The sequence below is a fragment of the Streptosporangium sp. NBC_01469 genome (assembly GCF_036227305.1).
Lineage (GTDB): Bacteria > Actinomycetota > Actinomycetes > Streptosporangiales > Streptosporangiaceae > Streptosporangium.
Map to the genome: position 1 here is coordinate 10341794 of NZ_CP109465.1, position 230686 is coordinate 10572479.

197 protein-coding genes, 3 tRNA genes and 1 riboswitch (2 of these 201 cut by a window edge) are annotated in these 230686 nt (G+C 70.7%); of the genes, 83 read left to right on the forward strand and 117 right to left on the reverse strand.

All coding sequences use genetic code 11. The features are described from left to right. On the forward strand, window positions 1-1781 hold the 3' portion of the coding sequence (locus OG587_RS45125) for an ABC transporter ATP-binding protein (RefSeq protein WP_329085122.1). Its footprint begins 97 nt before the window's first position; the window shows 1781 of its 1878 coding nt (coding positions 98-1878); its start codon lies beyond the left edge, outside the window; its stop codon occupies window positions 1779-1781. A gap of 144 nt (window positions 1782-1925) precedes the next feature. Here the strand turns inward: OG587_RS45125 and OG587_RS45130 are convergent, their stop codons facing one another. Beyond that, a complete protein-coding gene (locus tag OG587_RS45130) occupies window positions 1926-3398 on the reverse strand; it encodes a peptidoglycan D,D-transpeptidase FtsI family protein (protein ID WP_329085123.1) in 1473 nt (490 codons plus the stop codon). Window positions 3399-3774: 376 nt separating this feature from the next. Next, the gene (locus OG587_RS45135) at window positions 3775-4137 is read right to left on the reverse strand and encodes a MerR family transcriptional regulator (protein WP_329085124.1); all 363 of its coding nucleotides are present in this window, start codon (window positions 4135-4137) and stop codon (window positions 3775-3777) included. Between the two features lie 101 nt (window positions 4138-4238). Here OG587_RS45135 and OG587_RS45140 point away from each other — a divergent pair, with 101 nt between their 5' ends. Next, a complete protein-coding gene (locus tag OG587_RS45140) occupies window positions 4239-5177 on the forward strand; it encodes an aldo/keto reductase (protein WP_329085126.1) in 939 nt (312 codons plus the stop codon). 131 nt (window positions 5178-5308) lie between these two features. Here OG587_RS45140 and OG587_RS45145 read toward each other — a convergent pair whose 3' ends face one another. After that, window positions 5309-5965 carry a TetR/AcrR family transcriptional regulator gene (locus OG587_RS45145; protein ID WP_329085128.1) on the reverse strand — a complete coding sequence of 219 codons (657 nt, stop codon included), beginning with the start codon at window positions 5963-5965 and terminating at the stop codon, window positions 5309-5311. 69 nt (window positions 5966-6034) lie between these two features. Between OG587_RS45145 and OG587_RS45150 the strand changes: the two genes are divergently transcribed. The 4 genes from OG587_RS45150 to OG587_RS45165 all read left to right on the forward strand — a co-directional run bounded on the left by OG587_RS45150 (window position 6035) and on the right by OG587_RS45165 (window position 10057). Next, the gene (locus OG587_RS45150; RefSeq protein ID WP_329085130.1) at window positions 6035-7360 is read left to right on the forward strand and encodes a GH1 family beta-glucosidase; all 1326 of its coding nucleotides are present in this window, start codon (window positions 6035-6037) and stop codon (window positions 7358-7360) included. Window positions 7361-7614: 254 nt separating this feature from the next. Further along, window positions 7615-8295 (forward strand): GAP family protein, encoded by a 681-nt coding sequence (locus tag OG587_RS45155; RefSeq protein WP_329085132.1) that lies wholly within the window; start codon window positions 7615-7617, stop codon window positions 8293-8295. Window positions 8296-8550: 255 nt separating this feature from the next. Next, a complete protein-coding gene (gene erm / locus OG587_RS45160) occupies window positions 8551-9381 on the forward strand; it encodes an ErmE/ErmH/ErmO/ErmR family 23S rRNA (adenine(2058)-N(6))-methyltransferase (protein WP_329085134.1) in 831 nt (276 codons plus the stop codon). Window positions 9382-9619: 238 nt separating this feature from the next. After that, complete coding sequence (locus OG587_RS45165; RefSeq protein WP_329085136.1) at window positions 9620-10057, forward strand: HIT family protein; 438 nt, start codon at window positions 9620-9622, stop codon at window positions 10055-10057. On the opposite strand, the gene OG587_RS45170 is transcribed toward OG587_RS45165, so the two are convergent. Together OG587_RS45170 and OG587_RS45175 are read right to left on the reverse strand one after the other, a co-directional pair. Then, window positions 10054-10638: a hypothetical protein gene (locus OG587_RS45170; RefSeq protein WP_329085138.1), complete on the reverse strand. Its 585-nt coding sequence runs from the start codon at window positions 10636-10638 to the stop codon at window positions 10054-10056. The genes OG587_RS45165 and OG587_RS45170 overlap by 4 nt on opposite strands. A 148-nt stretch (window positions 10639-10786) precedes the next feature. After that, window positions 10787-11137, reverse strand: a complete 351-nt coding sequence (locus OG587_RS45175; RefSeq protein ID WP_329085140.1) for an NADPH-dependent FMN reductase — start codon at window positions 11135-11137, stop codon at window positions 10787-10789. Window positions 11138-11191: 54 nt separating this feature from the next. Between OG587_RS45175 and OG587_RS45180 the strand changes: the two genes are divergently transcribed. The 4 genes from OG587_RS45180 to OG587_RS45195 all read left to right on the forward strand — a co-directional run bounded on the left by OG587_RS45180 (window position 11192) and on the right by OG587_RS45195 (window position 15600). Further along, complete coding sequence (locus OG587_RS45180; protein WP_329085142.1) at window positions 11192-12046, forward strand: helix-turn-helix domain-containing protein; 855 nt, start codon at window positions 11192-11194, stop codon at window positions 12044-12046. A 356-nt stretch (window positions 12047-12402) separates the two neighbouring features. Continuing rightward, on the forward strand, window positions 12403-13257 hold the full coding sequence (locus OG587_RS45185) for a hypothetical protein (protein WP_329085144.1): 855 nt from the start codon (window positions 12403-12405) through the stop codon (window positions 13255-13257). 101 nt (window positions 13258-13358) lie between these two features. Then, complete coding sequence (locus OG587_RS45190) at window positions 13359-14408, forward strand: phosphotransferase family protein (RefSeq protein ID WP_329085146.1); 1050 nt, start codon at window positions 13359-13361, stop codon at window positions 14406-14408. Window positions 14409-14607: 199 nt separating this feature from the next. After that, complete coding sequence (locus OG587_RS45195) at window positions 14608-15600, forward strand: sigma-70 family RNA polymerase sigma factor (RefSeq protein WP_329085148.1); 993 nt, start codon at window positions 14608-14610, stop codon at window positions 15598-15600. A gap of 328 nt (window positions 15601-15928) precedes the next feature. Here OG587_RS45195 and OG587_RS45200 read toward each other — a convergent pair whose 3' ends face one another. Further along, window positions 15929-16369 (reverse strand): DUF6294 family protein, encoded by a 441-nt coding sequence (locus OG587_RS45200; protein ID WP_329085149.1) that lies wholly within the window; start codon window positions 16367-16369, stop codon window positions 15929-15931. A gap of 102 nt (window positions 16370-16471) precedes the next feature. Between OG587_RS45200 and OG587_RS45205 the strand changes: the two genes are divergently transcribed. From OG587_RS45205 to OG587_RS45220, 4 genes are all read left to right on the forward strand, one after another. Continuing rightward, entirely contained in the window at window positions 16472-17254 is a 783-nt protein-coding gene (locus OG587_RS45205; RefSeq protein ID WP_329085150.1) for a response regulator transcription factor, read from the forward strand. A gap of 137 nt (window positions 17255-17391) precedes the next feature. Continuing rightward, a complete protein-coding gene (locus OG587_RS45210) occupies window positions 17392-18291 on the forward strand; it encodes a maleylpyruvate isomerase family mycothiol-dependent enzyme (protein WP_329085151.1) in 900 nt (299 codons plus the stop codon). A gap of 114 nt (window positions 18292-18405) precedes the next feature. Then, window positions 18406-20622: a glycoside hydrolase domain-containing protein gene (locus OG587_RS45215; RefSeq protein WP_329094212.1), complete on the forward strand. Its 2217-nt coding sequence runs from the start codon at window positions 18406-18408 to the stop codon at window positions 20620-20622. Next, the gene (locus OG587_RS45220; protein WP_329085152.1) at window positions 20619-21893 is read left to right on the forward strand and encodes a glycosyltransferase; all 1275 of its coding nucleotides are present in this window, start codon (window positions 20619-20621) and stop codon (window positions 21891-21893) included. Before OG587_RS45215 ends, OG587_RS45220 begins: the two co-directional genes overlap by 4 nt. Before the next feature lie 183 nt (window positions 21894-22076). Here OG587_RS45220 and OG587_RS45225 read toward each other — a convergent pair whose 3' ends face one another. Further along, window positions 22077-23024 (reverse strand): LysR family transcriptional regulator, encoded by a 948-nt coding sequence (locus OG587_RS45225; protein WP_329085154.1) that lies wholly within the window; start codon window positions 23022-23024, stop codon window positions 22077-22079. 84 nt (window positions 23025-23108) lie between these two features. Here OG587_RS45225 and OG587_RS45230 point away from each other — a divergent pair, with 84 nt between their 5' ends. Beyond that, window positions 23109-24422: an aspartate aminotransferase family protein gene (locus OG587_RS45230; RefSeq protein WP_329085155.1), complete on the forward strand. Its 1314-nt coding sequence runs from the start codon at window positions 23109-23111 to the stop codon at window positions 24420-24422. Window positions 24423-24643: 221 nt separating this feature from the next. On the opposite strand, the gene OG587_RS45235 is transcribed toward OG587_RS45230, so the two are convergent. Next, window positions 24644-25678 (reverse strand): helix-turn-helix transcriptional regulator, encoded by a 1035-nt coding sequence (locus OG587_RS45235; RefSeq protein WP_329085157.1) that lies wholly within the window; start codon window positions 25676-25678, stop codon window positions 24644-24646. A 277-nt stretch (window positions 25679-25955) separates the two neighbouring features. Between OG587_RS45235 and OG587_RS45240 the strand changes: the two genes are divergently transcribed. Then, entirely contained in the window at window positions 25956-26924 is a 969-nt protein-coding gene (locus OG587_RS45240; RefSeq protein ID WP_329085158.1) for a WD40/YVTN/BNR-like repeat-containing protein, read from the forward strand. Between the two features lie 142 nt (window positions 26925-27066). Here OG587_RS45240 and OG587_RS45245 read toward each other — a convergent pair whose 3' ends face one another. After that, the gene (locus tag OG587_RS45245; RefSeq protein WP_329085159.1) at window positions 27067-29322 is read right to left on the reverse strand and encodes a DUF4132 domain-containing protein; all 2256 of its coding nucleotides are present in this window, start codon (window positions 29320-29322) and stop codon (window positions 27067-27069) included. A gap of 702 nt (window positions 29323-30024) precedes the next feature. Here OG587_RS45245 and OG587_RS45250 point away from each other — a divergent pair. After that, complete coding sequence (locus OG587_RS45250; RefSeq protein ID WP_329085161.1) at window positions 30025-31065, forward strand: hypothetical protein; 1041 nt, start codon at window positions 30025-30027, stop codon at window positions 31063-31065. A gap of 278 nt (window positions 31066-31343) precedes the next feature. On the opposite strand, the gene OG587_RS45255 is transcribed toward OG587_RS45250, so the two are convergent. Further along, on the reverse strand, window positions 31344-32255 hold the full coding sequence (locus tag OG587_RS45255) for a coiled-coil domain-containing protein (RefSeq protein WP_329085162.1): 912 nt from the start codon (window positions 32253-32255) through the stop codon (window positions 31344-31346). A 343-nt stretch (window positions 32256-32598) separates the two neighbouring features. On the opposite strand from OG587_RS45255, the gene OG587_RS45260 reads away from it, so the two are divergent. After that, a complete protein-coding gene (locus OG587_RS45260; protein ID WP_329085164.1) occupies window positions 32599-34032 on the forward strand; it encodes an aldehyde dehydrogenase in 1434 nt (477 codons plus the stop codon). Window positions 34033-34380: 348 nt separating this feature from the next. Here the strand turns inward: OG587_RS45260 and OG587_RS45265 are convergent, their stop codons facing one another. From OG587_RS45265 to OG587_RS45275, 3 genes are read right to left on the reverse strand one after another with little or no spacing between them, the layout of a single operon-like run. Further along, window positions 34381-35685 carry an acetate/propionate family kinase gene (locus tag OG587_RS45265; RefSeq protein ID WP_329085165.1) on the reverse strand — a complete coding sequence of 435 codons (1305 nt, stop codon included), beginning with the start codon at window positions 35683-35685 and terminating at the stop codon, window positions 34381-34383. Beyond that, entirely contained in the window at window positions 35682-37727 is a 2046-nt protein-coding gene (pta, locus tag OG587_RS45270) for a phosphate acetyltransferase (protein ID WP_329085167.1), read from the reverse strand. Before pta ends, OG587_RS45265 begins: the two co-directional genes overlap by 4 nt. A 53-nt stretch (window positions 37728-37780) precedes the next feature. Next, window positions 37781-38539, reverse strand: coding sequence for an alpha/beta hydrolase (locus OG587_RS45275; protein WP_329085169.1), 759 nt, complete (start codon window positions 38537-38539; stop codon window positions 37781-37783). 260 nt (window positions 38540-38799) lie between these two features. On the opposite strand from OG587_RS45275, the gene typA reads away from it, so the two are divergent. Both typA and OG587_RS45285 read left to right on the forward strand, forming a co-directional pair. Next, a complete protein-coding gene (gene typA / locus OG587_RS45280; protein WP_329085171.1) occupies window positions 38800-40653 on the forward strand; it encodes a translational GTPase TypA in 1854 nt (617 codons plus the stop codon). Window positions 40654-41073: 420 nt separating this feature from the next. Then, window positions 41074-41730: a superoxide dismutase family protein gene (locus OG587_RS45285; RefSeq protein ID WP_329085172.1), complete on the forward strand. Its 657-nt coding sequence runs from the start codon at window positions 41074-41076 to the stop codon at window positions 41728-41730. A gap of 269 nt (window positions 41731-41999) precedes the next feature. Here OG587_RS45285 and OG587_RS45290 read toward each other — a convergent pair whose 3' ends face one another. Both OG587_RS45290 and OG587_RS45295 read right to left on the reverse strand, forming a co-directional pair. Next, on the reverse strand, window positions 42000-43148 hold the full coding sequence (locus OG587_RS45290) for a sensor histidine kinase (protein ID WP_329085173.1): 1149 nt from the start codon (window positions 43146-43148) through the stop codon (window positions 42000-42002). Between the two features lie 2 nt (window positions 43149-43150). Further along, a complete protein-coding gene (locus tag OG587_RS45295; RefSeq protein ID WP_329085174.1) occupies window positions 43151-43807 on the reverse strand; it encodes a response regulator transcription factor in 657 nt (218 codons plus the stop codon). Window positions 43808-43957: 150 nt separating this feature from the next. Here OG587_RS45295 and OG587_RS45300 point away from each other — a divergent pair, with 150 nt between their 5' ends. Next, the gene (locus OG587_RS45300) at window positions 43958-45409 is read left to right on the forward strand and encodes a hypothetical protein (protein ID WP_329085175.1); all 1452 of its coding nucleotides are present in this window, start codon (window positions 43958-43960) and stop codon (window positions 45407-45409) included. Here OG587_RS45300 and OG587_RS45305 read toward each other — a convergent pair. Genes OG587_RS45305 through OG587_RS45315 form a run of 3 tightly spaced genes read right to left on the reverse strand, consistent with a single transcriptional unit; the run spans window position 45351 to window position 47562 of the window. After that, window positions 45351-45803: a hypothetical protein gene (locus OG587_RS45305; protein ID WP_329085176.1), complete on the reverse strand. Its 453-nt coding sequence runs from the start codon at window positions 45801-45803 to the stop codon at window positions 45351-45353. The genes OG587_RS45300 and OG587_RS45305 overlap by 59 nt on opposite strands. After that, complete coding sequence (locus OG587_RS45310; protein WP_329085177.1) at window positions 45800-46372, reverse strand: RNA polymerase sigma factor; 573 nt, start codon at window positions 46370-46372, stop codon at window positions 45800-45802. The genes OG587_RS45305 and OG587_RS45310 overlap by 4 nt, the downstream gene beginning before the upstream one ends. After that, window positions 46369-47562, reverse strand: a complete 1194-nt coding sequence (locus OG587_RS45315; RefSeq protein WP_329085178.1) for an RNA-guided endonuclease InsQ/TnpB family protein — start codon at window positions 47560-47562, stop codon at window positions 46369-46371. The genes OG587_RS45310 and OG587_RS45315 overlap by 4 nt, the downstream gene beginning before the upstream one ends. A gap of 48 nt (window positions 47563-47610) precedes the next feature. Between OG587_RS45315 and OG587_RS45320 the strand changes: the two genes are divergently transcribed. Further along, the gene (locus OG587_RS45320; RefSeq protein ID WP_329085180.1) at window positions 47611-47823 is read left to right on the forward strand and encodes a hypothetical protein; all 213 of its coding nucleotides are present in this window, start codon (window positions 47611-47613) and stop codon (window positions 47821-47823) included. Window positions 47824-47977: 154 nt separating this feature from the next. Here OG587_RS45320 and OG587_RS45325 read toward each other — a convergent pair whose 3' ends face one another. Both OG587_RS45325 and OG587_RS45330 read right to left on the reverse strand, forming a co-directional pair. Then, window positions 47978-48994, reverse strand: a complete 1017-nt coding sequence (locus OG587_RS45325; RefSeq protein WP_329085182.1) for a polysaccharide deacetylase family protein — start codon at window positions 48992-48994, stop codon at window positions 47978-47980. Window positions 48995-49379: 385 nt separating this feature from the next. Continuing rightward, a complete protein-coding gene (locus tag OG587_RS45330) occupies window positions 49380-49958 on the reverse strand; it encodes a helix-turn-helix domain-containing protein (protein WP_329085184.1) in 579 nt (192 codons plus the stop codon). Window positions 49959-50043: 85 nt separating this feature from the next. Here OG587_RS45330 and OG587_RS45335 point away from each other — a divergent pair, with 85 nt between their 5' ends. Beyond that, window positions 50044-50880 (forward strand): DMT family transporter, encoded by an 837-nt coding sequence (locus OG587_RS45335; protein WP_329085186.1) that lies wholly within the window; start codon window positions 50044-50046, stop codon window positions 50878-50880. Window positions 50881-50939: 59 nt separating this feature from the next. Next, window positions 50940-51878, forward strand: coding sequence for a sensor histidine kinase (locus OG587_RS45340; protein WP_329085188.1), 939 nt, complete (start codon window positions 50940-50942; stop codon window positions 51876-51878). Between the two features lie 112 nt (window positions 51879-51990). On the opposite strand, the gene OG587_RS45345 is transcribed toward OG587_RS45340, so the two are convergent. Beyond that, window positions 51991-52587 (reverse strand): sigma-70 family RNA polymerase sigma factor, encoded by a 597-nt coding sequence (locus tag OG587_RS45345; RefSeq protein ID WP_329085189.1) that lies wholly within the window; start codon window positions 52585-52587, stop codon window positions 51991-51993. A 623-nt stretch (window positions 52588-53210) separates the two neighbouring features. Then, entirely contained in the window at window positions 53211-54230 is a 1020-nt protein-coding gene (locus OG587_RS45350; protein ID WP_329085191.1) for an ABC transporter substrate-binding protein, read from the reverse strand. A 100-nt stretch (window positions 54231-54330) separates the two neighbouring features. Between OG587_RS45350 and OG587_RS45355 the strand changes: the two genes are divergently transcribed. The 3 genes from OG587_RS45355 to OG587_RS45365 are packed head-to-tail and all read left to right on the forward strand — an operon-like array spanning window position 54331 to window position 57262. Continuing rightward, window positions 54331-55383 carry a FecCD family ABC transporter permease gene (locus OG587_RS45355; RefSeq protein WP_329085193.1) on the forward strand — a complete coding sequence of 351 codons (1053 nt, stop codon included), beginning with the start codon at window positions 54331-54333 and terminating at the stop codon, window positions 55381-55383. Then, a complete protein-coding gene (locus OG587_RS45360; protein ID WP_329085195.1) occupies window positions 55380-56468 on the forward strand; it encodes a FecCD family ABC transporter permease in 1089 nt (362 codons plus the stop codon). The genes OG587_RS45355 and OG587_RS45360 overlap by 4 nt, the downstream gene beginning before the upstream one ends. After that, the gene (locus tag OG587_RS45365; protein ID WP_329085197.1) at window positions 56465-57262 is read left to right on the forward strand and encodes an ABC transporter ATP-binding protein; all 798 of its coding nucleotides are present in this window, start codon (window positions 56465-56467) and stop codon (window positions 57260-57262) included. The genes OG587_RS45360 and OG587_RS45365 overlap by 4 nt, the downstream gene beginning before the upstream one ends. A 294-nt stretch (window positions 57263-57556) precedes the next feature. Here OG587_RS45365 and ftsY read toward each other — a convergent pair whose 3' ends face one another. Next, window positions 57557-58744 carry a signal recognition particle-docking protein FtsY gene (gene ftsY, locus OG587_RS45370; protein WP_329085198.1) on the reverse strand — a complete coding sequence of 396 codons (1188 nt, stop codon included), beginning with the start codon at window positions 58742-58744 and terminating at the stop codon, window positions 57557-57559. A gap of 118 nt (window positions 58745-58862) precedes the next feature. Continuing rightward, window positions 58863-62549 carry a chromosome segregation protein SMC gene (smc, locus tag OG587_RS45375; RefSeq protein ID WP_329085200.1) on the reverse strand — a complete coding sequence of 1229 codons (3687 nt, stop codon included), beginning with the start codon at window positions 62547-62549 and terminating at the stop codon, window positions 58863-58865. A gap of 163 nt (window positions 62550-62712) precedes the next feature. Here smc and OG587_RS45380 point away from each other — a divergent pair, with 163 nt between their 5' ends. Continuing rightward, window positions 62713-63507: an alpha/beta hydrolase-fold protein gene (locus tag OG587_RS45380; RefSeq protein ID WP_329085201.1), complete on the forward strand. Its 795-nt coding sequence runs from the start codon at window positions 62713-62715 to the stop codon at window positions 63505-63507. Between the two features lie 88 nt (window positions 63508-63595). Here OG587_RS45380 and OG587_RS45385 read toward each other — a convergent pair whose 3' ends face one another. The 10 genes from OG587_RS45385 to OG587_RS45430 all read right to left on the reverse strand — a co-directional run bounded on the left by OG587_RS45385 (window position 63596) and on the right by OG587_RS45430 (window position 72648). Next, window positions 63596-63790 (reverse strand): hypothetical protein, encoded by a 195-nt coding sequence (locus tag OG587_RS45385; RefSeq protein WP_329085202.1) that lies wholly within the window; start codon window positions 63788-63790, stop codon window positions 63596-63598. Between the two features lie 191 nt (window positions 63791-63981). Continuing rightward, a complete protein-coding gene (locus tag OG587_RS45390; protein WP_329085203.1) occupies window positions 63982-64257 on the reverse strand; it encodes an acylphosphatase in 276 nt (91 codons plus the stop codon). Beyond that, window positions 64254-65120: a bifunctional DNA-formamidopyrimidine glycosylase/DNA-(apurinic or apyrimidinic site) lyase gene (mutM, locus tag OG587_RS45395; RefSeq protein WP_329085204.1), complete on the reverse strand. Its 867-nt coding sequence runs from the start codon at window positions 65118-65120 to the stop codon at window positions 64254-64256. The genes OG587_RS45390 and mutM overlap by 4 nt, the downstream gene beginning before the upstream one ends. 210 nt (window positions 65121-65330) lie before the next feature. Further along, on the reverse strand, window positions 65331-66014 hold the full coding sequence (gene rnc / locus OG587_RS45400) for a ribonuclease III (RefSeq protein WP_329094214.1): 684 nt from the start codon (window positions 66012-66014) through the stop codon (window positions 65331-65333). Window positions 66015-66277: 263 nt separating this feature from the next. Continuing rightward, window positions 66278-66457: a 50S ribosomal protein L32 gene (rpmF, locus tag OG587_RS45405; RefSeq protein ID WP_012894381.1), complete on the reverse strand. Its 180-nt coding sequence runs from the start codon at window positions 66455-66457 to the stop codon at window positions 66278-66280. Between the two features lies 1 nt (window position 66458). Next, complete coding sequence (locus OG587_RS45410) at window positions 66459-67010, reverse strand: YceD family protein (RefSeq protein WP_329085209.1); 552 nt, start codon at window positions 67008-67010, stop codon at window positions 66459-66461. 66 nt (window positions 67011-67076) lie between these two features. Continuing rightward, window positions 67077-67553 (reverse strand): pantetheine-phosphate adenylyltransferase, encoded by a 477-nt coding sequence (coaD, locus tag OG587_RS45415; protein WP_329085210.1) that lies wholly within the window; start codon window positions 67551-67553, stop codon window positions 67077-67079. A gap of 15 nt (window positions 67554-67568) precedes the next feature. Next, the gene (locus OG587_RS45420; protein WP_329085212.1) at window positions 67569-68228 is read right to left on the reverse strand and encodes an RsmD family RNA methyltransferase; all 660 of its coding nucleotides are present in this window, start codon (window positions 68226-68228) and stop codon (window positions 67569-67571) included. 592 nt (window positions 68229-68820) lie between these two features. Next, window positions 68821-70992 (reverse strand): ATP-dependent DNA helicase RecG, encoded by a 2172-nt coding sequence (gene recG, locus OG587_RS45425; RefSeq protein ID WP_329085213.1) that lies wholly within the window; start codon window positions 70990-70992, stop codon window positions 68821-68823. A gap of 69 nt (window positions 70993-71061) precedes the next feature. After that, window positions 71062-72648 (reverse strand): DAK2 domain-containing protein, encoded by a 1587-nt coding sequence (locus tag OG587_RS45430; protein WP_329085215.1) that lies wholly within the window; start codon window positions 72646-72648, stop codon window positions 71062-71064. Window positions 72649-73112: 464 nt separating this feature from the next. On the opposite strand from OG587_RS45430, the gene rpmB reads away from it, so the two are divergent. After that, on the forward strand, window positions 73113-73298 hold the full coding sequence (gene rpmB / locus OG587_RS45435) for a 50S ribosomal protein L28 (protein WP_012894387.1): 186 nt from the start codon (window positions 73113-73115) through the stop codon (window positions 73296-73298). 278 nt (window positions 73299-73576) lie between these two features. Here rpmB and thiD read toward each other — a convergent pair whose 3' ends face one another. The 3 genes from thiD to OG587_RS45450 all read right to left on the reverse strand — a co-directional run bounded on the left by thiD (window position 73577) and on the right by OG587_RS45450 (window position 76740). Beyond that, window positions 73577-74386: a bifunctional hydroxymethylpyrimidine kinase/phosphomethylpyrimidine kinase gene (thiD, locus tag OG587_RS45440; protein WP_443075365.1), complete on the reverse strand. Its 810-nt coding sequence runs from the start codon at window positions 74384-74386 to the stop codon at window positions 73577-73579. Between the two features lie 215 nt (window positions 74387-74601). Continuing rightward, window positions 74602-75558 carry a hypothetical protein gene (locus tag OG587_RS45445; RefSeq protein ID WP_329085219.1) on the reverse strand — a complete coding sequence of 319 codons (957 nt, stop codon included), beginning with the start codon at window positions 75556-75558 and terminating at the stop codon, window positions 74602-74604. Between the two features lie 225 nt (window positions 75559-75783). Further along, a complete protein-coding gene (locus tag OG587_RS45450) occupies window positions 75784-76740 on the reverse strand; it encodes a thiamine-phosphate kinase (protein ID WP_329085221.1) in 957 nt (318 codons plus the stop codon). Between the two features lie 51 nt (window positions 76741-76791). Here OG587_RS45450 and OG587_RS45455 point away from each other — a divergent pair, with 51 nt between their 5' ends. After that, window positions 76792-77025: an Lrp/AsnC family transcriptional regulator gene (locus tag OG587_RS45455; RefSeq protein WP_030913587.1), complete on the forward strand. Its 234-nt coding sequence runs from the start codon at window positions 76792-76794 to the stop codon at window positions 77023-77025. An 86-nt stretch (window positions 77026-77111) separates the two neighbouring features. Continuing rightward, entirely contained in the window at window positions 77112-77558 is a 447-nt protein-coding gene (locus OG587_RS45460) for a DUF3515 family protein (protein ID WP_329085223.1), read from the forward strand. Here the strand turns inward: OG587_RS45460 and OG587_RS45465 are convergent. The 4 genes from OG587_RS45465 to OG587_RS45480 all read right to left on the reverse strand — a co-directional run bounded on the left by OG587_RS45465 (window position 77541) and on the right by OG587_RS45480 (window position 81957). Then, window positions 77541-78650 carry a D-alanine--D-alanine ligase family protein gene (locus OG587_RS45465; RefSeq protein ID WP_329085225.1) on the reverse strand — a complete coding sequence of 370 codons (1110 nt, stop codon included), beginning with the start codon at window positions 78648-78650 and terminating at the stop codon, window positions 77541-77543. The genes OG587_RS45460 and OG587_RS45465 overlap by 18 nt on opposite strands. 50 nt (window positions 78651-78700) lie before the next feature. Then, window positions 78701-79927, reverse strand: a complete 1227-nt coding sequence (locus OG587_RS45470; RefSeq protein ID WP_329085227.1) for a trans-sulfuration enzyme family protein — start codon at window positions 79925-79927, stop codon at window positions 78701-78703. A gap of 16 nt (window positions 79928-79943) precedes the next feature. Further along, the gene (locus OG587_RS45475) at window positions 79944-80954 is read right to left on the reverse strand and encodes an NAD(P)H-dependent glycerol-3-phosphate dehydrogenase (protein ID WP_329085229.1); all 1011 of its coding nucleotides are present in this window, start codon (window positions 80952-80954) and stop codon (window positions 79944-79946) included. 280 nt (window positions 80955-81234) lie between these two features. Continuing rightward, window positions 81235-81957, reverse strand: a complete 723-nt coding sequence (locus tag OG587_RS45480; protein WP_329085230.1) for a lysophospholipid acyltransferase family protein — start codon at window positions 81955-81957, stop codon at window positions 81235-81237. A gap of 67 nt (window positions 81958-82024) precedes the next feature. On the opposite strand from OG587_RS45480, the gene cofC reads away from it, so the two are divergent. After that, complete coding sequence (gene cofC / locus OG587_RS45485; RefSeq protein WP_329085232.1) at window positions 82025-82720, forward strand: 2-phospho-L-lactate guanylyltransferase; 696 nt, start codon at window positions 82025-82027, stop codon at window positions 82718-82720. A 246-nt stretch (window positions 82721-82966) separates the two neighbouring features. Then, the gene (locus OG587_RS45490) at window positions 82967-83170 is read left to right on the forward strand and encodes a hypothetical protein (RefSeq protein WP_329085233.1); all 204 of its coding nucleotides are present in this window, start codon (window positions 82967-82969) and stop codon (window positions 83168-83170) included. Between the two features lie 162 nt (window positions 83171-83332). Here the strand turns inward: OG587_RS45490 and OG587_RS45495 are convergent, their stop codons facing one another. From OG587_RS45495 to leuC, 4 genes are all read right to left on the reverse strand, one after another. Further along, a complete protein-coding gene (locus tag OG587_RS45495) occupies window positions 83333-83632 on the reverse strand; it encodes an HU family DNA-binding protein (protein ID WP_329085236.1) in 300 nt (99 codons plus the stop codon). 163 nt (window positions 83633-83795) lie between these two features. Further along, window positions 83796-84050, reverse strand: a complete 255-nt coding sequence (locus OG587_RS45500) for a hypothetical protein (protein ID WP_329085238.1) — start codon at window positions 84048-84050, stop codon at window positions 83796-83798. Further along, complete coding sequence (gene leuD / locus OG587_RS45505) at window positions 84029-84616, reverse strand: 3-isopropylmalate dehydratase small subunit (RefSeq protein WP_329085239.1); 588 nt, start codon at window positions 84614-84616, stop codon at window positions 84029-84031. Before leuD ends, OG587_RS45500 begins: the two co-directional genes overlap by 22 nt. A 12-nt stretch (window positions 84617-84628) precedes the next feature. After that, a complete protein-coding gene (gene leuC / locus OG587_RS45510; protein ID WP_329085240.1) occupies window positions 84629-86005 on the reverse strand; it encodes a 3-isopropylmalate dehydratase large subunit in 1377 nt (458 codons plus the stop codon). Window positions 86006-86075: 70 nt separating this feature from the next. Here leuC and OG587_RS45515 point away from each other — a divergent pair, with 70 nt between their 5' ends. Then, the gene (locus OG587_RS45515; protein WP_329085241.1) at window positions 86076-86792 is read left to right on the forward strand and encodes an IclR family transcriptional regulator; all 717 of its coding nucleotides are present in this window, start codon (window positions 86076-86078) and stop codon (window positions 86790-86792) included. A 284-nt stretch (window positions 86793-87076) separates the two neighbouring features. Further along, window positions 87077-88816, forward strand: coding sequence for a hypothetical protein (locus OG587_RS45520; protein WP_329085242.1), 1740 nt, complete (start codon window positions 87077-87079; stop codon window positions 88814-88816). A 75-nt stretch (window positions 88817-88891) separates the two neighbouring features. Here OG587_RS45520 and OG587_RS45525 read toward each other — a convergent pair whose 3' ends face one another. The 4 genes from OG587_RS45525 to OG587_RS45540 all read right to left on the reverse strand — a co-directional run bounded on the left by OG587_RS45525 (window position 88892) and on the right by OG587_RS45540 (window position 89887). Further along, window positions 88892-89404, reverse strand: a complete 513-nt coding sequence (locus tag OG587_RS45525; RefSeq protein ID WP_329085243.1) for a PaaI family thioesterase — start codon at window positions 89402-89404, stop codon at window positions 88892-88894. A 187-nt stretch (window positions 89405-89591) separates the two neighbouring features. Next, window positions 89592-89664 (reverse strand) — tRNA-Glu (locus OG587_RS45530). Between the two features lie 13 nt (window positions 89665-89677). Further along, window positions 89678-89753 (reverse strand) — tRNA-Glu (locus tag OG587_RS45535). 62 nt (window positions 89754-89815) lie between these two features. Beyond that, a tRNA-Gln gene (locus OG587_RS45540) sits at window positions 89816-89887 on the reverse strand. A 175-nt stretch (window positions 89888-90062) separates the two neighbouring features. Between OG587_RS45540 and OG587_RS45545 the strand changes: the two genes are divergently transcribed. Then, complete coding sequence (locus OG587_RS45545; RefSeq protein WP_329085244.1) at window positions 90063-92042, forward strand: M3 family metallopeptidase; 1980 nt, start codon at window positions 90063-90065, stop codon at window positions 92040-92042. A gap of 123 nt (window positions 92043-92165) precedes the next feature. Further along, entirely contained in the window at window positions 92166-93863 is a 1698-nt protein-coding gene (locus tag OG587_RS45550) for a carboxylesterase/lipase family protein (protein WP_329085245.1), read from the forward strand. A gap of 152 nt (window positions 93864-94015) precedes the next feature. Here the strand turns inward: OG587_RS45550 and gltX are convergent, their stop codons facing one another. Together gltX and OG587_RS45560 are read right to left on the reverse strand one after the other, a co-directional pair. Then, window positions 94016-95347 (reverse strand): glutamate--tRNA ligase, encoded by a 1332-nt coding sequence (gltX, locus tag OG587_RS45555; protein WP_329094216.1) that lies wholly within the window; start codon window positions 95345-95347, stop codon window positions 94016-94018. Window positions 95348-95375: 28 nt separating this feature from the next. Further along, entirely contained in the window at window positions 95376-96152 is a 777-nt protein-coding gene (locus OG587_RS45560; protein ID WP_329085246.1) for a fumarylacetoacetate hydrolase family protein, read from the reverse strand. Between the two features lie 233 nt (window positions 96153-96385). Between OG587_RS45560 and OG587_RS45565 the strand changes: the two genes are divergently transcribed. From OG587_RS45565 to OG587_RS45595, 7 genes are all read left to right on the forward strand, one after another. Beyond that, window positions 96386-96880, forward strand: coding sequence for an Asp23/Gls24 family envelope stress response protein (locus tag OG587_RS45565; RefSeq protein ID WP_443075366.1), 495 nt, complete (start codon window positions 96386-96388; stop codon window positions 96878-96880). Window positions 96881-97263: 383 nt separating this feature from the next. Beyond that, complete coding sequence (locus OG587_RS45570; protein WP_329085247.1) at window positions 97264-97710, forward strand: hypothetical protein; 447 nt, start codon at window positions 97264-97266, stop codon at window positions 97708-97710. Then, a complete protein-coding gene (locus OG587_RS45575; RefSeq protein WP_329085248.1) occupies window positions 97707-97895 on the forward strand; it encodes a hypothetical protein in 189 nt (62 codons plus the stop codon). The genes OG587_RS45570 and OG587_RS45575 overlap by 4 nt, the downstream gene beginning before the upstream one ends. After that, the gene (locus OG587_RS45580) at window positions 97892-98527 is read left to right on the forward strand and encodes an Asp23/Gls24 family envelope stress response protein (protein ID WP_329085249.1); all 636 of its coding nucleotides are present in this window, start codon (window positions 97892-97894) and stop codon (window positions 98525-98527) included. Before OG587_RS45575 ends, OG587_RS45580 begins: the two co-directional genes overlap by 4 nt. Next, complete coding sequence (locus OG587_RS45585) at window positions 98524-99336, forward strand: DUF6286 domain-containing protein (protein WP_329085250.1); 813 nt, start codon at window positions 98524-98526, stop codon at window positions 99334-99336. The genes OG587_RS45580 and OG587_RS45585 overlap by 4 nt, the downstream gene beginning before the upstream one ends. Before the next feature lie 5 nt (window positions 99337-99341). Beyond that, window positions 99342-99923, forward strand: a complete 582-nt coding sequence (locus tag OG587_RS45590) for a hypothetical protein (RefSeq protein ID WP_329085251.1) — start codon at window positions 99342-99344, stop codon at window positions 99921-99923. A gap of 61 nt (window positions 99924-99984) precedes the next feature. Then, window positions 99985-100416, forward strand: coding sequence for an antibiotic biosynthesis monooxygenase family protein (locus OG587_RS45595; RefSeq protein ID WP_329085252.1), 432 nt, complete (start codon window positions 99985-99987; stop codon window positions 100414-100416). 33 nt (window positions 100417-100449) lie between these two features. On the opposite strand, the gene OG587_RS45600 is transcribed toward OG587_RS45595, so the two are convergent. After that, window positions 100450-101046, reverse strand: a complete 597-nt coding sequence (locus OG587_RS45600) for an HD domain-containing protein (protein WP_329085253.1) — start codon at window positions 101044-101046, stop codon at window positions 100450-100452. A 454-nt stretch (window positions 101047-101500) separates the two neighbouring features. Here OG587_RS45600 and OG587_RS45605 point away from each other — a divergent pair, with 454 nt between their 5' ends. Then, a complete protein-coding gene (locus OG587_RS45605) occupies window positions 101501-103135 on the forward strand; it encodes a heparinase II/III family protein (RefSeq protein WP_329085254.1) in 1635 nt (544 codons plus the stop codon). Window positions 103136-103223: 88 nt separating this feature from the next. On the opposite strand, the gene cimA is transcribed toward OG587_RS45605, so the two are convergent. Further along, window positions 103224-104798: a citramalate synthase gene (gene cimA, locus OG587_RS45610; RefSeq protein WP_329085255.1), complete on the reverse strand. Its 1575-nt coding sequence runs from the start codon at window positions 104796-104798 to the stop codon at window positions 103224-103226. A gap of 322 nt (window positions 104799-105120) precedes the next feature. Between cimA and OG587_RS45615 the strand changes: the two genes are divergently transcribed. Both OG587_RS45615 and OG587_RS45620 read left to right on the forward strand, forming a co-directional pair. Further along, entirely contained in the window at window positions 105121-105774 is a 654-nt protein-coding gene (locus OG587_RS45615; RefSeq protein ID WP_329085256.1) for an O-methyltransferase, read from the forward strand. A gap of 102 nt (window positions 105775-105876) precedes the next feature. Continuing rightward, window positions 105877-106467: a Uma2 family endonuclease gene (locus OG587_RS45620; protein ID WP_329085257.1), complete on the forward strand. Its 591-nt coding sequence runs from the start codon at window positions 105877-105879 to the stop codon at window positions 106465-106467. A 99-nt stretch (window positions 106468-106566) separates the two neighbouring features. On the opposite strand, the gene OG587_RS45625 is transcribed toward OG587_RS45620, so the two are convergent. Both OG587_RS45625 and OG587_RS45630 read right to left on the reverse strand, forming a co-directional pair. After that, window positions 106567-107661 carry a branched-chain amino acid aminotransferase gene (locus tag OG587_RS45625; protein ID WP_329085258.1) on the reverse strand — a complete coding sequence of 365 codons (1095 nt, stop codon included), beginning with the start codon at window positions 107659-107661 and terminating at the stop codon, window positions 106567-106569. 174 nt (window positions 107662-107835) lie between these two features. Next, complete coding sequence (locus OG587_RS45630) at window positions 107836-108882, reverse strand: 3-isopropylmalate dehydrogenase (protein ID WP_329085259.1); 1047 nt, start codon at window positions 108880-108882, stop codon at window positions 107836-107838. A gap of 140 nt (window positions 108883-109022) precedes the next feature. Beyond that, a riboswitch (cyclic di-AMP (ydaO/yuaA leader) is annotated at window positions 109023-109256 on the forward strand. Here OG587_RS45630 and OG587_RS45635 point away from each other — a divergent pair. After that, a complete protein-coding gene (locus tag OG587_RS45635; RefSeq protein ID WP_329085260.1) occupies window positions 109244-109852 on the forward strand; it encodes a C40 family peptidase in 609 nt (202 codons plus the stop codon). Its footprint overlaps the riboswitch before it by 13 nt. Window positions 109853-110348: 496 nt before the next feature. Here OG587_RS45635 and serA read toward each other — a convergent pair whose 3' ends face one another. Continuing rightward, window positions 110349-111938 carry a phosphoglycerate dehydrogenase gene (gene serA, locus OG587_RS45640; RefSeq protein WP_329085261.1) on the reverse strand — a complete coding sequence of 530 codons (1590 nt, stop codon included), beginning with the start codon at window positions 111936-111938 and terminating at the stop codon, window positions 110349-110351. 296 nt (window positions 111939-112234) lie between these two features. Here serA and OG587_RS45645 point away from each other — a divergent pair, with 296 nt between their 5' ends. Further along, on the forward strand, window positions 112235-113089 hold the full coding sequence (locus OG587_RS45645) for an SPOR domain-containing protein (protein ID WP_329085262.1): 855 nt from the start codon (window positions 112235-112237) through the stop codon (window positions 113087-113089). Between the two features lie 228 nt (window positions 113090-113317). On the opposite strand, the gene OG587_RS45650 is transcribed toward OG587_RS45645, so the two are convergent. The 3 genes from OG587_RS45650 to OG587_RS45660 are packed head-to-tail and all read right to left on the reverse strand — an operon-like array spanning window position 113318 to window position 117333. Next, a complete protein-coding gene (locus OG587_RS45650; RefSeq protein WP_329085263.1) occupies window positions 113318-115930 on the reverse strand; it encodes an ABC transporter permease in 2613 nt (870 codons plus the stop codon). A gap of 58 nt (window positions 115931-115988) precedes the next feature. Continuing rightward, window positions 115989-116696: an ABC transporter ATP-binding protein gene (locus OG587_RS45655; protein ID WP_329085264.1), complete on the reverse strand. Its 708-nt coding sequence runs from the start codon at window positions 116694-116696 to the stop codon at window positions 115989-115991. A gap of 49 nt (window positions 116697-116745) precedes the next feature. Further along, on the reverse strand, window positions 116746-117333 hold the full coding sequence (locus tag OG587_RS45660) for a PadR family transcriptional regulator (protein WP_329085265.1): 588 nt from the start codon (window positions 117331-117333) through the stop codon (window positions 116746-116748). An 88-nt stretch (window positions 117334-117421) separates the two neighbouring features. On the opposite strand from OG587_RS45660, the gene OG587_RS45665 reads away from it, so the two are divergent. Further along, window positions 117422-117967 carry a DUF1707 and FHA domain-containing protein gene (locus tag OG587_RS45665; RefSeq protein ID WP_329085266.1) on the forward strand — a complete coding sequence of 182 codons (546 nt, stop codon included), beginning with the start codon at window positions 117422-117424 and terminating at the stop codon, window positions 117965-117967. 55 nt (window positions 117968-118022) lie between these two features. On the opposite strand, the gene OG587_RS45670 is transcribed toward OG587_RS45665, so the two are convergent. After that, window positions 118023-119411 carry an MFS transporter gene (locus OG587_RS45670; RefSeq protein ID WP_329085267.1) on the reverse strand — a complete coding sequence of 463 codons (1389 nt, stop codon included), beginning with the start codon at window positions 119409-119411 and terminating at the stop codon, window positions 118023-118025. Between the two features lie 367 nt (window positions 119412-119778). On the opposite strand from OG587_RS45670, the gene OG587_RS45675 reads away from it, so the two are divergent. Beyond that, window positions 119779-120660 carry a CAP domain-containing protein gene (locus tag OG587_RS45675; protein WP_329085268.1) on the forward strand — a complete coding sequence of 294 codons (882 nt, stop codon included), beginning with the start codon at window positions 119779-119781 and terminating at the stop codon, window positions 120658-120660. Window positions 120661-120841: 181 nt separating this feature from the next. On the opposite strand, the gene ilvC is transcribed toward OG587_RS45675, so the two are convergent. From ilvC to OG587_RS45715, 8 genes are all read right to left on the reverse strand, one after another. Next, window positions 120842-121822, reverse strand: coding sequence for a ketol-acid reductoisomerase (gene ilvC, locus OG587_RS45680; protein ID WP_329094219.1), 981 nt, complete (start codon window positions 121820-121822; stop codon window positions 120842-120844). 39 nt (window positions 121823-121861) lie between these two features. Then, window positions 121862-122386, reverse strand: coding sequence for an acetolactate synthase small subunit (gene ilvN / locus OG587_RS45685; RefSeq protein ID WP_329085269.1), 525 nt, complete (start codon window positions 122384-122386; stop codon window positions 121862-121864). A gap of 2 nt (window positions 122387-122388) precedes the next feature. Further along, on the reverse strand, window positions 122389-124176 hold the full coding sequence (locus OG587_RS45690; protein ID WP_329085270.1) for an acetolactate synthase large subunit: 1788 nt from the start codon (window positions 124174-124176) through the stop codon (window positions 122389-122391). A gap of 175 nt (window positions 124177-124351) precedes the next feature. Then, entirely contained in the window at window positions 124352-127012 is a 2661-nt protein-coding gene (locus OG587_RS45695) for a putative bifunctional diguanylate cyclase/phosphodiesterase (RefSeq protein ID WP_329085271.1), read from the reverse strand. Between the two features lie 278 nt (window positions 127013-127290). Beyond that, entirely contained in the window at window positions 127291-128199 is a 909-nt protein-coding gene (locus tag OG587_RS45700; RefSeq protein WP_329085272.1) for a 2-hydroxyacid dehydrogenase, read from the reverse strand. Between the two features lie 91 nt (window positions 128200-128290). Continuing rightward, entirely contained in the window at window positions 128291-130297 is a 2007-nt protein-coding gene (locus OG587_RS45705; protein WP_329085273.1) for a VanW family protein, read from the reverse strand. Between the two features lie 138 nt (window positions 130298-130435). Next, window positions 130436-131131 carry a response regulator gene (locus OG587_RS45710; RefSeq protein WP_329085274.1) on the reverse strand — a complete coding sequence of 232 codons (696 nt, stop codon included), beginning with the start codon at window positions 131129-131131 and terminating at the stop codon, window positions 130436-130438. After that, entirely contained in the window at window positions 131128-132843 is a 1716-nt protein-coding gene (locus OG587_RS45715) for a sensor histidine kinase (RefSeq protein WP_329085275.1), read from the reverse strand. Before OG587_RS45715 ends, OG587_RS45710 begins: the two co-directional genes overlap by 4 nt. A gap of 175 nt (window positions 132844-133018) precedes the next feature. On the opposite strand from OG587_RS45715, the gene OG587_RS45720 reads away from it, so the two are divergent. From OG587_RS45720 to OG587_RS45730, 3 genes are read left to right on the forward strand one after another with little or no spacing between them, the layout of a single operon-like run. Next, window positions 133019-133984: a tripartite tricarboxylate transporter substrate binding protein gene (locus tag OG587_RS45720; protein WP_329085276.1), complete on the forward strand. Its 966-nt coding sequence runs from the start codon at window positions 133019-133021 to the stop codon at window positions 133982-133984. Then, window positions 133984-134670, forward strand: a complete 687-nt coding sequence (locus OG587_RS45725; RefSeq protein ID WP_329085278.1) for a tripartite tricarboxylate transporter TctB family protein — start codon at window positions 133984-133986, stop codon at window positions 134668-134670. Before OG587_RS45720 ends, OG587_RS45725 begins: the two co-directional genes overlap by 1 nt. Further along, complete coding sequence (locus OG587_RS45730; RefSeq protein WP_329085280.1) at window positions 134671-136164, forward strand: tripartite tricarboxylate transporter permease; 1494 nt, start codon at window positions 134671-134673, stop codon at window positions 136162-136164. It abuts the gene before it with no gap. A gap of 64 nt (window positions 136165-136228) precedes the next feature. Here the strand turns inward: OG587_RS45730 and OG587_RS45735 are convergent, their stop codons facing one another. Continuing rightward, entirely contained in the window at window positions 136229-136807 is a 579-nt protein-coding gene (locus OG587_RS45735; protein ID WP_329085281.1) for a TetR family transcriptional regulator, read from the reverse strand. An 84-nt stretch (window positions 136808-136891) separates the two neighbouring features. Between OG587_RS45735 and OG587_RS45740 the strand changes: the two genes are divergently transcribed. Further along, window positions 136892-137623, forward strand: coding sequence for an SDR family NAD(P)-dependent oxidoreductase (locus tag OG587_RS45740; protein ID WP_329085282.1), 732 nt, complete (start codon window positions 136892-136894; stop codon window positions 137621-137623). Window positions 137624-137628: 5 nt separating this feature from the next. Next, on the forward strand, window positions 137629-137946 hold the full coding sequence (locus tag OG587_RS45745) for a DMT family transporter (protein WP_329085283.1): 318 nt from the start codon (window positions 137629-137631) through the stop codon (window positions 137944-137946). A 299-nt stretch (window positions 137947-138245) separates the two neighbouring features. Here OG587_RS45745 and OG587_RS45750 read toward each other — a convergent pair whose 3' ends face one another. Then, window positions 138246-138629: an SH3 domain-containing protein gene (locus tag OG587_RS45750; RefSeq protein WP_329085284.1), complete on the reverse strand. Its 384-nt coding sequence runs from the start codon at window positions 138627-138629 to the stop codon at window positions 138246-138248. Window positions 138630-138927: 298 nt separating this feature from the next. Here OG587_RS45750 and OG587_RS45755 point away from each other — a divergent pair, with 298 nt between their 5' ends. Further along, window positions 138928-139050: a hypothetical protein gene (locus tag OG587_RS45755; protein ID WP_329085285.1), complete on the forward strand. Its 123-nt coding sequence runs from the start codon at window positions 138928-138930 to the stop codon at window positions 139048-139050. Between the two features lies 1 nt (window position 139051). Here the strand turns inward: OG587_RS45755 and OG587_RS45760 are convergent, their stop codons facing one another. Together OG587_RS45760 and OG587_RS45765 are read right to left on the reverse strand one after the other, a co-directional pair. Beyond that, on the reverse strand, window positions 139052-140212 hold the full coding sequence (locus tag OG587_RS45760; protein ID WP_329085286.1) for a hypothetical protein: 1161 nt from the start codon (window positions 140210-140212) through the stop codon (window positions 139052-139054). Then, complete coding sequence (locus OG587_RS45765) at window positions 140209-140712, reverse strand: SigE family RNA polymerase sigma factor (protein ID WP_329085287.1); 504 nt, start codon at window positions 140710-140712, stop codon at window positions 140209-140211. Before OG587_RS45765 ends, OG587_RS45760 begins: the two co-directional genes overlap by 4 nt. A 230-nt stretch (window positions 140713-140942) precedes the next feature. Here OG587_RS45765 and OG587_RS45770 point away from each other — a divergent pair, with 230 nt between their 5' ends. Continuing rightward, window positions 140943-141488 (forward strand): ATP-binding cassette domain-containing protein, encoded by a 546-nt coding sequence (locus OG587_RS45770; protein ID WP_329085288.1) that lies wholly within the window; start codon window positions 140943-140945, stop codon window positions 141486-141488. A gap of 212 nt (window positions 141489-141700) precedes the next feature. On the opposite strand, the gene OG587_RS45775 is transcribed toward OG587_RS45770, so the two are convergent. From OG587_RS45775 to OG587_RS45785, 3 genes are all read right to left on the reverse strand, one after another. Next, window positions 141701-144964 carry a S8 family serine peptidase gene (locus tag OG587_RS45775; RefSeq protein WP_329085289.1) on the reverse strand — a complete coding sequence of 1088 codons (3264 nt, stop codon included), beginning with the start codon at window positions 144962-144964 and terminating at the stop codon, window positions 141701-141703. Window positions 144965-145076: 112 nt separating this feature from the next. Beyond that, complete coding sequence (locus OG587_RS45780) at window positions 145077-145976, reverse strand: hypothetical protein (protein WP_329085290.1); 900 nt, start codon at window positions 145974-145976, stop codon at window positions 145077-145079. Continuing rightward, the gene (locus OG587_RS45785) at window positions 145973-146554 is read right to left on the reverse strand and encodes an RNA polymerase sigma factor (protein ID WP_329085291.1); all 582 of its coding nucleotides are present in this window, start codon (window positions 146552-146554) and stop codon (window positions 145973-145975) included. Before OG587_RS45785 ends, OG587_RS45780 begins: the two co-directional genes overlap by 4 nt. Before the next feature lie 288 nt (window positions 146555-146842). On the opposite strand from OG587_RS45785, the gene OG587_RS45790 reads away from it, so the two are divergent. Then, window positions 146843-148408: a hypothetical protein gene (locus OG587_RS45790; protein WP_329085292.1), complete on the forward strand. Its 1566-nt coding sequence runs from the start codon at window positions 146843-146845 to the stop codon at window positions 148406-148408. 256 nt (window positions 148409-148664) lie between these two features. Here the strand turns inward: OG587_RS45790 and gatB are convergent, their stop codons facing one another. The 5 genes from gatB to gatC form a co-directional block, all read right to left on the reverse strand. Continuing rightward, window positions 148665-150170 (reverse strand): Asp-tRNA(Asn)/Glu-tRNA(Gln) amidotransferase subunit GatB, encoded by a 1506-nt coding sequence (gene gatB / locus OG587_RS45795; protein WP_329085293.1) that lies wholly within the window; start codon window positions 150168-150170, stop codon window positions 148665-148667. 109 nt (window positions 150171-150279) lie between these two features. Continuing rightward, a complete protein-coding gene (locus tag OG587_RS45800) occupies window positions 150280-150849 on the reverse strand; it encodes a hypothetical protein (protein ID WP_329085294.1) in 570 nt (189 codons plus the stop codon). After that, window positions 150846-151934: an AAA family ATPase gene (locus tag OG587_RS45805; protein WP_329085295.1), complete on the reverse strand. Its 1089-nt coding sequence runs from the start codon at window positions 151932-151934 to the stop codon at window positions 150846-150848. The genes OG587_RS45800 and OG587_RS45805 overlap by 4 nt, the downstream gene beginning before the upstream one ends. 61 nt (window positions 151935-151995) lie before the next feature. Further along, window positions 151996-153486 carry an Asp-tRNA(Asn)/Glu-tRNA(Gln) amidotransferase subunit GatA gene (gene gatA, locus OG587_RS45810; protein WP_329085296.1) on the reverse strand — a complete coding sequence of 497 codons (1491 nt, stop codon included), beginning with the start codon at window positions 153484-153486 and terminating at the stop codon, window positions 151996-151998. Then, window positions 153483-153782: an Asp-tRNA(Asn)/Glu-tRNA(Gln) amidotransferase subunit GatC gene (gene gatC, locus OG587_RS45815; RefSeq protein WP_329085297.1), complete on the reverse strand. Its 300-nt coding sequence runs from the start codon at window positions 153780-153782 to the stop codon at window positions 153483-153485. Before gatC ends, gatA begins: the two co-directional genes overlap by 4 nt. A 464-nt stretch (window positions 153783-154246) precedes the next feature. Here gatC and OG587_RS45820 point away from each other — a divergent pair, with 464 nt between their 5' ends. After that, window positions 154247-155698 (forward strand): ATP-binding protein, encoded by a 1452-nt coding sequence (locus tag OG587_RS45820; protein ID WP_329085298.1) that lies wholly within the window; start codon window positions 154247-154249, stop codon window positions 155696-155698. A gap of 39 nt (window positions 155699-155737) precedes the next feature. On the opposite strand, the gene OG587_RS45825 is transcribed toward OG587_RS45820, so the two are convergent. From OG587_RS45825 to OG587_RS45835, 3 genes are all read right to left on the reverse strand, one after another. Beyond that, window positions 155738-157819, reverse strand: a complete 2082-nt coding sequence (locus OG587_RS45825; RefSeq protein WP_329085299.1) for a putative bifunctional diguanylate cyclase/phosphodiesterase — start codon at window positions 157817-157819, stop codon at window positions 155738-155740. A gap of 126 nt (window positions 157820-157945) precedes the next feature. Further along, window positions 157946-160126, reverse strand: coding sequence for an NAD-dependent DNA ligase LigA (gene ligA, locus OG587_RS45830; protein ID WP_329085300.1), 2181 nt, complete (start codon window positions 160124-160126; stop codon window positions 157946-157948). 143 nt (window positions 160127-160269) lie between these two features. After that, entirely contained in the window at window positions 160270-161274 is a 1005-nt protein-coding gene (locus OG587_RS45835; RefSeq protein WP_329085302.1) for a methionine synthase, read from the reverse strand. 339 nt (window positions 161275-161613) lie between these two features. Here OG587_RS45835 and OG587_RS45840 point away from each other — a divergent pair, with 339 nt between their 5' ends. After that, window positions 161614-163812 carry a serine/threonine protein kinase gene (locus tag OG587_RS45840; protein WP_329085303.1) on the forward strand — a complete coding sequence of 733 codons (2199 nt, stop codon included), beginning with the start codon at window positions 161614-161616 and terminating at the stop codon, window positions 163810-163812. Between the two features lie 42 nt (window positions 163813-163854). After that, on the forward strand, window positions 163855-164199 hold the full coding sequence (locus OG587_RS45845; protein WP_329085304.1) for a YbaB/EbfC family nucleoid-associated protein: 345 nt from the start codon (window positions 163855-163857) through the stop codon (window positions 164197-164199). A 52-nt stretch (window positions 164200-164251) separates the two neighbouring features. Here OG587_RS45845 and OG587_RS45850 read toward each other — a convergent pair whose 3' ends face one another. Further along, window positions 164252-165169 carry a WXG100-like domain-containing protein gene (locus OG587_RS45850; protein WP_329085305.1) on the reverse strand — a complete coding sequence of 306 codons (918 nt, stop codon included), beginning with the start codon at window positions 165167-165169 and terminating at the stop codon, window positions 164252-164254. Then, a complete protein-coding gene (locus OG587_RS45855) occupies window positions 165166-165552 on the reverse strand; it encodes a hypothetical protein (RefSeq protein ID WP_329085306.1) in 387 nt (128 codons plus the stop codon). The genes OG587_RS45850 and OG587_RS45855 overlap by 4 nt, the downstream gene beginning before the upstream one ends. Window positions 165553-165753: 201 nt before the next feature. On the opposite strand from OG587_RS45855, the gene OG587_RS45860 reads away from it, so the two are divergent. The 3 genes from OG587_RS45860 to OG587_RS45870 all read left to right on the forward strand — a co-directional run bounded on the left by OG587_RS45860 (window position 165754) and on the right by OG587_RS45870 (window position 169795). Beyond that, window positions 165754-166920 (forward strand): S8 family serine peptidase, encoded by a 1167-nt coding sequence (locus OG587_RS45860; RefSeq protein ID WP_329085308.1) that lies wholly within the window; start codon window positions 165754-165756, stop codon window positions 166918-166920. Between the two features lie 125 nt (window positions 166921-167045). Further along, on the forward strand, window positions 167046-168491 hold the full coding sequence (gene eccB, locus OG587_RS45865) for a type VII secretion protein EccB (RefSeq protein ID WP_329085309.1): 1446 nt from the start codon (window positions 167046-167048) through the stop codon (window positions 168489-168491). A gap of 98 nt (window positions 168492-168589) precedes the next feature. After that, entirely contained in the window at window positions 168590-169795 is a 1206-nt protein-coding gene (locus OG587_RS45870; protein WP_329085311.1) for a hypothetical protein, read from the forward strand. Between the two features lie 114 nt (window positions 169796-169909). Here OG587_RS45870 and OG587_RS45875 read toward each other — a convergent pair whose 3' ends face one another. The 11 genes from OG587_RS45875 to OG587_RS45925 all read right to left on the reverse strand — a co-directional run bounded on the left by OG587_RS45875 (window position 169910) and on the right by OG587_RS45925 (window position 178004). Further along, window positions 169910-170347, reverse strand: coding sequence for a YbaB/EbfC family nucleoid-associated protein (locus OG587_RS45875; protein ID WP_329085312.1), 438 nt, complete (start codon window positions 170345-170347; stop codon window positions 169910-169912). Window positions 170348-170387: 40 nt separating this feature from the next. Next, window positions 170388-171140, reverse strand: coding sequence for a WXG100 family type VII secretion target (locus OG587_RS45880; RefSeq protein ID WP_329085313.1), 753 nt, complete (start codon window positions 171138-171140; stop codon window positions 170388-170390). A gap of 37 nt (window positions 171141-171177) precedes the next feature. Then, the gene (locus OG587_RS45885; protein WP_329085314.1) at window positions 171178-172224 is read right to left on the reverse strand and encodes a hypothetical protein; all 1047 of its coding nucleotides are present in this window, start codon (window positions 172222-172224) and stop codon (window positions 171178-171180) included. Window positions 172225-172247: 23 nt separating this feature from the next. After that, window positions 172248-173528, reverse strand: coding sequence for a hypothetical protein (locus OG587_RS45890; protein WP_329085316.1), 1281 nt, complete (start codon window positions 173526-173528; stop codon window positions 172248-172250). Between the two features lie 11 nt (window positions 173529-173539). Beyond that, entirely contained in the window at window positions 173540-174004 is a 465-nt protein-coding gene (locus tag OG587_RS45895) for a hypothetical protein (protein WP_329085317.1), read from the reverse strand. Next, window positions 173988-175484, reverse strand: coding sequence for a WXG100 family type VII secretion target (locus OG587_RS45900; RefSeq protein WP_329085318.1), 1497 nt, complete (start codon window positions 175482-175484; stop codon window positions 173988-173990). The genes OG587_RS45895 and OG587_RS45900 overlap by 17 nt, the downstream gene beginning before the upstream one ends. A 27-nt stretch (window positions 175485-175511) precedes the next feature. Continuing rightward, window positions 175512-175922 (reverse strand): hypothetical protein, encoded by a 411-nt coding sequence (locus OG587_RS45905; RefSeq protein ID WP_329085320.1) that lies wholly within the window; start codon window positions 175920-175922, stop codon window positions 175512-175514. A gap of 95 nt (window positions 175923-176017) precedes the next feature. Next, entirely contained in the window at window positions 176018-176356 is a 339-nt protein-coding gene (locus OG587_RS45910; protein ID WP_329085321.1) for a WXG100 family type VII secretion target, read from the reverse strand. A 30-nt stretch (window positions 176357-176386) separates the two neighbouring features. Then, the gene (locus tag OG587_RS45915) at window positions 176387-176734 is read right to left on the reverse strand and encodes a WXG100 family type VII secretion target (RefSeq protein ID WP_329085323.1); all 348 of its coding nucleotides are present in this window, start codon (window positions 176732-176734) and stop codon (window positions 176387-176389) included. A gap of 284 nt (window positions 176735-177018) precedes the next feature. Continuing rightward, a complete protein-coding gene (locus OG587_RS45920; RefSeq protein WP_329085325.1) occupies window positions 177019-177462 on the reverse strand; it encodes a YbaB/EbfC family nucleoid-associated protein in 444 nt (147 codons plus the stop codon). 101 nt (window positions 177463-177563) lie between these two features. Beyond that, entirely contained in the window at window positions 177564-178004 is a 441-nt protein-coding gene (locus OG587_RS45925; protein WP_329085327.1) for a YbaB/EbfC family nucleoid-associated protein, read from the reverse strand. A 176-nt stretch (window positions 178005-178180) separates the two neighbouring features. Here OG587_RS45925 and OG587_RS45930 point away from each other — a divergent pair, with 176 nt between their 5' ends. Both OG587_RS45930 and OG587_RS45935 read left to right on the forward strand, forming a co-directional pair. Then, complete coding sequence (locus tag OG587_RS45930; RefSeq protein WP_329085328.1) at window positions 178181-178519, forward strand: hypothetical protein; 339 nt, start codon at window positions 178181-178183, stop codon at window positions 178517-178519. Window positions 178520-178534: 15 nt separating this feature from the next. After that, window positions 178535-179293: a hypothetical protein gene (locus tag OG587_RS45935; protein ID WP_329085329.1), complete on the forward strand. Its 759-nt coding sequence runs from the start codon at window positions 178535-178537 to the stop codon at window positions 179291-179293. A 15-nt stretch (window positions 179294-179308) separates the two neighbouring features. Here the strand turns inward: OG587_RS45935 and eccD are convergent, their stop codons facing one another. Beyond that, entirely contained in the window at window positions 179309-180754 is a 1446-nt protein-coding gene (gene eccD, locus OG587_RS45940; protein ID WP_329085331.1) for a type VII secretion integral membrane protein EccD, read from the reverse strand. A gap of 152 nt (window positions 180755-180906) precedes the next feature. Here eccD and eccCa point away from each other — a divergent pair, with 152 nt between their 5' ends. The 5 genes from eccCa (at window position 180907) to OG587_RS45965 (ending at window position 187547) form a co-directional block, all read left to right on the forward strand. Further along, complete coding sequence (gene eccCa, locus OG587_RS45945; protein ID WP_329085333.1) at window positions 180907-184878, forward strand: type VII secretion protein EccCa; 3972 nt, start codon at window positions 180907-180909, stop codon at window positions 184876-184878. Between the two features lie 154 nt (window positions 184879-185032). Then, on the forward strand, window positions 185033-185344 hold the full coding sequence (locus OG587_RS45950; protein ID WP_329085335.1) for a hypothetical protein: 312 nt from the start codon (window positions 185033-185035) through the stop codon (window positions 185342-185344). Window positions 185345-185430: 86 nt separating this feature from the next. Next, complete coding sequence (locus OG587_RS45955) at window positions 185431-185730, forward strand: hypothetical protein (RefSeq protein ID WP_329085337.1); 300 nt, start codon at window positions 185431-185433, stop codon at window positions 185728-185730. Then, window positions 185730-186848 (forward strand): transglycosylase SLT domain-containing protein, encoded by a 1119-nt coding sequence (locus tag OG587_RS45960; protein WP_329085338.1) that lies wholly within the window; start codon window positions 185730-185732, stop codon window positions 186846-186848. The genes OG587_RS45955 and OG587_RS45960 overlap by 1 nt, the downstream gene beginning before the upstream one ends. A gap of 57 nt (window positions 186849-186905) precedes the next feature. Beyond that, on the forward strand, window positions 186906-187547 hold the full coding sequence (locus OG587_RS45965; protein ID WP_329085340.1) for an MBL fold metallo-hydrolase: 642 nt from the start codon (window positions 186906-186908) through the stop codon (window positions 187545-187547). A gap of 42 nt (window positions 187548-187589) precedes the next feature. On the opposite strand, the gene mnmA is transcribed toward OG587_RS45965, so the two are convergent. Further along, on the reverse strand, window positions 187590-188660 hold the full coding sequence (gene mnmA, locus OG587_RS45970) for a tRNA 2-thiouridine(34) synthase MnmA (protein WP_329085342.1): 1071 nt from the start codon (window positions 188658-188660) through the stop codon (window positions 187590-187592). 198 nt (window positions 188661-188858) lie between these two features. After that, window positions 188859-190022 carry a cysteine desulfurase family protein gene (locus tag OG587_RS45975; protein ID WP_329085344.1) on the reverse strand — a complete coding sequence of 388 codons (1164 nt, stop codon included), beginning with the start codon at window positions 190020-190022 and terminating at the stop codon, window positions 188859-188861. Between the two features lie 111 nt (window positions 190023-190133). On the opposite strand from OG587_RS45975, the gene OG587_RS45980 reads away from it, so the two are divergent. Both OG587_RS45980 and OG587_RS45985 read left to right on the forward strand, forming a co-directional pair. Next, entirely contained in the window at window positions 190134-190640 is a 507-nt protein-coding gene (locus tag OG587_RS45980) for a TetR/AcrR family transcriptional regulator (protein WP_329085347.1), read from the forward strand. Window positions 190641-190824: 184 nt separating this feature from the next. Continuing rightward, a complete protein-coding gene (locus OG587_RS45985) occupies window positions 190825-192036 on the forward strand; it encodes an MFS transporter (protein WP_329085349.1) in 1212 nt (403 codons plus the stop codon). A 130-nt stretch (window positions 192037-192166) separates the two neighbouring features. Here the strand turns inward: OG587_RS45985 and OG587_RS45990 are convergent, their stop codons facing one another. The 13 genes from OG587_RS45990 to OG587_RS46050 form a co-directional block, all read right to left on the reverse strand. Beyond that, on the reverse strand, window positions 192167-193120 hold the full coding sequence (locus OG587_RS45990; protein WP_329085350.1) for an electron transfer flavoprotein subunit alpha/FixB family protein: 954 nt from the start codon (window positions 193118-193120) through the stop codon (window positions 192167-192169). A gap of 18 nt (window positions 193121-193138) precedes the next feature. Then, window positions 193139-193921: an electron transfer flavoprotein subunit beta/FixA family protein gene (locus OG587_RS45995; protein WP_329085352.1), complete on the reverse strand. Its 783-nt coding sequence runs from the start codon at window positions 193919-193921 to the stop codon at window positions 193139-193141. Window positions 193922-194270: 349 nt separating this feature from the next. Further along, window positions 194271-195680 (reverse strand): serine/threonine-protein kinase, encoded by a 1410-nt coding sequence (locus OG587_RS46000; protein WP_329085354.1) that lies wholly within the window; start codon window positions 195678-195680, stop codon window positions 194271-194273. Between the two features lie 90 nt (window positions 195681-195770). After that, a complete protein-coding gene (locus OG587_RS46005; RefSeq protein ID WP_329085356.1) occupies window positions 195771-197747 on the reverse strand; it encodes a serine/threonine-protein kinase in 1977 nt (658 codons plus the stop codon). Further along, a complete protein-coding gene (locus OG587_RS46010) occupies window positions 197747-200116 on the reverse strand; it encodes a protein kinase domain-containing protein (RefSeq protein ID WP_329085357.1) in 2370 nt (789 codons plus the stop codon). Before OG587_RS46010 ends, OG587_RS46005 begins: the two co-directional genes overlap by 1 nt. A gap of 131 nt (window positions 200117-200247) precedes the next feature. Further along, window positions 200248-200829: a YbaK/EbsC family protein gene (locus tag OG587_RS46015; RefSeq protein WP_329085359.1), complete on the reverse strand. Its 582-nt coding sequence runs from the start codon at window positions 200827-200829 to the stop codon at window positions 200248-200250. A 73-nt stretch (window positions 200830-200902) separates the two neighbouring features. Beyond that, on the reverse strand, window positions 200903-202552 hold the full coding sequence (locus OG587_RS46020; protein WP_329085360.1) for a flavin monoamine oxidase family protein: 1650 nt from the start codon (window positions 202550-202552) through the stop codon (window positions 200903-200905). 161 nt (window positions 202553-202713) lie between these two features. Continuing rightward, a complete protein-coding gene (locus OG587_RS46025) occupies window positions 202714-203568 on the reverse strand; it encodes a M55 family metallopeptidase (protein WP_329085362.1) in 855 nt (284 codons plus the stop codon). Beyond that, window positions 203553-204785: a DUF6395 domain-containing protein gene (locus tag OG587_RS46030; RefSeq protein WP_329085364.1), complete on the reverse strand. Its 1233-nt coding sequence runs from the start codon at window positions 204783-204785 to the stop codon at window positions 203553-203555. Before OG587_RS46030 ends, OG587_RS46025 begins: the two co-directional genes overlap by 16 nt. Then, complete coding sequence (locus tag OG587_RS46035) at window positions 204782-205138, reverse strand: hypothetical protein (RefSeq protein WP_329085366.1); 357 nt, start codon at window positions 205136-205138, stop codon at window positions 204782-204784. The genes OG587_RS46030 and OG587_RS46035 overlap by 4 nt, the downstream gene beginning before the upstream one ends. A gap of 86 nt (window positions 205139-205224) precedes the next feature. After that, window positions 205225-205995, reverse strand: a complete 771-nt coding sequence (locus OG587_RS46040) for an enoyl-CoA hydratase/isomerase family protein (RefSeq protein ID WP_329085368.1) — start codon at window positions 205993-205995, stop codon at window positions 205225-205227. 97 nt (window positions 205996-206092) lie between these two features. Next, the gene (locus tag OG587_RS46045; RefSeq protein ID WP_329085369.1) at window positions 206093-207184 is read right to left on the reverse strand and encodes a glycosyltransferase family 4 protein; all 1092 of its coding nucleotides are present in this window, start codon (window positions 207182-207184) and stop codon (window positions 206093-206095) included. Window positions 207185-207339: 155 nt separating this feature from the next. After that, window positions 207340-209457, reverse strand: a complete 2118-nt coding sequence (locus OG587_RS46050; RefSeq protein ID WP_329085371.1) for an amylo-alpha-1,6-glucosidase — start codon at window positions 209455-209457, stop codon at window positions 207340-207342. 301 nt (window positions 209458-209758) lie between these two features. Here OG587_RS46050 and OG587_RS46055 point away from each other — a divergent pair, with 301 nt between their 5' ends. Next, a complete protein-coding gene (locus OG587_RS46055) occupies window positions 209759-211627 on the forward strand; it encodes a flavin monoamine oxidase family protein (protein ID WP_329094221.1) in 1869 nt (622 codons plus the stop codon). Window positions 211628-211981: 354 nt separating this feature from the next. Here OG587_RS46055 and glgP read toward each other — a convergent pair whose 3' ends face one another. Next, window positions 211982-214564, reverse strand: a complete 2583-nt coding sequence (glgP, locus tag OG587_RS46060) for an alpha-glucan family phosphorylase (RefSeq protein ID WP_329085373.1) — start codon at window positions 214562-214564, stop codon at window positions 211982-211984. Between the two features lie 352 nt (window positions 214565-214916). Here glgP and OG587_RS46065 point away from each other — a divergent pair, with 352 nt between their 5' ends. The 3 genes from OG587_RS46065 to OG587_RS46075 are packed head-to-tail and all read left to right on the forward strand — an operon-like array spanning window position 214917 to window position 220105. Beyond that, window positions 214917-217037 (forward strand): alpha-1,4-glucan--maltose-1-phosphate maltosyltransferase, encoded by a 2121-nt coding sequence (locus tag OG587_RS46065; protein ID WP_329085374.1) that lies wholly within the window; start codon window positions 214917-214919, stop codon window positions 217035-217037. A gap of 46 nt (window positions 217038-217083) precedes the next feature. Further along, complete coding sequence (gene treS, locus OG587_RS46070; protein WP_329085375.1) at window positions 217084-218787, forward strand: maltose alpha-D-glucosyltransferase; 1704 nt, start codon at window positions 217084-217086, stop codon at window positions 218785-218787. A gap of 4 nt (window positions 218788-218791) precedes the next feature. Then, complete coding sequence (locus tag OG587_RS46075) at window positions 218792-220105, forward strand: maltokinase N-terminal cap-like domain-containing protein (protein WP_329085377.1); 1314 nt, start codon at window positions 218792-218794, stop codon at window positions 220103-220105. A gap of 31 nt (window positions 220106-220136) precedes the next feature. Here OG587_RS46075 and OG587_RS46080 read toward each other — a convergent pair whose 3' ends face one another. Then, a complete protein-coding gene (locus tag OG587_RS46080) occupies window positions 220137-220745 on the reverse strand; it encodes a fasciclin domain-containing protein (RefSeq protein ID WP_329085379.1) in 609 nt (202 codons plus the stop codon). Between the two features lie 241 nt (window positions 220746-220986). Here OG587_RS46080 and OG587_RS46085 point away from each other — a divergent pair, with 241 nt between their 5' ends. Continuing rightward, window positions 220987-221607, forward strand: coding sequence for a DedA family protein (locus OG587_RS46085; RefSeq protein ID WP_329085381.1), 621 nt, complete (start codon window positions 220987-220989; stop codon window positions 221605-221607). Window positions 221608-221624: 17 nt separating this feature from the next. Here the strand turns inward: OG587_RS46085 and OG587_RS47445 are convergent, their stop codons facing one another. Then, window positions 221625-221867, reverse strand: coding sequence for a Scr1 family TA system antitoxin-like transcriptional regulator (locus OG587_RS47445; RefSeq protein ID WP_443075652.1), 243 nt, complete (start codon window positions 221865-221867; stop codon window positions 221625-221627). Window positions 221868-221964: 97 nt separating this feature from the next. Further along, window positions 221965-222552, reverse strand: coding sequence for a CHRD domain-containing protein (locus OG587_RS46090; RefSeq protein ID WP_329085383.1), 588 nt, complete (start codon window positions 222550-222552; stop codon window positions 221965-221967). Between the two features lie 394 nt (window positions 222553-222946). On the opposite strand from OG587_RS46090, the gene OG587_RS46095 reads away from it, so the two are divergent. The 4 genes from OG587_RS46095 to OG587_RS46110 all read left to right on the forward strand — a co-directional run bounded on the left by OG587_RS46095 (window position 222947) and on the right by OG587_RS46110 (window position 228226). Then, complete coding sequence (locus OG587_RS46095; protein WP_329085385.1) at window positions 222947-224269, forward strand: xylan 1,4-beta-xylosidase; 1323 nt, start codon at window positions 222947-222949, stop codon at window positions 224267-224269. Window positions 224270-224651: 382 nt separating this feature from the next. Beyond that, a complete protein-coding gene (locus OG587_RS46100) occupies window positions 224652-225938 on the forward strand; it encodes an extracellular catalytic domain type 1 short-chain-length polyhydroxyalkanoate depolymerase (RefSeq protein WP_329085387.1) in 1287 nt (428 codons plus the stop codon). Between the two features lie 260 nt (window positions 225939-226198). Then, on the forward strand, window positions 226199-227605 hold the full coding sequence (locus OG587_RS46105) for a M6 family metalloprotease domain-containing protein (RefSeq protein ID WP_329085388.1): 1407 nt from the start codon (window positions 226199-226201) through the stop codon (window positions 227603-227605). A 117-nt stretch (window positions 227606-227722) separates the two neighbouring features. Next, window positions 227723-228226, forward strand: coding sequence for a GNAT family N-acetyltransferase (locus OG587_RS46110; protein WP_329085389.1), 504 nt, complete (start codon window positions 227723-227725; stop codon window positions 228224-228226). A gap of 131 nt (window positions 228227-228357) precedes the next feature. Here the strand turns inward: OG587_RS46110 and OG587_RS46115 are convergent, their stop codons facing one another. Continuing rightward, window positions 228358-230686, reverse strand: the 3' portion of a protein-coding gene (locus OG587_RS46115) for a M14 family zinc carboxypeptidase (RefSeq protein WP_329085391.1). Its footprint extends 119 nt past the window's final position; 2329 of the gene's 2448 nt are visible here — the last part of the coding sequence; the start codon falls outside the window, past its right edge; the stop codon is at window positions 228358-228360.

Genomic DNA, 230686 nt, shown 5'->3' on the forward strand with positions numbered 1-230686 from the left:
TGACCATCGCCCGCAGGCTTCCGGCGCTGGTGTCGCAGGCCGTCAGGCTGGCTTGGCTGGCCAGCCCCCGTGACACCGCCGTCGCGATCACCCTGAGCCTGCTGAGCGGGGTGTTCACCGCGTTCGGGCTGCTCGCCACGACCGGGGTGCTGTCGGCGCTGTTCGAGGCGGGACCGACCCCCGACCGGGTGCGGGCCGCCCTGCCCAGCCTGATCATGGTGGGGGTGGCCGCGACCCTGCGCACCCTCACGCAGGCGGGCGCGGGCTGGGCACAGTCGCGACTGGAGCCCCAGGTCGGCCGGATCGCCGAGGAACGCCTGTACGGGCTGACCAGCCGGGTCGGCCTCGCGGCCTTCGACGACCCCGACTTCCACGACGCGCTCCAGCGGGCCAGGGCGCGCGGGGTCTCCATGGCGGACGAGGTGGTGGGCACGGCCATCAACACGCTGACCGCGATCATCGGCATCGTCGCCGCGGCGGGCGTGCTGGGGGTGCTCCATCCGGTCCTGCTGCCGCTGCTGGTGCTGGCGGTGCTGCCCGACGCGTGGGCGGCGGTCCGCTCGGCACGCATGCGCTACACGACCATGTACTCCCTGATACCGGCCAGACGCCGTAAGTGGATCATCGCGGAACTGCTGGCGGAGCGCGACCCGGCCGCGGAGGTGCGCTCGTTCACCATGCGCGGCTTCCTGATGCGGATGTACGACGCGGTGGCCACGGCCGAGCAGACCGTCATGCTCGGCCTGGCCCGGCGGCAGATCCTCGCGCGGGTCGTCGGCGAGGCGCTGGGCGGCATCGGCACGGCCGTGGTCTACGTCGCCCTGGGCGTGCTGCTCGCGGTGGGCGCGGTCCCCCTGGCGGTCGCGGGCACCGCCGTGCTGGCGATCCGTTCCGGCCAGACCTATCTGGCCAACCTGATGTACGCCACGAACCGCCTCTACGAGGAGGGCCTCTACTTCACCGACTTCCTCGACTTCTGCGCCGAGGCCGAGAGCAGGCTGCCCGCCGGACGCCCGGCGAGTGCCCCGGAGAGCTTCGAGCGGATCACCGCCGAGGACGTCGTCTTCACCTACCCGGGCTCCACCGGCCCGGCGCTCCAGGGGCTCACGGTGACCATCGACAGGGGCGAGGTGATCGCCCTCGTCGGGGAGAACGGCTCGGGCAAGACCACGCTGGCCAAGATCCTGTCAGGGCTGTACGAACCGGACAGCGGCCGGGTCAGCTGGGACGACACGGACCTGGCGGACGTCGACCCCGACGAGCTGCGCAACCACATCGCGGTCATCGCCCAGGACCACACGCGCTGGCCGCTGACCGCCCGCTACAACATCAGCATGGGCACCGACAAGGGAGAGCCCGCGCTCGTCGCCGCGGCCGAGGTCGCGGGTGCCGACCAGGTGGTGGCCGAGCTGCCGCACGGCTACAGCACCCTGCTCGACCGGCGTTTCAAGGACGGCCACGAGCTGTCCGGCGGCCAGTGGCAGCGGATCGCGGTGGCCCGCGGTTTCCACCGGGACGCCCCGCTGCTGATCTGCGACGAGCCCACCGCGGCCCTGGACGCCCGCGCCGAGCACGCCCTGTTCGAACGCATCCGGCAGCACGCGGACGGGCGCACCGTGCTGCTGATCACCCACCGGCTGGCGAGCGTCCGCTACGCCGACCGGATCTACGTCCTCGACCATGGCAAGGTCGTCGAGCACGGCACCCACGACGAGCTCATGGGCCTCGACGGCCTCTACGCCGACCTCTACGGTCTCCAGGCCAGGGCCTACTCCGCCTGACTCCGGGACGGCCTCGACGACGGCCTCCGTCACCTCCGGGCGGGAACCTTCCCGCTTCGACATCACCTCCGGGCGAGAACCTCCTCGCTCCGACGTCGTCCAGGGCCAGGACCCCTCGGCCCGACGTCGCCTTCGGACCAGGGGCTACTCGGCCTGGCCGCCCAGGAAGGCCTCGATGACGGCCCTGGCGATGGGTGCCGCCACCCGCCCGCCCGGCCCGCCGCCCTCGACCAGGACCCCGACGGCGATCCGGGGGGAGGCGGCCGGGGCGAAACCGCTGAAGACGGCGTGGTCCTCGCCCGAGACGGCGTTCTCCGCGGTACCGGTCTTCCCCGCGACCTTTCCCCCCCGGACGGCCGCGGCGGCGCCGGTCCCTCCCCTCCCGGTGACGGCGATCATCATCTCCGTGAGCCGTTCGGCCTCCTCGGCGCTGAGCGCGCGGCGGTACGGCGAGGGCTCGGTCACGTCGATCACCGTGCCGTCGACGAGGCTGACCTCGTCCACGAGGTGGGGGCGCATCAGCGAGCCGTCGTTGGCCACCGCCGCCGCGATCATCGCGATCATGAGCGGGGTGGCCCGGACGTCGAACTGGCCCAGCGCCGACATCGCGGTCTGCGCGTCGTCCAGCACGGGGGGATAGACGCTCCTGGCCACCGGCATGGGCACCTCCAGGTCGTCGGTGTCGAATCCGAAGGCCTCGGCCTGCTCACGCAGCGCGTCCTGGCCGAGGTCGACCCCGATCTTCGCGAAGGGGGTGTTGCACGAGAGCTTGAACGCCCGGAGCAGCGGAAGGGCGCCGTCACCGCAGGCGGCGCCGCCGGAGTTGCGCAGGTAGGTGCCGGTGCCGGGAAGGCGGAAGGCCTTCGGGGCGCTGACGCGGGTGTCGAGGTCGTACCGCCCGGAGCCGAGTGCCGCCGCACTGGTAATGATCTTGAAGGTGGATCCAGGCGGGTAGTTCCGCTGGATCGCCCGGTTCAGCAGCGGGTCCGCGGGGTCGCCCTGCAGCCGCTTGTCCACCCTGTCGAGCCCGGCCGCGTCGAAGCTCGTGTAGAGGTTCGGGTCGTACGAGGGCAGCGAGACCATGGCGAGGATCGCGCCGGTGCGGGGATCGATCGCGACGACGGCGCCGGGTTTTCCCGTGGCGCGCAGCCCGTCGTAGGCGGCCCGCTGGGCGCCGCGGTCGACGGTGAGCCTGAGTGTGGCGCCGCCGCGGGTGCCGTCGACCAGCCCGCGCACCTTCACCCGGGGGTCGTTCCCGGACAGCAGGGCCTCCTCGGCCTGCTCGACGCCGCCGGTGCCGGTGCCGTAGAGCGAGAAGTGCCCGGTGATCGCGGCGTAGAGCGGACCACCGGGATAGACCCTTCGGTATCGGTAGGTGGCGCTCCTGGCCTTGCGGCTGGTCGCGATGACGGTGCCGTCGCGGAGCAGGATCCTGCCCCGGGGGCTCTCGAAGCGCGCGATCATCGTCCGCTGGTTGCGCGGGTCCTCGTTGAGCCGCTCGGAGTCCAGCGCCTGGAGGTAGGTCACGTTGGCGAGAAGGGCGAACAGCATCCCCCCGCACATCAGGGCGACGTGGCGCAGCGGAATGTTGATCCGGCGCGCGCGCGGTGCGACCATGGCCCCTCCCCGGACACCCGACCCCGAATACCGGTTTAACAGCCGGACCGAAAAGGGCACCTCGACCAGGGGCAAAGCCGTCGTACGGCTTCTGAACGGCCATAAGCCTCAGGGCTTACGGCAAGCCTCAGGGCTCACGTCCGGCACGAACCGCGCGGTCATCCGGCCCCCGCCGACGCGAGTCACACGATTTCCGGCCTCCCGCCGACACGGACGGCGCGGTTCCCGCTCTTCCACCGGCACGAGTCACGCGGCTCTCAGCCTCCCGCGACGCGAGTCACGCGGCTTCCGGCTTCCGGCTCCCGGCTCCCGGCTTCCGGCTTCCGGCTTCCGGCTTCCGGCGACGCGGACCGCGCGGTTTCCAGCCGCGCGGTTTCTAGTCGACCACCGAGCGGTAGTAAGCGATCTTGTTTCGGATCGCCACCTGCTTCTCGCGCAGGTTCTCGACCTGCTCCTGCACCCGCCGGTCGTGGGCTTCGAGCAGCGCGATGCGGTCGCGGACCGTGTGGTCACCCGCCCTGGTCATCTCGGCGAAGCGGAGCATCTCCGCGATCGGCATGCCGGTGTCGCGCAGGCAGCGGACCATGCCGAGCCAGCCGACGTCCTCCTGGGTGAACCGGCGCTGCCCGGCGGCGTTGCGGCCGATCGACTCAAGCAACCCGATCCGCTCGTAGTAACGAAGCGTGTCGAGGCTGAAGCCGGTCTCCTCCACCACCTGTCCCGGTGTGTACACACTCACACCGGGCAGCATTTCACCTGAAACCCACTCCAGGTCAAATTCCACCCTCTCCGGGCGGCCCACTTGCCCTGGAGTCCACTCCAGCATCCAGGGTGGTGTCCATGACACACATCCCCCTCGCCCTGGGCACCATCCCCTTCGGCACGACCCTCGACGACAGGGCCGTCTTCGCGATCCTCGACCGGTTCGCCGACGCCGGAGGCGCCCTGCTGGACACCGCGAACAACTACCCGTTCTGGAACGAGGGCGCCACCGGCGACGAGAGCGAGCTGGCCATCGGCCGCTGGCTGGCCGCCCGGGGCAACCGCGACCGGATGGTGCTGAGCACCAAGTGCGGCGGACGGCCGACCGTCCCCGGTGACCGGACCCTGGACTCCGCCGAGGGCCTGTCCGCCACGGCGATCGCCGCCGCCGCCGAGGGCAGCCTGCGGCGGCTGGGCACCGACCACGTCGACGTGTACTGGGCGCACATCGAGGACCGCTCCGTTCCCCTGGAGGAGACCCTGGGCGCCTTCGCCGAGCTGGCCCAGGCGGGCAAGGTCCGCGAGATCGGCGCGAGCAACGTGCCGGCCTGGCGCCTGGAGCGCGCCCGCGCCACTTCGCGGGCGAACGGCTGGCCGCTCTACACCAACGTGCAGCTCCGCCACACCTACCTGCGGCCCCGGCCCGGGGTACGGCTGCCGGAGTCGGGTCACGTCCTGGTCCAGGACGACATGCTCGACTATCTGCGCTCGGAGCCCGGCCTGACCCTGTGGGCGTACAACACGCTCATGTTCGGCGCCTACACCCGCGAGGACCGGCCGATCCAGGACGTCTACGACCACCCCGGCACCGTGCGCGGGCTCGCCGTGCTCCGGGAGATCGCGGGCGAGCTGGGCGCGACCGTCAACCAGGTGGTGCTGGCCTGGCTGGTCGGCGGTGACGTGACCACGGTCCCGATCGTCGGCGTGAGCTCCCTGGCCCAGCTGGAGGAGGCCCTGGGCGCCCTGGACCTCAAGCTCGACGGCGAGCACCGCGCCCGCCTGGACGCCGCCCGCTGACGGCGTCCGCTTGAACGCCGCCCGCTGACGGCGTCCGCTTGAACGCCGCCCGCTGATGGCGCTCACCGTCAGCACTCACCGACGATGGCCGGTCCCGCCGGCCGACCCCGCCGACGGGCCGGCGGGAACCGTCATTCCTGGGGCAGGTGCGCCGACAGGTAGCGGCGGACCAGGTGCTTGCACTCGGCGATCAGCTCGGGGTCCCCGTCGGGCAGGGAGCGGAAGGCGAGCTTGAGCACCGCGTCGGCGGCCTCGACCGCGACGAAGAGCGCCCGGTCCAGCTCGGGTCCGATCGGGGCGCCGAGCAGGTCGACGGTGATGGTGCGGAGCCGGTCGGCCACGATGGCGTTGTTCTCCAGCGCGGCGTCGAGCATGCGGTTGGTCCCCTTGAGGATGGGACCGCCGGGCGCGGCGAGCACTCCCCCGAAGTCGACGACCGCGAACCCCGGCGTGGACCGCTTCATCGCGACGAACTCGTCGATCGCGAGGTCGACCATCTCCGTCCACTCGGACAGCCGCACCTCGGAGAGCCTGGCCGTGACCCGGCCGAGGAACGCCTCCAGATTGCGTATCGCCAGCGCGCGTACAAGCCCCTGCTTATCGGGGAAAAACTGGTAGAAAGTGCCGATCGGCACCTCTGCGCGGCGCGCGACCTCCTTGGTGGTCAGCGCCTCGTAGCCGACCTCGTCCAACAACCGCGCGCACTCGTCCAACATGCGCTCCACCCGTTCCAGGCTGCGGCGCTGAGCGGGTCGGCGGCGAAGCGTTCCCCCGGAGACGTTCGTCATCTCCCCATCATCCCCCACGACAAGCCGGGGGATTAACATGAGCCAGACTCACACTATTTGGAGGCCGGGATGTTTCTGTGGGGCACGGCGACCGCGTCCTACCAGATCGAGGGGGCCGTCGCCGAGGACGGGCGGGGCATCTCGATCTGGGACACCTTCACCCGCGAGCCCGGCCGCGTCCGCGACGGCGACACCGGCGACGTGGCCTGCGACCACTACCACCGCTGGCCGGAGGACCTCGCGCTGATGTCCGATCTCGGGGTGAACTCCTACCGCTTCTCCATCGCCTGGCCGCGCGTCCAGCCCGACGGGAGGGGCGCGATCAACCAGGCGGGCCTCGACTTCTACGACCGGCTGACCGACGCGCTCCGCGAGAGGGACATCGTCCCCGCCGCCACGCTCTTCCACTGGGACCTGCCCCAGCCACTGGAGGACGAGGGCGGCTGGCTGAACCGCGACACCGCCTACCGTTTCGCCGAGTACGCCGCGGCCGTGGCCGACCGGCTCGCCGACCGGATCCCCCTGTGGATCACCCTGAACGAGCCCTTCATCCACATGGTCTTCGGCTACGCCCTGGGCACCCACGCCCCCGGCAGGACCCTGATCCTGGACGCGCTCCCGGCCGCCCACCACCAGCTGCTCGGACACGGCCTGGCCGTACGGGAGCTCAGGGCGCGCGGCGCGGAGAAGGTCCTGATCACCAACAACTGCACCCCGGTCTGGCCCGCCTCCCCGGACCCCGCCGACCTGGCCGCCGCCGACGCCTACGACACCCTGCACAACCGCCTGTTCAACGACCCCGTACTCCTCGGCGCCTATCCCGACCTGTCCGCGTACGGGGTGAGCCTCGACTGCGTCCGCGACGGCGACCTGGACCTGATCGGCACGCCCCTCGACGGCATCGGTATCAACTACTACAACCCCACCCGGATCGCCGCGCCCACCGGCGAGGGCCTTCCCTTCGAGGACGCGGGCGTCACCGGCTACCCCACCACCGCCTTCGGCTGGCCCGTCGTTCCCGACGGCCTGCGCGAGCTCCTCTCCGGCCTCAGGGCCCGGTACGGCGACGCCCTCCCGCCGGTCTACGTCACCGAGAACGGCTGCTCCCAGCCCGACGAGCCCGGCACCGGCGGGACGGTGGACGACCAGGACAGGATCGCCTTCCTCGACGGCCACATCGGGGCCGTCGAGCGGGCGCGGGCCGAGGGGGTGGACGTGCGCGGCTACTACGTCTGGTCCCTGCTGGACAACTTCGAGTGGGCCGAGGGCTTCAGCCAGCGCTTCGGGCTCGTGCACGTCGACTTCCCCACCGGTACGCGCACCCCGAAGGCCTCCTACCACTGGCTGCGCGATCGCATCTCACGGAGCCGGCCCGGCACGCCCTCCCCGCCGTGACGGCACGGCGCGGGCGGAACTCCCCGCCGCGCCCGGCCGCACCGCGGAACGGCCACCGTAGTCCGAAAGATGTACGGCGGCTTCGGCGTCACGCAGGAGGTCATACGGGGTCCGACATCACATGATCGGAAGTGAGAAGAACCGGAACCCAACCGATCACCCCCGTACCCGCCCCCACGGCCGTGACCGGACGCGCGGACCACGCGGGGTACGCGGGGCCGCCGTGCCCCGGGCATCACCGACGGAGAGCGAAGTTGACCACCGAACTGGTACTGACCCTGGGAGCCCTGGCGCTCGTCGACAGCACGAGCTTCGGGACCCTCGGCATTCCCGCCTACCTGCTGCTCGCCTCGGACCGGTCACCGGCCGGCCGCCTGCTGGTCTACCTCGCCACGGTCGCCACCTTCTACTTCGCCGTCGGCGTCGCGCTGATGCTCGGGCTGGCCACGGCCCTCGACGCCTTCGAGGAGGCTTTGTACAGCCGCACCGCCAACTGGATCCAGCTGGCGATCGGCGTGGGGCTGTTCCTGCTCAGCTTCCGTGTCGACTCCAGGCGGCGGAAGGAGAAGGAGGGCCCGAGTCGCTGGGAGCCTCGCCTCGGCGGGCCGGGGGCGATGGTCCTCCTGGGGCTGACCGCCGCCCTGCTGGAGGTCGCGACGATGCTCCCCTATCTCGGCGCGATCGGTTTCATGACCGGCGCGAGCCTGCCCGCCGCCCGGTGGGTGCCGCTGCTCGCGGGCTACGTGGTCGTCATGATCCTGCCGTCGCTCGTGCTGCTCGGCGTCAAAACCGTCGCCGGAGGTTGGCTGGACCCGAAGCTGGAACGGCTGCGCACCTGGATGCGCAGGCACTCGGCCTCCGCGATCGGCTGGACCCTGGGCATCGTCGGCTTCCTCGTCGCCCGCGACGCGGCGGCCCGCCTGTTCATGACCTGAACCCGGCGTTCACCGGCCACACCGCCCGATCGGAGCCGGCGGAAAACCCGTTGCGAGGAAACGAGACGGGTCGTACCGTATAGGGCCATGTGCATGTACTTCGCCGGCAACATGTTCGGCTATGTGATCCGTCCCCGCGACAGCCGGCCTCCGGCCCGCTAGGGACGCTCACCCCTTCTCCTTCTCCACGCGTCCCGACGCGCGCCCAGGGCCTCCGAGACCTTCTCTCACCTCGGACCCGAAAGGGCGAAAGCTGTGGCGCACTCCTTCGCGCACGGAAACCATTCACACACCCAGAGAAAGGTCAGGAACGGCGGTGGCCGCAGTGACCGCGACCGGGCCAGGCGCACTCTCTCGCAGAACTTCCTCGTCGATCCGCACGCCGTCCGGCAGATGGCCGGGGCGGCCGGGTCGCACGAGCTGCTCCTGGAGCCGGGCGCGGGCGAGGGTGCCCTCACCCTCGCCCTCGCGAGAAACTGCGCCAGGATCGTGGCGTACGAGATCGACCCGCTGCACGCGGGCAGGCTCGCCGCCCGCACCCGCGGCGACGACAGGATCGAGGTGGTCAGGGGTGACTTCCTGACCGCGCGGGTCCCGCGCGAGCCGTTCGCGGTCGCCGGGAACATCCCGTACTCGATCACCTCAAGGATCGTCGACTGGTGTCTGCGCGCGCCCGCGCTCACCTCGGCGACCCTGCTCACCCAGCTGGAGTACGCGCGCAAGCGTTCCGGCGACTACGGCCGCTGGAGCAAGCTGACCGTGCTGACGTGGCCCGGCCACTCCTGGGAGCTGGCCGGGCGCGTCGGCCGCGCGAGCTTCCGGCCGGTGCCCGCCGTCGACTCCGCGATCCTGCGGATCGAGTCGCGTCCCGTCCCGCTGCTGCCCGGCGGCCGGGACGCGGCCTGGCGGGAGTTCGTCGAGTACGGCTTCACCGGGCTGGGCGGTTCGCTGCACGCCTCACTGCGGATGCGGTACGCGCCCCACCGGGTCGACGCCGCGTTCGCGGAGGCGCGGGTGGACCGTGACACCGTGGTGGCGTTCGTCCATCCCGACCGGTGGCTGACGCTCTTCGAGCTGCTCCACTGAACAAACACCTGGGAACCCCGGGTCCGGCCCGCCCCGGCGGCCGGACCCGGGGGCTCCCACCTGTACGACGAACGGGACCCCCGAAAAACGACATCCCACCTTTGCCGGCCGCTTCCGTCTGCCGGAGCAGGAGCCGGATTGACCCGGAGCGGGAAGTGGAGTCATGAGATCTCGTAACATCGGCCTCATGATGACTTCCACGGATTGTTATCCGTGCGATCAGGAAGCGCGGTTCGACGTGTCGCCTCCGCGGGAGCGGATCGCGTTCGACGACCACTGGCGGGTGGCACACGCGATCAACACGGCGCTGCCCGGGTGGCTGGTGCTCGTCCCCCGCCGCCATGTCACGACCATCGCGACCCTGACCGACGCCGAGGCGTCCTCCCTCGGCCTCTGGCAGACCCGGCTGTCGCAGGCGCTCCACGAGGTGACCGGCTGCGTGAAGACGTACGTGGTGCAGTTCGCCGAGCTGGAGGGCTTCAGCCACGTGCACTTCCACATCGTGCCGCGCATGAGCGACCTGCCGGGCGAACTGCGGGGACCCAGGGTGTTCGGGTTCATGAACCGTACGTGCGGCGAGCACGTCACCGCCGAACAGATGGACGAGACGGCCGTCAAGCTCGGCCAGGCCCTCCGGGGGGCCACCGTCGGGACCGTGCCACGAGCCGGAACCTAATCCTCGTCCTCGTCCTCGTCCTCGTCCTCGTCCTCGTCCTCGTCCATGTCCATGTCCATGTCCATGTCCATCCACAGCGGACTCTCGGCGCCTTTGGCCCTCATGGCCGCCCGGCGGATCCTGGCCGCCCCGTACTCGCCGGGCGCGAGGCAGTCCGGGCACGGAGGAGTGCCGTGGGCATTGGGCATGTATCTCCAGCCGGTCACCTGGTTCACCTCGCGGACGCGATGGATCTCCTTCGCGGTGATCGCCCGGGGAACGAAGACCTCGTACCCCCGGGCGTCGTCGTATCCGGCGATCAGCGCGGCGGCCTCGGCGCTGGAGACCTCCCCGTGCTCTCTCCCGTAATGGCCCACGAACACCGGCTCGTCGTCGGGCACCCGGAAGTCGACGGCCGTCACCGTACGGCGTCCACCGCGTTTCAGCTCGCGAACCCACTGGTGGGTGAGCTGGTAGGAGGGCAGGACCGGCAGGCAGAACAACCCCGGCACGCCGTCGCGGTTGCGGCTTCGCGCGCGGATTCCGGCCCGCCGCACGGATCGGATGTTCTTGGCCGCGGTGAGATGGACGAACAGTGTCATGGGGTCTGCCCTCCGGGATATGACATCCGGTCTTCCAGAAGCGCCCCACCTCCCCGCGAGGACTCACGAAAATCCGTGAAGATCAGTCAGAGCGTGGCGGCAGCCTAACCCGGCGCGCGGCTGCGGCAAACGGCTTTTCTGGCGGGCCCTACCCCCGAGGGGCGTACGGACGGTCGCGGCGGGCGTCGTGGAGGATCGAGCCCCACCAGAGGAGCTCGTCGAGCATCGCCTTCGCGGCCCCGTTGGGGCCCTCGGGATCCTTGAGAGCGCCGTCGGGACTGAACAGCTCGTAGTACCGGGGGAAGGTGACGTAGTTGCGGACCGTGTGGGCGTACAACTCGCCGAAGACCTGGCGCAGCTGCTCCACCGCCAAGAGGCCGCCGCTCCCCCCGCTGTAGCCGACGAAGCCGATCGCCTTGGCCTCCCACTCGGTGTAGTGCCAGTCGATGGCGGCCTTCAGCGAGGCCGGGCGGGGCGGAGACCAGGAAGACCGGACCAAGACTGGTAGTGGCAGGGCCACGACCCCGGCCGCCACAGCTGTTACGTTCGGAACGTGAGCGACAACGAGCTGGGCATGTTCCTGCGCATCCGCCGTGAAGCCGTCACACCCGCCGAAGTGGGACTGCCCACCGGCCCTCGCCGCCGCACGCCGGGCCTGCGCAGAGCCGAGCTGGCCACGCTCGCCGGAGTCAGCGTCGAGTACCTGACCCGGCTGGAGCAGGGGCGCGACCGCCGCCCGTCGGCGCCCGTACTCTCCGCACTGGCCGGCGCGCTGCGGCTGACCGCGAGCGAACACATCCACCTGCACCGGATCACCAAGGCGGCCGACGGCGGCTTCACCTGCATGGGCGACGCGATGCCGGCCCGCGCGGTGCGCCCCACCGTGCGGGCACTGCTCGACCGGCTGGAGCCCGCGCCCGCCCTGCTGCTCAACCGGCTGAGCGAGATCCTCGCCTGGACCGCCGGGTACGAGCGGCTGGCGGGACCGATCGGCCTGCTGGACGGCAACCCGCCGAACCTCGCCCGCTTCGTGTTCGCCGACGACCGGGCACGGATCGCCTACCCCGACTGGGACCGTGTCGCCGACGAACAGGTCGCCGCCCTCAAGCAGGGACCTTTCCTGGCGGACCGGCACATCGCGATGCTCGCCGACGAGCTGACCGTCACCGCCGGGGCGGCTTTCACCGGACGCGTGGACACCCTGCCTGGCCTCCCGGAATCCAGCGGCGTCACGCGGCTGGTCCACCCCGACGCGGGCGAGCTGCGCCTGGCGTACGAAACCCTCGAACTGCCCGCCGACGACGACCAGCGCCTCATCGTCCATCTCTCCGCCGACGACGCCACCTCCGCCGCGCTCGACCGCCTCGCCGGCCTCCGTCCGGGCGCGCTGCACGCGGTGTCCGGCTGACACGGGACGCGTCGCCCACCGGCACAGGCCGGGTGACGCGGGGCCCCTCCTGCGGCGCGTCGCGACAGGCCTGAGCCCGCCCTCCCGTACGAACGCCCCCCACGGACCGGGCGCCCCTTACCGGTCACAGCGCCGGGGACACGGACCGTGCCCCGCAGACGGCCACGATCAAGTTCGTATCAGCGTGGCTCCCCCCGTTGTGCACCACAACCGACATAATCGAGACGATCAGCCTGGTCAGAACGCACACGCGATGTCCTCATCCGGGTCGTCCCGGGCGGATCCCCCTCCACCGACACCCACGTCACGCCACGTGACGACCGTAGAGCGCCCCGAGCGTCCGGCAGGAGGAGCGTATGCATCTCGCCATACGAATCGGAGTGGCCACCAGCCTCATGGCGGCCCCGAGCGCCCCGGCCGAGCCGGCCGCCCCACCCGCTCCCACGCCTGCCGCCACGACCAATGTCAAAGCCACCCCCGTCGCCAAAGCCACCCCCGTTGCCACGGCGACCGTCAAAACCACTCCCGTCGCCATGGCAACCGCCAAAGCCGCTCCCACGCCTGCCGCCACGGCCAATGCCACCCCCGTTGCCACGGCAACCGCCAAAACCACTCCCGTCGCCACGGCGACCGCCAAGGCCGCTCCCACGCCTGTCGCCACGGCCAACGCCAAAGCCACCCCCACTCCCACCCCCGTCGCCATGGCCGCCCCCACCCCGACACCCAGCGCCAGCGCCAGCGCCACTGCGATCGCGAGCGCGAGTGCGACCTCGACCGCGACTCTTACCACCAAGACCAACCACACGGTTTCACTGCCTCCGATCGGCGGCAGGAACACCATCCCTCCGGCACTGAAAAAGGTCCCGTCGCTCCGTATCCGCCCCCTGTGGCCCCGCCAGGCCAGCCATGTCCGGATCTTCGCGCACTGCCCTCCGAAGTCGAACCACGCGATCATCGGTTCCACCGCGTTCAACCTGAAGGGGTCGAGACGCATCTACCGGGAGGTGGGGCTGGGACTCTCCGACCGGGGGCTGGGGCACCGCGCCGCGTCCATCTCCTACTACGCTCTTCCGGGATTCCACGAGGCGTGCCTGACGTGCGTGAAGGTCACGATGAACCAGGAGACCCGCATCAGGCGGATCCGGGTGCTCGGCCGGGACTCCACCCCCCTCTACGTGCGAAGGTTCAGCATCTGGCAGTTCTTCGACTAGCGCGTTCCCTCGGCCCGAAGTGCTCCGCCGCGGGCGATGACTCCCCGGACTTCCGCGGGTTGTACGCGGTGACGGACCTCATCGGCTCGCAGGAGGCAGACATGTTGAGCACGGAGAACCGCGAGGCGGACCCCGGGCACGGAACCGCTCTCTGGTCGTCGGCGGCCTGGCGGAGGAGCGCGGTGTCGTGGCTGGACGAGCGGCTCGCTGCGGCCGGGATGGAGCGGACCGGCGAGGTCACCCAGCCGCACCTGCGGCCGTGGGGGACGGTGCTCAGGGCGCCCACCACCCGCGGCCCGGTGTGGCTGAAGGCCCCCGGACCGGACACCGCGTTCGAGGTGGGGCTCTACCGGCTCCTGCTGCGGGTCGCGCCGGACCGGATCCTGCCCCCGATCGCCGTTGACGTCGAGCGAGGGTGGCTCGTGCTCCCCGACGGCGGGACGCCCCTGGGAGAGCGCGTGGACGGCGCCGCCCTGGCCGACGCCCTGGTGACGGTCCTGCCGGAGTACGGCCGGCTCCAGCGTGACCTCATGCCGCACGTCGAGGACCTGCCGCCGCTGGGTGTCGCCGACATGCGCGCCGCCGTCATGCCCCGGCGGTTCGACGAGGCGGCGCACGCGGTCGGAGAGTACGTGGAGCGGTACGGCGACACGTCCGACAGGGAGACCCACCGGCGCGTGACCGCCATGCGCGGCACCTTCGCCTCGTGGAGCGAACGGCTGGCCGCCGCGTCCGTACCGCCGAGCCTTGACCACAACGACCTGCACCCCTGGAACATCCTGGTGTCCGGGGCCGAGCCGACCGGCCGGATACGGTTCTACGACTGGGGCGACAGCGTCGTGGCCCACCCGTTCGCCGGCATGCTGGTCGCCCTGGGATTCCTGCGCCTCCATCTGGGAGCCGCCCCCGACGACCCGGCGATCCTGCGCCCCAGGGACGCCTACCTGGAGGTGTTCGGCGACCTCGCCCCGCACGCGGAACTCGTCGAGGAGCTGGAGCTGGCCTGCCGGGTCGGCAAGATCACTCGTACCCTGGTCTGGGAGCGATCGATCCGGGCCCAGGGCCACGCGCACGCGGGCGAGTTCGCGAAGGCACCGCTGCGCTCCTTCGGGTCCCTGGCGGCGGACTCGTGGATCGCGCTGGAGGCCTGATCACCCCGGCCGCCCCGGCCACCTCACCGGCTCACGGGCGGGTCGTCCGCGGTGACATCGTTCCGGATTCCCCGGCGGTGGCGGTCGCCGGGAGGCCGGCGCGGACCGGCCCGGCGATCCAGGCCGACACCCGTGACACGCTCGAAGATCGCTCCACCACCCGGCGAACCGTCGGGGCTCGCCGGTAAGGTTCCGCGAGATGAGCGAGCGTGGGTGGGGATCGGGGAACGACACGCCGGGAGCACGGCTCCTGGACGCCGCGAGGAGGGGTGACTCCGACGCCTTCGGGCGTCTGGTCGATCCGTTCCGCGGTGAGCTGCAGGCGCACTGTTACCGGATGCTCGGATCGGTCCACGACGCCGAGGACGCCGTGCAGGAGGCGCTGGTGCGCGCCTGGCGGGGCCTGGAGCGGTTCGAGAACCGCGGCTCGATCCGGCCGTGGCTGTACAAGATCGCGACCAACAGGTGCCTGACGCTGATCGAACGCCGGGGCCGCAGGGAGCTCCCCACCGATCTCAGCCCGGGTGCCGCACCGCTCGCCGAGACCTCGTGGATCGAGCCGTATCCCGACGAGAGACCGGGCCCCGAGGCCCGCTACATGGCGCGTGAAGGCATGGAGCTGGCCTTCGTCGCCGCTCTCCAGCACCTGTCCGCCCGCCAGCGAGCCGTCCTGGTCCTGCGTGAGGTCCTCGGATTCTCGGCGCGCGAGGTCGCGGACCTGCTGGAGACCACGGTCGCGTCGGTCAACAGCGCGCTGCAGCGCGCCCGCAAGGTCCTCGGCCCCCGGCTTCCCGACAGCGGCCGGCGTTCCCTGGACGAGAAGGGGCTCCGGGAGATCGCGGACCGGTACGCCACCGCGTGGGAGGCCGGAGACGTCGAGGCCATCGTGGCGATGCTGACCGACGACGCCAGATACGCGATGCCGCCGTTGACGGAATGGTACGAGGGTCACGAAGGGATCAGGGCCTTCCTGGTCGAGAAGCCGCTGACCTACCGGTGGCGCTTCCTGCCTGCGTACGCGAACGGGCAGCTCGCGTTCGGCACCTACATGTGGGACGAGGACAGGAAGGCCTACGTCGCGGCGGGGCTCGAGCTGCTCGCCCTGCGGGACACGAAGATCTCCGAGGTCGTCTCATTCCTGATGCCGGAGATATTCGCCATGTTCGGCCTCCCGGACGAGATCGCGAACTGATCCGGCGCCGGCGAGCTCGACGTCGGCGGATCTCGACGCCAGGTGCGGCGTCACTGGAGGACGTCGGCAACGTGGCCGTCTTCGCCGCCTCCGACTGGGCCCGCACCGTAACGGGTGCGGCGATCAACATGAGTTGCGGCGCGGTCATGGACTGACGATCGCACCACGGGCCGGGCGACTCCCCGGCCCGGGTCATGACGCTCCTCGGCGAGACACTCCTCCAGAACCGGCGTCAACGCACCACCGGCCATACGGCCGACAACGATGTACCCGTGGGCGAAGGTCCCCTGGCGACAGCCGGGGGACCTTCGCCCACGCCGGTTCGGGCTCAGCAGTGCTTGCCCAGCGACATGCGCCGGATGAGGGGGAACTTGCGGGCGTCGAATCGGCCGGAGGCGAACCACCGGTACCGCTGGGTCTCGCTGGGCAGGTTCTTGACGAACTTGTTCCGGTCGGCGGGGTCCTGGACGCGGTAGTTGGTCAGTGTGCCGAGGACGGCGTTGTCGGCGTCCTTGAGATACGCCCACATCAGCCAAGCATCGTTGTCGTCGCCGCTGGTGACCGTACCGTCGAACGTCGCCGTGCCGTCCGAGTACAGCGTCCACCGCGCGCCCTCGAACATCGTGCAGTCGCCCGCCCTCATCACCTTGTTCCAGGTGAAGGTCCTGGAGGCGAGCGTGTGGGCCGTCGCCGTGGCCGGAAGCGCCGGCCCGATGGCCAGGGCCAGGGTGGCCGCGACCGCGCCCACCGTCCTGCGGATATCGCGCATGAGACTTTCCCTTTCGTTTCGCCGGACGTTCTTCCACGAAATTGTTGGCATGCGTCGCACGTCGCGATATACGCGGAAGTACGTAGAGCCTCAGGGGGTCCGATGCTTTCCAGGAACAGATATGACCAGGTGCTCGACCTGGCGGTGGAGTTGGTGGCGATGAGCCCCGCCGAGATCGATTACGGATGGATCGCCGAATTGCTCCAACAGGTGCTCGAGTGCCCCACGGCCACCTTCTCCGAGGTCGGCCGGGACGGGGTCACGGGGCTGGGGTGGCCCAGGACCCGCCTGCCGACCGCCACGATGACCGACGTCACCCGCCGCAACATGGAACGCCACCCGCTGATCCAGCACTACGTGCGAACCGCCGACCGCAGGCCGCTGGCCGTCACCGATCTGATGAGTCTCGGACGCTGGCGTTCCTCGGCGACCGGTTCCGACATCCATGTCGTCACCGGTTTCTACGATCACCTGGCGCTCCCCCTGCTGTCCCCTCCGGGCACCATGCGGGCGTTCGCGCTGGGTAGGGAGGAGGGGACGTTCACGAAGCAGGAACGCGAGTTCGTCGAAAGGCTCCATCCCCTGCTGATCGCCATGGATCACAGGGCACGCCTGTCACGATCCCCTGCCGCGCGGAGCCGTCTGACGCCGCGAGAGGAACAGGTTCTCGAGCTCATCGCCGCGGGATTCACCCGCCAGGTCGCGGCGCGACGACTGAAGATCTCCATCAGAACCCTGGACAAGCATCTCGAAGTGATCTACCGCAAGCTGGGGGTGAACAGCCACATCCAGGCGGCCCTCTGGCTGAGCGCCTCCCGGGCGGGAGAAGACCCGGAGCTCCCCCCTGTGTCCCCGACGCCCCGGCGAGGTCTCTCGCATCCGTAGGGAATAGGCGCGTGGCCCGATAACCGCGGAAGTGCGATTCGGCGGCCTTTCACGTACGACACATTCGATGGACGGACGGTCACGGAGATCCTCGACAGGCTCAAATCCGGTCGGGTACTCTGCGCACCACCGAGGAAATGAACGGAGTCTTTGTGACCGTTGATTCGAGCCGGCTGACACTGACTGAGAAGACGGGCTTGAGTTGCGGCCCGGAGGCGCTGCACAAAGCGCTGTACACACAGCGTAAGAGGCTCGTCGGTCGCCTTGCCGAGCTCACGCCGTCCGACTGGACGGCTCCGACGCGCTGCACGCGGTGGTCCGTTCACGAAGTCGTCCGCCACCTTGTCGATGTGGCCGAATATCACGTCGCCCACCTCACCAACCGGTCAGAGCACAGCCGCTTCGACAGATTCGGGCCGTTCGATCCCGCCTCGACTCCCGGTCTGTGGCTCCAGGACTCCGCCGGCCAGTCCCCGGAGCAGACGGTCGAGGCGTTCCTGAGGGTCATGGAGGACGAGCACGACAGCCTCGGTGCCCGCATCCAGGAGGGCGGCGCCACCCTGGAACGCAGCGTCGCCGGTCGCGAGAATCTGTGGTCGGTGCGATCTCTGCACGTGCTGTGGGACGCCTGGCTTCACGAGCGCGACATGTCGGAGACCCTTCGGGTGGACGAACCGCCGGATGCCACCGTCCAGCGTCTCATCACTCTCTACAGCCTGCTGATCGCCGGAGGTGTCGCCGCGCTGTTCGGCGAGCTCCCCCGGGTGTCCTTCCATCTCATGGGCAGCCCCGACGGTGTGTACGAGATCTCGGAGCACCGGGGCGAGGTGAGCGTGGCGGCCGTCGGAAGCGCCTCGCCCGCACACCTCAACGGACCGTTCGAGGCGGTTCTGGAGAGCATCTCCGGGCGCGGCCCCTCTCTCGCCGAGATCGTCGGGGTCTCGAACGCCACCGTCGAAGGTCTCTCGAAGCTGTCCGCCGTCATGCGGCCCGCTCATCCCGGGGACACCCCGCACCGCCGGGCCGCCGAGGGCTGAATCCACGAAGCTGCGGCGGACCGGTGAGAAAAGGAAGGATTTCACCTCACCGAAACCTACGGTGGTAGCGCGGCTGGGTAGAGTCCCGCCATCCTCGACAACGTTGATCCCTTCATCGGCATCGCGGCCACCGACCTGCCTCGGGCACACGGTCTGGCCGCTACCTGGTGGTGGCCGAAACCCCAGGTGGGCAATACCCACCCGGGTGCCACGTCGCCGCTGGGCATGGTGTCGGCCTGCGCCTACTCCGGCGCGTACCCAACCGGGTACGGGCGGTACACGAAGAACACCGAGGGCGTGCCCGAGGAGATGTTCGAGCGGCTGCAGGCGTCCGGGTTCACCCATTTCCAGCAGTCCGGCACCGGCGCGATCCGCAAGTACTACAACTACGTCCGGGTCACCCCGATGGTCCAGCCGCTGGACGTGCTGGGAGAGTCCTGGCCACTGCGCGACGAGGTGGCGGAGGCGGGTTACTACGCGGCCACCCTGGACACCGGGGTCCGCTGTGAGCTCACCGTGGGCACCAAGGTCGCCGTGCACCGGTACACGTTCCCCGAGCACAGCAGCGCCCGCGTGGTGGTCGACCTGTCCTGTGGCGGCCTGGCCATCGAGCACGGCCGTACCGTGCCGTTGCGGGCGCAGGTGGAGAGCATGGGCCACGGCCGCGCCCAGGGCACGGTGGCGATGGAGGGCGTCCCGCTGTCGGTGTACCTGGAGGCCGACAGCCCGGGATGGCGGCAGATGCTCTGGTACGACCGGCGGCTCATCGACGGCGGCACCCGCCTGGACTTCGACAGCATCCGGCACACCACGCTGCGACCTTTCGGCATGCTCTTCATGGGCCCCACCGAACCGGGACAGACCGTTGAGATACGGCTGGGGTTCTCACTGCGCGGGTGCGACCAGGCGCGCGAGAACCTGGAACGCGAGTGCGGGAGCGCGCGGCCGGCGTTCGACGCGGTACGCTCCCAAACCCGGGCCCGCTGGGGCGACCATCTCGGCCGTGTCCAGGTCGAGGGCGGCACACCGGCCCGCCGTACCGTGTTCGCGACGGCGCTCTACCATTCGCTGATCAAGCCGTGTTTCGCCGACGACGAGAGCCCGTTCTGGCCGACCTCCGGACCGTTCGCGTTCGACGTGTGCACCATGTGGGACATCTACAAGACACAGCTGCCGCTGCTCGCGGCCATCGTCCCGGACCGGGCCGCGGACCTGCTGGAGTCGCTGATCCGGGTATGCGAGGAGGAGGGCAACTTCCCCATCGGGTACCGGATGGCCCGCGGCGCCGACCGGTTCTACCGCCAGGGGAGCGCGCTCGTGCACACCGCGCTGGCGGACGCCCACGCGCTCGGCCGGGCGGGTCTGGACTGGAACTGGGCGCTCGTGCACATGGTCGACGACCTGCGTCGCATGTACGGCGAGGAGTTCTTCGAGCACGGGGTGGTGCACCCGATCACCCACACCCTCGACCTCGCCTACGGCCACCACTGCGCGGCGAAGGTCGCCCGCGCGCTGAACGACCGGCGCCTGGCCGACGACCTGGAGAACCGCAGCCGCCAGTGGTCCAACGCCTTCGACCCGGGCACGGGGCTGCTGCGCGACTCGGAGTTCTACGAGGGCGGCAAGTGGAACTACTCGTTCCGCCTGCTGCACGACATGGCCGCGAGAATCGCCCTGGCAGGCGGCGACCGGGCCTTCACCGGCATGCTGGACAGGTTCTTCGGCTTCGACGCCGCACCGGTGACGCAGCCCGGACGGCGCCCGCAGGCGGCGGAGATGGCCGCCGGATACGCCCTGAACCGGTTCGAGGGGCTGAACAACGAGCCCGACATGGAAGCGCCGTGGGCGTACCACTACGCGGGACGGCCCGACCGTACGGCCCAGGTGGTACACGCGGCGTTGACCTGGCAGTTCGGCACCGGACCCGGCGGGCTGCCCGGTAACGACGACTCCGGCGGCCTGAGCTCCTGGTACGTCTGGGCGTCGCTGGGGCTGTTCCCGATCGCCGGGCAGAACCTGTTCCTGGTCAACGCGCCCGCGTTCGCCGGGGCCGTGCTCAGGACCGGCGGCGAGGAGTTCGTCATCGAGACCAGCGGGCACCGCGAGACACCGATCGGCGTCGACGGCGCCGAGCGCGACCTACCGGCGCAGTACGTCCAGTCGGCGACCCTCAACGGCAGGCCTCTGCACGCGACGCACCTGAGCGCCGCCACCGTGCACCGGGGCGGCGTGTTGCACCTGCGGCTGGGCCCGGAGCCGTCCGGATGGGGGCGGAACGTCCGCCCGCCGTCCCTTTCCGATCCGCCCGCCAGACCGGAGGAAACACGATGATCACCCCCCGTCGCCGTCTCGTCATCGTTGTCAGGGCCGACCCGGTCATATGCGGCCACTCCGGCGAGGCCCGTAACCTCGCCGAGGTCGCGTTGACCCGCGGGTTCGACGACGTACGGCTGCTGACCTGGCCGATTCCGGCGCTGCAGGCGGCCGGGCTGCCGCTCAAGCCGCTCGACCGGCTGCTGCCGTACAGCCCCGGGATCACCGTGGAGCGCCCGGAGGCGGTCGGGGACTACCGGGTGCCGGACGGGCGTTACCAGGCCGGCCTCACCGGCCGCCTCGTCGAGCTGCTCGCCGAACCGGTACCCACGATCTGCCTGTCCATGTACATCGTCCCGCACGCCTCGGTGGTCATGGACGCGGTCACGGCCGCGCGCGCGGCCGGGTTCGCGCCCAACGTGCACACCGTCGTAAAGGCGGTCGGCTCCGACGTGACCAACGTGATCCGCTCGTGCCTGCGGGAAGGCCGGTTCGGCGCGGCGACCGTGCTGTTCACCACGTTCCTGGCCAACGACGAGGTCGTCGCGGTCTCCGAGTACACCCGGGAGGAGATCATCGCCTCGGCCGAGCAGGTGGACGCCCACTGCGGCACCGGGTTCGCCGAGCAGTGCCGGCGCCGCGTGACCGTCAGCTACCCGCCGATCGACTCCAGCGCCTTTCTCGACCTGGATCCGGCACAGGTGGACGCCGCACTCGCGAGACGCGGCCTGGAGCGTGACGGGTACATCCTGTTCCTGTCCCGGGTGACCCGGGCCAAGGGCATCCACGACCTGCTCGCCGCCTACGGCCGGATGCGCTGCCGGTCACGGGTGAAACTGGTCGTCGTCGGCACCGGGCCCTCGCTGGAGGAGATACAGGCGATGGCCAAGGAGGACGAGCGGGTGGTGGTCCTCACCGACGTCGACGACCACGAGAAACCGCTGCTCATGCGCGGCTGTGCGGCCTACGCCCTGCCGACCAAGCCCGAGCCCGACTTCGTCGAGACGTTCGGCATCGCCCTGGCCGAGAAGATGCTGGCCGGAGGTGGACCGATCATCACCACCATGACGGGCGGGACCCTGGAGGCGGTCGGCGACACCGCCGTCATCGTCGAGCCCAGGGACGTCGACGGTCTGGCCGCGGCCGTGGACCGGGTGGTCCTGGACATGTCCGCCGCCGAGCGGCAGGACCTGGAACGTCGCGCCCGCGCCCGCGCGATGGCGTTCGACCGGGCCGCGGTCTTCGACGGCCTGTTCCCGCGGAAGGAACTCGCCGCCGAGGCCCACTGAGCCCCGTACAGGCCCCGCACGGACGTCTGGGACCGGTGCGGCCGGCCGTGACCGCACGGACCCGCCGTCACAGCATGGGCGGATGCCGTCCCGGACCAGGATGCCGGGCCGGTACGAGCCGCCATTCACGACACGGGCGGATGCTGTCTCGAACCGAGACGCCGAGCCGGTACGGACAGCCGTTCACGACACGGGCGAGTGCTGTCCCGGACCAGGATGCCGGGTCGGTGCGGACAGGCCCTGGATCTCGGGGTGGTCGCGCAGCGCCGCGACGACCGCGTTCACCGCGGCGCGCTGCGTCGTACCGCGCCGCACGACGATGGTGACGTTGCGGTGCACCGGCGTGCCAAGCTCCCGGGTGACGACCGCGTGATCCGGGGTGACGGCCAGGGCGGGCAGCAGGGCGATCGACCGGCCCGACTCGACGTGTCGCAACAGCATCAGATAGTTGCTGAACCGGCACGCCACCCGGGGCTCGAATCCCGCCTCGCGGCACAGCCGCACGGTCAGGTCCGCCATGTACGACTGCGGCCGGTCACACGCCCAGGTCTCGTCCTCGCAGGCCGCGAGGTTCACCGTCGTACGGGAGGCGAGCGGATGTCCACGCGGCAGCACCAGCACGATCGGGTCGGCCCCCAGGGGAATGATCTCAAGGTCCGCCCCCCACGAGAGGCCGACGTAGTCGGTGGTCGTGACGATGATGTCCGCCTCCCCCGAGCGCAGGGCCGGCCCGCTCTCGTGCGGCTCCAGCTCGATCAGTTCGAGGTGCAGGCGGGGGTGAGTGGTGGCCAGGCGCGTGGCCGCCGGTACCGCGAGGGTCCAGATCGCGCTCTGGAACACCCCGAGCCGGACGGCGCCGATCGGCTCGTCGTTCAGGGCGTGCAACTCGGCCTCGGCCTCGGCCATCTGGTCCAGGATCTCCCGGCCCCGGCGGGCCAGCAGGAGACCGGCCGGGGTCAGCCGCACTCTCCGACCGGCCCGCTCAAGGAGCCGGCATCGGGTCTCGGTCTCCAGCACGGCCAGTTGCTGGGACACCGTCGAAGCGCTCAGATGCGTCGCCTCGGCGACGGCACGGACGGTGCCGAGGGTTTCGAGCAGGCTGAGCAGCCGCAGCCGCCCCGAGTTGAGCATGCTCAGATTGTACGGTTTTACCGTACAGAACAGTCGAAACTGAGCGATGGACGTGCACAGCAGTACATCCCTAACGTCGATCACATGGTTTCCGAAGCACCCCGCGTCGCCCCAGAACGCCACCTCATCCGCTACAGCGGCCGGGCCGCGTTCACACCCGAGATCATCGTCCGCGCCGAGGGCACGTCGGTGTTCACCGAGAGCGGTCGCGAGCTGCTCGATTTCACCTCCGGCCAGATGAGCGCGATCCTCGGCCACTCCCACCCGGAGATCGTCGCGACGGTTCGCGAGCAGGTCGCCGTCCTCGATCACCTCCACAGCGGCATGCTCAGCCGCCCGGTCGTCGAGCTCGCCCGCCGGCTCGCCGGCACCCTGCCCGATCCGCTGGACAAGGCGCTGCTTCTGACCACCGGGGCGGAGGCGAACGAGGCCGCCGTACGGATGGCGAAGCTCGTCACCGGCCGCTATGAGATCGTGTCGTTCGCCCGGTCCTGGCATGGGATGACCCTGGCCGCCGCGAACGCCACCTACAGCGCCGGGCGCAGGGGCTACGGGCCTGCCGCGCCGGGCAACTTCGCACTGCCGGTGCCGGACCGCTTCCACCCCGGCATCGTCGACGCCGAGGGCGCGCTCGACTGGCGCCGCCAGCTCGACCTGGGCTTCGACCTGATCGACGCCCAGTCGGTCGGCAGTCTCGCCGCGTGCCTGGTCGAACCGATCCTCAGCTCCGGCGGCATCGTCGAACTCCCGCCCGGCTATCTCGCCGCCCTGGCGCGGAAGTGCCGGGAACGCGACATGCTGCTGATCATCGACGAGGCCCAGACCGGGCTGTGCCGCACCGGCGACTGGTACGCCTTCCAGCACGACGACGTCGTCCCGGACATCCTCACGCTGTCCAAGACGCTCGGCGCGGGACTGCCGCTGGCCGCCGTACTGACCAGCCCGGAGATCGAGCAGCGGGCGTACGACCGGGGGTTCCTGTTCTTCACCACCCATGTCAACGACCCGCTGCCGGCCGCCGTCGGCAACACCGTCCTCGACGTCCTGCTCCGCGACCGCCTCGACGAGCGCGCGCGCCGGCTCGGCGCGACGCTGCGCGGCCACCTCGACGGGATCGCCGCCCGCCACGACACCGTCGGGGACGTACGCGGCCGCGGGCTGCTGCTGGGTGTGGAACTCGTCGGCGACCAGGTGCTGGGCGCCGGTGGCGCCGACCGGCTCGGCGCGGCCGTCACCCGGCGCTGCTTCGAGCTCGGGCTGCACATGAACATCGTCCAGTTGCCCGGCTTGGGAGGCGTCTTCCGGATCGCGCCTCCGCTTACCGCGAGCGACGACGAGATCGCCCGCGGCGCCGCCATCCTCGACGAAGCGCTGACCGACGCCGCCCGGGATCTCTGAGAGCCCCTCCGCACGAATCTGATGGACAGGCGTTTCTGTCGGCCCGGGAACACATAGGTGCGGCGGCGCCGGACGGGTGAGTCGATGCTCATGGCGACGGCCGGTGGCGGCGTAGATTGGGCAGGCCGAGGTGGGCGGCGAGGGTGGATCCGCCGTACCAGATGGCTGCCGGGACACGTTCGGGAGGAGCGGGTCGTATCCGCGGTCGTCCGTTCGGCACCTCAAGCCCCGGCGTTCGGGCCGGGGTCGTTGGCAGTCCGCCTGTTCTGGTCGGGCCCCAACCAGCCGCGGCGGGCGGCGAGCAGTCCGGCCTGGAGCCGGGTACGCGCGCCGAGTTCGTCCATCAGTTCGCTGACCCGCCGGTGCACCGTCCGCAGGCTCACACCAAGCTGGCGGGCGACGGCCTCGTCCTTGAGTCCGGCCGCCAGCAGCGTGAACAGCTCCAGGTCCGGCGGGTTCGCCGGGCTGACGGGAGTGGTTTCAAAGGGCTTGGCCGGCAGCGGCAACGCCGACCGCCACAGGACCTCGAAAAGAGTGACCAGCGCGTCGAGCAGCGTCGAGGAGTGCACGATGACCGCGCTGTCGGCGAGGGCGGACGCCTCGGTGCTCAGCGGCAGGATCGCGCTCCTCCGGTCGACGATGGCCAGCTTCATGGGTACGTCCGGGCTTATCCGGGCCTCTTCACCGGCTGCTACCGACTCCTGGGCGAGGCGCAGCTTGCCCGGAATCTCCAGGGCCGAGACGGCGTAGATCCCGCGTACTCGGACACCGCGCACGAGACGCTCCAGCTCGCCGACGTTCTGCCGGTCGGGGTCCTGGGCGTAAGGCGGTCGGTCCAGCACCAGTAACTCTTCGGTCGCGGTTTGTTGCAACTGTGTGAACCGCTGTGCCACGGCCGCTCGGCCACTCAGAACCTCGACCAGTTCCTCGGGGGCGCGGTGCACCGGCGGCGGCACCTCGGCGAGCAGCGCGAGGGCGGCCAGCCGCGCCTGGGCCAGTTCCTCCTCCCTGCGTGAGATGAGGGCGGCCACCGCGACGTCCGGCCGGGTCGGCAGGAACCGGACCGGCCGGCCCGCCAGGCGGCTGACCAGCCCGAGCTCCTCAAGCCGGGTGAAGGCGCGGCGCAGCGCCATCGTCGTACGGCCGGTGTGCGCGGCGAGCTCGGACAGTGTGGCGCAGGGCCGGTGCAGCAGGTCCCGGTACACCCGTTCGTCATCGGCGGCGACCCCGACGGCCAGGAGCCCGTTGCCGTCCATCACCCTGCGACCTCCTGCCTGTCGGATCCCTGCAACGGCATAGATCTGCCAGTAGCCGGTCATAGCTTAAACGGTCATATGTCCGATAAGACGTACAGGGGGAAATTTCGACCTCTCACAAGCACAGTCTGCCAGGGGGACAGCTTTGAAGAAGGCGTTCATCATCGGATTCACGACCGCTCTCGCGGTCCTGTCAGCCGCCACACCCGCTGTCGCCGGTGGCGGCGTTGACGACTGGAAGCAGCCACGGTGCAGAACGGTCACCGGTGACGGGTCTGTGACGTTCACCCGGAACGAGGGCAGGACGCTCACGGCGACCAGTCAGGTGCTGCGCCCGGTTGTCTACACCACCGGGCTGGTAACCCTCGATCGCCCCGACGCACTACTCGCCTTGTCGAACAACGTACTGTTGAGCTCGCGTGATGCCGGCTGCACCTGGACGCAGGTGGGCAAGGTGAACGGCTGGTACCTCGGATTGGCCGCGGCCCGCGGCGGCCGGGCCTACGCCTGGGACCGCGACGGCAACCTCACGCTCGCCACGCCCTCCGGCTCCACCCCGCTGACCTCACCGGTCAGTGAGGTCAGCGGGCTCGGCACCGACCGGCGCAACGGCGACCACGTGCGGGTGTCCGACAACGACGGGCGGCTCTACGACTCGAACGACGGCGGGCGCAGCTGGAAGCCCATCGGAGTACCCTCCGGGCCGCTGAACGCCTTCTACACCGCGGCGTTCGACCCGTCCAACATCGATCATGTGGTGGTGGGCGGCATGGGGACCGGCGCCCACGTCACCTTCGACGGTGGACGCTCGTGGATCGCGTCCTCCGGGCTGAGCGAGAAGGGTGGCAAGATCAGCGCGTTCAGCGTCACGATTTCTCCGGCCGCGCCGAACGTCGTGTACGCGATGGGCCTGGACACCGCGGAGATGGACGCGGGCGCACCGTCCGGCGGCCGACACATCTACCGGTCGACCGACGGCGGCCGGAACTTCACCCCCGTCGTGGACCAGACCAACGAGGTCACCATCGTCAACGGGCCGGTGATGGCCGCCCACCCGACCAACCCCAACGTCGTCTACTTCGTGTTCGGAACCTCGTTCCAGGCGTACGGCACCGACATCTACCGGTACGACTCCCGCCGGAGGAAGGTCACCGTGGCCCACAACTCGTACGACAAGGTTCCCTCCATCGCGTTCCACCCCAGGATGCCGGAGTTGATGTACCTGGGATTGGCCGAGGAGCGTTAGCCACCCTCGGGTTTCCCGCCCCTGACCCCGACCCCGATTCCCACCCGGGGCCGGGGCCGGGGGACTGTAGAAAAGCGGTCGTCGATGAGTCGCCGTGATCCTGGGCAGACTGCCGCACACGCCGCCTCGGCCCATGGTCGGGTCAGTTGCGGAGCTGGTGGGTGATGGACGGATCGGTGATGGCGGTGTCGGCGGCCAGCAGGAACGCCTTGGACAGGATGATCGACAGCATCCCGCCGTCCTCCTCGAAAGGCAGGAAGAGCTGGTCGCCGCCGCCCCGAGGGACGATGCAGAGGTAGGCGTCGTTGGGCTCCATGAGGATGTTGCCCGAGCCGAGGTGGATCTTGTAGGTGCGCAGGTCGCCCCGGACCACCAGGAAACGGCCGGTCAACGTGCACCGGCCGGCGATGGTCGTGCGGCCGATCAGCCGGGACAGCGCGTCCCGGCGCACCTCGGCGGACGGTGGCAGCGGCCCGAACGAACCCGTCCGCCAGTAGTCCCGCAGCCGATCCGGCCCACGGTCGGCCCATTCGGGATCGGTCGCGATCGAGGTGACCGCGACGAACAGGTCCACGTCTCGCATCGCCTCGCTGAACACCAGCCGCGGCACCTCGGTCAGCGGCGCCGGGTGCCACTCGCCCTCCGTGAGCCGGTGGAAGCGGACCTGATCGGTGACCGCGTACCCCTCGTCGTACGAGAGGTACTCGTGGTGGAGCTCCGCCCGCCATCGTCCACCGGTCAGCACACGTCGCGCCTCTCCGGAACGACCGCCATCCCAGGGCCCCATGTAGTCGGCGTGCCAGCCCCGCTGCTTGAACAGCGCGTACAACTTTCGGTAGTCGACCACGTGCCCGGCGAACCTGTTGGAGTAGATCTCGGTCGCCTCCTCGGCGGGCGTGAGCAGATACACCTCACGGAACGCCTGCTTGAACGGCTGCCGCAGCTCCTTCTCCTGCACGACCTCCCGCCAGGCGATCACCTCCTCCAGCGACGCGCGGGCCGGATGCCACAGCCGCACCGGCGTGTCCGGCAGGCCCAGCCCCAGCTCGCTCCGCCACACACCAGGGGAGATCTCGAACTCCCAGATCAGCCGCTCGGTGAGCGGCTGCCCTGCCAACCGCCGGTACGGCGGCGCGCTCTCGCTCGCGTATCCGGCCTCCAGCGCTCTGACCAAGGTCGCCTGCTGCTGCCGAACCTGCTTGGCCAGCCCCCGCAGCCGCTTGACCTCGTCCGCGTGCTCGCGTCTGACCGCCGCTGGGACGGACTTGAGTCTCTTGTCCCCGTGCCACCACGACAGCTCGACCTCGCCCTCGGTCGAGATCACCGCCGTGTGCTCGCCCACCGCCTGGCGTACCCGCCCGTCGGGCAGCCGGAAGGCCACCTCCATCCGGTTGGCCAGGGCGGGCTCGATCCGCTTGAGCATGCGGTCCAGCTGTTTGGGCACCCCCGCGTGCCTGGTCGCCTCACGGGCGGCTCGCAGCGCCGAGATGGCCTCCGGGGTGGGGTGGTCCTCCACCGCTCGGGCGATCTCGAACAGCACGCCCTGTGAGGGCAGTGTCCTGGCCTGGGTGGGTGCCACCGAGACCCCGCGCAGGAGCCGCCGCAGCAGCTCGGGCAGCCAGGGCTCGTCCCGGAAGAGCGCCAGCCGTACGGCCCGGCCGATGGTCTCCTTCTCCCCGTCTTCGAACGCCTTGTCCGCCTGATAGGGGATCTGTCCGGCATGGATCGCTGCGACGCGGGCCTCGGCCGCCTCCAGGGTCGCCTGGGCGAAGGCCAGACAGTCGGGCAGGCCGCCGAGCCGTTCCCAGACGTCGGGTAGCGGCGGCGAGGAGTTGTAGGACCGCTCCTGCACTGACTCGGCGTACAGCGCCCGGCGCTCGACATCCCAGCCGAGCAGCAGTTCCACCTCGGCGACCGCGATCGGCCCCCGCCTCTCGGTGAGCCTGGCGGCCACCTCCGTGTCCAGCCCCGCGAGCCCGGCCGCCGCCAGCAGGGGGAAGGGGTTGTCCAGCCGGTTCTCGCGCAGCAGGAAGCCGACCAGCGTGCGGGCGGGATCGGCCAGCCGCTCCAACGGCGCTCCCGCCGGGCACCGCACCAGCGCACCGATCCCGACGCACAGGTCCGCCCATTTCCGGGTCTGTAATCTCTCGACCAGCGCGTCGAACATGTCGGCGCATGCCTCGGGCGTGAACAGCGGTTGCCGCTGCTTGGCCTGATCCTCGGTCGAGAACCGGCCCTTCATCGCGCCTCCGGCCTGTTTCCCGACCCGGTAGGCCACAGGGATCAGCGTGCCCAGCTCGACCGCGCTCGTCTGAGAGGCGTCGGGCCACTCACCATGGTCCTTCCCGGCTCCGGTCATCAGATCCAGCAGGTGCTGCGCTTGAGGGGAAAGCTGCATGCGGGAGATCCTGCCGGATGCCACCGACAGAGTCACCTCCGGATCTGGCGGGTGACGGACGGGCCGGTGATCATGTGGCCTGCCTCAATGAGATCCAGCACCTTGCGCCGGAAAGCCGATGGATAGCCCACGCCGTCCCATGCCACTCTCCTCTCAACGAGTGGCACAAGAATTGGGGTGCTCCGGCTTTCCGGACAGTCGGTTCTCAGGCTGAGCTTATACGGATCGCGGGTGTAAGTAGTGTTAATCGAGAGCTGCCTGTGACGTCGCGTCACGCACTTACCTCTTTCAGATTTTCTGTCAGATTATGTTCACGACTGTCCGAAAGTTGTAGAGCGCCTCAGTTTGATGGGTTTCATCCGCAGGCGTGACGCGTCGCGGATAAGGAGATGCCAAGCCGTCAAAGACAAAAGGCACGATTCTCAAAGATCAGAGGTCTCTGAAGCCGTCTGATTCAAAGAGGAAAACGTGCGGACCTCCGGGGTCGGCACCGCCTTCGCGGACCCGGTCGGCCCCGCCACTCCTGAGAGCGCCACCACCGCCATAATCAGCGCTTCACCGAATTCCTCTTTCCACGAACATGCATGGCCGTACCTATTCGCCGCAGCGTCTCCTCGTGTGAGGGCGAGACCACCGTCCGCTACCTGTCGCGCTCGCCTCATTAACCCATCACGAACCCGGGAGAATCGGTAGTCTGCGGCAATGTCATTCGATCATCGATCTATTGGTGCGATAGCGCTGGTGACGGCCGCCGCGCTCACCACAGCCGCTCCCTCGGCCGCGCAGGCGCACGAAGCGCCCACGACCACGACCACGACCACGACCACGGCAGATCGCGTCTTACGGGTCTACAACAACAACATCGAGAATCTGGTCAGGAACAACACCGACGGCTCGTGCACCCGGGTCTCGGGTCCGGACCACCTCACGTCGATGCTGGTCGACGACAACGGCAAAACCAGCACCTCAGACGTGCAGGCGCCCGACCTCCTGATCGTGCAACAGGTACGTGGCGCCGGACAGGCCACGGCGTACGCCGATCAGCTCTCGGCCAAGTTCGACTATCCGGCGGGCACCTACAAGGCGATCGTGGCCTGGGACGACCCCGAGGTGTGGGGCGGCACGCACAATTGCAGCCAGCAATCGCTCGGCGACCTGAAGAAGAAGCAGACCAACGGGATCCTCTACAACACCAGAACGCTGAGCCTCGCGGCGGGCAACATCTCGAAATACTGGAGCGCGGGCTGGCTGAAGCCCGGAACGTCCTACCGCGACGGGGCCGGGTGCACGCTGTACAAGCCACCGAGCAACGACGCGAGCAGCGCCAATGAACACAAGTGGAAGCGCACCAGCGCCATCGCCGCGAAGTTCACCATCAAGGCGACGGGAACACCGGTGTTCGCCGCGACCATGCACCTCCCGGAACAGAACGGGGCGAACGCCTGCGCGGGTGCGGGCTCCGCGGGCATCGCGAAATCCGGCATCCATGTCGGCGCGGACGCCGCGAGCCTGATGAACACCTCAACGATCCGCGTGATCGGAATCGACGCCAATCGCACGGGCATCGCCCCGACAACGCTCGGCGGTTTCGGCATGACCGGTTACGGAACGAAGGCGACCTCCGGCTCCAGAAAGATCGACTACCTGTTCATCGAGGGCACCGTGCAACCGTCGAGCATCGGCCACACAGTAGGCAGCACGAAGTCGAACCATCTCGCGCTGTACGGATTCGTCAAGTTCTGAATGGGTGAACTCGTAGGGCCCGACAGGTCATCGCGTGGGACACACCGTATGGCGACCCACAAAATCAGCGCGTACACCGGACACCTGGCCGAAGGCGCCACAGGCCCGATCACGTGCACCGCTTCACCAAGCGGCTGACGGAGTCCCAGAGGATCACTCCTGACGGTTGTGGGAGCCGTTGGCAAGGTCACGCCGGTCCCCTCACCGGCCGCACACCACCCGCCAGAACACCTATGCGTCTGATGCAGGTGCCACATCAGATGCAATATGCATCCTTTTCAGAACATCGAGATGTGGACGTGGTCGATGTGGTTGGCGGTGTTGCCGCCTCGGTTGGACATCATCTTCCAGCCGGCGCCGGTGCGGACGTCGTAGTACCTCTGCTGCCAGATGATGTACATGACCCCGAGGCGGTTGCCGTTCTCGATGGCCCACTGGGCGAGGCGGTTGCCGCGGTCCATGGCCTCCTCCGTGGGGACGGCGCCGCCGCCGCTCATCATGAAGTCGCAGGCCCGGCCGCTGCCGTGCTCGCCGGGGTCGCCGGGGCGCAGGCAGCCGTAGCCGTTCGGCATGGGGAAGTTCTGCAGCACGAGGTTGCGCATGGTGACCGTGCGGGGGGTCAGGCCGCCGCTGCCCGAGGGGGTCTGGAAACCGTACTTGGCCAGGAGCCTCTCGATCCTGATCCGCTGCTTCTTGAGGTCGGCGATGTCCTTCTTGAGCTTGACGACCTTCGCGTCGGCGGACTTCTCCGCGGTCTTGGCCTTCTTGATGAGGTCCTTGACCCGGTTGAGCTGGCTGGCTCGGCGGCTGGCCAGGTAGGACATGGTGGCGGCCTGGCCGAGGGCCAGGTTGGCGTTGCCCTGGAAGCTCAGCAGGTTGCCGTCGTCGAGGGCGCCGCCCATGTAGGCGGTCTGGGCGAAGCGCACGACGTCGGTCTCGGCGTTGGCCAGGGCGCGCCTGAGGCTCTTGGCGTTGGTGGTGGCCTTGCTGGCCTGGACCCGGGTCTCCTCCAGGCTCTGCACCTGGCCGCGGTAACTCTTGTTGATCGCGGCGGCCTCCCGGGTGAGCTTCTTGAGCTCGGCCTCGGGGTTGGGCTTGGCGACCCGGAGGGGCGTGGCCCCGGCGACGGCCGGCGACAGGAGCATCACGGTGAGTGCGACAGCCAATGCGGCTGCGCGAGTCGGCCTCACGCTTCGCTCACCTCCGGAGCCCCCTCATAGACGGAGCGAAACTATAGAAGGCGATCTTGACGCTCGCCACCGGAACGAAGGAACTCGCGCACCATTGGTGAGCGATCTGCCCCTTTAGGGTGATTTAAACAAGCATTGCAAGACATGTCACTCCTGTCACCCTGGTGAATCCTCGCACGGAACGCACCACCCCGCCCACGGGACGAAGCCGCCGGCCACCCTTGTCATCAGCGACAGAACATGATTCGGTCTCAAGCAGCGGCGGGGCGCGTGGCGCCCCTCCCAGCGGATGAGACCATCCGAGAATCGCGACTCTGGCCCGCCCACCAGGAGGCAACACATCATGCGCCAGCACGACACGCTCTTCATCGGAGGCGACTGGGTGGCCCCCGCCGGGACCGGCATCATCGACGTCGTCTCCCCTCACACCGAGGAGGTCGTCGGCCGGGTCCCCGACGGTACACCCGTCGATATGGACCGGGCGGTGGCCGCCGCCCGCCAGGCGTTCGACCACGGCCCGTGGCCCCGGATGACGATGGCCGAGCGCGCGGCCGTCGTCGGCAGGCTCGCCGAGATCTACGCGGCCCGTCAGGGTGAGATGGCCGAGCTCATCACCCTGGAGATGGGCTCCCCGATCACCTTCTCCCAGCTGGCGCAGGCCCCGCAGCCGCTCGGCATGCTCCAGTACTACGCCGAGCTGGGGAAGACCTTCCCCGTCGAGGAGGAGCGCCCCGGCACGTTCGGCACCGTGACCGTCCGCCGCGAGCCGGTGGGCGTGGTCGCCGCCGTGGTCCCGTGGAACGTCCCGCAGTTCGTCATCATGATCAAGCTGGCCCCCGCCCTCGTCGCGGGGTGCACGGTCGTGGTCAAGCCCGCGCCCGAGACCCCGCTCGACTCCTACCTGCTGGCCGAGATGGTCAAGGAGGCGGGCATCCCCGACGGCGTCGTCAACATCGTCGCCGCCGGGCGCGAGGCGGGTGAGCACCTGGTGTCCCACCCGGGCGTGGACAAGGTCGCCTTCACCGGCTCCACCGCCGCCGGGCGCCGCATCGCGGCGATCTGCGGAGAGCAGCTCAAGCGGTGCACCCTGGAGCTGGGCGGCAAGTCCGCGGCGATCATCCTGGACGACTGCGACCTGCCCTCCGCGATGGGCTTCCTGTCGATCGCCTCGCTGATGAACAACGGCCAGGCCTGCGTCGCCCAGACCCGCATCCTGGCCTCGCGCAACCGCTACGACGAGGTCGTGGACGCGGTCTCGGCGATGGTACGGGCCATGCCGGTCGGCGACCCGTCGGACCCGGCGACCGGCATCGGCCCGCTGGTCGCCAAGCGGCAGCAGGAGCGGGTCGAGGGCTACATCAAAATCGGCATCGACGAGGGCGCCAAGCCGGTCGTCGGCGGCCTGGATCGCCCCTACGACCGCGGCTGGTACGTGGCCCCGACCGTCTTCGCGGGGGCCACCAACGAGATGCGCATCGCCCGCGAGGAGATCTTCGGGCCGGTCCTGACGGTGATCCCGTACGAGGACGAGCAGGACGCGATCCGGATCGCCAACGACAGTGACTACGGCCTGGCCGGGACGGTGTGGACCGCCGACACCGAGCACGGCATGGACGTCGCCCGCCAGGTTCGCACCGGCTCCTACGGCGTCAACCTCTACATGATCGAGATGAGTTCGCCCTTCGGCGGCTTCAAGGGCAGCGGCCTCGGCCGCGAGCTGGGCCCGGAGGGGTTGTCGGCCTACCTGGAGTACAAGTCGATCGCCCGCCTGGGCTGAGAGGACCGGCCTCGAACGCGCGTCTCGACGCCCGGCTCAACGGGCACGGCGCCCCGTGCAACACGCGTCTCGACGCCTGACTCAACGGACACGGCGCCCCGTGCGTGGTCGGCGCCCGGCCCCCGGCCTGTCCGGCGGGATCACGCGAGGTCAGGTCCAGATGCGCCCGTACGGCTCGCGACGAGCCGTACGGGCACACGGCCGGACGGCCGCCCAGCGCACCCCCGCGACGCTGGGCGACCATCCGATCACAAGAAGTATGTCCCACGACGATCGCCGAGCGATGATTCGGGTCCCGCGGACTTCTCCCGGCGGATGTCATCCATCCGTTGCAGTGGTAGACGTGTTTTATCCGCGATCGGTTCTGGAAACGACCGCGAGAGTTTGCCGGGCGATCTCGAACTCCTCGTCCGTGGGGATCACCGCGACCCGCACGGCCCCGCCGTCGGCGGAGATGAGCGTGTCGCCGCGCGCGTTGCGCACCGGGTCGACGGCGATGCCGAGCGCCCCGAGACCGGCCAGTGCCCGCTCCCTGACCAGGGCGGAGTTCTCCCCGACACCGCCGGTGAAGGCGATGACGTCGACCGTGCCGAGGACCGCGTAGTAGGCGCCGACGTACTTGCGGAGCCGGTGACAGTAGACCGACATGGCCAGCTCGGCGTCGGGGTCGCCCGCGGCCACCCGCTCTGTCACCGCGCGCATGTCGTTGTCGCCGCAGAGACCGAGCATGCCGCTGCGGCGGTTGAGCAGCGCGTCGACCTCGTCGAGGGACATGCCTCCCGTACGCGCCAGGTAGAGGACGACCGCCGGGTCCAGGTCGCCGCTGCGGGTCCCCATGACGAGCCCTTCGAGCGGGGTCATGCCCATGGACGTGTCCACGCACCGCCCGGCGGACACCGCCGAGGCGCTGGCCCCGTTGCCGAGGTGCAGGACGATCACGTTGGCCCCGGGCCCGCCCGTGAGGAGGGCGGCCTGGCGGGAGACGTACGCGTGTGAGGTGCCGTGGAAGCCGTAGCGCCGCACGCCCAGCCGCGCGGCCACCTCGCGGTCGATCGCGTACGTCGAGGCGGCCTGGGGGATCGTGGCGTGGAAGGCGGTGTCGAAGACGGCGACCTGCGGCAGGTCGGGGCGGAGCCGCCGGGCGACCTCGATGCCCGCCAGGTTGGCGGGGTTGTGCAGGGGCGCGAGCGGGATGAGCGCCTCGATCCCCCTGACCACCTCGTCGGTGATCAGCGTGGGCCGGGTGAAGGTCGTGCCCCCGTGCACCACCCGGTGCCCGATCGCGGTGAGCTCGGGGGAGTCGAGTCCCAGGCCGTCGGCGGCCAGCCGGTCGGCGACGACCTCCAGTGCCGCTCGATGGTCGGGGACCGGGGAGCCCGGCTCGCCGATGCGCTCCACCGTTCCCGAGGCGAGCCGCTCGGCACCGGACAGGAGTCGGTACTTCACCGAGGAGGACCCGGAGTTGAGTACCAGCACCCGGCTGGGAAGATCCCCTCGGCCCGGCTCCCCGTCCCGGGCCGAGCCGCTCCCCCGGTCCAGGTCGCCCAGGTCACCGCCCCTGCTCGCGCCGCCGTCCCGGCTCGGGTCGTCGTCCCCGCTCCGACCACCCTCCCTGCCGGAGATCCCGGTCGGCCGCGCGGCTCGCTCGCTCATGTGGTGACCTCCTGCGCCTGTACGGCGGTGATGGCGACGGTGCTCACGATGTCGGTGACCAGGGCTCCGCGCGACAGGTCGTTGACCGGCCTTCGCAGTCCCTGCAGGACCGGCCCGATCGCGACGGCGCCGGCCGAGCGCTGCACGGCCTTGTAGGTGTTGTTTCCGGTGTTCAGGTCCGGGAAGATCAGCACGGTCGCCCGGCCGGCGACCCGCGACCCGGGCAGTTTGGCGGCGGCGACCCTGGCGTCCACCGCCGCGTCGTACTGGATGGGGCCCTCGACCAGCAGATCGGGCGCCCGCTCGGCGACCAGCGCGGTGGCGGCGCGGACCTTGTCGACGTCGGCGCCGCTGCCCGACTCGCCGGTGGAGTAGGACAGCATCGCGATCCTCGGCTCGACGCCGAACCGCCTCGCCGTACGGGCCGAGGAGATCGCGATGTCGGCGAGCATCTCGGCGTCGGGGTCGGGGTTGATCGCGCAGTCGCCGTAGACGAGCACCCGGTCGGCCAGGCACATGAAGAACACCGAGGAGACGATCGAGGTGCCGGGAACCGTCTTCACGATCTGGAAGGCGGGCAGGATCGTGGCGGCCGTGGTGTGCGCGGCCCCGGAGACCATGCCGTGCACCAGGCCCCGGTGCAGCATCATCGTGCCGAAGAAGTTGACGTCGGCGACCACGTCCATGGCCAGCTCGGAGGTCATGCCCTTGTGCGCCCTCAGCGCGGCGTACTCCTCGGCGAACGACTCCCGCAGCGGCGAGGTCAGCGGGTCGGCGACGGTCACGCCCGACAGGTCGAGGCCGAGGTCGCCGATCCGCCGCCGCACCACCTCCTCCCTGCCCAGGAGGGTGATGTCGACGATGCCGCGCCGCAGGAGGATGTCGGCCGCCCGCAGGATGCGGTCCTCCTCGCCCTCCGGCAGCACGATGTGCCGCCGGTCGGCCCGCGCCCGCTCCAGCAGGGTGTGCTCGAACATCATCGGGGTGACCCGCTCGGAGCGGGTCAGCTCGATCCGGTCGGCGAGACCGGCCGCGTCCACGTGGGCCTCGAAGTGGCCGAGGGCCGTCTCGATCTTGCGGGGGTTGTCGGCGGTGAGCCGCCCCTCCAGCCCGGCCAGGGTGGTCGCCACGGTGAAGCTGTCCTCCTTGGCCGCGAGCACCGGCACACCGGGCGCCAGACGGGCTGTGAGCTCCCGTACGGCCTCGCTGGGCCTCTCCCCTACCGTGAGGACGACCCCGGCGGGTCTCGCCGTACCGGCCGCCTCGACGGCCAGCGAGACCAGCAGCAGGTCCGCGCGGTCGCCCGGCGTGATCACGAGTGCGCCGTCGACGAGGTGCTCCAGGAACACCGGGAGCGTGGCCCCGCCGAACACGAACCCGAGTACGTCGCGCAGCAGACCGTCCTGCCCGCCCTGGATCAGCTCGGCGTCCACGGCCCGCATGACCTGCCCGACGGTCGGCGCCGACAGCGACGGGTGCTCGGGCACGGCGTAGCAGGGCACCGGCAGGTCGCACTCGATGACCGTGCCCTCGGGCACCCGGTTGGCGATCACCGCGAGCACCGTGCAGCCCAGGTCGGAGAAGACCTGGTGGCCGGTACGCATCTCCGTCGCGATCTCCTCGGCGTCGTCGCCGTGCGCGCCCACCACCACGATCACCGGGGCGCCGAACTCGGCGGCCAGGCGGGCGTTGAAGGCGAGCTCGCGTGGCAGGTCGTCGGTGTCGAAGGAACTGCCGAGCACCAGCAGGGCGTCGCACTCGCGCTCCAGGGTGTGGAAGCGGGCCACCAGGCGGCCGATGAGCTCCTCGGCGCCCCGCTCCGCGTAGATCTCCGCGGCCTCCTCGGCGCTCACCCCCGTCGCCGAGGCGGCGGGACGGTATCTGGCCCTGAGCAGCTCCAGGGTCCGGTCCTCGCCGCCGCCGGTGATCGGCCGGAACACCCCCGTGCGGTCGGCCCGCCCGGTCAGCAGCTCCATCAGGCCGAGCTCGACGATCTGCCTGCCGTCTCCCCGCCCAAGACCCGCAACGTAGATGCTTCGCATGCGTCCCGTCCCTCGCCTCTGCCCGCCGCCGTCACATCGACATCGCCCTATGGTCAATCTTCAAGAGGATAGACAGCTTCCGGGGGACAGGACCTGGCCGCGGCCCATCCCCCGAGGCGGCGGACCAGATCCGGCGTGGCCGCCGACTCCGCGTGGCCGAAGCCGGACTCGATCCACAGCTCCTTCGGCTCGTTCGCGGCCTCGTAGATCTGGTACGCGTGGTCGAGGGGGAAGAACCGGTCCGCGTCGCCGTGCACGACCAGGAGCGGCACCGGGGAGATCTTCGCCGCCGCCTCGTAGGGCGCCAGCGGCAGCGGGTCCCACACCCCCTTCATGATCCGGGTGCGCTTGCCCAGCCGCGCGGCCAGCCGCCCGACCGGCCTCTCGATCGCCCAGTGCACCTGGCGCATCGGCCTGGTCCCCCGGTAGTACCACCGGGCGGGCGCGCTCACCGACACCACCGCGTCCACGCCGCCCAGCACCCCCGCGTGCCGTACGGCGACCGCCCCGCCCATGGAGAACCCGACGGTCACGACCCTCCGGTAGCCGATCGCCCGCGCGTGCCGTACCGCCGCCTCCACGTCGAAGATCTCCAGGTCTCCCACGGTCGACCGGCCTCCCGAACGGCCGTGTCCCCTGAAGTCGAACGCCACCACCCCGCCGAACCCGCTGAGCACGTGGGCAATGCGGCGCGTGGCGCGTTCCCTGAGGGATCCTGTGAAGCCGTGGGCCAGGACGATCCCGAGGTCGTCCGCGCCGCGCGAGGGGGTGTGGGCGGCGTCTATCCGCAGGTTGTCCCGAGTTCTGAGCATTACGGGAAGCGACGGTGCGAGAGGCATGAATCCGAGCTTAGGGAGTGCCGGATGCCCGGTCGCGCCCCGCTTGCGCCCCGGGCGCGGCCCCGATCCGCGGTACCGGTCATGGCCTCCGGCAGGGGGGCCGGAGGGTGTCCCGCGGGTGAATTGGCGCGCTTCATATGCCGGAGACGTGAGAGCGATTGTCCGGATCAACTAAAATGGGAGGGCCGCACAGTCCGCGGTCAGCCTCCACGATCACAGAGTGAGACTCCATCATGCCTTTGAACAGCCGCGACGACCTGCGGAACATCGCGATCATCGCGCACGTCGACCACGGCAAGACCACTCTCGTGGATGCCATGCTCTGGCAGTCGGGCGCCTTCCGCGTCAACCAGGACGTGGATGACCGTGTCATGGACTCCAACGACCTCGAACGCGAGAAGGGGATCACCATTCTCGCGAAGAACACAGCCGTCAAGCACGGTGGCATGACGCTCAACATCATCGACACCCCCGGCCACGCCGACTTCGGCGGTGAGGTCGAGCGGGGCCTGTCCATGGTCGACGGTGTCGTGCTGCTGGTCGACGCCTCCGAGGGGCCGCTGCCGCAGACCCGGTTCGTGCTGCGCAAGGCGTTCGCCGCGAAGATGCCGGTCATCCTGTGCATCAACAAGGTCGACCGCCCCGACGCCCGCATCAAGGAGGTCGTGGACGAGGTCTACGAGCTCTTCATCGACCTGGACGCCACCGAGGACCAGATCGACTTCCCGATCGTCTACGCCTCGGCCAAGGCCGGCCGCGCCTCGCTCAACCGTCCCGAGGACGCCGGAATGCCGGACTCCGAGGACCTCGAGCCGCTGTTCGACGTCATCAAGAGCACGATCCCGGCCCCGGTGTACGACCCGGAAGCCCCTTTGCAGGCGCACGTCACCAACCTCGACGCCTCGTCCTACCTGGGCCGGATCGCGCTCTGCCGCGTCCACCAGGGCACCATCAAGAAGGGCCAGCAGGTCGCCTGGTGCCGCACCGACGGCACCATCCAGCGGGTGAAGATCACCGAGCTGCTGATGACCGACGCGCTGGAGCGCAAGCCCGCCGAGGAGGCGGGGCCCGGCGACATCATCGCGATCGCCGGCATCCCGGACATCATGATCGGCGAGACCCTCGCCGACCCCGAGGACCCGCGCCCGCTGCCCCTCATCACGGTCGACGAGCCCGCGATCTCCATGACCGTCGGCACCAACACCTCGCCGATGGTCGGCAGGGTCAAGGGTTCCAAGGTCACCGCCCGCATGGTCAAGGACCGGCTCGACAAGGAGCTCGTCGGCAACGTGTCGCTGCGCGTCCTGCCGACCGACCGTCCCGACGCGTGGGAGGTGCAGGGCCGTGGCGAGCTGGCGCTGGCCATCCTGGTCGAGCAGATGCGCCGCGAGGGCTACGAGCTGACCGTCGGCAAGCCGCAGGTCGTCACCAAGCTCATCGACGGCAAGGTCCACGAGCCGGTCGAGCGGGTGACCATCGACTGCCCGGAGGAATACCTCGGGGCGATCACCCAGCTGCTCGCCGTCCGCAAGGGCCGCATGGAGCACATGACCAACCACGGCACCGGCTGGATCCGCATGGAGTTCGTGGTCCCGGCCCGCGGCCTGATCGGCTTCCGGACCGAGTTCCTGACCGAGACCCGCGGCACCGGCATCGTGAACCACGTGTTCGAGGACTACGAGCCGTGGTTCGGCGAGCTGCGCACCCGCAACAACGGCTCGCTGGTCGCCGACCGGTCGGGCCCGGTGACCCCGTTCGCCATGCTGAATCTGCAGGAGCGCGGCGTCCTGTTCGTCCAGCCGACCACCGAGGTCTACGAGGGCATGATCGTCGGTGAGAACTCACGCGCCGACGACATGGACGTGAACATCACCAAGGAGAAGAAGCTCACCAACATGCGCTCCTCGACGAGCGACACGACGGAGACGCTGATCCCGCCGCGCCAGCTCTCGCTGGAGCAGGCGCTGGAGTTCATCCGCGAGGACGAGTGCGTGGAGATCACGCCGGAGAACGTGCGCATCCGCAAGGTCGTCCTCGACGCCTCGACCCGCGCCCGGACCACCGCCCGCGCCAAGCGGACCAACTGATCCTCACCGCTGCTCCACCCCGTCCCGCCGGGCTCACCCGGCGGGACGGTCTCGTCCGGCCCGGCGTCGCGTGAGACGACCTCGTACGGCATGACCTCGCGTGGTCCCGCGTCGGAGCGACCTCCTACGGCACAACTCCGCGCGGCCCCGCGTCCAGGCGACCTCGTACGACACGACTCCGTGTGGTCCCGCGCCGCGTGAGAGGCGACCTCGTACGGGGTCGGCTTCGTACGGCATGATTTCGTGCGGTCCGGCATCGCACCGGACGACTTCGATAAGGCACGACTTCGGTACGGCACGACTTTGCCCGGCGAGACGGCGTGGTGCCCCCGGTGCCCGCCCCCTCCTGAGGTAGGAACCCTGTGCTGCCGCTCCCCGCGTCACGGCAGGGGAGCCCAGGACTCGTACGGGGGATATCTCATGCTTCACAGGACCTGTCTCGCCTTGGCCGTCGCGCTCGGCACGGTGACGGCCGGAGCCGGCACCGTCCCGGCCGCCCAGGCGATGTCTCGGACATCTCAGGCATCTCAGGTGTCACGGACGTCGGAGCCCGCACCGTTGCCCTGGCCGTCGGCCGAGGCCGTCATCAAGGACACCGCCGGGAAGAGCGTCGGCTTCCTGCGTATCGACCACAGGCTGTACAACAAGTCCCGGCTCACCATCACCGTCGGCGGCCTGCCCGCCGGCTACCACGGCTTCCACATCCACATGAAGGGCGTCTGCGACCCCAGGGCGATCGACCCGGTCACCCGCAGTCCCTTCGCCAGCGCGGGCGCGCACTTCACCATCCACCCGGCCACGCACAGCGGGCACTCCGGCGACCTGCCCAACCTTCTCGTCGCCGAGGACGGCACCGGTGAGGCGACCGTCGTGACCGACCGCTTCCGGGTGGGACAGCTCTTCGACAGCGACGGCAGCTCCGTCGTCGTCCACGCCCTGCCGGACAACCACTCCAACGTTCCCGACCGCTACAGCCACCCGGGCGACCCGACCGGCGACACCGGCCCGGACGCGGAGACCCTCAAGGCGGGAGACTCCGGCGGGCGCGTCGCCTGCGGTGTGATCACCAGGAACTAGTGGTCTCCAACCGCCCTCCAAGAGCGGCAGGTCATGACCGGCCGGATGCACCTGGCCCTGCTGCTCGCGTGGGTGGCCTTCGCCGCGCTCGTAACGCTGCTCACCTGACGCCCGATCCGGTACGGCTCCCCCCGGGGGGAGCCGTACCGGATCGGGCCGCCCGGGAAACCCGGGGAGGACCCCTCGTGCCGAGGGAACGGCCTGCCCGCCTCACCCTCGAACCGCGCACCCGGCTCGCCCGATACCGGCGGGTACCCGATGACCGGGCGTCAGAGACTCTCGCGCGGCAGCTCGACGGTGATCGTCAGGCCGCCCTCCTCCCGGGAGCCCGCGGTCACGTTGCCGCCGTGGGCCTCGGCGACGACCCGGACGATCGACAGTCCCAGGCCGCTGCCGCGATCGGAGCGCAGCCGGTCGCCGTGGAGCCGCCGGAACGGCTCGAAGATCGTCTCGATCTCGTAGTGCGGTACGGGCAACCCGGTGTTCGCCACCACCAGCTCCACCCGGTCGGCGCGCTGCCGGGTGGTCACCCACACCTGGCCGCCGTCGTGGTTGTGCCGGATCGCGTTCTCCACGAGGTTCTGCACGAGCCTCTCGACCAGCACCGGTTCACCGGCGGTCGGCGCGGGGTCCAGCAGCCGGTGGATGGTCACCTCGCGCTCTCCCGCCTCCTTGCCCGCCAGGTCGAGCACGTGCTCGACCACGTCGGTCAGGTCGAAGGGACGGCGGTCGAGGACCGCCTGCTCGCCTTCTGTCAGGGCGAGCAGGCCGTCGATCAGCCTCTCGTGCCGGGTGTTGACCAGCAGCAGGGACTCGCCGAGCCGCTTGACGTCCTCGCTCGCGTCGGGCCGCCTGACCGCCACGTCCACCAGGGTGCGGTTGATGGTGAGCGGGGTGCGCAGCTCGTGGGAGGCGTTGGCGACGAAGCGCCGCTGGCCGTCGAAGGAACGGGCCAGGCGGCCGACGATGGTGTCGACGATGTCGACGAGCTCCTTGACCTCGTCGTCTCGTCCGGCGTAGGTGATGCGACCGGTGAGGTCATGGCTCTGGGCGATGTATCGCGCGCTCTCGGTGACCGATCTGACGGGGCGGAGCGCCCAGCCCGCGGCCCGCCAGCCGACCATCGTCGCGACCCCGGCACCCACGAGCACCGTGAAGCCACCCACGGTGAGGACGTTGCTGATCGTGTCGGCCTGGTAGATGCGCCTGACCTGCGCGACCCGCTGCTCCGCCACCCGATACTCGGGATATTGCGGCATGTAGTAGAAGCCCGCGACCCGGATGTACTGGGGATGCCGCAACCCGTCGCGGGGCTCCAGGCTCTGCCGTACGAGGAAGGCGAGTCCCGCGACCAGAACGACGCCGAGGTAGAGGAAGACCGTGCCACAGACCACGGCGAACCGGAAACGAACGCTCATCTTCATGGAATGCGGTATCCCACTCCCGTGACGGTCTCGATGACCGGCGGATCGCCGATCTTCCGGCGCAACTTCATCATCGTCGTCCGCACGGTGTTGGTGAACGGGTCGGTGTGCTCGTCCCACACCTTCTCCAGCAGCGTCTCGCTGGAGACCACCGCCCCACCGGCTCGCAGCAGCTCGGCCAGCACGCCGAACTCCTTACGGGCGAGCGGCACGTAGCGCCCGTCGCGGAACACCTGCCGGTGCGCCCGGTCCAGGCTGATGCCCGCCCGCTCCAGCAGCGGCGGGTCGGCGGGCCGCACACGGCGGCCCAGCGCGAGCACGCGGGCCGTCAGCTCCTCGAACGCGAACGGCTTGGGCAGGTAGTCGTCGGCGCCGAGGGACAGGCCCGCCACCCGTGAGCGCACGTCGCCCGCCGCGGTGAGCATGATGATCCGCACGAGGGCCCCGTCGGCGACCATGGTCTTGCACACGTCGTCACCGTGTACGCCCGGCAGGTCCCGGTCCAGGACGAGCACGTCGTAGTCGTGGAGCCGAAGTCGTTCCAGCGCCGCCTCCCCGTCGTAGGCGACGTCGACGGCGAGCGCCTCACCGCGCAAACCCTCCGCGATCGAGTCGGCGAGCATCAGCTCGTCCTCGACGACCAATACCCGCAAGACGCCTCCCCCGGCTCCGAATCGCGCCAGCGTGCCACAGACGGCATAACGCGGACATAACCGATTTCGGTGACGGCAAGGTTATCGGCTGATCGCTGGACTGCTCCCACCGTGCCGGGAACTTCCCGGCCTCGGAACGGGGGATCATCCATGCTCACCTCACCCGGCGGGACCCGGACCCTGCCCGCCCCGCCCGAAAGAAGCGGTCCACGCGACCGGCTCCGCGCCATCCGCGACGCTCTCGGCGGCCACCGGCTGTTCACCGTCGTGATCATCCTGGCGGCGGGGCTCCGCGGCCTCGTCATGCTCGGCTACGACACCGCCCAGCTCTACTGGTACGACTCCTTCACCTATCTGAACACGGCCGTCCATCTGGAGCCCTCCGGCGCGTTCCACCCGGCCGGGTACCCCTTCCTGCTGCGGCTGCTGCTGCCCTTCCACAGCGTGGAGCTCGTCGCGGGCGTCCAGCACGCCATGGGCCTCGGCACGGGTCTGATGATCTATCTGGTGCTGCGCCGCCACTCGCTTCCCGGATGGGGAGCCACCCTGGCGACCCTGCCCGTGCTGTTCAACCCCGCCTTCCTCAGGCTCGAACACGCCGTACTCTCCGACACCCAGCTCATCTTCCTCATCACCGCCGCCCTGACGGTGCTGATGTGGCGGGCCAGGCCGTCGGCGCGGGCGGTCGCCGTGGCGGGCCTGCTGCTGGCACTGGCCGGGCTCACCCGTACGGTCGCGGTGCCGCTGCTCGGGCTGGTCCTGCTCCACCTGCTCCTGCGGCGGGCGGGCCGGCGACGGGTGGTGGCACTGGCCGTCGCCGGGCTGCTGCCGCTCGCGGCCTACGCGGGCTGGTACCAGCAGCACCACGGGCGGTTCGCGCTCAGCGGCTCCGACGGCGTGGCGCTGTGGGCGCGCACGATGACGTTCGCCGACTGCTCGGTGATCAGGCCACCGGCGAGGGAGGCGGTCCTGTGCCCGAACGGCACCGTCGTCGACGCCGCGTCCGAGTACGTCTGGGCGGCCGGAGCCTCGCTCAACAGGTTGCCGGGAGGCCGATTCGCCCACAACGACCTGGCCAGGTCCTTCGCGCTGCGCGCCATCGCCGCCCAGCCGCTGGACTACCTCCGCGAGGTCGCCCGCGACGCCTCCCTCACCTTCGCGCCGACCCCGGTGCGCCACCCCCTGCGCGTCTCTCCTGCCCTCACGTTCCCCGTCGGCTCCTGGCCGCTGCCCGCCTTCCCGCTGATCGACCAGGTGCGCCGCGAGTACGACGGCGACATCCGGGGGATGTCGTCGGTCGAGCCGTACGGGAGCCTCCTGGGCGCGTACTCCTACCCCGGTGTCCTGCACGGCCCGCTGATCGGCGCGCTCCTGCTGCTCGGCGCCCTCGGGGCCGCCGGACGGCGACGCCCGGCCCTGCTGCCGTGGGCGGCGGCCGTCTTCCTGCTCCTCGCCCCGATCGCCGCGCTGGACTTCGACCACCGTTACGTGCTGCCCTCGATCCCGATGGCCTGCCTCGCGGCGGCCCTGGCCGTGGCGGGCCTCAGCCGCCGAGCTCGCGCTTGCGCCGCAGCAGGGCGGCGCGATCGGCGCGGGCCCTGAGCAGGACGGCCACCGCGAGCACGGCCAGCGTCGCGGCGACGGTGACCCCCGCCGTGCCCGCCCAGGTGTCCCTGGCGACCGCGACCGCGGCCGTTCCCGCCGTCAGCAGGGCCGTCGCCGCCACCGCCAGCCAGGCGGCGATCACCCGGTCGAGGGCGAACAGCGGCGTCCTCCGGGTCAGTGCCCAGGCCCCGTAACCTGCCCAGGTCAGGCCGAGCGCGACCAGCGCGCCGAAGGCCAGGTGCGTACGGCCCGGCAGGACGGGCTCCGTGGCCCACAGCAGGCCGGTGAACAGCGCCCCACCCAGGCCGCCGAGCAGCGCCACGACGTTGCCGATCCGGCGGCGCAGCGACAGCGGGCCGGACAGCCTGCCGATCATGTCATCGGGGTTCATCGGTATCCCTTCTCCGTGAGCTGTTCGCGCAGCATGCGCCGCGCGCGGGACAGGCGTGACTTGACCGTGCCGACGGGGACGGCGCAGACCTGGGCGCAGTCCTCCAGGGAGAGGTCCTGCAGGTAGAACAGCACGAGGACCTCCCGCTCCCTGACCGGCAGCTCCGCCAGGCCCGCGAACAGGTCGGCGCGGTCCACCAGGGCATCGGCGAAATCGGCGGGATCGGCGGACGCCCGCTCCTCCTCCATCGGGATCTCGGGCCTGGCGTACTCCTCGCGGAGCCGGTCGGCCACCGCGCGCCTGGCGATCGTGAACAGCCAGGGCACGAACCTGCCCGGCTCCTTCAGGTGCGGCAGCCCGCGCACCACGGCCACCCAGACCTCCTGGGCCACGTCGTCGGCCCGCGAGTGCCCCAGCATGCGCCGTACGTAGTTCCACACCGGGTCGTGCCAGGCCCTCACCAGCTCCGCGAACGCCTCACGCTCGCCGAGCCGGCACCGGACCACCAGCAGTTCGTCATTGACGTCCTCCTCGGCCTGAAGGCCGGGGATTCCTCCCGCGCCGCTCACGCGACGCTCCGGTGGGTTCCTGCTTCGCGGGCGTCCGCCACCGCGAGCGGTGGTCTTACGTCGCCTCCACAGGCGTTTAACCTGTCCGCCCGTCCGGCGGCCAGAATGTTGATCGCCGCGTTCACATCCCGGTCGTGAACCGCCCCGCACGGGCAGATCCACGACCGGACGTTCAACGGCATCGAGGTGGCGATGCTCCCGCACACCGAGCACAGCTTCGAAGAGGGAAACCAGCGGTCGATCTTGGCGAAGTGGCGGCCATACCGCCTCGCCTTGTACTCCAGCATGCTCACGAACTGCGACCAACCCGCATCGTGCACCGACCTGGCCAGCTTTGTGCGGGCCAGACCCGACACGGCGAGATCCTCCACATAGACCGCTTGGTTGTCGCGGATCAACGTGGTGGAGAGCTTGTGGGCGAAATCGCGGCGCGTGTCGGTCACCCTGGCGTGCGCCTTGGCGACCTTGAGCTTGGCCTTGGCCCGGTTCGCCGACCCCTTCTCTTTTCGGCTCAGCGCCTTCTGTAGCGTGCGGAGTCTCTTGGCCGCGCGGCGCAGGATACGTGGATTGGCGACCTTTCGGCCGTCCGAGGTGATCGCGAAATGCGTCAGACCCAGGTCGATGCCGATCTCGGAGGCCGTCTGCGGCAGCACCTGGTCCGCCGTCTCGATGACGAACGACGCGAAGTAGCGGCCCGCCGAGTCCTTGACCACCGTCACCGACGACGGCTCAGACGGTAGTTCCCGCGACCAGACCACCTCGATCTCGCCGACCTTGGCCACGTACAGGCGCCCGTGCGGGCGGACCAAGAACCCGTTGCGGGTCAGCCGGATCGCCTGCCGCGAATCCTTCCGGGACCGAAACCGCGGCGCGGCGACCTTACGGCCCTTACGTTTTCCGGTGACCGAGGCGAAGAAGGTGCGGAACGCCACGTGCAGGTCGCCGAGCGCCTGCACCAGCACGACCGAGGACACCTCACCCAGCCATGCCCGGTCCGGCCTCTTCTTCGCCGCCGTGATCACGGCCTTCTGCAGGTCGGTGTCCTTGATGTATGGCAGGCCACCCGCGTGGGCTTCGCGCCTAATGCGCAGTCCGTCGTTGTACACCGTCCGCGCGCACCCGAACGCCCGTGCCAGCGCTTGGCGCTGCCCCGGCGACGGGTGGAGGCGGAAGTTGTACCTGAGCCGCATGAGGTCAATGATACCGGAAAATGCGTGTGGCGTATGTACGATGTGCGCATGAGTCCTCTTGAGCGACTGACGGTGAACCTGACCCAACGCGGCGCCGAAGCCCTCGCCAAAGGCGCCGAACTGACCGGCGACACCAAGACCGACACCGTCAACCGGGCACTCCAGGTATACGCCTACCTGGAGCAACTCCGCACCGAAGGCGGAACCATACTGATCCGCAGACCAGGACAAGACGAACTCGAAGTGATCAACTTCCTGTGATGCGCCGGGCCTACCCCGCCCTAAAGGACGGGGCCTACACCCTCTGATAAGTCTGGTCACCCTGCCTCCTCGCCCCGGACAGTCGGGGAACGGGCACGGAAGGTTCACGCCTCTTCCGCCGGGCCTTCCACCGCTCCCTCCGCCTGGCTCCCCGTCAGCGGCGTAGGCGCCACGGGCTGCCGTAGTGCTTCCTCCCCGGCGCGGGGCGCCCACCGTACAGCTCGGACAGCGTCACGAACCTGTAGCCCTTGGCGGCGAAGTCGTCCAGCATCCGGGGGACGGCCTGGACCGTGGAGGCGTGGATGTCGTGCATCAGCACGATGGAGCCCGGCCCGGCCTCGGTCGCGCGCTGGGCGACGAGCGAGGGGTCCTGGTCGCGCCAGTCGAGCGTGTCGACGTCCCACATGATCTGCGCGAGCCCCAGCTGGCGGCTCTCGGCGGCGACCCTGGAGTCGGTCAACCCGTACGGCGGGCGCATGAGGATCATCGTGATCCCGGTCACCTGCTTGACGAGCCACTGGGTACGGCCCAGTTCCTCCCTGATCCCGTCCTGCGACAGCGCGGGCAGCTGCGGGTGGTCCCAGGTGTGGTTGCCCAGCTCGTGCCCCTCGGCCACCATCCTGCGAAGGGTGCTCCCGCCGTCCTCGGAGACCATGCGCCCGACGACGAAGAACGTCGCCCTGGCCCGGTGCCTGGCGAGGATGTCGAGCAGTGGCCCGGTGTAAGCCCCCGGCCCGTCGTCGAAGGTCAGCGCCACGCACTTGATCCGCTCGCAGTCGATCCGGCGCGCCCGTGGGGAGACGGGAAGATCGTCCCACGCCCAGTGCGGCCGCCCCGCGCCGGGCCCGGGCCCGGGAACGGCGGTAGGGGTGGGGACGGGAAGGGGGGCAGGGGTGGGGGCGGGCGCCGCAGGAGCCCCGGGCGCGGCGGGTACGGGTCCGCCGGGCACCGCGGGTTTCTCGAACCCGGCGTGCCCCGCGAAGAGGGGGGACGCCACGGTCGCCGGTTCCACCGATCCCACCAGGGCGATCGGGGAGGTGCACCCCCAGAGCGCGAACAGCAACGCCACCGGCACGACCCACACCCGCCACACCCGCCACACCCGCATGCTTCCCCCCGAAAGCGCCGCGGGGACGGCGAGCGGCCCGGCCGGGTCCCCCCGCAAGATCATGACCGGGTATTCCACCAGGATGGGACATCGACCGCCGGATGTCCGTACCGACGCGCCACTTCATGCCACATCCGGCGAGATGCGCACCCTGGTGGCCATGTCTCATCCGATGCGGCCAGTTAGAGCTTTAAAGCTCCCAAGGCAGGCGGACGATACATAGCGGTCGGCGGGCCACATGTACCGAGGTCGTGGGGCACGCAGCCGCTCGGGGGCCTCAGGAGGGGCTGGACGGGGTGTCTCGGTTCACCTCGGAAACGGGCCGGGTGAGATGTCGGCCCCCGTCCACTCAAGATCTCGGGAACATCCGGACGGGGTATCGCCCCCGTCCACTCAAGGTCCCGGAAACAGTCGGGTGAGATGTCGGTCACCCGCCCGCTCAGGGGCCTCAGGAGCGGTCGGGCGTCTCCCGGGGTTCGGTCACGACCATCATGAACCGCAGCGGCGTGTCCCCCTCGTTGGCGTACCTGTGCGGGCGGTCGGCGCTGAACACGACCGCGTCGCCCGTCTCCGCGACGTGGCTCTTGCCGTACACCGAGAGGGTGAGCCGTCCCTCGAGGACGGTCAGCATCTCGCGCGTGCCCGGGGGGTGGGCGTCGCCGTCGTGGTGGTCGCCGGGGGCCAGCCGCCAGTCCCACAGCTCCAGGATGGCGGGCGCGTCGGTGCCGACCAGCAGGCGCGCGGTGCTGGACCTGCCGTGCGGGAAGGTGACGACGTCGGCGCCGCTGACCACCCGGACCACGGGCGTGTCGGAGACCTCCACCATCCGCGCGACCGTCACCCCGAGCGCGTCGGCGATGCGGGTGAGCGTGCTGATGCTCGGGTTCGTCCTGCCCTGCTCGACCTGGACGAGCATGCCCCGGCTCACCCCCGAGCGCGCGGCGAGCTCGTCGAGGGTCATCTGCCGGTGCGCCCGCTGGGCCCGCACGTTGTTGGCGACCGCGGCGGTGATCGTCTCTGGGTCCATGAGTTCAGTGTAGTGAACTCGTTTTACACTTTATTGCACTCCATATATTGTTCTATCAGTACAGTCTATTGAACCGAGGTGGAATGTGACGGCTGTGGTGCTGGCGACGACCTGCGCGCTGGTGTACGGCGCCGCGGACTTCCTCGGCGGTCTGGCCACCCGCCGGTCGCGGGTGCTCGCGGTGGTGGTCCTCTCCCAGCTCGCCGGGCTGGCCTTGATCGTCGCTCTGCTGCCGTTCCTGCCGGAGACCCCCACGCCTGCGGCCCTGGCCTGGGGCGCGGTCTCCGGGCTCTGCGGCACGGCGGGGGTCGTGCTGTTCTACCGGGCGCTGGCCACCGGCGTGATGTCGGTGGTGGCGCCGATCACCGCGACCGTCTCGGCGGCGCTGCCCGTGCTGTTCGGACTGACCGTCGGGGAGCGCCCCGAGCCGGTCGCGCTGGGCGGGGTGATCCTCGCGCTGCTGGCGGTCCTGATGGTGAGCCGCGGCACCTCGGACGGGAGGACCGGCCGGGGGTACGGCCCGATCCTGGCCTCGCTCGCCGCGGGCGCGGGTTTCGGCGGGTTCTTCGTCATCATCGCCCAGGCTCCGGCGGACGGCGGCATGTGGCCACTGCTCGGGGCACGCCTGATCTCGGTCACCTTCATCGCCCTGCTGGCCGTGGCCACCGGCCGCGCCCTGCGCCCCGGACCTGGCACGCTGCGCGTCATCTTCGCGGCCGGAATACTCGACATGGCCGCCAACGTGCTCTTCGTGCTCGCCCAGCAGCGCGGGATGCTCAGCCTCGTCGCCGTCCTGGTCTCGCTCTACCCGGCGAGCACCCTGCTGCTCGCCCGCCACTTCCTGGGAGAACGGCTCAACACGGTGCAGGTGGTGGGGATCGGCTTCACCCTCGCCGCGGTCGCGCTGATCGCGTCCGGTTGACCGGATGTCGCGAACTGACTCTGTTGTGTTGAGGCCGGACGCTTGTTACGGTCATCCCCGTGCAGCCCGAGCGGGCGTCCCTCGACTCCGGTGGGCCGTTCGCGCACACGGCTGTCGCGTACGGCTCCGATTCCGGCTTCCTGGGACTCCTCCAGCCCCTGATCGCCGGCGCCCTCCGCGAGGGCCGGCGGATCCTGGTCGTCACGGGCGAGCGCGGGCTCGACCTGATCGGTGACGCCTTCGGCTCGGACGCCCGCCTCATCGACCGCCACCTCGCCGAGGAGTGGTACACCCACCCGACGCGGACCCTCGCCGCCTTCCACGACTACGTCCGACAGCGGGAGCGGCCACTGGTCGTCGGGGAGCCGGTGTGGTCGGGCTGGACCGAGCGGCAGGCCCGCGAGTGGATCCGCTACGAGTCGGTGCTCAACGCCGCCTTCGCCGGAGTCCCGGTCAGCCTGTGGTGCCTGTACGACGAGACGCTCGCGCTCGACCACGTCCTTCGCACCCATCCCGCGGAGCTGACCGGCGCCGGTCTGCGGCGGAGCGACCGCTACGTCTCCCCGGAGCGGTTCGCACTGCCGGGAGACGACCTCGCCCTCCCCGACCCGCCGCCGTCCGCGGTGGTCACCGACTTCACCCTGGAGGAGCTGGGACGGCTGCGCGCGCTCGTCACCGACCACGCGCGCCGGGCGGGCATGAGGCGCGACCTGATCGCCTCACTCGTGCTGAGCGCCTCGGAGATGGCGGCCAACAGCGTGGAGCACGGGGCGGGACACGGCCGGGCGACCATCTGGGCGGCCGACGGCGAGATCGTGTGCGAGATCGCCGACTCCGGCGGCGGCGACCTGGACGTCCCGCTGCCCGGCTACCTCCCGCCCGAGCCCGGGTCGCCGCGCGGCTACGGGCTCTGGATCAGCCGCCAGCTCTGCGACCTGGTGCAGGTGCGCGGCGTGAACGGGGAGCTGAGGGTCAGGCTCCACATGACGCTGGAGTGACCGTCCCCCGCCGATACGCGGGATGCGCGGAGGCCCCGGACACGCGTACGGCCCGCACCCGGAGCGGGTGCGGGCCGTACGCGAAGCCGAAAGGCGGGGAGAGGGCAGGGCGTCAGGCGGCCTGGACCTCCTCGGCCGGGCGGAGGCCACCCTCCTCGCGGGCGTAGTCCTCAAGCATGGTGCGGAGCTGGCGCCGGCCTCGGTGGAGGCGGGACATGACCGTGCCGATGGGGGTGCCCATCCGCTCGGCGATCTCCTTGTAGGCGAAGCCCTCGACGTCGGCCAGGTAGACGGCCACCCGGAAGTCCTCGGGCAGGGAGCGCAGGGCGTTCATGACCGCGCTGTCGGGCAGCTGCTCCAGCGCCTCGGTCTCGGCGGACTTGAGACCGCTGGACATGTGGGACTCGGCGGCGGCGAGCTGCCAGTCCTCGATCTCCTCGGTGGCCGAGAGCTTGGGCGAGCGCTGCTTCTTGCGGTAGTCGTTGATGAAGTTGTTGGTCAGGATGCGGTGCAGCCACGCCTTGAGGTTGGTGCCCTCACGAAACTGGTGGTACGAGGTGAAGGCCTTGGTGACGGTCTCCTGGACCAGGTCCTCGGCGTCGGCGGTGTTACGGGTCAGACGCATCGCGGACGCGTAGAGCTGGCTGGTGACCGGCACGACATCACGCTCGAACCAGTCCTGGCGCTGCTCTTCCGTCATCGTGATCATTGGACCCCCCTCGTGCTTTCCCCCCATTGCCGCCCGGCGAAGAGACGATGCGCTCCTTCTGACGGCGTACTCGATGCTCGCAGGCACCTCGTAAGGAGGCCGTTAAAAGCTCTACGTGGTCAGGGGATTGATCGGTGGCTGCGCCAACGGCGGGTGCGACACGCTCTACAGCCAGGCAAGTCTCAGTATCGTAACATCGTTCCCTTGATTCAGTCGAAGATGTGTCCATCATCACATAACCCCAGGTAGCAGCCCCTTTGGGGTGGCGAGAAACGTCGATCGCCACGGCCCGGAAACCCGCCGCCGAACGACCGAGTCCGACCACCGGGCTGAGGCCCGCACCCTGAGAAACTCCGACACCCATCTCCACGTCTCCCCGCTTCCCACGCGTTGGGGACTTAATCTCTCCTTAAGAGACGGGTCGGCACACCCCTGCGGTTCACCCGGACGCCCTCGCCCGCCCGCTTTCCCGCAACCGTCCCGGCAGAGCCTCCCGTACGGCCAGGTAGACGGCCGGATCGGCTCACCAAGCACGACCGTGAAACCTCTCGGCGGTCCGGCCGCGGCGGGCGTCGCCCGCCGCGGCCCGCGGGCCCGCCGTCGATCATGGCGCCGGGCGGGGGTCAGGCGGCCTTCGCCGGGTCGACCTCGAAGAACTTCGCCAGGTCGTCGAGGATGGAGTGCGCTCCCTGGATGCCGACGGCGGTCATCCAGGTGGTGTCGCTGACGTCGTGCTTGACGCCCTTGAGCCTGCCCCAGAGCGGGTTGGCCTCGAACTTCTCCTTGACCGGCTCGACCGCCGGGTCCTCGTAGACCGAGACGAAGATGTGCTCGGCGTCCAGCTGGGAGATGTTCTCCTGGCTGATCGGGACCATGATGGTGTCGGTCACGGTCGGCTGGTCCTCGGGGCGCGTGAAGCCGACGTCCTTCAGCACCAGGCCCGAGTAGGAGTTCTCCACGTACAGGCGGACGGTCGGCTCGCCCGCGAAACGGGCGACGGAGACGGTGGGCAGCTCGCCGTCCTTGGCCTTGATGGACTCGCCGATCTTGGCGGCGCGGTCCTGGTACTCCTTGATCTTCTGCTCGGCGAGGTCCTCCTTGCCCAGGGCCTCGCCCACGAGCTTGAGGTTGTCCTTCCAGATGGCCCCGGTGGTCTCGCTGAAGACCGTCGGCGCGATCTGCGACAGCTTCTCGTACAGCGCCTCGTGGCGGATCTTGGCGGAGATGATCAGGTCGGGCTTGAGCGCGACGATCCGCTCCAGGCTCGGCTGCTCCAGGGTGCCGACCGAGGTGGCCTCCTTGGCGTGGCCGAGGACCGGGGCCAGATACTCGGGAAGCTTCTCCTTCATCGTCCGGTAGCTGGTGAAGCCCACGACGTCGGTCTCCAGGGTCAGCACCGCGTCGACGAAACTCTGGTCGAGGGCCACGACCCGCTTGGGCTGGGCTGGAATCTCGGTCTCCCCCATGACGTGCTTCACCGTGCGGGGGTAGGCCGCCGCGTCGCTCACCGCGGGAGCGGCGGACGCGCCCGCGGTGCCGGAGGTCTCCCCGGCGGTACCGGAGGTGGTCGAGCCGCAGGCGGCGAGGCCGCCGGACAGCACCACTCCCGCCACCCCGAGGGCCAGGGCGTGCAACGCTCTCATCTTCATGAATCCCTTCACCACGTTAAGGCCAACCCTTTTTAGCTTAGCCATACCTAAGCTGGCATACTCGTACCGGTTCGAGCAAGAAAGAGGAGGTCAGGTGATCAACGCGGTGGCCGTCTCACGGCCCGCCCCCGGCGCGGGTCTGAGAAAAACCCACCGGCGCCGCCTTTTCGTCCTGGCCGGATTGCTCGCCGCCCTCGTGGTGACGGTCGTGCTGAGCCTCGCGGTCGGCGCCAAACCGGTCCCTCCGGCCGACGTCTGGCACGCGCTCACCGGCCCCACCGGCACCGAGAACGACATCGTCGTCCGGTCGCTGCGGATCCCCAGGACCGCCATCGGCGTCATGGCCGGGATCGCCCTCGGCGTCGCGGGCGCCCTCATGCAGGGCCACACCCGCAACCCGCTGGCCGACCCCGCACTGCTCGGCGTCACCCAGGGGGCGGCGTTCGCGATGGTCCTCAGCATCATCGTGCTGGGCGTCACCAGCCCGTACGGCTACATCTGGTTCGGTCTCGCCGGGGCCCTCCTCGCCAGCGCGGGGGTGTTCGCCCTCGGCATGGCCGGCGGCAGGGGCGGTCCCACGCCGGTGACCCTCGCCCTCGCGGGCACCGCGGTCAGCGCGTTCCTGTACGCGCTCACCTCGGCGCTGGTCCTGCTGGACGAGCAGGCCATGAACGTCTTCCGCTTCTGGCAGTCGGGCTCCATCGCGGCCAGGGGCGCGGACGTGGCCTGGCAGGTCCTCCCCTTCATCGCCGCCGGCCTGATCCTGGCCCTGATCAACGCCCCCGGCCTCAACGCCCTCTCCCTGGGCGAGGACGTCGCCCGCGCGCTCGGCCAGAACATCACCCTGACCCGTGTCGTCGGCATCGCCGCCATCACCCTGCTCAGCGGCGCCTCCGTGGCGGTCTGCGGTTCGCTGGCCTTCATCGGCCTGATCGTGCCGCACCTGACCCGGCCGCTCTCGGGCCCCGACCACCGCTGGCTGCTGCCGTACTCGGGCCTGGCGGGCGCCGCCGCCCTGCTCCTCGCCGATGTGATCGGCCGCGTGGTGGCCTTCCCCGGCGAGCTGGAGGTGGGCGTGGTCCTCGCCCTCGTCGGCGCGCCGTTCTTCATCGTTCTGGTACGACGCAGGAAGCCGGTGCGGCTGTGACCACCTCCACCGCGCCCCCCGCCGGGCCTCCCGCCGAGAGGCGGGCGCTGCGCGTCGGCCCCGCCTCCTGGCCGCTCCGGCCGCGCTCCGTCGCCGCGGCGCTGGTCCTGCTGGCCGCGACGGTGCTGTTCATGGCGCTCAGCATGCGCCTCGGCGACATCCCGATGGGCGTCCTCGACGTCTTCCGCGCGATCACCGGCGACGGGCCCGACCATTTCGTGATCATGGAGCTCCGGCTCCCCCGCGCGCTGACCGGCGCCCTCGTCGGCGCGGCGCTCGCCCTGGCCGGGGCGATCACCCAGGCCATCGCCCGCAACCCGCTGGCCAGCCCCGACATCCTGGGCGTCACCACCGGTGCCAGCGTGACCGTGGTCGCGGTCATCGTGGCGGCCGGAAACACCTGGGGCGGCACCAGCGGCGCCCTCGCCGAGGTGGGCGTCCCCCTCGTGGCCCTGCTGGGCGGCCTGGCCGGCGCGCTCGCCGTCTACCTGCTGGCCTGGCGCAACGGCCTGGACGGCTACCGGCTCGTCCTGGTCGGCATCGGGGTCTCGGCGATCTGCACCAACCTCAAGTACTGGCTGCTGACCGTCGGCGACGTCAACGACAGCAGCCGGGCCATGGTCTGGATCAGCGGCTCGCTGCACGGCCGGGGCTGGGAGCACGTGGTGCCCGTCGCGATCGCGCTCGCCGTCCTCGTCCCCGCGACGCTGCTCGGCACCCGCTCACTCGGCGCGCTGCGCTTCGGCGACGACACCGTGACCGGCCTGGGAGTGCGGATGAACCTCGCCAGGGGCGTGATGATCCTCGCGGCCGTGCTGCTCGCGGCGACGGCGACCGCCTCGGCCGGGCCGATCGCGTTCGTCGCCCTGGCCGCCCCGCAGATCGCGCTGCGCCTGGCGGGGGTGGCCCAGCCCCCGCTGGTCGTCTCGGCCCTCGTGGGCGCGGTCCTCACCACCGGCGCCGACCTGGTCGCCCGCGTCGCGTTCACCCCGGCCGAGCTGCCGGTGGGCGTGGTCACCGCGGTCCTCGGCGCCCCCTACCTGATCTATCTCCTCATCCGCGTACGCAGAGAGGCCCGCCAGTGAGACTGCAAGCCGTCGACGTCAGGCTGGGATACGGAGACCGCGTCGTCGTCGACGGTCTCGACCTCGGGATCGAGGCCGGGACGGTGACCACGATCATCGGGCCGAACGGGTGCGGCAAGTCCACCCTGCTGCGCGCCATGGGACGGCTGCTCAAGCCGTCGGGCGGCGAGGTGCTGCTCGACGGCAAGCGCATCGACAAGATGCCCTCCAAGGAGGTCGCCAGGATCCTGGGCGTGCTGCCGCAGGCCCCCTCGGCGCCCGAGGGGCTCACCGTCGCCGATCTGGTCGCCAGGGGACGGCACCCGCACCAGACCTGGTACCGCCAGTGGTCCTCCGACGACGAGTCCGCGGTCGGCGAGGCCCTGGCCATGACCGGCCTGCTCGACCTGGGCGACCGTCCGCTGGACGAGCTGTCCGGCGGGCAGCGGCAGCGGGCGTGGATCTCCATGGCCCTCGCCCAGGGCACCGACCTGCTGCTGCTCGACGAGCCGACGACCTTCCTCGACCTGGCCCACCAGATCGAGGTGCTGGAGCTGGTACGCAGGCTGCACGGGGAGCTGGACCGCACCGTGGTGATGGTCCTGCACGACCTGAACCTCGCCGCCCGCTACGCCGACCGCCTGGTGGCCATGCGGGACGGCAGGGTCGTCGCCGCGGGGCCTCCGGCCGAGGTGCTCACCGAGGCCCTGCTGGCGGAGGTCTTCGAACTGGACGCCAAGGTCATCGAGGACCCGGTGGCCGGCACCCCGCTGGTCATCCCCATCGGCACCCTGTCCCAGCAGCCCCGGCACTGACCCGCCCCGCATCCGCCCGGAACCTGGCCGGGCACACGTCCGGGAGCGACCCGGGCGCACGTCCGAGACCGGACCAAGCACACATCCGGGACTGGGCCGGGCACACATCCGAGACCGGACCAAGCACACATCCAGGAGCGACCCGAGCACACGTCCGAGACCGATCCGAGCATCCGTCCCGAACCGGGCCGAGCACCGGAACGCGGTCCGGGCGCCGCCGGGGTGGCCCCCCTGCCCGTACCGCCCGCGACGCCCCGAGCCGATGACGGCGCGAGGCGGGGCAGGGCGGGGGACTCAGTCTCCGAGGAGCGCGTCCACGAAGACCTCGGGGTCGAACGGGGCCAGGTCGTCGGGCCCCTCGCCGAGGCCGACCAGCTTGACCGGGACGCCCAGCTCGCGCTGGACGGAGATGATGATGCCGCCCTTGGCGGTGCCGTCGAGCTTGGTCAGGGCGATGCCGGTGATGTTGACGACCTCGGCGAACACCTGGGCCTGGCGCATGCCGTTCTGACCCGTGGTGGCGTCGAGGACGAGCAGGACCTCGTCGACCGTGGCCTTCTTCTCGATGACGCGCTTGACCTTGCCGAGCTCGTCCATCAGACCGGTCTTGGTGTGCAGCCGCCCGGCGGTGTCGACGATCACCACGTCGGCCTTCTCCCTGATGCCCTCGGCGACGGCGTCGAAGGCCACCGAGGCGGGGTCGCCGCCCTCGGGCCCGCGGACGACCGCGGCTCCGACGCGGTCTCCCCATGTCTGCAGCTGGTCGGCGGCGGCGGCGCGGAAGGTGTCGGCGGCGCCCAGCACGACCTTGCCGCCGTCACCGATGAGGACGCGCGCCAGCTTGCCGGTGGTGGTGGTCTTGCCGGTGCCGTTCACGCCGACCACGAGGACCACCGCGGGGCGCTCGCCGTGCGGCGTGACGTGCAGGGTGCGGTCCATGTCGACGCCGATCTGGGCGAGCAACTGCTCCCTGAGCAGGGCGCGCGCCTCCTGGGGCGTCCGGCTGCCCAGCACCTTCACCCGGGTGCGCAGCTCGTCGACCATCGCCCGGGTCGGCGTCACGCCGACGTCGGCGGTGATCAGGGTCTCCTCGATCTCGTCCCAGGCGTCGTCGTCGAGACGGTCGCGGGAGAGCAGCTCCAAAAGCCCCTTGCCCAGCGTGCTCTGCGACCGGGCCAGCCGGGCGCGGAGCCGCACCATCCGTCCGGCGGACGGCGGAGGAACCTCGATCACCGGCGCGACGACGGTGACCTCCGCGGGCTCGACCGGCTTGGCCGGCGGCGGCACGGTGGTCGTCGCGTCGTCCTCCAGGACCGAGCCCCGGCCGGGGGCCTTCGTCTCCTCGGGGATCGACGGCGCCTCGGGCGGCTCGACCCGCGGCGGCGCGGTCCTGCCCCCGGACCTGAACAGCAGGAGCATGCCGCCCGCCGCCAACAGGGCGATGACGACGATGATCGCGATTATGCCGAGATAGGCTTCCACAAGAGCACAGTTTTCCAGACGCCCCGGGATGCTCCGACACCCCGGTGCTCCGGACGGGCCCGCGGTCCTTCACCGACGGTCACCACCCGACCCCTCGCGATCGCGCTCCCCCGACGGTTCAGACGGACTCGTGTTCCCTGAGGCGCTGGCTGATGACCTGGGTGACGCCGTCCCCGCGCATCGACACCCCGTACAGCGCGTCGGCGATCTCCATCGTGCGCTTCTGGTGGGTGATGATGATGATCTGCGAGGTCTGCCGGAGCTCCTCGAAGAGGGTCAGCAGGCGCTGGGTGTTGGTGTCGTCCAGCGCGGCCTCGACCTCGTCCATCACGTAGAACGGCGAGGGGCGCGCCTTGAAGATGGACACGAGGAACGCCACCGCGGTCAGCGACCGCTCGCCGCCCGACAGCAGCGACAGCCGCTTGACCTTCTTGCCCGGCGGCCGGGCCTCGACCTCGACGCCGGTGGTCAGCATGTTCTCGGGGTCGGTGAGCAGCAGCCTGCCCTCGCCGCCGGGGAACACCCGCGTGAAGATCGTCTCGAACTCGCGGGCCACGTCCGCGAAGGCGGCGCCGAACACCTGCTCGACCCGGTCGTCAACCTCCTTGACCACCAGCAGCAGGTCGCGGCGGGTCTTCTTGAGGTCTTCCAGCTGAGAGGTGAGGAACGAGTGCCGCTCCTCGAGCGCCGCGAACTCCTCGAGCGCGAGCGGGTTGACCTTGCCGAGCTGGGCCATCTGGCGGTCGGCCGCCCTGGCCCGCTTGAGCTGCTCGTCGCGGTCGTAGGGGACGGGCTCGCCGTCGGCCGTCGGGACCGGCTCACCGGGGCCGTACTCGGCGATGAGGGTGTCGGTCTCGACGCCGTACTCCTCCACCGCCCGCCCCTCCAGCTGCTCCAGGCGGAGCCGCTGCTCGGTGCGGGCCACCTCGCTGCCGTGCGCCCGGTTGACCAGCTTGTCCAGCTCACCGGAGAGTTCCCGGACGCGGATCCTGACGGCCTTGAGCGAGGCGTCGATCTGCCCGCGCGCCAGCTCGGCCTCGTCGCGCTCGCCGGCCGCGGCCCCCAGGGAGGTCTCCAGCGCGCGCAGCGCCAGCTCGGCGCCCCGGACGACCGCCTGCGCCGTCCTGGCCTGCCTGCGCCGCCACTCGCGGCGCTCGGCCGCCCTGGAACGCTCCTCGCGCTCACGCTCGGCGGCGCGCGTCAGCTCGTCGGCCCTGCCCTCGATGCCCCTGACCCGCTCCTCCGCCGTCCGTACGGCGAGCCGGACCTCCATCTCGTCCTGTCTGGCCGTCGCGCAGATCTCGGCGAGCTCGTCGCGGAGGTCGGTGGTGGGCTCGGTCTCCAGCTCCTCGGCGCCGACGGCGGCGGCGAGCCGCTCCTCCAGCTCGGCGAGACCGGCCGCGTCGCGGTCGCGCGCCTCCTCGGCGGCCCGTACGCCTCTGGCCAGGCGCTCGCACTCGTCGCGGGCCGCCTTGGCGGCGGCGCCCAGCTGGGCGAGACGCTTCGCCACCGCGGCGACCTTCTGGTCCGCGTCGCGCTGCCTGGCCCTGACCCGGTCCAGGGCGGCCTGCGCCGCGTTGACCCCGGCCTGCGCGTTCTGCACGCCCGTCTGCGCCTCGGCGACCCGCGCCTGGGCGGTCTCGACCGCGAGCTGCGCCTCCGCCTCGGCCTCGGCGGTCTCCTCCAGCTCCGTTCCCGCCAGCTCGGCGGCGACCCTGGCTTCGGCCAGGTCGGCGGCGGCCTCGTCGAGGGCGGCTCGCATCTGAAGCGCGGAGGTGCCGCCCGCGGAGCCGCCCCTGGCGGCGTGAACGCCCAGGAGGTCACCGGACCGGGTGACGGCCCGCAGCTCGGGGCGCTGCTCGACCGCCTTCCTCGCCGTCGCGAGGTCGTCCACGACCAGCACGTTCGCGAGCAGGTGAGCGGCGGCGGCCCGCAGCTCGGCGGAGACCGTGACCAGGTCGATCGCCCACTCGGCTCCGGCCAGCGGCACCTGCCCCGGCGAGCCCTTCCCCGCCTCGCCGGAGGCGATGACGAGGGTGGCGTGGCCGCCGTCGTGGCCCCTGAGGAACTCGATGGCGTCGGCGGCGCTCTGCAGCGACTCGACGGCGACGGCCTCGGCCGCGGCCCCGAGCACGGCGGCGACGGCCACCTCCACACCGGACCGCACGGACAGCATGGTCGCCACCGGGCCGAGCACCCCGGCCAGGTCGGCGGCGAGCAGGGCGGCGGCGCCGTCGGCACCACCGGCCAGGCCCATCTCCAACGCCTCGAACCTGGCCTCGAGAGCGGCCACCTGGCGCTGCGCCTGCTGGTCGGCCTTGCGGGCGGCGGCGAGGGCGGCCCTGGCCGCGCCGAGCGCGGAGCTCGGGCCCGCGACAGCCGCCTTGGCCTCCTCGACCCCGGCCCTGGCCAGCTCGACGGACTCCCTGGCCTGCTCGACCGTCTCCAGGGCGATCTCCAGCTCCTCGGCGAGGGCGGGGTCGGCGGACGGCTCGGCGCGCTCCTGACCCTCGTGTTCGGCCCGCGCCTCCTCGGCCCGCTGCTCGGCCTCCTCCAGCGAACGCCGCAGCCTGCCGATCTCCTCCTCGGCGGCCCCCGCCCGGCTGCGCGCCGCCCCGGCCTGCCCCCTGAGCCTGGCCAGGCCCTCGCGCCGGTCCGCGGCGGCCCTGGCCTCCGCGGCCAGCCGCCGCTCCTCGGCGGCGAGTGCGGCCTCGGTCTCGGCGCGCCGGGCCACCGCTCCGGCGAGCGACTCCCGCTCTCCGTCGAGCAGCTCGGCCAGGACCCGCTCCTGTTCGCGGACCTCCTCGGCCTCGCGCTCGAAGTCCTCGGGGTCGCGCCCGCGCCGCTCCACGGCGGTGTCGGTGGCGTGCCGGTGCCGCTCGGCGGCGAGCCCGGCCAGGCCCCTGAGGCGCTCGCGCAGGGATGAGAGGCGGAAGAACGTCTCCTGGGCCGCGGCCAGGCGCGGCTGGGCCTCGGCCTCGGCGGCCTCCAGCTCGGACTCGGCGACCTGGCCCTGCTCCAGCTCCGTCTCCACCGCGGCGCGGCGGGTGAGGACGGCCTCCTCGTCGGCCATCTCCCGTTCCAGGGTGGTCCGCAGGGTGAGCACGTCGTCGGCGAGCAGCCGGAGCCTGGCGTCACGCAGGTCGGCCTGGATGACGGCGGCCTTGCGGGCGATCTCGGCCTGGCGGCCCAGCGGTTTGAGCTGGCGGCGCAACTCGGTGGTGAGGTCCTGGACCCGGGTCATGTTGGCCTGCATGGCGTCGAGCTTCCGCAGCGCCTTCTCCTTGCGCTTGCGGTGCTTCAGGACGCCCGCGGCCTCCTCGATGAACGCCCTGCGCTCCTCGGGTCCCGCGTGCAGCACCTGGTCGAGCTGGCCCTGCCCGACGATGACGTGCATCTCGCGGCCGATGCCGGAGTCGGACAGGAGCTCCTGGATGTCGAGCAGACGGCAGGTGTCGCCGTTGATGGCGTACTCGCTCTGGCCCGCCCGGAACATCAGGCGGCTGATCGTCACCTCGGTGTAGTCGATCGGGAGCATGCCGTCGGTGTTGTCGATGGTCAGCGTGACCTCGGCGCGTCCCAGCGGGGCCCGCGAGGAGGTGCCGGCGAAGATGACGTCCTCCATCTTGCCGCCGCGCAGCGACTTGGCGCTGTGCTCGCCCATCACCCAGGCCAGGGCGTCGACCACGTTGGACTTGCCGGATCCGTTGGGACCCACGACAGCGGTGATGCCCGGCTCGAACCGGAGCGTGGTGGCCGAGGCGAAGGACTTGAACCCGCGCAGGGTAAGGGTCTTGAGATACAACGAAACCCCCCATCCACGGCGCGGCCGCGCCGGCCGGCGTGTCACGCGCCGCGTCCCGGGCGCCGGTGAACGCGTCTTCCCTTGTCAGCCCACGGCTTCAGTCACGCGGGAAGACTACCGTTCTTCACCCGCGCCCGCCCGCGCACCGCCTATGGTGCCCTGCATGGACGCGGAACGCGGTGGGGGCGGAGCTCCATCACACCCATCGGGCGGCAGGGGTCTTCTCAGACGGCGCGCCTTCCTCGTGGGCGGCGGGCTGACCGCGCTCGGCCTCGGCGGCGCCGCCCTGGCGGCCGGACCCGACGGCATCCGGGGCGCGTACGCCCAGATCGTCTGCGGCGCGGTCCCCGAGCCTCCGGCGACCTCTCCTGGAACGCTCCAGCGGAGCCAGGTCGACCGGCGGCGCGTGATCGTCGGAATGCCGCCGGGGGCCGTGGACGGGCTACCCGTGGTGATCATGCTTCATGGGGCCGCGGGTGACGCGCGCACGCCGTTCGACGTCTACGCGGTCGACCGCTACCTGGCCGCGGGCGGCGGGCGCTTCGCGGTGGCCTCCATCGACGACTGGCCCTCCGCCGACATCCCGGGCACGCTGCTGCCGTACCTGAACACGAACGGGATGGACACCACGAAGATCGGGCTGATGGGCTGGTCGTCGGGCGGCGCCGGGGCGCTGAGACTCGCCGCGGAGCTCGGCCCCGAGCAGGTGGGGGCGGTGGTCGCGGCGTCCCCGACGGTGAGCGCGGCGCAGGCGCCGCTGCGCGAGCTCGTGGACATCCCGGTCTGGCTGGGGTGCGGTGAGCGCGACGCGTGGGCCCGGCAGACCCAGACCATGCTGAAGGGCCTGAAGGCGCTGGGCGCCACGGCCGAAGGAGGGATCAGCAAAGGCTGCCAGGACACGGCCTACCGCCGCAGGGTGTTACCCGAGCAGCTGGCCTTCCTGGCACGACATATATGACGCACGTTACGGGTGTGACGTACGTATCGATATGACAAGGGACGCCCCTCGAGGCGTCCCTGGACAGTGTGTTCCGCCCCGGCCCCCGTTAGGTGAGGGCCGGCTCGCGATCCTGCAGACGGTTGAACTCCTCATCGCGGGTGCTAGCCGCGAGTTCGTCGTTCTGGGCCTGGAGCCGGGTGAGCTCTCCCTCGAGATCACGGATGCGCTGCTGGAGGCGACGCATTTCCGAGACCATACGAGGGTCGGGACCGCCGACGTGGCCGAGTAGAGCCTTCGCCATAGTAAAGGGTCCTCCACGCTGAGTGACCAGACTGGTTCGCGCACTTCTTTGCCGCGGGAGGGGTGCGCGTGGTTCTTTATCAAGAGTCGCACCGGTGAGGGAGGCGGTCAAGTTGAACGCTCCGGGTGGATGCACCAGTAGGCACTCTCGACGGTCAACTATACCTTATTTTGGGCGGTTTGGGGAAGTGGTCAGCGCTCGACAAAACCCTCGACATCGGCTTTGGTCTCGCTCCAGCGCTCGACGACTCCGTCGACCTTACCTGGCGTGTTCCCGCTCCCGAGCAGTTCAAGCAGCCTCGCACATGATTCCTCCGGGCCCTGCGCGACCACCTCGACCCGGCCGTCCTCGGTGTTGCGCGCCCAGCCGTCCAGGCCGAGTTCGAGCGCCCTGGCACGCGTCCACCAACGGAAACCCACACCCTGCACCCGGCCCCTGACCCAGGCCGTCAGCCGTACGTCCGTCACGCCGTGACCCCCCTCGGCCTGGGCTGGCAGCTGGGGCAACTGTAGGAGGAACGGTTCATGAACGATTCGCGGACGATCGGGGCGCCGCACCGGGAGCAGGGTTCGTCGCGCCGACCGTAAACCGCGAGGGAACGGTCGAAGTAACCGCTCTCCCCATTGACATTCACGTAAAGACTGTCGAAGGATGTGCCGCCCTCGGACAGGGCCGCGGACATCACCTCCCGGGCGGCGGCCAGCACCTCGGCCACCTTCGGCCCGGTCAGCGTCGCGGTGGGACGGGCGCCGTGCAGCCTGGCCCGCCAGAGGGCCTCGTCGGCGTAGATGTTGCCGACACCGCTGATCAGCGACTGGTCCAGGAGAGCCCGCTTGACCTCGGTCTGCCGGGCGCGCAGCCGGTGGGCGAACCCGTCGTCGTCGAAGTGCCTCTCGAACGGGTCGGCCGCGATGTGCGCGATCGGCTCGGGCACCGCCCGGCCGCCGGCGTGCGTCATGCCGGTCACCAGCACGTGGCCGAAGGTCCGCTGGTCGACGAAGCGCAGCTCGGGACCGCCGTCGGTGAAGCCGATCCGGACGCGCAGATGCCTCTCCGGCGCCGAGTCCGGCTCCACGACCAGCAGCTGGCCGCTCATCCCGAGGTGGGCCAGGATCGCGTCGGAGCCGTCCAGGGGCAGCCAGAGGTATTTGCCCCTGCGCTCGGCGGGACCGACCGTGCGGCCCTCCAGCCTGGCGGAAAACTCCGCGGCGCCGGGGACGTGCCGCCTGATCGCCCTCGGGTGGAGCACCTCGGCGCGGGCGACGACCCGGCCGGAGACCCATCGCTCCAGACCGCGGCGTACCACCTCGACCTCGGGCAGCTCGGGCATGCGTCTCTCCTCGGGCGACTCGTGCGACATGGGTGAACTCGGGCTGAACCAGGCGACCCGTGTGGCGGGCGGCCGGATTCGCACCTGTCGCGATCCTGCTCGGGCGACGAGTGGCCGGTCAGCAGATTAGCTGGCCCCGAGCCCTTCGCGGCCCCGTTCGGTCCCGCCCGTCCCGCTCGATCCTGCTTCTTCGGGCGCCGGGTGAGCCGGTCAGCTGGCCTCGCGCCGCTCGCGGTCCTCGCGGATGCGGTTCCAGGCGGCCTCGGCGGCCTGCTGCTCGGCTTCCTTCTTCGAGCGCCCCGACCCCGAACCGTACGCCTCGCCACCGACGCGGACGACCGCGGTGAAGGACTTGGCGTGGTCGGGACCGCTCTCCTCGACATGGTATTCGGGCACGCCGAGCGACTCGGACGCGGTGAGCTCCTGCAGGGAGGTCTTCCAGTCGAGCCCGGCGCCGAGCGAGGCGGAGCGGGTGATGAGGGGGTCGAAGAGCAGGTGGACGACGCGGAACGCCTCGTCCAGGCCCCTGTTCACGTAGACCGCGCCGATGAGCGCCTCAAGGGTGTCGGCGAGGATCGAGGACTTGTCGCGGCCCCCCGTACCCTCCTCGCCCCGGCCGAGCCGCAGGAAGCGGCCCAGGCCCAGCGAGCGGGCCACGTCGGCGAGGGCGCGCATGTTGACCACCGCGGCCCTGAGCTTGGCCAGTTGCCCCTCGGGCAGGTCCGGGTGGTTGCGGTAGAGGGTGTCGGTGACGACCAGGCCCAGCACCGAGTCGCCGAGGAACTCCAGGCGCTCGTTGGTCGGCAGGCCGCCGTTCTCGTACGCGTAGGAGCGGTGCGTCAGCGCCCGCTCCAGGATGGCGACGTCAAGGCGCACCAGCAGGAGGCGCTCCAGCTCTTCCTTGACGAACTCGACGGCGACAGGCTTGACGCTTGTACCCACGGCTTCTCCTCGCACGTTCTCTCAGCGAATGCGCGATGGCGAAGGAAGGAGTGAGATGCCCGAAGATGTGGTGGGCGCCGGGAGGGCACGCGATTCTACCGCGAACCCCGGCGTCCACCACAGCCGCGGGCGGACCGCCATCGCAGGGGGTGCAGACGGTGACGCCGACCGGGGCCCGTGAAGGACCCGGCCGGCATCCGTCGGTCAGAATGCGATCAGGCGGAGGGCTCGATCACCTGACGGCGGTTGTAAGTGCCGCAGGTCGGACACGCCACGTGCGGACGCTTCGGCGAGCGGCACTGGGGGCAGCTCACGAGCGAAACCGCGGCGGCCTTCCACTGCGACCTGCGGGAGCGAGTATTGCTCCGCGACATCTTGCGCTTGGGGACAGCCACGTCAGCTCTCCTGATCGTTGTTATGTTCCGGAACCAGACCTTGCAGCTTTGCCCAGCGGGCGTCGATCACCTCGTGGCTGTGGCCAGGCTCGGCATCGGCCAGCCTGACCCCGCACTTCACGCAGAGCCCGGTGCAGTCTTCACCGCAGACCGGGCTCAACGGCAGTGTGAGCACAACCGCGTCGCGAAACACGGGTTCGAGGTCGAGAAGTTCGCCGTCAAGAAGCGAGTCACTCTCGGCAGCATCCTCTGCCGAGTAGAAGAACAGCTCCTGGAAGTCCACCTCGGTTAGCGAGGTGACCGGTTCCAGGCAGCGTGCGCACTCCCCCCGCAGCGGGGCTTGCGCAGTGCCCGTGACGAGCACACCCTCCATGACCGCCTCAAGCCGGATGTCCAGCTCGACGTCGGCGTCCTTGGGGACGCCGATCATGTCGACGCCGATGTCCGCCGGTGCCGGGAGCGCGAGATTCATCCTGCGCATCGACCCTGGTCGCCGCCCCAGGTCATGGGTCGAGATCACCCATGGGGCTCGGGGGTCAAGGTGCTGAGTCATTTCGCTCTCATTAGGCATGGCGCATCATCGCCGTCGTGCAAGGCCGAAATAAGAGAATAGCAGGGCCTAGCCCCTGAGCCGTTCGACCAGGAGTTCCTGCACAAGATCAGGTACCAGCCCGGCCACGTTCCCACCGTACTTGACGATCTCCTTGATGCGGCTGGACGACAGGAAGGAGACCTCTGGCCCCGTGGCCATGAACAGGGTCTCCACCCCGGACATCCGGTAGTTGAGCTGCGCCATCTGGAGCTCGTAGTCGAAGTCGCTGACCGCGCGCAGCCCCTTCACGATGGCGGGGATCTCCTGTTGCCTGCAGTAGTCGACCAGGAGGCCGTGGAACTTGTCCACGCGGACGTTCCCGTACTCCTTGGTGACCGTCTGGAGGGTCTGGATGCGCTCCTCCACCGTGAAGAGGCTCTTCTTCTCGATGTTGATCAGTACGGCTACGACGACCTCGTCGTACTGCCGGGAAGCCCGGCCGATGATGTCCAGATGACCGTTCGTGACGGGATCGAACGATCCCGGACAGACAACGCGACGCAAGGTGGACCCCCTGCTCTAAGGATTCCCGGCGGCGCGACCGTACCAAACGGACGCTTCGCCGTAACGACGGACCCTCTCCTCTTCGTACCCCGGAGGCCAGACCAGATCCTTTCCCCTGCTCTCCCGCTCCACCGCGACCAGCGCGTCCTCGGCCAGCCAGCCTCGGTCGCGCAGCAGCCCGAGCACCGCCTCCACCTCCTCGGCGCCCAGCGCGTACGGCGGGTCGGCGAGGACGAGGTCGTACGGCCTCCCGGCGTGCTCAACGTCTCCAGGGTGCTCAACGTCCCCGGGGTGCTCGGCGTTTCCGGCGTTTCCGGCGTTCCCGATGCCCCGAGCGCCTCCGGGACCCCTGGCCAGCAGCCGCTCCACCCTGTCGGCGGCGACCTCGGCCCCCGGCAGGCCCAGTGAGGCGACGTTCTGCCTGATCGTCCGGATCGCCCTGGCGTCCGACTCCACGAGAAGCGCGTGGCCGGCCCCCCGGGAGAGCGCCTCAAGCCCGAGCGCCCCCGAACCCGCGTAGAGGTCGAGCACCCGGCACCCCTTCAGCGGGCCGATCAGCGACCCCACGGTGGAGAAGATCCCCTCCCTGGCCCGGTCACTGGTGGGGCGGGTTCCCCGCCCCGGCGGCACGGCCAGCCGCCGTCCTCCTGCGCTTCCCGCGATGACTCGGCTCACCCGGCCATCCTCTCAGTGCCGTTCCCGCCGCCGTCCACGCTCCCGCCCCGGGGCGTCGTACGCAGCACGGCGTGTCGCGACGCATCACATAACCGCAGGTCAAAAGGGTCCTGGTAGGTGATCTAGGTCAAGAGTGGGCAAGGAGTGGCGACGAAAGCGTAAGGGTCGTTCCGTCCGGTGCCGGTCCCTTGCATGATGATTCCTGCGGCCTCCAAGTGACCCAGGGGGAGGCCGACCGGCGTGATCGTGAGCCCTTCCGCACGCCGGTGCTCTCGGCACCTGACCCGGGAGTGGGCCCAAGCGGGGACGGCATTCGGGGGGAGGCCGTCCCCGCAGTTGGGCCTCAGGGCCGGCATCCCGGCCCGGCATCACAGCCGGACACCGCGACCGGGCGTACCGGCCGAGCATCCCGCCCCACGCCGCGGACAGGCGTCGCGCCGGACACCGCGACCGGGCGTACGGCCGGGCATCCCATCGGACACCGGGGCCAGGCGTCGCAGCCGGCATCGCTGCCGACCCCGCCGCCGGGCGTCCCGCGGCCGGTGGACGCCCCTGCCCCGAGGAGCCCTCGGCCCCCTCGCCGCCCGCCCCATCAGGTCTTCTCCAGGTATTCCGCGCGCTCGTCCGCGAGGAGCCCGTCGATCTCCGCGCGGAGCACGGGATGGCCCGCCAGCTCAGGGTCGGCCTCCAGCATGGCCTCGGCGTCCAGGCGCGCGGCGTGGATGACGTCCTCGTCGCGGAGGAGCCTGAGCATCTTCAGCGACGATCTGCGCCCCGACTGGGCCACACCGAGCACATCACCCTCCCTGCGCTGTTCCAGGTCGACACGGGACAGCTCGAAGCCGTCCAGGGTGGCCGCCACGGCGTCGAGCCGCGCCCTGGCGGGCGTGCCCCCCGGGGAGTCGGTCACCAGCAGGCACAGTCCGGGCAGCCCGCCGCGCCCGACCCGGCCGCGGAGCTGGTGGAGCTGGGAGACACCGAACCGGTCGGCGTCCATGATGACCATGACCGAGGAGTTGGGGACGTCGACGCCGACCTCGATGACCGTGGTCGCCACCAGCACGTCGATCTCTCCCCTGGTGAAGGCCTTCATCACCGCCTCCTTCTCCTCCGGCGGGAGCTTGCCGTGGAGCACCTCGGTGCGGAGCCCGCGCAACGGCCCCTGCGAGAGCGTCTCCGCCACGTCGAGCACCGCCAGCGGCGGCCTGCGCTCGTCGTCGGCCTTCGACATGTCGCCCTCGTCGCCCTCCAGGTCACCGATGCGGGGGCACACGACGTAGGCCTGGCGGCCCAGCTCGATCTCCTCGCGCAGCCGCGTCCAGGCCCGGTCGAGGAAGTGCGGCTTCTCCGCGGCGGGGACCACGTGCGTGGTGATCGGGGCACGGCCCGAGGGCAGCTGGGAGAGCGTGGAGACCGTGAGGTCGCCGAAGACCGTCATGGCGACGGTGCGGGGGATGGGCGTGGCGGTCATGACGAGCACGTGCGGGCGGCCGCCCCCGGCCTTCTCGCGGAGCGCGTCGCGCTGCTCGACGCCGAACCGGTGCTGCTCGTCGACCACGACCAGGCCGAGGTCGGCGAACTGGACGCGCTCCTGCAGGACCGCGTGGGTGCCGACGACGATGCCCGCCGCGCCCGAGGCCGCGTCGAGCATGGCCGAGCGGCGGGCCGCGGCGCCCAGCGAGCCGGTCAGCAGGGCGACCGCGGTGCCGCCGAACATGCCGCCGGTGGCCAGGTCTCCGAGCATGGCCGAGATCGACCGGTGGTGCTGCTGGGCGAGCACCTCGGTGGGGGCCAGCAGCACCGCCTGCCCTCCGGCGTCGACCACCTGGAGCATCGCCCGCAGCGCGACGATGGTCTTGCCCGCGCCGACCTCGCCCTGGAGCAGCCGGTGCATGGGGTGGGACAGGGCCAGGTCCGCGGCGATCTCCTCGCCCACCTCGCGCTGGCCCTCGGTGAGCTCGAACGGCAGCCGCCCGTCGAAGTCGGCGAGCAGCCCGCCGGAGATCGCGGGCCGGGGCGTGGCCGGCCAGGAGGCCGCGACCATCCGGCGCTGCAGCAGCACCGCCTGGAGCAGGAACGCCTCGTCGAACCTGAGCCGCTTGCGGGCCCTGGCCACGTCGGCGTGGTCACGCGGCCGGTGGATCGCCAGCAGCGCCTCCGACAGGCCGGGAAGCCTGTGCCGGGCGCGCAGCTCCGCGGGGAGCGAGTCGTCGAGCTCCCCCATCGTGTCGAGGACCACGCCCAGCGCCCTGCGGATGGCCCAGGGCGTCACGTCCCTGCCCGCCGGGTAGATGGGCACGAGCGCGGCGGCGAACTCCTCGGCGCCCGTCTCGCTCTCCTCGATCATCTCGAACTCGGGATGGGAGAGCTGCCACTTGCGTTTCTCGCCCTGGCCGAAGGCGCCGACCTTCCCGGCGAACATGCCACGCCGGCCCGGCTTCAGCCGCGTCTCCGCGATGTGGGACGTCTTGCCGAAGAACGACAGGTAGATCTTGCTCCCCCGGGCGTCGACGACCTCGACCTCCAGCCAGGTGCCGCCCTTGTTGCGCATCGGCCTGCGCATCGCCCTGGTGACCTCGCCCACCACGGTGACGTGGTCGTCGACCCGCAGGTCGTCGAGGTCGGTCAGCTCGCCCCGCTCGGCGTAGCGCCGCGGGTAGTGCCGCAGCAGATCGCCGACGGTGCGCAGGTCGAGAACACTCTCCAGCAACTTGGCCGTCTTGGGGTCAAGCGCCTTCGCCAGCGGCTCGTCGAAGCTCGTCACCCCCGTTTTCTACCGTGCCCAGGCGACAGAATTCATCCGCCACGGCCTACCCGGCCGCTCGGCGCCGCCTCATTCCACCCCGATCAGCAGCGGGTAGCCGCCCTGCCCGCCCTCGTACCCGACCACCTCGATGTCCGGCCTGGTCTCGGCCAGATGGTCCTGTACGGCGCGGGCGAGCCCCTCGGGGGCGTTGGCGCCCTCCAGGACGGTCACCAGCTCACTGCTCGAGGAGACCATGCGGCGTACGACCTCCAGCGCGGTCGCCGCCAGGTCCGTGCCGATCAGCGCGGCGTCACCGTCGACCACCCCCAGGACGTCGCCGGGCGCGGTGAGGCCCGCGCTCGTCATGACCTCGCGGTCGGCCACCCAGACGTGCCCGTGGCGGGTGTGCGCGGCGGCTTCGGTCATGGCCACCACGTCGTCGTCGAAGCGGCGCAGCGGGTCGTGGACGGCCAGCGCCGACAGGCCCTGCACCGAGGCCCTGGTAGGGAGGACGCCGACCACCAGGCCCTCCTCCCTGGCGATCTCCGCGGCGGCGGCCGCGACCTCGCGCGTCCCACTGTCGTTGGGCAGGACCACGACCTCGGATCCGGCCTCGCGGATGGCGGCGAGCACCGCCGCCAGCGGCGGGCTCGAACCGGGCTCGCGCCGTACGACCACGGCCCCCGCCTCCTCGAACACCGCCGCCAGCGCGGGCCCCGCGGCCACCGCCACCACGCCCCGCCCCCGCGCGGCCGGGTGGATCCTGCCCGAGCCGACCAGGTACGTCACCTTGATCCGGTGGGGGCGGCCCAGCCTCATGGCCGCCTCGATCGCCGCGCCCGCGTCGTCCACGTGGACGTGGACGTTCCACAGGCCGTCCCCGCCCACGATCACCAGCGAGTCGCCGAGCGCGTCGAGCTCCTCGCGCAGCGCGGCGACCTCCTCGGCCCCGGCGTCCAGCAGGTACATGACCTCGTAGCCGGGGCCGTCTCCGCCCTCCCCGGCCTCCACGGCGGTCTCCGGGACGACCCGGTGGGCCGGGGCGGGGATGTCCACCCGCCCGGTGTACGAGTCGGTGACGACGGCGGCGAGACTCTCCAGAATGATCGTCAGACCCGCGCCGCCCGCGTCGACCACCCCGCCGCGGGCCAGCACGTCGAGCTGCCCCGTCGTGCGGCGGAGCGCGGAGCGCGCCTCCCCCGCCGCCCTCCTCGCGACCGAGGCGAGATCCTCCCGCCCGTCGCGCACCGCCGCGGCCACGGCCGTCAGGACGCTCAGGATCGTGCCCTCGACCGGTCTGGACACCGCGGCGCGGGCCAGCTCGGCGGCCCTGACCAGGCCCCGCCCGAGGTCGGCGCCGCGTCCCTCGGCCTCCCTGAGCACCTCGGCGAGACCGCGCAGCGCCTGGCTGACGATCACTCCCGAGTTCCCGCGGGCACCGAGCAGCGCCCCCTGCGCGAACGCCCGCCAGGTGGCCTCGGCCCCGGCGTCGTCGGGCAGCCCGTCGAGCGCCTCGGCGGCGGAGAGCATGGTCAGGTGCAGGTTGGTGCCGGTGTCACCGTCGGGCACGGGGAAGACGTTGAGCGCGTCGATCTCCTCGCGTGCCCTCCCCAGCGTCTCGGCGGCCAGCCGCGACCATCTGCGCACCGCGAGCGGGTCGAGAACCTGCAGCATTCCTGCCCTCCTGCTCCTGCTCACGCCCGCCGGACGGCCACAACGGCCCGGGACATCTCCCGGGCCATGATCGGCGCGTCCCCGGCGCGTCCGGCGCGCCTGACGCATCTGACGACCCGGCGCACCCGGCGTCTTCCGGCTCCGCGACCCGCCCGCCTCCGGTGGCTCCGCCTCCGAGGGCTCCGACGGCCCCGCGCCCTCACCACCCCGCCGATCCCGGTCGCGTCGCCTCCGTCCCCGATCCCGGTTCTCGGCTCTCCGGAGGAGACCAGCCGTGGCGTGTCCTGGAATGCGCTACGGTTGCCTCCGGAGATTATCCCCGTTCGACCGTTCACGGCGGCTCGCGTTCGCGTGCAGGGCCGGACATCGGATATCCTCGTGTGGCCAGCCGGTCGTCCCGGCGTGCCCGATGACCGCCGCCAGTGCGGCGGATCGAGCCTCTCGACTGATATAAGGAGCGAACCGTGGCTTCCGTCTGCGACGTTTGCGCTAAGAAGCCGACCTTCGGCAACAACGTCTCCCACTCGCACCGCCGCACCCGCCGCCGCTGGAACCCGAACATCCAGCCCGTGCGCGCAGTGGTGAACGGCACGCCGAAGCGGCTGAACGTGTGCACCTCCTGCATCAAGGCCGGCAAGGTCACCCGCTAGCCAGACCTTCGCGAAGCCCGCCGTCCCACTCGTTGGGGTCGGCGGGCTTCGCCGTTCCCGACGGGCCTTCGTCCCGCGCAGAGGCCGTCCCGCCTCAGGAGCCGCCCCGCTTCGGGAGACTCCCGTTTCAGGGACCACCCCTTCAGAGACCGCCCCGCTCCAGGAAACCTCCCGCTTCGAGAGCCGCCCCGCTTCAGGAGACCTCCTGCTTCAAGAGCCGCCCCGCTCCAGGAGACCTCCTGCTTCAAGAGCCGCCCCGCTCCAGGAGACCCTCCCGGTCAGGAGGCGCGCAGGCGCCAGGCGTGGTCCACCGGGCCGATGCCCGCTCCCAGGGGGAAGCCGTGCGCGATCGCGCCGGTGACGTACGCCTTCGCCTTCTCCACCGCAGACGGGACGTCCTCGCCGAGGGCGAGGTGGGAGGCGATCGCGGAGGCCAGGGTGCAGCCCGTGCCGTGGGTGTGCCGGTTGTCGTGGCGCTCGGCGGTGAAGCGGAACTCCCGCGTGCCGTCGGTCAGCAGGTCGACCGGGGCACCCGGCAGGTGACCGCCCTTGATGAGCGCCCACCCGGGCCCGAGTTCCAGGACCGCGTCGGCGGCCCGGCGCAGGTCGGCCTCGTCCTCGACCTTCACCCCGGTGAGCTGCAGGACCTCCCAGAGGTTGGGGGTGACCACCGTGGCCGTGGGCAGCAGGCGCGACTTCACCGTCTCCACGGCCTCGGGGGCCAGGAGCGCGTCGCCGTGCTTGGAGACCCCGACGGGATCGACCACGACGGGCACGTCCAGCCTCGCCAGGACCTCGGCCACCGTCTCCACCAGCACGGGTGAGGCGAGCATTCCGGTCTTGACCGCCTGGGCCCCGATGTCACCGAGTACCGAGTCGAGCTGGGCCCGTACCGCCTCCGGGGGAAGCTCCCAGTAGCCCTGCACGCCCACCGAGTTCTGTGCGGTCACCGCGGCGATCACACTCATGCCGTGCACGCCGAGGGCCAGCATGGTCTTCAGATCGGCCTGGATGCCGGCGCCGCCTCCGGAGTCGGAGCCGGCGACGGTCAGCACGCGAGGGGGGGTCGAAACGGTCATGGTCCTCATCCAACCAGCCCCGCCCCGGCCCGCGAAGCGCTCCCCCGGCTTTCCCCGCCCCCGGACGCCGGGCCTTCCAACACCGCTCCCGGGGGCCGAGACGCCTCCTCCACCGGCTCCCGCCACTGGGGGAACCCAGACACTGTTTTGGGGCGAAAGTCCGTCTCTGGCCGCTCTGGGATGACTTGGGCGGTTCGGAAGGCCCGCCATGGCGACACTCCGGGTCAGGCGACGGAGCACTCTCCCTGGTCGCTCTGGCAGCTCGCCGGGATCTCCGCGTCACCGCGCGCGGTGAAGGTGACGACGAGCTCCTCACCGGCTCCCAGGCCGTCCGGCGACTCGATCACCAGGTTGTCGCCGACCTGCTCCCATTCCGCCCCGCTCACCGAGGAGACCTCCCCGCTGACCGGCACGCTCACCTTCAGGTTCTCGACGTTCTCGTTCGCGGCGACCACGAGCTCGACGGTGTAGCTCCGCGACCCGTCCTGCACGACGTCGGCGCCGACCGTGATCGCGGCGCCCCCGGCGGGCGGGGGCGCGCTGAAGGTCGTCTCGCTGGGCACGGGATCGGGCCCGGCACTGTTCAGGGGCAGCTCGGCGGGAGCCTGCGTCCGGTCACTGACGACGAGAGGCTGGGGGGTGGGATCGGACGTGGGCTCATCGGCGGACTCGTCGGTGAGCGACGGCTCGTCGGTGAGCGGGGCGCGGGTGGCCTTCCGCGTCGGCGTGGGCCGGGGGGTGGAGGTGACCCCGCCTCCCCTGCGGGTGGAGGTGCGGTCGGGGGCGGGCGTGGACCTCGCCCTCTCGCCACCCGGCTCCGGTGTCTCGTCGCCCGCCTCCGAGGGCTCGTCGTCCGGCGCCGGTTCCTCGGCGGGCTCCTCGGCGAGGCCGGTGGCGTCGGCCTCGGGCACCGGCTGGTTCGACGCCGCCGCGACGCAACCGGCGGGCGGGCAGTCGGCCGGGCTCTCGGAGCCGGCCAGGGCCCGGACGCCGACCACGGTCCCGCCGAGCACCACGGCCACCGCGGCGACGACCAGCAACGTCTTCCTGACGCGCCCGCCGGACCTCTCCTCGTCCTCGGGCCACGGGTCGAACGCGGTGGACGCCGTGGACGTGTCGGACAGCTCGGACTCCGAAGTCCATCCCGACCCCAGGAAACCCGTCCGGGTCTCGGCGATCACCGACTCCTCGGGACGAAGCCGGCGCCCGATCGGCTCGTCCTCCCGACCCGGTCCCGGAGCGGACTCCGGCCCGCGTTTACCCCGGTTCGAGGAAGCCTCTTCCCCGTTTGCCCCGTGGCGGCCCATATGGCCCCTTTCTCGAAGGGAATCTCGACCGCCCATCTTCATACCAGTTAGATAACCGTTTGTCGCAATTTTCACAGATGTCGCAGGAAGTGGTAAGCATCACTCCCGGAAGTGATCCCAGCCTCCGCGATCGAGCAAAAGGCCCTTGACCTGCACGCCTTCACCCTCGACGACGTGGCCCACCACGTTCCAGCCCTCCGGGAGCCGTACGTGGGCCGGGAAGGTCGCGGCGAGCGCGTGGTCCTCGCCGCCGGAGAGAACCCACTCCAGCGGATCGACGCCGAGCAGCCGGGCGGCCTCCCGCATCGCCGGTGGGACGGCGAACGCCTCCGGGTCGAGGACGAGCGCGATCCCGGCCGCCACCGCCACGTGGCCGAGATCCTGGAGCAGGCCGTCGCTCACGTCGAGCATGGCGGTCGCGCCGAGCGCGGCGGCCTCCGGGCCACGCGCATAGGGGGGACTCGGACGGCGGTGGGCGTCGATCAGCTCCACCGGCCCGGTCAGGCCCGCGCGGAGCAGCGCGAGCCCGGCGGCGGCGTGCCCGAGGCGGCCCGCGAAGGCGACCACGTCGCCGGGACGGGCCCCCGACCGGGTGACCGGTGCCCGGCCGCCCAGGTCGCCGAGAGCGGTGACGGCGACCACGACGAGGTCGCAGCGGGTGATGTCGCCACCCACCACGCTGGCGCCGACGAGATCACACTCGTCGCGGAAGCCGTCGGTGAGCTCGTCCAGCCAGCCGGTGGCGGCGTCGACGGGCAATCCGAGACCGACCACGAGACCGGTGGGATCGGCCCCCATCGCCACGACGTCGGAAAGATTCTGCGCCGCGGCCTTGCGGCCGATGTCGTAGCCACTGGACCAATCGCGGCGAAAGTGCCTACCCTCAATCAACAGGTCAGTCGTCACGACGACCCGCCCGTCGGGAGCGCTCACCACCGCGGCGTCGTCCCCGGGGCCGAGCAACACGGTCCTACCTTGTGGCAAACGTCCGGCAATACGTGCAATAACCCCGAATTCGCCGAGATCTCCGACTGTGATGACACACCTCCCGTTCATCACAGGGTACGGTGGCCCTTCGGCACTGATCCAATCGCCCGGGAGGTCGTTATGGTGCAGGCCTACATCCTTATCCAGACCGAGGTCGGCAAGGCCGCGAACGTGGCGTCGGAGATCTCGGGCATCCCCGGTGTCACGCAGGCCGAGGACGTCACCGGGCCGTACGACGTGATCGTGCGCGCCGAGGCCCGCAACGTCGACGAGCTGGGGAAGCTCGTGGTGGCGCAGATCCAGGGTGTGGAGGGGATCACGCGCACGCTGACGTGTCCCATCGTGCACATCTGAGTCCGTAACCTGGGTCCGTGACCCGAGTCGGTGCCCGGCCCCACATCCGGGGCCCCGAGCCCACCCCCGATTGTCTGGAACATGACATGCCACTGCGGTTCGCCCGCCGGGCGGGGTGCGTCCTCGCCCTGCTGATCCTGGTGGGCTGCGGCGGCGCCGTCCGGGTCGAGCCGCCGGCTCCCGAGGGGCCCGCCGCCGCCGCGTGCCGGGCACTCGCCGAGCGGCTCCCGCGGAAACTCGACGGCGCGGACCGGACGGAGTCCACCCCCGCCTCCCCCTACGTCGCCGTGTGGGGGGAGGCGCGCATCGCCCTGCGCTGCGGGGTGCCGCGACCGGTGAGGATGTCACCGACCGACCAGGTGCCCGAGATCGACGGGGTGGCGTGGTACGCCGACCCGGCCAGGCCGACGCTGTTCACGGCGATCGGCAGGGAGGCCTACGTCGAGGTGACGATCGCGCGGGAGCACACCCCGCAGAACGTGCTGATCGACCTCGCGGCACCCATCAAGAGCGCCCTACCGCAGACCGGGTGAGCGTCCGAGCGCGAGCTGGATCAGCCGGTCGACCAGCTCCGCGTAGGGCACCCCGGTGGCGGCCCACAGCTGCGGCGCGACCGACATCGCGGTGAAGCCCGGCATGGTGTTGATCTCGTTGACGATCAGCCGTCCGTCGGGGGTGTAGAAGAAGTCGACCCGCGACAGGCCCTCGCAGCCCAGCGCCTCGAAGGCGCGGACGGCCATCGCCCGCAGCTCCTCGGCCGTCTCCTGGGGGAGGTCCGCGGGCACGGACAGGGACATGTCATCCCCGAGGTACTTGGCCTCGAAGTCGAAGAACTCGTGGTCGCCGTGGACCAGCACCTCGCCGGGCAGGCTCGCCCTGGGCGCCTCGTCGCCCGGCGACTCCAGCACCGCGCACTCGATCTCGCGGCCCGTGACGGCGGCCTCGACCAGCACCTTGGGGTCGTGCTCGCGGGCGAACTCGATGGCCCGCTCCAGCTCCTCCAGGTTGGCGGCCTTGGAGATGCCCTGGCTGGACCCGGCGCGCGCGGGCTTGACGAACACCGGCCAGCCGAGCTCCTGGACCTCCTTGAGGACCCGGCCGCGGTCGGTCCGCCAGTCGCGGTCGCGGATCACGACGTACGGGCCGACGGGCAGGCCGGCCGCGGCGAGGACCAGCTTCATGTACGCCTTGTCCATGCCGACCGAGCTGGCCAGCACCCCGGAGCCGACGTAGCGGACCCCGGCCATCTCCAGCAGCCCCTGGATCGTGCCGTCCTCGGCGAAGGGGCCGTGCATCACGGGGAAGACGACGTCGACCTGGCCGAGCTCGACGGGGATGCTGCCGGGGTCGTACGCCACCAGCGAGCCGCCGCCGGACGTCAGGGCCAGTGTCGCGCTCGCCGCGTCGACGGCGGGCAGCTCACCGCTCTCGATCTCGTAGCGCTGCTCCCCCGAGGCGAGCACCCACCGGCCGTCCTGGGCGATCCCGATGGGGACCACCTCGTACTTGGATCTGTCGATGGCCCCCAGCACGCTTCCCGCCCCGAGAATGGAGACGGCGTGCTCGGAATTGCGACCGCCGAAGACGACGGCGACCCTCGGTAGAGGTTCGTGCTGCTCACTCATGATGACCGAATCTACCCCCTGTTAGGGGGCAATCCGGCTGTTAGACGCGCCTACCTACCCGATGCGGGTAGTGAGTCGAGCGCCTTGGTCACGTCCATGATGAGATCCTCGGCGTCCTCCAGCCCGATGGAGAACCTGACCGCCGCCGCGTCGACCCCCGACCCCTCACCGAGCCGCCGGTGGGTGGTCGAGGCCACGTGCGCGGCCTTGGTACGGGTCCCTCCGGCGGAGGTGGCGATCGAGACGAGCTTGAGGGCGTCGGCCAGGGCCACTCCCGCGCCGTAGCCGCCGCGCGGGGTGATCGTCACGCAGGCACCGTACCTGGTGCCCTCGGGGCCGGAGTCGAACAGGTGCCTGGCGAGCTGGTGGCCGGGGTGTCCCGGCAGCCCCGGGTAGTCGACCCGGCGTACGGCGGGGTGCTTGGCCACGGCGGCGGCGAAGACCATCGCGGTGGAGCACATCCGGCGGACCCGCAGCGGCAGGGTCTCCAGCCCCCGGCGGAGCAGGAACGCGTCGTCGGGCGAGAGGCTGCCGCCGGTGTCGATCCGGACCTCGCGCAGCTGGGCGATCAGGTCGGGGCGGCCCACCGCCACGCCTCCGGCGCAGTCGTCGTGGCCGCCGAGATACTTGGTCGCGGAGTGGATCACCAGGTCGGCGCCGTGTTCGAGGGGGCGGCACACGATCGGGGTGGCGAAGGTGGAGTCGACCACCAGCAGCGCCCCCGCGGCGCGGGCGATCCGGTAGAGGCCCCGGATGTCGGAGACGGCCATGGTGGGGTTGGACAGCGTCTCCGCATAGATGATCTTCGTGTTGGGTTTGATCGCCGCCTGCACCCTGGCGAGTTCGCCGTAGCCGACGAAGTCCGCGCCGACCCCGAACCTGGCCAGCACGTTCGTGATCAGCGAGTGGGTCCCGCCGTACAGCGGGGTGGGGGCCACGATGTGCGCGCCCGCGCGCAGGAACGTCATCAGGACCGCGTTGACGGCGGCCATCCCCGAGGCGAACGCCTGCCCCGCCACGTCCTCGGGCGCCGCGGCACCCTCCAGGGAGGCCACCGCCGAGGCGAAGGCCGCGGTGGTGGGGTTGTCGATCCGGCCGTACGCGTAACCGGGGCCCTTCTCGTCGAACACCTCGGCGTACCCGGCGGAGTCACCGAAGCCCCACGCGGAGCTGCGCCACACGGGAAGACCGAGGGGGGTCTGCCGGGGAGTCTCGGGAGCGGGCAGGTGCACCGACCGGGTGTTCTCGCCCTTGCGCCTGCGCATCCGTCTGTTCATCGACCACGCTGTCCGTTCACAGGCCGTACCGTTCCGCCTTGGGAGTCCGCGACATCAGGAGCACCCCGGCCTCGCTGGGGGGCATCGCGTCGTGGACGACGGCCACCACCACCTCGGTGATCGGCATCTCCACGTCGTGTTTTCTGGCCAGTTCGAGCACCGACTCGCAGGATTTGACCCCCTCGGCGGTCTGTTTCGTCGCGGCGATGACCTCGTCCAGTGTCATGCCCCGCCCCAGATTCTCACCGAAGGTACGGTTCCGCGACAATGGGGATGTACAGGTCGCCACCAGATCGCCCATGCCCGCGAGGCCCGCGAAGGTGTGCGGGTCCGCGCCGAGCACCATGCCCAGCCGGGAGATCTCGGCCAGCCCGCGCGTCATCAGCATCGCCCCGACGTTGTCGCCGAGTCCCATCCCCGCAGAGATGCCGACCGCCAGGGCGATCACGTTCTTGACGGCCCCGCCGAGCTCGACCCCGATGACGTCGGGGTTGGTGTACGGGCGGAACCAGGGTGGCAGGTAGCAGGCCTCCTGGAGGCGCTCCATCGCCCGCTCGTCGGTGCAGGCGACCACGGTGGCGGCCGGCTGGCCCCGGACGATCTCACCGGCCAGGTTGGGGCCCGACACCACCGCGACCCGCTCCTGGGGCACCTCGGCGACCTCGCAGATCACCTCGCTCATCCGCTTGGTGGTGCCCAGCTCGATGCCCTTCATCAGGCTGACCAGCACCGCGTCGGGCGGCAGGTGCGGCTTCCAGCGGGTCAGGTTCTCCCTCAGGGTCTGGGAGGGCACCGCGAGCACCACGAAGTCGGCGCCCTCGAGGGCCTCGGCGGGGTCGGTGGTGGCGCGCAGCGTCTCGGGCAGCACCGCGCCCGGCAGGTAGTCGGGGTTTTCGTGCCGCCGGTCGATCGCCTCGACGACCTCCGGCCTGCGGCCCCACAGCGTCGTCCGGGTGCCCGCCCCGGCGAGGATCATGCCGAAGGTCGTCCCCCACGAGCCCGTGCCGAACACAGCCGCCTTGGTCATCGGTTCTCCTCGGGCGTGGAAACCCCCGCCTCGGGGCGAGGGAGAAGGCTCGGCGCGGTGCCGTACGGTTCGGCGACGGCGGTCACCAGGTCACCGCGAGGGTGACCTGCGGCGTCCTCACCGCCGGGATGGCGGAGAGGTGAGACGCCTGTAAAGCTGGGGTAGGACCTCAAGGGATTTCTCCTGGCGGGCGACCGGCGGTGAATCAGGAACTCTCACGGGCGACCGTGGGAATCCCCTCCCTTCGGGGAGGGGCGGATGTCAACACCGTACGCCGAAGTCAGTTGTCGGACGGTCGCTTGAACGGCGTCTCGGGTGCCTTCTCCCCGCGGATCTCGGCCAGCTGGGCCGTGATCGCCGCCATGATGTCGGCGGTCGCCTCGCGCAGGACGTCGGCGGAGAGCGGCTCCCCCTCGCGCACCGCGTACTTCGACAGGTCGACCGGCGGTCCCGTCTGCACGTGGAAGGTCTTGCGCGGCAGCAGGCGGGGCCTCTTGGCACCGTACGGCAGGATCTCCTGGGCTCCCCAGTGGGCGACGGGGATCACCGTCGCGCCGGTGGCCAGCGCGAGCCTGGCCGCGCCGGTCTTGCCCTCCATCGGCCAGAAGTCCGGGTCGCGGGTGCAGGTGCCCTCCGGGTAGAACATCACGCACGCCCCGGCGGCGAGCCGCCGCCGCGACTCCTCCAGCGAGCGCGCCGCGTCGGTGCTCCCCCGGTAGACCGGGATGGCCTGCAGCGCCCTCACCAGAGGACCGACCAGCGGCACCGAGAACAGACCCGACTTGGCGAGGATCACCGGCCAGCGGCCGTGGTTGTAGAGGAAGTGCGCGACGAGGATGGGGTCCAGCCACGACAGGTGGTTGGTCACCATGATGATCCCGCCCGTCCTGGGAAGGCGGTCGCTGCGACGCCAGTCCTTCTTGACCAGGAGCCACGAGATCGGCTTGACGATCACGACGGCGAAGGCGACCCAGAATCGCGAAGGCCATCCGGGGCGTCTCATGGGCTCCTCCATCTGAGCGGGATGCGTCCCAAGTCTCCCGGTTGGCTGCGGGGGATGTCGAGGCGGGATGCTTAAGGCTATGTCTGCTTCGGAGAACTCCGGCTGGACCCTCGTCGTCCCGGTCAAGACACTCGTCGCCGCCAAGACCCGCCTGTCGGCCGCGGCGGGCCCGCACCGGGCCGCGCTGGCCGTGGCGATCGCCTGCGACACCGTCGAGGCCGCGCTGAGCTGCGCGCTCGTCGCGCGGGTGGTCGTGGTGACGGGCGACCCGGTGGCCGCGGAGGCGCTCGGCGAGGTCGGCGCGCACGTGGTCGGCGACCCGGAGGCGGGGCTGAACGCCGCCCTGCGGCACGGCGCCCTGGAGGCGGCGCGGCTGGCGCCCGGCGACGCCGTCGGCGCCCTCCAGGCCGACCTCCCCGCCCTCCGCCCGGCGGAGCTGGCCCGCGTGCTGACCGCCGCCGCGGAGTTCGGCCAGGTGTTCCTGCCCGACGCCGCCGAGATCGGCACGACCTTCTACGGCGTACGGCCGGGGATGCCGTTCACGCCGGGGTTCGGCGGCGAGTCGCGGGAACGGCACCTGCGGCGCGGCGCCAAGGAGCTCTTCGTGGAGGGGGTGGAGTCGGTCCGCCACGACGTGGACACCCCGGACGACCTGCGCCTGGCGCTCGCCCTCGGCGTCGGCCCCCGCACGCTGGCGGCGGCGGAGAGGATCTCGGCGTCGAGCCGGGACGGCGGGTGGGCGTCCGGCCCGATCGGCGGGTGAGACGGGGGCGGCACGCGAGACACGGACCGGTCGGACGGACGGGCTCGGACGAACGGCCTCGGACGGACGAACGGGCTCGGGCGAACGGACGGGCTCGGACGAACGGCCTCGGGCGGACGAACGGGCTCGGACGAACGGACGGCCTCGGAGGGATGAGCTCGGACGGGCGGGCGGGGTCGGACGAACGGCCTCGGGTGGAAGTGGTTCGGACGGGGCGGGTCCCCGGGCGGGAGTTAGGCTGGGCGGATGCAGGCGACGGTGCGGGACTTCGACCCGGCGACCCGGTCTGGGTCGGTGTTCCTGGACGACGGGACCCGGATCCCGTTCGGCACGGCGGCGTTCGACGCGGGGCCGCTGCGGCTGCTCAGGTCCGGCCAGCGGGTCAACATCGTCATGGACGGCGACGACGTCACCTACGTCACCCTCTCGACCTTCCCCCTGCCCGGATAGCCGCCCCGGACTTCCCCCCCGTCCGGACGGACGGCGCCCGATGGACGCCCCCGGACAGGCCCCGCTGGAAAATCCTCAGGCGAGCTCCTCCCGGGCGGGCCCGGCGGAAAAGCCGGGCGCCCGGACTCCCGTCGCGGGAGTCCGGGCGCCTGTGCCCGAGGCCTACCTCTTCTTCGACGCCTTCTTGCCGCCGGTGTTGACGAGTTCCTTGAAGTCGGAGCCCGGCCGGAACTTCGGCCCCCAGCTCTCGGCGACGCGGATCTCGGCACCCGTCGAGGGGTTGCGGGCGGTGCGGGCCGGCTTGTGCACCATCTCGAAAGCGCCGAACCCCGTGATCGAGACCTTGTCGCCGTTCGCGACGGCGGTCTGGATGGCGTCGAGCACCGCGTTCACGGCCTCGGTGGCCGTCTTCTTGTCGCCCACCCGATCCGCGATGGCGTCGACGAGTTCCTTTTTGTTCATAAGGTTGCTCCCCCTGCTTACCGATGTCCGGGAGTGGGTCACGAGGCAGAAAACCCGTCTCACCCGATTTGTCACGGCAAGGGGTCTCATCACAGATCTCGCATCAACGATCACGATGAGAAACCCCTTGCCCGCTTGAAATTAGGGGACGGAGCCGTATGACTCAATCACCTTCCGCAATGTTTCCAGTGCTTGGCGTATCTGAAACCAAGACATCAATGCTGAGAAGGAACAAATCAAGACGCCCGGCGGCGTGTTCGAGGTCGCGTTTGGCCATATCGCAGATGGCCAGAAGACGCCTGGCGAGACGTTTTCTCTCCTCGGCGGGGACGGGCAGGGACCGGACGCGGCGGTGCGCCTCGCGCAACCGCCACGCCAGCTCGTGTTCTGAACTCGTCAGACGGTCGTCGGCAGCCATGGCTGCCGACCATTCTCGTATGCCCCTATGGCATCGGCGTTGCGCAGGGTCAGCCCGATGTCGTCCAGGCCCTCCGTGAGCCGCCAGCGCGTGTAGTCGTCGATCTCGAAAGCGGCGACCTCTCCGCTCCAGCGGACCTGGCGTTCTCCCAGGTCGACGGTGATCTCCAGGGTGGGGTCCGCCTCCACCGCGGACTGCAGGGCCTCGACGACCTCGCCCGGCAGGACGACCGGGAGCAGACCCATCTTGGTGGAGTTATTACGGAAGATATCCCCGAAGCGGGCCGCGATCACGACGCGGAAACCGTACTGCTGCAGGGCCCAGACCGCGTGCTCGCGGGAGGAACCGGTGCCGAAGTCGGGTCCGGCGAGCAGGATCGTGGCGCCCTCGTGGACGGGGTCGTTCAGGACGAAGGCGGGGTCCTCGCGCCAGGCGGAGAACAGGCCCTTCTCGAAACCGGTCCGGCTGACCTGCTTGAGCCAGACGGCGGGGATGATCTGGTCGGTGTCCACGTTGCTGCGGCGCAGCGGCACGGCCCGGCCGGTGTGGGTGACGAACGCTTCCATCGCGAGGACTCCTTACAGGTCGGCGGGCGCGGTGAGTTTGCCGGTGACGGCGGTCGCGGCGGCGACCTGCGGGGACACGAGGTGCGTACGGCCGCCCTTGCCCTGACGTCCCTCGAAGTTGCGGTTGGAGGTCGAGGCGCTGCGCTCGCCGGGGGCGAGGGTGTCGGGGTTCATGCCCAGGCACATGGAACAGCCGGCCTCGCGCCATTCGGCGCCCGCGTCCTTGAAGACCTCGTGCAGCCCCTCCTGCTCGGCCTGGAGCTTGACCAGCATCGAGCCGGGCACGATCAGCGTGCGCGTGACGACCTGGCGCCCGCGCAGCACGTCGGCCACGGCCCGCAGGTCCTCCAGGCGCCCGTTGGTGCAGGAGCCCACGAAGACCGTGTCGACCTTGACCTCGCGGAGCGGGGTGCCCGCGGTCAGGCCCATGTACTCCAGGGCGCGGGCGGCGGCGGCCGGGTCGTCGGTGTCCTCCGGGCGCGGCACGGACGTCCCCAGCGGGGCGCCCTGGCCAGGGTTGGTGCCCCAGGTGACGAACGGGGTCAGCGTCGCGGCGTCGATCTCCACGACGGTGTCGAAGACGGCGTCCTCGTCGGTGACCAGCGACTTCCAGTACGCGACCGCGGCGTCCCAGTCGGCACCGGACGGCGCGTGGGGACGGCCCTTGAGGTACTCGAAGGTGGTCTCGTCCGGAGCGATCAGGCCCGCGCGGGCGCCCGCCTCGATGGACATGTTGCAGACGGTCATCCGGCCCTCCATGGAGAGCCCGCGGATGGCCTCGCCGCGGTATTCGACGATGTAGCCCTGGCCGCCGCCGGTGCCGATCTTGGCGATGATCGCCAGGATCAGGTCCTTGGCCGTGACGCCGGGCGGCAGCTCGCCGGAGACCTCGATGGCCATCGTCTTCGGCCGGTAGGCGGGCAGCGTCTGGGTGGCCAGCACGTGCTCGACCTCGGAGGTGCCGATGCCGAACGCGATGCCGCCGAAGGCACCGTGGGTGGAGGTGTGAGAATCACCACACACGATCGTCATGCCGGGCTGGGTCAGGCCGAACTGCGGGCCGATGATGTGGACCACACCCTGGCCCGCGTCACCCATCGGATACAGCCGGACACCGAACTCCGCGCAGTTCTTGCGCAGCGTCTCGACCTGCACCCGCGACACCGGGTCCTCGATGGGACCGCGTACGGTCGGGACGTTGTGGTCCTCGGTGGCGATGGTGAGCTCGGGCCGCCGGATGGGGCGATTGGCCAGGCGCAGGCCGTCGAACGCCTGCGGGCTCGTGACCTCGTGAATGAGGTGCAGGTCGATGTAGAGCAGGTCGGGTTCTCCTTCGGCACGTCGCACGACGTGCTGCTCCCATACCTTCTCCGCGAGCGTGCGGCCCATGTCGCCTCCTTGCGATCGGCTGTCCCACTCCCACTTGCTTTCTCATATGTCGAGACGGCAGTATCGGTGTATGGACAACTCTAGCGGAGTCGGCGTACTCGACAAGGCCGTCCTCGTGCTCAATGCCCTCGAAGCAGGCCCGGCGTCCCTCGCACAGCTCGTTCAGGCCACCGGCCTGGCACGGCCCACCGCCCACCGGCTGGCCGTCGCGCTGGAGCACCACCGCATCGTCTCCCGCGACACACAGGGCCGATTCGTGCTGGGCCCGCGCCTGTCCGAGTTGTCCACGGCCGCCGGCGAGGACCGGCTGCTGGCCGTCGCCTCCCCGGTTCTCACCCAGCTCAGGGACCTGACCGGGGAGAGCGCGCAGCTTTACCGTCGCCAGGGTGACGAGCGGGTCTGCGTGGCCGCCGCCGAGCGCGCCAGCGGGCTGCGCGACACCGTGCCGGTCGGCTCGGCACTGCCGATGCTCGCCGGTTCGGCGGCGCAGATCCTGCTCGCCTGGGAGGAGCCCGACCGCCTGCACCGGGGCCTGCGCGGGGCCAAGTTCACCGCGGCCACGCTGGCGAGCGTACGGCGCAGGGGCTGGGCGCACAGCGTCGGCGAGCGCGAGCAGGGCGTGGCCAGCGTCTCGGCGCCGATCAGGGGCGCGGGCGGCAAGGTGGTCGCCGCGGTGTCGGTCTCCGGCCCGATCGAGCGCCTGACCCGCACCCCCGGCCGCCTCCACGCCGCCCCCGTGGTCACCGCCGCCGAGCGGATCACCGAGTCGATGCGCCGCGCCAACTGAGGGCCGGCCAAAAGCCCACCGAGGATCGGCCGGCGGACAGCCGACGGCGGGCGGGCACGCCGCGGCGAACGGCGGCTGACGGACCACCGGGCCGACGCGCCGTACCGGCCGGTGGCGAGCGGGCCACCGGACCGGAGAACCGCGCCGGCGACCGCCGTTCCCGAGGGCCGCGCCCGCCCCCGGAGGACGGATCGCCGGACCGGAGGAGCGGCGCCGGCTGACACCGGCCGATCGGCGGGCGATATGAGGAGGCGAGCACCCCTGCGGCCCCCTAGGCTGGGAAGGTGACAGATCGCATCGAGGCAGCCGCGGCTGAACTGCGTCCCCTGCTCCAAAACTTCATCCTCTGGGCGCGTGAGAACGCACCCGGCAGCGATTCCAACCTGGTCGGCTCTGTCGCACTGTGGCACCGCCTGATCGCCTCCGACGACGTCGGCCGGTGGAAGCAGTCCGACCTCCGCACGGTGCTCCTCGATCGGATGCCACAGGTCGTCGAGGACCCTGACGCCGCCGCCGACGGCATGATGCCCGCGATCCGCGCCTATCTGACCTTCCTGTCGGAGTCCGACCGCCTGGCCAAGGGCTCCGCCTCGCTCGACGACCTGCTCGCCGAGCTCGACCGCCTCGAAGACGACTTCGTCGACGCGATGGAGGATCTCGTCGTCGAGGAGGACGAGGACGAGGAGTACGTCGAGGAGGAGTCCGAGGGGCTCGGCGACTTCGAGCCGTTCGCCGACGAGCTCTCCGAGCTGCCGACGATCAGGCTCCGCCCGGACAGCGAGCTGGCCGCGGCCACCCGAAGGACGACTCTGATCGCCAAGGCCCGCGACCTCGCGGTCTGGGTCGGCTCCGAGCGCCAGGTGGGCGAGACGAGCCTGCTCGACGACACCGAGATCGTCGAGGCCCTGGCGGTCCTGGGGTTCCCGGTCCCCGAGAAGGGCGGCGCGTCGCTGGCCGACTCCGTCCCCGCGCTCTGGAACATCTGGAACCTCGCGATCGACCTCGACTTCCTCCAACCCGAGGGGGAGGACACCGTCAGCGTCGACGCCGACACCGCGGAGTGGCCCTTCGAGGAGGACGACGACGCCCTCGACGCGTGGATGGCGGGCCTGCACTCCATCGACTACGGCGACCCCGAGCTGGAGGACGAGGAGGCCACGATCGCCCTGTCCGGGCTGACCAGGGCGCTGCTGGTCCGGGTGCTGCTGGCGACGGGTTCGAAGCCGCTGGCCGACCTCCGCGCCGAGCTGGCCGAGGCCGTCGCCGAGTACGACGATCTGGGCGCCGAGGCCTGGACCGCCGCCACCGCGCAGTACGGCGACCCGCTCAACCCCGTGCTCGACTGGCTGACCGGATACGGCATGGTCGAGGTCGAGCACGACCAGGTGCGGCTCACGCCGCTCGGCATGGAGGGCGTGGTCCATCTCGTGGACGACGCCGACATCGAGCTGGACGCCCGGCCCGCCATCGACGCGATGACGGCCCTCGACCTGCTCTCCTTCGGCGCCGAGCTTCCCGAGGAGGAGGCGGACGCCGAGTTCGCGGCCTGGATGGAGCTGCGCGCCCCCGAGCAGGCCGCCAGGGACCTGCTGGAGGCCGCGGCCGAGGACGACGCGGACGCGCTGATCCGGGTCCAGGCGGCCAGCATGGTCGGCTCGCTCGGCGACGTGGCCGTGCCCGCGTGGCGGGAGGCCCTCGACGAGCCGTCCCTGCGCCCGTACGCGGCCACCCACCTGGCCCAGCTGGGCGTCGAGGACGCTCCCACGCCCACCCAGGCCGACACCCACTGGCTGATCCTCGACATGCTGACCATCTCCGCCGGTCTCGGCCGCCCGGAGTTCGTCAGCAGCCTTGACGACATCGGCAACGTGCCGAATCTGGTCAGCCTGCTCGAGGTGATCTGGAAGGTGCCGCACCCGCACCTCGAGGAGCTGCTGGAGGCGATCGGCAAGGCCCACCCGGACAAGCAGGTGGGCAAGGCCGCCAAGCGGGCCCTGTTCAAGGCCCGCTCGGGGCAGAACTAGCCTTCCGGTCCCGTTCCCTCCCGGAGCCGGTCGCCCGGCTCCGGGAACGGAGACGAGGCCGTCCGGGACCGGGGGTCAGCGCATCGGGAAGACGGCGCAGGTCGTGGTGGCGTGGGCGTACAGCCTGCCGTCACCCTCACCCACGATCCGCGCCTCCGAGGTCGCGACGGTCCGGCCGACGTGCAGCGTCCTGGCCTCGCAGCGCAGCGGCCCGGTGTTCGCGTAGACCGGCCGGACCATGTTCACCCCGAGCTGGACGGTCGTGTACGCCGTGCCGGGCGACAGCTCGCTCATGATCGCGCACCCGAGGGCCGAGTCGAGCAGGGCGGCGAGATAGCCGCCGTGCACGCTTCCGAGCGGGTTGTAGAGGTGCTCGCCGGTCTCCCCCACGAAGACCGCCAGGCCGCGCTCGACGTGGGTTATCCGGAAACCGAGCGTGCCCGCGATCGGCGGCGGGGCGATGCGGCCGTCGACCAGCCGCTCCAGGAATTCCAGCCCCGACAGCTCCGCCACGTCGGCGGGGACCGTCGGCGGCGCCCAGGAGTGGGTCCGCGAGATCGTCGGCTGCGTCTGGGGCGTCGTCGGCATGGGCTCCACCATCGCGAGGGGGTCGTACCTGAGTACGGATTACGTACCCTGCACAGTATTGGATGAGCGGGCCGTCACCGGCGTCCGCTCGTCGAGGAAGCCCGAAAACGCGAAGGGGAGCGCGGGAGTTTCGAGAAATCCGGAAATGCAAAAACCCCGGAAGCGGTTGCTTCCGGGGTTCGCGGTGTAGCCCCGACCGGATTCGAACCGGCGCTACCGCCTTGAGAGGGCGGCGTCCTAGGCCACTAGACGACGGAGCCTTGCGAGAGACAGTGGTAGTCCCGACCGGATTCGAACCGGCGCTACCGCCTTGAGAGGGCGGCGTCCTGGGCCACTAGACGACGGGACCCTACACACTGTCATCAGACTCGGAGGGGACCGAATCTGCGGCATCTTCCAGGGAAGATGCAGCTGGGGTACCAGGACTCGAACCTAGAACAACTGAACCAGAATCAGCCGTGTTGCCAATTACACCATACCCCACCGCGCTGGACCCCCTTGCGGGACTCGCTGGCGACTCCGAAAGAATAGCCCAGGTTGGGGGTCAAGACCAAAACGATTGCCGTGGGCCGAATCGCGGTATCACCGGGCTGCCGCCATGAAGGTCAACTGTGTAACGCTGCCGGAGAGATCCAGCCGCATGTGAGGAGTTTCCGCCTTGACCGACAACCCGTTCTTCACCCCCAGCGAGCTTCCCTACGGACTGCCGCCGTTCGCCCAGGTCAGGGAGGAGCACTACCTTCCCGCCCTCGAGCGCGGCATGGCCGACCAGCTGCGTGAGGTGCGGGAGATCACCGAGAATCCGGAGCCCCCGACGTTCGCCAACACGATCGAGGCGCTGGAGCGCTCGGGACGGATCCTCCATCGGACCGTGACCGTTTTTTTCAGCGTCTCCGCCTCCGACGCGACCGACGGCATCCGGGAGATCGAGACCCAGGTCTCCCCCAGGCTGAGCCGGCACGCCGACTCCATCCGCCTGAACCACTCCCTGTACGCCCGGATCAAACAGGTGACCACCGACGACGCCGAGGAGGCGTGGCTGCTGGAGAAGTACCGCGTCGACTTCGTCAGGGCCGGGGCCGACCTGTCCGAGGCCGACCAGGAGCGCCTCAGGGAGCTCAACGAGGAGCTGACCAGGCTCTCCACGACCTTCTCCCAGAACCTGCTGACGGCCTCCACGGACTCCTCGCTGGTCGTCGAGGACGCCGGGCTGCTGGACGGCCTCTCCGAGAGCACGATCAAGGCGATCGAGAAGGACGGCTCGTACGTCCTGGCGCTGTTGAACCACACCAACCAGCCCGCCCTCGCGGAGCTGACCAACAGGGAGACCCGCAGGAGGCTGTACGAGCTGTCCACGGGCCGGGCTCCGGAGAACTTCGAGCCGGCGGCCAGGATGGCGACGCTCCGCGCCGAGCGGGCGGCGCTGCTCGGCTATCCCAGCCACGCCGCCTACTCCGTCGCCGACCAGACGGCCAAGACCACCGAGGCCGTCGAGGAGATGCTCGGCAAGCTGGTGGGCCCGGCGATGGCCAACGCCCGCCGGGAGGCCGAGGCGCTGAGCGAGCAGGCCGGTTTCCCCATCGAGCCGTGGGACTGGTCCTTCTACGCGGAGCGGGTGCGCAAGGCCCGGTACGACTTCGACGGCGCCGACCTGCGCCCGTACTTCGAGCTGGACCGGGTGCTGCGCGACGGTGTCTTCCACGCGGCGGGCGAGCTGTACGGGATCACCTTCTCCGAGCGGGACGACCTGACCGGATACCACCCGGACGTGCGGGTCTTCGAGGTGTTCGACGCCGACGGCTCGCCGCTCGGCCTGTTCCTGTTCGACCCTTACGCCCGGCCCACCAAGCGTGGCGGCGCCTGGATGAACAACCTGGTCGACCAGTCGCACCTGTTCGACGAGCGGCCCGTGGTGATGAACAACCTCAACATCACCAAGCCCGCCGAGGGGCCGACGCTGCTGACGTTCGACGAGGTCAACACCGCCTTCCACGAGTTCGGCCACGCCCTGCACGGCCTGTTCTCCGACGTGCGCTTCCCCCGGGTCTCCGGCACGGCGGTGCCGCGTGACTTCGTGGAGTATCCCTCGCAGGTCAACGAGATGTGGGCCACCTGGCCGTCGATCCTCGCCAACTTCGCCAGGCACCACGAGACCGGCGAGCCGGTGCCCGCGGAGCTCCTGGAGAAGATGAAGGCAGCCGAGAAGTTCAACCAGGGCTTCGCCACCGTCGAGTACCTCGCGGCGGCGCTGCTCGACTGGTCCTGGCACAAGCTGGCCCGGGGCGAGACCGTCGAGGACGCCGAGGCGTTCGAGAACGCGGCCCTGGAGCGCGCCGGGATCGCCTTCGACCTCGTCCGGCCCCGCTACCGGACCAACTACTTCGCCCACATCTTCTTCAGCGGGGTGGGCGGCTACAGCGCCGGCTACTACTCCTACATCTGGAGCGAGGTGCTCGACGCCGAGAGCGTCGACTGGTTCGAGGAGAACGGCGGCCTCGGGCGCGGGAACGGCGACCACTTCCGCTCCACCCTGCTGTCGGTCGGCGGCTCGCGGGACGTGATGGACGCCTTCCGCGACTTCCGCGGGCGCGATCCGCGCATCGAGCCCCTGCTGAAGCGCCGCGGCCTGCAGACGTAGCCCCTCCGGCGCGATCTCCCGCCCGGGTGGCCCTTCGCGCATCGCCGGGGTGTGGGAAACCACACCCCGGCGATGATCGCAGGGCCAGTGCGCGCGGCGCGCCCGGCGGGCATCGTAAAGGCCATGAAACGACCATGGAACAGGATCCGCGCCGCGCTCGTCGCCGGTCTGGCAGGGGCTTTGTCGCTGGGAGTGGCGACCCCGGCCGCGGCTCGGGGGGAAGGGCACGACACGCGGGGCGCCGCCGCCTCGGCCGTGACCTCACCGGCCTCCTCGACCTCCACCGGCACGGGCACGATGGTCCGTACCGACGCCGGGTGGGTGAGGGGCTCGGAGGCCGGTGACCACCGGATCTTCCAGGGCATCCCGTACGCCGCGCCCCCGGTCGGGGAGCTGCGCTGGCGGTCACCGCAGGCCGTCGCCCCGTGGCAGGGGGTGCGCGACGCCGGCGCGCCCGGCAGCCGGTGCGCGCAGACCGCCGACGTCTGGGGGCTGCCCGGAAGCGAGGCGGAGGACTGTCTCTATCTCAACGTGACCACGCCCGCGCGAAGCGCCGGAAACCGTTCCAGGCCGGTCATGGTGTGGCTGCACGGCGGAAGCCTGACGAAGGGGGCGGGCAGCGACTACGACGCCCGCAGGCTGGCCGTGCGGGGCGACGTCGTGGTGGTGACGGTCAACTACCGGCTGGGGATCTTCGGGTTCTTCGGGTACCCCGGGTTCGAGAACTCCGGGGCCTTCGGGATCGAGGACCAGCAGGCGGCCCTGCGCTGGGTGCGGCGCAACGCGGCGGCGTTCGGCGGCGACCCGCGCAACGTCACCCTGTTCGGCGAGTCCGCGGGGTCGCACTCGGTGTGCGCGCAGCTCACCTCCCCCTCGGCGGCGGGGCTGTTCCACCGGGCGATCACCCAGAGCACCCCGTGCGGGGCGGGAAGCTTCGAGGGCACCCCGCTGCGGCCGGTCATGGACGTCCCCTTCTGGCTGCCCAGGGACTCCTACGAGGGCTACGGGCAGTATCTGGCCACCCTGGTGGGATGCGCCGATCCGGGGACCGCGCCCGCCTGCCTGCGGGACAAGCCGGTGGCCGACCTGCTCGCCCAGCCCGCCCTCCCGCTCCCGGGGTACGGCAACGCGGTGCTGCCCGAGGATCCGGCGAAGGTGCTCCAGGAGGGCCGCTTCCACCGGGTGCCGGTGCTGACGGGCATCACCCGGGACGAGGGCACGATGTTCACGTCGCTGATTTTCGGGGAGCCGATGCCGGCGGAGGGGTACGAGCCCGCCCTCAACGAGAAGTTCGGCGCCGCGGGCCCCGACGTCCTGGCCCGATATCCGCTGGACGCCCACGACGGCCCGCCCCTCCAGGCGGTGGCGGCCATCATGAGTGACCTGGACTGGGCCTGGGAGGCGCGCAACACCGACCGGCAGTTCGCCCGGCACGTGCCGACCTTCTCCTACGAGTTCACCGACCGTACGGCGCCCGCGCTCTTCCCGCTGAAGCACGGCGTCAGGCCGCTGGCCGCACACGGCTCCGAGCTGTCGTTCCTGTTCGGGGTGAGCTGGGAGTCCGCCCCGCTCACCACCGAGCAGCGGCGGCTCGGCGACATGATGATCGACTACTGGTCCCGGTTCGCCGCCGTCGGCGACCCGAACCGGCCGGGCCTGCCCTCCTGGAAGCGCGTGCACCCCGGCGACGGCACGCCGTACGTGCAGGAACTGGCCCCGGGAAGGGGCGGTGTCAAGCCCTTCGACCGTGCCTCGGCCCACAACCTCGCCTTCTGGGACGAGCTCGCCGGGCGGGGGGACGGAAGCCGGGCCGGAGGCTGAGACCGGACAGGGCGCGGGAGGAGGGCGTTCCTCCGGGTTCCCTTCCCGATCTTTCTCCCGTGGCTCCGGCCACCCGGTGACCGTTGATCGAAAGCGAAGGCCCGCCCCCGGTGGATTCCCGGGGGCGGGCCTTGATGCTCCGCGAGGTCCGGTCAGGCCTGGAGCCTCGCGAGGGCGGCGCGGAGGCGCTCGGCGGAGCGCTCGCGGCCGAGGACCTCGATCGACTCGAACAGCGGCAGGCCCACGGTCCGGCCGGTGACGGCGACGCGCACGGGGGCCTGGGCCTTGCCGAGCTTGAGCCCCTGCTCGGTGCCGACCTCCTCCAGAGCGGTCTTCAGCGATTCGGGGTCCATGTCGACCGTCTCCAGGCGGGCGAGATAGCCGGTGAGGATCTCCACCGCGGAGTTCTTCATCGCCTTGTCCCATGACGCCTGGTCGAAGACGGGCTCGTCCAGGAAGAGGAAGTCGACGTTCGCCGTGATCTCGGACAGGACCGCGATGCGGGTCTGGGCGAGCTCGGCGACCTTGGCGAAGGTCGCGCGGTCCCAGCCGGGCTCCAGCCAGGGCTCGCAGCGGGTGACGAACTCCTCCAGGGGCAGCGCCCGGATGTACTCGCCGTTGAACGCGCGGAGCTTCTTCTCGTCGAAGAACGCCGACGAGGGGTTGACGTCCTCCAGCTTGAACAGCGGCACCATCTCCGCCCAGGGCATGATCTCCCGGTCGTCGCCGGGGCCCCAGCCGAGCAGCATCAGGTAGTTGACCATCGCCTCGGCCAGGTAGCCCTCCTCGCGGTAGGACTCCAGGGCGACCTTGTCGCGGCGCTTGGACAGCTTCTGGCGCTTCTCGTTGACGATGACCGGCACGTGCGCCCAGGTGGGCGGGGTGACGCCGAGGGCCTCCCAGAGCAGTTGCTGCTTGGGGGTGTTGGACAGGTGCTCCTCGGCCCGGACCACGTGGCTGATCCGCATCTCGACGTCGTCGACGACGTTGGCCAGCACGAACAGCGGGGAGCCGTCGCCGCGCGCGACGACGAAGTCCTCCATCGCGTTGTTGGGGAACTCGACGGTGCCGCGGACCAGGTCCTGGACCACGGTGACGCCCTCGTCGGGGGTGCGGAAGCGGACCGCACCCTCGGTCAGGCCCCGGTCGCGGCAGAAGCCGTCGTAGCCCTGGTGCTCGGAGCCGGTGCGCGCCTTCACCTCGTCGCGGGCGCACGTGCAGTAGTAGGCCCGGCCCCCGGCGACGAGCCCGGCCACGGCCTCGCGGTGCTGCTTCTCGTACGACGACTGGAAGTAGGGGCCCTCGAAGATCGGGCTGTCCTCGTTGATTCCGATCCAGGCGAGCGCCGAGATGATGCCCTCGGTCCATTCCGGCCGGTTGCGCGCGGCGTCGGTGTCCTCGATGCGCAGCACGAACCTCCCGCCGGTCTGCTCGGCCAGGGCCCAGTTGAACAGGGCTGAGCGGGCGCCGCCGACATGGAACATGCCGGTCGGCGAGGGGGCGAAGCGAACCCTAATCACGGGAGACCACCCGGTTGCTGAGAGTGCCGATTCCTTCGATGAAAACGCTGACCTCGTCGCCGACGTTGAGCGGGCCGACCCCTTCGGGGGTCCCGGTGAGGATGACGTCGCCGGGGATCAGGGTCATGACCGCGCTCACGTGGGCGATCAGCGCGGGGATGTCGTACATGAGCTTGGAGGTGCGCGAGCTCTGCTTGATCTCGCCGTTCACCGACGTGACGATGCCGACGTCGCTCGGGTCGAGCTCGGTCTGGATCCACGGGCCGAGGGGACAGAAGGTGTCGAAGCCCTTGGCCCGGGTGAACTGGACGTCCTTCTTCTGCAGGTCCCGCGCGGTGACGTCGTTGGCGCAGGTGTAGCCGAAGATGACCTCGTGCGCCCGCTCGCGGGGCACCTCGCGGCAGAGCCTGCCGATCACCACCGCCAGCTCCCCCTCGTAGTCGACCCGCTGGGAAAGGGTCGTCGGGTAGGCGATGGCCTCACCCGAGCCGATCACCGAGGTCGACGGCTTGAGGAAGACCAGTGGCTCGTCGGGGACCTCGCCGCCCATCTCCTGGGCGTGGTCGGCGTAGTTCTTGCCGATCGCGACGACCTTGCTTGGCAGCATGGGCGCGACCAGCCTGACCTGGGAGAGCGAGTATCGCTCGCCGGTGAACTGGATCGGCCCGAACGGGTGACCGGAGATCCCGGAGATGAACTCCTCCCCCGGGCCTCCCTCGACCACCCCGAACCCGACACCGTCTCCTGTGGAGAACCTCGCTATACGCACACGACAAGGCTAGTCGCGCTCCGGGTCCCGCCGGACCGTACCCACGGGCCCCGCCCCATCCACCCGGAAGTCGGAGACATATGCACCCAAAAATAACTACAAATCCGATTTTATCGATACCGCCATGTTTGCCCCAAGAAAAGCTATGTCCTGATTTGTATGTATATGAGGGGTATGACCGCCTCAGAAGCGTCGGGGGACCAGAGGGTCTTCCTTCGGGGGAAGGAACGGACGTGACTGAAGCCAGCACGGTGAACAGGCCCAAGGGCGACGAGGCCACGGTGCCCCGGGCGCGCACCGACAGTCCCGGATCCCAGAGTGGCCTGGTCACCCCAAAGGGGACCACCACCATCGACAGCGGGGTCGTATCGAAGATCGCGGGCCTCGCGGCCAGGGAGATCCCTGGTGTGTACAACATGGGCGCGGGCCCGGCGCGGGCTCTCGGCGCGGTACGCGGAATGGTCGGCGCCGACAAGAGCGCCACCCAGGGCGTATCGGTCGAGGTGGGTGAGCGGCAGGCCGCCGCCGACCTGGAAGTGGTCGTCGAGTACGGGGTCGCCATCCCCGACCTGGCCGCCGCCGTACGCCGCAACGTGATCACGGCGGTCGAGCGCATGACCGGGCTTGAGGTCACCGAGGTCAACATCAAGGTCTCCGACGTCCACATGCCCGGCCAGGACAAGGGCAGGCCGGAGGAGTCGTCCGAGCCGGAGCCCCGCGTCCAGTGAGAGGCCCGGCAGGCGGTGCGAAGGGACCGGGTCGCGAGCGCGAGGACCCGGGCCGCGAGACCGTCACGCCCCCGGCGCCGGCGGATCCCGGCCGCGGGACGCCCGCGCCCGAGAGCGGGAAACCCGGTCGCGGGACGAACGTTCCCGCGTCGCACGGGGAATCCGGCGGCGAGACGCCCGCGCGCGGGCCGGAGGATCCCACCCGCAGATCGGCCGTCCCGACACCGGCGACGGCCATACCCGCGCACAGACCCGAGGATCCGTCCCGCAGGCCGGCCGTACCCCGGCAGAAGGCCGCGCCCACGCGCAGGCCGGAGGATCCCGCCCGCAAACCGCCCGGCCAGAGCCGGGAAACGGGTCCGAGCCGGGAGACCAGGGAAACGGTGAGGCCCCCGCACGAGCCGGAGGCCCCGGCCCGAGGGGCGACCGCCGCGACCTCGACCGCGCCGGGTCCCGCGCGCGGGACGGGGGGCACGGCGGACGCGCCCCGGGATCCCCGGGAGACGGCGAGCCCACCGCGCGGGACGGCCGTCGCCCGCGAACCGGAGGACCCCACCCGCGAGGCGGCCAGCCTCGCGCACAGGATCGCCGACGTCGTGCTGCGCTGCCCCGACGTCGCGGACCTGTCGGGCGGGCCGTTCGGGACCGTGGCGACCTACCTGCCCGGCGAACGGCTGCCGGGTGTCGCGCTGCGCGAGAACGAGGTGGAGGTCTCGGTCGTCGTCAGGCTGGGACGCCCGCTACCGGAGATCGCCGACGAAGTGCGAACGGCGGTCGCCCCGATGGTGGGCGATCGGCCGGTAAACGTCCATATCGGAGGTTTGAGATGAGCAGTTTCCCAGTGTGGTCCGTAGTCGGCACGATCGTCGGTGTCCTTCTGGGCTTCGCCGCGGCCTTCGGTGGCCTCGGCGCGTTCCTGCTGGTGCTCGTACTGGGCGCCGTCGGACTCCTCATCGGCCGCTTCGCGGAGACCGGAGAGATCGACCTGTCCCGGCTGGCGGCGAGACGGCGATGAACACCCCCGTCGAGCACCGTCCCCCGTCCTCGGGGACGGCCGCGGATCCGGATCCCCCTCCCGCACGGCGAGGGGACTCCGGTCTTCCGGAGAGCGGGCGGTCCGGACTGCCCGCCGTACCCGCCCAGCCGTCACCGCGGGGCGTACCGGCCGAGCGACGCGGCAGGACCGAGATATCCGACCGGGTGGTGTCGCGCATCGCGGCTCACGCGGCCGGAGAGGTGGCACGGGTGGGGGAGGTCGGCGAGCGGGGGCCGCTGTCCTTTCGCGGCGGCACCCGCGCCACCCTCGACGGTGAGCTCGCGACGCTACAGCTGGACGTGACGGTGGAGTATCCGGCCCCGATCCGTGAGGTGGCCGAGGAGGTCAGACGCCACGTCGCCGAACGGGTCATGGCCCTGACCGGCAAGGACGTCGGCTACATCGACATCACCGTCACCGGCGTGACCCCTGCCCGCGACACCTCGCGGACCCGGGACGCCGTACCGGCCGCCGGGGAGGACTCGGCGGAGAGCTCGGCGGAGGACCCGGCGCGCCACACCGGGCGGGCCGGGGCCGAGGGCCCGGAGCGGGCCGGCGATCCCGCCGATGCCCCCACCGAGGACATCGTCCCGCTACGTGAGGAGCGATGATGGCCAGGAAGGTACCCGACCCGGCGGAGCCGGTCCCCGGGGCGGAACCGACCGGTGAGACGCCGGCCGCACCCCGTGCGGAGACGGCGGAACCGGCCGGACCACCGGCATACGGCACCGCGGAACCCGCCGGACCGCCGACATACAGCGCCGCGGAACCCGCCGGACCACCGGCATACGGCACCGCGGAGCAGACCGCGCCGATGTACGGCACGGCGGAACCGGCGCCGCCGATATACGGCACGGTGGCGAAGGACGCCTCCGCGGACCGCGCGGCGGTCAGGGCGTTCCGCCCGCGCCGGGTGACCCCCTCGGTCATCACGGCCGTCCTGATGACCCTGGCCGGCCTCCTCCTCGCGCTGGAGGTCATCTCCGCACTGCTGGGCCGCCCGCTCCGCCTGGTGCCGTACGACCGGCTCCTGTCCTGGGCGACGTCGACACCGTGGAACGACCCGCGGGTGATGGCGGGCGCGGGACTGGCCGGGCTGCTCGGCCTGCTGCTGGTGCTGCTCGCGATCATTCCGGGGCGGCCCACGCTGATCCCGGTGAGGACCGGGGACAAGGACCTGGCCATCGGCATGCAGCGCCGGGGCTTCACCCGGTCGCTGGCCCACGCGGCCGAGCAGGTGCAGGGGATCGAGCGCGCCCGGGTACGGCTGCGGGGGAAGGCCGTGCACGTCGCGGCCGAGAGCGGCATGCGGGACACCCGCGGGCTGGCCGACGCCGTACGGGAGGCCGTGACCATGCGGATCACCGCGCTCTCCCCCGTCTGGAAGTATCCCGTCCGCGTGTATCTGCGAGAGAAGTGAGCACCATGGACGACAAGACCGCCCGGGGCAACCGGCTGGGGTTGCTGATCGTGGGACTGGCGCTGATGATCCTCAGCGCCCTGACGATCGCACGCGGCGCGGGGGCGTTCCCCCGGGTGCCCGCACGCAGCCCGCTCGTGGACGGCTCGGTACGCCAGCCGTTCGCCACCTACGACCCGTGGCTGTGGTGGGTGATCGCGGCGGCGGGCATCGTGCTCGCGCTGTTCGGCCTGCGCTGGCTGCTGACCCAGGGACGTCGCGGGAAGCTGAGCGGCATGCGCCTGGAGGGCGGCCCCGCCGGGGTCACCGAGGTCGACACGGGAAGCGTCACCAACGCGGCGGCCGCCGAGGCGGGCACGCACCCCGCGATCATCAACGCCACCGCCGACGTGATCGGCACGAGCGAGCACCCGGCCGTACGGATGCGGATGGTGGTCGCCGAGGACGCGCCGATGAGCGCGGTCCGCGAGCAGCTCGGCGGGGTGGTCATCCCGCACATGCGCCAGGCTCTGGAGACCGGGCGCATGCCCACGGTCGCCCGGGTGAGCCTGGCGGACGCGCCGCGCCGTCCGAGGACCGTCGTCTGACCCGCGTGACGGAGCGTCGATCATAGAGTGATCAGGGAAACCAACGCTTCGAGGAGACGATGTGCCTTCGGTCGTGAAGATAAACGTGCTGACGGTGTCCGAGGAGATGCGCGAGGAGCTGGAACGCCGCTTCTCCGGGCGGGCCGGGATCGTCGAGTCCGCGGACGGGTTCGAGTGGTTCGAGCTGCTCCGCCCCGTGGACGGCGGCGACCGGTACCTGGTCTACACCCGCTGGCGCTCCGAGGAGGACTTCAGGCGCTGGACCGAGAGCCAGGCCTTCCAGCGGGGCCACGCCCAGGCCGCCGCCGAGGCCGGCCAGGGACGCCAGGGACAGGGGCACGGCAACGCCCACAGCGGGGCCCAGGGCCACGGACACGGTCAGGGGCACCAGGGGCCGACCGAGGGCCACGGCCACGGGCAGCCGGCCGCCACCGGGGCCGAGCTGTGGTCCTTCGAGGTCGTCCAGAGCACCGGTCCCGCGTCGGGAGCCTGACCGCCGACGAGAGGGCGGTCCCGCGAGGAGCCCTCAGCCGTCCAGGGGGTTGGCGGCGATGCGCCCGGCGACCCCCGAACGGACGAACCGCCCGGCCGGGCTGTCCGGCTTGCGCGCGGCCTGGTCGACGAAGCACGCGGTGAACTCCGGGCCGATCCCCAGCCGGGGGTGGCGTGCCAGCACCTCGGCGCGGAGCTCCGCCGGGAAGTTCTCCGGCCCCCGCCCGGAGATGTCGAGCCCGGTGGACAGTTCGAGCAGGTAACCCTCGGGGTCCTGCTCGGGGTCCACCTTGTCCCACATGTGGCGTACGACGATCTCCGACGCGCGTACGCGGCGCTCCACGGGCCACCCGGCCCCGGCGGCGAAGACCCACGCGACGTGGCCGCCCGCCTCCTCGAACGGCACGGTGTGGCTGTCGAACTCCTTGACCAGGCCGATGTCGTGCATCATCGACGCGACGTACAGCAGCTCGTCGTCGAAGGTGACGCCGTTCATCGCACCATAAGCCGCCGCCCACAGGTAAGCGCGGACGGAGTGGTTGAGCAGGGCGGGTGAGCAGTAGGCGGTGGCCACCTCCAGCGCGCCACGGGCGGCCGGTGTATCGGGGATGACGATGTCGGCGAGTCTCATGCCCCTCAGCCTGTCGAAACGCGGCGGCGCCCGCGAGTGATCGGAGGGACATCGATCGATGGAATCGCGCCACGGGAGGGGCGGGGGCTCATCGGCGTGCCGCGAGGACGGAGCCCGGCGCGAGCAGCGCGGACGGCGCGGAGAGCGAGAGTGTCACGGACAGCACGGACAGTTGGCACGCCGTGACCCTTGTGGATCCGGTGACCGCTGTGGATCCGGTGACCGCTGTGGATCCGGTGGCCCCTGTGGATCCGGTGACCGCTGTGAAAGCTGTGAACGCTGTGAGGAAACTGGGAGACCCGCATCTAGTTGCTAACGATGTTTCAGAAGAGACCATCCCAGCTTGACCGGTTTGTTGGGATTCGGACAGCATGATCCGCCCCCCTCGTTCGGCCTGGAAGGAACTGGCGTGCGCCGCCGCACACAAGCACTCGCTCTCTGCATCATCCTCCTGATGACTTGCGGCGTCACGGCCGGTACAGCGCAGGCCAGGGAGGTGAAACGCACTGCCGAGTGTCAGGGCGACTGGCTGCCCGCCACTCCGACTGCGACGGACATCATGGGCGGCGAGGTCGGCTTCCTCGACCTCGCCCCGGTGAAGGTCGGCAAGGACGTCAACTGGCGTACCGACCCCTACCGGAACCGTTCGTGGAGCATGGTCTTCCACTCGCTGCGCTGGATGGGCCGTCTCGTCGCCGACTACGAGACGAACGGCAACGAGGCGTACCTGACGCGGGCCGTCGAGATCGCCAAGGACTGGGTGGCCGACAACCCCCGCGGTGGCGCGGGGACCAGCCCGTACGCCTGGCAGGAGCACCCGATCGCGCTGCGCGCCCCCGCTCTGGTCTGCCTCAGCAAGCACGTCAGCGAGTCGTGGCTCTCCGGCAGCCTGGCCGAGCACGCGAAGATGCTCTCCGACCCGAGGTTGTACGAGAAGGGCCACAACCACGGCATCGACCAGGACATCGCGCTGCTCGGCATCGGCTGCCGCTACGGCCGCGACCAGTGGTCCAGCCTCGCGATCAGGCGGCTCACCGAGACCGTGAAGCTCGACGTCGACTCCCAGGGCGTGCTGCGCGAGCAGGCCCCGCGTTACGCGATCTACGTCTACGACCGCCTGAAGGTCGCGATGGACAACATCAAGTCGTGCAAGCGGAAGGTGCCCGGTGACATCTTCCGGCGCTGGGAGTCGCTGGAGGGCTTCATCTCCCACTCCACCCAGCCCGACGGGTTCATGGTCCCGATCGGCGACGGCGGCGCGGACGTGCGGCCGGTCGGCTACAGCCACCCGAAGCAGACCGTACGGGTGTTCGGCGGCGGCTACGTCTACGGGCGCACCGCCTGGGACAAGCCGGAGTCGGCGTTCTACTCCATCCGCTTCGGGCCCGGCGTGAAGTATCACGGCCACGAGGACCACCTGGGCGTGACCTACTACGCCCAGGGCCGTGACGTCCTGGTCGACGCTGGCTTCGACTCGTACGAGAACAGCGGCTACCGCAACTGGACGATGTCCCCGGAGGCGCACAACACGTCGATGGTGGCCGGGGCGAGGTTCCGCGGCAAGACCGCCACCGCGCTGAGCAGGTCCTCGATCGGGTCGGACCGGCAGAGCTACCGGCTGACCGACAAGGCCTACGGCGTGCCCAGGACCCGCTCGGTGCTCGTCAACCACCGCCAGGACGTGATGGCCGTGCTGGACACGGTTCCCAAGGGCTCGAAGGTCCGCAACGTCTGGCACTTCTCCCGCGACCTGTCCACCGTCTCCAGCGGTGGCGGCCAGGTCGTGGTGAAGGACAAGGCGGGCTGGAAGGCGACGCTCGTCCAGGTCTCGATGCCGTCCTGCCGGCCGGTCGCCGGGCTGAAGGTGGTCCGCGGCCAGAAGAACCCGTACCAGGGCTGGGTCTCCTCCGCCTACCTGCAGAGACACCCCGCCCCCGCGGTCGTCTCGCCCGCCTCGGGCGACGCCGTGCTGACCGTGGTGGTGCCCGGCACCGGCAAGCCGTCGCTCTCCTGCTCCGGCGGCAAGGTCAGCCTGGAGACCTCCGAGGGCCAGGTGAGCTTCCGCGTCAGCGGCGCCAACCTCTCCTGACGGGACCTTCCCGCCGGTGCTCGCCGAAAGGTTCTCCCTGACGGCGCGCACCGGCGGTTCTCCTGGGGGTTCTCCCTGATGGGTGTGGTCAGGCGGTGTGGCCCGCGCGCAGGAGTCCGTAGGTCACGGCCTGCTCCAGCGCCTGCCAGGAGGCCTCGATGATGTTCTCGTCGACGCCGACCGTGGACCACTCACCGGCCGCGTCGCTGGAGGTGATCAGCACGCGCGTGACGGCGTCGGTGCCGTGCGTACCCTCCAGGATCCGCACCTTGAAGTCGATCAGCTCGACCCCCGCCAGCTCGGGGTAGAGCCGCTCCAGCCCCAGCCGTACGGCCCGGTCGAGGGCGTTGACGGGGCCGTTGCCCTCGCCGGTGGCGACGATCCGCTCCCCCTTGGCGTGCAGCTTCACCGTGGCCTCGCTGACGACCTCGCCGCCGCGCGCCCGCTCCACGATCACCCGCCAGGACTCGACCTGGAAGTGGCGCCTGCTCTCGCCCGCGACGGTGTCGCGCAGCAGGAGCTCGAAGGAGGCGTCGGCGGCCTCGAAGGTGTAACCCTTCGCCTCCATCTCCTTGACCCGGTTCACCAGCTCCCGTGAGGTGTCGGGGGCCAGCTCGTAGCCCAGCTCGCGGCCCTTGAGCTCGACCGAGGCGCGTCCGGCCATGTCGGAGACGAGCATGCGCATGTCGTTGCCGACCTCGGCGGGGTCGATGTGCTGGTAGAGGTTGGGATCGACCTTGATCGCGCTGGCGTGCAGCCCGGCCTTGTGCGCGAAGGCGGAGACGCCCACGTAGGGGGCGTGGGAGTTGGGGATGACGTTGGTGACCTCGGTGATCGCGTGGGCGATCCTGGTCATGTCGGCCAGGGCCTCCCTCGGCACGAGGTCGAATCCCCGCTTGAGCTGCAGGTTGGCCACCACGGTGAACAGGTTGGCGTTGCCGGAGCGCTCACCGTAGCCGTTGGCGCAGCCCTGCACGTGGGTGGCGCCGGCCTTGACCGCGGCCAGGGAGTTGGCGACCGCGCAGCCGGTGTCGTCGTGGCAGTGGATGCCGATTCTGGCCGACGTCCCGACGGCCGCGTGCACGACCTCGGCCAGCTCGTCGGGGAGCATGCCCCCGTTGGTGTCGCACAGCGCGATCACCGAGGCTCCCGCCTCGGCGGCGGTGCGCAGGACCTCCAGCGCGTAGTCGGGGTTGGACTTGTAGCCGTCGAAGAAGTGTTCGGCGTCGAGGAAGACCCTCTGGCCCTCCGCACGAAGGTGGGAGACCGTGTCGCGGATCATCGCGAGGTTCTCCTGGAGGGTCGTGCGGAGGGCCAGCTCCACGTGCCGGTCGTGACTCTTTGCGACAAGGGTCACAACCGGCGCGCCGGATTCGCGCAGCGCGGCCACCAATGGGTCGTCGGCTGCCTTCGCACCTGCCCGGCGGGTCGCGCCGAACGCGGCGAGCTGCGCATACTTCAGGTCGAGCTCTGTTTGAGCGCGCCTGAAGAATTCCGTGTCCTTGGGGTTGGCGCCGGGCCAACCTCCCTCGATGAAGCCGACGCCCAGACCGTCCAGGTGACGCGCGATGGCCAGTTTGTCGGCCACCGTGAGGTTGAGCCCCTCCTGCTGGGCACCGTCACGGAGAGTCGTGTCGTACACGTGGAAGCGATCGTCGGCCATGTCGTTCTCCTTCGCGGGTTCGATGATTCGCCGCGCGCTCATTCGGCTTCTGGAAACAAAAATGACCCCTCACGGACGTGAGAGGTCTGCGCGCCGGCGGTGTCCCTTTTCAGCCAGCGCGCCTGCCGATAATGAGCAGACCGTAGAACATGATGCTTCGGAGTCTGCCATACGCCGACACCATCTGACACATCGATCTCAGGATCCGAGACCCGTGGCGTGCCGGCCCGGCCCGAATCCGGCCCGGATCCGGGCCGAGTGGAATCGGGACACGACCCGGGATCACCCCCGTCGCCGTCCGGCACGGGCGAGAATGGGCTCCATGAAGGCGACCTATCTCGACCCCACCGTGGGGCAGTATCTGCTCGCGCACACCACCCAGCCCGACGACGTCCTCGACGCGCTCGCCCTCGAGACCCGCGAGCTGACCGGCGACAACGCGTCGATGCAGATCTCCCCCGACCAGGGGCGCTTCCTTACCATGATCGCCCAGCTCGGCGGCGCCAGGAACGCGGTGGAGGTGGGCACCTTCACCGGCTACTCCTCCATCTGCCTCGCCCGCGGGCTCGCCCCCGGCGGCGGGCTCACCTGCTTCGACGTGAGCGAGGAGTGGACGGCGGTCGCCCGGAGTTACTGGGGCAGGGCGCGGGTCGCCGACCGCATCGAGCTGAGGATCGGCCCGGCGGCCGAGCGCCTGCGCGAGCTTCCCGAACACCCGGCCGTCGACCTGGCGTTCATCGACGCCGACAAGGTCAACTATCCCGTCTACTACGAGATCCTCATGTCGCGCCTGGCTCCCGGCGGGGTGATCCTCGTCGACAACACCCTGTGGAGCGGCCACGTCGCCGACCCCACCAGGGACGACGAGACCGTCAGGCACATCCGCGAGTTCAACGACATGGTCAGCGCCGACGGGCGGGTCACCTCGATCATGCTTCCCATCGCCGACGGCCTCACCATGATTCGAAAGCACTGACGAGAACTTTCCCGAATCCCGGGCGAACGGAAATCTTTCCGATTACTTTAAGCGACATGTCAAACACGTTGCGCCCACCCGCGCGGAGGGAAGGATGACCTCATGGCCAAGACCCTGGACCGTCGCGAGGCGAAGCCCATGTCCACCAACCATCAGGAGCTCGAACATCGCTACCAGAAGACCTGCGATGATTGGCCCGACCGTAAGGTCGAGCTCATCAATGGTCGGATCGTGGTGAGAGAGTTGCCCACGCTCAACCACGCCAAGAGCATCCTGCAGTTGCTGATCCAGCTCATCCCGTTCGCAACGGAACAGGGCTGGCACCCCGTATACGACGTCAAGCTCTTCCTGGGTGTCCAGAAAGATCGTTATCGGCCCGATCTCCTCGTCGTGCCGAAGTTTCCCCGCATGTGGGACGACGAGAACGTCTATGCCGAGGAAACGCTGCTCGTCGTGGAGGTGGTCTCCCCCAGCAGCCGGGACGATGACCATGTCACCAAGCCCGAGAACTGCGCGATCGCAGGCGTCCCGCTCTACCTGGTGATCGACGCCACCCAGAATCTCGCCCGGCTCCTCAGCCACCCCGGAGAGCGGGGATACCAGCAACAACACCAGGTGACCCTCGGAGAGCCCCTTGAGCTCCCCGCGCCCTGGAACCTCACGATCGACACCGGCAAGCTGGTCGAAGGGTAGGCCCGCTCGGGAGGAGGCCCGGCCGGGTGGGAGGCCGGGTCTCCTCCGCCCGGAACCCGCCGGACGCCCCGGCCCCGGCCTGGCCTCCTCCGTACGCGATCAGCAGACCTTGTGAACCCAGCTGTGCGGGTCGGGACGGGTCCCGTACTGGATGCCCACGAGCTCCTCGCGGATCTTCGAGGTGACGGGCCCCTGGGTGCCGTCGCCGATCGTCCAGGCGCGGTCGGCGCCCTTGACCGAGCCGACCGGGGTGACGACCGCGGCGGTGCCGCAGGCGAAGACCTCCGTGAGCTCGCCCGTCTCACAGCCCCGCTGCCACTCCTCGACCGACAGGCGCCCCTCCTCGGCGTGGAGGCCGAGGTCGGCGGCGAAGGAGAGGATCGAGTCGCGGGTGATGCCGGGCAGGAGCGTGCCGGTGAGCGCCGGGGTCAGCAGGCGGTCGCCGTAGACGAAGAACAGGTTCATCCCGCCCATCTCCTCGACGTAGCGGTGCTCGCCCGCGTCGAGCCAGACCACCTGGTCGCAGCCCTGCTCGACGGCCTGGCGCTGGGCCACGAAGGCCGCCGCGTAGTTGCCGCCGCACTTGGCGAAGCCGGTTCCGCCGGGGGCCGCCCGGGTGTACTCGGTGGAGAGCCAGACGGTTACGGCCTTCCCGCCCCCGAAGTAGGCCGCCGCCGGAGAGGCGATGACCATGTACCTGTAGGTCCTGGACGGGTAGTTGACGCCGAGCGCCGGCTGCGTGGCGATCATGAAGGGGCGCAGGTAGAGGCTGTGTCCCGGCGTGGTCGGGACCCACTCGCGGTCGGTCTGGACGAGCAGCTCCAGCGACTCGACGAACGTCTCCTCGGGCAGCTCGGGCATGGCCATCCGCCGCGCGGAGGTGTTGAAGCGGGCGGCGTTGGCCTCCGGCCGGAAGGTCACGATCGTGCCGTTCTCCTGGCGGTAGGCCTTGAGTCCCTCGAAAAGCTCCTGCGCGTAGTGGAAGACCGACGTCGCGGGGTCGAGGCTGAGCGGGCCGTACGGCACGAGCGCGGCGTCGTGCCAGCCCTCCCCCTCGGTGTAGTCGATCGAGATCATGTGGTCGGTGAAGACCTGACCGAACCCCGGGCTCGCCAGTACCTGCTCGCGCTCTGCCGCGGTGCGAGCGTGGTCGGAGAGCTGCACGTCGAAGCTGAGCTTCTGAGCGGTGGTCATCGCACGGATCCTTCTCTTGGTGTCTGGCTTACCCTCTGGTCCATTCTGCGTCGGACCGGGTAACGGGAAACTACTCCATCCATGCCGAAAACCGGCAGTGCTGGAGAAACAAAAAACGCGCCTGGCGGCTCGGGTGAGCCGCCAGGCGCGTCGGGGTAGAGGGAGGCGGCTTCCTCAGCCGGCTACTCGGGCGGTGATGTCGTCGCCGATCTCGTGGGTGGTCCGGCCGGCCCGTCCGGCCGGCCGCTCGACCAGGTCGTCGGCGACGGCCTGCTCGACCCTGGCGGCCTCGGCGGCCATCCCGAGGTGGTCGAGGAGCATGGCGACCGACAGGATCGTGGCGGTCGGGTCGGCCTTGCCCCGGCCCGCGATGTCGGGGGCGCTGCCGTGGACCGGCTCGAACATGCTCGGCGCGGTGCGGTCGGGGTTGACGTTGCCGCTGGCCGCGAGGCCGATGCCACCGGCGATCGCCGCGCCGATGTCGGTGAGGATGTCGCCGAAGAGGTTGTCGGTGACGATCACGTCGAAGCGCTCCGGCTGGCTGACGAAGAACATCGAGGCCGCGTCGACGTGGCAGTAGTCGGTCTGGACGTCGGGATACTCCAGGCTGACGCGGTCGAAGGTGCGGGCCCAGAGGTCACCGGCGTAGGTGAGCACGTTGGTCTTGTGGACCAGCGTCAGCTTCCTGCGGGGGCGGCCGAGCGCCTTGTCGAAGGCGTAGCGCACGACGCGCTCGACGCCGTAGGCGGTGTTCAGCGACTCCTGGGTGGCGATCTCGTGCGGCGTGCCCCGGCGCATGACGCCACCCGCTCCGGCGTACAGGCCCTCGGTGCCCTCGCGGACGACGACCATGTCGATGTCCTCGGGGCGGGCCTTGCCCAGCGGTGTCTCGACGCCGGGGAAGAGCTTGACCGGACGCAGGTTCACGTAGTGGTCGAGCTGGAAGCGGAGCTTGAGCAGCAGGTCGCGCTCCAGGATGCCCGGGGGCACGCTGGGGTCGCCGACCGCGCCGAGCAGGATCGCGTCGTATCCGCGCAGCTCGTCGAGGACCGGGTCCGGCAGGGTCTCGCCGGTCTCGTGGTAGCGCTTGGCGCCGAGGTCGTAGGTGGTGGTCTCCACCTTCGTGCCGACCGCTTCGAGGACCTTCAGTCCCTCGGTGACGACCTCGACTCCGATTCCGTCCCCGGGGATGACCGCCAGGCGAATGTTACGCGAATCCATGCAGGCACCCTACCGGTCCGTCTCGGTGATCGAACACCGGTCTCACTCCTCGGACGTGACCGCGCGGTGACACGCCTGATCGCTTTGTCCTTTTTTGCTCGGTATTGACCCTTTCGGGAGGTTTCGTTATGGTCCTCCCATTCACATCAATGCCTAATCCGTACGGGCCATCCCCTTACCGGGCCCGCACGGAGCCGGGGAACCACTCTTTCCGGAATCCGCCGGGCCCCCGGGAACCCCGCTCCTCCCCCGGAGCGCGTTCCCGCTCGCCATCACGCGGATTCCTTGGGGCGAATCAGCGCGTTCTCGCGCCGTAGGGCGGCCTCCACGCCCGAGCCCGACAGCTCACCCGGCCGGCCTTATGGAAGGAATCATCCTGTCCGGCACAGTTCTCCCCCGCGTCCTGTCCATCTCCGCCTCGATGATCGTCGCCGGCGCCGCGGTGCTCGCGACCTCGCCCGCCGCCCTGGCCGTCTCCCCACCCCCGGGCCCCGGGCCCGCCGCGCTCAACACCCCCGCGCTGAAGCAGGCGCTGAAGGCCACGAACGTCAAGCCCGCCTGGCAGAAAGCCGTGGACTGGGCGATGTCCAAGCGCGGAACGCCCTACGTCTGGGGTGGCACCGGCCACGGCGGCTTCGACTGCTCCGGCCTGATGCTCCGCGCCTACCGCGCCGCCGGGATCAAGCTCCCCCGCGTCACCTACGACCAGTACGACGCGTTCCCCAAGAAGATCGCCTGGAGGGATCTCAGAGCCGGCGACCTGGTCTTCTTCAGCGGCCTCGGCCATGTCGGCATGATCACCAAGCCCGGCTACATGGTCCACGCCCCGCAGACCGGCGACGTGGTCAAGGAGGAGAAACTCGACTCCTGGCGCCGCGACTCCTTCGCCGGCGCGGTGCGCCCCGACCCGCAGGGGGTTCAGCTGACCGAGCGGGTCAAGCTCGCGACCGAAACAGTGACCGGCGGATGAGACACGCCGGCGGGTCACCGCCGGAAGGCCGTGGAGACCCCGGCGGCGAGAACGGGCTCAGCGGGTGGGCGCACCACCGTTGTCCCTGCGGTCCAGAGCGGTCTGGAGCGCGTCGATGGCCTCGTCCTCGGTCTCGTCGGGACGGTTCCAGGGATACATGTCGTACATGGCGAATCTCGTCTCGGTCGCATGCGAGCAAGGAAGGTGGTCGAGACTCCGGTCGGGACTCCGACCAGGCCTGATGTCGCGGGTCCGGATCACGGACCGCCGACGGGGGCTTGGAGCCGGCAGGCGCCACGACACCGCGGCGAGTCGCCGGCCTGCCCCTGTCAGGCCCCGCCGCGGCAGGTAGGAATGGCAAGAACCTGGCGCATTTCATTCCAGGTTACCTGGCCACGGAAACGCCGTCTCGCCCGGCGTACACACTTCTCACATGCTGAGACGAAATGTGGCCGCCGTCCCGGTCTCCGGGGCGGCGGCCACATCGGCGGGACGGCTAGTCGGCCAGGTCGACGGAACGGCCGCTGTCGGCGCCGATCTCCGAGCCGATCTGGTCGATCACCTCGGCCGGGATGGCGGTGTCGACGGTGAGCGCGATGAGCGCCTTGCCGCCCTTGGCGTCACGGGCCACCTGCATCGAGGCGATGTTGATCGAGTGGTCGCCGAGGATGCGGCCGACCACGCCGACGATGCCGGGGCGGTCGGTGTAGGTGAAGAACGACAGGTGGTCGGTCGGCTCGATCTCCATCTGGTAGCCGTTGACCTCGACGATCTTCGTGATCTGCCTCGGCCCGGACAGGGTGCCGGAGACCGAGATCGCGCGGCCGTCGGCGAGGACGCCGCGGACCGTCACGACGTTGCGCCAGTCGGGGCTGTCGGAGCTGGTGATCAGCTCGACCGACACGCCGCGGTCCTTGGCCAGCAGCGGGGCGTTGACGTAGGTGACCGAGTCCTCGACCACGTCGGTGAAGACGCCCTTGAGCGCGGCCAGTTCCAGCACGCGGACGTCGTGGGAGGCGATCTCGCCGCGCACCTCGACGTCGAGCTTGGTGGCGACCTCGCCCGCGAGGGCGGTGAACACCCGGCCGAGCTTCTCGGCGAGCGGCAGGCCCGGCTTGACGTCCTCGGCGACGGCGCCGCCCTGGACGTTGACCGCGTCCGGCACGAACTCCCCGGCGAGGGCGAGCTTCACGCTGCGCGCGACCTGGGTGCCGGCCTTCTCCTGGGCCTCGTGGGTGGAGGCGCCCAGGTGCGGGGTGACGACGACCTGGTCGAGCTCGAAGAGCGGGCTGTCGGTGACCGGCTCCTTCGGGAACACGTCGATGCCGGCGCCGGCGACGCGCCCCTCCTTGATCGCGGAGTAGAGGGCGTTCTCGTCGATGATGCCGCCGCGGGCGACGTTGATGAGGCGCACGTTCGGCTTGACCGCGTGGAGCTCCCTGTCGCCGATGAGACCGATGGTCTCCTTGGACTTGGGCAGGTGCACGGTGATGAAGTCGGCCTCGCTCAGGGCCTCCTCCAGCGAGACCAGCCGGACGCCCATCTGGGCGGCGCGGGCCGGCTGCAGGTAGGGGTCGTAGGCGATCAGCTCGACACCGAACGGCTGGAGGCGCTGCGCGACCAGCTGGCCGATCTTGCCGAGACCGAGGATGGCGACGACCTTCTCGTCGAGCTCCACGCCGGTGTACTTCGAGCGCTTCCACTCGCCGCCCTTGAGCGCGGAGTGCGCCTGGGCGACGTTGCGGGCGGAGGCGAGGATCAGGGCGACGGTGTGCTCGGCGGCGCTGGTGATGTTGGAGGTCGGCGCGTTGACGACCATGACGCCGGCCTTGGTGGCGGCCTCCACGTCGACGTTGTCCAGGCCGACGCCCGCGCGGGCGACGACGCGGAGTTTGGGAGCGTTGGCGATCGCCTCGGCGTCGACCTGCGTGGCGCTGCGCACGATGAGCGCGTCCACGTCGGCGAGGGCGGGCAGGAACTGGGCACGGTCGGCGCCGTCGGTGTGGCGGACTTCGAAGTCCGCGCCCAGAACCGCGAGACCGGCCTCGGAAAGTTCCTCAGCGACCAGTACGACGGGCTTGTTCACAGGCTGGATCCTTACTAGACGGTGAGGGGTGCACGGACCTCACGTAGTCTATCGGCGCTTGTGAACGCGTTCACGAGTGTCCCGCGATCCGAGACGCTCCGCGCCGCCCCGGGAAGCTCGGAAAGACGCGGGGAAGCTCCGGAACGCTCCAGGACAGCGAGGCGCTTCGCGGCCCAGAACGCGGGCTTACCCGTCCTTGACAGATCTCATGCCACCAAAATTCAAGTTGGTATTGATCCCAGGAAAACTTCGCGATTACCCTGATAAGCCGTGGTCCACTACCTATCGTTCCTCATATGAGCATCGGGAACCCCGCTCTCGGCAACGTGCTCGCGCAGCACGGCGATCCGCATCGGCTGCTTGCGGCGCTGGCCGAATGGGGACTCCTGGTTGCCGTGCGACCCGACCGTTCCGTCGTGCTCGGCACGACCCAGGCCGGTGATCGTGTCCTGCTCGGATACACCTCGGCGGACACCTACGCGCGGCACCGTGGCAGCCACTCGCTGTCGGCGTGCGATGCCGACACCATCCTCGACATCCAGCGCGTCACCGGCGTGCGGGAGATCGTGATCGACGCGGCGGGCCCGGCGGCCGCGGCCGTGCCGATCGAGGATCTCCAGCGCTACCTGCTCTCGACACGCAGCGGCCCCACGCCGGCGCTGTCGAGCGCGACGCCGACGGCGTACGCGACCGGGGCGATGGCCACGGTCTCGCGTTCCGCGCCCGCGCGCCCGCAGAGAACGCCGGTGCCCGCCGCGCCCGCCCAGTCGTGGATCCCGGCGCCCCGGCCCCATCTGTCGGGCCCGATGCAGCTGGTGGATCCGGGATACCGCCGGTGCGACCATCCGATCCTGCCCGCGCTGCGCGCCGCGATCTCGCACCTGCTCATCGACTACCCGCTCGTCCACCACGTGTGGATCTCCGAGGCCAGCACCTCCTCCGGCGCCCCGGGGATCATGCTGCACGTGAAGGTGCACATGTCGGCGGCCGAGGACGTGGTCAGGGACATCCATCGCGGGGTGCGCGCCCGGCTGCCGCAGCTCGCCGCGAGCGAGGCGCCGATCCTGATGGCCAGGGTCGCCGACGCGCGCAGCGAGCAGCGGATGGTCGAGCTGGGCGCCCACGTGGTCTGCGCCGACGTCACCGACTGACCGGCGCCCCGCCGGTGCGACGCCCAGGAAGGGCGGCTCCGGACGGTGTGACGTGGAAAGGCGTCCCCCGGGCGGCGACGTCGGAAAGGCGGCCCTGCCGGACGACGACGTTCTCACGTCGCCGTCCGGGGGCCGCCGTATCCGCTCTCGGGCCTCCCACGCCGCGAGGCGCCGCGCCGTTGAGGGGCGCCGCACCCCCCTTCGCCGCGTCGCGAGACGTCACGGGTGCTAGCCGGTCCTGCGGGTCAGGGTCGTCTTCGTCCGGGTGAACGCCCCCGCCACCAGGGCGGCCAGTACCGGCAGGCCGATCACCACGGCCGCGAGGAGGAGCCAGGGGATCTCGACCGTCGGCGGCGCCGACGGAAGAGAGGGAATGATCTCCCCGGCCGGCGTCAGCATGACGCTGCCGTACGTCCTGGTCGTCATGGGCCAGGCCGCGGCGACCCCGGTCACGGCACCGGCGAGGGCGCCGATCAGGACACCGAGCCCCGCGATGAATCCGGCCTGCCCGGCGACGACCAGCCTGCGCGTGCCCGGCGGTGCCCCGACGGCGGCCATCGTCGCGAGATCGGAGCGCATGTCGGCGGCGGCGAGCCCGGTGGCGACGAACGTGCCGCCGAGCACCAGGATGAACGCCGCCCCCATGAGCAGCCACAGCACGGGGACGACGTCGTTCTGGAACCCCTGCTCGATCATGACCCCGACGCCGGCCGGGGGGCCCGCTCCCGCGAGCTCCCACTCCAGACCCAGCCCCTGCCGGGGGCTGAGCCCGTGCGAGGCCGGATCGGCGTACAGGACGCGGGGCCGGGTCTCCAGGCCGGCGCTCCGCAGGGCGGCGGGTGGCAGCACCGCGACGGCGTACCGGGGATCGGCGACCCCGGCCAGGACGGCGGGGACCGTGATCTCACCGGGTGTCTGATCCCTGCTCTCGTCCGTCTCCAGGGTCAGGGCGAGTCTTCCGTCCCGGATCAGCCGGGGGTCGAACACCACCGCCTTTCCCGAGGCCAACGCGGCCGACGCCACCGGATCCCGCCGCCCCTGGACGAGCGTGAGCAGCCGCTCGTCCCCGATCGGAAGAAACAAGTGGGAACGTTCCGCCAGGGTCCCCTCGATGGGCCGGACTCTTATCTCGACGGCCACCCCCCCGGCGTCCGTCGCCTTCGCCCCTTCGATCAGCGGCACCCCCGGCAGCTCGCGCCGGGCGGCGGCTTTCAGCGTGGCCCAGCGGTCGTCGTCGAGCTTCCCCGCCTGGATGATCAAGGTCCCGGCCGGGACGATCGTCTGGAAGTTGTCCCGGTTGTGGGCGAAGTTACTGTTGTTCGCGATGGCGACCGCGACGACCGCGGCCGTGGCGGTCATGACCGCCGCGACGGCGGACGCGGTGCGGCCCCGGTGGCGGGAGGCGTCGCGAGCGGCCAGGCGGAAGGGGAGCGGCAGCCGGGCGGCCAGGCCCGCCGCTCCCTTCACCAGCCTCGGCGCCAGCGCGACCAGTCCCAGCTGTGCGAGGACGGCGGCGCAGTAGACCCAGACCACGTCGTACCTGACGGCGAACACGGTCGCCGCGGCCCCCGCCGCGAGCAGGAGCAGGCCCAGCACCGGGCGCCCCACCCGGTCGCGCACCACGCCCCCGCGACCGGCGAGCACCGCCGCCGGGTCCTGGCGGGCCGCCTGCACCGCGGGGACCAGCGCGGCGACGAGCCCGCTGGCCGCTCCGAGCAGGGCGACCGCCGTCACGAGAGCCCAGGGGATCTCCAGGGGACCGATCACGCCGACCAGCCCGGCCAGCAGCAGGGGGGCGGAGGCCCACGCCAGGCCCACCCCGAGGACCAGTCCGATCACCGCCGCTCCGCAGCCGAGGACGACGCCGTCGGCCAGGACGATCAGGCGCAGGTGTGCCGGGGAGCCGCCCTGCGCGGCGACCAGCGCGAGTTCCCGGCGCCGCCGCCGGAGGCCGACCGCGAAGGCGGGACCGGCGAGCAGCACCACCTCCAGCACGATCATGACCCCGACGAGCCCGATCCCGGCGATCTGGTCCTCGTCGTACGAGGTGCTGAGGAGCTCGTCGTCATCGGGCGGATTCTCGACGACGGCACGGGACACGGCCAGTAGACCGGCCGCGTTCAGCCTCTGGACGGTGGCCCAGGTGACCGGCCGGGGGGTGTCGGCCAGCCAGCCGGTCTCCTGGGTGGTGCCCGGCCTGTTGAAGAGGAGCGTGCCGGGGAGGCCGACGATCTTCGTCTCGCGGATCCTGCGCGAGGGTTCGAGCACGCCGACGACCCTCATCGGTTTCCTGTCCCACGTGACCTCCAGCGGGGCGCCAAGGCGAGCCCCTCGCTCCAGGATCTCGGGGGTCACCGCGATCTCCTGGGCGGAGACCGGGGCGCGCCCCCTGGCCAGGCGATACATGCCCGCCGTCAGGGGGTCCCGTAGGTCCACCTCCAGCGCGGAGACGTGATCACGGCCGTCCCGGGCCAGGTAGTCGACACTGCCCTCGTACACCGGCAGGAGCCGGGCTCCGGGCTCCAGGAGCCTCGCGACCGCGGCTTCCGTCCAGGGCCGCGTCAGGGCGGCGGGGGAGCCGCCGGGACTCGTCCACATTTTGCCGGTCATGTCCTGTTTCAGCTTTCCCTGGATCGCAGTCACCCTGATCCGCGCGTCGGCCGCGCCGATGTCCGCCGTGAGACCCTCCCGGGGGTTGATGTCCGCGGTCGCCGCGAGGACCAGGAAGACCGTGACGACGAGGACGGGAAGGCCGATCATCAGCATGATCAGGGCGCTGCGGCCCCTGGCGCGCCGGGCGTCCCTGCGGGAGATCCGCAGGGCGGCGAGGAGGGCGCTCACGTGACGGCTCCGGTCCGCCGGAGGCCGGCGAACGCGTCCCGCGGGTCCGTTCGCTCGCTCATCGGGCGCTCTCCAGGGGGGTGGCGGTGGAGTCGGCGATCTCGCCGTCGCGCAGGAAGACCACCCGGTCGGCCCAGGCGGCGTAGCGGGGTTCGTGGGTGACGAGCAGCACGGCGGCTCCCGCGTCGCAGCGGGTGCGCAGGAGCTGGAGGATCTCGTCGCCGGTCGGGGTGTCGAGCGCGCCGGTGGGCTCGTCGGCCAGGATGAGCCGCCGCTCCCCCACCAGCGCGCGGGCGATGGCGACCCGCTGGCGCTGGCCGCCGGAGATCTCGTCGGGGAAGCGGTCGGCGACCTCGCCGAGGCCGACCTCCGCGAGCACCTCCATCGCCTCGCGGCGGGCGTTCTTGAAGGCGATCCCGTCCAGCTCGCGCGGGAGGGTCACGTTCTCCAGCGCGGTGAGCGACGGGATCAGGTTGAGGTCCTGGAAGACGTAGCCCACGTGCCTGCGCCGGAGCCCGGCCAGTTCCTTGGCCGGCAGGCTCGCCAGCGGCGTGCCCTCCACGACCACGGAGCCGGAGGTGGGCAGGTCGAGGCCGCCCGCGAGGTTGAGCAGGGTGGACTTGCCGGACCCCGAGGGGCCCATCACCGCGACGAGCTCTCCGGCGCCGACGTCGAGGCTCACCCCGCGCAGCGCCGCCACGCTCCGCGGGCCGTCGCCGTGCGTGCGGGTCACGTCAGCGAGCCGTACGACCGGGTCGAAGGTCATCTGACCCCCTCCGGTGCGCGGATCGCCGATCTGAGTTTCGGAAAGGATGTCAACTGTCTGTCTCCTGCGTCTGAGGATCCTGCGTCTGGGAGTCCTGCGTCCGGGAATCCTGCGCCTGGGGATCCGGTGTGCGGGGGGAGGCCGCGAGCACGGCCTCGCAGTGGTCGAGCCAGCGTTGCTCGGCCTCGGCCTGGAAGATCATGGAGTCGAGCACCAGCCGCTGGGCGGGGCTCTCGACGCTCGCGCGCTTGGCGCGGACGAACTCCTGCAGCGTGCGCATGGTCGCGGTGCGCTGAGCCTGGATGATCGGCCGCACGTCGGCGGCGGCGGTGACCGCCAGAGCGAGCTTGATGACCAGCTCGTCCCGAGGCCGGTCCGACTGGGCGACGGGGGTGCCGAACCATCGCGCCATCTCGGCCAGACCGGCCTCGGTGATCGAGTAGACGACCCGGCCCTGCTCGTCCTGCTCGCCGGGGCTCACCAGGCCGTCGCGTTCCAGGCGGGAGAGCGTCGTGTAGACCTGGCCGATGTTGAGCGGCCAGGTCGCCCCCGTCGACGCCTCGAACTCGGCACGCAACTGGTAGCCGTAACGAGGCCCCTGACTCAGCAGGGCCAGAAGCCCTTGTCGGATCGCCATGGATACTGAGTATGCATACTCAGTATCCATGATGCAAGAGATCTGCATATTCTGGACAGGTTCCGCCCCTGGGGCCGATACTCGGAGGATGAGCTCGACGCATCCCCCGGCCCGCGCCTCCGACGGGGACCGCGATCGCGCGATCAGCGAGCTGCGTGACCGTGCCGTCGAGGGACACCTGTCGCATGACACTTTTCTCGGCCGTGTCGACATGGCCCTGCGCGCACGCAACCAGGGCGAGCTCGACAATCTGGTCGCCGACCTGCCGCAACGCGGTCGATTCCGCCGCATGGTCACCGAGGCCGTCGCCTCCGCCTCCGACTTCACCAAGCGCGTGGAGTCGGCCTGGCGGCGCCCGCGACTGCCCCGGCTCGCGCTGCCGGGCGACGGCAGGACCCGCTACGTGGTGGGCCGGGGCTCCGCCTGCGATCTGGTCCTCGCCGACCTCACCGTCTCCCGGGTGCACGCCGAGCTGCGCCGCGACGAGGAGGGCTGGGTCCTGGTCGACCTCGGCTCGCTGAACGGCACCCGCCTGAACGACTGGCGCCTGGTCGGCCCGGCCAAGGTCCGGCCGGGCGACGTCGTTTCCTTCGGCGACTGCGGCTTCCTGATGATCACGCCTCAGATGCTCTGAAAGACCGCGCCACGATCACCTCGGACCGTGGCGCGTCCTCCGGGCGGGAGTCGCCTCAGCCGCCCTGGGGCTTGGCGGTGTCGACCTCGGCCTCGGCGGCTCCGGCCTGGGCCTCCTTGATCTTCGCCGCCGTCAGGGTGTAGCGCATGGTCAGCAGGATGCCGACCCCCATCATGAACGCGGGCAGCAGCGTCGCGCCGTACAGTGCCGCCGTGGTCGCCGACGCGGGCTGGGCGACCGGCGTGGAGGGGTCGGACTCGACGAACCCGGTCGCGCCCAGCAGCCAGCCGAGCACGAGCGCGCCGAACGCGAAGACCACGGTCTCCGCGGCCGTCCAGAGGCCGGTGAACACCCCGGCCCGGCGCTTGCCGGTGACCAGGGCGTCGTGGACGATCACGTCGGAGAGCATCGAGAACTGCAGCAGCTGGAACCCCGCGTAGCCGATGCCGACGAGGAGCACGCACGCGTGCGCGTACGCCCAGCCGAGCGGGCCGGAGAAGGCCATCCCGACGGCGCCCGTCATGAACAGCGCCGACGCCAGGATCATCGCGCCGCGCTTGTCGTAGCGCTTGGACAGCCAGATCCAGAGCGGCATGGTGATCAGCAGCGGGCCGACGATTCCCAGGAAGAGCGTGGTGGTCGCCTCCGGGTCGCCCAGCGTGTAGGTGGCGAAGTACGGGGCGCCGGCCAGCATGGTCCCGGCGGCGAACATCTGGGCGCAGCTCAGGCCGAGCAGCACCATGAACGTCGGGTTCGAGCGGGCGGCGGCGAACTGGGCCCGGATCGACGGCTCCGCCTCGGCCCGCGCGATCACCGGGGCGCGAGCCGTGCCGAAGAAGGCGGCGAGCATCGACAGCAGCAGGGCGGCCCCGACGACCAGCCCCATGGTCCGGTAGCCAGAGGCCTCGGTGCCCGCGATCACCGGCGCGACGGCCCCGGAGAGCAGGATCCCCAGGCCGACGAAGACCATCTTCCACTGCAGGAGCGAGGAGCGCTCGTGGTAGTCGTCGGTCATCTCCGCCGGCATCGCCTTGTACGGAACCTCGTAGAAGGCGTAGGCCGTCGCGGTGAGGAAGTAGAAGAAGGCGACGTACAGGGCGGCGGAGACACCGGTGAGCGGAGGGCCCGCGAAGGTGAGGGCGAACGTCACCGGCAGGGTGAGCGCGCCCAGGAGCATCCAGGGACGGCGGGCGCCGAAGCGGGAGACCGTCCGGTCGGAGCGCTGGCCCACCCAGGGGTTGATGAACATGTCCCAGAGCTTGGGCAGGAAGACCACCACGCCGGCGATCCAGGCGGGAACCGCGAGCACGTTCGTCATGTAGAAGAGCAGCAGCAATCCGGGGACCGTGGAGAAGGTCGCGGTGCAGATCGAGCCGACACCGTAGCCGACGCGCACTCCGCGCGACACGGTGACGACGGCGGGGGAGGGCGCCGGGGAGACCATGCCACATTCAATCGCAGCGAGTGTGCGCTTGGTAGGCCTCCGAACCCCATGATCCCCGGAAGACGAGAATATTCCGGATCTTTCCGGCCGGGCACGCCGGGCGGCGGGGCCGCCGCCCGGCCCGCGTGACCCCGCGACACCAGGTCCTTCCATGCGACATATGTCCAGCCCAGGCAGGCTATAAAGGGAAATATCCGGATTGGGGTGCCTCTGGCGTTGACAGGAGGACCACCGGCCCCAGACGCCTATGTGATCACTCTGGTTTACCTGGGACTCACAGTTAATGTCCGGAATTTGCTGACAAGACCGATCCGTCCCCGACAGAATGCGGAGTCCATCCAGCGTCTAACCAACTGGAGGAACCGACATGCGCAGACCGCTAGGGGCGCTGCTCTGCCTCGGGAGCCTGGCGGCCCTCAGCACGCCGATCGCCACGGCTCACGCCGCGGCCGCTCCCCAGGCCGAGTGCCGTGTGTACGCCGCCAAGCCGCACGTCAACGCGGCGGGACGGATCCAGGCCTCCGCCGCACGGCTGGGCTGCGACGACACCGCCCTGGTCCGCATCCGCATCAAGCGCGCCGTGGCCGGGGCCGACCCGATCGTCAAGAGCGCGTCCCGCCAGGGGACCAACGGGCGGGTGACGGTGAAACTGCGCTGTGCCCCCGGCGTCTACTACGCCGTCGTCACCGACTACCGGGGCAACAACGGCCGCTCCAAGCCCGTCAGGCTCAACTGCTCCCCCACCGGCACCCCGGCCCCCACTCCCGCGCCGACGACCACCACCGCGCCGACACCGGCTCCGTCGGCCAGCGCCACGCCCACCAGGCCGACCACCCCCACCACGGCTCCCACTTCCGCGCCGGGATCCTCCGTGTCCGAGGAAGTGGTGCGCCTGACCAACGCCGAGCGACAGAAGGGCGGTTGCGGCCCGCTCGCCTCCGACCCGCAGCTGCGCTCGGCCGCGCAGGGCCACTCGGACGACATGGCGGCCAAGAACTACTTCAGCCACACCTCGCAGGACGGCCGTGACATGACCGACCGGATCAAGGCGAGCGGGTTCAGCCCGATGCGGGCCTGGGCCGAGAACATCGCGATGGGCCAGCGCACCCCGGCCGAGGTCGTCACTGCCTGGATGAACAGCTCGGGTCACCGGGCCAACATCATGAACTGCGCCTACACCCATCTCGGGGTGGGCGTGGCGAACAGTTCCCGGGGCATCTACTGGACCCAGAACTTCGCCAAGCACTAGACACACCCGGACCGCCGGGCATCCACCTGCCACCCGGCGGAAAACGGCCCGTGCCCCCCGCGACGTGAACTCGTCGCGGGGGGCACGGGCCGGTACTTTTCCCCGGGTTCCCCGGGCGCCGCCGTTCTGGCGGGCGCCGCTACCCGGGCGCCGCTACTTGAGCGCCGCTACTTGAGCGCCGCTACTTGAGCCAGCTCATCATCGGGCGGAGCTTCGCGCCGGTCTTCTCGATCGGGTGCTCGGCGAGCTCGTCGCGGTAGGCGGTGAACTTCTTCTGGCCGCCGTCGAACTCGTCCACCAGCTCCTTGGCGAACTCGCCGGACTGGATCTCGGCGAGGATGCGCTGCATCTCCTTCTTCGTCTCCGGCGTCACGATGCGCGGGCCGCGGGAGTAGCCGCCGTACTCGGCGGTGTCGGAGACCGACCAGTACATCTTGTGGATGCCGCCCTCGTACATCAGGTCGACGATCAGCTTCATCTCGTGCAGGCACTCGAAGTAGGCGACCTCGGGCTGGTAGCCCGCCTCGATCAGGGTCTCGAAACCGGCCTTGATCAGCTCGGACACGCCGCCGCACAGCACGGCCTGCTCACCGAACAGGTCGGTCTCGGTCTCCTCCTTGAAGGTCGTCCTCAGCGCGCCGGCGCGGGTGCCGCCGATGCCCTTGGCGTACGACAGGGCGAGCTCCAGGGCGTTTCCGCTGGCGTCCTTCTCCACCGCGACGAGACACGGCACGCCGCGACCCGCCGTGTACTGGCGGCGCACGAGGTGACCGGGCCCCTTGGGAGCGACCATGGCCACGTCCACGCCCTCGGGCGCCTCGATGAGGCCGTAGCGGATGTTGAGGCCGTGCCCGAAGAAGAGCGCGTCGCCCTCGACCAGGTTCGGGGCCACGTGGTCGGCGTACAGGTGGCGCTGGATGTGGTCCGGCGCGAGGATCATGGTCAGGTCGGCCTCTTCGACGGCCTCCGAGGGCGTGAGCACGCGCAGGCCGTCGGCCTCCGCCTTCTCCCGGCTCTTGGAGCCCTCGGGCAGGCCGACCCTGACGTCCACGCCGGAGTCACGCAGCGAGAGCGCGTGGGCGTGGCCCTGGCTGCCGTATCCCAGAACGGCGACGTGCCGGCCCTGGATGATCGACAGGTCGGCCTGGTCGTCGTAGAAGATTTCAGTCACTTGCTTAACCTTTCGGGTTTCTCGTACGCGTTACGCGGTCCGGTCCAGGGCCCGGAGAGAACGGTCGGTGATGGAACGGGCGCCGCGGCCGATGGCCACCATGCCCGACTGGACAAGCTCCTTGATGCCGAACGGCTCCAGGACCTTGATGAAGGCCTGCAGCTTGTCCGGTGTGCCGGTGACCTCGATGGTCACCGCGTCCGAGGAGACGTCGACGCAGCGCGCCCGGAACAGGTTGACCAGCTCCAGCACGCTGGAACGGTTCTCCGCGTCGGCCCGCACCTTGATCAGCGTGAGCTCGCGCTGCACCGACTGCACCGGGTCGAGCTCCACGATCTTCAGCACGTTGACGAGCTTGTTGAGCTGCTTGGTGACCTGCTCGAGCGGCAGGTCGGCGACGTTGACCACGATGGTCATCCTGGAGATGTCCGCGTGCTCGGTCGGGCCGACCGCCAGCGAGTCGATGTTGAACCCCCTGCGGCTGAACAACGACGCGACGCGCGCGAGCACGCCCGGCTTGTTCTCCACCAGCACGGAGAGCGTGTGCCTGCTCATGCCTAGTCCTCGCTGTCCCAGACGGGCGCCATGTCGCGCGCGAACTTGATCTCGTCGTTGCTCGTCCCGGCCGCGACCATCGGCCACACCATGGCGTCCTGGTGCACCACGAAGTCGACGACCACCGGCACGTCGTTGATCTCCATGGCCTTCTTGATCGTCGCGTCCACGTCCTCCGGGCGCTCGCACCGCAGCCCCACGCAACCGTACGCCTCGGCGAGCTTGACGAAGTCGGGGATCCGGCGGACCGTCTGCAGGTCGGTGTTGGAGTAACGCTGGTTGTAGAACAGCGTCTGCCACTGCCTGACCATGCCCAGGTTACCGTTGTTGATGATCGCGACCTTGATCGGCACACCCTCGATCGTGCAGGTGGCGAGCTCCTGGTTGGTCATCTGGAAGCAGCCGTCGCCGTCGATGGCCCACACCGTGGTGTCGGGACGGCCCATCTTGGCCCCCATCGCCGCCGGGAGGGAGAAGCCCATCGTGCCCGCGCCGCCGGAGTTGATGAACGTGCCGGGGTTCTCGTAGCCGATGAACTGCGCGGCCCACATCTGGTGCTGGCCGACGCCCGCGGTGTAGATCGCGTCCGGGCCGACCAGCGCGCCCAGCCGCTCCATGACGTACTGCGGGGCGAGGGAACCGTCCTCGAACTCGGCGTAGCCCAGCGGGTAGGTCGCCTTGTAGGCGTTGAGCGCCGTCCACCAGTCGGCGTAGTCGCCCTTGCGCTCCTCGTTGCGCACCGCGGTGATCAGGTCGGAGATGACCTCCTTGCAGTCACCCACGATCGGGACGTCCGCGTGCCGGTTCTTGGAGATCTCCGCCGGGTCGATGTCCGCGTGGACGATCTTCGCGTGCGGCGCGAAGGTGGACAGCTGGCCGGTGACGCGGTCGTCGAAGCGGACACCGAGCCCGATGATCAGGTCGGACCTCTGCAGCGCGCCGACCGCCGACACCGAGCCGTGCATGCCGGGCATGCCCATGTGCTGCGGGTGGCTGTCGGGGAAGGTACCCCGAGCCATCAGGGTGGTGACCACGGGGATGCCGGTCAGCTCGGCGAACTCCAGCAGCTTCGCCGACGCCCCCGCCCGGTGCACACCGCCGCCCACGTAGAGCACCGGCCGCCTGGCCTCGGCGATCAGCTTCGCCGCCTCGCGGATCTGCTTGGAGTGCGGCCGGGTCACCGGGCGGTAGCCGGGCAGCTGCATGACGACCGGCCACTGGAAGGTCATCTTCGCCTGGAGCGCGTCCTTGGCGATGTCGACCAGCACCGGCCCCGGACGCCCCGTCGAGGCGATGTGGAAGGCCTCCACGATCGTCCTGGGGATGTCGTTCGGGTCGGTGACCAGGAAGTTGTGCTTCGTGATCGGCATGGTGATGCCGGAGATGTCGGCTTCCTGGAAGGCGTCGGTGCCGATGGCGCCGCTCGGCACCTGGCCGGTGATCGCGACCATCGGGACCGAGTCCATGTAGGCGTCGGCGATCGGGGTGACCAGGTTGGTGGCACCGGGACCGCTGGTCGCCATGCAGACCCCGACCTTCCCGGTGGCCTGTGCGTATCCCTGAGCCGCGTGCCCCGCGCCCTGCTCGTGCCGTACAAGCACGTGCCGGACCTTGGTCGAGTCGTAGAGAGGATCGTAGGCGGGGAGAATCGCGCCGCCCGGGATCCCGAACACAGTGTCGACCCCGACGTGCTCCAGCGCCCTCACGAGGGCCTGGGCTCCTGTCATCTGTTCGGTCATCGGCTCGTTCCTTGTGGCTGAGCATGCTTGATGGCATAAAAAATGCCCCATTCCGCCTGGTCGGCGGAGCTGGGGCGGCGCGCAGGTCGTAGTGTTCGCTATCGGCCCGCGCGCCGGCGAAGTACTACGAGAATCCCACGGTGAAGCTGCATGGCTCCACCATGGCCGACGGAGCACCCCCGAGTCAAATTCATGGGACACATATCTCAGAGTCCGAGATGCGAGGTCACGCGGGAGTGCCGAGACTGGAGAGGCTGGTTCGCATCAGCGAGTCGACGCCGCGCGCGGCCATCGGGCGCGCCACCAGGAATCCCTGGCCCCGGGTGCAGCCCATCTCACGCAGCAGCTCCAGCTGCTCGGGCCGCTCGATGCCCTCGGCGACCACGATCAGCCCCAGGTCGTGACCGAGCCGCACGATCGTACGGGTCAGCAGGGTCAGCGTCTCGTCACGGCCGAGCCCGGACACGAAGGACGGGTCGATCTTGATCATGTCGACCGGGAGCTGCCGCAGGAACGCCAGCGAGGCGTAACCGGTGCCGAAGTCGTCGATGGCGAGCCGGACCCCGAGGTTGCGCAGCTCGGAGAGCCGGGTGATGGTCTCCTCCGCGTCCTCGACCAGCATCTCCTCGATGACCTCCAGGGTGAGCGCGCTGGGCGGCAGCCCGCTCTCGACCAGGGCCGCCTCGACGGTCTCCACGAAGCGCGGCGCCATGATCTGCCTGGCCGACAGGTTGAGCGAGAGCCCGATCTCCCAGGCGGAGGCACGCCAGGCGGCCACCTCCCGGCAGGACTCGCGCAGGATCCACTCGCTCAGCGGCACGATCAGGCCGGTGTCCTCGGCCGGGCCGAGGAACTGCTCCGGCGGGACGAAGTCGCCGCCCCGGCACCAGCGCACCAGCGCCTCTACGGCGGTGACCCGCGAGGTGGCCAGGTCGACCACCGGCTGGTACTCGATCGCGAACTGGTTCTCCAGCAGCGCCCGCTGCAGGTCCGCGGCGAGCTCCAGGCGTCGCACCACGTCGGCGTGCATGTGCGCGGCGAACACCTCGACCCTGCGCCCGCCCAGCTCCTTCGCCCTCGCCATCGCCACGTCGGCGTTGCGGATCAGGTCGGCGGAGGAGACGTCGTCGGCGGCGAAGGCCACCCCGACGCTCGCGGTCAGCGCGATGTCACGGTCGGCGACCCTGAACGGCTCGGACGAGACCGTGCGGACCAGCCGCTCGGCCAGGTCGACCGCAGTCTGGGCGTCGACCGGCGCCTCCAGCAGCACCGCGAACTCGTCGCCGCCCCAGCGCGCCAGGGTGTCGTCGGCCCGCACGGCGGCGCGGAGCCTGCGGGCCGCCTGGCCGAGCAGGTAGTCGCCGCTGGCGTGGCCGACCGAGTCGTTCACCGCGGTGAAGCCGTCCAGGTCCAGGAAGACCACGGCGATGTTGCTCGCGCCCGGACGGGCCAGCACCTCCCGGGTGCGCTCCTCGAAGTAGGCCCGGTTGGGCAGGCCCGTGATGCCGTCGTGGAAGGTCAGGTGGGCGACCTGGCTGCGCAGGGCCTCCTGGTCGCTGATGTCGCGGGTGGTGACCAGGAGCAGGTCGTCGCCGCGCACGTGCCGGGTGGCCACCGACTCGGCGGGCCGCCAGGTCCCGTCGGAGGCCCGGACCCGGCAGGCGACCATGCACGCGCCCGGCCCCTCCTCGGCCTCCTCCTCCAGGCTCATCGCGCTCAGCGCCGCCTGGATCCCCGGCACGTCCTCGGGGTGGATGTAGTCGAAGATCTTCCTGCCGACCAGGTCGTCGGGGCGGTAGCCGTACGTGATCTCGACGCCGTCGCCGATCTGCCGCACCACGCCGTCGTAGTCGCACAGCATGACCACGTCCCCGGCGCTCTCGGCGAGGTCCTGCAGCTGCCGCTCGCCGAGATGGAGCAGGCTCCGCAGCCGCCCGGTCTCCATCAGCATCACGAACAGGCGCACCACCAGGACGGCGACGATCGACGCGCACACCGAGGCGAGGACCGCCGGAGGTCCCTGCACCCCGCCGCTGATCACCCGGAGGAGCACGACGACGGTGGCCACGGCCACGAGGAACAGCGGCACCGCCGCGATCAGCGAGGACGTGCTCTCGCGGACGAACGGCTCGTCGTCCGTGGGCTCGGGAGACCTCGTCGCGGGCCCGCTCCACGGGACCGCGGCGAGCACGAGGAACGCGGCGGGAGCCAGCCACACCCAGGTCAGGGACGGCGTGTCGCCGCTCACCCGGGCCAGCGCCGTGATCGTCTCGGAGGTCGCGACGGCGGCGAGCACGGCCAGCGCGGCCAGGCCGACCGGCCAGGCCGAGCGCCGGATCGGCACCACCGCGGGGCCCACGACGCAGGCGAGGATCAGGCAGAACAGGGGCGAGGCGAAGGTGACCGCGGCGTCGCCCGCGTCACCGCCGCCGCCGTAGACCGGGCCCACCAGCGACACCCAGATGATCACCATGATGGCGGCGGCGCACACGTAGGAGTCGGCGAGGTCGCGCAGCAGGGCGTGCCCGCGCGCGGGCCTGGCCGCCGACAGCGCGGTGCCGACCGCGAGCATGGCCGTGCCCGCCAGGAGCACCAGATCGGCGAAGGTCACCACGAAGGGCGCGCCGTCCGCGATCGGCCGCACACCCATCCCGGCCAGCCAGGTGACCGAGCCTCCCGCCAGCCAGCGCCAGGCCAGCGCCCTGCGCCGGTCGGCCACCCTGGAGGCGGCGGCGAACAGCGAGCCCGCGGCGGCCGCGGCGGTGACGACGCCCGCCACCGCCTCGACGACCACGGCGGGAGCGCCGCTGACCAGAGCGGCAACGAGCCCCACCACGCCGATGGCGGCGGCGGTCAGCGGTACCCGGGGGTCACGCCAGCGGATCAATGTCGTCTGCCCATCAGTGTCGTCGGGTGTCTCGTCGGTGTGTTTCGCTTTCGCAGCATCCCTTGCTCGCTGCACTCGCGCTGCCGCCGCGAGCACGTCGTCCTTCGTCCTCGGCGCTCGCACCGGCACAGGGCCAGTGTGTGCCGTCGGGCCCGCCTGAGTGGCGACAACGCCGTAGTCGTCACCGATCTGATAACCGCGCGGGCGACCGAGATCGCTTTTACCGACGGTACGCACCGCAGGTCACGAGGTAGCCACGGTCCGGATTCCTTTGCCGGTCAGTAGGAACCCGTGATCACGTTTTTGAGCGGCTCGCCCGCGAGGTAACGCAGCAGCTGGGAGCGGAGCAGCTTCAGCGTGCGCCGTACGGAGGCCGGATTGCTGCCCGCGACGTGCGGGGTGATGAGAACTCCCGGCGCCGTCCACAGCGGGTGGTCCCCGGGCAGGGGCTCGGGGTGGGTGACGTCGAGCGCGGCGAGAATCCGGCCTCCCCGCAACTCGGCGACGAGCGCGTCCGTGTCGACGACCGTGCCCCTGGCCGCGTTCACCAGGAGGGCGCCGTCCCTCATCGCCGCCAGGAACCCGGCGTCCACCATGCCGGTGGTCTCGGGCGTCGAGGGTACGAGCAGCACCACCACGTCCGCTTCCGGCAGCAGGCGGGGCAGCTCGTCCAGGCCGTGCACGCCGGGCCTGGCGGTTCTGGCCACCCGGACGACGTCGACCTCGAAACCGTCGAGCCGCCGCTCCAGCGCCTCACCGATCGAGCCGTGGCCGACGATCAGGACCGTGGAGTCGGCCAGCACCCCGGTGTGGTGGTAGGTCCACTCGCCCTCGCGCTGCGCGCGGACGAACCCGGGGAACTCCCGGAGCACGGAGATCATGGCTCCGACCACCCACTCGGCGGTGCCCGCGTCGTGCACGCCCCGGGCGTTGCACAACGTCACCCCCTCCCGCAGGTGCGGCCGGTAGGCGTCGACACCCGCCGTGACGGTCTGCAGCAGCCGCAGGCCGGTCATCCGGGAGAGCAGTCCCGGAAGGTCCGCCACCGGCATCAGCGGCGGGATCCAGACCTCGGCCTCCTCGGCCCCCTCGGGCACCGGCTCCGTGCCGTCGTAGACGACGCACTCCACTTCCGGGAGGTCGCACAGGACATCGACGGCGGCTTTGGAAGGGACCCAGATCTTCATGGACGCATTATCCAGCCGCACCGCCCATAACGCCGCCCCGCCGACCGTCCCGTCCCGGGGGACACGCCGTGAGGGCACGCCGGCCTCGCGACTATTCAGGCACGCACTTCAGGTCGAGCTCGGGACGGTAGACCGTGGTCTTCTTGACGCGCTTGATCTCCTCGCCGTCCTGCTTGAAGACGCGCCAGACGTCGATCGTGAAACCGTTCTGGCCGACCATCGGGATGCAGTCGGGACCGCTGTCGGTATCGCTCTTGAACGGGGTGACGTCGTATCTCTCGGAGGAGATCGACTCGACCTCGTAACGCTTGGTGCTCCAGAAGCCGACGGTGACCCCGCTGTCGTTGAAGGAGGTCTTCACCAGCACCCCGTACGGCGAGTCGTTCTTCCAGCGGAAGTCGGGCTCGGGCCAGGAGACCGTGGACTCGCGCCCGGCCGGGTAGCGGGAGATGTAGAACTCGTGCGCCACGTGCTGGACGTCCTCGAGACCGCCGAAGAACACCGCGTTGTACATGGTGGTGACGAACTGGGAGATGCCGCCGCCGACCGAGTCGACCAGCCTGCCGCCCTGGATCATGGGAGCGGGGACGAAGCCGCGGGCCGTGTCGCGCTGGCCGATGACGCCGTTGAGCGAGAAGGTCTCGCCCGGCTTCACCAGGTAGCCGTCCAGGAGCCTGGCGATCGTCCTGATGTTGGTCACCCTGGGCGGGCAGCACTCGTAGGGTGTGGTGAACTGGCTGATCCGCTCCTTGATGCCCAGCTTGCGCGCCTCGGCGTCGGACATCCGCGGCCTGACGGTGGCCAGGAGCACCGGGATCGTCCGGTCGCCGTCGCGGGCGACCATCTCGGCCACGTCCGCGGCGAGCCGCCCGTCGTTGATGCCCTTCCCCTTGCGTCCGGGCACCAGCTTCGGCTTTCCCCCGACGATCTGGAACGTGGGGTCGCGCGGGGCCAGAACCGGATCGATCAGGTCCCCCTCCACGGAGGCCACGGCGCTCCTGGCGTCGAACTTCGGGCTCATGCCGCCGGAGCTGTCCGGCTCGAAGGACAGGTGGGCGGCGAGGGTCTCCACCGGCAGCTGGACCCGCTTGCCGGCGAAGGTCAGCGTGATCGGCCCGGCCAGGGCCTTGTTCGCGCTGGCCGCGGCCTTCCTGACCGTCTCCTCCCCCGCTATCGGCTTGATCACCGAGACCGGGAGGCGAACCTCTTTCCGCGGGCCGAGGAAGGCCTTCGTGATCGCGGCGATCGTGGCCTCCCGCTCCAGCTCCCGGCCGTCGCGGGGCATCACGACGACGGGCTTGACACCCTCGAACGTGACCGAGCCCTCGCGGACCTTGAGGTCGATCCTCCTGGCCAGGCCCGCGACCGCGGTTGTCATGCTCTCGGGGTCGGCGGAGACCTTGGGCTCCAGGTCGGTGGTGCCGGTGAGTGCCCGCCAGACCTCGGCGGGGTTGGGGAAGCCGCTGGGCGCCTGGTTGATGGTGGCGACCACGTCGAACTCCAGCCCCGACTTGCCGGGGTCGAAGTCGAAGCGCTTGCCCGCGGCCAGGAGGGTCATCTCCCCGGTGGCCTCGCCCGCCAGGCGGTCCCTGAGTTTGTCGGCCGCCTCGGTCGCGGTCAGGCCGCCGATGTCGATGCCCCGCACGCTGGTGCCCGGCAGCATCTTGCCGGACATGACGACCGCGGGCACCGCGTAGGCGAGCGCGACGACGAACAGCACGGCGAAGAGGATCAGGAAGAGCCTGCGGACCCCTCGGCCGCGCGGGGGCGGCTCCTCGTAGCGGAGCCCGTCGGGCTGCGGGAACCCTCCGTCGCCACCGGGGACGAGCGTGGGCTCGTCGCGCTGGAAGGGGCGTTCCGGCGGGGTGGCCATCTGCCAGGGCTGCGGGGGCTGGGCGGCGGGCGGGAGCGTCGCCCCGCGGCCCGACGCGGGGGAACCGCCGAGGCCGGGTGGACCGCCAAGGCCGGTGGGGCCGAAGATGTCGGGCGAGACACCCGGGGGAAGACGCGAGCCGCTCTGGGACTGGGCGACCTGCACTCCGGGAGGGAGTTGCGGGTCGCGGGCGCCCGGCGGGACGGGGCGTGAGGGAAGGGGCATCGCCTCAAAGGGGTCCGTCGGCGGGTTCACAGACGCTCCGGCGTTCCGCACGGCCTCCGTATCCTCCTGCTTCGCAGCTTCCACCTCCGGCAACCTTAAACCACATTGGTCAGGCCCCGTCCAAAATGGAATAACAAATCAGCCCGTCCAGCGATAGCGGTGTTCGGGCCTTCCGGCGGTGCCGTACTTCGGGCGGAGCTCCGCCTGGCCCGCCGCGCACAGGTGTTCCAGATACCGGCGGGCGCTGACCCTGGAGAGACCGGTGATCGTCGCCGCCTCGGCCGCCGACAGGTCGCCGTCGCTCTCCCTGAGCGCCGCGGCGACCAGTGAGCAGGTGGTGACGGACAGCCCCTTGGGCAGTGGCGGCGGAACCCCCCTGACCGCGCCGAAGAGCCGGTCGATCTCGTCCTGGCGAGCCTCGTCCCCGAGGGTGGCGAGCCGCCTGCGGATCTCGGCGTACTGTTCGAGGCGCTCGGCGAGGGCGCGGGCGGTGAAGGGTTTGATCAGGTAGTTGACCGCGCCGCCGCGCATCGCCGCCCGGACCGTGGCCACGTCACGCGCGGCGGTGATCACCAGGATGTCCACCGGGTGCGCGGCTCCCCTGAGCTTCGTGAGGACATCGAGTCCTGACATGTCCGGCAGGTAGATGTCGAGCAGTACCAGGTCGGGCCTGCGCGCGGCGGCCGACGCGATCGCGGCGCCCCCGGTGTGGACGACGCCGGCGACCGTGAAGCCGGGCATCCTGGTGACGTAGCCGCCGTGGATCCTGGCCACCATGAAGTCGTCGTCCACGACCAGGACGCGGATGTCCCCCGCGTGCGCGTCCCCGGTCAACTCGGCACCTTCCGTTCTGCGGGTTCCGCGGGTTCCGCGGGTTCCGCCGGTCCCTCGGCGAGGGTCGGCGCGGGTTCACCGGTGCGGGACGAAGAAGGCTCTCCGGTGGGCGGGGGCTCCCCCGGAGGAAAAGAAGGCTCACCGGTGGGCAGGAGCGCGGTGAAGACGGCGCCGCCCGCGTTGTGCACCCGCACCCAGCCACCCCGGCGCGAGCACACCTGGCGGGTCAGGGCCAAACCCAGGCCGCGCGGCCCGGCGTGGGCGGCCTTGGTGGTGAAGCCCTCCCTGAACACCTCGTGGACCAGGCCCGGGGTGATGCCGGGGCCGGAGTCGCCGACCCGGACGCGCAACCCGTCCGCCTCGGTACGGACCGAGACCTCCACCGTCCCCCCGCTCTCCTGCAGCGCGTCGAGGGCGTTGGCGACCAGGTTGCCGACGACCAGGACCGCGTCGTGCGGGTCGCCGAGCATGCCCTCCTCCACCCGGGAGTCGTCGGACAGCACCAGGGTGGCGCCCCGCTCGGCCGCCTCGGCCGACTTGGCCAGCAGCAGCGCGGCCAGCGTCGGGTCGGCGACCTTCTCCCTGATGCCCGAGGCGTGCCTGCTGTAGGCCTCGGTGGTCTGGGTGATGTAGCTGACGGCCGTCTCGTGCTCGCCGAGTTCCAGCAGGCCGACCACGGTGTGCATCCGGTTGGCGAACTCGTGGGCCTGCGCGCGCAGCGCGCCGGTCGTGGTGCTGGCCTGGTCGAGCTCGCGTGCCAGGCGCACCAGCTCGGTACGGTCCCGCAGGGTGACCACCCAGCCGCTCTGCCGCTCCCGTACCGCCACCGGGGTCCGGTTGAGCACCAGCACCCGGTCGCGGTGGAGCACCACCCGGTCGTCGCCGGGGTCCACGCCGTCCAGCACGTCCCGCATCCGGTCGGACAGGGGCATCTCCCGCAGGCTCCGGCCGACGTCGTGCTGGGAGAGGCCGAGCAGGTCGCGTGCCGCGTCGTTGACGAGTGTCACCCGTCCCTGGAGGTCGAGGGCGAGCACCCCCTCCTTGACGCCGTGCAGCACGCCCTCGCGCTGTTCGAGCAGGGCGGCGATCTCCCCCGGTTCCAGGCCGAACGTCTGGCGGCGTACCCGCCGGGCGATCAGCGCGGCGGCGGCCGACCCGGCGACGAGGACCGCGAGGACCGTCCACAGCAACGGCGGGAGCGCCTCACCGAGCTGGTCGGCGACCGTCCCCTCCAGGATCCCGACCGAGGCCAGGCCGATGACCTGCCCCGAGGAGTCGAGGATCGGGACCTTGCCGCGTACCGAGCGGCCGAGGGTGCCCGTCTGGATGCCGGTCCAGTGCTCCCCGTTCGTCATGACCTCGGAGCCGTCGGTGGACAGCCTCTTGCCGATCAGGGCCGCGTTGGGGTGGGCGTAGCGGATCTGGTCGCGGTTCGCGATCACCACGTAGTCGGCGCCGGTGGCCGCCTGCACCCCGAGCGCGATCGGCTGCAGGCTCAGCTCGGGCCGGGGCAGGGCGAACGCCTCACGCACCTGGGGAAGCCCCGCCACCGACTCGGCGATCGCCAGGGCGCGCTGCTGGTACTGGCGGTCCAGCAGAACACGGGTGTGCTCCATCCAGACGCCCGCCGTACCGCCGACCGCGAGAAACACGATCACGGTCTGCAACACGAAAAGCTGGGTGCCGAGCGAGGCGTTGAGTAAGCGTCGCACGAGATTAACTCCCTGGTCAGGGACCTCGATGAAAGCAGTCCGAGGTAACGGCGAGGTCGCGAGGAGGTGTGACCAATATGACCGATACGACGGCAAACACGCAAAGGATCGACAGGGTGGCCTCCTGAAGTCACCATCCTCACCACGCTTTATTTACGTTTGTTTGGAGCTGACCATGCGTCTTCGGAGACTGGCCGCCCTCGCGGTGCTGTCCCTCGCCGCCCTCACCGCCTGCGGTTCCGATGGCGGCTCGGGTACGAGCGCGCTGAGAATCATGGCTCCGGCCGCGCCCGGAGGCGGCTGGGACCAGACCTCCCGCGTCGCCGGCGAGGCGCTCAAGGCCGCCGAGCCGTCCCGCAAGATCGAGGTCTACAACGTGCCCGGGGCGGGTGGCACCATCGGCCTGGCCCAGATCGCGGGTGAGAAGGGCAACGGCGACCTGCTGATGACCATGGGCCTGGTCATGGTCGGCGCGATCGAGCAGAACAAGTCGAAGATCACCCTGGCCGACACCACGCCGATCGCGAAGCTCACCGAGGAGTACGAGCTCGTCGTGGTTCCCGCGGGGTCGCCGTACAAGACGCTCGGTGACCTGGTGACGGCGTGGAAGGCCGACCCGACGAAGATCGCCATCGCGGGCGGCTCGGCCGGGGGCACCGACCACATCGTGGCGGGCCTGATGGCCAAGGCCGCGGGCATCGACCCCAAGCAGGTCAACTACATCGCCCACTCCGGTGGCGGCGAGGCGCTCAACTCGCTGCTCGGTGAGAAGGTCGCGGTGGGGATCTCCGGCATCGGCGAGTTCGCCGAGCACGTGAAGTCCGGCAAGCTGCGCGCCCTCGGCGTCAGCTCCCCCGAGCGGCTCGCCAACGTGGACGCCCCCACCATCAAGGAGGCGGGCCTGGACGTGGAACTGGCCAACTGGCGGGGCTTCGTCGCGCCCGCCGGGCTGGACGACGAGGCGAAGAAGAGGCTCACCGACCTGGTCACCAAGATGCACGACTCCCCGGCGTGGAAGGACGCGGTGCTCAAGAACGGCTGGGCCGACGTCTTCCAGACCGGTCAGCCGTTCGCCGACTTCCTCGCGGCGGAGCAGACCAAGGTCAAGGGCATCATCGCGGAGATGGGCCTCGTCTCCTGATGCTGCCCACAGAAGACCCGTCCGGCACCGGCGCCACCGGTGCCGGTGCGGCCGGCACCGGATCCGAACCCACCGCCGTCGCCCGCGCGGGCGACGGCGGTACCGGCCGTGACACCGGCGCGCCACCCGGCCCCGCTCCCGTCCCGGGCTCCGGAGACGACCCGGACACGCGTCCCGGCGCGGCGCCCGAGGCCGGAACCGGGTGGTCGTGGCGGCGGCCCGAGCTGGGGCTGGCCGTGCTGGTCCTCGCGCTGGGGGCGTTCGTGATCGCCGGCACCGCCGACGTGACCGCCGCGGGCTCCGTCCTCGGTCTCGGCCCCCGGTTCTTCCCCGCCCTGGTCGGGGGGGCGATGCTGCTGATCGGGCTGTTCTACGTGGTCGACGTGCTCAGGGGAGGCCACGGCGACCCCGAGGACGCCGAGGACGTCGACTCCTCCGCGCGGGCCGACTGGCGGACGGTCGCGCTGGTCAGCGTGATCTTCCTGGCCTTCGCCGGACTGCTCGACCTGCTCGGCTGGATCATCGCGGGCGCGCTGCTCTTCTTCGGCCTGTCCGTGACGCTCGGGGCGGCCCACCGGCTGCGCGCGGGCGTCATCGCGATCCTGCTGTCCACTCTCACCTACCTGATGTTCGTCAAGGGCCTCGGCGTGACGCTGCCGGCCGGGCTGCTGTCCGGGGTGATCTGAGTGGACTCCTTCCAGCTGTTGATGGACGGCTTCGCGACCGCCCTCACCCCGGTCAACCTGCTCTACGCGCTGGCGGGCGTCACGCTGGGCACGCTGGTGGGCGTGCTGCCCGGCATCGGCCCGGCCATGACCGTGGCACTGCTGCTGCCGATCACGTTCACCGTCCCCCCGGCGAGCGCGTTCATCATGTTCGCGGGCATCTACTACGGCGGCATGTACGGCGGGTCGACCACCTCGATCCTGCTCAACACGCCCGGCGAGAGCTCCTCGATGATCACCGCGCTCGAGGGCAACAAGATGGCCAAACGCGGCCGGGCGGCCCAGGCGCTGGCGACGGCCGCGATCGGCTCGTTCGTCGCGGGCACCATCGCCACCGCGCTGCTGGTCGTCGCGGCGCCCCTGGTGGTGGACTTCGCGATCTCCTTCGGTCCCGAGGACTACTTCGCGCTCGCCATCCTGGCCTTCACCGCGGTGTCGTCGGTGCTGTCCCGCTCCGTCGTACGAGGGCTGGCCTCGCTGGGCCTCGGCCTGGTCATCGGGCTCGTCGGCATCGACCAGCAGACCGGGCAGGCCAGGCTGACCCTGGGCATCCCGCAGCTGCTCGACGGCATCGACGTGGTGATCGTCGCGGTCGGGCTCTTCGCCCTGGGCGAGGTGCTCTACGTCGCCTCGCGGCTGCGGCACGGCCAGCCCGAGGTGATCCCGGTCGGCCGGGCGTTCCTCGGCCGCTCCGACTGGTCGCGTTCCTGGCGGCCGTGGCTGCGCGGCACCGCGCTCGGCTTCCCGTTCGGCGCGCTGCCCGGCGGCGGCGCGGAGATCCCCACGTTCCTGTCGTACTCGATCGAGAAGCGCCTGGCGCGCGGGATCGCCCGCGAGGAGTACGGCAAGGGCGCCATCGAGGGGGTCGCCGGTCCCGAGGCCGCCAACAACGCCTCGGCGGCGGGCACGCTCGTCCCGCTGCTCACGCTGGGCCTGCCCACCTCGGCGACGGCCGCGATCCTGCTGGCGGCCTTCCAGCAGTACGGGCTGCAGCCGGGCCCGCAACTGTTCGACCACAACCCGGCGCTGGTCTGGGGCATGATCGCCTCGCTGTTCGTGGGCAACACCATGCTGCTCGTGCTCAACCTGCCGCTCGCCCCGCTCTGGGCCCGGGTGCTGCAGATCCCCCGGCCCTACCTCTACTCGGGGATCGTGCTGTTCGCGGCGCTCGGCGTCTACGCGCTGAACTCCTCCTGGGTGGAGCTGGTCATCCTCTACATCCTGGGCCTGCTCGGTTTCGCGATGCGCCGCTTCGGCCTGCCGGTGGCCCCGGCGGTGATCGGCCTGATCCTGGGCCCGATGGCCGAGATCCAGCTCCGCCGGGCTCTGGCCATCGGCGCGGGCGACGTGACGGTCCTGGTCAGGAGCCCGATCGCGGCGACGCTGCTGGTCATCTCGCTCCTGGCGCTGTTCACGCCCCTCATCAGGAAGGTGGCCGCCCGGCGCGGCGCCTGACCGGAACCGGCCGCACCGGGTGCGGCACGCGCGGGCACGGACAAACGTCCGTGCCCGTTTCCTCTTAGGGAGTGAACGCGGCCAGCAGGTCGTCCAGCCCCGCCTTGACACGTTCGACCGTCACCCCGCCGCGCAGGCGGTGGGCGAGCAGCGGCGCGGCCAGCGGGGCGAGAAGGGCGTCGGCGAGGACGTAGGCGTCGGCGCCGGGTCTGGCCTGGGTGACGAGCATCGACAGGTGGGCGTGGTAGCCGTCATAGGCGCCGCCGAAGCGGGCGAACGGCGTCGCCGTCTCGGCCATCACCAGCAGGTCCAGCTGCTCCACCGTTCTGTCGGCGAGGGCGTGCAGGAAGCCGCGGATGCGGGCGGGCGCGTCGGCACCGGGCCCCAGGGGCGGCGGCCCCTCGATGAAGGCCGCCTGGAACTCCCGCTCCCGCTCGTCGATGAGCGCGTACGCCAGCCCCGAGCGATCGCCGAACCGGCGGTACAGCGTGCCGACACCGACCCCCGCGGCGGCGGCCACCTCCGCCATCGACAGCCCCTCGACGCCCTGAGCGGCGACGATGTCGGCGGCGGCGGCGAGGATCTTCATCCGGTTACGCGCCGCGTCGACCCGCTCACGGCGCGGGTTCATGACGACGTCCACGATCACAGGCTACTGGAAGAGTTGTAAACGGAATCGATTCCGCTTTATGGTTAAGCGGAACTGATTCCGCTTAAGGAGCACACCATGACTCGTAAAGTCGCGCTCGTCACCGGGGGAAGCCGTGGCATCGGCGCCGCCATCGCCGTACGCCTGGCCGCCGAGGGCGCCGACGTGGTGATCACGTACGCGCGCTCGGCGGAGCGGGCGGCGGCGGTCGTCAAGGAGATCGAGGCCGCCGGCGCCCGCGGGCTGGCCGTGGCGGCGGAGGCCGCCGACGCCGCCCTGCTGGTCGCCGTGGTCGAACGGACGGTCGCCGAGTTCGGGCGGATCGACATCCTGGTCAACAACGCCGGCATCGCCCCGTTCGGGCCGCTGGAGGAGGTGACGCTCGCCGAGGTCGACAACACCCTCGCGGTCCACTCCCGCGCCTCGTTCGTGCTGGCCCAGGCGGCCGCCCGGCACATGGGCAGGGGCGGCCGGATCATCTCCATCGGCAGCAGTTTCGTCGAGCGCGTGCCGTACTCGGGATGGACGCTCTACGCGATGAGCAAGTCCGCACTGGTCGGCATGACCAAGGGCCTCGCCAGGGATCTGGGCCCGCGGGGCATCACGGCCAACCTCGTCCACCCCGGTTCGACCGACACCGAGATGAACCCGGCCGACAGCCCCGAGGCGGAGGAGGAGCGGCGCTTCACCGCCCTGGACCGCTACTGCAGCTCCGAGGACATCGCCGCCACCGTCGCGCACCTGGCGGGAGAGGGGGGCAGGAACATCACCGGCGCCGCCATCACCGTCGACGCGGGCACCACGGCCTGACCGCCATGGCCTGGGCTCTGCTTTTCACGGCGGCCGCGCTGGAGATCGTCTGGGCCACCGCGCTCGAACGCTCGGACGGGTTCACCCGGCTCTGGCCGACGGTCATCGGGGTGACGGGGGCGGTCCTGAGCTTCGTCATGCTCACCTTCGCGCTCAGGACCCTGAACATGGGCACCGCGTACGCGGTCTGGGTCGGGCTCGGCGCGCTCGGGGTCGCCGCCGTGGGCATCGTCGCCCTGGGCGAGAGCGCGGCACCCGCCCGGCTCGCCTGCCTGGCGCTCATCCTGATCGGCGTCATCGGTCTCAAGCTCCTGGACGGATGACACGACTGGACGGATGACACGACGCCGGGGGGCGCGACGCCAGAGGGTCGCGGCGCCAGGGGCTTCACGACGCAGGGTGCTTCGTGAAGCCGGGGGTTTCACAACGCCGGGCGCTTCGTGAAGCCGAGGTTTCACGAAGCAGGGGCTTTTGTGAAGCCGGGAGTTTCGCAACGCAGGGGCTTTCGTGAAGCCAGAGGTTTCGTGACGGCGGGGGCCTTCACGACGCCGGGGGCCTCGCGGCGGGAAACGGCCGCCCGGCCGTGGGGTGCCGGGCGGCCGGGCCTGTCCCGGGAAGAAAGCTATTCCCGCAGGGTGTCGACGGCCGGGCCGTCGAATTTCCGGCCGTCCTCCCTGGCCAGATAGGTGCAGGAAACCCATCCCGTGGTGCCGGAGGGCAACCCGGAGGCCGACCTGGCGCCCAGCCGGAAGTTACACCAGCCGTTCGTCGAACTCGGATTAAGAATCCGCCCGTAATCGCCATAATAGAGATAGCCGATAACCGTCGATCCCCCCGGACTCGACCGCAGGCGCACCCCGTCGGCGATGACCACCGCGTCCACGGCCGGGGCCGCCGACCGGACGAAAGAGCCGTTCACGGGGGTTGCCTGAGCGGGAATGGCCGCAGCGGCCATTCCCGCGGCGGTCGCCAACATCACGGCGGCGAATACCAGGAGCCTTTTCATTGCACGTTCTTCCGATCGCGAGGTCAGGTCGTGCCGAAGTAAAAGGTGGGACTGCAGTGATTACTGTGCAAGCCACCGAGAATTTCGTCAATACCTATTCAGTTTCAGAAATGTGAATTACCACATAAATGAGACGTCACCCGATCGGAGTGAAGCCGGCGCGGGCGGCCACTCACTCGGCAGGTCAAAATCCTGGCCACCCGGGATGAGCATCGGATCACTGAGATCATCTGGTTTGTCCCCGACGTTGACGCGTTCGACGACCGGCTGCGCGCCGGCGCCTGAGTATCGTGAAACCGTGCCGGAAAGGCCGGAGATCGAGAGCTTCGTGATCCTGGCCGAGGAGCCGCGCTTCGGCCGTACAGGCAGAGCGTCCCCGCCCGGACGCCGCAGGTCCTCCGGCGTCGTGTACCAGCGGTGACTCAGGACGGGCCGTGGTCCTCGCGCCAGAGTTCGGCGCCGTCCCTGTCGTAACCGATGATCCGGAAGCCGTCGCGGTACATGTCCTGGCTGTGCCGCTGCGTCCCCGCGAACAGGCGGAAGCCACCGATCTTCCACGGATCCGGCCTGGTAGCGGCCTTCACGGTCGTACCGTCCTCGAAGAGAAGCTTGACGTGGGCGGTCTCGGTGCTTGTGATGCCGAACCAGTGCTCCTTGTGGTCGCCCAGTTCCACGCTCATGGGCTTGCCGTCCATGTCGATCAAAGGTTTGTCGGGTCCGCCCCTCTCGATCACCGCGCCGCCGGGCGTGAGCGAGTGCATACGACCGACGGCCTGCCCGTTCAGCTTCCAGATCAGGGTCTTGTCGGGCGTCTCGTACAGGCCCACGGCCAGCTTGCCCGGCATCTCCACAGTCGGGCCCACCGGCTTGGCCTCGGCTTCCGGATTGACGGCGCGCGACCGCTCGATTCTCCTGGTCGTCTCGCCCTCGCGGCCCGCGAACTCGAACGCCGTCACCGTATCGTCCGAGGGGACGGTGACGGTCCAGATGCCTTGGGGAGCGCCCTTGGGACGGTGAATCGTCCCGGGGACCTTGCCCGCGTCGGTGACGGCGGTAACGCGGGCGACCCCGTCCCGTGCGGTGCCGAAGTACATCAGCAGCCCGGTGGCCGGGCTGAGGAAGGTCCCCCCGGTGGAGCCCTGCTCGGTCACCTCCTCGGCGCCGAGGGGCTGGCGGCACTGCGCCGAGCCGGAACCGGTCCTGTTCCTCACCCGCGCGCACAAGGCCGTGCCGTTGTCGGTCCTGGCGTACCAGAGCGAGATGGGCCGGTTCTCGGAGGGATTGTCGATCAGCAAGACCGCGCCGATCCGGAACTCGTCGCCCGTGTAGTCCTTGGTGGAGGAGGCGCTGGCGGCGATGGTGCCGCTGGTGACACCCCCGCGTTCTGTGCCGTGCGCGGCCACCAGGCTGATCGGAATGGCGATCGCCGTGACACAGATGCCCGCCACCAGCGTGTTCCTCGCCGTCCTGCGCCTGTTCGAACGCGAGACCACCTTGGCGGGGAAGCGCGGCGGCGCCTTCGGGGCGCGCTCGGCAGCGTGCCCGAGCGCCGTGCGCAGGTACGATTCCATGTCGTCGTTCATGCGGAGCTCCTGTTCGCCGTGGGGTTGGGCAGGGTGGTGCGGAGTTTGGCCAGGCCGAGCGACGCGTGGCTGCGCACGGTCCCCCGGGAGACGCCGAGCACGGCGGCGATCTCCTCATCCGTCAGGTCCTCGTAGTAACGCAACACCAGCACGGCACGCTGCCTTTTCGGCAGGCCGGCCAGCGCCGGCCAGAAGTCGTCGTCCGAGGGCTGCCGGTCCGTTTGTGCCGTATCGGGGAGTGCCCAGTCGAGCCGCTCGCGCCTGCGCAGCCGCCACGTTCTGATGTGCAGCCTGGTCATGATCATTCGGGTGTACGCCTCCGGCGCCTGTTTCTGGCGTACGTGCGGCCAGGCGCGGTGCAGCCGGGCCAGCGCCTCCTGGGTGAGGTCGGCCGCGTCATGCGGGTTGCCGCTGAGGAGGTAGCCGTAGCGCAGCAGGGCGTCCGCCCTTTGCACCACGAATTCCTCGAAGCGCTCATCCAATGAGCTCTGCCTTTCCATGGTTCCGTCATGGGATAGAGCGCTCTGCCGGTCGAACCGTTGAATCTCCCGGAGGTGAAAAGCGGAGTCCGAAGACACCCACTGCCGAGTAAGGGGTGCGGATCACGCGCTCGGAGAAGGCGCCGATGCCCCCGCTCGCCGTCCTCGAACGATGTGACACAGAACGTCGACCACTGTCACACCGGCATTCGCCCGGCTTGCGATCGCCATCACCTTGATGGGGCGTGTCCATGCTCTCGCGACCGGATACGGCATCCCACCGGCGGTCCGAGCTCAACCTGCGCCGCCAGTTCGGCGTGGTCGGCCAGGACCCCACCCTGTTCAGCGGCTCGATCCGGGAGAACATCGCGCTGAACCTCCCCGACGCGCCCCTGGAACGGGTGGTCGACGCGGCCGAGGCGGCGGCGCTGCACGAGGAGATCATGGCCATGCCGATGGGGTACGAGACGATGCTGACCGACGGCGGCGGCCTGTCCGGCGGCCGGCGCCAGCGGCTCTCCCTGGCCCGCGCCGTCCTGCCGAGGCCGAGGATCCTGCTGCTCGACGAGGCCACCAGCAACCTGGACGGCGCCACCGAGGCGGCCATCGAGTCCAACCTGTTCTGGCTCACCCAGACCCGGATCGTGATCGCCCACCGGCTGAGCACGATCCGGGACGCCGACCTGATCCTGGTGGTCGACTCCGGCCGCGTCGTCGAACGCGGCACCCACGACGAGCTGATGGCCACGGGCGGCAGGTACGCCGAACTCGTCTCCGCCCAGACCGCATCCGCCTGACCTCGCCGACGCGGCGTTCGTGGCCTCGATCCCCGGACCCCCGCGACCCGCGGTGCGGTTCGCGGGGACGGACGCGACGTGGAGCAGGACGGTGCTCCGGCCGGTGCGGCGCCCGGTGGCGGGACTTCTCGTTCCGTCGTTCCCCGACCCCGGCATCGATCGATGCCGGGGCCACCTCCGGACGGTCCGGGCGGGCGTGGAGGGTTACGCGATCATCCGACGGCGTAGGCGCGGGTGATCGTCTGGGTGAGGCTGCTGCCGGACGTGTCGGTCACCGTCGCCCGTAGCGAGACGAATCCCGGCGTGTTCGGGTTGGGCACCGTGGCGGTCCATCCCGAGGCGGCGGGAACGACCGGAATCCGGTGCCAGCTCGCGCCGTCGTCGGAGGACGTCTCCAGCCGGACGGACTTCACCGTCGCCTTGGGGGCACCCGGGTTGCGCTCGATCCACATGGGCAGCCGGGTCCGCGAACCGGGCTTGGCGTGGTTGAGGTCGTCGAGCCCGTCGGGGGCGTAGCGGACCGCTGTCAGCGGCAGCGGCTGTTCCTTGGCGGTGTTCGCCGAGCGGAACGTCCAGGTGGCGTCCACGGCCGTGGACAGCGTCGAGTGCGGCACCTGCCTGCGCGTCGACGCGCTCAGCGTGTACGCGGCGGATTCCGCGGGCAGGTCGGCGCGGAGCTCGCACGTCTCCAGCCGGTAGTAGGTGCAATCGGCGAGGTCGCTCTTGGCGATCACCTGTCCGTTCCTGGCGAGGGTGGCGGTACCGGTGGCCGCGCTGTCCGTCCCGGTCCTGCCGGCGGCGCCGTCGGCGAAGAGCGTGCCGGCGGAGAAGGCCAGCTTGTCGCCGGTACGACTGCCGCCGGGGATGGCGAACGAGGGGCCGGTGACCGCGGCGTTCCACGTCTCCCGGGTGTGCCCGCGCCTCGAAGCCCTGCCGCCGTCGGCCAGCACGGACGTGCCGACCTCAAGCATGCTGTCCCAGACCGGTCCCGGCGTCCGGTACTGGATGAGCGTGCCGGGCAGGCTCATGTTCTCCCGAAGCGCCGTGAGCGTCGTGTAGGACGCGCTGTCGGTGTCACGGAGCCGGGGCCCGGCGAGCGGGGTGCCCTGGGCCGCCACGCCCGACGCCCGGTAGGTCGCCGTCACCTTCGCGAGATCCCGCTGCCTGGCGGCGTACGCGGGATCCTCGGGGATCCCGCCGGTCCGGCGGTCGACGAGGCGGTAGACGTACGGGCTCGGCGACACGTCCCTGCTCTCCCAGACGGTTTCGATCATGTAGTTCAGTCCCGCCTTGCGTACGGGAACGAGGAAGACTCCCGTTTCGGCGGAACGCGTGAACCACGACCAGCCGAACGTCCACGGCCCGTAGCCCATCTGGAATCCGAAGTAACCTTGGGGCGCCGCGGTCGGGTCGTCGAGCGTGAACCGCGCCCGCTTTCCCTGACGTGCGTCCACCGTCACCCGCTGGTCGGCGGTGTCGACCTTCACCGTGGTGTGGCTGATCGTGAACCCGACCGTCCGCTCGTAGATGTCCGCGTAGAGGTTCCACTCACCCTTGGGCAGCCGGGCCCTGCCCACTCCGTCCCGGAAGGCCAGTTCACGGATGACGCCGGTGCCCGGGTCGTAGAACTGGGCGTAGGCGTCGACGGGTCGGCCCTGACTGTCGAGGGCGGTGACGGTCACGTCGTGGGACTCCGGCTCGACGAACGCGCCGGCCAGGGTGCGGATCACGCTCTGGCCCGACCTGGCGGTGACGGTCCCGGGGTAGTCGCCCGGCGCCTTGCCGCTCGCGTCGATGGTAAGCGTGACCGACGCCTCTCCTGCCGCGGGCACCTCGATCCGCTGGGCCGACAGCTTCAGCACCTCACCCTCGGCGGTCAGGTCAAGGGTGACCAGGGCGTCTCCGGAGTTGGCGTAGGTGATGGTCCTGGTCGCCGTCCGCCCGTCCTGACCGTCCCGGCGGTTCCGCCCGTCCTGTTCGTCCCGGCGGTCCTGCTCGTCCCGGCGGTCCTGCTCGTCCTGGCCGTCCTGGCCGTTCCAGGGGAAGGCGGCCCACACGTTGCCAGGCACGGCCACGACGGGCTGGGCGAGCGCGCGCACCAGGTCCACCCGCCCGGCGCCCTGCTGGTAGGTCGTCGCGCCCGTCGAGGGCGCGGCGCTGCCGATCAGTGCGGCCTTGAGCCGCTCACCGCTCCAGTCGGGGTGGCGCTGGGCGAGAATCGCGGCGGCCCCGGCCACGTGTGGCGCGGCCATGGAGGTGCCGCTCATCGCGACGTGGGCACCGTCGGCGGTGCCGGTGGCCGCAGCGGCGACGATGTCGACTCCCGGCGCCGTGACGTCCGGCTTGATCGCGTGATCACCCTCACGCGGTCCCGTACTGGAGAAACCGGCCAGCCGGTCCTCCCGATCGACGGCGCCGACCGTGAGGGCCGCGTCGGCGCTGCCGGGACTGCCTACCGGGCTCCCGCCGCTGTTTCCGGCGGCCACGACGAACAGCGTGCCGGTCTGGGCCGACAGCGTGTTCACCGCCTGCTCCACCGGGTCGATCTCCACCGTGTCCGGCCCACCGAGGCTCATGTTGACGACCTTGGCCTTGACCTCGACGGCGGCCCATTCCATCCCGGCCAGGATGGCGGATTCGGTCGGGCCGGAGGCACCACCCACCTTGCCCACGGCGAGCCGCGCGTCCGGCGCCACCCCCCGGTACCTCTCCCCGGCACCGGCGACAATCGAGGCGACGTGGGTGCCGTGACCGACGGTGTCGCGGATGTCGGAGTCCTCGCTGAAGTTGCGCTCCTGCGCCACCACACCCTTCAGATCGGGATGGTCGGGGTCGTAGCCGGAGTCGAGGATGGCGACCGTGACACCCTTACCGGTCATCCCCTGCTTCCACGCCTCGGTGGCGCCGATCTGCCTGGTGCTCCGGTCGAGGCCGAAGGAGCGGCGGCCGTCCAGCCAGATCTTCGCCTTTCCCGCGGCCATCGTGCGGGCCTGGGCGGTCAGCTCCTTCCACGTCTGGGCCGCGCCGCTCTTGGGGACGCGAAGCGTGGTCATACCGAGACCGCCGAGCTGCCGGGCATCCCGCACGCCCCTGAGCGCGGGAACCGAACCCTCGGCCGACTGCGTGATCACCGGGATGTCCCCCGTGTCGGCGTCGCCGTAGCGCCACGCCAGAAGCTGGGTGACGTCGAACAGCCGCCGGTCGAGCACGCCCTCGGCGACCAGTGCCCTGGCGTCGGACGGGATCACGTACAGGTGCCCCTCGCGAACCTGTCTTGTGAACCCCACCTGTCTGCCGGGGCCGGGTTCCACGCGATATCCCCCGCCGGTGACCACGACCCGGTCACCGGTGATCAGGGTCACGCTGCTCGCCTTCCCGGTCTCCGGTGGCTGGGCACCGGCCTGCCGGCCTTGCGCCGGCGTGATGCCGAGCGTTCCCGCCAGCAGGGCGGCGGCGAGTACGTTGCCTAAAATCATGGACTTCCTCTTCGGTAGCGGAGAGTGATTCACTTCTCGGGCTGTCCCAAGGGCCGCGTCATCCGCTCAAACGGCGACCCCGTCAGCCCCCCGGGGCCCGAAGCTCGCCGGGTCAGCCCGTCGCGCAGCCCTGCTTCTGGTTCAGCGTCTTCACCGTCTCGGCGGGCATCGGCGCGTCGGCGACCTGGAGGGAGGTCTTGCCGAACTTGATCAAAAAGCCGCCGGTCACGTACATGGAGTCGGGCACCGACGTCCTGACCTCCGGGTCCTGGCCCGGCTTGGCGGGATCGGGGTCAACGATCGCGAACTCGTCGACGACCAGCCCGCGCTCCTTCAGCATCGCCCGCACCTCGCTCACAGGCCTGTTGCGGAACGGCACGCAGTGCATGGGTTCGCCGCGCGAGTCGAAGCCGGTGATGACCTGGTACTCCTCACCGGGACGACCTTCCCGGCCGAGAATGACCTCCGCCGAACCGATGAAGTTCTTGAGGACCTTCACGCCGATCGGGCAGCCGGCCGGCTTTTCGCACTGTCCGGACCGGTCAATGGTCTTGATCTTGTCCTGGTGGACGAAGCCGTCCCGGACGTCGCCGCCGGGCGATCTGGGGACGACGTTGCCATCGGGCGAGTTCTGGACGATGTCGCCGACGCTGCTCGGCGACACGGGCACGACCCGCAGCGAGATGTCGAGGCCGGCCCCCCTCAGCTGGCTCTCGTACACCTCGGGCTGGGTGTACAGGTCCTTGACCTCGATGACGTAGTAGTCGCCCTCCTCCTTGATGTCGAGCGCGGAGGCGGGCGCGGTGCTCAGGATCGAGGGGATCGCCCAGCCCGCCGCCAGAACCGCCGCGGCGAGCGGGAGTGCGACGAGAGGGCGCCACCTCATGCGGGGGGTGGCGGGTACGGGCTCCGCATCCATGATCATGCTCATCATCTCCCGCGCGACCGGGGTCAGGCCGGGGCCCGGGTCGGGGGCGAGACGATTGACGACTTCGCCGACGTCGGTGTTCACGCGTTCTCCCCTGCGAGGCTGACGGCTCGCGAGCCGTATTTGTTGAGATCGACGTCGGCGGCGGCCAGCTCGACGGCGAGACGCTTGCGGGCGCGATGCAGGCGCTGCCGTACGGCCATGCGCGAGCAGCCCAGCACCTTGGCGATCTCGGCGTTGTCTAGCCCCTCCCAGCCGGCGAGCGACAGCAGTTCCCTGTCGTCGTCGGACAGGCGCATGAACGCTTCGCGGGTGACCTCGGGTACCTGGTTCACCACCGAGCCGGCCCAGGTGGTGAGCTCCTCGCGCAGGCGCAACGTCAGGGCCGCCCTGCGTGACTCGCCGCGGCGGTGGTTGGCCAGGGTGCGCCTGGCCACGCCGTACAGCCAGAGTCTGGCCCCGTCACCGGACGGCACGTCGGCGAGCCGCCGCCACGCCGTCGTGAACGTCTCCGCGATCACGTCGGCGGCGGCGTCGTGGTGGTCGGTGCGCCGCCGGACGTAGCTGGAGACTGCCGCGTAGTGCTCCGTATAGATCTCCTCGAAGCGCCGCCGGGGCTCCGGTACTCCCACATCCTCGTCCTTCCAGTACAGGAACGTCACATGAGAGTAGGTGTCCGGATATTTCGTGGTGTGACAGCAATTCAGACGGGCAACAGCAAGCGCCGAGGATGCGCGCGTCACCTCAGCGGCGGATCCGCCCGGCACCTGCGACGATCGGTGCCGCTCTCGGCGGGATCGGCGCGTTCGCCGAGGCGCTGTCGGCGCGGGGAACGGTTGTCCGCAGTCCCTGCCGTCGGCCCGGGTGGGGGCCCGTGATTGCGATCCGGGCTCCCGATAGGTCATCATGGCGGGCATGACCTACAGGAAGGGCGGCCACCGCCCCAGCCGGTGAACCCCGGCACGTGGAAGCTGGGCGACGATCCCCTCGATGATCGCCCCACCTTCCTCGCTCACGCGCTCGCGATGTCCCTGCGGTACGGCCCCGGCCCGTGGCCCGAGGAGGCCCACCGGCTCCCCGACGACCAGCCCCGCCCCACCGGCGACGAGCCGTTCATCAGCAGCGTCGTCATGGACGGCATCCAGACACATCACTTCGGTACCCAACCCGACGACGACGCCGTCGTCGAGATCGCCGGCCTGCTCGGCGGGCTCGTCACCGATGACCCCGCCCACGACGATCTGCTGCGGCTGCACGACCGGCTGGGCATCGTCTCGGCGCTCGGCATCGCCGACGATCTCATCGACCGGATCCGGCGACAACGACTTCCCAGAGACAGGATTGGCGCGGTCGGACGGCATCTGGCCGAGCACGGCACCCGCCGCGACGCCGTCAAGATCGGCATTGTGCTTCTCGGCGCCTGCGGGGACGAGCGGGACCGGGAGCTGTTGCTCCTGCTCGGCACGCTGGAGGAGCTCACCCTGTACGCGGCGGTCGCCCTGCGGCGCACCCAGCCCGACCACCAGCGCGCCACCTACGAACTGGCCCGCCGAGTGCGGGACTGGGGCCGCATCCACGCGGTGGAACGACTCAAGGGGTGCGACGATCCGCAGATCAAGGCCTGGCTGCTCCGCGACGGCTTCCGCAACGGGATCATGAACGAGTACCTGGCCCACCTCGCGGCCACGACCGGCGACCTGTACTCGGCCCTGCTGGAACCGGACGTCGACGACGCCTTGCTGGACGGCGCCGCGGGCATCCTGGCCGCTCTGGCGCTGGGCGGCCCGGCCGAGGACATGGGCGACTACGCCGACGCCGTACCGGCCATGCATCGCCTCGCCGACCTCCTCACCGACCGGCGGGCCACGCTCGGCAGGCTGGACGCCGTCCTGAGAATCCTGGCCTTCCTGCGCGAGCCCGGCGACGATCCACCCTGGCCGCCGGACGTGATCGCGCGACTCCGCCGCCGCTACGAGGACCTCGTCGTTCAACCTCGGTGGGACGACCTCGTGCTGGGGTGCCTGGCCGATCCACACCATGCCGATTTCAGCCGCGCGATGTGGGCCGCCGACGGACTTCGTCTGCGGGTGGTCCCGCAGATCGTCGCCCGCCTGAACACCGATCCGCTGGACGAGTTCGTCTGGTACCACGCCATCAGGCTCGCCACCGCCGAGGAGGCCGAACAGCTCAGCGACCTGGCCGAACGACTCCTTCCCCTGGCCGATCTGGCCGATGGGCCGGGGGACCACCTCGGCATCGGCGAGGAGTACAGGCCGGATCGAGCGCTGGAGTCCGTCGTGGGCGGGCTGAAGGCCTTCCCCGGCGTCGGGCTGGCGCTGATCGACGTGGCCCTGCGCAACCGGGTCACCCGGATCCGGCGCGCGGCCCTAGCCGCACTGACCACCTGGCCGACCTCAGCCGTACCGGACGAGGCAAGACACTGGATGCGGCGGGCGGCGTCGGTCGAACCGGACAAGGAGACCAGAACCGAGATGATCGATTTCCTTCGACGCTGATCAACCGGTCGGCGAGGCGTTCCCAGGACACGCGAAGGCCCCGGACGTGGCCTGAGGTCGTCGAGACCACTACGGAAACGTGCGGGGCCTGCTCATGGCCGGGGTGTGTCCGCTTCCCCGGTGCCAGAGCCAGGACCCCGCCGAAGCAACGGGGCCTTTGCGCGGGCTCTCCCGGAAACCCTTCGCGTTGGCCACCCACAGGCCCTTCACGTGAGCTTCCGGGAAACCCCGCGCGCGGGTTGTCCGGAGACGCCGACTAGCCGGAGACGCCGAGGCGCTCCAGGATGAGCTCGCGGGCGCGGCCCGCGTCGGCCTTGCCCCTGCTGGCCTTCATGACGCCGCCGACCAGGGCGCCGACGGCGGCGACCTTGCCGTTGCGGACCTTGTCGGCCGCGTCGGCGTTGCTCGCCAGGACCTGGTCGATGATCTCCATGAGCTCGCCCTCGTCGTTGACGATCTGCAGGCCGCGAGCGGCCACCACCTCGTCGGGAGAACCCTCGCCGTTCAGCACGCCCTCAAGCACCTGGCGGGCCAGCTTGTCGTTCAGCGCTCCCCCGGCGACCATCGCGCATACCCTGGCGATCTGGTCGGGGGTGATGCTCAGCGTGCTCAGCGGCAGACCGGTCTCGTTGGCGCGGCGGGCCAGCTCGCCCATCCACCACTTGCGGGCGTCCGCGGGCGGGGCGCCCGCGGCGACCGTCGCCTCGACCAGGGCGATGGCGTCGGCGTTGTGCATGGCCGCCATGTCCAGGTCGGAGACGCCCCACTCCTGCTGGAGCCGCTTGCGCCGGGTGCCCGGCAGCTCGGGCAGGGCGGCCTTGAGCGTGGCGACCCACGCCGGGTCGGGGGCGATCGGCACCAGGTCGGGCTCGGGGAAGTAGCGGTAGTCCTGCGCCTCCTCCTTGGAGCGTCCCGAGGTGGTGGTGCCGGTGTTCTCGTGGAAGTGGCGGGTCTCCTGGATGATCCGGCCGCCGTCGGCCAGGATCGCGGCCTGGCGCTCGATCTCGCCCCGCACGGAGCGCTCAACGCTGCGCAGCGAGTTGACGTTCTTGGTCTCGGTGCGGGTGCCCCACTCCGAGGAACCGCGCGGCATGAGGGAGACGTTCACGTCGAACCGCATGGAGCCCTCCTCCATGCGCACGTCCGAGACGCCGAGGCCACGCACCAGCTCGCGTAGCTCGATGCCGTACGCGCGGGCGACCTCGGGGGCGAGCCTGTCGGTCCCCGGGATCGGCTTCGTGACGATCTCCACCAGCGGGATGCCCGCCCGGTTGTAGTCGACGATCGAGTAGTCGGCACCGTGGATGCGGCCGGTCGCACCACCCACGTGGGTGGACTTGCCGGTGTCCTCCTCCAGGTGGACGCGCTCGATCTCGATCCTGACGGTCCTGCCGTCGACCTCGACGTCGAGGTAGCCGTCGAAGCAGAGCGGCTCGTCGTACTGGCTGATCTGATAGTTCTTCGGCATGTCCGGATAGAAGTAGTTCTTCCGGGCGAAGCGGCACCACTCGGCGATGGAGCAGTTGAGCGCCAGGCCGATGCGGATGGTCGCCTCGATCGCGGCGACGTTCGCCGTCGGCAGCGAGCCGGGCAGCGCCAGGCAGACCGGGCAGACGTGCGTGTTCGGCGGGGCACCGAACGTGGTCGGGCAGCCGCAGAACATCTTCGACACCGTGCCCAGCTCGACGTGCGTCTCCAGGCCCAGCACCGGCTCGAAGCGCTCCAGCGCCTCGTCGTACGGCATCAACGTCTCAGCGCTCATTGTCGTTCACCGCTCCTCGCTCGCTACGCGGAGCGCTCGTTCCTCGCGCGCCACTGCGCTCACTGCGTCGGGTTCTCTCAGCGCTCATCGTCGCTCACCATTTTCTGCTTCATAGATAACCAAGTCCCTTCAACGCGTTTCTCGTCTCGGCCACCCAGTTCGCGTAGGCGGGCACCTGGGCCAGAACGGCGAGGTCGATGTTGCGTCCTATGTACTCGAAGTAGTCGCGGGCCGGCTTGCCGCGCCGGGGGACGGTCGTGGCCAGCACCCCGGCCGGGTCGGAGATCCTCTCGACATCGCGGGGCCGCGCGGGCAGCCTGCTGAGGTCGCTGCCCTCCAGTTTCGCCCATGCGGCGGGGTCGGCGAGCAGCCAGCCCTCCGTCTCGCCCAGCCCGATCACCGGCACCAGGTAGTGGGAGTGGTAGCGGACACCGTCCCTGCGGCGGCGCTCCCGCTCGTCGTCGTGCGTGAAGAGCAGGTGGCAGTCGGCGGCGAGCTCCTCCAGCGCGGTGACCATGTGCTCCCGGTCGCAGGAGAGGACCTCCGTCGCCTCGACGTCGACGGCGTACGGCGACATCCAGGTGAGCTCGCGCAGCTGCCTGGAGATCACGATGCCGAGGAAGCCCTCGTCGGCCTCCCCCTCCGCGATGAGCCCCGGAACCAGCGGGCGGCTGCTCATGCCGCCGCGCCCAGGTATTTGCGGACCTGCCGGGGCGAGACGAACGTGCCCGGCTCGCCGTCCGGCTGGATCGGCTTGGCCACGGTCACCCGCGACACCCGGTCGTTGTCGGGGTCGACGCGGACCGCGGTGTCGAGGAACGTCAGCGCGTCCGGCTCGGTCCGGTAGACCTCCGCGACGACGATCGGGGACTGGCTGGTGAGGATGAGCTGCCGCAGCGGCTCGGGACCCCCCGGCACGGTGATCCGGCGGCGCACCCGCCGGAGCAGCTCACCGAGACGAGCCGGATGGACACCGTTCTCGATCTCCTCCACCAGCAGCGTGCCCGGGTGATCGGGGTCGTGCAGGGCGGCGAGCAGGCCGAGGATCCGCAGGGTGCCGTCGGACAGCAGCGCCGCCGGAACCACCCCCTGGCCGTCGACGAGCAGGTCGAAGGAGCACTCCCCGCGCTCGACGCGCGGCACCAGCCCGGTGACGTCGGGGACCACCCCCGCGAGATCGGCCGCGAGATCGGCCAGCGCCTCCGTGCCGGCCATCCGCCCGAGCACCGCGGCCAGGTTCGCGCCGTCGGCCGCGAGCGGCCCCCGGTTGGCCGAGGGGCAGCGGCGGCGCATCGCCGCCGGTGACGGCGAGTATCGGCGCCACGACTGGACCGTACGGCGGGGCGTGCCCTGCGGGTCGGGGTCCTCGACCATGAGCTCCAGCAACTCCTCGGGGATCCGCTGGACCGCGTGGCTGACGACGGCCCCGCTGGATCTGGGGATCTTCAGCACCATCTCCGCGCCCACGTCGAACCTGATCGGCACCACGGAGCCCGGCTCCGGGGTGACCAGCGCCTCCACCGAGACGACGAACCCGGGCACCGCCGAGCCGTGGGCGACCCGGTGGAACTGCTCGCCCGGCAGCCCGCGGGTCGCGCCGAGCAGCCCGCCGGAACCTTCGATCTCGGCCGCCACGAACCCCACGGCGTCGAAGAGGTTCGACTTGCCGCTCGCGTTGGGACCGACCAGCGCGAGGAAGGGCGGCACATCGAGATCGAAGCTCAAGAAGGACTTGAACCCGTCGATCTCGATCCGAGTGATCATGCCGCCGTTCTCCCTGTCACCTGTCGCCCCCTCGCCCTAGCCCCACGGTTCCGGAAAAGCCCTACAGCTCCGGGGCTCTGGACAGCAGGTCGCCGCCCCATCGGCTCTGGAGGGCCTTCTCGACCGCCGCGCCGACCCGGTAGCAGCGGTCGTCGCCGAGCACCGGGGCCATGATCTGCAGACCGACCGGCAGGCCGTCCTCGTCCGCCAGGCCGCACGGCACGGAGATGGCCGCGTTGCCCGCCAGGTTGGTCGGGATGGTGCACAGGTCGGCCAGGTACATCGCCATGGGGTCGTCGGCGCGCTCGCCGATCGGGAACGCCGTGGTGGGCGTCGTCGGCGAGATGAGCACGTCCACCTGCTGGAAGGCGGCCTCGAAGTCGCGCGCGATGAGCGTGCGGACCTTCTGCGCCTGCCCGTAGTAGGCGTCGTAGTAACCGCTGGACAGCGCGTACGTGCCGAGGATGATGCGGCGCTTGACCTCGGGGCCGAAGCCCTGGGCCCGGGTCAGGGCCATGACCTCCTCGGCGCTGCGGGTGCCGTCGTCGCCGACGCGCAGGCCGTATCGCATGGCGTCGAAGCGGGCCAGGTTGGAGGAGCACTCCGAGGGGGCGATGAGGTAGTACGCCGGGAGGGCGGTGGTGAACGACGGGCAGGAGACCTCGAAGACCTTCGCGCCCAGCGACTCCAGCAGCTCCACGGTCTCGTGGAAGCGCGCGAGCACGCCCGCCTGGTAGCCGTCGCCGCCGAACTCCTTGACCACGCCGATGCGCAGCCCCGCCACGTCGCCGTTGCGCGCCGCCTCCACGACCGAGGGCACCGGGGCGTCGACGGAGGTGGAGTCCATGACGTCGTGCCCGGAGAACGCCTCGTGCAGCAGCGCCGCGTCGAGCACGTTTCGGGCGAAGGGGCCCGGCGTGTCGAGCGAGCTGGCGAAGGCGATCAGGCCGTAGCGGGACGAGCCGCCGTAGGTGGGCTTCATGCCCACGATGCCGGTGACCGCGGCGGGCTGGCGGATCGAGCCGCCGGTGTCGGTGCCGGTGGACAGCGGGGCCTCGTACGCGGCGACCGCGGCGGAGGAGCCGCCGGAGGAGCCGCCGGGGATGCGCGACAGATCCCACGGGTTGTGGGTGACGCCGTACGCCGAGTTCTCGGTGGAGGAGCCCATCGCGAACTCGTCGAGGTTGGTCTTGCCGAGGATCACCAGCCCGGCCTCACGCAGGCGGCGGGTCACGGTCGCGTCGTACGGCGGCTTCCAGCCCTGGAGGATCTTCGATCCGGCCGTGGTCGGCATGTCCTTGGTGGTGAAGACGTCCTTGTGCGCGATCGGCACCCCGGCCAGCGGGCCGAGCTCCTCGCCGGCGGCCCTGCGGGCGTCGACGGCGCGCGCCTGCCCCAGGGTCGTCTCGGCGTCGATGTGGAGGAAGGCGTTGACCTTCGGCTCGACAGCGGCCATCCGGTCGAGGTGGGCCTGGGCGACCTCGACGGCGGAGACCTCGCCACTCGCGATCAGCGCGCCCAGGTCTGCGGCGGACTTGCGGATGAGGCTCATGCTTCCTCCCCGAGAATGCGCGGGACGCGGAAGCGGCCGTCCTCGACCGCCGGGGCGCCGGACAGCGCCTCCTCCGGCGTCAGACTGGGTCGTACCTCGTCGGGGCGGTAGACGTTGGTGAGCGGGAGCGCGTGCGAGGACGGCGGGATGTCGTCGGCCGCCACCTCGGCGACGCGGGCGACCGCACCGATGATCACATCGAGCTGGGCGGCGAAGTGGTCGAGCTCCTCGTCGGCCAGCGCCAGCCGGGACAGCCGGGCGAGGTGAGCGACCTCGTCGCGGGTTATGGCGGACATGAGTCGTTGAACCCGTTTCGTGGAATGGCAATTGGACACTGTCATCCTATGGCTCGCGACCTGAGGGTCCCGACTCATTAACACCGCCGCAACCAAGCGAAGATCTCTTACTCGAAGCGGTCAGACCGTCCCCGGGCCGTCGGACCCGGAGGAAGCGGCCCCGGAGCCCCCGCCACGGGTCCGCGATCATGCTCTCGGCGGTCCCGACCGGTCAATCACCTCCCGGCACGACTCCGCGACATTCCGGCGGGGAGCGTACGTGCCAACGGGTGCCGTCACCCCCGGACGGCCGCTCACACGGGTTCTTCCATCGACTCCGGGGAAGACTCACGGGTCGTACTTCGGCCGCCGTGGATATAGGAGCGTACTTCGTCGAAGTACGCTCCTACTTCCACTGGAGATACTATCGCTGTCGATAGTATCTCCAGTGGAAGTATCGCCGATGGAAGTATTCGGGGGAGCGCGTGGGCCAGTTCATCGGCAGGGAGCAGGAGCTGGCGACTCTCGGTTCCCTGCTCGACCGTGTCCGGGCGGAGGCGACGACCGGACGTCCCGGGCAGTGCGTGCTGATCCGAGGACGCAGACGGATCGGCAAGTCGGCCCTGGCCGAGGAGTTCATCGGCCGCAGCGGCCTGCCGTCGCTCTTCTACACCTCGGCGCGGGCGGACGCTCAGAGCGAGCTCCACCAGCTCACAGCGGATGTCGCGATGTCGGACCTGCCGGGCAGGAACGCGTTCTCCGAGATGGCGCCCAGCACTTGGAACGGAGCGCTGCAACTGCTGGCGGACGCGCTTCCCGACGACAGCCCGTCCATCGTCGTGATCGACGAGGTTCCCTATCTCATGGACCGCGTGGACGCCTTCGAGGGACTGCTCCAGCGTGCCTGGGACCGGTTCCTCAGCCGCAAGCCCGTTCTGCTGATCCTCATCGGATCCGACCTGTCCATGATGGAGGCGCTGAACAGTTACGAGCGGCCCTTCCACCAGCGCGGCACCGAGATGATCGTCGGGCCGCTCAACCCCCGTGAGATCCAGCAGATGCTCCGTCTCACCGCCGCCGACGCGTTCGACGCGGCCCTCGTCACCGGCGGCCTCCCGCTCGTCTGCGGGGAGTGGCCCCGCGGAGCGTCGCTCTGGGAATACCTGCACGTCGCGCTGACGAACCCGGTCTCGGCCCTTCTGGTGTCCGCCGAGCGTTCCCTCGCGGCCGAATTCCCCTCCGCCGCCCAGGCGAGTGAGGTGCTGCGGGCCATCGGCAGCGGCGAGCGCACGTTCACCAACATCGCCAGAAGCGCGGGCGGGATCTCACACAGCACCCTCTCCAGGGCGGCCGAGCTTCTGATCTCCAAAGGGATCGTCACCGGCGAGCTGCCGCTGTCCCCCCGTCCCTCCAAGGATCGCCGATACCGCGTGACCGACGCCTATCTACGTTTCTGGCTTCACTTCCTCCGGCCGCACATGCCAGAGATAGAGCGCCGCAGGGGTGACCTGACCATGCGGCGGGTCGCCTCACAGTGGAGCACCTGGCGGGGGCGAGCCGTGGAACCCCTCATACGAGAGTCACTGGCCCGGCTGCTCCCCGACGACAGATTGCCCGAAGCACCCGCGATCGGCTCCTACTGGACCAGGAGCAACGGCGTGGAGATCGACATCGTGGGCGCGGACAGGGGGCCGATCGCCCGGCGGCTGTGCTTCCTGGGGTCGATCAAGTGGCTGGAGAACGCCTCGTTCGACGACCGTGACCTCGCCGCGCTGGCCAGGCACCGGGCGGCCCTGACGGACGAGTTGGTCCCGCTCGTCGCGGTCTCGCGCGGCGGAGTCTCCTGCTCCGGCCTCACCGCCGCGTACGGCCCCGACGATCTCATCCGGGCGTGGACCCGGCCGGCTCGACCCGGGGCAGGGACATCCGGCGCCTGAACGTCCCGGCCGGTATGACGACCGGACCCCGAGGCCGGGCTAAGCCCTCTGAGGGTCGAGGATCTCGGTGGGGCGCAGGAAGCCGAGGTCGTGGGTGGCGAGGGCCCGATGTTTGCGCAACCATACGGTCGCGTCGGCGGCGGACATGGGTTCGGCGAACAGCCAGCCCTGGCCCAGATCGCAGCCCATGGCGGCCAGGCGGGCGGCCACCTCGGCGGACTCGACACCCTCGGCGACCGAGCGCAGGCCGAGGGAGCGGACCAGGTCGACGATGGAGCGGACGATCCGCTCGTCGTCCTTGGACTCGCCCATGCGGCGGACGAACGAGGAGTCGATCTTGACCTCGGCGACCGGGAGGCGCTGCAGGCGGACCAGCGAGGAGTAGCCGGTGCCGAAGTCGTCCAGCGCGAGCGGCACCCCCAGCGCGGTCAGGGCGCGGACGGCGCCGTCGGTGTAGGCCTGGTCGGTCATCAGGATGCGCTCGGTGACCTCCAGCTGGATCGCCTTGGGCGGCAGCCGGTATCGCGCCAGCCCCTCTCCCAGCTGGTCGGAGAGGGCGCAGTCGAGAAGGTCGCGGGCCGAGACGTTGACGGAGATCTGCTCGTGCAGGCCGGTGTGCCACCAGTGGGCGGCCTGCTCCAGCGCCGCGTCGATGACGTATCCGGTGAGATGGCGCATCAGATAGGACTGCTCGGCCATCGGCACGAACTCCCCGGGAGGGATCATTCCCCGCTCCGGGTGACGCCACCGCAGCAGTGCCTCCACCCCCCGGACCTGCCCTCCGGCCAGGTCGAGCTTGGGCTGGTAGTGCAGCCGCAGCTCGGAGCGGTCGATGGCCCTGCGCAGGTCGCCGAGGAGGTTGAGCCGCTCGGGACTGTTGCGGTCCTTGTCGGCGGCGTAGATCTCGACCCCGGTCCTGCCCTCCTTCGCGAGATACATCGCCACGTCGGAGCGCTGCAGGAGCATCTCGAAGTCGGGCGCGTGGTCGGGGTAGATGGCGATGCCGAACGAGGCGTCCAGGTCGAAGCTCATGCCCTCCAGCCGGACCGGCTCGGTGATCGCCACCCGCAGGCGCGCCGCCACCTCCCTGGCCGCCGCGGCGTCCCTGACCGAGGGCAGCAGGACGGCGAACTCGTCGCCGCCGAGCCTGGCCACCACGTCGCCGGGACGGACACTGTGGGTGAGCCGGTGCGCGACCAGCTGCAGGAGCCGGTCACCGACCGGGTGCCCGAGGGTGTCGTTGATCTCCTTGAACCGGTCGAGATCGAGCAGGAACAGGCCGACCCGCTCACCCTCCCGCGCCTCGGCGAGCGCCTCCTCCGTGCTGAGCACGAGCATCTTGCGGTTGGGCAGCCCGGTCAGCACGTCGTGCGTCGCCTGGTGGTCGCGGCGGACCGACATGGTGGCGGTGAAGTAGACCGCCACCATCGGGGCCAGGAAGAGCGGCACCAGGGCCGGCGAGTGGTTCATCACCACCACGACGAGCGGGGCCAGGCCGAGCAGCCCGGCGTAGACGAGGCTCTGGTGGCCGATCGTGGTCCTGATCACCCGGTGGATCGACCTGCGCTCGTGCAGCGCCACCGCGCCGGAGACCAGCAGGGCCCGGACCGTGAAGTAGGTGAGCCCGGCCAGCCCGATCGCCAGGAGGTCGGACCCCTCCGGCACCCCTGAGGTCACCGTGACGGGCCGGTCGCCGAACAGCCCGAGCACCAGCCAGGCCGCGGTGCAGGCCAGTGTCACCTGCGCGATGTTGAACATGGTCCGATGGCACGCCTTGCGGGTGACGGCCCCGTTGACGACCATGGCGACCGCCTGCAGCAGCACGGCGACGGGCAGGCCGTAGTGGAGCAGCGCGGCGAAGGTGAACATGGTCGACGGGTATGTGCCGCCCACCGTCATCGACGACGACAGGACCACCGGCCGCAGCTCGCCCAGCACGACCAGGGCCGCGAGCATCCAGAACAGCGGACTGCGGACGAGCTCCGCGGCCTCGGCCACGTCTATGCGCAGCTGGGACACGACGAGGGTGGTGAACCCGATCGTGATGACGGCGGCGAGGTAGGCCCAAAGGGGCGTTCCCGGTCGCGGTCCGGTGTCGCGAGTGTCGGTTGGGTCGGCCATGAGTAACAAAACCCCCATTAGTTCACTATGGGAGAGTACGGCCTGCGGGCCACTTCGCGGAACCGATTGCGCACGTTCCGTCACTGACAATTCGCACGTTTTTGAGACACAAGCGTGGACGACCCACTATTCCTCGGGCCTCACCGTGACCTCCGACGCCGCCTCGGGCCCCTCCGCCAGCAGAACCCGCAGGCCGGCCTCGTCGAGGATCGGCACGCCGAGCTTGACCGCCTTGTCGAACTTGGAACCGGCGTTCTCCCCCACCACCACGAAGGAGGTCTTCTTCGACACCGACGCCGAGACCTTGCCGCCCCGGCCGGCCAGGGCCTCGCCCGCCTCGTCGCGGGTGAAGTCGGCGAGCGTGCCGGTCACCACGAAGGTCAGGCCGGCCAGGGTCTGCGGGAGCTGCTCGGCCGGGGGGTCGTCGACCATCCGCACCCCGGCGGCCGCCCACCGGTCGACGATCTCCCGGTGCCAGTCGACCGTGAACCAGTCGTGAATCGCCGCGGCCACGCGCGGGCCGACCCCCTCGACGGCGGCGAGCTCCTCCTCGGAGGCCTCCGCGATCGCGGGGATCGAGCGGAACTCGTCGGCGATCGCCTGGGCCGTCGGGGGGCCGACGTGCCGGATGGAGAGCGCGACGAGCACCCGCCAGACCGGCTGGCTCTTGGCCTTCTCCAGCTGCTCCAGCATCTTCTCGGCGTTCTTGCTCGGCTCGCCGCTCTGGTTGGCGAAGAAGGTGACGACCTTCTGCTCGCCGCTCTCGGGATCGGTCCTGGGCAGGCCGGTGTCGGGGTCGCGGACCACCGACCTGATCGGCAGCAGCTGCTCCATCGTCAGGTCGAACAGGTCCGCCTCGGTGCGGACCGGCGGCTCCTGCGGCGGCAGCGGCTGGGTCAGCGCGGTGGCCGCCACGTAGCCCAGCCCCTCGATGTCGAACGCCCTGCGCCCGGCCGCGAAGAAGATGCGCTCGCGGAGCTGGGCGGGGCACGCCATGGTGTTGGGGCAGCGCAGGTCGGCGTCGCCCTCCTTCTCGTACGCCAGCTCGGTGTCGCACTCCGGGCAGCGCTCCGGCATCACGAACTCGCGCTCGGTGCCGTCGCGCAGGTCGACGACCGGGCCGACGATCTCGGGAATGACGTCGCCCGCCTTGCGCAGCACCACGGTGTCGCCGATCAGCACGCCCTTGCGCGCCACCTCGGAGGCGTTGTGCAGCGTGGCCCGCTCGACCGTGGAACCCGCCACGACGATCGGCTCCATCACGCCGTACGGCGTGACCCGGCCGGTGCGGCCCACCGCGACCTGGATGTCGAGGAGCCTGGTGTTGACCTCCTCCGGCGGGTATTTGTAGGCGATCGCCCAGCGCGGGGCCCGGCTGGTGGAGCCCAGGTTGTTCTGCAGCTCGATGCGGTCGACCTTGACCACGACGCCGTCGATCTCGTAGGCCGGGTCGTGGCGGTGCTCGCGGTAGAACTCGATGAAGGCGTCGATGCCGTCGAGATCGTCGACGACCCGGTAGAGGTCGCTGACCGGCAGGCCGAACCCCCTGAGCCGTTCGTAGACCTCCGACTGGGTGCGGGGCGGGGCGGCGCCCTCCCACCTGCCGACCCCATGAACGATCATGTACAGCGGCCGCTGCGCGGTGACCCGGGGGTCCTTCTGCCGCAGGGAGCCCGCCGCGGAGTTGCGCGGGTTGGCGAACGGGGCCTTGCCCGCCTCGACCAGCTGCTCGTTGAGCTTCCCGAACTCCTCGACGGGGATGTAGACCTCGCCCCTGACCTCCACCACGTCGGGCACGTCGTCACCGGTCAGGCGGTGCGGGATGTTGGCGATGGTGCGGACGTTGGCCGTCACGTCGTCGCCGACACGGCCGTCGCCCCTGGTCGCCCCCCGGATCAGGCGCCCCTTCTCGTAGAGCAGCGCGATCGCCAGACCGTCGATCTTCAGCTCGCACAGGTAGGGCGCGGGGTCGCGCTCGGCCAGCCGCTGGGCCCTCGCCTGCCAGGAGGCGAGGTCGTCGGCGTTGAAGGCGTTGTCGAGGCTCTCCATGCGCTGCAGGTGCTTGACCGGGGTGAAGTCGCTGGAGATCGGCGCGCCGATCTTCTGGGTGGGCGAGTCGGGCGTGCGGAGGGTGGGGCTCTCCTCCTCCAGCTCGCGCAGCTCGCGCATCCACCCGTCGTACTGGGCGTCGCTCACGGTGGGCGAGTCGAGCACGTGGTAGCGCCAGTTGGCCTCCTCGACCAGCTCGGTCAGCTCCGCGTGCCGCTCCAGCGCCGACACCGGCACACCCTCGACCTCAGCGCCCATCGCCCGCTTCTCCCATCGTCGTGGCCCAAGACAAACGTATCTTCGAGCACCGACAACGCGACCCCGGCATTGCCCCGAGTTGGACAAGCCCTCGCCGCTCTCGTACGGCACCGGCCGGACACCGTACGGGAACGGGCACGGGATCACTCGCCGGGGTCGTCCCGCAGCACGCCGGCGGCCTTGCGGCAGGCGGCCAGGGCGGCCCTGGCGTAGCCGGGCGAGGCCCCGGCCAGGCCGCAGGCGGGGGTGAGCACGACCTGCGAGGCCAGGGTCGAGGTGGGGAAGCCGAGGCGGCGCCAGAGCTCGACGGCGGGCTTGGCGACCACGTCGACGTCCGGGATCCTGGAGTCCACGCCCGGCAGGACACCGAGGAACAGGGCGGTCCCGGCCTCGACGGTCTCGCCGATCGCGTCCTCGTCGCGCCTCCTCATGAGGTGGGTGTCCAGCGAGACGCCCCCCACGCCCGCCGTGCGCAGGACCCCGAAGGGCACGCCGGGGGCGCAGCAGTGCACGACCGTGAACGTCCCCTCGGGGAGCACCGCCCCGAGCCGGTCGGCGACGATCTGGCGGTCGACGGCGGCCAGCCGCCCGAAGCCCGAGGCGGTCGGCACCGTGCCCATGAGGACGCCGGGCAGCCCCGGCTCGTCGATCTGCACCACGATCTGCGAGGCGCCGGGCACCCTGCGGCGCACGTCGGCGACGTGCGCGGCGAGTCCCTCGGTCAGGGAGTCCACCAGGTCGCGCACCGCCCCCGGGTCGGCGAGCGTCTTGTCGCCGTACCGGAGCTCGATCGCCCCCGCCAGCGTCCACGGCCCGCACACCTGGATCTTGAAGGGCCCCTCGTATCCCTGGGCCACCTCCTCCAGCCCGTCGAGGTCGCGTACGAGATGGTCGCGGGCGCGCTTGAAGTCGCGGCCCGGCCGGTCGGCGAACCGCCAGCCCGACGGTTGCACCTCGACGGGCATCTCCAGCAGGAGCGACGCGGTGCGGCCGATCATGTCGGCGCCGACACCGCGGGCGGGCAGCTCCGGCAGGTACGGCAGCGCGGGCGACTCCCCGAAGGCGACCCTGACCGCCTCGGCGTGGTCCTCCCCCGGATGCGACCCGATGCCGGTCGCGGTCGCCTCGCCCCATGGGTACTGGCTCATTGACTGCTCCTGGTCTCGCGTCCGAACGTGGGCGACGCTCACCGGTGTCCGCCCGGCTCCCCCACCCCGGCCAGCTTAGGACCGTGAAATCCCGCGCCCGCCCCAGGCGCCTCTCCTCACGCGACCTCCGCGACCGGCTTTCAGTGCCGGGCGGGTGCCGGACGACGTGAGCGACCCCGTACCCTCTCCGGCTCGCCGATGGCGTCGGTCAGCCTACTTCCCAGGGAAACGAGCTCGAAGAACGGGGGAAAACGTCGATTCGGGTGGGACGTATTTGCTTTGATGATGCTTAAGCAATCTATAAGTATCCATGTCCAGTTTCGAGTAGAAAAGAATCCTGTGGGCGTTTTACACCCTTTACTGGCTGAAGATCCGAAACGCATCGGCGTCCACCTCCTGGTCGGCCGGCTTGTCGAAGATCCCGCGCAGACCGTCTACCTGGGCCACCCGCCCGACGAGGACACCCTCAGGGTGATCCGCGTGCTGGCGCCACGCCCCGGCTCCGACGTGCGGGACCGCGAACGGATCACCAACGAGCTGCACGCCGCCAAGCGCGTGTCCGGAGCGCACACCGCCCGGCTGATCGAGGTCGGCTGGTTCGACGACTCCCCCTACGTGGTCCGCGAGCACATCGAGGGCCGTTCGCTGCGCGAGACGGTGACCGCGGACGGGCCGCTCGGCGAGGACGCCCTGGAGCGGCTCGCCGTCGGCACGCTCGCCGCCCTCACCACCATCCACCTGTCCGGCCTGGTCCACGGCGCGCTCAGCCCCGACACCGTGCTCCTGGGCCCCGACGGTCCCCGCGTCTGCGACATCGGCCTGGGTGTCACCGGTGCCGAAGCGGGATACCTCGCCCCCGAGGCCTCCAAGGCCGCTGGGGTCCCTGGGGTCCCCGAGACCCCCGAGGTCTCCGAGGCTCCCGGACAGACCCGTACGATGCCCCCGCCCGGTGACGACGTCGCGCGGGCCCCGGACGCCGATCCCGGCCAGGCCCCACCCCCGACCACCCCGGCCGATCCCGGCGAGGCCCCCACCCCGGCGGTCACGGGCGGAACGGGCGGGAAGCCCTCGGACCTGTTCGCCTGGGCCGCGACAGTCGTCTACGCGGCGACCGGCCGGCCGCCTTCCAACGAGTGGCCCGGAGCGACGCCGGAGAGCCCGGCGAACCTGACCGGTCTCCCGGCGGGACTCCGCCCCCTCATCGCCACCTGCCTGGACAGGCGCCCGGAGTCCCGGCCCGACACCAGGGCGGCCATGCTGCGGCTGCTCGGCGAGCCGCATGTGGAACCTCCGGAACCGCTCCCGCCGGTCTCCCCGTTTCCCGCCGGGGACCGGCCGAACGTTCCGGGGGTGAACGGTCCCGGCGCGCACCCCGGCGAGTGGGGCGAAGCCCCGTACCCGATGCCGGTGCCGCCGCCGGCGCCACCGGCGGCGGTGACGCTCTGGAACACCCCGCCCATGCCGGGAAGCGCGCCCCCGGTGAACCCGATGGCCGGGGCGGTGATCACCTCTCCCGCCGAGGAGCGGCGGGGCGGCACCGGTTTTCCCCTGATGCTGGTGGCCGGTGTCGGTGTGGTCGCCCTGCTGTCCGGCGTCGGGGTCTGGGCCGCCGGGAGCTACACCTCCCTCGGCAACGCCGGACAGGCCGCCGCCAGCGGGAAGGCCCCGCAGGCACTGGCGAGCCAGTGGCAGGGCCCGGGTCAGGGCGGCACGGAGGATCCGGCGAACCGGGTGACCGTGCCCTGGGGCACGACACCGGAGCCACAGGTGGGGGATGTCGGGCCGTTGCGGCTGTCCACCGAGGACCCCGCGCTCCCCACGCTGCCCCCCAGCCCCCAGCCACCGGTCGCGGTGCCGACGCTACCGGCCCCCACGGCGCCGGCCACGGCACCGGTCGCGCCGACCACGACACCGACCAAGGCGCCAACCAAGGCGCCCACCAAGGCACCCACCCGGAAGGCGACACCGCCCGCCAGGACCGCTCAGACGCCGAAGCCGAAGCCGACTCCCCCGGCCAGCAGGCCCCAGCAGACACCGAGACCAAGCGCGACGCAGACCCCAGAGGAGTCCAAGCCCGCGCCGAAACCGACCACCAAACCTCCGTCTCCCAAACCAACGGCCGCGAAACCGACCACCAAACCCCCGTCTCCCAAACCAACGACCGCGAAACCGACCACGTCCGCGCCGAAGCCTCCCGCCGCGGCGGCCCGATCCAACCCTCACACCCCGCAGCAGGCGTGCGGCTCGGGCTTCTCCGTACAGCGGTCGGTCGCGTTCAGCGGCGGAACGGTCTACCAGCTCTACAACAACTCCACCGGCCAGAACTGCGCCGTCACGATGAAGAGCGCCGACGTCGGCAAGGCGACGCAGGTCTGGGCCACCCTGGAGGTCCAGGGCGGCGGCTCCAACACGGACCGGGGCAGCTTCGAGTACTACGCGGGCCCGGTCGTCCTGGCCGGCAAGGGCAAGTGTGTGCGCATCTCCGGGGGCGGCCCCGGCGGCAGCGCGGGTCCCACCGAGTGGGCCAACTGCGGATGACCCCCGAAGCGAACGCGGACCACGCGAGAAGAGGAGAAGATCATGGTGCCGCTCTCCCCCACCGGTGACCGTGAGACCGACCGGATGATCGCCGAGCTCCAGGAGCAGGTGAACCGCGCCGAGGAGATCGGGCGGCAACTGGGCGAGGTCCGAGGCAGGGGCGAGGCCGCGGGCGGTCAGGTGACGGTGGAGACGCTGTCCACCGGCGCCCTGGTGAGCCTGCGCATCGACCCGCGCGCCCTGCGCCTGGGCTCCGAGGCGCTCACCGAGGCGATCATGGAGGCGGCCGGGCACGCCGCCCGCGCCGCGGCCGAGGCGGCCAACCGGCTCATGGCCTCACTGCTGCCCCCCGGTTCCCTCGAAGGAACCGGCCCCTTCGAGAGATGAGGCGGGTGGGCCCCCTCTCCCGATCACGGGGCGAGAGAGGGGGCCCACCCGTTCACGGGCCGACCGGTCTGGTCGTACGGGCTCCGTGGACGACGAGCTTGCTGAGCCACTGCTCCACGGTGGGACCGGTGAAGTCGCCCTGCAGGGCGTTGTCGGTGGTGGTGTAGACGCCGGACGCGAGCAGCCGGGCCAGCAGGCCTCCGGCCCGGTTCGCCGGGAGGCCCGCGGCCTTGGCGAGGTCGGCGGTACCGTCGAACGCCACATTCGCGACGAAGTTCCGCCCGAACTGCTCCGTGTTCTCTCCCAGGCTGGTGACCTCGGTGCCGTTGAGGTCCTTCTGGACGCCGGTGACCTCGAAGACACTCCACTGGATGGCCTGCTGGATGCCCGCGTAGCCCACGCTGTCCGCCAGGTAGTAGGCCGAGCCGTAGGTGATTTTCTCGACGGCCAGGCTGAAGAGCTTCTTCTGCAGGATCGCGCGGCCCCTGAAGACCTTCTCGATGAGCTGTTTCTGGACCGCCGAGGCGACCCCGACCGTACCCCAGCCCCAGGCCACGGTGAAGAGCATGTTCAGGAAGGCCTGGACCGCGAGGACCTTGAGCACGTATCGGGTGGTCTCCACGGCCTGGGCGTACTCGCGGCACATCACGGCGACGGCCCGGCAGTGGGCGGCGATGTCACGGGGGTAGGGCCGGAGCTTGCTCTCCCACACCTTCGCGAACTCCTCCATCGACGGACCGGAGTTGAACTTCCGGGCCCGCGTGGCCGCGTCGTCGGCGTCTCCCCCGGCGCGCTCGATCGCGACGGCCAGCCCGTCCAGGGTGTCGGCGGCGTCACGCAGCCTGTCCGGATCACCCTCCGGCCAGCTCACCCCGAGCATCGTGGTGACCATCGCGGCGCTGCCGATCGCGCCGATGCCCATCCCAGCCGTGAAGGGGTGGGCCTTGACGAAGGCCCCGATCCCGCTCATTCGAGCTCCGCCATGGTCGTGGGGACCTCGATGTGGGGCTTGTCGATCTCGGTGACCGCTCTCGCCAGCGGGGACCAGTCGACGGCCTCGATGTCCGCCCCGCCCAGGACGAGGTTGTTCCCGGTCCCGGAGTAGATCTCCCCGAGGCTCCCGACGTGCTTCCTCACCTGCTCAAGGGCGGCCAGGTATCCCTTGCCCTCCCCGTTCCCGGCGAACTTCCGCCCGTCCTCGTCGGCGCCCCAGAACTCCCCCAGGCCCTCCAGAACGGCCAGCGCCTCGGCCAGCGCCCGGTCGAGGTTCTCCTTCTCGACGAGGAAGCCGTTCCGGCTCCTGACCAGATGGGGAAGGCTGACGGCTATCTCCGGCTCATCGGACCGCGGCAAGGAAACCTCCCGGCGAAAATAACACGAAGGGAAGGATGATATTCATATTTCATTACATTCAGGTTTATAACGGTTAACCCATTGTTTATCGGACATATCACACCCGCGTCGGCCGCACGGTGAGCAGGACCGGACACCGGGACGCCAGGTGATCCAATTCAGTAGGGTGCTGCCTGGGATCCACCTGTTTCGGGGGTTTGAATGATCGGTGGGAAGCTTGTCGCGGGGATGCTCACCCTGGCGGTCACGGTTCCCGTCCCCGCCTCGGCGGCGGGCGGGACGGCGGGAACGACAGCGGACTGCTCCCCGCCTCGCGGGACGACGAGCATCGGGGAGTCCTGGGCCCAGCGGCGCTTCGACCTGCCAGAGGTGTGGAAGTTGACCAGGGGCGCCGGCGTGACGGTCGCGATCATCGACAGCGGCGTGGACACCGGGCATCCGCAACTGGCGAGAATGCGCGGGTCACTGGTCGACCTCACCGGCACGGGCACGGGCGACTGCCTCGGGCACGGTACGCAGGTCGCGGGCATCGTCGGGGGGACCGAGATCAAGGGAGTGCCGTTCGCCGGCGTCGCGCCGGGAGCCCGGCTGATATCCGTCAAGCACACGAACGAGGACACCGGGGACGCGAAGCTGCTCGCCCACGCGATCCTGCGGGCCGTCCGGCTCGGCGCCGACGTGATCAACGTGTCGGCCAAGGCCCACGACCAGCCCGACCTGAGACGGGTGGTGAACTACGCCCTGTCCCAGGACGTGGTGGTGGTGGCCGCCGCGGGCAACGTCTCCAAGGACGACGGCACCTCACCGCCCGCCTACCCGGCCGCCTATCCCGGGGTCATCTCCGTCGGCTCGGCCGGCCCGGACGGCACCAGGGCCTCGTCGTCCAGCACCACCACCCCGGTCTCCGTGCTCGCCCCCGGCGTCGGCATCACCTCCACCTCACCGGGCAGGGCCTACGCCGAGGGCCTGGAGGGCACCAGCTTCGCCACGCCGTACGTCGCGGGGGTGGCGGCGCTGGTGCGCGCCCGTCACCCCAGGCTGGATCACCTGGCCGTGCAGCGGCGCATCAGGCTGACCTCCGTCGGCGGGTCCGGGACCGGGACCGGCGCGGGAATGATCAACCCGTTGCTGGCCGTCTCGGCGATCCTGCCCTCGGAGTCGGTGGCGATCGCCCCCGACGAGGCCGCCCCACTACCGGCCGACGCGATCCTGCGGGCCCCGGTGAAGGACTCCCGTGCGATCGCGATCGCCACCTGGGTCGCCCTGATCTGCCTCGCGCTGGTGCTCCTGGCCTCGCTGGGCAGGGTGGTGGTGCCGCTGGGCCGTCGCCGGGGATGGCGGCCGACCAAGGCCGAGATCGGGACGTGAGGGCGCGATGACCCTCCGGACCCGCCTTTCCCGCGGCGCGACGGGTTCCCGGACCCGCGCCTCCCGCGACGCGACGACTTTCCGGATCCACCGCTCCACAGTGGGAGCGGCGAGGTGGGGGTGGCATGCAGACCCGTCGTGACCTCTACCAGGCACACAAGATGATGGTCCAGCGGCTGAACATGGCCCTGCTCCAGGGCGAGCCGGACCTGCCGGAGTCTCCGATGCGCAGGCTCAACATGGGGATGTTCTGCGGCGTGCTGGTCGCGGTGCTGCTCGCGGCCGGTTTCGGCATCGCCGGACTGCTGTTCCCCGGCGGCGCGACCGGGCTCACCAAGCCGGGGATCGTGATCGTGGAGGAGGAGTCGGGCGCGGTCTTCGTCTACAGCGCGCCGCGCGAGGAGATGGTCCCGGTCACCAACATAACCTCCGCCCGGCTGATGCTGGGCGAGCAGGGGGCGACCGTACGGACCGTGACCGCGGCCTCCCTCGCGGACTTCCAGCGTGGCACGGCGGTGGGCATCCCCGGCGCCCCCCAGTCGCTGCCCGCCCCCGACAAGCTGGTTCGCACCCCCTGGTCGGTCTGCGTGGTGGAGAGCACGGACGCTCGCGGCGAGCGCCGACCGCACACCTCGATGGTCGGCGGCCTGGACGTCGGCGGCCGGCCGACCGGGCAGGACAGCGCCATGATCGTCGAGGAGGGGAACGATACCTGGATGCTCTGGTCGAACCAGCGGATGCTCGTACCGGCCGACAGCCTGCGGGCGCTGCCCCCGGGCGGGCGCCGCCAGGTTCCCGCGGCCTGGCTCAACGCGCTGCCCATCGGCCCCGACTTCCAGGGCCCGGCGATTCCGGGCATCGGCCGCGCGGCGCGCGGGCCCGGCGGGCAGAGGTCCGCGGTGGGCCGGGTGTACCGGGTTCCCGCACTGGTCGGTGGCCCGGAGAGGTGGTACGTCCTGCTCTCCGACGGGCTGGCGAGCCTCAGCCCGGTCCAGGCCGACCTGCTGCTGCAGAACCCCGCCAGCAAGAAGGCGTACGGCCGCGAACGGGTGCTGCCGATCGAGACGGACGCCGCCAGCGCGAACGAGATGAAGGTCTCGGCCACCCGCCTGGACGCGGCCGGGCTCCCCACGACCATGCCGAAGATCATCGCTCCCGGCCCGACGGCACCGCTCTGCGCCGTCTACTCCGACACCGAACGCGGCTCGGCCAAGGCGACGCTGACGATCGAGAGCACGATACGTATCCCCGCGCCGCCCGCGGGCCGGTTCAACCAGGACGCGGTCGACCAGGTGGTGCTCCCGCCGGGCAAGGGCGCCCTGGTGGGTGTGCTGCCGGGCGACGGCAGGCTGGACGCGATCCAGTCGCTCTACCTGATCGGCGATCAGGGACGGCGGCACGCCATCCAGTCCGCGGAGGTGCTGGGAAGCCTGGGCTACGCGGCGGAGAACATCGCCCCGTTCCCCGCGCAGCTCATGATGCTGATCCCCGAGGGCCCGGTGCTCGACCCCGAGGCGGCGCGGGTGCCCGTACCCGTGGAGCAACCGTCGACGGGCCGCCTCCAGCGGTGAGACATCCGACACTCCACTTTCCCGACTTTATAGCGCATAGGGGATAAATCATGATCTATTAGGGTTGCAGGCAGACGGGGAAAAAGTGAGGAACAGGCATGGCGGATCCGATAGCCGATCTCTTCCGGACGATCTCCAACGCGGTCGCCGCCCTGGGCAGCGACGCGGACGAGCGGCAACTGAAGCAGATGGCCGAATCCTGTCGTGGGCTCGAACGAGCTCTCCAGACCGTGGAGAAGACACTCCAGACCCCGCTGCACGGGCCCCCGTCGCAACCCAACCCGCAGCCCCCGCCCCCGGTGCACGGACCCCCGTCGCAACCCCCGGTGTACGGGCCCCCCTCACAGTGGTCGGGCGGCGCGGCGTCGGGCTTCCAGGACGTGAAGCGCGAACAGCTCAGCCCCGAGGAACGCCACGCGCTCCGCGAGAACCTCAAGGTCGTCGCCGAGGTGCTCGACGCGGCGGCGGACGCCAGCCACCAGACCAAGCGCGCGCTGGAAGAGCTCATCAAGTCCATCATGATGGCCCTCGCGACCGGCGTCGCCATCTCCCTCACCGCCGGGGCGCTGGGCGCCTACGTGGCCTGGGCCGCCCGCGCGGACATCGCGGCCAAGGGCGCGGTCAGCACCGCGACCATCATAACGAGACTGGCCTCGTTCCTGAAGAACCTCGGTGTCACCCTGAGGAACCTCATGGTGACCGGAGGCAGAAGCAAGGTCGCCAAGGCGTGGACCCTCAACGGGTCCGAGACGCTCGGCTTCGGCAAGACCAGCCTGGCCGCCTTCTCGAACTACGGGAAGGTGTTCGGCATGTCCTGGGCCGGCGGGTACGTGACGGCCGGCCTCAGCCGGATGACCAACGGCCAGTCCTTCGTGTCGCCGTTCGGCCTCGGATACGCGCAGCTCACCAACGCGGCGGGGATCGCGGCCGCGCTGCCCTTCGGCACCCAGTGGTGGGCCAAGGCGCACGCGGCCAACCCCGTGCGCATGAACTTCGCCGCCGGTGTCTCGGCCGGGGCGCTCCCGTCCCCGATCAACGACCTGATCCAGGGAGGGAAGTCCCCCTCGGAGATGGCCAGGAACGTCGCGCTCTTCGGAAGCGTGTCCGGAGGGTTCAACGCCGGGATGGGCGTGGGCATGGGCAAGGTGGGCATCACCGACCCGAAGCTGGTCATGGGCGTCGGCTCCTTCTTCGGCCTGCTCCCGGGTACGGCTCTGCGAGCGGTGGTACCGCTCGCGCCGACCCAGGAACCGCTCCAGATACCGGAGAACCCGTTGAAGCAGACCGGGCCCGGCAAACCCTGACCTCGGCGAGGCCCCCGACGACGCTCGCGCGGAGGGTCCGCGCCCGATCACGGGGGCCTTCCGCACGACCGGCCCGGGACACGCCGTACGCCCGGCGAGACCGGACGTGCCCGCTCAGCGGACCTCGCGCGCGGCCTCCCTGACCCTGGCCTCCCGCTCGTCCAGCGAGCGGCTGAAGGCGCTGGAGATCTCCTGGAACGGATCGACGAGCTCCTCGGTGGACAGCGCCGAGGAGCCGAGGACGTCACGCAACATCCGCTCCCGCTTGTAGTCGCCGTCCTCCTGCGCCCGCCGTACGGCGAGCGTCACCTCCTCGGCCAGGTCCTGGCTGCCCATCTCCATCACCCGGGGATCGAGCCTGATCTCCAGCAGGCGCCCGGTCGCGCCGGTGAACGCCCTGACCCTGCCGTTCGCGCTCTCCCCCTCTCCGGTGATGTCCTCCAGCTCGCGCCGCGCGACCTCCGCGCGACGCCGCACCTGCTCGGCGTCCTCCGCCACACGCTCCAGGTCGTCCAGGCGGAACCCGTTGGCGGAAGGATTGAAAGGAAACATCTGCCCCCCTGTCGTCGTGGCCTGTCGTGGCCTGTCGTGGTCAGAGCATGCCCATAAGCCCACCCTGTGGTTGCGGGGAGAGGTCCGGGTCCATCGAAGGAGCGAGGGTTCCGGCCGCGTGATCGAGGCCGGCGTCCTTGAAGTCGGGCGTCTTGTCGGTGATGGCCTCCAGACCGAGGAACAACTGCGCCTGGGTCGCGCCGATCAAGTTCACGATGCTGAAAATCGCGGCGGCGGACAGGACCACATTCATCTTCGTCCGGACCAGCGCCATGACGCCCTGACCGATGGTCGTGAGCGTCTTGTGGATCGCGATCTGCGCGCTCACCCTCATGACAGGAACGATCATCGTGGCCAGCGACACGACCGCCAGGTAGGCCATGAGCTGCGCCGCCCAGAAGACCACCTGGGCGCCGATGTGGAAGATGAGCGCGGTCTGCTCAACGGTGTCACCGGCGCTGGTGCGGTGCGCGGCGAGCGTCCTCATCTCCTCGAGGAAGGCGGTCGAGGCCGCGTCGAACTTCTGGCGCGCCTCGCCCTTCCACCCGTCGTCGTCCACCATTCTCCGCAGATCGGCTATCGCGGTTCCCAGGCCTTCGAGGTCCGGGGCCTCGCTCCCCAGCGCCGAGTCACGCCACTGCTCGGCCAGCTTCCTCATGCCCTCGGGGTCGGACAGCATCGTGCCGATCATCACGGCGATGGTCTTCGCCACCGGGGACATGAGCACGACCGCGGCGGCGGTCGCCTCGGCCGCCGCCGCGATGTACATCGCCTTGTCGTTTTCGTAGCTCACAAAGAGCGCCTCTCGTCAGGCCGGTGGGCGAGAACGGTCACGACTCCTGCCCGAGCACGGCGGGGGCGGTGCCGATGTCGTCCTCCCAATCCCCCTCGTCCCCGGAAAGGCCCACGGACGAGCCGTCCCTGTCCCTGTTCTGATCGCCGGCACCGGCGCCGCCGCCCATCGGCATGAAGGGCATCCCCGCCATGCCGTTCGTCCCGGCCCCGCGCCCGGCGGCCGACTGCGCGAACCCGTCGCCCGCCGCCCCGGACGGGAAGCCACCGGCGCGGGTGGAGGTGCCGGCCGCGGGGGAGCCGCCCGACCAGGTCGTGCCGTCCGCCCCCTTCGCCTGCGGCGTCGTCACGTCGGGAGGGGTGTAGCCGGCCAGGTCGGTCTTGCCGGGGTCCGGCAGGTCGAGGTTCTGGCCGCTCGGCAGGTCCGCCGGATCCTTCGCGTCGAGGCCGGGAATGTCCGTGGTGGGGACGGTCGGCAGGTCGCCGGGGTCCGGCACGGCGGGAACGTTCGGATCGGGAAGATCTGTGTCCGGCAGGTCCGGTCCCGGCGTTTCCAGGTCAGGTGTTTCCAGGTCGGGCGTTTCGATGTCGGGTGTCTTCGCGCCGGGCATGTCCGGGCCCGGCGTGTTCAGGCCGGGAATACCGTCGCCGGGCGAGCCGATGCCGGGCCCGTCCAGACCCCCGCCCCCCAGACCTCCCCCCAGACCTCCCCCCAGACCGGACGCCCCGAGCCCCGACGTGTCGACGGGCGGCGGCCGGAAGAGGTCCTCGTTCTCATCCTCGCGGCGCTTCATGTCGTCGGCCATGTCGGCGATGGCGATCCGCCAGGAGTCCAGCGCCTTCTTGCTCGCCGCAAGGGCCTGCACGGCGGTGTCGCGGGCCTGGTCCTGGGCCGACAGCAATCCCAGGCCAATGACGCCGAACGCGGGAAAGGGGAGGCCGATCGCGGCCGTCCTGTTCTTGAGCGACTCCAGGCCCGGAGCCTCCCGCCCGACACCATCGCTCAGCGCCTTCAGCTGCTTGTCCGAGTAGCCGATTTCCTTGCTTGTCGGACCGAGGTTCGCCCCCGGAATAAGTCCGCTCATCTCCGCCTTCTCCGATGCCGCGTCTAGGTGAGCAGCGAGGGTGTGGTGGGGCCGCCGCCGCCCCAGACGTCGTCGTCCTCCAGGACACGGGTGGTGCTCTCGGAGGTCGGGTCCTTTTCTCCCGCCCTCCCCTGGCCCGCCGCCCCGTACAGCGGTACCCCGCTCATCCCGCCGGTGGCCGCGCGGGCCGCGGTGCGCGATCCGTCACCGCCGCCGCCCGCGATCCCGTACGCCGCCGCACCCGTTCCGGCACCGCCCGCGCCGGTGCCACCCGCGCCCGTGCCACCCGACGTGCCCGCGCCGAACGGGCCGTTCGCCGAGGCGTTCGCCGCTCTGGCCTGCGCCGTGTCGTTGAGACCGGCGAGGCGGCTTTCGTCCGCGTCCGGCGGGTGGCTGCCGTCGCCCTGCCCGGCTCCCGCGATATCCCCGACGCCGTCCGGGGACGGCAGGTCCGGGTTCCGGCCGTCGGGACCACCGGGCCAGGACGGCTGAACGACGCCCGGCCTCCCGTCGCCCGAGCCGGGCACGGACGAGCCCGCGCCCTCGTCGGGGCCGATGACGCCGGGCGCCGACGGGTCCAGACCGTAGGCCCCCTCCTGCCCGGGGCCCCCCGGGAACCGAGGTTGCCCGGGGAGGTCGCCCGCGCCATCGGAGGCGTCCAGCGCGCCGAACCCGCCCGTGCCGGGGGGTGCCTCGAGGGCGCCCGGGGGGAGGCCCGTCTGCCTGAAGGTGGGCAGGTCCACCGGAGTCGGGGTGGGCAGCGCCGACTGCACATCGTCGGGAAGCAGCGTGTAGTGCTCGGTGATCCTCTCATTGACCCGGGAGAAGTGGTCCCTGGCCCGATCCTCCACCCGGTACATCCCGTAGAACGGGACGTGGTCGGCCCAGTCGGTGTCGTGGTCCGACCGCGAGTCCTCGCCCCTCTTCACGACGAGGTTCTGCCGGGCCCAGACAAGGGTGTCCGCGTACTCGCGCAACGGCGGGCCCATCATCCCCATCTTGGCGGCGAGTTCGCGAATGGTCGCGTGCAGGAACTGCAACTGTTTCTGCGTCTGCGCGCCCTCCGCTCCCCCGTAGTGGTCGGCCAGGTCCGTGGCCTTTCGCTTGAGCTCCCGCGCGGCCTCCTCAAGCAGGTCGCGGGCGGCGAGGTAGTAGTCGCCCGACCGTCTCACCGAATCTGGTTCGGTGTTGTCGACCCACTGCTTGATCTTCTCCAGAACGCTGTCGAAGGGCGTGATCTGGAGCGGCTCCTTGGGCATGGTGACGACGGTCCGCCTGGGCTCCGCCGATCCTGTCTCCGCCATACCGGCTCCCGTCAGACATACCGCCGGTCGCCCGGCTCCTGGTTGGCCCGCTCGGCGCCGCCATGGGTCCTGGCGATGCCGATGAGCGTCTCGACGACGCTGCCGTACTGCTTGACCAGCGACGAGTAGGCGCCGCCCGACTCTTCCGTGTCGCCGATGAGCGTCGAGTGGGCGGTGTTGACCGCCATGGCGAACTGCTGCGCGGTGAGCCACTCGCCCAGGTGGGCGGGGCCGATCGCGCACTGGAACCGAACGTCCGGCAGCGACCCGGCGCCGGGCGGCGGCGGGGGTAGCGGCGGGGGCGTGGCGCCGGGGTCGTAGGCGACCGATCTCGCGGGCGGGAGCGTGGGCGTCGTCAGCGCCTTCAGCGCCTCCGCCAGCTCCCGGGCGATCCGCTCGATCTCGACGGAGTCCGCCTCGACGCCGTCGCCCTTCGCCGTCAGGCCGGGCCAGTCGGGGTCAAGCTCTATCGCCATTGTGTGCCCTTCCCTGGTCCGCGGCGGGCCCGATGATCGCGGAGTTCATGGCGGGAGGCGGGGCCCAGATGTCGGGCTCCTCGGTCAGCGAACTCGACCACTCGGACTCCTGGGAGCTCTCACCGACGCCCGCGCCCGCGCCCCCCAGGAACGGCATCATCGGCACGCCGCCCATCCCCCCTCTCGCCGCCGCCGCGGCGGAGGAGAGCGGCACGGCTCCCTGCACGGCTCCCGAGCCGCCCAGTACGGGCGAAACGGATGTGGCGGGGGGAGCGACGGTCGTCGCCGGCCCGGCGGGCACGGCCGGGCTCTGCTGGATCACGGGGGTCGCCGCCGGGTTCTGCGGGACGAAGCTCGCCACCTCGGTGCTCCCGGGGTCGTCGTCGGGCGTGCCGTCCGTTCCGTCGATCACCGCCGGTACGGTTCCGTCGTCCGGCGGGTCCTGGGCCGTCCCGGCACCTGTCTCGTCACCGGCTCCGGCACCATCGCCGGTTCCGGCCTCGGCGGGCGGGTCCTGCCCGTCCGTCCCCGCGGGACCGTCCGAGCCGGCGCCGCCGGGAGCGCCGGAACCGTCCGAGCCGTCGCCGCCGGGAACACCGGGACCGTCCTGCCCAGTGCCACCGGGACCGGTGGACCCCCCGGGAGCGGAACCGTCCGGCCCGGCGCCGGAACCGGAGGAACCCGGGCTCGAACCGCCGGGACCGGCCTGGCCCGACCCGTTCCCCCCGGCGCCTGAGCCCGCGGACCGGTCGCCGCCCGCCGTCCAGCCGCCGGACGAGCCCTCTCCGGGCCGGGGACGGTCGCCCTGGTACGGATCGCCCTCCCGGTAGACGACCTCCCGATAGACGTCGCCGTTCGCCGGGATCGTCACGGTCGGCAGGTTGTAGGAGACCTCCGCCGGCACCTTGTGATACAGGTCGAGGATCTGCGCGTTCAGGGTGCGCAGCACCTGGCGGGCCGCGTGTGTGCCGTCCTCCGCGTCGGCCGCCGACGGCGACGCGCCGGACGAGGGCTCCTGCGGCCGGGACGACGCCCCAGAGGGAGACGGTGCCGTCGTGGGCGCGGCCCCCGGCTCGGGGTTGGGCGTCCGCTGGGCCGCATCGGAGCTTCCGAGGTTCTCGATCTTCTGGCGGGCCTCGGGGAGATAGATCCCGCCGTACCACCTGAGGACCTCGGACATCGCCTCCATCGTGGAGATCAGCTCTCCGGCGGTGGAGTGCAGCATCATCAGTGCCCGCTGCACCTCGGCGGACGTCTCGCCACGCCACGACTCGTGGAGTTTCCTCGCGGTCTGCGGCAGGGCGTCACGAAGGGTGCCGACCGTGCTCGCGGCGTGCATGTACGCGAACCCGGCGTCGTCGATCGCGGCGGGTGAGGTGTTTCTCAGCCACTGCTCGATCTGTGCCCTCGACGCGGCGACCTCGCCCTGCTCCGGCACCGCGCCGGCGCGTACCGGCCGGCTCCCTGACTCGCTGCCCACGACGACCTTTCCCGTGCGTCCGCGCCGTCACCCTTGGGTGGGGTTGGCTCTGTCGTATTCGTCGGCGTTCGCGCGGATCGCCTGGACGGCTTCCTCGTAGCGGGTCACGAACAACCGGTAGACGTAGCGCAGGGCCGCGTTCCCCTGTTCGAGGGAGACGATCCCGCCGGGGTCGGGCACCATGCCGACGGATCTGGTGAACGCGCTCGCCGCGGGCCAGGACCCCAGTTCCCGCTCGGTCAGGCCACCGTTGCTCTGTACGCTCTCCAGCGATCCGGTCGTGTACCCCTCGGCGTGGGCGGGCCCCTTCAGGGGGGCGAGCTGCCGCTCCAGCTCCTCCGCGACCCTCCGCATCAGCGCGGTGTCGTATTCGAGCTCCACCCCGGAACCGTCCGCCCCCGGCCAGCCCGGGGCTCCACTCTCAGCGGCCCTGACCACGATTTCCCCCTCACAGAAAGCTCACAGAAGACGGACGTTCCCGGCCGTGGCGTCACCGCGACGACCGGGAACACCGTGGACGGCCGCCGGCCGTGTCATACGTTCCAGCGGGCCTTGTTCTTCGCCTCGGCCAACTGGTAGTTCTCGTTGGCGGTGTTGAGGGCGCCCATGGCCTGCGCCAACTGGCTCTTCATCTCCTGCTCGGCGCGGTCCCAGATCATGCGGTGGGCGTCGAAGTACCTCGCCGCCTCACCGGTCCACACCCCGTCCGGCGTCCCCTGCACCGGGTCCTCGCCATCCGGCAGGCCGCCCAACCTGGTCTTGAGCTTCGTGTAGAGCTCGGTGGTGGCCCGGTCCATGGCCTCCACAACCTTGGCGAGCTCTTCCCTGGTCTGCTCCATGTGGCCGAAGTTGACCTTTACGTATTCACTCACTCTGATCTCCGTTCTTGGCCGTCGGTCGAGCTAGACTGCCGCGGTCCGGGGCTCCCCGGGCGTGTTGATGAGAGAGTCGACCATGCTCATGCCCGCGTCGACGTCCTGGTCGGCCGCGCTGTAGCTGACGGCGCTCGCCCCCATGTTCTCGGCGATCGTCTCCAGATCCCGCCGCACGATCAGCATCTGCTCGTCCCACCTGGTCATCGCGGACCTGAACTTGCCGGACGCCGCACCGAGCCAGCCCGAGCCGGTCAGCTCCTCGGTCACGGTCCGCACGCCCTGGCGCAGACCCTCGATGTACTGCGCGGTGTCGACGACGTCCCCTGCCGCCAACTGCAGTGCCGGTGAATCAGTGCTGTAACCGTTGAAATCCACAGCCACCTCCGTGACATGAACCTGCTTCTTCACGACGGCGCCGTTCCCCAGTGCGGATCACACGGTCATGACACCGCATGGACGGGCAGAAAGGACTACCGACGCGAACCCCATCGAATGGCATGTTAGCTATCAGCAGCAACATACCTAACACGAATGCATATTAAGCCCAGATAACTTTTTTCGTACTTCTCGCCAAATCCGCAGGTCAGAGAGGTCTTATTCCGACAACGTGACATAGGGTGATCGGCGCGATGCGACGACGGCCGGAGTCGTCCGGCCGGTCACGACTCAAGCTTGCGGCGAATTCTGTCTAATTCTCCCACTACGTCACTAAATGTCCGTTCATAAGTGGCCTCGGCCGCTTTGAACTGACTGGTCGCCGGACCCTGGTCGGCGATGAACCTCATCGGGTTCATCTCCTCGCCGAACGCCTCGCCCATCGCGGCACTCACCCGCGTCTGCAGGTCCTGGGCGGCCTCCTGAAGGACCGCCTTGATCTTCTCCGCCAGCTCGGACGAGCCCAGCCTCATCGCCTTGGGATGGATGTCGAGCGTGCGCAGCCCCTCGGCCGCGTACTCCACCGTGACCAGCTCGTCCTCGTCCTGAGCGCGCCCGACCAGCCCGGCCATGCTCCCCTGCAGTCGCCCCATGCGCTCGATCTGCGAGTCCGCGCTGGTCAGAAGCTTGTCGATGTCGATGTTCGCGAAGTCCCCGAACTCCCTCATCAAAGGTCCCTCCCCCAGGCACCATCAACCCCGTTAGTGACAAACAGCCACTTCTCGGAAAATCTAGTCATACCGCCTGGATGACGGCAATAGCCCCGAGATCACGAAGAGCGCCGCCGGATCCGGGCCAGCTCCTCGAAACTCCCCTCCATGGAGTGCGAGAAGGACTCCTGGACCTCCTCGAACCGCCGCAGCGTCTGCCCGACGTCGATCACCGGCAGGCTCTCCCCGCCGAGCGCCGAACGCAACGCGTGCTCGGTCTTCGCCCGCGCGTCGTCCTGGGCGGCCCGCAGGACGTCCGTCAGTGCCTCGGCGAGATCCTCGCTGCCCATCCTCATCGCCCGCGCGCCCAGCCGGACCCTCTCGATCATCCCGGCGCCGTCCACCGTCGCCCGCACCATGCCGTCGGCGGACTCCGCCTCCCCCCGTATCCCACCGAGTTCCCCGACGGCCACGGCCAGGCCCCGCGCGGCCCGGTCGGCCCGCAGGCTCAACCTGTCGAACTCCTCCGGATCGGCCCCCGCCGGATCGAACTCGAACATCACGCCCCCTGAAGATCACATCGAAGATCAGGGTTCGCAGTCGATCGAGGCTCTGTGAACCCGCACACAGCGGAGGGGGTCGTCACGTCGAACCTCAGGTGAACAAAAAACCTCGCTCCTGGACGAACGCCGTCCGGTGCGTGGCAGGAGCCGCGACCCGATGATAGAGAGATCACATGTCCACCCCCTCGCAGAGCACCGTCGGCGCCCAGAACAACCAGGACAGGCACGTCACCTCCCAGGGCATCCTGCGAGTGGCCAACCGGCTGGAGCCCGACCTCATCGACCATTTCGAGGACCACCTGAAGAAGCTCCTCGACACCGTGCTCAGCGACTCCGACCTCGGGATCATGGGCAGCCGGATGATCGGGCCCTCCTACCGGGAGGTCCAGGAGAAGTCAGCCGGGTTCCTCCGGGACGCCATAGAGGCCGTTGAGCAGTTGCGGAGCGACATGCGCGTCGCGGCCGGCAACTGGCGGGCGGCCGAGGACGCGAGCACCGTCCAGTACGTCTGATCGGGAAAGCAGATCATGATGGCGAAGCACGCGGGCCCGCCGCACCCGATGGAGGGGGCGCTCAACAACCTGAGAAGGGTGCAGCTCCTGACAGGAGTCCCCCTCCTCGCGTTCGGCGCCATAGAGGTGTTGCAGGCGGACCACGCCGCGATCGTCAGGGCCGTCAACAACTGGCACGCGCTCGCGCGTGAGCTGGACGGCGGGCCGAAACGGCTCATCGCCAACATCAACGACCAGCTGAGGGCGGCCTGGAAGGCCGAGGACGAGCGGGCGGTCGAGGAGGTCCTGGCGTCCTTCCAGGAGAAGACCGAGTCGCTGCGCGGGGTCTTCAACGACGTCGCCGGCTGTCTGGACGAGGTCGGCAGCGCCTACCGTAACTTCATCTGGACCGTCACGGCCTTCTCCGCGGCGCTGGTCACGGCGGCCCTGGCGGCGGCGGCACTCACCTTCACCCCCGCAGGCCCCCAGGCCAGGGTCTACCTGCGCCTGCTGGCCGCCGCCGCCGACAAGAGCCTGCTGGCCTGGGCCGGGGTGATGACCAGCTACCTCGGCGCGGTGAGCTACACCCTGTTCAACCTGTGGCGCAGGGATCTCTACCTGGACAACTTCGCACCGACCGGCTCCTCCGCCGTCGACTTCAAGCAGGTGAGGATCGACGTGGGGCGCTACCCCACCTTCGACGAGTTCCCCAACGACCAGGAGATGCTGAAGGGCACCAGCGGCTTCAACTGGATCGCCCCCAAGCAGGACAAACCAACGAAGTACGGGCAGTAATCGGGCGGGCGGGCCTCAGCCCGCCAGACCACGCACCCAGGAGTAGACGTCCAGCACGCCGAGGGCGAGCGGGAACAGCGCGACGACCAGCAGGGTCTCGACGATGTCCCCGGCCCGGCCCCAGAACGGGGACGGCTTGCCCGCCGGAAGCGAGAGGCCGATACCCGCCGGGATCGCCGCGACCAGGAGCAGCCCCGCCGCCACGCCGACCGCCATCGGGCCGCCCCCGGCGGCGGCCGTCGAGATCGCGTAGGCGACGATCCCGGTCATGCCGGTGGCCATCAGCCAGATCCGCTGGCCGAGCCCCTGGAAGACGCGGACCCGCATGAGGCAGATCAGCGACAGCGTCAGCGCGGTGGCCGTGGCGATCCAGCGGGAGTCCAGCACGAGGCAGACCTGGGCCACCAGCCCCACCAGCGCGGTCCCCATGACCAGCCCGGTCGCGTACTGCCGCGCCTGACCGGCGCGTTCGCCGATGGCGGGGCCGTCGACCTTCTGGTCGTCGCTCCGCAGTTCCTCGGCGTTGGTGGGCATCGAGGGCATCGGCATCCCGGCGAGCCGGAACGACAGGGTCGAGGTCAGCGGGCCGAACGCCAGCATGATCGTGACGGCCATCGCGGCGACCCCTGGGACGGAGGCCCCGGACAGCATGACGATGGCGGCCCCCACCGCCCCGATCACCGAGGCCACGACGACGCCGAGGAACCCGGACACGCCGTCCACGACCGCGACGAAGCCGAAGGTGCCGACGAGCGCGGTGGCGGCGAACGCCGACAGCAGGTGCGGGGCGCCGATCCCGCTCAGTTCCCCGGCGCCCAGTGGCACGAGGAGCCCCGCGAGGAAGCCGTACGGCAGGGCCGCGTACCCGATCAGCGCACCCGCCCCGGAGTCGCCCACCGCCCGGGACACCGCGGCGCCCGCGGCGATCAGCAGGAGCGCGAACACTCCGGAGAGCACGGTGGGGACCGTCCACGGCGGCCCCGCCAGCGTCATGCACAGGACCCCGGTGACCAGGAACACCATCCCGAGCGCCACCCCCGCCAGGCGGGTGTGGCGGGTGGCCCAGATGCCGGGGCCGTCCTTGATCCGCATCGCGACGACGTCCGCCACGTCGTCGAACAGGGCCGGGGGCAGCATCGCCTCGCGCGGTCGCAGGTAGAGCACCTCGCCGTCGAGCACCCCCAGAGCCCCCAGGCTCTGGCCGAGGTCGAGCGGGGTGCCGCCGAGCCGCTGGAGCGCCCAGCCGGCGACCGCCGCGGACTCTCCCCCCGCCTCGCCGATCGCTCGCAGCAGGCCTGGCAGAATGTGCGGCAGCGGGAGGTCGGCGGGCAGCGCCAAGTCCGCCTTCCCGCCGGGTGCCACCACCGTGACATGGCACAGCGCGGGCAGCGGGGCGGCGACCCGGGCCAGCGCGGTCGGCGGTATCAATCCCTGAACGGGCGGCCGAGCCAGCGAACTCACGGTTGTCCTCCGTCTCACCACGGATGTCTGACGTCGCATACGTCACGGATATGCCGGATACGGTAGCGGGCGAGAACGGATCATACGCGGGGGCCGCGCACGAACATGCGTGAGCGCGGACCCGGGTGAAGGGCCAGGAGGGTGACCCCAGGGTGAGCATCGTCGTCGTACGGCGTCCCGAACGCCGTCCCCCGCCCAAACCTCCCCGGGGCGAGGTCCTGCTCGAGTCTCCGCCGGAGATCCCCGAGGTCGAGCCGCAGGGTTTCGCCGCGGTGCTCACCTACCTGCCGATGGTGGCCGGTGGCGCCGCGATGGGCCTGATGTTCACCGCCGGGGGAAACACCAACCCGATCATGTACGTGGCCAGCGGCCTGTTCGCCGTCTCCATGGTGGGCATGTCGCTCGGGCAGATCAGCCGCCAGGCCGGGGAGCGCAAGCAGCGGCTGAACGGCCTGCGCCGCGACTACTTCCGCTATCTCTCCCAGATCCGCAAGCGGGTACGGCGGGCGGCGGCCCAGCAGCGGGAGGCCCTCGAATGGGGCGCCCCCGCCCCCGACTCCCTGTGGTGGGTCGCCATGGGCCAGCGCCTGTGGGAACGGCGCCCCAACGACGACGACTTCGCCACCGTGCGGCTCGGCACCGGCGTGCAGAAGCTCGCCCTCAAGCTCATCCCGCCCGACTCCAAACCCGTCGAGGACCTGGACGCGCTGTCCTCCGGCGCGCTGCGGCGGTTCATCCGGGCGCACTCGACCGTGTCCCAACTGCCGATCGCCGTGGCCCTGCACTCCTTCGCGCGGATCAGGCTGACCGGCGACGCGGCGTCCGTCCACGAGATCGTGCGCGCGATGATCGCTCAGATCGCGGTGTTCCACTCCCCCGACGACATGCGGATCATGGTGTGCGCGGACGAGGAGTGGATGCCCCAGTGGGACTGGGTCAAGTGGCTGCCCCACGCGCTGCACCCCGAGGAGAGTGACGCCGCGGGACCGGTCAGGCTCATGACCCGCGACCTCGGTGAGCTGGACAAACTGGTCGGCGGTGAGCTGAGGGAACGGGCGCGGTTCAGTCCGGGCGCCGCATCGAGCGCCCTGCCGTACCACGTGCTGATCATCGACGGCGGGCACGTGCCGCACGACTCCCAGCTGGGCGGCGACGCCATCCAGGGCGTCACCGTGATCGACCTGTCCGACTCGGCGGCACCGGTCGAGGAGAAGAACACGCTGCGGCTGGACGTCCGCCCCGACGGCTTCTTCATGGTCAAGATCGACCACACCGGCAAGGAGAGCACGACCCGCCTCGGCGATCCCGACCGGCTGGACTTCCTCCGGACCGAGGGGCTGGCCAGGCAGCTCGCGCCGCTGCGCGCCTCCACCGCCAAGGGCGGGGAGACGCAGGACATGCTCTCGGTGAACACCTCGCTGACCGACCTGCTCGGTGTCGGCGACCCGACCCGCCTGGACACGGCGGCCACGTGGCGGCCCAGGGCCGGGCGCAACCGGCTGCGGGTGCCGATCGGCCTCGGCTCCGACGGGCGGGTGGTCGAGCTGGACATCAAGGAGTCCGCCCAGGGCGGGATGGGGCCGCACGGGCTGGTCATCGGCGCGACCGGCTCGGGCAAGAGCGAGCTGCTGCGCACCCTGGTGCTCGGCCTGGCGGTCACCCACTCCTCAGAGATCCTGAACTTCGTCCTGGTCGACTTCAAGGGCGGCGCCACCTTCCTCGGTCTCGACGGCCTGTCCCACGTCTCGGCGGTCATCACCAACCTCGAAGACGAGCTGCCCCTCGTCGACCGCATGTACGACGCCCTGCACGGCGAGATGGTCCGCCGTCAGGAACTGCTGCGCGCCGCCGGGAACTACGCCTCGCTGCGCGACTACGAGCGCGCCCGCGAGCAGGGCGTGAACCTGACGCCGATGCCCACGCTGTTCGTCGTCATCGACGAGTTCAGCGAGCTGCTCGCGGCCAAGTCCGAGTTCATCGAGCTGTTCGTGATGATCGGGCGACTCGGCCGCTCCCTGGGCGTACACCTGCTGCTGGCCTCCCAGCGCCTGGAGGAGGGGCGGCTGCGCGGCCTGGACACGCACCTGTCCTACCGGGTGGGCCTGCGTACGTTCTCGGCGATGGAGAGCCGGGTCGTGCTGGGCGTGGCCGACGCCTACGAGCTGCCGTCCGCTCCGGGCAACGCCTATCTCAAGTTCGAGACCACCGGGATGACCCGCTTCAAGGCCGCCTACGTGTCCGGCCCCTACCAGGCGGACCCGCGCCACGCGGCGGCGCCGGACGGACGGGTGACGATCCGGCAGGTGGTGGAGTACGGCCCGGAGTTCGTCCCGGTTCCCATCGTGGAGGAGTCCGCACCGCAGGAGCAGGCCTCGGGCGAGAACAGCAGCCTGATGGACATCATGGTCAACCGGCTGAACGGCCAGGGCCCGCCGGCCCACCGCATCTGGCTGCCCCCGCTGGGCGAGCCCCCGACCGTCGCCCACCTGCTCCCGCCGCTGTCAGTCACCCCGGAACACGGCCTCACCACGGCCGGATGGGCGGGCCGAGGCCGCCTGCACGCCGTCGTGGGCGTCATCGACAAGCCGTTCGAGCAGCGCAGTGACCCGTTCTGGCTGGACCTGGCCGGGGCCGCCGGTCACATCGGCGTCGCCGGGGGCACGCAGAGCGGCAAGAGCACGGTGCTGCGCACGCTGATCACCAGCATGGCGCTCACCCACACGCCCCGCGAGGTGCAGTTCTACTGCCTGGACTTCGGCGGCGGCTCGCTCGCCTCGCTGGAGGGGCTGCCCCACGTGGGCGGGATCGCCAGCCGCCTCGACGGTGAGCGGGTCCGCCGTACGGTCGCCGAGATCGCCCTCCTTCTCCAGCGGCGGGAACGCGACTTCACCGCGCAGGGCATCGACTCGATCGCCACCTACCGGCGGCGGCTCGCCGAGGGGACGATCGAGGGTGACGGCTGGGGGGACGTCTTCCTCGTGGTCGACGGCTGGCTGACCGTCCGGCAGGAGTTCGAGACGATCGAACCTGTGATCACCGACCTGGCCGCGCGCGGCCTCGGCTACGGCATCCACGTGGTGGCCGCGACCAAGAAGTGGTCGGAGTTCCGGCCGGGCATCCGCGACCTGTTCGGCAACCGGGTGGAGCTCAAGCTCGGCGACGCCTACGAGTCCGAGGTCAACAGGAAGGCGTCGCTGGCCGTGCCGGAGGGCGTGCCTGGACGCGGGCTCACCAAGGAGGGCCTGCACTTCCTGGCCGCGCTTCCCCGCATCGACGGCGTCCAGGACCCCGAGGACCTGTCCACGGGGGTACGCGCGCTCGTCTCGGCCGTCAAGGACGCCTGGAAGGGTCCCTCCGCACGGGCCGTACGGCTGCTGCCGCCGGTACTGGCGATCGAGACGCTGCCCGGCATCGCGGAGACCGGGGCGGGGCGGATCCCGATCGGCATCGACGAGGCCGCCTTGGCGCCCGTCCTGCTCGATTTCGAGACGGACCCACACCTCATCGTGGTGGGCGACACCGAGAGTGGGAAGTCCAACCTGCTGCGGCTCGTCACCGAGGGCCTGGTCGCCCGGCGTACCCCGCAGGAGGCCATGATGATCGTTATCGACTACCGGCGGTCGCTGCTGGACTCCGCCGCCACCGAGCACCGCATCGGCTACGCCGCCTCCGGCAAGGCCGCCCTCGAACTGGTCAACGACGCGCGGAGCGCGCTGCTCAAACGGCTGCCTCCGGCCAATCTCACCCCCGACCAGCTCCGGGCCAGGAACTGGTGGCAGGGCTGCGACCTCTACATCGTCGTCGAGGACTACGACCTCGTCGCGACCTCGTCGAACCCGCTGCTGCCGCTGGCGGAGCTGCTGCCGCAGGCCCGCGACATCGGGTTGCACCTGGTCATGTCACGCGCGATGGGCGGCATAGGGCGGGCGATGTTCGACCCGGTCATCCAGCGGGTCAAGGACATGGCCAGCCCCGCCGTCATCCTCTCCGGCAACAAGGACGAGGGGGCCCTGTTCGGCAACGTGCGCGCCCACCCGCTCCCGCCGGGCCGGGGGTACTACGTCGAGCGGAAGTCCGGCACCCGCCTCGTCCAGACCGCCTTCCTGCCGCCCCCGGACATGTAACCGGGGCACCCGTCGCGAACGGGAAGTCCCACCGAAAAGTCATCCAGGTAGGTACAAAAAGGTTAAAGGTATGTAAACTCTTGATCAAAAGTCGTCTACGTGGAGCCTGAGCCCGCTCGCGAGTCTCACGGCCCGGTTGCGTGGGGAGATCGGCATGGGCCAGGCGGACCAGCAGGGATTCGGATACGTTCCCGGCGGGCTGATCAGGGATGGGGCCGACCTGCGGGCCGCCGGGGAGTCCCTGAGAACCCCCCTGGAGACGTTCATGGACAACGCCGCCCCCACCTCGACCTGCTTCGGCCTGGTCCCCGAGGGGTCGGACGAGCTGGCCAAGGACTACATGAATTTCTTCAAAGAGACCGTCCAGATCCTGACGACGCTGCACCAGGACCTGTCCGGTGCCGGGAACGGGCTGATAGCCAGCGATCTCACCTACCAGAGCGCCGACGGCACGGGCCCCTCCTGACGGGACCCGTCCGCTATGCTCGATCTTGATCGGCTTCGGCCGGTCCTGATCGGCTCTGCGGCGATGACCGGAGAGGGGACGGCCGGATGGGAATCGACCTTCACTTTCAGGCGCTTGAGCAGTGCCGCAAGGACGTGGGGAAACTGGCTAACGAGGTGCGCGACGAGGTCGGCGACAATCACCCCGCCTCGCCGTCCAACACCTCCGACTACGGGAAGCTGACCGGCTCCGCCGCGCTGGCCGGTCTCGTCGACGACCTTGAGAAGCTGATCGACGACGAGCTCCGGCAGGTCACGGAGAAGCTCAAGGGCGTCGAGCGCGCCATGAGCGGGGTGCAGGACAACGTCCGCGGCGCGGATGACGCCAGCCGGCCAGGAGGCCGCTGATGGCCACCCCCGACGATCTCGCAGGTTCCCTTCAGGCGCTGCCCCGCGGCGGCGAGCTCGCCGCACTCAGCGACAAGGCCTCGGGCGCCCCGGCGGCGATCCGCGCGGTCGCGACCCGCTGGCGCGGGACGGCGGGCAAGACGGTCGGGCTCATGGCCGACCTGAACACCACGGCGACCAACGTGGACGACGCCTGGCAGGGCGAGTCCGCGGACGCCTTCAGGGACTACATACGGACCTACGGCAAGGCCGGCGACGGGTTTCACGACGCGCTGGCGAACTGTGCGAACCTCCTCGACGCGGTCGCCTCGAAGCTGGAGGAGGCGAGTTCAAAGATCAACGGCATCTGCGGCAACCTCCTCACCCGGGTGGAGACCCATCGCAGGAACAACCCCGACAGGAAGGAGAGCGATCTCAGCGGGGACTTCGCGCCGTGGGTGGACACGGCCATCTCCAGCGCCGGCGCCGCGATCGAGCCCGCGAACACCGCCCTGAACCAGGCCGTGACCGCTCTTGAGCGGTACAAGAAAGACGAGCTGGCCTACTTCGCCCACATCAAGGCGCCGGGCAGCGACGACTCCATCCCCACCTCCGGTTGGGAGCGTGCCCCCGACTACCGGCCCCGGGGTGGATCCGACGACCCCGCCTCCAGCTCCGGCGGATACGGCGCGGAGGGCGGGAACACCTCCGGCGGGCACGGCGGCACGTCGTCGGGCGGCGGAGGCGGCGGAGGCGGTGCCCCCGCGCCGAAGCAGGAGGTCGTGGAGTGGATCAAGGAGGCGCTCACGATCCTGCGGGACAACGGCGTGGCCGTGAACCCGAACGACCAGGCCACCATCGACAAGATCTGGACGATCATCTTCCACGAGTCGGGCGGCAACCCGCAGGCGATCAACAACTGGGACTCCAACGCCGCCGCCGGCATCCCGTCCAAGGGGCTCATGCAGACGATCGACCCCACGTTCCAGGCGCACAAGCAGCCCGGCTACGGCGACATCTGGAACCCGGTGCACAACATCATGGCCGGTGTCCGCTACACCATCAGCCGGTACGACTCCCTGGACGGCCACCCCGGCCTCGCGTCCATCAGCGGCGGCGGCGGCTACAAGCCGTACTGACCCGCGACGGCGCCACCCCCACCGGATCATGAGCCGGTGCGCCCATAAAGTGAAGGGATGAGACTCACGAAATTCGGGCACGCGTGTGTCCGTCTGGAGAAGGACGACTCCGTCCTCGTGATCGACCCGGGCGCCTTCAGCGGGGAGTCCGTGCTCGACGGGGCGCGAGCCGTGCTCATCACCCACGAGCACTTCGACCACGTGGACCCCGACCGGCTGCGCCGGGCGGCCGAGGCCGACCCGTCCCTGGAGGTCTGGACCAACGAGGGCGTGGCCGCCACGCTCACCGACTTCCCCGCCAAAATCCAGGTGGTACGACACGGCGACGCCTTCGACACGGCCGGTTTCGGGGTGAAGGTCGTCGGCGAGTGGCACGCCCCCAACCACCCGGACCTGCCGATCGTACGCAACATCGGCTTCCTGGTGGAGGAGGAGGTCTTCTACCCGGGCGACGCGTTCACCCCGCCGGGCGTCGAGGTCCCCACTCTCCTGGTGCCGACCAACGCGCCGTGGATGAAAGCCTCGGAGATGGTCGAGTATCTCCGCCTGGTCCGCCCGGCCCGCGCCTTCTCCACCCACGACGGCCTGCTCAACGACATCGGGCTCGGCCTCGTCGACACGTGGCTGCGGATGGAGTCGGACAGCCAGCGGGCCGACATGCGCCGCCTCAAGCCCGGCGAGTCGGTCACCCTGCCGTAGCCGGGACGGGCCTCCCCGACCGGAGGCCCGGCACGGGCGGGCTCAGGAGGCCGAGGCGATGGTGGCCGAGCCGATCACGGTGTCGCCGAGATAGAGCACGGCCGCCTGCCCCGCCGCGACCCCGGTGGCCGGGCTGTCCAGCGTGATGTGGACCTCCCCGCCGGAGAGCTGGGCTCGGCAGCCGTACACCTCGCCGTGGGCGCGGAGCTGGACCGTGCAGGCCAGCGGCTCGCGCGGCTCGTCCACCGGGCCGTTCCAGACCGGCCGCTCCGCGACGATGGTCGTGACCTGGAGGGACGAGCGAGGGCCGACGGTGACCGTGTTGGAGACCGGCTCGATGGACAGCACGTAGCGGGGGCGGCCGTCGGGGGCCGGGCGGTCGATGCGCAGGCCCTTGCGCTGGCCGATCGTGAAGCCGTAGGCGCCCTCGTGGTCGCCCACGACCTCGCCGGACTCGTCGACGATCGAGCCCCGCGACGCGCCGAGGCGGTCGGCGAGGAAGCCCCGGGTGTCGCCGTCGGCGATGAAGCAGATGTCGTGGCTGTCGGGCTTGTCGGCCACCAGGAGGCCGCGCCGCGCGGCCTCCTCGCGGACCTGCGCCTTGGTGGAGTCGCCCAGCGGGAAGATCGCGTGACCGAGCTGCTCCCTGGTGAGCACGCCCAGGACGTACGACTGGTCCTTGCCCTGGTCGGGGCTGCGGCTCAGGACGCCGTCCGCGACCCGCGCGTGGTGCCCGGTGGCCACCGCGTCGAAGCCCAGCGCGAGGGCCCGGTCGAGCACCGCCTCGAACTTGATCTTCTCGTTGCAGCGCAGGCACGGGTTGGGCGTGCGGCCGGCGGCGTACTCGCTGACGAAGTCCTCGACCACGTCGCGGTGGAACCGCTCGGCCATGTCCCATATGTAGAAGGGGATGCCGATCACGTCGGCGGCCCTGCGGGCGTCTCGCGAGTCCTCGATCGTGCAGCACCCGCGGGCGCCGGTCCGATAGGACTGGGGGTTGGCGGAGAGGGCGAGGTGGACACCGGTGACGTCATGGCCCGCCTCGGCGATGCGGGCGGCCGCCACTGCGGAGTCGACGCCACCGGACATGGCGGCAAGCACACGAAGACTCATAACCCCTTGAGCGTACCCGCGCCGGCGCCCACCCCGGCGGGCCGGGAGGCCCCGGAACCGCCCGCCGGCTCGCACGGAAGGCCCCAGGCGAGGGCCGGGAGACCGGAAGGAACGAGCCCGCACCGTACGGGATCAGCTCAGACCCGCACGACAGCTGCCTTTACCGGCCCGGATCCGAGGGCCCGTACACGGCACGGATCAGCTCAGACCCGCACGACGGGCACGCTCGACGACGAGGCCGATGACCTCGGCCAGCCGGTCCACGTCCGCCTCGGTCGAGGTGTGCCCCAGGGAGAAGCGCAGCGAGCCACGCGCCCGGATCCCGTCGGCGCCCATCGCGAGCAGCACGTGGGAGGGCTGGGCCACCCCGGCCGAGCAGGCCGAACCTGTCGAGCACTCCACACCCTTGGCGTCCAGCAGCATGAGCAGGGCGTCGCCCTCGCAGCCGGGGAAGGAGAAGTGCGCGTTGCCGGGAAGGCGGTTCACCGGGTCGCCGTTGAGGATCACGCCGGGCACCGCCTCGCGGACCCTGCGGATGAGGTCGTCACGGAGCCCGGTCAGCCGGGCCGAGGTCTCGGCCTGCCTGGCCACCGCGGCCCGCACCGCCATGGCGAAACCGGCGACGGAGGGGGCGTCGAGCGTGCCGGAACGGATGTCGCGTTCCTGGCCGCCGCCGTGCAGCACCGGCACCGGGTCGACGCCCCGGGCGAGCAGCAGGGCACCGACGCCCATCGGGCCGCCGACCTTGTGCCCGGAGAGCGTCAGCGCGTCGATCCCCGAGTCGGCGAAGACCACGGGAAGCTGGCCGACGGCCTGGACCGCGTCGGTGTGGAAGGGGATGCCGTGCTCTCTCGCGATCGCGGCGAGCTCGTGGACCGGCTGGACGGTGCCGACCTCGTTGTTGGCCCACATGACGCTGACCAGGGCGACACTCGCCGGGTCGCGCTCGACGGCGTCGCGGAGGGTCCGCGGGTGCACCCGGCCGAACTCGTCGACGTCGAGCAGCTCGACGGTCGCGCCCTGGTGGGCGCTGAGCCAGTGCGCGGGATCCAGCGCGGCGTGGTGCTCCACCGCGCTGATCAGGATCCTGTCGGCGCCCCCGGCACGGCGGGCCCAGTACAGGCCCTTGACCGCGAGGTTGTCGGCCTCGGTGCCGCCCGCGGTGAAGACGACCTCGCTGGGCCTGGTGCCGAGCGCGGCGGCGATGGTCTCCCGCGACTCCTCCACGACCTGGCGGGTGCGGCGGCCGGCGGTGTGCAGGGAGGACGCGTTGCCGACCTGGCCGAGCTGGGCTGTCATCGCCTCGATCGCCTCGGGAAGCATCGGCGTGGTCGCCGCATGATCGAGATAGGCGGACTTCACGACCGCATTCCCCTCCCCAACTCGCTGTCAACCTTCCAAGCGTATCCGCGCCCGTGTAGGACCTGATCCCGGAGTTGACCACTGAACCGTCCAGACGGTACAGTAACCGCCATGAGACGGGAAGAGCTGTTGGACGCGGCAGAGGATCTGCTCTGCGACCAGGGCTCCCAGGCGCTCACCCTGGCGACCGTCGCGGAGCGCGCCGGATGCAGCAAGGGCGGCCTGCTCTACCACTTCGGCACGAAGGAAGCCCTGATCAAGGGCATGGTCGAGCGGCTGATCGAGGAGTTCGACGAGCTCGTCGCCGCTCAGGGTCTCGACACCTATACCAAGAACTACCTGGCGGCCACGTTCGCCGCCGTGCAGAGCGGCAGGCTGCGCCGCTGGGCCGTGGTGACGGGAGCCTCCGGCAACCTCTACCTTCTGGCGCCGCTGCGGGTGGCGATGGCCCGGTGGCACCGCGAGGGGCTCGACAGCGAGCCCGACCCGGGGGCGGCGCAGATCGTGCGCCTGGCCTGCGAGGGGTTGTGGGACGTGGCGAGCCACGACCCCGATCTCTATGACACCGAGCACTTCGAGAGCCTGAAACAGCGCCTGCTGGCCCTGCTGCCCGCCTGATCGCCCTGCCCGTCCGATCCCCCTGACGCCGCGACGCGCCGGTCGGCGGGCACCTGTCTGATCATTCACCTGACCAGGGGAAACACTCACAAAGATTGGTGGTCGCTTTCGCACGCGCGAAAGCGACCGACTTTGGTGTGCCCGCTCCCCGGTTTGTCAAAACATTTATTGAAGGGATTGAGTCATGACCCGCGACCTGAGAGCGGCTCGAAACGGGGCGGTTCTCACATTCGTGCTCGCCGGACTGCTGTGCGGATCGATGACCGTGCGCATTCCGGCGCTCTCCGACAAACTCGGCCTGTCCGAGGCGTCGGTGGGCGTCACCCTCCTCGTGTGGGGGCTGGGAGCGCTCATCACCATGCAGTCGATGCGCGGGGTGATGGCACGCTTCGGCAGCCGGAGCATCCTGCGGGTCGCGGCCCCCCTGACCGCGATCACCCTGGCGCTGCTCGCGGTGGCGCCGTCGTTCCCCCTGGCCCTGGCCGCGAGCGGCCTGTTCGGCATGGCGTTCGGCGCGGTGGACGTCGCGATGAACGCACAGGGATCGGCGGTCGAGCGCGCCTACGGCCGCCCGCTGATGAACGGCATGCACGCCGGCTGGTGCGTGGGAGCGATCTCCGCGGGCCTGCTGGGCACCGTGGCGATCGCGGCGGGACTCTCGATCACGGTCCACCTGGCCCTGGTCGCCCTGCTCGCTCTCCCCGTGGCGGTCCTCGTCAGCCGCTCCTACCTGCCGGAACCGGTGGCGGCCACTCGCCCGCTCGCCCGCTCGGCCGAGAGCCGGAGCACGGCACGGCGCCGGATGCCCCCGGTGGTCTACCTCCTCGGCGTGATCGCCTTCTGCGCGTTCATGGTGGAGGGTACGGTCGCCGACTGGAACGGCCTGTACCTGCGGGACGTGCTGGGCGCGCCGGAGGCGCTCGCCGCCCTGGGCTACCCGATCTTCGAGGCGGGCATGCTGGCCGGGCGCCTCGCCGGTGACCGTGTCCGGACCCGATTCGGCGCCCGCGGCATGATGGTCGCCTCGGGCCTGGCCACCGCCGCGACCTTCGGCGTGGTCATCACGGCCCCCACGGCGCCGATCGCCATCTCGGCCATGCTGTTCGTGGGCGTGGCCGTGGCGACGGTCTCGCCGATGGCCATGTCCCTGGCGGGCGGCGCGACCGGCAGTCCCGGACCGGCCATCGCCCAGACCGGCGCGATGGGCTACGCGGGACTGCTGCTCGGCCCGGTGATCATCGGTTTCCTCTCGGACCTGATCACGCTCAGGGTGGGCCTCGGCCTCGCCGTGGTGCTCGGCGTCCTGATCGCCGCGGTCGCGTGGTTCCTGCCCCGCTCCCGCGCGATCACCGTCCCGCTGGAGGCCCCCAGGCGCGAACTCTCCATGGCGGCCTGACCCCGGCGGGCCCACGAACCACGGGCCCGTACCGGCCCGCCGGTGAGAGCCGGAACACGAAGAGGGCACCGCACGACGCGTGTGGTGCCCTCTCCCGTTGCTGCCTGCCGGTACGCGGTGACCCGGCCGGTCACTTGCGCTTGGTGATCTCCTGGGTCAGCTGCGGGACGATCTGGTGCAGGTCGCCCACGACGCCGTAGTCGGCGAGTTCGAAGATCGGCGCCTCGGGGTCCTTGTTGATCGCGACGATCGTCTTGGCGGTCTGCATGCCGGCCCGGTGCTGGATGGCCCCGGAGATGCCCGCCGCGATGTACAGCTGCGGCGAGACGGTCTTGCCGGTCTGGCCGACCTGGAACTGGTGCGGGTACCAGCCGGCGTCGGTGGCGGCGCGGGAGGCGCCGACGGCCGCGCCGAGCGAGTCGGCCAGCTCCTCGATGATCGAGAACTTCTCGGCCGAGCCGACGCCCCGGCCACCGGAGACCACGATCGCGGCCTCGGTGAGCTCCGGGCGCGCGCCCTTCTCCTCCTTGACCCGCTCCACGATCCTGGCGCCCTTGGCGGCGTCGGACACGGTGAAGGTGACGCGCTCCTCGGTGCCCGCGCCCGCGGCGGCCTCGATGGGGGTGGCGTTGGGGCGGACCGCGACGATCGGGGTGCCCTTGGTCACCCGCGACCGGACGTTGACGCCGCCGCCGAAGATGGACTGGTCGGCGACCAGGCCGTCCTCGATGCCCACGACGTCGGTGAGCACACCGGAGTCGATCTTGATGGCGAGGCGGCCGGCGATCTCCTTGGCCTCGGCCGTCGCGGCGACGAGCACCGCGACCGGCGACCTCTCGGCCACGAGGTGGGCCAGCAGCTCCGCCTTGGGTGCCACGACGTAGTCGCTGACCTCGGCGGAGTCGGCCAGGTAGATCTTCTCCGCACCGTACTCGGCCAGCCTGGCCCGGGCGTCGGGAGAGTAGCCCTCGCCCGTCCAGACCGCCGCCGGGGTGCCCAGCTTCCTGGCGAGTGTCAGCAGCTCAAGGGTGACCTTCTTGACCTGGCCCTCGACGTGCTCGACCAGAACGAGAATCTCGGACATTCCAGCTAACCCCCGCTCTCAGACGAACTTCTTCGACGCGAGGAAGTCGGCGGCCTTCACGCCACCGTCGCCCTCGTCCTTGACGATCGTGCCCGCCGCGCGCAGCGGGGCGGGCACGAAGTCGGCGACCTCGCTCCAGGAGTTGGCCAGGCCCACCTGGGAGGCGTCGATCCCGGCGTCGGCGACGCCGAGCTTCTCGACCGGCTTCTTCTTGGCGGCCATGATGCCCTTGAAGGACGGGTAGCGCGGCTCGTTGATCTTCTCCACGACGGAGACGACGGCGGGCAGCGAGGCCTCGACCCTGTCGTAGCCGTAGTCGGTGACGCGCCGGATGGAGATGGAGCCCTTGTCGGCGATCTCCACATGGTTGGCGAAGGTGAGCTGCGGCACGCCGAGGCGCTCGGCCAGCATGGCGGCGAGGACGCCGGTACGGGCGTCCGTCGACTCCGAGCCGAGCACGACCAGATCGAAGCCGATCTTCTTGAGGGTCTGTGCCAGGGCGTGGGAGGTGCCCAGGGCGTCCGAGCCGTGCAGCGCGTCGTCCACCAGGTGGACGGCCTTGTCGGCACCCATGGCCAGGGCCTTGCGGATGGTGTCGCTCGCCTTGGCGGGACCCATGGTGAGGACGGTCACCTCACCGCCGTGGGCCTCCTTCAGGCGCAGCGCCTCCTCGACCGCGTATTCGCACAGCTCGTTGATGACGCCGTCGGCGGCGTCGCGATCGAGCGTATTGTCATTGGACCTCAGCTTGCGCTCGGTCGCCGTGTCGGGGACCTGCTTCACGCAGACGACGATGTTCATGGCCGGTGGCCGACCTCCCGTGTTCGCGTACGCCACCGCGTCGCTGCGGTGACGCCGGATGCGGTACGTGCACGCGGGGTACGTGCACGCGCTGCCAAGACTGCCAGAAGACTGCAACAAGACTGCCAAATGCCCTCGGGCGGCGTGGCAACGGGTGGCCCGAGCGATACGTGCCCGCCCCGGCCCCCCGCGATTATGTTACCCATCGGTAGCTTAGGTGCAAACCTCCAGGTTGCACGGCTCGCGCCGGGCAGCCGCAGTCTCCCCCGAGAACCATCCCCCTACCATACCGAACTATATTCCGGTATTCGCGTGCGGGCCCCACGCCACGCGTACGGTCCGGGCCCGCTCAGCCGGCCACCAGGATCCCGACCAGGACGAAGACGACGGTGCCCAGCACCAGCGCCAGGGTGAACGTGCTGAAGAACGTGCTCAGGACCGCTCCCAGCGCGACGGCCCCGGCCCCCGCGGCCAGGTCGAGGATCATGCGCCCGCGGTTCCGGTGGGCGAACAGGGCGATGCCCGCGTCGACGAGCATCACCGAGCCGTACCCGGTCAGCAGCAGCAGCGCCACCTCGGGCAGCGGCTCCCTCGCGGTCGCGGCCGCCAGGGAGACGAGCAGGCCGGTGCCGACGACCCAGCGGCGGTGCAGGACGGCCCTGCGGCGCTCGCGGGCCTCCTCGGGCGAGGGCCTGCCCGCCGGCGGGCGCGGCTGCCCCGGCCGCCACTCCCGGGTGCCGAGATCCTGCATCCCGGTGTCCGCGGCGTCCTGGGGCGGCCTGCTCCTCGGCACCGGGATGTCCTGGGGCCGGGGTTCCGGGAACGGCCCGGCATCCGGGAGATCCGCTTTCGCGAACGGCGGGGGGTCGCGGAACGCGGCCGGCCGACGCCGTGCGCCCTCGGCCTGGGCGATCCTCCCGGCGTCGGCGTCGGCGGCGGCGCGGCGGGGCACGGTCGGCCGTACGACGGGGATGCCGCCCAGCCACGCCACGATCCTGTCCGCGGGCGGCCGGGCGGCGGGATCGCGCAGCAGGCACTCGCCGAGCGTCGGCTCCAGCCATTCGGGAACGCCGTCGAGGTCGGGAGGGTGATGGACGACGCGGTAGCCGATCGCCGACGCCGGGCCGGTGCCGTAGGGGTGCCGTCCCGTGGACGCGTACGCCAGCGTCGCCCCGAAGGCGAAGACGTCGGCCTCGGAACCGGCCTCCGCACCCTCCAGCACCTCGGGCGCCAGGTAGCCGGGCGTGCCGAGCACGGCCCCCGAGGCGGTGACCGAGGGCGAGTCGAGCGCGGAGGCGATGCCGAAGTCGATGACGACCGGCTCGCCGTCGGTCAGGATCACGTTGGCGGGCTTGAGGTCGCGGTGCACCACCCCGGCGGCGTGCACGGTGGCCAGGGCCTCGGCCAGGCCGCGCGCCAGCCGCACGAGAGCGTCGCCGAGGACCGGCCCGTCGGCGGCGACCACCGCGCCGAGCGGGCGGCCCTGCACGTAACGGGTGACCAGATAGGGGCGGGCCCCCTCCAGGGAGGCGTCCAGGACCTCGGCGACACGCGGGCCCTGGACCAGCCGCATGGTCTCGACCTCGCGGGACAGCCTGGTCAGGGCCGTCTCGTCCGCCGCGACATGGGGATGCAGGATCTTGACCGCCACCGTGCGCCCCTCGGGGTCCAGCGCCAGGTGGACCTCGCCGAAACCTCCGGCGCCCAGTCTCGACAGCAGGCGGTAGGGGCCAAGGCGTTCACCGTCCGCCGCAACCATGCGACTCCTTCCGGCCGGTCCCCTCCATCGTGCCGCAGAGAGGGCCGTCGCGCACCGGTCGGCGGCCGGGAAACATCCGTGCCGGGACCGTTACTTCCAGAATGTCAGGAATCCCAGGCCGAGACTGTTCATCAGGTTGTCGAAGAGCCCGCCGACGAGGTCGAGCGCGCCCATCGCTCCCTCGTTCGCCGACTGCCGCCACTGCGCGGTGAGGCTGTCGACGACATCGGTCGGGTTGCGCCACGGGGAGAAGGACGGGACCACGCTGAACGCCGCCATCACCGCGAAGAACGCCAGCGTACCCAGCACGATCGTGGTCACCATGCCCGCACCGGGACTCCGGATGACCCCGCTCAGCGTGCGGGCGACGGCCTTGCGGGGCTTGCCGCCGCCGGGCAGGACGAACAGCCCGGCCACGAAGGCACCCGCGGCGTAGGCGGCCGCGAAGTTCTTGTTCATGTCCCCGGCGTAGACGAGGAACCCCCACACGCACATGCCGAACATCGCGGACAGCAACCCGGTGACCAGCGTCCCGAACGCGGACCTGATCAGCGCCCAGGGGGTGCCGAGCACCGCGAGCAGGGGGTCGCTGGCGCTGCTGCCCCGGATGGAGCGGCGCTGGGCCAGGTCTCCGAAGAGGTGCTCGCCCACCCGCAGGCAGAGTGCGGCGGCCAGCGCGAACACGCTCACCACCACCGGCAGCACGCAGGCCAGCGCCACCAGGATCGTCAGCAGCAGCACCGAGGCCAGCGGGTGGGCGGCGCGGTAGCGCTCCTGCGGAGGGGTGCGGGGCGCGGGCGCGGACCGGTCCTGGGTGGGGGCCTCACGCCGTGCCTGGACCGGCGGCGGGTAGGGCCGCGCCTGGCCGGTGGGCGGCGGCGCCGGATATCCGGCCACCCGCTGGTCGGCGAAGGGCGGCGGGGCCGCGGCCCTGGCCTGCGCCGAGGGCGGCGCGGGGACGTAGGGCGGCGGCTTGGGAGCCGGGACGTACGGGGGCGGGGCCGTCGCGCCGGACGCCTGGCCCTGATCCTGCCTGGGCCTGCGCTCGCGCCGCTCGGGCTTGGCGTACTCGACCGGCGGGAGCAGGTCGGAGTAACCGCCGTCCTGCGGCAGCGCGCGGGTGCCGTTCCGGGGCGGCGAGGACGGCGCGGCCGGGGACTGGGACTGGGTCTGACCGTCCAGGATCCTGGTGCCGTCGGCGTTGAGGACCTTCGTCCCGCTGTCGAGGACGGCGGTGGGCGGCGTCTCCTGGAAGGCCGTCACCCTCGGGTCGAGGGCGCGGGCCATCCGGTGCAGCTCCGTCGCGGACGGCCGGGCGGCGGGGTCGACGGCGAGGGCCCGCCGCAACCAGCCCCGCAGCCACGCGGGGGCTAGGTCGACGTTGGCCCGGCCCTCCATGATGTTGAAGCAGACGACCTCGAAGCTGCCCGTGCCGAACGGCGGCTTGCCGGTCGCGCCGAAGAAGACCGTCGAGGCCAGCGCGTGCACGTCGGCCGCCTGGGTGATCTCGGAATCGCGGATGATCTCCGGGGCGAGGTAGCCGGGGGTGCCGACGAACATGCCGGTCTGGGTGAGCCGGGTCGCGTTGACCAGGTGCGCGATGCCGAAGTCGATGACCAGCGGGTCACCGTTGACGATCATCACGTTGGACGGCTTGAAGTCGCGGTGGATGACGTCGGCGGCGTGGATGGCCACCAGCGCCGCGCACATGCCCTGCGCCAGCCGGATGACCTCGTCGGCGGGGAGCGGGCCGTCCTCGAGGACGGTCTCCTCCAGCGTGCGGCCCGGGGCGAACCGGGTCACGATGTAGGGCTGCTTGGCGGTCAGCTCGGCGTCGAGCACCTCGGCGACGTGCTGGCTGCGCACCCGCCGCATGGTCTCCACCTCGCGGGTGAGCCGGTCGCGTGCCTTGAGGTCGGCGGCCACGTGCGGGTGCAGGACCTTGACGGCCACCTCGCGCCCGTCCTCGTCGAGCCCGAGGTGGACGACGCCCATGCCGCCCTCGCCGATCTTCCTGAGCAGGCGGTACGGGCCCAGGCTCTCGGGTGCCCGCGTGTCCCCGGTCATCACGCCGCCTTCTTTCGTAGGTCCGTCAGTTCCTGCTTCACCGTTTCGACGTCGACCGGTGTCCACACCGCCTGTCGTGCCGTGTCTCCCACGGTGCCGATCGCCAGGAAGACCATCAGCGCCGCCACCGCCGCCAGCCCCGCGACGGCGATGATGGCCGCGCCGCGCGACGGCAGCAGTGATGCCAGCGTACGTCGCATCTGTCGGCTGGGGCCCTCGACGCCGGGTCCGGCGCAGACGGTCCAGAGCGCGACGGCCACGCCCCAGCTCAGCGCGTTGGTCTCCGGCATGCTCCCGACCAGCACCGTGAGCAGGAGCGTCACCGGCAGGCCGAGGATCAGCGCGTAGGGCACGAGGGCGATGGTGATGCCGATCGACTTCAGGAGCGCGGCCGGCTGGCCGAGCACCCGGAAGACGTCGGCCGCCGCCTCGCCCGCGGCCCTTCTGGCGTTGAGCGCCGGCTGGGCGATGTCGGCGGCGCGCAGCAGGATCGCCACCGGGATCGCCAGCGCGGCGACGATCACCGGGGCGACGACCGCCGCGACCGTCATGATGACCAGCATCAGCACGCTCGCCACCCCGTACGCCTTGGAACGCTGCAACGCGTGACCCGGACGCTGGCCGGGGTGGAGCGCCGCCGGCACGGGCTGCTGCGGCTGCTGGGCGTGCTGGGAGGGCTGCTGCGGCTGGGGGTGCGGGTAGGGGTAGGGCGGCGGTGTGGGGGTGCGGACGTGCGGGGTCTGCTGCTGGTCGGGCGGGGCCTGCCGCTGCGGGTAGGGCGGCGGGGGCGGGCCACCCGACTGCGGTGACCGGCCCTGCTGACCCTGCTGACCCTGCCGGCCGAGCTGACCGTGCTGGGCCTGCTGACCGTGCTGGGCCTGCGGGCCCGGCTGGCCCGGCTGGTTGGTGTACTGGCGGATGTATTCCTGCAGGTCCTGGGGGCGGACCCGCTGGGTGGGGATGTCCCCGTCGGAGACCGGCGCGGTGGCGCCCTGGTCGCGGACGGCGGCGGGGGTGGACGGGCCGGGCACCGGACCGGGGACGGCACCCGGGGTGCGGGTGGGAACGTCCTCGGGGGCGAGCATGCCGGTGGGCAGGTCGTACGCGGCCTGCTGGGCCGCCGCGGCCTGGCGCAGCTCCTCGGGCGTCACCCGGCGGGTGGGCCACGGGTCGGACTGCTCCTCGCCGAGCAGCGAGACGTACTCGTGGGGCTGGGCCGCGGGGACGGGAGGCCAGGGGGTGGGCTGCTGGACCGCGGGGCGCGACGCCACCGGGGTCGGCACGTCGCCGGGCTCGTCGACCGCGGCACCTTGGCGGCCGTGGACGTACGGGGCCGGAACACCGGATCCGGTGGGCCCCTGGCCTCCCTGGGCCACCTGACGGCCGGGAACGCCCTGGCCCGGCTGGTCGCCCTGGCCAGACCGCGCACCGTGGTCACCGAAGGCGCCGGGACGGCCGGACGTGCCCGAGGCGCCGTGGCCGAAGGCGCCCGGGGACCCGGGACCGCGGGAGCCCGGGGCGGGGTCGTCGAACTCCGCGACCGTGGCGATCTCGTCGGGCACCCGGGGCCTGCCGGAGCCGGGCAGCAGCCGTCCCACCTGCGCCGTCAGCTCGGCGGCGGCGGGCCGCCTGGCCGGGTCGCGCTGGAGGGCGGCCCGCAGGACCGGCTGGAGCGCCTGGGGGACGGCGTCGACGTTCGCCTTGCCCGCGGTGATGTTGTAGAAGATCATCTCCAGCGTGCCCTTGCCGAAGGGCGGCAGGCCGGTGGCGGCGAAGACCAGGGTCCCCGCCCAGGCGTGCACGTCGACCTCGGGCCCGGCCTCGTGCCCCTCGATGATCTCGGGGGCGAGGTAGCCGGGGGTGCCGATGAACATGCCGGTCTGGGTGAGCCGGGTGGCGTCGACGGCCTGCGCGATGCCGAAGTCGATGAGGACCGGCTCGCCGTCCAGGATGAGGACGTTGCCGGGCTTGAGGTCGCGGTGGATCACCCCGACCGAGTGGACGGCGGCCAGCGCCGACGCCACCCCGTGCGCGACCCGCAGCAGCGCGGGCAGCTCCATGGGGCCGTCCTGCTTGATGACCTCGTCCAGCGGCCTGCCCGCGACGTACCGCGTCACGATGTAGGGGCGGTGACCGGTCACGTCGGCGTCGAGGACCTCCGCGATGTACTCGCTGCGCACCCGCCGCATCGTCTCGACCTCGCGCGAAAGACGGCGGCGCGCGACGTCGTCGCCCGCCACCTCCGCGCGGAGGACCTTCACCGCCACCTGCCGGCCCTGCGGGTCGACGGCTAGGTGGACCACGCCCATACCGCCCTCACCGAGCCGCCGCAGCAGCCGGTAAGGGCCCAATCGGTCGTCCTGATTCATGGCATGAAGCACCATATCGGCTTAGACCTCGCCCACGAGATGAACCATCGGGCCACATTTTCCGACTGAATAACGTTCACAGAACCCCGACGGTTTCCCGATTCCCGCTCCCACTTAATCTCATTTCCGCTTCAGTTCGCCAGGTGGAGAACCTGCGCCGTCTTCAACCCGGCCAGCAGGGAACCGGCCACGGCCAGTTTGGAGCGGCGGACGCCGCTGCCGATCACGACCCCCGGGTGGGCCGCCACCGCCTCGTCGACGAGCACCGGCCAGTCCTCGGGCAGCCCGAGCGGGGTGATCCCGCCGTACTCCATGCCGGTCAGCGTGACCGCGTCGTCCATCGACGCGAACGAGATCTTCCGCGCGTCCAGGTGGCGCCGGATCACCCCGTTGACGTCGGCCCTCGTGGTGGCGAGCACCATGCACGCCGCGTAGCGGGTCTCCCCCGCGCGCCTGGCCGCCACGATCACGCAGTTGGCCGACTCGCCCATGCTCACGCCGTAGCGCTCGCAGAAGGCCGCCGTGTCGGCCAGCTCCGGGTCGATCTCGGCGACTGTGACCCCGCCGACCCCGCCGACGCCGACCCCGTCAAGCCCGCCGGCCCCGTCAAGCCCGCCGAGCCCGGCGAGCCCGCCGATGGCCCGCGCCACCGGCTCGGCCAGCAGGTCCGGCCGCTCCGCGGCACTCGTCCAGTCCAACGTCCCGATCGCCATCGCCGTCTCGTCTCCCTAGGAATTCCCTCGGAAATTCTCTCGCACCGAAGACTTTACGGCCGCGCGGTGACACTCAGGAGGTCGCCTGGAGCACCCGGCGGTGCAGATCGGTGACCGCCCTCCTCGCGGACTCCATGGCGCCGGCCTGCCAGGCGGTCAGGTGCGTGAGCCAGTCTCCGGCGAAGTAGACCCGGCCCGCCGGGCGCTGCAGCAGGGCGAAGGCGTCGTCGAAGGAGGGCCAGCTCGCCCAGCCGCCCTCGATGTACGGCTGGCGCCGCCAGGCGATCGAGACGCTGGAACGCAGCTCGGCACGGTACTTCTCACCGTGGATCTTCTTGCCCTGGGTGAGCGCGCGGTTCCGTCGCTCACGGTGGGAGAGACCGGTGTACGCCTCAGCGTTCTCCTCGACGTTGTAGTAGCCGACCACCAGGCCGCCCCCGGAGTGGTAGCCGTGAGAGGGGTACCAGATGTGGGTGATGTCCAGGTCCGTCTCGCTGGCGCCCCCGTAGATGCGGTCGTCGATCTCCCACCAGCGCCTCCCGTACTCCAGCCCGATCTTGCCGGCGGAGACGGGTACGGGCGTGCGGAGCGCGGCGGTGACCGGGGTGCCGAGGTTGTGCGGCAGGCGCGCGAACAGGTGGGGCGGCAGGGTCGCGACGCAGTAGTCGGCGCGGACGACGCCGCCCCGGTGGGTGACCTCCACGCCGTCGGGCAGGTTCCTGATCCCGGTGACCGGCGTGCCCGTCCTGATCCGGTCGCGGCCGACCGCGTCGGCGAGCGCGACGGTGATCGTGTCCATGCCGCCCACCGGCTGGAACATGGGCATGACCTGGTCGTAGCCGAAGTCCATGGTGACGTACCTGCCGGTGCCCGCGGCGAGCACGTCGCGCAGCGAGGAGGCCGCGCCCACGGAGACGCCCTCGCCCACCCCGGGGTAGGTCTCGAACCCCCGCCGCCTGGAGTCCCGCCGGTAGGCGAGGTCGGGGCCGAGATCGCCGAAACGCCGCAGGAACTCCGCCAGCCGCTCGCGGTCGTCCGCGGTGAGACGGCGGTTCAGCGCGCCCGCGTTGCTCGCCTTGGCCAGCAGCTCCGCGACATAGCCGTACAGGTCCGCGCGGGCCGCGCGCGCCCGGAGCGGGGCGGTCATGCCCCGCGTGTAGACGTACGCCGAGGCGTTGTTGTTGACGAAGATCTCGACGGGTACGCCCAGCTCGCGGCAGTAGTCCATGGTGACCATCCAGGGCGCGATCCGCGCGGCCCCCGCGTTGAAGTAGATCCCCTCCTCGAACGCCACGGTCTGCGTCTCGCCGCCCAGCTCGTCCAGCCGGTCGCCCGCGCGCAGCGTGAGGTTCCTGCCGCCCACCCGGCCGGACGCCTCCAGGACCGTGCAGTCGTACCCGGCCTTGCCCAGCTCGTAGGCGCAGGTGAGCCCGGCGATGCCCGCGCCGAGGACGACCACCTTGGCCGCTCCCCTGCCGGTGAGGGAGAAGTCGGAGCGCCGCGGGGGTGTGAAGTCCCTGTCCTGGGACTCGGGGGCGAGACCGAGCGCGCCCATGGCCGCGAACATCGCCCCGGCGCCCCCGGCCGCGCCCACGCCGACCAGCAGCGCCCTGCGCGTCAGGCCCGCTCCCGTGGCGGGCACCCTCTCGGCGGATACGGTCTCGGCGGCGGTGGCCGCCGTGGAGGAGGCGTCGGGCCGCGCGGGGCCCGTCTCGTCACTCATGGGGGTCGTCAAAGCACATCGGGCACCGTCGGGTCGAAGGGAATCGCCGGGTCGAGGGGAGTCACCGGGTCGGGGGGAATCGCGCGTCGCAGGCTATCCGGGTCGAGGGAGCCAGGGGGCGAAAGGGGAGCGAAAAAGACATCGAGCGGGCATCGGAAGGGTCAGCCGTACGCGCCGCTGGAGCAGGCGATATGGCCGCCGATCGTGGCGAAGATCCCCAGGAGGGCCATGATCTGCGAGAAGTCGTCGGTGGTGAACTCCGTGTGCCGGGGACCCGCGGCCGTCACGCCGGGGATGATCGCGCATCCTGCGGCGATGGCGGTGGAGTTCCACTCGACGCCGAGGGTGAACGGCGGCTCGGGGGCGCAGAGGCGGAAGTCGGCCACCCGGTCGAGCGCGCGGGCCGCGGCCTCGCGGATCCGGGCGTGGGCGACGGCGGGCGGCAGGAGCTCGGCGGCGAACCTGTCGATGCCCTTCTTTACCGCGACGGTCTCCACGTCGCCGAGCAGCTCCCTGGCCTCCTCGCAGACGGCCTCGTCCCCGGTCACCAGGACCACCGGCACGCCGAGCGTCCCGGCGAAGGAGGCGACGAGACGGGTCTCCCCGCAGACCTCGCCGTTGAGGTAGATGTTGTGGATCTCCTTGCCCATCCAGGTGTGGTTGAGCACGCCGTGCTGGACACCGGCCCGCGCGTGGTAACCGGCGAAGCAGGCCGCCCGGTAGCTCGCGTCGAGCCCCTGTCCCATCCGCAGCGGCTTGCCCGGCCCCCGCAGCAGGGTCGCCCGCTCGTCGAGCAGGTCGATCCTGAGGTTCTTGGTCGAGCCGTGGGCGTCATTGACGCGCACGGCGGTGGCTCCGGCGTCGAACACCCCCTCGACGACCGCGTTGGCGTCGCCGGTCATCAGCTCGCAGCCGCGCTCGTAGCCCCGGCCCCCGGCGTGCATCTCCTCGGGGTCGGTCAGTCCGGTGACACCTTCCATGTCGACCGAGACGTAGACCTTCACGCCATCCCCCATGTCTCGACGCGACGCGCCTCGTCCTCGCTCATGAAACCGATCTCCCCGTCCACGAAGTCGTGAACCTGCTTGCGCCACGGTTCGGGAATCTCCGCGACCGCGGGCGGGTAGCAGCGGTCCAGCCAGGCGGTGGAGGACTCGGTCGCGCAAAGGTGCCGCGCCGCCGCGGCGAAGACCGTGTCCTCGATGCCGGGCACCCGGGCGCAGCCGTACTCGATCATCTCCTGGCCCCCGTACGGGGGCGGCCGCTGCCACTTGCGGGCGACCGGGCGGCCCTCGGTGATCGTGGTGCGAAGCGGGCGGCGCTCGACGGCGGCCTGGATGAGCTCCTTGTACAGGCACTTGCCGCAGGTCCCGCAGGGGCCGCCCACCCCGCGCAGGCACCAGCGGAGCTGCCCGCGCAGCTCGGAGCCGAGGGCGAGCCGCATCGTGACGGCCTCGCTCACCCCGCCCACCGGAAGCACGATGTGCAGCCCGGCGGCGGCGAACGCCCGCCCCCAGGCGCCGTGCGGGGCCCACATCAGGTTGTCGGGCGTGTAGCGGTGTATGTAGCGGGCGCCCCCCAGCCAGCGCGACCCCAGCTCGTAGCCGAAGGCCAGGCCTCCCAGGTCGAGCTCGTCGGCCATCAGCAGCGCGCCCACGGCGACCGCGTGGTGCTCGGGGTAGCCGGGCCGGGGCTCGGCGAGGGTGAACTCCAGGTCGGAGCGGACGACGGTCAGCTCGCGGCCGGTCTTCCCGGCCAGCGAGGCCAGGACGTCGGAGCGGTAGTGGGTCCACCGGTTGGGCACGCGCGGGTGGGAGACCCGCTGGAAGTGCACGAACGGCGCGTCGGGCAGCATCGCGGCCACGGCGACCGAGTCGGCCCCGCCACTGTAGGAGATCGCCAGCCTGCCGCCGGACCGCGCCTGTGTTGCGGTAGGACCGGTGGGACCGGCCTGGACCCCCCAGCCGTCGCCGATCGCCCCGGCGAGCTCCGGCGAGATCGGCCGGTCGAAGGTGACGCGGCGCCGGGTCCACGGCGCGATCACGGTCCACGCGGCGAGGGCGAGCAGGTCGGGGTGGATGTCACGCGGTGCCCGCGGCAGCTCGGCCCTGAAGGTGTTCGTGGCCAGCTTCAGCGGCTGGCCGTCCGCGCAGAAGCCGGTGACGTCGTCCTCGGGGTCCAGCCGGAACACCAGGTGCCAGGTGCCGCCGTCGGCCGTCCAGGCCACTCTCACGCGCCGCTCCCCCTGCCCGCCGCCTCCGTCGTGCCTCCGGTGGCGCGGTCCACGGCCTGCCAGAGCAGCACCTCGTTCTGGAGCACCCCGTCCAGCGCGACCGCGGTCTCCTGGGCCAGCCGGTGGGCGTCGTCCCAGCGCCCGGCCCGCGCCGGGTCGAGTTTGACCCCGGCCACCCGCGCGCGCAGCTCGACGACCTCCGCGCGCAGCGAGGTGACCTCCCTGGCCAGCGTCTGGACCTCCCAGAGCGCGTCCTTGACGTCCTGCCGGTGGTCGGCCCTGGAGATGTACCGGGAGTCGAACCAGCCGAGAACCGCCCGCCGCAGCGGGGCGGGCACCAGCGCACGCTTCACCAACCGCACCATAATCCGGCACGATACCGGCAATTCTCGATCAATCAGGACCGATCCCTGCAAGCTCAGCCGACCCGGCGGACATGTCAGCGGCCGGTGAACTCCGCCTTCGACCTCTCGGAGAAGGCTCGCATGCCGATCCCCGCGTCGTCGGTGGCGAACAGGCCGGAGAACTGCAGGCGCTCGATCTCCAGGCCGGTGTCGAGATCGGTCTCCAGGCCGCGGTCCACGGCCCTCTTGGCGGCGCGCAGCGCCAGGGCGGGGCCTCCCGCGAACCGGGCGGCGTACGCGAGGGCCTCGGTGTACACCTCCTCGTCGGGGACGACCCGGTCCACCAGGCCGATGCCCAGCGCCTCGGCGGCGGGCACGTGGCGCCCGGTGAAGATGAGGTCCTTGGCCCTGGACGGGCCGACCAGCCGGGGCAGCCGCTGGGTGCCGCCCGCGCCGGGGATGATGCCGAGCAGGATCTCGGGCTGGCCCAGTTTGGCCGACTCCCCGGCGATCCTGACGTCCGCGCACAGGGCCAGCTCGCAGCCGCCGCCGAGCGCGTAGCCGGTCACGGCCGCGACGACGGGCTTGCCGATCCTCGCGACGGCGGTGAAGCAGTCCTGCAGGACCTGCGAGTGGACCGCCATGTCGGCGTACGACATGCCGGCCATCTCCTTGATGTCGGCACCGGCCGCGAAGACGTCTCCCCCGTAGACGACCACGGCGTACACGTCGTCGTCGGCGTCCACCTGCCGGGCGCACTCGGCGATCTCCAGCTGGACCTGCCGGTTGAGCGCGTTCATCTTCGGCCGGTCGAGCCTGATCGTCGCGACCCCGTCGGCCGCCTCCACCCGCACGAACTCACCCATGGACGTCCTTCCGCCTACCGCCGGGCCCCGCGGGCCGCGCCGCGATCCCCGTTGGTCCCTGTCGATCTCCGTACCGCGATCCACCATAGAGCGCGTCTCAGTTGACGGGCATGGCCAGGTCCCTGCTCTCCCCGGCGCTCCTGCCCGGGTCCTCCCCCGCCCGCCTCGGCAGCCCGGCGATCGTCCTGCGGTAGATCGCCTCGTACGCGCGGGCCATCACCTCCACGCCGAAGAAGCGCTCCACGCGGGAACGGCAGGCGCGCGGGTCGAGCGCGTCCGCCGCCTCGACGGCGGCCGGGAGCTCCGAGGGGTCGCTCCGGATGAATCCGGTGACCCCGTCCACGACCACCTCGGGCACGGCGCCCCTGCAGAGGGCGACCACGGGCGTGCCGCAGGCCATGGCCTCGATCATGACCATGCCGAACGGCTCCTCCCAGACGATCGGGAAGATCAGGCACCTGGCCGCCGCCAGCAGCTCGTGTTTGCGCGCGGTGTCGGCCTCGCCGACGTACTCGGCGTCGGGGCCGAGCCGGGGCCTGACGTACTCGTCGAAATAGTCGCGTTCGATCTTCTCGGTGAGCTTGCCGGCGAGCAGGATGCGCCGCCCCGCCGCGCGGGCGGCGTCGATGGCCAGGTGGGCGCCCTTGTCCTCGTTGAACCGGCCCAGCCACAGCGCCCAGTCCTCCTTGCGCTCCCTGAAGGGGAAGGCCGTGACGTCGACCGCGTTGTGGACCACCCCCGCCCAGTTCAGGTCGGGGGCGATGCGCCGCTGGGCCTCGGAGATGGCGACCATCGACACGGCGGCGCCGAGCACCCGGTAGTACTCGCCGAACTCGCCCCCCACCTCCCCGTGGCAGGTGATCACCGTCGGGACGGCCCGCGCGGGCGCGGTCAGCGGCCCGGCGAGGGTGTGGTCGTGGATCACGTCCACGACGAGCTCCGAGGTCATCGTGTACGCCTTGGCCGCGTGCAGGACCTCCGGCAGCGGCTCGCCGATCCGCTCCGAGGGCGCCCGCCCGTAGGTGCTCAGGAAGCGCGCGGAGGTCCCCGCCCGGCCGGCCCCGACCAGCGTGATGTCGTGCCCGCGCCGGGTCAGCCCGGCGACGAGACCGGCCACCATCGACTCGATGCCCCCGTAGCCCTGTGGCGGCACGTCGTACCAGGGCGGCGCGACCATCAGAATGCGCATGCCGTCAGACCATTCTGGGACATTTCTCGAAAAAACCATGGCCACCTCACCTGAAGAGACACGAAACCCGAAAGGACGCGAAGCCTGGGAAGACACGGAAGCTGGGAAGACAGGGAAGCTGGAAGGACGCGGCCCCGGAAGGACGCGAGAGACGATCAGTGGACCCGCAGGGCGGCGGTCAGCGGGCTGCGCGGCTCGTTGACCAGGGTGATCCCCTCCGGCAGCCCGCTGACGGTGGCGCCGTCCGGGCCGGCCTCGATCGTGATCTTGGCGCCCGCGAGCGGCAGCCCCTCGATCCGCAGGCCCTCCAGGCCGACGGGGTCCAGCCACACCCGCCCGTACGGGATCCACGGATCGAAGCGCAGCAGGGTCCTGACCAGCTGGATGGGACTCGCCGCGGCCCACGCCTGCGGGGAGCAGGAGGTGGGGTAGGGCACCGGCCAGGTGAACTCGGCCCGGTCGAACCCGCAGAACAGCTCGGGCAGCCGCCAGCCGAAGACCTCGGCCGCGTCCAGCAGGCTGAAGGCGATCCGCCGAGCCTCGTCCGTGAAGCCGTAGCGCATCAGCCCGGCCGCGATCAGGGCGTTGTCGTGCGGCCAGACCGAGCCGTTGTGGTAGCTCATCGGGTTGTAGGCGCCCATGGTGGTGGCGAGGGTCCGCACCCCGTACCCGCTGAACATCTCCGGCGAGAGCAGCCTCTCGGCGACGTGGGGGGCCCGGTCCTCGTCGACGATGCCGGTCCACAGGCAGTGGCCCATGTTGGAGGCGAGGCTGTCGATGGCGCGCCCGGTGCCGTCGAGGCCGATGGCGTAGTAGCCCCGGTCCGGCAGCCAGAAGCGCTCGTTGAAGGCGTCCCTGATGCGTTCCGCGCGGGCCGCCCACTGCTCCTCCAGGGCGCTGTCGCCCGCCTCGTGGGCGAAGTGGGCGCGGGCGATGTAGGCGGCGTAGACGTAGCCCTGGACCTCGGCCAGGGCTATGGGGGGGCCGGCGAGGGTGCCGTCGGCGAAGTTGACGCCGTCGAAGGAGTCCTTCCACCCCTGGTTGACCAGCCCGTGGTCGGTCTTGCGCCGGTAGGACAGGAACGGGTCGGCGGATCCGCAGATCCAGTCGAGGGCGGCGTCGACGTGCGGCATGAGCTCCTCGACGGCGTCCCCGTACATGCCCCACCGGCGCAGCTCGCCCATGACCATCACGAACAGCGGGGTCGAGTCCACCGAGCCGTAGTAGGCGCGGCCCGCGTGCGGCGAGGCGTCGGCCTGCTTGCCGAAACGGAACTCGTGCAGGATCTTGCCCGGCTCCTCCTCGGTCAGCGGGTCGTCGACGGTGCCCTGCAGCCCCGCCAGGCGCCTCAGGGTGCCCAGTGCCAGGCACTGGTCCATCGAAAGGGCCATCCACGAGGTCAGCAGCGAGTCGCGGCCGAACAGGGTCATGAACCACGGAGCGCCCGCGGCGATCGTCGGCGGCTCGTCCGGCCTGCCGGGCTCGAAGAGCCGCAGCGCGCCGAGGTCCTCCTTCGAACGCTCCAGCACCTGGGCCAGGACGCGGTCGGAGGTGACGATGATCGGGCTGAGGCGCTCCCAGTCGGCGCGGCGCCTGGCGGGCTCCGCGTGCTCGAGCGGGTGGTGGGTGGAGAACCACGCGGGCGACTCCTCGCCCTCCAGGATCGGGTTGGCCTGAAGGCTGACGGTCCACTCGCCCCTGGCCGGCACGACGATGCGGAAGATGAGCACGCCCGGCACGGCGAACGGCGGCGGCTCGGCCACCACCCTGGTGCCGCGCGAGCGGCAGGCGGAGACGATCAGCAGTCCCGTCCTGTCGGCCGTCACCTCCACGTCGGTCACGTGCCGGATCCGGCCGGCCTTCACCTCGAACAGGTCGGCCACGTCGGAGGCGACGTGGATGTCGACCACGCATCCGGCGGGCTCGCCGGACAGGTTGCGCAGGGTCAGGTCCTCGCGCAGGCCGCCCCCGACGTAGCGGTCCCTGATCACGAGCAGACTGCTCTCGGCCCGCCCGGGGCGGGGGGCCGCGCTGCCGAGGAACATCGCGTGGTACGGCTCGGCGGGGAGCACCCTGAGGGCCTCCACCGGCATTTCGTCCACCCTCAGCTCCCAGCGCGACAGGATCCGGGTGTCGGCGTGGTAGACCCCCTGCGCCCCGCCGGGAAGCATATCGCCGTTGCGGGCGCACACGCAGAAGGAGCCGCCCTCGACCAGCGTGACCGCGGTGTCGCCCAGCGCGCCCGGCTGGCCCTCGAACGTCCATGCGTCCACTGTTCTCTCCAGGGTGTGCGAGGTGTCGGCTATCTAGCCATTCCCACCACAAACAAGAAAGAACTACACAAAAGACGTATGTTGTCGCATTTTGTCGTACAAAAAGGGTTTTGTCCGAGTTGACTCGGCGCCCACCCCCGCCGGTGGAGCCGCCGCCCCTCGCGACAAAAGCCGCGAAAGGCGGGCTCCACGTGACCGGTTGGAGTCACAACCGGAAAGATCCCGGCAGACCTGGCCTTGAACCGATAGTAGTCATCCAATTACTTATCGTGACGACGAAAGGGAGGGTCTTGTGCCAGGTATGAACCGGCGGGGATTCGCCAGGCTGGCCGGGCTGGGCGCCGTGGGAGCGATGGGCTCGGCCGTGGAACCGGCGGTCGCCGCGGCGGTCTCGCTCACCGATCCGGCCCCCGCGCGCACCGGGCGGGAGCCGCGCGACGGAAGGCGGTGGGACACCTGCACCCGGGTGGCGCGAGACCTGCTCCTCGTCGGCGAGGACGGCTCGGACCTCAAGCTCGAATACCTCAAGGTGCTGATCGACAAGGGTCTGCCCAGGACCCGCGCCGCCAAGAGGATCCTCGTCGTCGGCGCCGGGATCTCCGGGCTGGTGGCCGCGACGCTGCTGAAGCGGGCCGGGCACCGGGTCACCGTCATCGAGGCCAACGGCAACCGGATCGGCGGCCGGATCAAGACCTTCCAGACCGGTTTCGCCGACCGGCTGCAGTACGCCGAGGCGGGGGCGATGCGCATCCCCGACTTCCACCCGCTCACGCTGGCGCTCATCGACAAGCTGGGCATCTCCCGGCGCCTGTTCTACAACGTCGACGTACGGCCGGGTGACGCGGCGACCGGCCCGACACCGCCGGTCGTCTACACCCCGCGCCGCGGGCCGGTCTGGCGCTCCGGCCCGTCCCGGGGGGAGTTCACCGCGCCGGAACGGGCGAACCACACCCTGATCAGGGTCAACGGCATCACCCAGCGCCGCGACGAGTACGCCGCGAACCCGCGCGAGATCAACGCCTCGTTCGGGCTGCGGGACACCAGGACCGCGGGAAGGATCCTGGACGACGCGCTCGACCCGGTCAGGGACTACTTCTCCGTCGTCCGCGGCTCGGGGCGGGTCGACAAGCCGCTGCCCGAGCTGATCGAGGGCTGGGCCCGCGTCCTGTACGACTTCGACGACCACTCCATGAACCGCTTCCTGCGCGAGCACGCCAGGCTGAGCGACGCGGCGATCGACGCCATCGGCACCCTGGAGAACCTGACCTCCCGGCTGCCGCTGTCGTTCATGCACACCTTCCTGACCCGGAGCCTGGTCAATCCGTCGGCGACCTACTGGGAGATGGAGGGAGGCAGCCGGGAGCTGCCGTACAAGCTGGCGCGGGGACTGCGCGGCGACATCCGGATGGACCGGCGGGCCGTGCGGATCCAGCACACCGCGCGGGGCGTGCGCGTCGAGACGGTCACCGAGACGGGCAGCACCGAGTCCGTCTCCAGGCCGCAGGGCAGGGGCGAGACGTTCGAGGGAGACCTCGCGATCATCACGATCCCCTTCTCCGCGCTGCGCCACGTGGAGATCGCCCCGGCCCTGCCGTACCCCAAGCGGCGCGCGGTGATCGAGTTGCACTACGACTCCGCGACCAAGGTGCTGCTGGAGTTCCGCAGGCGCTGGTGGGAGTTCGACGAGCGCGACTGGAGGCGGGAGCTCGGCTCCCGCTACCGCCCGGGGCCCGCGAGCCACGTGACGGGCGGCGGATCGGTCACCGACAACGCCAACCGGTTCGTCTACTTCCCCTCCCACCCGGTGCGCGGCAGCGAGGGCGGCGTCGTGCTGGCCAGCTACGCGTGGGCCGACGACGCCTCCCGCTGGGACTCCATGGACGACGCCGAGCGCTACGGCCACGCGCTGCGGGGGCTGCAGGAGGTGCACGGGGAGCGCGTCTCCGAGTTCTACACCGGTCACGGCCGGACCCAGAGCTGGCTGCGCAACCGCTACGCCTTCGGCGAGGCCGCCGTCTTCACGCCGGGCCAGATGACCGAGATCCACCCCGCCATCACCGCCCCGGTGGGACGGCTGCACTTCGCGGGTGAGCACACCTCGCTGAAGCACTCCTGGATCGAGGGCGCCCTGGAGTCGGCGGTCCGCACGGCCCTGGAGGCCAACGCCTGACCCCTCGCGACGGTCCCCGCGGGTCTCTCCGCGTGGCCCGCGGCACCGACCTCCGCGGGCCACGCGCCACCGGGCCGCCGTACGATCAGGCGCGCTCCGGGGTCACGGCGCCGGAAACCTTTCTTGGGCGCCAGGTATCGAGTGCTCAACCCTACCCACCTCACCACGCGGCGTGCCGGAACGCGGACACTTCCGGCCCCCGTGTCGGACCGCCTCCCCGGACGTTCACCCGTGACCGTTCAGCGGGCCGGGGCGGACCGGCCGGAGAGACGCGAAGACCTCCGTGCCCCCTCCGGGAAGGCCGGAAGGATCACGGAGGTCACACCGTCCGGCGCGCGCCGGACGGTCACGCGGTCAGCGGAGGGTGCCGTTGGTCATGCCGACGGGCTCCTCGGGCACCGCGACCAGGCCGAGCTCCGAGGTCGAGACCACCAGCGGGTGGTCGGGAACGACCCGGACCGTGTAGCCGAAGGGCCCGGTGCGGTCGAGGGGGATGGTCCCGGCGAAGACGGCCCTGCCGTCGTCGCCCTCGGTCTCGACGGTCAGGTCGGTGTAGGAGGGGGCGGCCAGGTCGTCGTGGTCGCCGACCCGGCCGTAGGCCGCCTGGACCCGGATGTCCCCGGGCTCCAGCTCGCCGAGGGCGATGGTGGCCTTCAGCTCCAGGGACGTGCCGAGCTCCGGGGTGCCGTCGCCCAGGCCCGAGGCCTCCACGTGCTCGACCCGCACGCCCGGCCAGGCCCTGCCGACCCGAAGCTTCCAGGCCGCGAAGCTCCTGGCCTGCTCGTAGCCCTCTCCGGAGAGGGCGCGGGCGGACTTGGCCGCCGGGGCGTAGAGGCCGACCACGTAGTCGCGGAGCATCCGCCCGGCGAGCACCTTGGGGCCGAGCGAGGCCAGGGTGTGCCTGACCATCTCCAGCCAGCGCCGGGGCAGCCCGTCGGCCCGGTCGTAGAACCGGTCGGCCACCTCGTGCTCGATCAGGTCGTACAGGGCGGCGGCCTCAAGCTCGTCGCGGCGGTCGGGGTCGGCGACGCCGTCGGCGGTGGGGATGGCCCAGCCGTTGGTGCCGTCGTACCACTCGTCCCACCAGCCGTCGCGGATGGAGAGGTTGAGCCCGCCGTTGAGCGCGGCCTTCATCCCGGACGTGCCGCACGCCTCCAGCGGGCGCAGCGGGTTGTTCATCCACACGTCGCAGCCCTGGACGAGCAGCTGGCCCAGGGCCATGTCGTAGTCGGGCAGGAAGACGATGCGGTGCCGCACGTCCTCGGAGTCGGCGAACTTCACGATCTGCTGGATGAGCTTCTTGCCGCCCTCGTCGGCCGGGTGGGCCTTGCCCGCGATCACGATCTGCACCGGCCTGGCGGGGTCGAGCAGCAGCGTGCGGAGCCGGTCGGGGTCGGACAGCATCAGGGTGAGCCTCTTGTACGAGGGCACCCGGCGGGCGAAGCCGATGGTCAGCACCTCGGGGTCGAGGGCGTCGTCGATCCAGCCGAGCTCGGCCTGCGAGGCACCCCGGTTGATCCACGACTGGCGGAGCCGCACGCGGGCCGCGACGACCAGCTTCTCGCGCAGCCGCCCCCGGATGCCCCAGACGTCGCCGTCGGAGATCTTGGCGATGCTCTCCCAGCCCTGGGCGCGGTCGACCAGGGTGGGCAGCTCCCTGCCGGCCAGCTCCATGATCTCCCGGCCGACCCAGGTGGGGGCGTGCACGCCGTTGGTGATGAACCCGATCGGGATCTCCTCGACGTCGAATCCCGGCCACAGACTCTGGAACATCTCCCGGCTCACGGCGCCGTGCAGCTCGGAGACGCCGTTGACCCGCTGGGCCAGCCGCATGCCCATCGCGGCCATGTTGAACTTGCCCGGCTCCTCCTCGGCGCCCAGCGCGAGGATGCGGTCGACGGGGACCGTGGGCCACGCGTTGTCGCCGCCGAACTGGCGGCCGATCATCTCGGCGGGGAAGCGGTCGATCCCGGCGGGCACGGGGGTGTGCGTGGTGAAGACGGTCCCGGCCCGCACCGCCTCCAGCGCCTCGTCGAAGGAGAGCCTGGCCTCGGTGAGCTCGCGGATGCGCTCCAGGCCGAGGAAGCCCGCGTGCCCCTCGTTGGTGTGGAACACCTCGGGCTCGGCGTGCCCGGTGACCCGGCAGTACGCGCGGATGGCGCGGACGCCGCCGACGCCGAGCAGCAGCTCCTGGAGCAGCCGGTGGTCGCCGCCACCGCCGTACAGGCGGTCGGTGACGTCGCGGGCGGCGGCGTCGTTCTCGGCCACGTCGGAGTCGAGCAGCAGCAGCGGCACCCTGCCGACCTGGAGCACCCAGACCTGGGCGTGCAGCGTGCGCTGCTCGGGAAGGCTGATCTTGATGCGTACGGGGGTGCCGTCCTCCTCCCGCAGGAGGGTGAGCGGCAGGCCGCCGGGGTCGAGGGAGGGATAGTGCTCCAGCTGCCAGCCCTCGGGCGAGAGGGACTGGGTGAAGTAGCCGTGGCGGTACAGCAGGCCGACGGCGAGGATGGGCACGCCGAGATCGCTGGCGGCCTTGAGGTGGTCCCCGGCCAGGATCCCGAGCCCTCCCGAGTACTGCGGCAGGGCGGCGGCGATGCCGTACTCGGGAGAGAAGTAGGCGATGGCCTTGGGAGCCTCGGAGATGGTCTGGTACCACCGGGGGGCGGTCATGTACTCACGAAGATCGTCGGCGGCGTCGGCCAGCCGCCTCAGGAAGCGGCGGTCGGCGGCGAGCTCACGGAGCCTGTCGGCCTCCACGGCACCCAGCAGGGCCACCGGATCGTATCCGACGCGCCCCCAGATGGCCGGATCGACCTCGCCGAACAGATCCAATGTCTCCGGGTGCCACGACCAGCGCAAATTGAGGACGAGCTCGCCGAGGGAGGCCAGCTCCGGCGGCAGGACGGTGCGGACGGTAAACCTGCGGATTGCTCTCACGGTGCCAGACCCTAGTTACTCAGCGCCACGAGGGCGACCCCAACACTCACGCGTCTCCCCCTCACCGCTATCAATCCACCCCAAACACATCAAAGAGAGGTGATCGACTGTTAGGACAACTCGCGGAAGAGTAAGAGGTGCCGCACTCTATCCACCGGCACGCATGAAGATGGACTATTGGGGCACCGGAGATACGAGCCGGCTGTACTGCCCTCGGGGACCGGCCGTCCCAGCAGGGCGGGGCTCCCACCTGCCCCGAGACCGGCCGCCCGAAGATGCTTGAACAAACGAAGATCTTTCCTTGCTGACTTCCCCGGCGGTACCGGGCGTGCCGCCGCTACCTTGAGACGCGATGATCGGACGAATCCCAATCCAGGACATCCACCCCACGGTCGACTGCGGGCGCCGCCCCGCGAAGGCCGCCGCGGGTGAGACCTTCGAGATCTCCGCGACCGTGTTCCGCGAGGGACACGACGCGGTCGCGGCAGGGGTCGTGTTCACCGGCCCCGGCGGCGTGCGAGGCCCACTGCTGCCCATGGGCGAGCTCGCCCCCGGCACCGACCGGTGGGGCGTGGAGGTGACGCTGCCCACCGAGGGTGAGTGGCGTTTCCGGGTGGAGGCATGGGGTGATCCCATGGCCACCTGGCTGCACGACGCGGGCATCAAGATCCCTCGGGACCTGGACGCCGACCTGATGTGCGAGGAGGGCGCCCGGCTCTTCGACCGCGCGGCGAGAGCGGTGCGGGCCACCGACTGCGGGCCCGCGACCGGCACGGTGGCGACCGGCAGGCCGGTGAGCGGCAAGACCCCGGCGGCGAGGACGGCCAGGCGCGCCAAGGAGGCGCAGAAGCACGTCTGCGGGCACCGGGCCGCGCTCCAGGCGGTCGCGGCCAGGCTGCGCGACCCCGAGATCGACCCGCGCGCCCGGTTCACCGTGGCCCAGCTCCCGGAGACGGCCGCGCTGCTGCGCGCCCACCCGCTGCGCGACCTGGTGACGAGGTCGGCCCCGCGCACGGTCCTGGTGCACCGCCGCAGGGCGCTGTTCGGGTCGTGGTACGAGTTCTTCCCGCGCTCCGAGGGCGCGATCACCGAGCAGGGCGTCGCCCCCAAGTCCGGGACCTTCCAGACCGCCGCCAAGCGGCTGCCGGCCGTGGCGAAGATGGGCTTCGACGTCGTCTACCTGCCGCCGATCCACCCGATCGGGCACAGCTTCCGCAAGGGGCGCAACAACACCCTGACACCCGAGCCGTACGACCCCGGCTCGCCCTGGGCGATCGGCTCGGAGGAGGGCGGCCACGACGCCATCCACCCCGACCTGGGCACCTTCGAGGACTTCGACGCCTTCGTGGCCAAGACGCGCGAGCTGGGCATGGAGGTCGCCATCGACTTCGCCCTGCAGTGCGCGCCCGACCACCCGTGGGTCAAGGAGCACCCGGAGTGGTTCAACATCCGCGCCGACGGCTCGATCGCGTACGCGGAGAACCCGCCGAAGAAGTATCAGGACATCTACCCGCTGAACTTCGACCGGGATCCCAAGGGGATCTACGAGGAGATCAGGCGGGTCGTGCGGCTCTGGATGGACCACGGGGTGCGGATCTTCCGGGTGGACAACCCGCACACCAAGCCGGTGGCCTTCTGGGAGAGGCTGCTCGCCGACGTCCACACCACCGATCCTGACGTATTGTTCCTGGCGGAGGCGTTCACCCGCCCCGCCATGATGCGGACGCTGGCCAAGGTCGGCTTCCACCAGTCGTACACGTACTACACGTGGAAGAACTCGCGCCCGGACGTCGAGGCGTACCTGAGCGAGCTCTCCCACGAGACGTCGCACTACATGCGGCCCAACGTGTTCGTCAATACTCCGGACATTCTCCATGAATACCTTCAACACGGGGGAGTCCCGGCATTTCATATCAGAGCAGTACTCGCGGCGACGGCGATGCCGACGTGGGGCGTGTACGCCGGATATGAACTTGCGGAGAATGTACCGGTTAGACCGGGCAGTGAAGAATACCTTGATAGCGAGAAATATCAGTATAAACCTCGTGATTGGGTCGCGGCTGAGCGGGAAGGCCGTAGCCTGGCCCCGTTCATCACGCAACTCAATTTGTTCCGAAGAGCACACCCAGCGCTCCAGGAACTGCGTAATCTACGGTTTCACAGCGTCAACCACCCGGATGTGATCTGCTTCTCCAAGCGGTTGCCCGGCGCCTATGACACGGCCACACGACGGCACGGCCTGGGCGACGTAGTCCTCGTCGTCGTGAACCTGGATCCGCACAACACCCACGAGGCGACGGTGTCGCTGGACATGCCCGCCCTCGGTCTCGACTGGCAAGCCGAGTTCGTCGTGGACGACGAACTGTCGGGCGAGTCGTATCGCTGGCGGCAGGACAACTACGTGCGTCTCGATCCCCACATCCACCCAGCGCACGTCTTCACTCTGCGTGCCGCGGCGGCGAACCAGCGGTGAGCCGGCCGGGTACGCCCATACCGGCAGAACAGCGGGGAGTCCACTGGTGAGTCAGCTACCTGAGCCAATTCCGAACACCTTCGACGAGGAAAAGCCGCGCGATCCTTACTGGTTCAAGCGTGCCGTCTTCTACGAGGTTCTCATCCGGGGTTTCGCCGATTCGAACGGCGACGGCACCGGAGACATCCGCGGTCTCATCCAGAAACTGGACTATCTCCAGTGGCTCGGTGTCGACTGCCTCTGGCTGCTTCCGCTGTACGAGTCGCCGCTGCGCGACGGCGGGTACGACATCGCCGATTTCATGAAGATCCTTCCTGATTTTGGCGATCTCGGAGATTTCGTGAAATTGGTCGATGAAGCGCACAAGCGCGGCATGCGGGTCATCGCCGACCTGGTGATGAACCACACCAGCGACCAGCACCCGTGGTTCCAGGCCTCCCGCCACGACCCCGAGGGGCCGTTCGGCGACTTCTACGTCTGGAACGACCACGACGAGCTCTACAAGGACGCCCGGATCATCTTCGTCGACACCGAGACGTCCAACTGGTCCCACGACCCGGTCCGGGGCCAGTACTACTGGCACCGCTTCTTCTCGCACCAGCCGGACCTCAACTACGAGAACCCGGACGTGCAGGACGCGATGCTGGAGGTGCTGCGCTTCTGGCTGGACCTGGGCATCGACGGTTTCCGCATGGACGCCATCCCGTACCTCTTCGAGCAGGACGGCACCAACTGCGAGAACCTGCCCAGGACCCACGAGTACCTGAAGCGGGTCAGGGCGGAGATCGACCGGCTCTACCCCGACCGGGTGCTGCTCGCCGAGGCCAACCAGTGGCCCGCCGACGTGGTCGAGTACTTCGGCGACTCCGCCACCGGGGGTGACGAGTGCCACATGGCGTTCCACTTCCCGCTGATGCCGCGCATCTTCATGGCGGTCAGGCGGGAGTCGCGCTACCCCATCTCCGAGATCATGGCCCAGACGCCGAAGATCCCGGAGAACTGCCAGTGGGGCATCTTCCTGCGCAACCACGACGAGCTCACGCTCGAGATGGTGACGGACGACGAGCGCGACTACATGTACTCGGAGTACGCCAAGGACCCCCGGATGCGCGCCAACGTCGGCATCCGGCGGCGGCTCGCCCCGCTGCTGGAGAACGATCGCAACCAGATTGAGCTGTTCACGGCGTTGCTGCTCTCTCTCCCGGGATCTCCCGTGCTGTACTACGGCGATGAGATCGGGATGGGGGACAACATCTGGCTGGGCGACCGCGACGGTGTCCGTACCCCCATGCAGTGGAGCCCCGACCGCAACGCGGGATTCTCCGACTGCGACCCGGGGCGCCTGTATCTCCCGGTCATCATGGACCCGATCTACGGCTACCAGGCGCTCAACGTCGAGGCGCAGCAGCGCAGCGCGGGTTCGCTGCTCCACTGGACGAAGCGGATGATCGACATCCGCAAGCGGCACCCGGTCTTCGGCCTCGGTGAGTTCACCGAACTGAACTCGTCCAACCCGAGCGTCCTCGCCTTCGTGCGCGAGCTCGGCGACGACCGGATGCTGTGCGTCAACAACCTGTCCCGGTTCCCGCAGCCGGTGGAGCTCGACCTCCGCCGCTTCGAGGGAACGGTCCCGGTGGAGACGATGGGCGGAGTTCCTTTCCCACCGATTGGCGAGCTTCCGTATCTTTTGACTCTTCCTGGGCATGGGTTCTACTGGTTCACCCTGCCACCCGCATCCCAGGAGGCGTAAAGCCGTGTTGACGGAGCTCCTTACCGGTTGGATCACCCATCAACGATGGTTCGCCGGTAAGGGGCGCCCGATCGACGACCTCGTCGTCGACTCGGACGTGGAGCTGTCACCGCGCCTGCGCCACCTGATCATCTCGGTTCACCAGTCCGGCGCCCGCGACCGCTACCAGTTGCTGCTCGGCAGCGAGGCGCCGGAGTGGGCCCGCTTCAAACCGGCCCACATCGGCGGCGGCTACTACGACGCCGCCTACGACGCCGATCTCACAGCCGCCCTGCTCGAAGGCATGGCCGAGGGCCGCGACCTCGGCGCCCTCCGCTTCCGCCACCTCGACGGGGTGGAGATCGACACCTCCAAACGCAGCCTGGTCCTCGGCGCCGAGCAGTCCAACACCTCGCTGGTGTACGGCGACACCTACATCTGCAAGCTGTTCCGCCGCCTGACCGCCGGGGTGAACCCCGAACTGGAGATCGTCACCGCCCTGGCCCTCCGCGACGGCACGCACATCGCCCGGCCGTACGGCTGGATCGAGACCGACCTCGACGGCGAGACCACCACGCTGGCGATGACCCAGGAGTTCCTGTCGAACGCCAACGACGGCTGGGCCCTCGCCCTGGCCAGCGTCCGCGACCTGTACGGCTCCCTCGAACCGTCGGCCTCCGACGCGGGCGGCGACTTCAGCTCCGAGGCCTACCGCCTGGGCGTGACCACCGCCCAGGTCCACCAGGAGATGGCCGCCGCCTTCCCGACCGACGTGATCGAGTCGCAGGAGGTCAAGCGGATGGTCGAGGAGTTCCGCCGCCGCCTGGCCGTCGCGGTGGAGGAGGTGCCCGGCCTCGGCGAGCACGCCCACGCCGCCGAGGAGGCCTACCAGCGGGTCTCCGACGTGGCCGGGGAGATGCCCGTCCAGCGGGTCCACGGCGACTACCACCTCGGCCAGGTGATGCGCACCACCAAGGACTGGATCGTCCTCGACTTCGAGGGCGAGCCCGGCCAGCCCATCGCCGAGCGCCGCGCCCTGTCCTCCCCGCTGCGGGACGTGGCCGGGATGCTCCGTTCCTTCGACTACGCCGCCCGCCACCTGCTGGCCGACCACCCCGACGCCGACGCCCTGCGCCCCCGTGCGATCGAGTGGGCCGAGCTGAACCGCTCGTCCTTCCTGGCGGGCTACTCCGCCGGAGGCGGCCACCTCCGCGCCGAGGACGCCGTCCTGCTGCGCGCCCTGGAACTCGACAAGGCCGCCTACGAGGTGGTGTACGAGTCCCGCAACCGGCCGACCTGGCTGCACATCCCGATGTCGGCCTTCCAGCTGGGCCGCTAAGACCAGGCTGCTGGAAGAAGGGTCCGCCGGGTCACTTCGAGTGCGGCAGCAGCACCTTGTCGATGATGTAGACGGTGGCGTTCTTGGTGGGGATGCCACCGCAGACCACCTTGGCCCTGCCGGAGACGATGTAGTTCTGGCCCGAGCCCTTGACGGTGATCTGACCGCCCTGCATGGTCTTCAGCGGGGCGCCGACCAGCTGGGACGGGCTCTTCGCGCCCTGGACCACGTGGTAGGTCAGGAGCTTGGTCAGCTGCGCCTTGTCCCCCAGCAGCTTCTTGAGCGTGGCCGGCGGGAGCTGGTTGAAGGCGGCGTTGCTGGGAGCGAAGATCGTGACGTCCTTGGCCCTGTAGAGCTTGTTGGTCAGGCCGACTTCCTTGATGGCGGTGTTCAGGGTGGACAGATCAGGGGTGTTGGCCACCACGGTGGTGACCCGCTCCCTGGCCGCGCTGCGGAGGCTGCCCTTGCCGGAGGACGGCAGGGCCGAGCAGCCGGGGCCGATCGGCTTGCCGGTCAGGACGGCCGAGTGACCCGAGGCCGACGAGGGCGTCAGGGTCGGAACGGAGCCGGCCGCCGCGGCGGCGGGAAGCGCGCTCAACATCAGCACGCTCAGCCCTGAGACGAGAAACTGTTTCTTCATGGCGACCTCCTGGTTCGGATGGGTGAGCCGGCCGGGCATCTGTCCCAACAGCTCATGCCGCCTGTCCACAGACTTCTTTCCCCTTAATTCACCACCTATCGGACATATGGCCATCAAATGCCAAAAACTATATAAGAATGGCTCCTAGTACGACATAAATACAGGCAACCCTTGGTCTGCGCCGGGCGCCGCAAGGCAGGTCAGAGCACAGAGTAATTAAGTGCTGACATATAGTGACCAGATGGCCCCACCGCTACCCGGCCCGCTGGCCCACCTGGCACCGCTGCTGGACCACTACGGCTACCTGGCCGTCGGCGCCCTGGTCTTCATGGAGGACTTCGGCATCCCCGTCCCCGGGGAGACGATCCTCCTCACCTCCGCGATCTACGCCGGGGCCGGGCGACTGAACCTCGCTCTCATCATGCTGATCGCGGTGGTGGCCGCCATCGCCGGGGACAACCTCGGCTACGTGATAGGCCGCACCGGTGGCCGCGCCTTCGTCCGCCGCTGGGGCCACTACGTCCTGCTGCCCCCGGAGCGCTTCGAGAAAGCCGAGAGGTTCTTCGCCCGGCACGGCGGCAAGGTCGTCGTCGTCGCCCGCTTCGTCTCGGGACTGCGCCAGGCCAACGGCATCGTCGCGGGCACCATCGGCATGCCCTGGCCCCGTTTCCTGGCCTTCAACGCCCTCGGCGCGGTCCTGTGGGTGGGGATGTGGACGGTGCTGGGATACACCGCGGGCACCCACATCGCCGAGTTCTACGACGAGATCTCCCGCTACTACAGCTACCTGCTCATCGGCCTGGCCGTCCTGGCCGCCGGACTCCTCGCCCGGCACCTGCTCCGGCGACGCCGCGCCCGCTGACCGGCGTCCGGCACCGCTCAGCGGTCGCCCCCGGGAAAACCCCTTGGCTCGAAGCGCCCGCCGCAGCTACCGGCCAAGTCACAATCTACGAGCCCTCTCGCGTATTCCTCGGTCTGAAGAAGACCTGGAACGACGAGCGGCTCCCAGGTGTGCAGGGCATGCGCCTGCTGTTCGACGTCAAGCCGGCCCCGGAACCACTGGGGGCTTGCCGCGCGGGTGACGTGCGTCCACAGGTTGTGGATCTCTCCACCTGCCCCCAGGGCGTCGTCGCAGCGCTGAGCGAAGTTGCGGCCGGGCGTGCGCTCGCCCCGGTCGAGGCCTCACCATCTGCTCGCCGATTCCTCGGGCGCCGGCGAGCTACCAGCGGCCGCCCTTGGCGAGCTGGCCACGGACCGCGCCGTCGGGGAACTGCTTGGTGTGCAGGTTGGCGTACCAGTTCTTCGGGTTGCTCTTGATGCCCTTGAGCAGGCTGGAGTCCTTGACGGCGACGGAGCCGAAGCTCGTGTTGCCGCGGATCCTGCCGTTGGACAGCAGGTCGATGACGACTGGGCCGTTCGTGCCCGCCTTGCCCTTGTGGATGTGGAAGGCGCTGGGCTTGGCGGTCCTCTTCCACTGGACGAAGTAGTAGAAGCGGTTCCCCTGGATGCGGAACTTCGCGACCGCGATGCCGTCCCGGTCGTTGACCTTCTTGCCCGGTTCCGGCACCTCGTTCCTGCCCAGGAGCCCGGCGGCGAAGTAGTACTTCTTGGCCTGGATACCTTGGATGCCCTGGGTGCCCTGACCGGTCGCCTCACCGGTCATCGCGGCGACGGGTGAGGCCGATGCCTCGGCGGGTACCGCCAGCGTGCCGGCGGCCAGCGCCACCGTCGCCGCGCCCACCACCGCGCGGCCCATCGCGCGCCGCCAGGAGATACGCCCGCTACCGACCTGTTCGAAAGCATTCATGAGGATCTCCACCTTGATTCCGCCGTGTCACTCTTTTCGGACACCGCAGACCCTAGGGAGTCAGCCGCCGGTGTTATGCGTACAAATCCACACAAGTAATGAGCGTGGGCAAGGTCACACAGCCCCTCGACGTCCCGGTATCCGCGGACCAGGTGCGGCGGGGCGGCGGGGGCCGGTCCCGGCACCGGCGTACGCCCGCCGGCCCCCGGAAGCCCGGAGGGCGTTTCCGCAGGTTGGCCGTAACACTTACCTGTGAACCGCGTTCCTGTATGACGCTCTTACGCGGCCTGTGGAACGCTCGGCGCGAAGCGAATGCTGAAGATCGGATGGGTGTCAGGTGTCATCAGGTAGCGGGGGAACCACACGGCGGCGTCCCGGTCGGGTCATCGCCTCGGTGGCGGGGGTCGTCGCGATGGCGCTGGTGGCGGCGGGTTGTTCCTCCGGCGACACCTCGGACCAGGCGGTTCCCGTCGTACGGCAGTCCGCCGCCGCCTCACCGGCGGCGCCCGGCACCGCGATCCAGAAAGCGCCGCCGGTCGACCCCGCGTGGCCTCGCTGGGGGTTCACCCACACGGGGGTCAGCGCCAACAACGTCACCCCGGAATTCGAGCAGGTCGTGGCCGGGACGCTGGCCAAGACCCCGATGCTGCAGAACCAGCACATCATGGGGTTCGGAGCGCTCAACCCCCAGCCCCGCCCGCAGGAGTTCTACTGGGAGGACCTCGACAGCCGGACGAACCTCATGAGGCGGTCCGGCGGCACACAGGTCATGACGCTCTGCTGCGCCCCCGACTGGATGAAGGGCGGCCCCGAGGGCCCGACCTCGGACGTCGGCTGGGACGAGCACCTGGAGGACGCCCCCTACCCCAAACACTTCGACGACTTCGCCAAGCTGTCGGCGGCCGTCGCCACCAAGTACCGCGACGTCAAGTACTTCATGGTCTGGAACGAGTTCAAGGGCTTCTGGAAGGACCACTCCAAGCCCGCGGACTTCAAGGGCTACACCACGCTCTACAACAAGGTCTACGACGCGGTGAAGGCGGCCAGGCCCGACGCCATGGTCGGCGGTCCCTATCTGGGCTTCGACAGCAACAGGACGGGCAAGTCCGAGCTGCGGGGGCCGTGGGGGGTCGTCAACCAGAACGCCCTGGACGCCTTCGAGTACTGGTTCAAGAACAAGAAGGGCGCCGACTTCGTCGTGGTCGACGGCGCCTCGCTGACCGACGCCCACGAAATGTTGCCCGACGCGTTCGGAGCGCTGGGCAAGTTCAGCGCGGTCACCACCTGGCTGCGTGAGAGGACCGGTGACATGCCGGTCTGGTGGTCGGAGTGGTACTTCGTCCCCGAGGACAAAACCACGTGGCCCGAGCCGATGCGGCTAGCCGTCCAGGCCGCCTCGATGATCGAGTTCGCCAGGAGCGGCGCCGCCACGGCGCTGTACTGGAATCCGCAGGCCAAGGAGGGCTGCCAGGGGTGCATGTGGGACCCGCGGACCGGCGCCACGCTCCCCACCGGCAAGCTGGTGAGCGACTTCACCACGTGGTTCCCGGCCGGAGCCGAGCTGGAAGAGGTCACCTCCTCCGATCCCGGGGTCCGGGTGCTCGCGCAGCCCCGGCGACTGGTGATGGTCAACACCGCCAAGGCGGAGGTCACCACGACCGTGGACGGCAGGGAGTTCACCCTTGGGCCCTACGAGATCAGGTGGAGCGACCGCTGACCTTCCGGCCCGGCTGACCCTCGGTCCGACGGACAGGAGCGTCCGGGCCTCCCTCCTCGTACGCCACCGGGAATCCCGAGGATGGAAACTTTCACCGAACGACGCGGGAGTGGCTCCGCCGCTTCCAGCACCGAAGGTGTTTCCCACCTGTGAGAAAACCCCATGGAGAGGAAGGAGCGCACCGGACGCGTGTCCGTGTCCCCGTTCCGGTGATTGAAAATTTCGGCAAACAACTTTAACTTTCGGCGACAAGCATGAGGCGTCGAACGCCGGGGCCGCGACGGTCAGGGAGCCCCGGCGGTCGGCCGTAGCCGAGAGGAGATCGACGATGTCCGACAGCGATGTTCCCCGCCGGGCCCAACCGGGATCGGGGAACGGTCGGATGAGAACGGCCCTGCGAATGGTGTGCGCGGCCCTTCCCCTCCTGCTCGGCCTGGCGCTGACGACCTCACCCGCGTCCTCCGCCTCCCTGGTGGAGGTCACCGGTTTCGGGACGAACCCCAGCAACCTGCGGATGCACATCTACGTCCCCGACCGGGTGGCGCCCCGGCCCGCCATCCTGCTGGCGGTGCACTACTGCACCGGTTCCGGCCCTGCCTTCCACTCCGGCACGCAGTTCGCCTCGCTCGCCGACCAGTACGGGTTCATCGTGATCTACCCGTCGGCCACCCGCAGCGGGAGCTGTTTCGACGTCTCCTCCCCCGAGGCGCTCAGGCGCGGCGGCGGGAGCGACCCGGTCGGGCTCATGTCCATGGTGACCTACGCCCAGCAACGCCACAACGGTGACCCCTCGCGGGTCTACGTGACGGGTGCCTCCTCCGGCGCGATGATGACCGAGGTCCTGCTGGGCCTGTACCCGGACGTGTTCAAGGCCGGAGCGGCCTTCATGGGCGTACCCTTCGGCTGCTTCGCCAGTTCCTCGGGATGGAACAGCGAGTGCGCCAACGGCACGATCGTCAGGACCCCCCAGGAGTGGGGCAACCTGGTCCGGGCCGCCTACCCCGGATACACCGGCGCCCGGCCCCGCGTCCAGCTGTGGCACGGCACCGAGGACTCCACCCTGCGCTATCCGAACCTGGGCGAGGCGGTCAAGCAGTGGACCAACGTCCACGGCCTGAGCCAGACCCCGACCTCCACCGACACACCCCGGGCGGGCTGGAACCGCAGCCGCTACGCCGACTCCACGGGTACCGTCAAGGTCGAGTCCTACAGCCTGCCGGGCGTCGGGCACAACCTGCCGCAGAGCGGGATGGCCGAGTCCGCGATCCAGTTCTTCGGCCTGAACACCCCCGGCCCCACCCCCACCCCTACTCCCACACCCACTCCGACCCCCACGCCCACCCCGACGCCCGGCCCCTCCTCCTGCCGGGTGACCTACAGCGCCAACAGCTGGACCACCGGCTTCACCGCCAACCTGTCCGTCACCAACACCGGCACCTCGGCGATCAACGGCTGGGAGCTGAAGTTCACCTTCCCCGGGAACCAGCAGGTCACCCAGGGCTGGAGCGCCACCTGGTCACAGTCAGGCCAGGTCGTGACCGGCCGCAACGCCGCCTACAACGGCACCCTGAACCCCGGGCAGTCCGCCGGAATCGGTTTCAACGGCTCCTACAGCGGCACCAACACCGCCCCCGGCTCGTTCACCCTCAACGGCTCGACCTGCAGCTGACCCCCGGCACACCCCGGGAAACACCCCGGCACCCGGTGGAACCGGTCTTCCCGCCTCTCCTGGCGAGGCCGGCCGTCCACCGGGTGGCCGGCGCGCCGCGCGGCTCATCCGCGAGCCGGCCGGCCTTCTGGGCGGGTTCGGCGGTACGGGGTGGTCGGGGCGAACCGCTCCGGTCACCGGTTTGTTGAGTAGGGGATACTCACGACACGGATCCCTGTCAGTCCTACCTTCGCAGGAAGAACGGATGATGGGGGGACACCATGCACTTCGTTCCACTGGCGCCGGACGCGCTGGACAAACTGGAAACCCGCTTCCACGAGTTGAGGGCCGCTCGGCTCCTGCCCGAGCACCTGACGTTCGAGGACTACTACGCGGTGTGGCGCTCCGAGCGGCGCGGGCCGCGCGCGGCGGGCCTGGACGACGGCACCGTCATCCCGCAGGCCCCCGACGCGAGTCTGATCAACCGGCCGCCCAGGAAGCTCAGGGGCGTCATCAGGACCCTGGTGCTGCTGGTCGACTTCGACGACCGGCCGCACGACCCGGCTCACGACGTGGGGCACTTCGAACAGTTGCTGTTCGGCACCCAGGCGGGCAGCATGCGCGACTTCTACCGGAAGGTCAGCGGCTTCGGCGACGGCTTTGACGCGCGGGGCATCGACGTGCAGGGCGAGGTGTTCGGCTGGTTCCGGCTGCCGCACACGCTGGCCTTCTACGCCAACGACAAGTCGGGGATGGACGAGCAGAACTTCCCGCGCAACGCCCAGGGCATGGCGCGCGACGCCGTGCTGGCCGCCCTGGAGGCGGGCGTCGACTTCGACCCCTCCTACGACGTGCTCGACGAGAACCGGGTCACCGCGCTGTTCGTCGTGCACGCCGGTCCGGGCGCCGAGACCCTCTCCGACGCCGCCGGGCTGCAGTTCATCTGGAGCCTGAAGTGGACCGTCGGCGAGCAGCCGATCACGGTGGGGCCGGGTCTCCAGGTGAGCACCTTCCTGACCGTGCCCGAGGACTGCAACGTCGGCGTCTGCGCCCACGAGTGGGGGCACCTGGCGGCGCGCTGGGCCGACTACTACGACACCGACCGGGCGCAGACCGGCGCCACGTCACACGGGCTGGGCAACTTCTGCCTGATGGCGGCGGGCTCGTGGGGCAACAACGGCGTCACGCCCGTTTTCCCGACCAGCATGCTGCGCATGTTCCACGACTGGGTCACCCCGCGCCTGGTCACCGGGACCACCCGCGGCATCACGCTCCGGCCGGCGGCCGAGGGCGGCGACTTCGTCCTCGTCCACAACGACCGGACGATGAAGGACACGCAGTACATCGTTGTCGAATACCGCCGTCGGCGGGGTCAGGACGAGTTCCTGCCCGACCAGGGCATCGCGGCCTACGTCGTGGACGAGGCCGTTCCCAATGTCGACGACGAGCGGCGCCTGGCGATCGAGCTGATGCAGGCCGACGGCCTCCGCCAGCTCGCCAGGATCGGCAGCCTCGGCAACAGGGGCGACGCGGGCGACCTCTACCCCTCGCAGGGCAACGCGAGGATCGGCAGGGACACCTCACCCGCGCTGAACCTGCCCGAAGGCGGATGGACGGGCGTGACCATCGAGATCTCCGGCACGCCGGGCGACGAGGAGATGACGATCGACGTCGTCTTCGGACCGTGAGGAAACCGGGCGTTCCAGGTGGTCACGATCCCCCGGACCGCCGGGCGACCCGGACCCCGGCACGCGAGCAAGCGGAGGTTCAGCGGGTGCCAAGACGGACGCGTCAGAGTGGCCCGCATGTCGTTCCTACCGAGAACCCACGAGATCCCGCCGGGTGTGAGACACGAGAGGTTCCACATCCGGCCCATCACGATTCACGATGCGGTGCGCGACTTCGACGCCGTGATGAGCAGCGCGGCCCGGCTGCGGGAGCGCTTCCCGCTGTGGGGCGGCTGGCCGCTCGGCGACATGACGCTGGAGGAGAACCTGATCGACCTGGCCTGGCACCAGAAGGAGGCCCTGCTGCGCAGGTCGTTCAACTACGCGGTCATGAGTCCCGACGGGTCCCGCCTGCTCGGGTGCGTCTACGTCGATCCTCCGGAGAGGCGAGGGGCCGACGCCGACGTGTCGTTCTGGGTGCGGGCCGACGAGGAGGGCACCGGCCTGGAGGAGGAGCTGGAGCCGGTGGTCCGCGCCTGGCTGGACGAGGCGTGGCCGTACGCCTCGGTGCGCTGGCCGGGCAGGGAGATCTCCTGGGAGGAGTGGGACCTCCTGCCGGACGTACTCCGGGCGGATGGGTGAGGCGCCCCCGGACGACCGGCGGCCGCCGGTCGGTGGACCGGCGGCCGCGCGAACGTGCGGACTCGCGAACGTGCGGACTCGCGAACGTGTGAACTCGCGAACGTGTGAACTCGCGGACTCGCGGGTGGGGATCAGGGGGTCTTGGTGATCTTCACCTTCTCCTTGCGGTAGTTGTTGCCGTTGCCGTCCGGCCGGTAGCCGTTCTCCACGTTCCCGGCGATGTCGACGGCGAACCAGCGCACCTCGGTGTCCTTGGTGACCGTGATCTGCTGCGCGCCCTCACGCATCCCGGCGGCGGCGAGCTTGGTGGAGCTCAGCGTCGGGCGGCTGCCGTCCAGCGTGTAGTACACGTTGGCGGGCTCGTCGGTCGCGAAGGTGAACGTGGAGGAGGTGGTGGTCCAGCCGGTCTTCTTCAGCTCCGACCTGGGACGGTCCCTGTCGTCGGCGAAGGACCGGGCGATCTCCAGGATGCCGATCTGACCGCTGGCGAACTCCATCGCCTCCTCGTGTCCCTCCGCGAACTCCGGCTGGAAGCCGACCGCCCGGAACTGCTTGGTCGCCGGGTCGTAGACGTCCGCGCCGACCTCGAAGTCCCAGCCGATGATGCCCCGGTTGAACCAGTGCTCGTCGGCGCTGTTACCGGCCGCGGAGTACAGCACGTCGGGCACCGGACCGGTGCGACCCGGCCAGATCCCGGTACCGCGCCACGACTGGACCGCGGAGAGGATGTGGTCGGAGGCGTCCCAGAAGAAGTTCTCCGTGCCGTAGTCGACCCGGGGCAGCAGCTCGCGCCCGGCGGCCTTGTACGCGCCCGGAGGCCACATGAAGTAGCCGCCGTAGGAGTGCGTGTTCATCGCGAACTTGATGTTCGGGTACTGGGTGGTGAGCCAGACCTCGTTGCGCGCCTCCGGCTCCGACAGCTCGGCCGGGCCCGCGAAGGTGTCGCTGGTGCAGGTGGTCGAGGCGCCGCTGTAGCCGTCGAAGATGGAACCGACCGAGAAGTTTCGGTTCAGGTCCACGCCCCAGGAGTTGCGCCGCGCCGGGTCCGCCGCGTTGACCGGGCAGTGGTTGGTCAGGTTGCGGCGCTGCATGTTGTAGTCGTACATGCTGTAGTGCCCGCCGTCGGGGTTGGCCGTGGGCAGGATGAAGATGTCGAGGTCGTCGACCAGCTTCTTGGTCCGGCCGTCGCGGGCGTAGTTGCGCAGGAGCCGCTCGGCGGTCTCCAGGCAGACCAGCGGGGTCACCCATTCGCGGGCGTGCTCCTGGCAGTAGAGGAACACACCGGTCTTCGACCCGTCGCGCTGCTTGCCGATGCGCAGCGCCTTCGTCTGGAACGGGTCGCGCGAGACGGTCGCCGGCGCCTTCAGGTTGTCGGTCAGCTTCGTCGCCGCCGCCGCGTCGACGAGACCGGCACCGGCGTTACCCCTGTAGGTGGCGGCGCTCAGGAGTGCCGACGCCGCGGTGTTGCCGTTGAGCGCCTCCACCACCTGGACGGCGGTGCTGCTGATCGCGGAGGACGCGTCCGTGCCGAGGTTGACCACGACGTCCTTGCCGCTCACGGAGACGCCCAGCGGGCTGGAGGCGGTGTCGGGCTTCACCAGGGCGAGGCTGAGGTCGTTGCCGCCCTCGTGTCCGTACGCCTTCGAGCTCACGTAGAACGTGCTCGCCGCGACCGTGCCGAACTGCGCCTGCGCCGCCCGGCGGTAGCCGTTCGTCTTGTGTGGCAGGTTGACGATCTGGCTGATCTTCGGGAACTCCGCGGCCAGGGCGGTGATCCTGTCGGTGAGCTCGGTGGGGTCCATGTAGCGGTCGACGAAGTCCGCGACGTAGTGGGGGTTCGGCGCCTTGCGCGGGGATCCCAGCCACTTGGTCACCGGGACCGTGACCGAGCCGCCGCGGTTGCTCGTGATCGTGACCTTGGTGGGGATCGCGGTGAGGGAGAGCGGCGAGCTGAACCGGTGGTACATGTACTGGCCGGCGTCGGTGAAGCGCGACATCGTCGTGGTGCCGCCCGAGTCCGGGGGCGTCTTCTTACCGCTGTCCCAGGTGGCGGTGAGCACGGTCTCCGCGTCGACGGCGCTCGACTTCACCTCCACCGACAGGAAGCGCTGGTCGTCGAGGCTGGTGAACCACTCGGCGCGGAGCGGGGTCAGCGTGTCGACCTCCGCCGCCGCCTCCGCGGCCTCCTTGAGCGCCTCCCGCCGTTCCGCCTTGTTCGCGGCGACGTCGCTCTGGTCGGAGATGGGTCCGCGTACGTCGAAACCGAGGTCACGCAGCCTCTGGGCCTCCGGAGGGCTCAGCACGGCGTGGACCTCGAGGCCGCCCTCGACGGACTTCTTGTACTCCGCGAGGTCGACGTCCAGGGAGTTGAGCCGGTCGACGGCCGCCTGGTCGGGGACGATGACGCGCAGCAGCGCCACACCGTTCTGCTCGGTGCTGGACTGCCGGTCGGGGACGACC

What these genes read in the sequence shown, in the direction of transcription:
- OG587_RS45190 (WP_329085146.1), top strand. Translation starts at nt 13,359, where the DNA reads ATGTTGAGCACGGAGAACCGCGAGGCGGACCCCGGGCACGGAACCGCT.
- OG587_RS45345 (WP_329085189.1), bottom strand. Translation starts at nt 52,587, where the DNA reads ATGATCACGATGACGGAAGAGCAGCGCCAGGACTGGTTCGAGCGTGAT.
- OG587_RS45925 (WP_329085327.1), bottom strand. Translation starts at nt 178,004, where the DNA reads ATGTTCGAGTTCGATCCGGCGGGGGCCGATCCGGAGGAGTTCGACAGG.
- eccB (WP_329085309.1), top strand. Translation starts at nt 167,046, where the DNA reads ATGCAGACCCGTCGTGACCTCTACCAGGCACACAAGATGATGGTCCAG.
- OG587_RS46065 (WP_329085374.1), top strand. Translation starts at nt 214,917, where the DNA reads ATGATCGGACGAATCCCAATCCAGGACATCCACCCCACGGTCGACTGC.
- OG587_RS45675 (WP_329085268.1), top strand. Translation starts at nt 119,779, where the DNA reads ATGCGCAGACCGCTAGGGGCGCTGCTCTGCCTCGGGAGCCTGGCGGCC.
- OG587_RS45620 (WP_329085257.1), top strand. Translation starts at nt 105,877, where the DNA reads ATGGCCAAGACCCTGGACCGTCGCGAGGCGAAGCCCATGTCCACCAAC.
- OG587_RS45585 (WP_329085250.1), top strand. Translation starts at nt 98,524, where the DNA reads ATGATGGCCAGGAAGGTACCCGACCCGGCGGAGCCGGTCCCCGGGGCG.
- OG587_RS45885 (WP_329085314.1), bottom strand. Translation starts at nt 172,224, where the DNA reads ATGAGCGGACTTATTCCGGGGGCGAACCTCGGTCCGACAAGCAAGGAA.
- OG587_RS45325 (WP_329085182.1), bottom strand. Translation starts at nt 48,994, where the DNA reads ATGATCTTGCGGGGGGACCCGGCCGGGCCGCTCGCCGTCCCCGCGGCG.
- OG587_RS45275 (WP_329085169.1), bottom strand. Translation starts at nt 38,539, where the DNA reads ATGCTCAGAACTCGGGACAACCTGCGGATAGACGCCGCCCACACCCCC.
- OG587_RS45750 (WP_329085284.1), bottom strand. Translation starts at nt 138,629, where the DNA reads ATGAAAAGGCTCCTGGTATTCGCCGCCGTGATGTTGGCGACCGCCGCG.
- OG587_RS45670 (WP_329085267.1), bottom strand. Translation starts at nt 119,411, where the DNA reads ATGGTCTCCCCGGCGCCCTCCCCCGCCGTCGTCACCGTGTCGCGCGGA.
- OG587_RS45195 (WP_329085148.1), top strand. Translation starts at nt 14,608, where the DNA reads ATGAGCGAGCGTGGGTGGGGATCGGGGAACGACACGCCGGGAGCACGG.
- OG587_RS45805 (WP_329085295.1), bottom strand. Translation starts at nt 151,934, where the DNA reads ATGATCACTCGGATCGAGATCGACGGGTTCAAGTCCTTCTTGAGCTTC.
- OG587_RS45330 (WP_329085184.1), bottom strand. Translation starts at nt 49,958, where the DNA reads ATGGACCCAGAGACGATCACCGCCGCGGTCGCCAACAACGTGCGGGCC.
- OG587_RS46025 (WP_329085362.1), bottom strand. Translation starts at nt 203,568, where the DNA reads ATGGGGGATGGCGTGAAGGTCTACGTCTCGGTCGACATGGAAGGTGTC.
- OG587_RS45965 (WP_329085340.1), top strand. Translation starts at nt 186,906, where the DNA reads ATGAGACTCACGAAATTCGGGCACGCGTGTGTCCGTCTGGAGAAGGAC.
- OG587_RS45465 (WP_329085225.1), bottom strand. Translation starts at nt 78,650, where the DNA reads ATGAGTGAGCAGCACGAACCTCTACCGAGGGTCGCCGTCGTCTTCGGC.
- OG587_RS45220 (WP_329085152.1), top strand. Translation starts at nt 20,619, where the DNA reads ATGATCACCCCCCGTCGCCGTCTCGTCATCGTTGTCAGGGCCGACCCG.
- OG587_RS45725 (WP_329085278.1), top strand. Translation starts at nt 133,984, where the DNA reads ATGCTGCCCACAGAAGACCCGTCCGGCACCGGCGCCACCGGTGCCGGT.
- OG587_RS45895 (WP_329085317.1), bottom strand. Translation starts at nt 174,004, where the DNA reads ATGGCGATAGAGCTTGACCCCGACTGGCCCGGCCTGACGGCGAAGGGC.
- OG587_RS45775 (WP_329085289.1), bottom strand. Translation starts at nt 144,964, where the DNA reads ATGATTTTAGGCAACGTACTCGCCGCCGCCCTGCTGGCGGGAACGCTC.
- OG587_RS45495 (WP_329085236.1), bottom strand. Translation starts at nt 83,632, where the DNA reads ATGAACAAAAAGGAACTCGTCGACGCCATCGCGGATCGGGTGGGCGAC.
- OG587_RS45765 (WP_329085287.1), bottom strand. Translation starts at nt 140,712, where the DNA reads ATGGAAAGGCAGAGCTCATTGGATGAGCGCTTCGAGGAATTCGTGGTG.
- OG587_RS45655 (WP_329085264.1), bottom strand. Translation starts at nt 116,696, where the DNA reads ATGACCTTCGACCCGGTCGTACGGCTCGCTGACGTGACCCGCACGCAC.
- OG587_RS45720 (WP_329085276.1), top strand. Translation starts at nt 133,019, where the DNA reads ATGCGTCTTCGGAGACTGGCCGCCCTCGCGGTGCTGTCCCTCGCCGCC.
- OG587_RS45980 (WP_329085347.1), top strand. Translation starts at nt 190,134, where the DNA reads ATGAGACGGGAAGAGCTGTTGGACGCGGCAGAGGATCTGCTCTGCGAC.
- OG587_RS45515 (WP_329085241.1), top strand. Translation starts at nt 86,076, where the DNA reads ATGGACAACTCTAGCGGAGTCGGCGTACTCGACAAGGCCGTCCTCGTG.
- OG587_RS45410 (WP_329085209.1), bottom strand. Translation starts at nt 67,010, where the DNA reads ATGACTCAGCACCTTGACCCCCGAGCCCCATGGGTGATCTCGACCCAT.
- OG587_RS46090 (WP_329085383.1), bottom strand. Translation starts at nt 222,552, where the DNA reads ATGAATGCTTTCGAACAGGTCGGTAGCGGGCGTATCTCCTGGCGGCGC.
- OG587_RS45235 (WP_329085157.1), bottom strand. Translation starts at nt 25,678, where the DNA reads ATGGACGGCAACGGGCTCCTGGCCGTCGGGGTCGCCGCCGATGACGAA.
- OG587_RS46105 (WP_329085388.1), top strand. Translation starts at nt 226,199, where the DNA reads ATGCACTTCGTTCCACTGGCGCCGGACGCGCTGGACAAACTGGAAACC.
- OG587_RS45130 (WP_329085123.1), bottom strand. Translation starts at nt 3,398, where the DNA reads ATGGTCGCACCGCGCGCGCGCCGGATCAACATTCCGCTGCGCCACGTC.
- ligA (WP_329085300.1), bottom strand. Translation starts at nt 160,126, where the DNA reads ATGGGCGCTGAGGTCGAGGGTGTGCCGGTGTCGGCGCTGGAGCGGCAC.
- OG587_RS45825 (WP_329085299.1), bottom strand. Translation starts at nt 157,819, where the DNA reads ATGGCCGACCCAACCGACACTCGCGACACCGGACCGCGACCGGGAACG.
- gatA (WP_329085296.1), bottom strand. Translation starts at nt 153,486, where the DNA reads ATGAGCCTCATCCGCAAGTCCGCCGCAGACCTGGGCGCGCTGATCGCG.
- OG587_RS45580 (WP_329085249.1), top strand. Translation starts at nt 97,892, where the DNA reads ATGAACACCCCCGTCGAGCACCGTCCCCCGTCCTCGGGGACGGCCGCG.
- OG587_RS45320 (WP_329085180.1), top strand. Translation starts at nt 47,611, where the DNA reads ATGAGTCCTCTTGAGCGACTGACGGTGAACCTGACCCAACGCGGCGCC.
- OG587_RS45300 (WP_329085175.1), top strand. Translation starts at nt 43,958, where the DNA reads ATGCTCACCTCACCCGGCGGGACCCGGACCCTGCCCGCCCCGCCCGAA.
- OG587_RS45475 (WP_329085229.1), bottom strand. Translation starts at nt 80,954, where the DNA reads ATGACCAAGGCGGCTGTGTTCGGCACGGGCTCGTGGGGGACGACCTTC.
- OG587_RS45935 (WP_329085329.1), top strand. Translation starts at nt 178,535, where the DNA reads ATGATGGCGAAGCACGCGGGCCCGCCGCACCCGATGGAGGGGGCGCTC.
- OG587_RS45985 (WP_329085349.1), top strand. Translation starts at nt 190,825, where the DNA reads ATGACCCGCGACCTGAGAGCGGCTCGAAACGGGGCGGTTCTCACATTC.
- OG587_RS45525 (WP_329085243.1), bottom strand. Translation starts at nt 89,404, where the DNA reads ATGCCGACGACGCCCCAGACGCAGCCGACGATCTCGCGGACCCACTCC.
- OG587_RS45470 (WP_329085227.1), bottom strand. Translation starts at nt 79,927, where the DNA reads ATGAACAGACGGATGCGCAGGCGCAAGGGCGAGAACACCCGGTCGGTG.
- OG587_RS45760 (WP_329085286.1), bottom strand. Translation starts at nt 140,212, where the DNA reads ATGAACGACGACATGGAATCGTACCTGCGCACGGCGCTCGGGCACGCT.
- OG587_RS45200 (WP_329085149.1), bottom strand. Translation starts at nt 16,369, where the DNA reads ATGCGCGATATCCGCAGGACGGTGGGCGCGGTCGCGGCCACCCTGGCC.
- OG587_RS45700 (WP_329085272.1), bottom strand. Translation starts at nt 128,199, where the DNA reads ATGAAGATCTGGGTCCCTTCCAAAGCCGCCGTCGATGTCCTGTGCGAC.
- OG587_RS45625 (WP_329085258.1), bottom strand. Translation starts at nt 107,661, where the DNA reads ATGACCACCGCTCAGAAGCTCAGCTTCGACGTGCAGCTCTCCGACCAC.
- OG587_RS45590 (WP_329085251.1), top strand. Translation starts at nt 99,342, where the DNA reads ATGGACGACAAGACCGCCCGGGGCAACCGGCTGGGGTTGCTGATCGTG.
- OG587_RS46045 (WP_329085369.1), bottom strand. Translation starts at nt 207,184, where the DNA reads ATGCGCATTCTGATGGTCGCGCCGCCCTGGTACGACGTGCCGCCACAG.
- OG587_RS45550 (WP_329085245.1), top strand. Translation starts at nt 92,166, where the DNA reads ATGAAACGACCATGGAACAGGATCCGCGCCGCGCTCGTCGCCGGTCTG.
- OG587_RS46005 (WP_329085356.1), bottom strand. Translation starts at nt 197,747, where the DNA reads ATGACCGGGGACACGCGGGCACCCGAGAGCCTGGGCCCGTACCGCCTG.
- OG587_RS45265 (WP_329085165.1), bottom strand. Translation starts at nt 35,685, where the DNA reads ATGAGCGAGCGAGCCGCGCGGCCGACCGGGATCTCCGGCAGGGAGGGT.
- OG587_RS45875 (WP_329085312.1), bottom strand. Translation starts at nt 170,347, where the DNA reads ATGTTTCCTTTCAATCCTTCCGCCAACGGGTTCCGCCTGGACGACCTG.
- OG587_RS45185 (WP_329085144.1), top strand. Translation starts at nt 12,403, where the DNA reads ATGCATCTCGCCATACGAATCGGAGTGGCCACCAGCCTCATGGCGGCC.
- OG587_RS46000 (WP_329085354.1), bottom strand. Translation starts at nt 195,680, where the DNA reads ATGGTTGCGGCGGACGGTGAACGCCTTGGCCCCTACCGCCTGCTGTCG.
- OG587_RS45920 (WP_329085325.1), bottom strand. Translation starts at nt 177,462, where the DNA reads ATGAGGGAGTTCGGGGACTTCGCGAACATCGACATCGACAAGCTTCTG.
- OG587_RS45690 (WP_329085270.1), bottom strand. Translation starts at nt 124,176, where the DNA reads ATGGGGCATTTTTTATGCCATCAAGCATGCTCAGCCACAAGGAACGAG.
- OG587_RS45460 (WP_329085223.1), top strand. Translation starts at nt 77,112, where the DNA reads ATGCCACTGCGGTTCGCCCGCCGGGCGGGGTGCGTCCTCGCCCTGCTG.
- OG587_RS45430 (WP_329085215.1), bottom strand. Translation starts at nt 72,648, where the DNA reads ATGCTGCAGGTTCTCGACCCGCTCGCGGTGCGCAGATGGTCGCGGCTG.
- OG587_RS45455 (WP_030913587.1), top strand. Translation starts at nt 76,792, where the DNA reads ATGGTGCAGGCCTACATCCTTATCCAGACCGAGGTCGGCAAGGCCGCG.
- OG587_RS45860 (WP_329085308.1), top strand. Translation starts at nt 165,754, where the DNA reads ATGATCGGTGGGAAGCTTGTCGCGGGGATGCTCACCCTGGCGGTCACG.
- OG587_RS46080 (WP_329085379.1), bottom strand. Translation starts at nt 220,745, where the DNA reads ATGAAGAAACAGTTTCTCGTCTCAGGGCTGAGCGTGCTGATGTTGAGC.
- OG587_RS45305 (WP_329085176.1), bottom strand. Translation starts at nt 45,803, where the DNA reads ATGAACCCCGATGACATGATCGGCAGGCTGTCCGGCCCGCTGTCGCTG.
- gatC (WP_329085297.1), bottom strand. Translation starts at nt 153,782, where the DNA reads ATGTCCGCCATAACCCGCGACGAGGTCGCTCACCTCGCCCGGCTGTCC.
- OG587_RS46110 (WP_329085389.1), top strand. Translation starts at nt 227,723, where the DNA reads ATGTCGTTCCTACCGAGAACCCACGAGATCCCGCCGGGTGTGAGACAC.
- OG587_RS45705 (WP_329085273.1), bottom strand. Translation starts at nt 130,297, where the DNA reads ATGCCCCTTCCCTCACGCCCCGTCCCGCCGGGCGCCCGCGACCCGCAA.
- OG587_RS45600 (WP_329085253.1), bottom strand. Translation starts at nt 101,046, where the DNA reads ATGAGACTCGCCGACATCGTCATCCCCGATACACCGGCCGCCCGTGGC.
- gatB (WP_329085293.1), bottom strand. Translation starts at nt 150,170, where the DNA reads ATGAGCGCTGAGACGTTGATGCCGTACGACGAGGCGCTGGAGCGCTTC.
- OG587_RS45950 (WP_329085335.1), top strand. Translation starts at nt 185,033, where the DNA reads ATGGGCCAGGCGGACCAGCAGGGATTCGGATACGTTCCCGGCGGGCTG.
- OG587_RS45250 (WP_329085161.1), top strand. Translation starts at nt 30,025, where the DNA reads ATGTCATTCGATCATCGATCTATTGGTGCGATAGCGCTGGTGACGGCC.
- OG587_RS45575 (WP_329085248.1), top strand. Translation starts at nt 97,707, where the DNA reads ATGAGCAGTTTCCCAGTGTGGTCCGTAGTCGGCACGATCGTCGGTGTC.
- OG587_RS45835 (WP_329085302.1), bottom strand. Translation starts at nt 161,274, where the DNA reads ATGAGCCAGTACCCATGGGGCGAGGCGACCGCGACCGGCATCGGGTCG.
- OG587_RS45635 (WP_329085260.1), top strand. Translation starts at nt 109,244, where the DNA reads ATGGAAGGAATCATCCTGTCCGGCACAGTTCTCCCCCGCGTCCTGTCC.
- OG587_RS46015 (WP_329085359.1), bottom strand. Translation starts at nt 200,829, where the DNA reads ATGGCGATCGGGACGTTGGACTGGACGAGTGCCGCGGAGCGGCCGGAC.
- OG587_RS45930 (WP_329085328.1), top strand. Translation starts at nt 178,181, where the DNA reads ATGTCCACCCCCTCGCAGAGCACCGTCGGCGCCCAGAACAACCAGGAC.
- OG587_RS45385 (WP_329085202.1), bottom strand. Translation starts at nt 63,790, where the DNA reads ATGGCGAAGGCTCTACTCGGCCACGTCGGCGGTCCCGACCCTCGTATG.
- OG587_RS45605 (WP_329085254.1), top strand. Translation starts at nt 101,501, where the DNA reads ATGACTTGCGGCGTCACGGCCGGTACAGCGCAGGCCAGGGAGGTGAAA.
- OG587_RS46040 (WP_329085368.1), bottom strand. Translation starts at nt 205,995, where the DNA reads ATGGGTGAGTTCGTGCGGGTGGAGGCGGCCGACGGGGTCGCGACGATC.
- OG587_RS45990 (WP_329085350.1), bottom strand. Translation starts at nt 193,120, where the DNA reads ATGTCCGAGATTCTCGTTCTGGTCGAGCACGTCGAGGGCCAGGTCAAG.
- OG587_RS45290 (WP_329085173.1), bottom strand. Translation starts at nt 43,148, where the DNA reads ATGAGCGTTCGTTTCCGGTTCGCCGTGGTCTGTGGCACGGTCTTCCTC.
- OG587_RS45500 (WP_329085238.1), bottom strand. Translation starts at nt 84,050, where the DNA reads ATGGCTGCCGACGACCGTCTGACGAGTTCAGAACACGAGCTGGCGTGG.
- OG587_RS45955 (WP_329085337.1), top strand. Translation starts at nt 185,431, where the DNA reads ATGGGAATCGACCTTCACTTTCAGGCGCTTGAGCAGTGCCGCAAGGAC.
- OG587_RS45480 (WP_329085230.1), bottom strand. Translation starts at nt 81,957, where the DNA reads ATGAGACGCCCCGGATGGCCTTCGCGATTCTGGGTCGCCTTCGCCGTC.
- OG587_RS45740 (WP_329085282.1), top strand. Translation starts at nt 136,892, where the DNA reads ATGACTCGTAAAGTCGCGCTCGTCACCGGGGGAAGCCGTGGCATCGGC.
- OG587_RS45665 (WP_329085266.1), top strand. Translation starts at nt 117,422, where the DNA reads ATGAGCTCGACGCATCCCCCGGCCCGCGCCTCCGACGGGGACCGCGAT.
- mnmA (WP_329085342.1), bottom strand. Translation starts at nt 188,660, where the DNA reads ATGAGTCTTCGTGTGCTTGCCGCCATGTCCGGTGGCGTCGACTCCGCA.
- OG587_RS45245 (WP_329085159.1), bottom strand. Translation starts at nt 29,322, where the DNA reads ATGCAGCTTTCCCCTCAAGCGCAGCACCTGCTGGATCTGATGACCGGA.
- OG587_RS45140 (WP_329085126.1), top strand. Translation starts at nt 4,239, where the DNA reads ATGACACACATCCCCCTCGCCCTGGGCACCATCCCCTTCGGCACGACC.
- OG587_RS45645 (WP_329085262.1), top strand. Translation starts at nt 112,235, where the DNA reads ATGAGCATCGGGAACCCCGCTCTCGGCAACGTGCTCGCGCAGCACGGC.
- OG587_RS45960 (WP_329085338.1), top strand. Translation starts at nt 185,730, where the DNA reads ATGGCCACCCCCGACGATCTCGCAGGTTCCCTTCAGGCGCTGCCCCGC.
- OG587_RS45870 (WP_329085311.1), top strand. Translation starts at nt 168,590, where the DNA reads ATGGCGGATCCGATAGCCGATCTCTTCCGGACGATCTCCAACGCGGTC.
- OG587_RS45315 (WP_329085178.1), bottom strand. Translation starts at nt 47,562, where the DNA reads ATGCGGCTCAGGTACAACTTCCGCCTCCACCCGTCGCCGGGGCAGCGC.
- OG587_RS45770 (WP_329085288.1), top strand. Translation starts at nt 140,943, where the DNA reads ATGCTCTCGCGACCGGATACGGCATCCCACCGGCGGTCCGAGCTCAAC.
- OG587_RS45170 (WP_329085138.1), bottom strand. Translation starts at nt 10,638, where the DNA reads ATGACACTGTTCGTCCATCTCACCGCGGCCAAGAACATCCGATCCGTG.
- OG587_RS46100 (WP_329085387.1), top strand. Translation starts at nt 224,652, where the DNA reads ATGAGAACGGCCCTGCGAATGGTGTGCGCGGCCCTTCCCCTCCTGCTC.
- OG587_RS45230 (WP_329085155.1), top strand. Translation starts at nt 23,109, where the DNA reads ATGGTTTCCGAAGCACCCCGCGTCGCCCCAGAACGCCACCTCATCCGC.
- OG587_RS45145 (WP_329085128.1), bottom strand. Translation starts at nt 5,965, where the DNA reads ATGACGAACGTCTCCGGGGGAACGCTTCGCCGCCGACCCGCTCAGCGC.
- pta (WP_329085167.1), bottom strand. Translation starts at nt 37,727, where the DNA reads ATGCGAAGCATCTACGTTGCGGGTCTTGGGCGGGGAGACGGCAGGCAG.
- thiD (WP_443075365.1), bottom strand. Translation starts at nt 74,386, where the DNA reads ATGAGGACCATGACCGTTTCGACCCCCCCTCGCGTGCTGACCGTCGCC.
- OG587_RS46010 (WP_329085357.1), bottom strand. Translation starts at nt 200,116, where the DNA reads ATGAATCAGGACGACCGATTGGGCCCTTACCGGCTGCTGCGGCGGCTC.
- OG587_RS45260 (WP_329085164.1), top strand. Translation starts at nt 32,599, where the DNA reads ATGCGCCAGCACGACACGCTCTTCATCGGAGGCGACTGGGTGGCCCCC.
- typA (WP_329085171.1), top strand. Translation starts at nt 38,800, where the DNA reads ATGCCTTTGAACAGCCGCGACGACCTGCGGAACATCGCGATCATCGCG.
- OG587_RS45210 (WP_329085151.1), top strand. Translation starts at nt 17,392, where the DNA reads ATGAACGGAGTCTTTGTGACCGTTGATTCGAGCCGGCTGACACTGACT.
- gltX (WP_329094216.1), bottom strand. Translation starts at nt 95,347, where the DNA reads ATGTTCCATGTCGGCGGCGCCCGCTCAGCCCTGTTCAACTGGGCCCTG.
- OG587_RS46085 (WP_329085381.1), top strand. Translation starts at nt 220,987, where the DNA reads ATGGCCCCACCGCTACCCGGCCCGCTGGCCCACCTGGCACCGCTGCTG.
- OG587_RS45845 (WP_329085304.1), top strand. Translation starts at nt 163,855, where the DNA reads ATGGTGCCGCTCTCCCCCACCGGTGACCGTGAGACCGACCGGATGATC.
- cimA (WP_329085255.1), bottom strand. Translation starts at nt 104,798, where the DNA reads ATGGCCGACGATCGCTTCCACGTGTACGACACGACTCTCCGTGACGGT.
- leuC (WP_329085240.1), bottom strand. Translation starts at nt 86,005, where the DNA reads ATGGGCCGCACGCTCGCGGAGAAGGTATGGGAGCAGCACGTCGTGCGA.
- mutM (WP_329085204.1), bottom strand. Translation starts at nt 65,120, where the DNA reads ATGCCCGAGCTGCCCGAGGTCGAGGTGGTACGCCGCGGTCTGGAGCGA.
- OG587_RS45800 (WP_329085294.1), bottom strand. Translation starts at nt 150,849, where the DNA reads ATGAGCAGCCGCCCGCTGGTTCCGGGGCTCATCGCGGAGGGGGAGGCC.
- OG587_RS45745 (WP_329085283.1), top strand. Translation starts at nt 137,629, where the DNA reads ATGGCCTGGGCTCTGCTTTTCACGGCGGCCGCGCTGGAGATCGTCTGG.
- cofC (WP_329085232.1), top strand. Translation starts at nt 82,025, where the DNA reads ATGCTTAAGGCTATGTCTGCTTCGGAGAACTCCGGCTGGACCCTCGTC.
- OG587_RS45450 (WP_329085221.1), bottom strand. Translation starts at nt 76,740, where the DNA reads ATGAACGGGAGGTGTGTCATCACAGTCGGAGATCTCGGCGAATTCGGG.
- OG587_RS45995 (WP_329085352.1), bottom strand. Translation starts at nt 193,921, where the DNA reads ATGAACATCGTCGTCTGCGTGAAGCAGGTCCCCGACACGGCGACCGAG.
- OG587_RS46055 (WP_329094221.1), top strand. Translation starts at nt 209,759, where the DNA reads ATGAACCGGCGGGGATTCGCCAGGCTGGCCGGGCTGGGCGCCGTGGGA.
- OG587_RS45630 (WP_329085259.1), bottom strand. Translation starts at nt 108,882, where the DNA reads ATGGATTCGCGTAACATTCGCCTGGCGGTCATCCCCGGGGACGGAATC.
- OG587_RS45660 (WP_329085265.1), bottom strand. Translation starts at nt 117,333, where the DNA reads ATGGCGATCCGACAAGGGCTTCTGGCCCTGCTGAGTCAGGGGCCTCGT.
- OG587_RS45490 (WP_329085233.1), top strand. Translation starts at nt 82,967, where the DNA reads ATGCAGGCGACGGTGCGGGACTTCGACCCGGCGACCCGGTCTGGGTCG.
- OG587_RS46020 (WP_329085360.1), bottom strand. Translation starts at nt 202,552, where the DNA reads ATGAGTGACGAGACGGGCCCCGCGCGGCCCGACGCCTCCTCCACGGCG.
- ilvN (WP_329085269.1), bottom strand. Translation starts at nt 122,386, where the DNA reads ATGAGCAGGCACACGCTCTCCGTGCTGGTGGAGAACAAGCCGGGCGTG.
- OG587_RS45225 (WP_329085154.1), bottom strand. Translation starts at nt 23,024, where the DNA reads ATGCTCAACTCGGGGCGGCTGCGGCTGCTCAGCCTGCTCGAAACCCTC.
- leuD (WP_329085239.1), bottom strand. Translation starts at nt 84,616, where the DNA reads ATGGAAGCGTTCGTCACCCACACCGGCCGGGCCGTGCCGCTGCGCCGC.
- OG587_RS45205 (WP_329085150.1), top strand. Translation starts at nt 16,472, where the DNA reads ATGCTTTCCAGGAACAGATATGACCAGGTGCTCGACCTGGCGGTGGAG.
- OG587_RS45150 (WP_329085130.1), top strand. Translation starts at nt 6,035, where the DNA reads ATGTTTCTGTGGGGCACGGCGACCGCGTCCTACCAGATCGAGGGGGCC.
- OG587_RS45380 (WP_329085201.1), top strand. Translation starts at nt 62,713, where the DNA reads ATGGACGCGGAACGCGGTGGGGGCGGAGCTCCATCACACCCATCGGGC.
- OG587_RS45890 (WP_329085316.1), bottom strand. Translation starts at nt 173,528, where the DNA reads ATGGCGGAGACAGGATCGGCGGAGCCCAGGCGGACCGTCGTCACCATG.
- OG587_RS45615 (WP_329085256.1), top strand. Translation starts at nt 105,121, where the DNA reads ATGAAGGCGACCTATCTCGACCCCACCGTGGGGCAGTATCTGCTCGCG.
- OG587_RS45285 (WP_329085172.1), top strand. Translation starts at nt 41,074, where the DNA reads ATGCTTCACAGGACCTGTCTCGCCTTGGCCGTCGCGCTCGGCACGGTG.
- OG587_RS45350 (WP_329085191.1), bottom strand. Translation starts at nt 54,230, where the DNA reads ATGAGAGCGTTGCACGCCCTGGCCCTCGGGGTGGCGGGAGTGGTGCTG.
- OG587_RS45850 (WP_329085305.1), bottom strand. Translation starts at nt 165,169, where the DNA reads ATGAGCGGGATCGGGGCCTTCGTCAAGGCCCACCCCTTCACGGCTGGG.